Origin of the sequence: Paenibacillus sp. 203 (genome assembly GCF_037027525.1) — a bacterium.
In the GTDB taxonomy this organism is placed as follows: domain Bacteria; phylum Bacillota; class Bacilli; order Paenibacillales; family Paenibacillaceae; genus Paenibacillus; species Paenibacillus polymyxa_B.
This window is the reverse complement of the sequence record NZ_JAXCHD010000007.1, coordinates 1-230,686: the sequence shown is the minus strand read 5'-3', so window position 1 is coordinate 230,686 and position 230,686 is coordinate 1. Positions and strand designations below refer to the sequence as shown.

The window sequence follows — 230,686 nt, the reverse complement described above, 5'->3', positions numbered from 1 at the left end:
AAGAAATCAAATACGGCAGATTCATACCGATCGTAATGAGCAAGGCCAGTACCAGCGTTGTAATGATAAAAGATTTGGTTCTCGCCTTCTGACGAAACGTAAAACCGATCACCGTACCCAGTCTATTCATGGGAATCCCCCACCTCTCTTATGAAAATCTCGTTCAGCGTAGGTTCCTTGATCTCAAAATGCTCTACATCCGTTTGCTCCAACGCCGTTTGTAAAATCAGCTTCGCCGCATCCGGCTGCTCAATATGCAGCATCCAGCCGCGATCCATAGGCTCTGCACGGCGCACGCCCGGCAGCTGCTCCAGTCCATTCACTTCACCTGTAGTAATGAGACGAACTTTTTCACGTGGGTAACGGCCCTTAATCTCCTGCACACTTCCCTGCACAACTGTATTTGAGCGATGCAAGATCGTAATATGGCGGCACAGTTCCTCCACATGCTCCATGCGGTGGGTCGAGAATAAAATCGCAGCCCCATCGTCCCGCAGCTCTTTCACCGTATCCTTAAGCAATTCAACGTTCACTGGATCAAGCCCACTGAAGGCCTCATCCAAAATAAGCAGCGTTGGGCGATGCACAACAGCGGCAATAAAGCCCATTTTCTGCTGATTCCCCTTGGATAGCTCCTCAATCCGCTTGTCGTAGTATTCCGGCACTCCAAAGCGTTCCAGCCAGTAGCGTAGGCTTTTGTCCGCCTCCTTGGCCGACATGCCGCGCAGCCTGCCCAAATAGTTAATTTGCTCGCTCACCTTCACCTTGGGGTATAGTCCACGCTCCTCAGGCAAATAGCCCATCGTCCGCTGAAGCTCCTTGCTGTAGGGCTTGCCCTCATATTGAATGCTTCCTCCATCAGGGTAAATCAGGCCGAGCACCATGCGCATCGTTGTCGTTTTGCCTGCTCCATTGCCTCCCAGTAATCCGTAAATCTCCCCGCCGTTCACATTCAGCGAAATTCCGTTCACCGCCGTGTGGTTCCCATATTGCTTTACGACCTCTTTCAATTTCAGCATGCTCATGATTACTCCGCTCCTTTTTTCTGCGTGTATATCTCCGCATCTTCTGATAATTGTCCAGCAGACCAATGTATTAAAATATCATCCAGCTCCAAACGCCGCACACGGATAGGGCGAATGCCCGCTTGTTCCAATATGGCGCTGGTCTCTCCGGCTGCCAACGTTACAATTCGCTGCAATCCGCCTTCGCTCTCCGTCTCTACCACTCCCGGAAGCTCCGATGCCTCCTCTGGCGTGCCTTCAAACCACATTTCTTTGCTATTTTCGAGCAAATGGTCTTTTTCCAGCTTGCCGAGCAACTTGCCATCATGCATCAGGACAATATAATCCGCCAAACGCTTGATCTCGTCTATAATATGAGTAGCAATAATGACCGTCGTTTTGCCGTTCTCCATACAATCCCGCAGTTCGTCCAGCATGATTTTCCAGGCAAAAGGGTCTAAACCCGATGAAGGCTCATCCAGCAGCAACAAACGAGGGTGAGGTGCCAAGGCTGCAGCCAGTTCAAACTTGCGGCGCTCTCCCTTAGACATGCGCGATAATTTCGTATGCTGAGGAACCTGAAATCGCTCCATCAGACGCTGAAAACGTGTTTCATCCCAGCCGGGATACCACAAGGCTCGAAAAGCCGCTGCGGCTTCTGCCGTGAGTTGATCTTCCTCACGGCTTGGCTGCTCTGACATATACCCAACCCATTGTCGTGTATCTGCCGGCATGCCGTCTGGATACGCTTGACCGAACCAACGGATTTCACCGGAATCCGGGTGGATAAGCTGAGTCAGCAGATGAATCAATGTACTTTTGCCCGATCCGTTATGTCCAGCCAAAGCGACTACATATCCCGGTTCAATGGTTAGATTAATCGGTCCAATTTCCCGGTTACCTCGGGTTTTATAGACTTGGCTCATCTCAATAATGGGTGTTTTTATCTGTATCCCCATAGGAACTTCCACATGATGATTTACTTCGTTCTTCACGGGCATCACTCCTTCACTTGGACTTCATACCTTCTCTTCACCATTTCTGCGAAAAGCACTAACAATTCCTGTTCTGTCATCTGCACAGCAATGCCTGTGTCAATCGCGGTTTCCAACGCCTCGGTCACTGCTTTAAGGCGGTAACCTGAGCGCTTATCGTCCTCAACCAGAGCTACGAAGGTGCCCGTCCCCTGCCGGGTACGAAGCAAGCCCTCGTTCTCCAAATCCTGATAGACCCGCCGGACGGTGATGACGCTGCAGCGGAGCGTCCCTGCAAACTCCCGAATGGAGGGAAGCAGCGTTCCCGCTGCAATCTGTCCGGTTACGATGAGTGAACGAAGTTGCTTTTCAATTTGTGCATACAGCGGTTCCGCGCTATTCTCATCAATTTGCACTGGTATATTCACCTGCTTCTCCCCCCTTTTTATCTATCTTTGTACACATACCCCTAAGTTAAGTCCCGTTTCATAAGCCTACGCTGTGTCACCTTATAGGACACCCACATACCCAGAACTCCTGCCAGCAGCGCTCCCCACATCACCGGAGACAACAGCTGCCATTCCTTGCTATAAAATGCCGTTAACGATACCAGATTGGCTCCACATACTCGAACTATAATCGTAACTATCCCACAAATGAGCATGATGACAATGGATAGCCAAAAGTAGGATTTTCCTCTTTTAAGAAATTCCAAATGAATATAAATGGCTTGAATCAGCATGCCGTAGCCTATCCAGGTAAGTGCAAACGATACAAAGAAACCTGTACTGGCATATACCCGAAACGTAGCTGACAACGTAAACAATAGAGTGAAAAATATTACACTGTTCACAACAAACGCCAAAAGCGCCTGTTGAATTCGACTCATAATCACCGCATTCATCGGTATAGGCAAGGTGCGGAAAAAGGCTAGCATATGCGTATAGGAATCTTCCTGAAGATATTTAAAAGCACGGCGGTTATAAATGAATCCGAGAAACGGAATCAACACCAGCATGATAAAATCGGCTACTGGACTCAAGTTTCCAAGTTCACCCCATTGCACACTTACAGCAAAACTCATAGTTAATCCCAAATACGCAATAAACAGCAATGTCCACAGCATGACATATGGATTGTTGCGAAAATCGTGCCGGTTAATCTTCCATGCCTGCTTGATGATTGTCATTTTCATATCCTGATCCCTTCTGCACTGCCTGTAATGACGACCTCGTTTTCTCTTCATACGAAGTTATTATTACAGTAATCAGTGTTATTACTGTATATATCTTTATACACAGTATATAAACCATGAATTACAACTGTCAACACCTGAATGTAAATTGTGCGTACAATCACAAAAGCTCGTCAGAACCTATGCTACTCTGTAAATGATAAACGTTCTCAATCAAGGGGATGACCAAATGGATAAGATACTGCACTGGGATGAGCCGATATTTAACCTTGTTAACCGTTACCCCGAAGTGAAGGACATTATGGTAGAGCTGGGTTTTCACGATATCGCCAAGCCTGGCATGTTACAGACCGCAGGCCGTTTTATGACACTGTCCAAAGGTATTGCAATGAAAAAAGTAGCTATGGAAACCGTGGAACGCACGTTTTTGCAACATGGTTTTACCATTCAAAAATAAAGGAGCTAACGATCATGAGCGAGTTAATTAACAACCGTGAACATACAGCACAGGAATTAACGGAACGCCAACAAACGCTAAAGGAAATTATAAAAGAATTACATGCCGGGAAAAGCGTGGAGGAAGTCAAAGCGCGTTTCGCAGAGGCTGTTGGCGGAGTAAGCGTAGCGGAAATTTCAGCTATGGAGCATGCATTGATGACCGAGGAGGGGATTCCCGTATCGGAAGTGCAGCGTCTTTGTTCCGTGCATACATCGATATTCAAGGGTTCCATTGAGGATATTCACCGTCCTTCAGGACCAGAGGAACAACCGGGACATCCTGTTCATACCTTCAAGCTGGAAAATCGGGAGATCGAACAATTGGTCAACTTCAAGTTGTCATTGCACGCGGACCAATTTCAAAAGGACGACAGCCCCAAAATCATCTACAAGTTACTGGAAGATTTAAGTCTGCTGCTTGATCTCGACAAGCACTATAGCCGCAAAGAAAATCTGGTCTTTCCTTATCTAGAACGCTATGGAATTTTTGGCCCAACCAAAGTTATGTGGGGTGTGGACGACAGCATTCGTGCCGCGATTAAGGAGGCAAAGAGTCTGCTCACCGAATATAACGGAGATCGTGAACAGATTGGGAAGGCACTTGCCCATATCATGAGCGAAGTGAATGAAATGATATTCAAGGAAGAAAATATTTTGCTACCGATGGCACTCAGTAAGCTGACAGAGGATGAGTGGCTGAAAATAGCCCGGGAAAGCGAAGAAATCGGGTTCTGCTTGACCGCTCCCGAACGTGAATGGATACCTGAACGGGCAGAGGAACCGGCAGAAGCCCTTGAGCAAACGGAAGGCACATCTGGAACACCGCAGGGCTTCGTGCGATTCGAGACGGGGATTATATCTGTACAACAATTGGAACTGCTGTTGAATCATCTACCCGTTGACCTGACTTTTATTGATGAAAATGATGTTGTTCGCTATTTTTCCCATGGTAAGGAACGAATCTTCGCGCGCACGAAAGCCGTCATTGGTCGTACCGTACAGAATTGCCACCCACCCCAAAGCGTGCATGTCGTTGAGAAGCTGCTGGAAGATTTTAAGGCAGGTCGCAAGGATGTTGAAGATTTTTGGATTCCAATCAAGGACAAATTTGTCTACATCCGTTATTTTGCCATCCGTGATGCAGAGGGCCGCTATCTGGGAACGTTGGAATTCACGCAAAATATCGCACCGATTCGTGCTTTGGAAGGACAAAAGCGTATTCTATCCGAATAGTATCCAACCGTAAGCCACCATGTTCAGGTTTTTGCCACTCATATTTATAATATGTTGTTCTACTATAAGTTTGGCCCCCAGCCTTTCATAAAAAGTACATGCTGGATTATCTGCTAGCACCCATACGATTACAGAGTGAATATCCATACTATTAAAATGTTGAAGCAGACGTAAAAATAGTCTCTTCCCCAAGCCTAAACTATGGTATTCACTCAAAACGTAAATAGCCGTTATTTCTCCCCCATACGGGGGGTATTCACCTGACTTTTCTGGACCCCCACTCACCAATCCGATGATTTCCCCCTTCTCATTTTCAGCAACATATACCCGATGACCGTCTTCACTGGATAGATTCGCATTCCACAGTTCTGTTCTTTGCTCATAGGAAAGCTGTTCCAGAACCTGGGCAGGCATTATATCTTTGTAGGTCGTCTTCCAGCAATCTACGTGCACCTTGGCGATGCCCTCGGCATCTGATATCGTTGCTTCCCTGATGTTCATGTAAGTTCCACTCCTAGTTTCCAATATTATGCACTCTATTATATCGACGATCCAAATCTTGATCTATAATAAGGATATTCATTGTTTAGTGAAGTTGGATAGGATAACCCGTTCACTACACTATTCGTTTACTGGGGGATTCGACTTGAATAAAATTGTTTCATTTTATGTGCCGCTTGGCATTTCGTCATTAATTGCTGCACTAACGCATGTCATCGTCAATGCCGTGCTTGCTCGTTCGGAACATCCTTCGTTTACATTAAGCAGCTATGCGGTCGCTGTCAGCTTGTGCCTACTGTTGGAAACTCCGTTAACCGCTGTACGGCAAATGACCACGAAATTTGGTTATGATCGCAAGTCCGTTCATTCTATCGGTATTTTATGTACGTTCGTGGCTGTGGCTGTATTGATCATCGGCTGGAGCATCGGGTTGACGCCCGTAGGCAATCTGGTCTTTCAATATGTATTTGGCGTGTCCCCCGTATTGATCGAACCCACCAAGAACGTATTTCAGGTTCTTACTTTACTATACATATTGGTAGCTGTCCGTAACATATATCAGGGACTTATTATTAACAAGCACCGAACGGCATGGATGACATTCAGCTCGTCCATACGTATTATCGTCATGCTAATTGCTTCCTGGTTTTTGATCCGTGCTGGCTGGACGAATGACGGACGAGTCGGTGCCGCCATTTTTATTGCAGGTATTCTCATAGAGCTGGTCGTTACTTTTTTAGAAGGCCGGGTTCTCAAAAGAAAGCTGCCTCCTGACAACGGGGAGCAAACCATCCATCACGCGAAGCATCTCCTACCTTTTTACCTTCCTTTGCTATATTCGGCGCTGGTGCTGGTTATCCTGAATCCTTCCATCCAAGCAGCGCTGAACAATACAACTGATCCACTGTTGGCCGTGGCATCCTTTTCTGTAGCACTGCAAATCCTGAATCTATTTGTCTGGTTTTGCAGCTCTTTGCATCAAATTGTGATTCAATTTTATACGACCAAGCGCAGGGAAGTGCTGATATTTTTAAGCTTTTTGTCTATCCTGTCGCCAATGCTACTCCTGTTACTCTCCTTCGGATTTGCTGGTGATCCTGTGTTACGGAATGTATTGGGATTGGAAGGAGAACTGTTGCTAGAAACCAGAGGACTGCTTCGCATACTGGCTGTCTATGTTGCATTTTATCCTTGGGTAGAATATTTTATAGGACGGTCGATATTAATCGGTAATACTAAACCTATCTTTATCGGTAGGCTGTTTTCTGTGAGCTTTGCGATTCTCGCGCTTATTCTGTGTATCTGCTTTTTTCCAGGACTGGACGGCAAAGTGGCGGGAATTGTGATGGCTGTTTCCTCGCCTGTCGAGCTGGGAATTTATCTGTTGCTTTATCGTAAAATCTCTACAACCACAATGAATGTGTCATCCTAAAAAAACTTACCTAGAGAGCCTTATGCTAACGACCCGCACATTGACTCCCTATGGCACAACTCTCTTTTACGAGGTCAAAATATAAGGACCGTTCTTTGTAATCGCAATCGTGTGCTCGTATTGAGCTCCCCAACTGCCGTCTGCTGTGCTGATGGTCCAGCCATCGTCCCCCCAGAGCACGGCCCCCTCGGTTCCGAGGGTAAATACCGGCTCAATGGTAATCACCATCCCTTCGCGCAGCGGTAATCCCGTTTTGGGACGACCATAGTGCAGAACCTCTGGCGGCTCATGCATTTGGCGGCCAATGCCATGCCCGATCAGAGGCTTGACGTTGCCGAACCGCCGCCAGCCTGCCACTTTTTCCACAGCATGCCCGATATCCCCCAACGTCCTCCCCGGGCGGGCAACCTCGATCCCGCGCATCAGTGCCTTATGGGTCTGCCGCAACAGTCGTGCTACCGGGCGGCTAATGTTACCTACCGCATAGGTCCATCCTCGGTCAGCCAGCCAACCGTCCTTGTTAACCACAATGTCGATGGTCACAATATCCCCATCATGAAGCACCCGCTCCGAGGGAAAACCGTGACATACCACCTCGTTGACCGAAGCGCAGGTGGCATAAGGGAAACCTTTATAGCCCTTTTGTTCAGGCGTAGCTCCGCGCTTGCTTAAAAACTGCTCCACCCAAGCATCGATTTCAAGCGTTGTGATTCCCGGAAGAATACGACTTTCCAGCGTACGATGGCAATCTGCCAAAATACGTCCGGCCTCCCTCATGTAGCCGATTTCCTCCGGTGTTCGTATTGCTATCTCTATTGGAATCCGCCTCCTTTGAGCATACAAATTCACTAAACCTATCCCATTGTATGCAAGGCGGACACAAAAAAACCGTCTCCTCTGTGGATAGACGGTTTATAAAAGTCGTATTTCTAGTTTTTCGGGTAATCGAACCCTTTAAGATACTGAAGAATTTATGCGACCGAGTTCGTTTTCCACCACCATGGTCAACTCTTCCTCATACCCTCCTGTAATCCGGTATTTTCGCACATATTCCTTTACAAATTTTTTGGGATCCTTAGGCCGGAAAATTCGAGTCATTTCCCGCAGACTTTCCTTAACTTCATTGTGACCTTTCGTTGCCATGTAACTCCCTCCCAAAACGTTGAAAATAAGTGCTCCGTTGAAGAGAATGCCGAAAAGTATTGATGTCCTTATGCAGTGAAGTAGTATGTCTAATTGCAGCTTAGGTCGGGAACACCTTATACAAGGCATGTACCTGACACTATTATTAACCGAATTTCTTTTGGCTGAATCACTACCCCATTATAACATATTCAGATACAGCTTTCAGCTTTCCAGTAAATTTACATTGATTTTACCTATCTTTTACGCATCATGTCATTTGGGGTCTCAATCAGCTGTTGCACAGGGGGTATACCTTATTTATCGGTTTTTGGAGTGTATGTGTTTGGGGTAAAATAAATAAACATAACAAGGAGGGAAAAGGATGAGCCGCTTTGCTCCGCTGTTCACTGCACCTGTTGCCCGTATGTCTGCCCTGAACATAGGAACTTGTGAAGAGGAGGGCGTCAATGTCTCCCTACTTGATCAGGCAGACCGTGAAATCCAAGCCAAGTTTCCTAAAATGCACAGCTTCCTGCTACTACGCCACGGCAAACTGATCTGGGAACGCTATTATAACGGGCATGAAGTAAGCTCTCTGAACGATTTGCGATCCGCGACCAAAAGCTTCACTTCCACGCTCATCGGCATAGCTATGGCTCGCGGTGATATGCCCGGGCCAGAGACGGCTGTGCATAAGCTGTTGCCTGAGTATTTACCTAGGCGGAAGGAAACACTGCTAGAGCAGATTACGATTCGCCATCTGTTGACCATGACATCCGGCTTGTATTGGCAGACGGGTAAAAAGCTCGGAGAAGCTTTTATCCACCGTTTTCATCGCAGCAAAAGCTGGCCGTCCTTTGCCCTGCGCTTACCTGTACAGGAGGATCAACTCGGTGTATTCCAATATCGTAGTGTTGATTCGCACCTGTTGTCCGTGCTGCTGACCCATTGTTGTGGGATTGACGCCTATACGTACGCTCTCCAGTATCTGTTCGAACCCTTAGGTTTCGGGAGAAGTGGTTGGGCACAAGATCCAGAGGGCTACACCATGGGACACATCGGGCTATATCTGACATCGCGTGACATGGCTAAATTCGGCGATTGCTGCCTTCATCAAGGCAGCTGGAACGGAACAGAATTGATTCCGGCCGATTGGCTGCATCAGGCGACACAGCGACAGGTTGAAGGGTATCCAGAATTCGGAGATTACGGATTCCAATGGTGGACAGGACGACTCCATGGCATCAACTATGCGTGTGCGCACGGACATGGAGGACAGCAAATTTATCTTGTGCCAGAAGCGAATGCAGTCGCAGTATTTACAGCAGATAGCAAGGTGAGCCGTTGGAAAAATCCGCGAACACTGCTGGAGCGCTACGTTTTGCCAGCCGTATCCTCCCTCAACTTGGAACGTTCCTGAAATGAGCTTTAATGTGCTTATTGAATATAGGAGGCTAAACAATCATGGAAGTCTCAGCACCAAAAATTCTAATATTGTACGCCAGTTACGGGGAAGGCCATGTGCAGGCCGCTCGGGCGATTATGGACAGTTTGCGAAGACTCGGACGCTGCGAGGTACAACTTCTCGACCTGATGGCTGAATCTCATCCCTGGTTGAACGGTCTGACCAAATTTGTATATATGCAAAGCTTCAAAACCATTCCTCAGCTTTACGGCTGGGTCTATAATATTACGCGCGGTATGCAGGCAAAATCCGCCTTCGGCCATGTATTGCATTCATTCGGAATGCGTCAACTTACGCTCACACTGAAAAAGGAGTTGCCGGATCTCGTGATACATACGTTCCCGCAGCTCGCGCTCCCGGCGTTACGCCGCAAAATGGGAATGAATTTGCCTATTGTCAACGTGGTTACAGATTTCGATCTGCATGGGCGCTGGCTACATCCTGATATTGACCGCTACTATGTAGCCACTGAGGATATCCAGCAGGAAGCCGCCCAGCGGGGAATACCCATCGATCGCATTATCGCTACGGGGATTCCGATTCACGCTTCTTTTTATAACATGTCTGCTAACGAAATTCCTGTTCAGGAACAGGTAATTCCATCGCAACAGGCTGAGACTACTACACTACTCATAATGGCTGGCGCCTATGGCGTGCTATCCGGCATACTGGATATCTGTCGGCAATTAAGCCAGCTTCCTCAGTTGCGGCTACTCATCGTCTGCGGACGTAACCAGCAACTGAAAGCAGAATTGGATGCGCTATATGCAGACCACCCAGACATTTACACCTATGGATTCGTGGACTTTGTTCCAGCACTTATGCGTGCGAGCAATCTGGTGATTACAAAGCCCGGCGGCATTACACTCTCGGAAAGCATTGCATCCGGTTTGCCTATTCTTGTGTTCAAGCCCGTGCCCGGTCAGGAGCTAAATAATGCTCTGTATTTGCAGCAAAAAGGAGCTGCCCGTATTGCGCGCACTACGGAGGAGCTGATTCAGCATTGTCTCGACCTGATTTCCATCCCCTCTCTTGCCGAAGAGATGACGCAGGCGATTGAGTTGCTTCGCAAGCCTCATCCCGCAGACCAGATTGCCGAGGATATTTTGCATCAGCTTGTGGATAAAAGACCTTCCGTACGGACAAATTAACGAAGAATAAGCCAGACGGAGGGGATACCAATGGAACGCGAAGGAAAGGATTTGCTCCCGCTTTCGGGTGAAAAGGTAGAAGTGGATGGTGTTTATATTGATGAGGATGGACATGAACAGCATTTGCACAGAGGTCAGCATTTTCCCTCTGATGTTGTTTTGGGTACTTCCGAGTGGAAAATGACCGAATACGCCTTTGATAATCATCATGAAGGACGTACTGATGAACGACTTATCCCCAAAAAGGATGACAAGAATAAAATGGGGAAAATCACACATCCGCGCCGCCATTTAAAAACTGGCGACCGATAATTACGGAAGTATATCCACAGTTACTACCAATATGTTGATAGTTTGTGGACAATCTGTGTGCAAAGTGTGAGATATCGTTATATTGTCTACAGTTTGTGCACAAATTGTGCATAAAGCATGCTGTTTTTGTGGATAAATAGTAATGTGCGGTGGATAAAGTGCGTACAAGATGTGCAAAACCTGTGCATAACCGTGTGAATGGCTGAGCGAATCCTTTTCGTTCAGCCTTTTTCGTATTTTTATACACATTCTCTAATTCTTTTTTTACCGAGATCGGGTATGTTCGAACGAGAACATCGCTCCCAGAACGATGAGTTGCCCAAAAAGGACTCTATCCCATTAACGAAGACTAATCGAAAATTCGCAAATAGCGCATAGAGGAGTGTAAAATGGAAACGGGGACGAACAGAGTCAAAAGAGGAATTACCGAAATGTAAAAAGGCGTAGTCATCATAGAAATTCTCGCTTCAGGCGGGCGAACATATGCAGGAACGCGGTATATAGAAGCATCTAGCAAAACTCGTTGACCAAAATTTGGAGTAGGGGTGATCCGAATGGCATCTATTAAAATCCTTTCACTTAATGTCGGCATGCCCAAGCAGATCCAGTTTAATCAGAAGGACGTTTCTACGGGGATATTCAAGTCGGCCACAGATGAATATTTGTATTTATCTTATCTAAACTTCGAAGGGGATGGGCAGGGCGATCTAGTTCATCACGGGGGTAAAGAGAAAGCTGTATGCGTCTATCCCTACGAGCACTATCCGTTCTGGGAAAATGAATTGCGGAGACCGCTCGATTACGGCGCGTTCGGGGAAAATTTAACGATAAAGGGTTTGCTAGAATCCGACGTTTGCATTGGAGACGTCTTTAAGCTTGGCAAAGCTATCGTTCAAGTTAGCCAGCCGAGACAGCCTTGCTACAAGTTGTCCATCAAGTACGGCGTACCGGACATGCCCTTGAAGGTACAGCAAACAGGCTACACGGGATTCTACTTCCGCGTTCTGGAAGAGGGAGTTGCCTCTAAAGCCGACGGACTATCCCTCCTTCATCGCCATCCGAAAGCAATTACGGTTTCATTTGCCAATCGAATTATGCATCAAGAGAAGGCTCATATCGAGGGTATTAAACAAATTCTCGAAGTGGAAGAATTGTCCTTAAACTGGAGAAATACGTTTCTAAAACGTTTGGCGGGAACCGAAACGGATTCTCGGGAAAGACTATCAGGCAATTCGTAAGGTGGAAGTGGTTCAATGAATTTGCAAGCTCGTCTGGCTGCAGTCGAACATCGAATCTGCGAAGCTTGTGGGCGATGCGACAGAAGCGCAGTCCAAATGGGAGACCTTTCAACCACGGAACGTGGCACTTTATCGGTCATTTGCAAACCAATAAAGTAAAAAAAGGTTATCGCCAAATTCGAGTATATCCATTTGCTTGACCGCTTATCCTTTGTGTAGAGCCAATTTTTTTACCGAGATCGGGCATATCCTTCAATCCTGCCCTCATAGCTTGTATAGTACGGAGACTTAGCTTGAATCTTTTATAAAGGAGGATATGCCTGACATGTCAGTCTATAAGTCTTCCACAGGATTGGATGAAAATATAGCAGCTGTCCTGTGCTATTTGTTCGCCTTTATTGGCGCGCTGGCCTTTGTCATGCTGGAAAAGAAAAGCCGATTCGTATTATTTCACGCACTGCAATCCATACTTCTTTTTGTAGCCCTCATGATCGGACATGTGCTGGTCGGATTCATTCCGCTACTCGGTCCTTTCCTCGCTTCCCTGTTAACGCTGGCAAGCCTTGCCTTGTGGATTATCTTGTTAATTCGTGCGGGCCAAGGCAAGTGGCTCAAGCTTCCCTGGGTAGGCGATCTGGCTCTTCATCAAGCCCGGCAGTTGTGAAAACAACAAAAAACCTTGGTCCTTAGCAGGATTCAAGGTTTTTGCTGTTTCGATGATTACTTTTTATCGCATGATCGCTTCTTCTGTCCTATATGAATGTATCCCAACTTATCTGGGTTGACCATTAAATAAAAACTCTGAATATGCTCCCCGTCCGGTGTCAGTCTGAGACATAAGGTTTCTCTCACATTTCCGTCTTCCAGAAATGCCAGCTGGACCTCGCCATTGATGACGGTGTGGAACACATCTCTTTCTCGTAAAACGGTTAATACCCGACGAGAAGTCAACAGGGCAAGAACACCTTTGCGTACAACCATCGGTCTCATCACCGTATGCACATTACCTCCGCCATCTGACACGAATACAGGTTGTTCAGCCAGTAGTTCCAGCATAGCAGTCACATCGTAGGCAAGAAAGGCGGTTGTAAAACGTTCTAGTAGTTTTATTCGGGAAGAGTTGTTCACATTGCGACTGGACTGAGCCTCAAGAGCAGATTCTCCCGAAGATAGAATACGACGGGAGCGACTGAACAACTGACGACAGTTGCTCTCAGTCTTCCCTAGCAATTCCGCAATATCTTTGTAATCATATTGAAAAGCTTCCCTCAGCACAAAAACAGCCCGCTCTATCGGCTTTAGCTGCTCCAGCAAAACCAGAAAAGCGTAAGATATCATGTCTTTACGCTCTAACCAATCCGCAGGAAGATCTGCACTTTCACCCAACGGCTCCGGCAGCCACTGTCCTACATATGTCTCTCTTTGCTTGCGTGCAGAGTTCAACAGATTTAGACACCGATTCATCGTCATTTTGGCTACATAGGCTTTGGGATTGTGTAAATCATCCAGGGGCTTATTCTTCAGCTCGACAAAGCAGTCTTGAACTACATCCTCGGCATCTGTAACCGTTCCAAGCATGCGATAAGCAATGGAAAAAGAATATTTACGATATCTTTGATACAGCTCCTCCAGATTTAAATCCACCGATTGTTGTTCAATTCTATGTTCTTTGCCAGACAAAGCATAGCCCCCTGTTCATTAAAGAATGCCCGGATACATCCCCGTTGCAATCGCAATCCGGTTCCAACTGTTAATCACGTTAACCGCGGTTATCAAGTCTACGTATTCTTCCTCTGTAAACTGTTCTCTGACCCTATTGTACAAATCCGTAGGTACCCCTTGTTCAGAAATACGGGTGACCGCTTCAGCTAATTCAAGCATAACACGTTCTTTTTCCGTGAACAAAGGAACCTCCCGCCATAAGGCTAGCTGCAAAATGTGGTCAGCATAATCCCCCAGCTTGAGCAAATCCTTCGCATGCATATCCAGACAATAGGAACATCCATTGATTTGGGATACTCTAATTTTCAGTAGTTCATACAATACTTTGTCTGTAAAACGACCGGAAATATATTTTTCCATCTCCATCATTGCCTTGAACGTACTAGGACTCACTGCACTGTAATTAAATCTTAAACTCACGATACATCGCCTCCATTATTTATTGGTTTACATATAGAAGACAAATGAACATGTGATTTTGTGACAAAGTGCAATACATCAATTTGGAATTGCCCTCAAGTGGCATAGCATGTATTATAGATAAATGATTTTATGCAAAGAAGGTGAGCACTCACATGAGCGGAAAAGGTATTATAAAAGAATTTAAAGAATTCGCTGTACGGGGTAACGTGATTGACCTCGCGGTCGGTGTTATCATCGGTGGAGCGTTTGGCAAGATTGTCACTTCTGTGGTAAACGATATTATCATGCCTCCGATTGGTAAACTTCTGGGCGGCATGAATTTTCCAGACTTGTATGTAGCTTTACAAAATGCCGATCCTGTAAATGCTGACGGTACACGCATGACTTTGGCACAGGCCAAAGAAACAGGGATTGCGGTCCTCGCCTATGGGCAGTTCATTAACGTCCTGCTGGACTTCCTGATCGTGGCCTTCTGTGTGTTCATGCTGGTCAAGGGAATTAACATGCTGAAACGCAAAGAGGAAGAAAAACCTCCTCAGGAAAAAACGATTAAGGAATGTCCACATTGCCTGTCCGAAATTCCTGTAGCCGCAACCCGTTGCGCACATTGCACTTCCAAGCTGGAAGGGTACGTCGAAGCACGCTAGCTAGCATATGACTACAACAAACGGCTTAAGACGGTGTATCGTCTTAAGCCGTTTTCACATGATATCGGAGCTTAATTAATTGAAATTGGTGATAATGCCCCGGGGTCTGACGGGCAAACCCTCTGCATACAGATGGGAGACGTCACCGAAGCCGATGCAACGGGGAACTGCCCATTCCTTGGAGCGCTCATCAAACAAGATCGTAGTTACAGAGCTAGGCGGCATCCAAAAACCGGACCAGACCAAGGCCAATGGCAGCTCCAACAGATGAGCAAGCCAGGTCAGCCCGAAGCCGCCATGACAAAATACGGCCACCTGATCTTCGGTGTGCTTCAGAATACGGTACCTGCCCTCCACCCGCTCAAAGCCTTGCCGTTGCAGGAATTCATCAGAATGAAGCTTCAGCTGTTCGAAGGCTTCGGGACTCTTCGTTCCCTGATAATAGGAAATCTCCTGCCAAGAGTCATGAGTCGGCAGGGGTAACTCGGAACGGATCACTTCACCAGGCAAATCCCAATGGGAAAGACGGCCGTATGGAGTTTCCTCCAGCTTTAGGGCCAGCTCCTGCGTCCAGTGTTCCACTTCATGAGTCATACCCAAAGACTCGGCAGTGTAGCGCATCGTATCCAAAGCCCGCCCCAAAGGAGAGGCATAAATTCGATCCAGTCCGTGACTGGAAAGCCGTTTGGCCAATGCCTGGGCTTCCAAATGCCCCTCCGGCGTGATGGTGTTGTTGGGGTAATCGGGGTCTGCGTGTCGGATAATATACAATCTCATCATTGGTTCTCCGTTCCTATGGATGGCGACAGGATCGCTTTATCTCATTCCATCGATTAGTTCTCCTGACCTTTAACGTTTATTCAGCAAATTTTCCAAAATCGCGCGCAAATCCCTGTCTTCCTGGTAAACTTCCTCACCCGTATCCAGCTCAATAACCCGGATATATGTATAATTGGCTCTGACATCGACTGGTTTAAAAATCAATTCCTCCGGATTGTCTGGGCGGACATCATAGCCCATATTTTTGAACATATCCGTGATTTGATCAATCCCCGGCTTGCCCCCACTTTCCAGCATAATTAACCCGCGAAGTTCCTTGGGTTCCTCCGGATGCATGACTCGAAAATGTACTATACATTCCATGTAAAATCGCTCCTTTCAATCGTAAACCTGTGTGATGTTGCAAATCCTCATGTTCCCAGCATACCCCAAATGCCACTCCACATTCCACACCCGCCTTCATATCGTCAGGAAGGAAAACACGTTATACTGTAAAGTAGACCTTTGATTTCTGCTTACTATAGGAGGAACCACGATGACTAGCGAGCTTCTGGATATCTACGATGATGAAGACAACCCCCTTGGCACAGCTTCCCGACAAGACGCACATGCCAAGGGATACTGGCACCATACCTTTCACTGCTGGCTAGCACGAGACACTTCGATAGGCCGTCGCTTACTATTCCAACAGCGTCAGGATACGAAGGACACCTTCCCTGGATGCTACGATATTACAGCAGCCGGTCACTTGACGGCAGGCGAAGATATGTCTCAGGCGGCTCGTGAGCTGGAGGAAGAACTGGGTATTCATGTGCCCTTTGCCTCATTAACACCGCTGATGACCGTTCGGTATGAAAGCAAAGGTACCGCACAGGGTACCTCTTTTTGGGACCGGGAGGTTAGCTCGGTGTTTGGACTGCTATCGAACCAGCCATTGGAAGCTTATCACCTCCAGCAAGAAGAAGTAGCCGGACTGTACGAAGCTGATCTTAACCAAGCACTGGCCCTTTTTGAAGGCCATATTCCCTTTATCGAAGCCCAAGGCATTACGTCAGGGACGAATCCAGAAAAAACTCGCCGCCTGATTACATCGGATCAATTCGTGCCTCATAAGGCGGGCTATATTACATCTATATGCCGGGCACTGATGGAACTTCCTAGCCGGTAATCTTTAGCTATTCTCCAGCTGACATATATTTGCCGATAATGCCTTCATACCGCCAGCCATACCGGGTCGACAGCTCTCTGCCCATATCATGCTCCAGCTCATACAGAATAAGATCCTGGGCAAAATGATTAAGCAGTAGACCTGTCATTACCGGATGCTCGGTAATAAGCGCCTGTGTCGGGCAATTCTCTCCCCGCATACCCAGCATGCACCAACGCCGATCAATAACAAAAGAAAACTTACGCCCTGCTGGTTCCTGTCCGTCTGTACCAGACCTAAACGGTAACCACGGTCCCATCATGCTTTCTCCGTTATCGCAGGACCAGAGCAGACGCACACCTCGACCCTCGGCTTTCTTTAACTCTGTCCGCAGCAGTTCGGCTTCCTCGCGCCACAAATCCAACACAATCTCATGCTCTGCCCGTTCCAATTCACGTGTCAGACTTTCCAGTACCTTCCGATCGCCTTCCGCATTATAAAAGGTCGGCTTGGTTGGTTCTGTTCGTGGCATTTCTTTCTCCACTGCACGTAGCGACTCCTGCATTTGTCCTTCGATCATCCGGGTCAATTCACCCGGTGGCAGCATGCTGTAACGAACAGGCTCTCCAGCACTGGTTCTGAGGTATCCCTGCCCGGCCAAACGCTGTAAAGCCGCGTACACGTTGGAGCGTGATGCACCCAGACGCTTAGCCACTTCATAGCCGGAAGCCGCATTTTGCCTCGAAAGCTCGACCATAACCTTGGCTTCCATTTCCGTAAAACCCAGATTCCGCAGATGATGCAGCAAACGCTCCATATATTCTGTTCCCCCTATGCTGCCCGGCGTTATGTCTGTGTCCTGCAGCAGCCTGTTCGGCTGCGTTAAATCTGTTCAGCTCCGCAACGCGGGCACCACTTGGACCCTTTGGGTAGTTCTGCGGTGCAGATTTGGCATTTTACATTCTCACGTACTTGTGCAGACGGCGTTGCCGGTTTCTCAGCCCCGGAGTTGTTGGCCTTCCAATATCGAATCCGCTCGTCCAGCTCCTCCTGACGCTCACGCTCACGTGCCAGTTCTTCAAGACGACGGTGTTCTTTCTCCAGATCTTCCTGGCGACGGCGCTCCCACTCAGCGTCGAATGCCGCTTTTTCTTCCGGTGTAAAATCAGATACTGTGTATTCGCGGTCTAGTCCCGCTGGTTCGTGTGTTTCGTACCGCTCATCCTGTTCCTGTTCATGCCGATCGACTACTTCATGTTCTGCATACTCCGTGTAAGCAGGCGTAGCATCCTTCACTACCTCTGGCTTGCGCAGATCAAAAGAATAGACGTCCGTTGGCACCTCTTCACGCACAGCAGCCACCTGCTTGGAGGCAGCCTGCCCTTCATTCAGCTTGCGTCCGCATTTGGGGCAAAAGTTGGCATCCAGTGGCACAACTGCTCCACAGGTGCATAAATGAGCGTTTTTTAATTCTGCAATTCTACTGCGCAGCTCGTCAATTTCATCCTGAAGCTCATCACATGCGGTGGATAGCTGTGTCATCTCGGTTTCTGCCACCGACATGTCGGATGCGCGGTAACCTTCGTAAAAGATCTGACCCATTCGCAAGAAATGAACATCCATTTCCTGCTGAATCGTTGTAATTTGTGAATTGATCTTACTAATCTCGACAGCATGCTGCGCCTTTTCTGTTGCGCGATTAGCGCCTTCCTTTATGCGTTGAATCAGCTTCATCGTTATTTCCTCCCCATATCCAGCCGGATTTCACTGTACCGTCCGTATATCCCAAAGTTTTTTTCTGTTGGCAAACGTCGAACTCCTGTATAATGGAATGCGGTCATATCGCCTGTTTGAAGGCTATAGGCATTAGCGTCAACGTATTGACGTTCTGTCACTCCGGCATGATCCGCATGAATTTCAGCATTATTTTAGTCCATCGCCTTGTTCTTTTCGTCAGCTAAAGCTGACTAGAACTCTATCATACCAAAAACTACCCCCATTTGTGAAAATGGAAGATTTTAAGAACGAAAGGGGTTTCAGGATTATGGACCCAAATCCTTCTTTTTACCCCCGACCCATCGGGGTTCCTTACTCAACGTCGAGCCCTCAGGCACGTCGTGCTTCCATGGATACCAGTATGACGCTGGTGCCTGACACCGACCAAGACTCGGCCTATTTTCGTGCTTTAGAGAACGCCGGCATTCACCTGAACCGCCCGCAGATCCAGGCCGTCCGACACGGCAAAGGCCCCCTTCTGACCCTTGCAGGGGCGGGCTGCGGCAAAACCACAGTGCTGGCTGCCCGCGCAGGCTACCTCATGGCGATGCGGGATGTCCCTGCATCGTCCATTCTGCTGGTGACCTTCACCAGCAAGGCAGCTGCCGAAATGAAACTGCGCATCGCGGGATTACCCGGTGTGCGCCCTGCCGCTGCACGTGCAGTTCAGGCACGCACGTTTCACTCATTCGCTTTGGCAATGCTGCGTCATCGCGGCGTGCAAGATGAAGTGTTCGGTGAAACGCAGGCCCAGCATACCGTCATGAAAATGATGCTGCGTCAGCTTGGGCTCAGCGAGGCTTTCCAGCCGGAAAGCCTGCTGTCTGCCCTCTCCGCCTGGAAAGCGGAAGGCCGCAGCGCGGACGAGCTGCCGGAAACCGTACGCGAGGAATCGGATGCCAAGCGTGCCATGCTCGCCTATGAAGCGTGGAAACAGGAACGCAATAAAATGGATTTTGACGATATTCTGCTGCGTGCCTCCGCACTGCTGCGTGACCCGGATGTGCTTCAGCCGCTTCAGCGACGTTTTTCACATATCATGGTCGATGAATTTCAGGATACGAATGCCCTGCAATATGAGATGGTACAGCGATTGGCTGCCCGACATCGCAATCTGATGGTCGTCGGAGATGATGATCAGACGATCTATACCTTTAATGGGGCACGCCAGGAATCCATTCTGGAGTTTGACAAGGTTTATAAGGATGCAAAGGTCATTACCCTGGATATTAATTATCGCAGCGATGCGCGGATATTGGGGCTGGGATCTAACATTGTCGCCAAAAATGTCCATCGACGCTCCAAACGTCTTTCGGCTGCCGGGCGTGAAGGCTTGCCGCCGCAGTTTGCCACCCCATCCGGACCCGAGGAGGAAGCGGGGCATATTGTTACTCATCTACTCGGGCAGGTAGAGGAAGGTCGGCTGCGCTACCGGGATATCGCTATTTTGCACCGGACAGCCAGCGGAAGCCGCTCTATTTTTGAGCAATTAATTATGCGGGATGTCCCATTTATTCAGTACGGAGCAGGGGCTGTATTTTATGATCAGTCCCTGATTCGTCCCTTAATGGATCACCTGCGCTTGTCGCTAAATCCCCGGCGTATGGAATCCATTCCGAGCACCCTCGGGCCGCTGTACGTATCCCGTGAGGCGGGGATGGAATGGATTATGCGCGAGGAGAAACAGCAGGCTAAAAAATACCCGCTGATTCATCTCAGCCGCTGGGATCGACTACGTGATTTTCAGCGTGAGCAGGTGAAAGAGCGTATTCGTCTGATTCGCAGTCTCACTACAATGAAACCTGCCTATGCCATTCAAGAAATGCGGCGCGTCTTTTATGACAAATATTTGGAAAGCGGAGATACGGGCGCGTGGACTCATTATAAGGAAACGATGCAAGAAAGTCTGGAGGAGCTCGAAACGGCAGCCAAGCGGTTCGACACGGTGGAGGCGTTCGTCAGCTTTGCGGACGAGCTTTCCGAGCGTCACCGCCAAATGGAATCGCTGCGCAGAGAAGAAGACAGCGATGCTGTTCGGCTCATGACGATTCACCGCGCCAAGGGGCTGGAATTCCCTTGTGTCTATTGGATCGGGGCCAGCGAAGGCATTCTGCCGCACAGCTCGGCGCTGCACAGCGAGCTGCCGGAGGATCGGCGGGCAGGCGCCGCCCCGACTACGGCTGTGGATAACGATGCAGCGCTTGAAGAAGAGCGCCGCCTCGCTTACGTTGCCGTCACCCGGGCGAAGGAGTTGCTGTACATCACCTCTCCCGCCTCTAATCATGGCAAGCCTGCCGCCGTGTCACGCTTCCTGCTGGAAGCCTATGGGGTCACCCCTGAGGCTTCCAAACCGGAAGCACGCCGCAGCAGCTTCGGCCAACCGAAGGGTGCTTCCGGGTATAGCAACCGTGCTGGTGCTGGATCGCCAGCGTCTGGCACAGCGACCCGCGTGAGCAGCAGGCCGGGACCAGGCAGCGCTACGGTACGGACGACCTCGTCGGTGGCAGGGTCTCCGGCAGAGCCACGCATCAACGTGCCTGTGTGGAAATGCACCGACGGTGCCTGCAAAGCGTGGATGCGGCGCGACACAACAAGCGGACGCCGTACAAGCGCGGCTAGCACAGGCACGCCGCCGGTGTGCCCGCTCTGCGCCTCCCCGATGACAGAGGGGACACGCAGCATCCCAGCCAGATAGGCATAAGGCGCATAGCTGGTATGGAGAATTGTCTTTTGCTGGACTGGTGACACTCGTGATTTCCAGCCTAACTGTTGCAGATTATTAATGAATCAAAAAAGTTAAGTTGTAGACAGACCAATAAAAGAAAAGGCGGCAGACTAGGATATGAAAATAAAATCCTCGTCTGCCGCTATCTGTTTTCACTTGCTATCGAACGATCGTATACCGTTAGTTCAATGCCTTGCCTGTTGTGAAGTTATATATTTTAATCATTAAACAAGCGCTCTATCACCCAATAGGTGTTCCGTCAGGTAATTTGATATCTGGTTTCAATAGAACCACATCCCCCTTTTCGGGAATTCCTCCAAGGACCAATACCTCTGACTTAAAGCCTGCTATCCGTCGAGGTGGAAAGTTGACTACACCTATGATTTGTTCCCCTATAATATCTTCAGCCACATATCTTTTTGTAATTTGTGCACTCGAAGCTTTTATTCCGATATCTTGTCCAAAATCAATTTCAAGTTTAATAGCAGGTACTTTTGCTTCTGCAAAAAACTCAGCTTTAATTATGGTTCCAACTCGAATATCTAGTTTCAAAAAATCATCAATCGTTGCCATCTAAACATTCTCCTCATCGATTGTTTTCTTCAATTTCGCGATAATGAATTTCAAATTTAATATTTTGCAACCGTAGTATACTTTAAAGATTTTGCCCAAAAATACATCCCCATACCGAATAAAGTCATGATTCCACCTATGAATTGAAATGCAGAGATTATTTCTCCCAAGAATAAGTAAGCGAGAATTATGGCAAGAACAGGCTCTCCAATAATACCAACTGAGACCGTAGTTGCACCCATTGATTTCAACAACAGATTAAAAATATATTGTCCAAAAATAGTTGGGATTACTGCAAGTAACAAGAAATACATCCAATCCGACGAGCCATATTCGATCAAGGCATAATGATTCAACAAATTGTAGACCAGCATGACGCTGCCACCAATAAAAAAAACAATAACACTATATACATTTGCATTTATTTTGTGACTTACTTTCTGTCCTGCCAACATATATGCTGAAACCAAAATTGTTCCTACTAAAGATAATCCATCTCCGATTAATGCCTCTCTCGAAATCCCAATGTCTCCCCAAGCTATAATGATTGAACCGACAAGAGCGGCGATCAAACAAAGAATGGTTAATATATTTGCTCGTTCTCTGAACATAATGTATGAACCCATCATTACAAATAAAGGCTGCAAGGATAAGATGACCATGGAGCTCGCAACTGAGGTATATACTAAAGATTCCATCCAGAATAAGAAATGCAACCCGAGAAAAAGACCAGCTATGAAAACAGTACTCCAATCTTTTTTGTTCATTTCTAAGGAACGGAACATTTTCCAAGGTACAAAAGGAAGCATTATGAGTACTGACATATACAATCTGTACATCCCAGCCACAGAGGTTGGAGTATCTGAGGATTTTATCATGATGGATGAGATAGAAACAGACAGTATGCTGATTAAAAGCAAAATATACGGATGAAACGGTAACGACGATTGATTTATTTTCACATGTACGCCTCCAAGATGTCTTATCCAATCGCCTGTGCACAGGATTGTAATGATAAGCCGAAGATCTGGTATAATAATATCATCACTTTTGTTTTATTTGTGTAACTATATCTTTAATTTATATAGAAATATCGTCATCAGAAAGGACCTCTCTAAAATGGAAAAACAATTGCATGAGACCATTCTATATCCTGATATTTCATTTCCATACATCATGTACACCCATACTATTCATGCAAGTAATCCTCAAGGTAGAGGATTCAACGATTTACATTGGCATGAGGAACTACAAATCACTTTGGTTACCAAAGGAAAGCTAGTGATACAAGTTAACGGGATTGATCATGAATTAGAAACGGGTCAGGCCATTTTAATTAATAAGGGTGTCCTTCACGTTACTACACACCTTACACATAACGGTCAATATGTCAGTTTTAATTTCCCTGAGAAGCTGCTGGCCTTTTATGCAGATAGTGCGATGGAAAAAAATTATGTACTTCCTTATACAAACTCTCTCTTATTGTCATTCGTAATCAAAGGAGATGTTGAATGGCAAATTCAAATACTGCAAATGCTTTGGGATATGAAACAGAAATTTGATATGAAAAAAAAGTGGGGCTGGGAATACGAGGTTTCCATCAAAACGGCACAATTATGGTTAGTCTTAATATCTAATATTTCGCTGTCTTCTGAGGAAGCACCTAAATACATGAAATTGCAACAGGAGCGACTTCAATTGATGCTCAGCTTTATCCATCAAAACTACTCAGACAATATAACACTGCAAGAAATTGCTGCTATAGCACATTTAAGTATTTCGGAATGCATTCGTAGTTTTAAGAGAACTATTCATATGACACCTTACGACTACTTAATTAAGTACCGTATCAAGAAAAGCAGCGAGTTATTAATTTCAACAGATTCTACAATAACTGAAATAGCCCACAGAGTGGGGTTCAATCATGTAAATCACTTCATTCAGTCTTTTAAGAAACATCATAAAAAAACACCTAAAGAATTCCGGAAATTTAGAAATGAATTCATCAATTAAGGAAGAATTCGTTCAGCAAATTTCGCCCAGACAAATTCAGAAGATATGAAGTTTGTTTACCATCGGAGTTAAAAATCCATAATTTAAGGATGATTTCTTCCGAAATTCATAGTATGGTTCCTGCCTCGCCTCTAATTTATGATGAAATTAAAGCGAGGTGATGAACTAAAAAATTTAAAAGGAAATATTGAAAACGCATACAAATAAAGATGCGATTATGGAAGCAGTTGTTTATTATTTAATTTTTTTATTTTTGAAAACGGTTTCTTCAATCTGCGCCGCAGGACAATTAAGGTGGTAACATCTAATTCAAGGAGTGAGTCATATGCCAGATCCGTGGAAAAGAAGATTTTTCCGTATTCTTAGTTTTGTTCTCTTATCTTTTTTGTTGGTATCTCTCGATTTAATTCCAAGCTTAGCAAAAGCAGAATCAACTAACTTGGTCACCCATGTTGAAGACGAAACGACGATGGGTGCAAGTCAAGATTTATCCACTAATGGCAAATCTCCTTCTACAGTTGTCAGCTCCAAAGATGCAATTATTCAAGGTTACGGCGTAGAAAAACGGGATACTCCCTATACCGGCGATACACTTTATAAAGGCGACGGCTATGTATCCTTCTTTTATGATTATGACCCAAATTCGGGCAAGTCTGACGGGACGGCTACGTTTAAAGTGAATGTGCCGACAGCAGGTCTATATAAGCTGAGCCTCGGTTACTATATTCCGGCGGACACCGGCTCCAAGGATACCAGCTTCGAGGTCAATGGTACAATGGCTGAAAGTATAACGCTGGTTCCCCCTCCGGGAGGTGCGGTTGTAAACGAGAAGTTGGTAAGCAAGATCATGTTGAATGCCGGTACAAACGAGGTTACTTTTTCAAGAGGCTGGGGATATTACGGGATCGAATACGTGAAGGTTGAATTCGCCAGTTTGCCTGCTACAAACAGCAAAATTGAAGCCGAAGACGGAGTCATTACTGGTGAGGTCAGCACCGAAACCGCCAGCACGGGCTATTCTGGTACCGGTTACGCAGCCTTTAAAGGCACAGGGTCGTTAACCCTTGCCTATAACGCAGCTTCAAGTGGCTTTTACAATATTGCAATCGGTTACAGTAATCCAAATAGTGACAAAAAGACCCATATGGTGGTCAACGGTCAGACAAGCGAAATATCCCTTCCGACAACAGCAAGCTATTCCGAGGTATCCGGCGGTAAAATCATGCTGAATTCGGGAAACAACACAATACAGTTCAATGTCGACTTGGGCCAGTATCATATCGACTACATCAAGCTGGCAGCAGTGCTCCCCCCGAAACTGCATCAGATTGAGAAAAAGCCGGTAAACCCGAATGCGACTGCGGAAACCAAGGCACTCATGAGTTATCTCGTGGATGTTTACGGGAACAAAATTCTTTCCGGTCAGCACACTCTGGAGGATGCCCAGTGGATTAAAGACCAAACTGGAAAGTATCCTGCGATGTTGTCAACGGACATGATGGATTACTCCCCCTCTCGCGTCGAGCATGGTGCCACCTCAACTGAGGTGGACAAGGCGATCCAATGGGCCAAAGAAGGTGGAATTGTCACGTTTGTATGGCACTGGAATGCCCCTAAGGGTCTACATGACATTCCAGGCAAAGAATGGTACCGCGGATTTTACACCGAGGCTACTACATTTGACGTTCAATATGCGCTTAATCATCCCGAATCGGAAGAATATCAGCTAATCCTGCGGGACATTGATGCCATTGCCGCTCAGTTGAAACGCTTCCAAGATGCTCACGTTCCGGTGCTGTGGAGACCACTGCACGAGGCGGAAGGCAAATGGTTTTGGTGGGGCGCCCAAGGGCCAGACTCCGCCAAGCAGCTGTACCGTATCATGTACGACCGTCTAACACACTACCATCACCTGAACAATCTGATCTGGGTATGGAACTCCGAGAGCCCCGAATGGTATCCGGGAGACGATGTCGTCGATATTGTAAGTGTGGATATCTACAACCCGGCGGCTAATTATAACCCAAGTATCGGCAAGTACGACAACTTGGTAAATCTCGTGCAAGGCAAGAAACTGGTTGGTCTGTCCGAAAACGGCCCGATTGGCGATCCCGAATTGCTTCAAGCATATTCAGCGCATTGGCTCTTTTTCACCACATGGACGGGCGATTTCGTCCGCAACGGACAATATAACTCCCTGGATCATCTCATAAAAGTGTTCAACAGCGATTACGTGATCACGAGGGATGAGCTTCCTCAAGACCTATTTACTTCCTCCAAGAATGAAGCGGAGTAAGGCGCTCTTACGGGGCTCACCGTACCACGGAAGGTAGCAGATACTTCGGACGATGGGTATGTGGCTGGATTCTGATAACAACATCGACAAATTGGTAATTACTTTGAACGTGCCTGTAATTTTACCGTCCCATCCAGCACCATGAAGCAGCGTAGAAGCCTTTCGCTAACGAACAGCGGCCACCTCAGAAAATAACCGAGGCGGCCGCTATTGGTTTGTAACTTGAACAATATAGTCTATGATAAACCATTATAAAAAAAGGACCGTCTTCTCTCCGGCAGGAAAGTCGAAACGGCCCCGTTCTTTTTGCAAAACGAATTAGTTAGTAGACCATAGCTTAATCCGGTTTTGAATATGTTTGGTAAAGGATTGTTCCATTTCTTGTACTCCGGCTTTCTCCAGCTCTGCCATATAGGCATCCCAAACCTTATCGAAGTTTTCCGGCTTGGTCATGACAGCTTCCGGAATTCGTTTCCATGTAATATCCTTCATCTTGGCTCCGAGAATAACAGCCGGATCGTCATTGGGGAGAGACATCGTGTAGGCTGCTCCGTATGCTCTCGGTTGGAATTCTTCTTCTTTTGGGAATAGATCTTTCCAATGATCAATCTTATAGGCCTTTAGGACTTCCTTCTCCGACTTGTTATAAGTTGCTGTCAGCATCTCCGGATAACTACGAGTAAAGTAGTTGCCGGTGGAGTCCTTGATGCCATCACCATAATGGACCGACAAGTTCCAATATAGACCGATTCCAGATTCTTTTTGGAAAGCTGCATTGTCATTGTTCATCCGTTCCAGCACAGCCGGAATAATCGTCCGTTTGCCGTCTTTAACCGTGTAATGCTTTCCTTCAATCCCCCAATTATTCAGGATTTGCCCCTCTTCCGATGCCAGAAAGTCGAGGAACTGGATAGCGCGTACCGGGTCCTTGCACTTGCTAGAGATCGAGATTCCATATCCCCCATCAAAGCCAGGAAGCCAAAAGTTGGTGTCCTTATATTCCTTGCTCATGGTGACTGGATAATGACCGTATGTTTGGTCGAATTTGCCCTCCGCTTTTAGCGCATTTTGCCCGTCGCCATAGTCCCATTCTGGATCGGCCAAGCCCAGTACGCGGCCTGAAGCCACCTTCGCCTTAAACTGATCGGTCTTCTGCACGAAGCTTTCCGGATCAAGCAATCCAATGGAGTTCATGTGATTCAACCAGCGGAAATATTCCTTTTCTTCCGGTCGGCGGAAATGATAAGTGGCTTGGTGTGTTTTTTGATCAATGTAGTATTCGCCGTCGCCTGGTCCCCCGGTCGTTTGAAATCCTGAGTTTGTTACCTGGTACATATGCCAATCGTCGGCATTAAGGGACAATCCGATATTTTTATTGCCATTTTCGTCCGTCGGATGCTTGGTGATATAGCCCTTAATGACTTTTTCAAAATCCTGTACCGTACGAATGTCCGGGTATCCCGCTTCCTTGACGACACGATGCTGGAGTTTAAACCCTACGTCGGGTTTAATTTTTTTCTCCTCGACAGCGGACCAGGTCGGAATCACATAGATCGATGGGTCGTCCAAACTGTACTTTGTCCGAACAAGCTTGTCTCCCAGCATTTTTTTGATGTTCGGTGCGTGCTTGTCGATCAAATCCGTCAGATCAATGATTGCACCAGCATCGACAAGTTTGCCGACATCCGCCTTAGCAGCGATCAAATCAGGATAGTTTCCTGTGGCTGCAATCAACGAAATCTTTTGGACCGGGTCTCCGACAGCGAATTCAGCATCTAGAGTTACTCCGGTTTTTTCAGCGATGACCTTACCGACTTGATCCTTCATGCTATTCCAATTTGTGCTGGAGTCTTCCGAAAAATAAGTAAGTGTGATGTCTCCTGTTGTTACGGCCTTGGTAGCCTCAGACGGATTATTACCGCTGCACCCTGCAAGGGTCGCGACTAAAGTCAGTGACATTACGAAAGATACGACCATTCTATTTTTTCTTGGCTTCATGGAGCGAAACCTCCCATTATAGTGAATGTTTGCTTCGTTTAGCTCTTTACCGCTCCGAGCGTCATACCCTTAACAAAATATTTTTGTAAAAAAGGATAGACGATAAGAATCGGCACTGTAACAATGATGGTGATTGCCATTTTGACGGATTCCGGTGAAACCTGTGCCATACGCTCGGCCATATTGGCAGCGTCCTGGGAATTGGTTGCGCTTGTTGTCGTACTTTGCAGAATTTTCATCAATTCATATTGCAGGGTCGTCAACGATTCGTTGGACCCATTAAACAGGTAAGTATCGAACCAAGAGTTCCATTGCCCAACTGCCAAGAAGAGCGCTACGGTCGCTAATGCCGGTTTGCAAAGAGGAAGAATAACGCGCCAGTAGATCGTGAAATCGTTGGCACCATCCAGCTTGGCTGATTCCTGTAACGCATAAGGCAGACCATCAATGAAGGAACGAATAATGAAGACATTAAACGCACTTACCAGACCTGGTAAAATATAGACGGCAAATGTATCAATTAAATGCAATTCCTTCATCAGGATAAAACCTGGAATCAACCCTCCAGAAACATACATGGTGACGGCCAGAAAGATGGAGATGAACCTTCTAGCTTGAAAATCACTTCGTGCAAGCGTATAGGCAAGCATCGAGCCGCTGACCAAGCCCGCTACGGTGCCAATGACGGTTCGCAGAAAGGAGATCTTGAATCCAGTGATTAACCCCTCATAGGTGAAAATCAAGTCGTAATTCTTCAAAGTAAATTGCCTTGGCCAGATGGTGATCCCACCTCTAATGGTGTCTACCGAATCGTTAAAAGAGATAGCTAGCACATTTAAGAACGGGTAGATCGTCAGAACGGTGACCACAATCATGAAAACATAAACAACTATCCCCAGGATTCGGTCTTGTGGTGATTTCGCCTGAAGCTTGTTGTTTAATCCGCCGACCGGCGTAGTGCTTTTGACAGCCTCCATGTCCATTCTCCTCCTTACATAATGCTCTCGTTGGTATAGCGCTTAAAGATTCCATTAGCCGCAAACAATAGGATCAGGCTTATCACCGAATTAAAAATATTAATGGCCGTTCCGAAAGAGTAACGTCCCATCGCCAGACCATAATTAAGCGCATACAAATCAAGTACTTCAGAGTAATCAATGACCAGGTGATTGCCCAGCAGAAATTGTTTCTCGAATCCTGTACCGAGCAGATGACCAATAGACATAATCAGGAGAATGATAATAGTCGGCCGGATCCCCGGCAGCGTGATATGCCACATTTGCTGTAATCGGCTAGCGCCGTCCACCCGCGCAGCCTCGTATAATTCAGGACCAATACCGGCGATGGCAGCCAGATAAATAATGGCGTTCCACCCCGTTTCCTTCCAGATGTCTCCGAAAGTTACAACCCACCAAAATAATTTACCTTGGGCCATAAACTGGACTGGCTGATCGATGATGCCTAGACCCATGAGCATATCGTTTACGACACCGCCATCCGCTGAAAGCATTTTGGTGACAATGCCTGCAGCAACCACCCATGAAACAAAGTGCGGCAGATAAGATACGGTCTGAACAAATCGTTTTACCACTTGTATGCGGACCTCGTTGAGCAATAGAGCAAAGACAACGGGTACAATAAAGCCAGCGACCAGTCCCATAAGGCTCATAGCCAGCGTGTTCCGCAATACTTGGTAGAAATGATCATCTTGGAACAATGTACGAAAATGCTCCAAGCCCACCCACTTCTGTTCAAAAAAACTCAAACCAGGTCTGTATTTCTGAAATGCCATTGTCCAGCCCCATAGCGGCAAATACTGAAAGATAAAGACCCAGATAACAAACGGAATGGACATATAGTAAAGATACCTCTGGCTTTTAAATACCTTCCAAGCATTCCGCTTCGTTTTTTTGTATACGTTTTCCGAATTTGCTGTTACCGCTTTCATTTTTTTCATCCCCTCTCTTAAAACCAATCATAAAACAGAGGAGAGTCAGAACCCATACAACGGATTTCGGAAAAAATCATCCACAAATTATGGATTTCTATATTCCGACGGTGAACGGCCTTCGTATCTTTTGAATTTGCTGTAAAAGTAGTTGACGCTTGTATAGCCGACGCTTTCGGCGACTTCGTATACTTTCATTCCCTGACCCAGCAGCTCCTTGGCCTTTTGAATACGGACTCGGTCCAGATAGGTATTAAAGTACTCCCCCGTCTTGTTCTTGAAAAGCTGACCCAAATAGGCGGTACTATAGTTTAGTAGTCCGGCTAACGCTTCCAGCCTCAGGTTGTCTGCATAATGCTTGTGAATGAAGTCGATCATTTTTTTGAATTCCAGCTCCTTTCCACGGTGTTCAGAGTCTTGCGCCAATGTTAGCAGGAAACGGTGGGTCTCTTCCAAAAGATCATATAGATGATCATGCTGGTATATCCCATTTAAAAAACGGGAAACTTCCTCCGTCTCTTTCAACTCGATACAGAAACCCGCGGTCAGCTTATGAATGATTGCATTGGACAGAAAAAAGAAGGACTCTTTGATCGACTTCTCATCTTGCCCCTGTTTGAGTAAAAATGCAGCCGCCTCGTTCAATAATGGCAGTATTGCGGTTTGGTTTCCTACCTCCAGACTGTAATACAGGCGGAAGATGAATTCCTCCATCGTTTCCTCAGCTTTATCAGCAGACAATCGGGGAGAATCCAGCGAAGAAGAAAAGAAAGGATACGGACCTAGCAGTCGGTTCTTCTCGCTGAAAAAGGATTGTTTTACCGCTTCCTGGGCCTTTAAAAAAGATTTACAAATATCTTCAGGAGCAGATACTACCCCTCCGGTTGCAGCGGCGAACCGGACATTATCCGCAACATTACGAATCTCATTGTGCAGAATTTCACGCCGTTCTCTTCCGCGCAGCGGCGCGTTGAGCAACAGGACTGTATACGGGGGGATTACTGTGACAAGTCCCATCATCTGCCCCTCTATCTTTGCCTTCAATCCATTCGAAAGCTGGTATGCGACATCAGAACGGTCCACTTCAGAAACACGCGGGTAGACGACCACGACTTCGTAGTTGCTCCACAACAAATCTGCTTCTTTTGCCTTACTTCTCAACTTGGCCGGATCTTCAGTTCTCTCTTGAGAGACAAGCAAGCTATGCAGGTATAAATCTCGATTTATAACCTCTCTCTTACGCCACTCCCCTTGAAGACGCTCCTCTTCGATCCGCTCGCGTATCCGTTTTAAACTGGACGACATTTCATCAATGTCGACCGGTTTAACGAGATAGCCGAACACCCCGTATTTGATCGCTTGTTTGGCATACTCAAAGTCGGCATATCCACTGAGGATCATAAAGTGCAAATGATGACCGTCGGTTGTCAAGCGCTCAATCAACTGTAAACCATCCATAACCGGCATGCGGATATCGACGATTACAACATCAGGAGCTTTTTCCTCGATGACTCCCAGTGCTTCCTTTCCATTGGCTGCCGTAGCTGTAACGATAAATCCGAGGCTTTCCCATGGGATCAGCGTTTGAAGCCCTTGACGAAGCTTCGGCTCATCGTCAACGATGACTACCTTAATCATTTGGATTCACCCCCAGGTATAAAAAACTGAATACAAGTGCCTTTCCCAGGCTCGCTCTCAATATGTAAAGCACTAGAGGTCCCATACAGTAAGACGAGACGATCATTTACGTTTCGTAGTCCAATTCGCTGGACCTCCTGTTCATGTACGGATGCAGCAAGCTCTGCTTGTACTAGGGCGAGACGATCGGCCGTGAAACCAGCGCCGTTGTCACATACCATAACTCGAACCCCCTCCGGGATTTCCTTAACTTTCACTTCAATGACAGCTCCTTCTGCTTGATTATCCAGACCGTGTACAATAGAATTTTCCACCAATGGTTGGATAATCAGAGGTGGAACCAACATTTCCTCCAAATTTGGATCAACGGTTAAGCGATACTCCAAACGGTCTTCATACCGAAACTTTTGAAGATCGAGATAACAGCACACTTGTTCAAGCTCTTTACGCAGTGGAATCTTGTCGTTACCAGCCTCCAGACTGCTGCGCAACAACGCGCTCAACTGCCAGACTGCTTTAGCGATATCGTCCTGTTGGCGAATGTGGGCCTCCATTCTGATAGACTCCAAAGAATTGAAGAGAAAATGCGGATTGATCTGGCTTGCCAGCATTTTGAACTTGATCTCGTTTTGTCTTTGCTCCACGAGTCTTTTCTGGCGATTCGTCTCTTGGACCTCCTGGACCAAATGGTTTACGCTGCTGACGAGCGCGTTAAATTCCCTCGATAATAGACCCACTTCATCTTTCCCATCAATATGGAGATAGGTTTCCCATGAGCCTGCCCCTACTTGGGTCATATGCTTGCTCAAGCGAAGAAGCCTTCTGGATAATAGCGAAGCAGAAGCATAGATAAGCAAGGCTGCAAATATCAGGCTGGCTGTGATCGCGATTCCGCCGAGCCATATCACTTGATTAGCATCTCGGGTAATCTCAGAAACGGAAAAAATGGAAATAATGCGAAGTCCATTCCAGCTATTCTGTGGAGCTAGATTGGCGATAACCACCTTCGACGCTTTTCCATCGATGAGCATGTTATAACTTCCTTCCTGATGGAAAAGTATATTTTCGTCGGCATGAATTTCAGAAAGATTCTTCCCGAACAACTCTGCTTCATTGGACGCGACAATCTGATTCCGGTTATCCACGATCAAGGTAGGGAACGATTCCTGATTCAGGATTGAATTTAATTGGCGCTGGTTAACATTTATGACCAGAACCCCTTTTCGTCCTGGTGAATCCACTGAAAATGATCGAATCAGGCTGAGATAATCGGCATCGTCCCTCTCATCCTTGATTAAATTCCAGCCGGCCAATCCTTTCTGCGCGATGGCCTCCTTGTACCAATCTGCGGTTGTGATCCTATCATCCGGTTGGATAAATTCCCAATTATTAAGTGCTCCAGGATTAGAGACATAGACACGGATACCGGATATCTCTTTGTACAACTGGAGGTAGTCACGAATACCTGTATACTCCCGGTATGCCTGAATGACTTCGATGTAGCTGTCATACTTCTGGCTGGCTACCATTTTCATCCGATTGTCATTGGTCAGCCGGTACGAGATGTCCAGCGGCACTTTGATCAATTCTTCTGTACGATTTCGGACCCGCTCGACATTGTTGGACACTTGCATAAAGGCGTCTTTAATAACGGCCTCTCGAAGCTTCCCCGTCAGAAACAGGCCACACAACAGCAAGGGAAGAACAGCTACCGAAATGAATGTAAGCGTCATCTTCTTTCTCAGTTTCATGTCATTCATCATTCGTATAAAAAACATGACTTGCCCCTCCCCAATCAGTACGCTGATGCGCGCAAAATGCCCCTTTTCATATAAAAAGGGGCATAACTCCATCGATTGTTTTTCTCTTTCGGCAATTATACTGTTGTACTGATCCTTAAGCCTTACCAGGCTTTATTGCCCGAAGCCTGAACCATCCACTTTCATAGTCTTTCTGTCTGTAGAGAAGAGGGAGGCCCAACTTCATAAGCCGATCCCCCCCATGGATAGACTTTTGCCCGCTATTTCCTGACTTAACTTCATATTCGAGCTCTGGATTTAGTCCGTCAAGGCGCAGGGCTCGCCAAGGCGCGTTCGGGACAGCCATCACTTGGAAATAGTAGACGATGGCATCCTCTTGGTCTTCAGAAACAAACATCCAAGCCGATTCGTTATCTTCAAACGGGCTCTTTAAGCGATACAAGTCACCTTTCTGTACTAAGCCACGTATCTGCTTGTATACTGCGATTTGGCGTTTGACCGTCTCTTTTTCCTCATCGGTAAATTTCGTGAGATCAAGCTCATATCCAAAATTTCCTGACATGGCCACATCACCTCGAAAATCAAGGGGTGTTATGCGTCCAACTTGATGGTTCGGAACTGCCGACACATGCGCTCCGGTTGCGCTTACAGGATAGACAAGGCTAGTTCCATATTGAATCTTCAGACGTTCCACCGCATCGGTATTATCACTAGTCCAGACTTGAGGCATGTAGTAAAGCATGCCTGGATCAAAACGTCCTCCGCCACTTGAACAGCTCTCGAAAAGAATATGCGGAAATTCGGTGGTGACGCGCTCCAGCAGCTCATACAATCCAAGAACATAGCGATGGGCAGTCTCAGATTGGCGCTCCGGCGGCAGAGCTGCGGAACCGATTTCCGTCAGGCAGCGATTCATATCCCATTTCACGTAAGAAACTGGGGCGCTGGAGAAAATGGCAGCCAGCGAATCGTAGATGTAATCGCGTACTTCCTTGCGAGTATAGTCCAGCACCAACTGCCATCTGGCTTCACTGCGTCGCCGTCCTGGAACGTGAAGGCACCAATCTGGATGCTTCCGGTACAACTCACTGTCTGGGGAGATCATCTCCGGCTCAAACCAGAGTCCAAATTTAAGCCCCAATTGATTGATGCGTTTCGCGACATCGGCAAGTCCGTCTGGCAGCTTCCGACGATCCTCGTACCAATCACCGAGAGACGAATTGTCGGAATCCCGTTTTCCGAACCAACCATCATCCAAGACAAAAAGTTCGATGCCTAGCTCTGCCCCCTCCTTCGCTATCGATACCAGCTTATCTGCATTGAAGTCAAAATAGGTAGCTTCCCAGTTATTGACCAGAATAGGGCGTTCTTCATCCCGATATTTCCCTCGGCAAAGACGAGTCCGATACAAGCGATGATATGTACGCGACATTTCTCCCAGCCCTTGACCAGAGTAAACCATAACGGCTTCTGGCGTTTGGAAGCTCTCCCCTGGGCTCAGTAACCACGAAAAATCAAAGGAGTTCACGCCGATGCTAAACCGTGTAGAGCCGAATGAATCTATTTCTGCTCCCGCCTCAAAGCCCCCGCTGTACACGAGGCTAAAGCCGAATACCTCACCATAGCTTTCCGTTGTTCCCCCAGTGACCAATGCAGCAAAAGGGTTGAGTTGATGGCTGCTCATGCCCCTTTTACTATCAATTCGGGTTTCACCTTGAAGAATCGGTTTGCGGGTAATATTCCCCTCCCGAGCCCATGCTCCCGAAAGATACATGAACTCTACATCGCTTTTACCTGAAAAATCGACACTGGCACTTAGAGCACGGAGAAGCCGAAGATTCTTGGCTCCCGCATTACTCAAACGAGCCGAACGAGCGATTACGTTTCGATCCGTGAAGACGGTATAAAGAAGAACAACTTTAAGGCCTGAAAAGTCATCTTGTAACTCCAGTTCCAGCGTATCCGCTTCGTCTTCATTTTCGGTATATACGGCCGGAAGCCCGGTTAATGATGGCTTTCCCTTAGTGATCCGGTAGCCAATATACTTTAACTCCGTGATGCGAGTTCCATCCTCAAGCTCTACTTGATACGCCGGGTTACGGAAGTCCCCGCTCCCATACTGCGGATATTCTTGCGGCAACCGATCCAATCCAGCCTTCGCGGGAGTGTGAAGCAATAGGTCAGCCATGGGTTCGCGGTGCTTCAACCTGTCTCCCCAGTATACATGGACAGGAAATCCATCCACAATCTGAATAATATAACTCATGCCCGACGACTGCAAATGAAACAGCCCTGTTTGCTCTTGAACAATGATACCCATTGGGAAAATAACCCCTCTCTTAGATAATAATCATCGGAGTTCCACACCAAAAAGACACTCAGAAGAAGCATTTTGTAACAGCCATCAACTATGTTCATATGGTGTAAAGCTTGATAAGATTCAACAATATAGCAGTAGGTTCTACAGAAATCATATATTAATTTTAGATATGAAGTACATGGCATGGTGCTCGCTATTTATGTTATAATGCTTGATAATTTACATAAGGAGATTTAGCGTGATAGAATATTTGCCGCGTAGTAAACAGCATTCTGAATTGTATCTAACTCAGTTTGGCATAGAGGAATGCATACCGAGTCACTTTTTTGGACCTGCGATAAGAGATCACTATCTGCTTCATTATATTTTGGACGGAGAAGGTACCTTCGAGGTCGGTGGGTTCAGTTATCACTTGCGGAAAGGACAGTGGTTTCTAATCTGCCCCCAGGTCATTACTTATTATCAAGCCGATGTAGTGAATCCTTGGTCTTATTGCTGGTTTGGATTTGACGGGGCACTGGCAGAAACACTCCTCAAGCAAGCAGGTCTAACGATGACGCGTCCAATCCTCAACTTTGAAGGAGACCATTTGATTTATCAGTATTTGCAGCTAATGAACGAATCAAGTGAATGCCATAAAGCTCGGGAAACCAGACTGACCGGTCTGCTTTGCTTAATGATATCGGAGCTTATAGAATTCGGTCCGGTAACACCTCCCGAACAAAAGGAAAGCCGGGCGGAAATTTACGTGGAAAAAGTGAAGGATTTTATCGAAATGAATTATGCTCAGAAAATTACCATTGAGCACATTGCAAATTTTATCGGACTCAATCGAAGCTATTTATGTTCGTTATTCAAACAACAAGTGAACACAAGTATTCAGGATTATTTGGTTCACTATAGGATCAACAGAGCATGTGAAATGATGGGAAACGCTGAACTTTCGATCGGTGATATTTCCCGTTCAGTCGGCTATAACGATCCTTTACTCTTCTCGAAAATTTTTAAAAAGGTAAAGGGACTCTCCCCCAAACATTATCGAACCGAAACCCATACTCAAACTCAAGTCGACTACTAACGAACAAAAGAGGTCAACCCAAAAAACTGGCTGACCTCATGAGTTTATTTTGTAGTTTGTCCTTCCAAATAAGAAACCGGCTCTTTAACCTCTACTTTGGTGCCGCCAAATTCATCTTTAATGTATTTTTGAGTATCCTCGTTATGATAGAGATCCGCTAACTTTTGCAGCCCTTTGTCATTCGCCTTATCAGATGAAGTAACCAGGACGTTAATATTATTTTTGGTTGCCTGACTGATCTCCTCATGGAACAAGGAATCTTTCAGTACATTCAGCCCCCCTTCTAAAGCAATCGTATTCCCAATTAGTACCAAGCCTACATCTTGAATCACTCGTGGGCCTGTTTTGTCATCAATTAGTTCAAATTTCAGGTTTTTAGGATTGCTAGTAATATCATTGACTGTACCCAAGGCATCATTAAAGTCAGCCTTAAGCTTAATCAAACCGGATGCTTCCAATAACTTTAAACCTCTTGCCGTATTGGCTGGGTTATCTGCCAAAGCTACCAGGGCCCCGTCGGTCACTTCATCGATGCTTTTGAATTTTTGCGAATAAATCCCCATGGGCTCCAGGTACGTTGTGGCTATAGCCTTCAAATCGGCTTTGCTCTCTTTGTTATAGCTAACCAGGTACGCCCACGATTGGAATGCATTCACGTCTACTTCGCCTTCTTTGGTCGCATTGTTCGTTTCGATTCCGCCGTTAATTTCTTTCACTTCAATGTCCAGCTTGGCATCCTTGGCGGCCTGGGACTGGGCAATATGCTTCCAGATCTGGGCATCAGAGCCCATGGAGCCGATGACTACTTTTTGCGTTTCCGAACCGGAAGCGGCGCTGGAGCCATTGCTGTCTGAACTTTTATTACCGCATCCTGCGGCAACCAATAATAAACTAATCCCTAATAGTAAAACGAACGATTTCTTCATGTTGTTTTCCCCCAGATCATGTATGCTAGTGCATCGTCATTCCACCTGTAACATTAATCGCTTGTCCTGTCATATATGCAGAGAGCGGACTGGCCAGAAACAGCACCACATTGGCGACATCCTCCACCTCGGCTGTTCTCCCCAAAGGTACCTGTGAACAATCTTCTTCGTATATTTCTTGAGCGGTCATTCCTCGAATGATGCCCCCTTCAATCCGTTCACGATGCTTCATCGGCGTTTCTACAATGCCTGGACAAACCGCATTCACCAAAATTTGATGCGGAGCAAGCTCAATGGCCATTACTTTGGTCAAGCCGAGAACCGCATGTTTGGATGCACAATATCCGCCCATGGCCCGATATCCATTTTTTCCAGCCTGCGAAGCAATTTGGATAATTCGCCCTGGTTTGCGCGCATCCACCATTTCCTTGGCAAACCGTTTGGACGCTACATACAGCCCAGTTGAATTGATCGAAAATACTTTCTCCCAATCAGCTAACTCACTATCAATGACATAATCCATCGTAGAAGTACCTGCGCAGTTCACCAATATGTCAGGAACTCCCGTTTCGCTGATTAGTAGATCGCACCATCTTTCGATATCATCCGGTTTCGATATGTCCAATTGCGTTTCAACCAACTGTGGATTAACCACTCTATACGGCTCTTCATAAGAAATATCAGCAGAAATCACTTTAGCTCCGCTTTGAATGAAAAGCTCTACAATTCCCTTGCCTATGCCTGACTTGCCGCCTGTCACTACCGCTGTCTGATGAGATAGGTCAATCGAAATCATAGATTTTAAAGTACTCTTTCGAAAGGATCGCGGCTAATACCAGCTTCCAATACAATCTTCACATATTCCTGCGCGGAAAAAAGAGAGTGGTCCTTGTAGTTCCCGCATTCCAAAGCAGTAACAGCCGGAACCTCTGTCGTTTCCAGAATTCTTTTCAAAGTTTTTTCCAAAGCGAGTGCAATTTCCTCAGGCTCGTGTTCATTCCACAAAATCAAGTAGAACCCCGTTCTGCATCCCATAGGAGAGATATCAATAATTCCTTTGATTTCATCTCTCAGGTACGTTGCTAATAAGTGCTCCAGCGTATGTACAGCAGCTGTAGGAAGTGCATCTTCATTGGGTTGCAAAAATCTCAAGTCATACTTCTGTACTGTGCTTCCTTTTTCGTCATGCTCTACTCCCGCTGCTCTTACATAAGGAGCCTTTACAATCGTGTGATCTAATTGAAAACTTTCTACTTTTGCCATTTTTCTTTTCCTCTTTTCTGTAATTTATATTTTTAATCTAATGATGGATACTCTACATTTGTGATTTTTTCAAAAGAATTAAATGCTCCAAATCAGCATTTTTGTAATTATACATCGGATTACTCGGTTTTACCACTATAATTCTTGTCGTATTTCTTTTTTCTTTGATCGTCTCTCCTTTGCCTGTAGGTTTTGACATAGTGTACAATGTATACGATAATGCATTTTTACGAAAAAGATCGAGGACATCATAAGCCTCATTTAGGAGAATGCTCTGTGAATGAACCGGATTGGAAGCACCTGAATGCTGTCCCATTACCCTTGCAGGAATTTCAGCTACAGCTGGATCAAAACAGTGTCGACGCCAAGCAACTAGAGGAGTGGAGAAAGATTCCCGTCCTTTATCAGCTGGCTCTGGAGGAATTAAAGAATAAAATTAAGCTGATTCAGACGGAATGGAAGCTGTTAGACGGTTTTAGCCCGATTGAGCATATTAAAACCCGGATCAAAGAGCCCCACAGCATCGTGGAAAAGGTTCGGCGCAAAGGGCATGAAGTGACCTTGGACAATATATTGCGTGAAATTCATGATATCGCTGGAATGCGCGTGGTATGCGCTTTTGTGAAAGATATTTATCGTCTGATGGATCATCTTCACACACGGGAAGACATTCGTATTCTGGAGGTCAAGGACTATATAGCCCATCCTAAGCCCAACGGCTACCAGAGCCTGCATGTCATTGTGGAAATTCCGCTGATCCTGTTTGAAGGCACACGCTGGATCAAGGTTGAAATTCAATTGCGTACATTGGCTATGGATTTCTGGGCCAGTATGGAGCATATTTTGTACTATAAGTTCGATAAGAAAGTGCCTGAACATGTCGTTAATGGATTGACCGAAGCTGCACGTGCAACCTACGAACTGGATCAGAAAATGCTGAAGTTGCGCGGCGAAATTTTATCGCTTAGCGAGGAACAGGATGCGGAAGAATCCCCGGCCAAACAATCCGAAGAGACGTCCTTGAAGACACTCTCCCTCCCTGCAGATCACGCCCCTTCACGGTCACAAACCTGCTAAGTATTTGTGTATAAGATAATTCAAGAATTCAGTTGAGGCTGCAAAAACTATGGTTCAGTCTTACGCTGGACTCTTATGTATTGGGTACAAAAAAGAGCCATCAAAACCACGTTCATCATGGTTTTGATGGCTCTTTTACACATTTTCCGATCAAATATTACTGTTTCTCGCGAATCTCTGTGCTGATTTTCTCAACGATATCCGCAATGCTGAGTGATCCCAGATCGCCTTCGCCGCGTTTACGAACCGCTACAGTACCGGTTGTTTTTTCATTTTCCCCGATAACGAACATATATGGAACCTTCTCCAATTGCGCCTCGCGGATTTTATAACCAAGCTTCTCATTGCGAGTATCCACTTCGACGCGCAGACCTGCTTTCAGCAACGTATCCTGTATCTCATTGGCAGTCTCGATATAGTTCTCGGATACTGGCAACAGCTTCGCATGAACAGGAGCCAACCACAATGGGAATGCACCTGTAAAATGCTCAGTCAGGATGCCCATGAAGCGGTCAATCGAACCATAGATGGCACGGTGAATAACGACTGGACGGTGCTTCTGGTTGTCCTCGCCCACATAAGTGAGGTCGAATTTTTCAGGCATTTGGAAGTCCAATTGGATCGTTCCGCACTGCCAGCTGCGTTTGAGCGCATCGAGAATGTGGAAGTCAATTTTCGGACCGTAAAATGCTCCATCTCCCGCATTAATACGGTAGTTGATGCCCAGGTGATCCAGCACGTTTTGCAGAGCTTGTTCCGCTTGATCCCACAGTGCTGGCTCGCCCATAAAGTCATCTGGACGTGTGGACAATTCCACTGTGAAGTCAAAGCCAAACACACTATACATTTCGTTAATCAGCTTAATTACGTCTGTAATTTCTTGTTCAATCTGACCTGGTGTGACGAAAATATGCGCATCATCCTGACAGAATGTACGAACACGCATCATACCGTTCAACGCGCCGGACAGCTCATGGCGATGCACTTGTCCAAATTCGGCTATACGAATTGGCAGATCGCGGTAAGAGTGAAGCTCATTTTTAAACACAAGCATATGCCCTGGGCAGTTCATCGGTTTCAGAGCAAATGTAGTTTCATCCACTTCGGAGAAGTACATGTTTTCCTTGTAATGCTCATAGTGTCCCGATTGTTCCCACAGACGGTTGTTCATCATCAGCGGTGTACGTACTTCCTCATAGCCATGCAGACGTTGAATGTCACGGGAGTAATCTTCCAATGCAGTGCGGACAACCATACCTTTAGGCAGGTAGAACGGCATGCCCGGTGCTTCTTCGGAGAACATGAACAGTTCCAGCTCTTTACCCAGCTTGCGATGGTCGCGTTTTTTCGCTTCCTCCAGCAAATGCAGGTGCTCATCTAGTTGTGCTTTTTTCGGGAATGCTGTTCCGTAGATACGTTGCAGCATCTTATTGTTGGAATCGCCTCTCCAGTATGCGCCCGCTACACTCAACAGTTTAAAAGCTTTGATGCGGCCAGTTGATGGCAAATGCGGGCCACGACACAGGTCAAAAAATTCGCCTTGATCATAGATTGTAATTTCCGCTTCTTCCGGCAAATCACGAATCAGTTCCAGCTTCAGTGGATCTTCCAACTCTCCAAAAATACGAGTGGCTTCCTCACGGCTGACCACACGACGTGTAATCGGCAGATTTTCCTGTGCGATCTTCGTCATTTCCTTCTCGATTTTGGCCAAGTCGTCAACAGACAATGGGTTTTCGATATCAATGTCATAGTAGAAGCCGCTGTCGATGACCGGACCGATACCCAGTTTCACGTTTTTCTCACCGTAAATGCGTTTGAGCGCCTGAGCGAGCAAATGCGCTGTACTGTGGCGATAAATTTCCAGACCGTCTGCACCGTCCAGCGTAATGATTTCAAGGTCAACGTTCTGATCCAAAACGGTGTTCAGATCTACAGCCTTCCCGTTCACTTTACCTGCTACGGCGTTCTTTTTCAGCCCGGAGCTGATCGAACCCGCCACGTCGGCAATTGTTACGCCCTGCTCGTACTCGCGTACGGCTCCATCTGGCAATTTCACTTGAATACTCACGATTAAAGCCTCCATTTCAAATTGTGTTCTATATCAAAATTGAACGCAAAAAAACGCCTCTCTCCCTCAAGGGACGAGTGCGTTCAGCTCGTGGTTCCACCCTAGTTCGGCCCGCTCCTGTGCGTACATTTATGTTCATCGGAACATGCTCATGCACGACATGCGTGACCCTCCATTGGTATCCGTTAACGGGGATAAAGCGGTAGGCGCTTACTGATGTTACTGCCAGATTGCACAGCTACATGTTCAACGTCACGGCTACAAAGGGGTAACTTCACATGCGGTTGCCGGAAAAGCTCTCAGCCTCGTCTTTTCTCTCTGAACGGCCCTTCAAGGAAATCATGTCTTTGGTCAATGCCTTGAATATCACTATATGCTACAGCATTATAGATCAAATTCGCAGGTATTTCAAGTGGGCGTTTATGTAATTTCATGCCTCCTATTGGGTATTCGGCGGACAAAAAGGTGCAAAGGCAGCGATCCCAAGCACAGGAACGGCTTTGCTCTTTGAGCCGTTTTTCAGTACCTTTCATTCCTACGGTGTAGGCTTGTTGTCGTGCGTATTTATTTTACGTTCTATAGGAGATTTCAAATGGGTAGGGTTCTTTAAGAGAAAAAAAGGAACTGTTTTTGCAAAGTGGGACACTGTGCTCTACTCGCCCCTTTGTTTTCTCTTGGGAACAGCCATTTTAATGATTATGTTTTTGCGTACGGTATAGCTTAAAGCCGACCTCTATCAGGTGGTTTGTTTCTTTCGCACGTCTCCACTCGTTTCTTTCTCAGTGAAAAAGTACAGCAAAGCCAGCACAGGCAGGACGACTCCAATCAGAGAACTAAAATTCCAACCTCCTAACGCATACGACCAACCACCTAATGATGATCCAATCGCTCCGCCTATGAAAAAAATCGACATGAATAATCCGTTCAGACGCCCCCTCGCCTCACTCCCCAAGGAGTAAATCACACGCTGTCCAAGTACAAGATTTCCCGATACAGCCATATCCAGTGTAATCGCTGAAATAAAGAGAAGTACGAGTGCAACCGTCGAATGACTTTGAAAAAGATAAATGAGCAAAAAAGACAAGGCTGCAATGATCATAGCTAACCCGGTTAAACCTTTGCTCCAACCTTTATCAGCCAATCTCCCGGCAATCGGGGCAGCTACTGCACCGCCTACGCCTACTAAAGCAAACAATGCAATCCCTTGTTGAGACATTCCGAAATCATCCGCCAAACGTAGAGGAACAACAGTCCAAAATAGGCTGAAGGCACCAAATAGGCAGGCTTGATACAGGGCACGACGGCGCAGTGCAGGCGTTTGTTTTAAAAGAGTGCCTAGCGAGAAAATTAATTTACTGTAAGATACCGTAGGCACAGGCTTGCGCTCTGGAAGAGCTCGTGAGAGCAGAATCGTCAACAGCGTCAAGACAATGGCTGACAAAATAAATACGGCTTGCCATCCCCAGATGCTGGTGATAAAGCTTGCTACTGGCCGTGCGAACATAATGCCTAGCAAGAGTCCGCTCATGACATTCCCAACAACGCGGCCGCGCTGCTCTTCGGATGCTAAATAGGTGGCGTACGGCACCAGTATCTGGGCTACCACAGATCCAATTCCAATGAATAAGGATGCGGTCAGGAACAACGGGGCATTGGTGGCAAAAGCGGCAACAACCAATGCACAGACTGTGATAATTAGCGATATGACCATGAGCCGTCGATTTTCAATAATGTCGCTGAGCGGTACGATAAATAGCAAACCCACCACATAACCGATTTGAGTTAAGGTGACAATGAAGCCCGCTGCTGTAGAAGAAAGACCCATAGCAACGTGAATAGGTCCTACAAGGGTTTGAGCATAGTACAGGTTGGCAACAATAAGGCCGCATGCGGCTGCCAACAAAAACATCATCCAATTTGAGATACGGTTACTTTTTAAGGCTTGTTGTTCTCTTTGCATAATAATCCTCCTCATTAATTTAAATACTAAACGTATAGTTCACTAATTCGATAATCAAATAATATACTGAACGTTTCGTTTTGTAAATAGGCAAAATCAACTTTTTTATTTCACATAATATTTGATATACTGAACGTATAGTTTATTTTTCGCGTTTACTTATATCTGTTAAGAAGGTGAGCATTCCAGTGCAGAGCAAAAGAGGACGTCCACGTAATGTCGAGACGCAAAAATCTATCCTTAACGCTTCCTATGATCTACTGTTGGAGCAAGGCTTTGGGGCGGTTACGGTAGAAAAAATTGCTGAGCGAGCAAAAGTGAGCAAAGCCACCATTTATAAATGGTGGCCTAACAAAGCTGCAGTAGTAATGGATGGTTTTCTGTCAGCCACCATAGCAAGATTGCCCGTGCCCGACACGGGTTGTGTATTAAATGACATTCTCATTCATGCCACGAATTTAGTGCGGTTCTTAATAAGCCGAGAGGGTAAAATCATTACGGAGTTAATAGGCGAAGGGCAACTTGATTCAGGATTGTCAGAGGCATACCGGACCCGATATTTCCACCCTCGGCGACTTGAGGCCAGGCTTCTTATTGAGCGCGGAATAGAGCGCGGAGAATTGAAGGATAATCTCGATATTGAATTATGTATCGATCTCATTTATGGGCCCGTTTTTTATCGATTGCTGGTAACTGGTTATCCATTAGACGATTCCTATGTGCGACAATTAGTCATGAATGCGTTCAAAGGAATTGGCGTGGACTGAATAAGTGGTATCAAGCAGTTCTCACAGAGTATCCTCTGTGAGGGCTGCTTTTTCTTTTACCTGCCACGATCCTCTGGCTAACTCCTTATTTGTTTATTTGTTTATTCGTCAGGGTCTATACTAATCTTTTGCAGTAAGTCGATAAGAAGATCCTCTTCCTCTTCGGATAGTTTATGGACAAGGCTGACATTGAGCTCGTCCAATATTCCTTGCAAGACAGGGGCAAACTCTAACGCCTTGGCCGTGGGAGATACAAGATAGGAACGGCGGTCATTTGGGTCCGTTTTCCGTTCAATATAGCCTGATTCCTCCAATTGTTTCACAGAGCGTGCCGTGGTTGCCTTGTCAAATTTAAGTTCATTCGTCAACTGCTCTTGTGTAATGCCCGGTCGCTGCAAAATGAGCTTTAAAAAGCTGTGTTGTCCTCCACTGCCGATTCCGTAAGGGCCCAGTTTTTTGGACAGTATTTTTTGATTTCGACGGTACAAGTGGGAAATTAGCTTTCCAATCGGTTTTTTTCTCATCAAATACACCTCATTGGCTTGAAAATGACAAATCCCCAGTTGGGACCAAAGCAAAGTTTACAACAATATTGTTGCGCACGCAACTAATTTGCTGTACACTAGAACCGTTCATTTAGTTGCGCGTGCAACTAAATAGAAATTGTTAACGATAACGAGGTGTAATGATGAGTTCAACTGCTACAACGGCTACAACCTATCAAGAGAATATCGAAGTCCAGAAGAAACGTTGGCTGATTTTAATTGTTTTGAATCTGTTTACATTTATGTCCACATTGGATGGAAGCATCGTCAATATCGCTCTTCCTGTGTTGTCTCGCACGTTACATTTACCCGTGGCACAGATTGAATGGGTGACAACCGCCTATTTAATGGCGATATGTACCGCTATCTTATTTTTTGGCAAGCTTGGAGATATCGTCGGTAAAATCAAAATATTCAAAATCGGTACAATCGTATTCATTCTTGGCTCCCTAATGTGCGGTCTTAGCTCTTCGCTTTCTATGCTGCTGATTTCCCGTATTATTCAAGCATTTGGAGCGTCCATGACCATGGCGAACAGCCAGGGGATCGTGACAGATATCTTCCCGTCCAATGAACGGGGCAAAGCACTTGGCCTCATTGGAACCTTCGTTTCTCTGGGCAGTATCGCCGGGCCAAGCTTGGGCGGTATTATTGTCTCGTCGCTGGGCTGGCAGTACATTTTCTGGGTCAATGTACCGGTAGGGCTGGTCGCTGTCTTTCTTGGCTGGAAGCTTCTGCCGAAGGATTTGATCAAGGTGAAAGATAAAATTGACGTTCCCGGTAGCTTGGTATTTGCTATTTTTATTCTCACTTTGTTCGTCGGATTGTTGCTGGGACAGCAGGTCGGGTATGGCGACAAACGTATCGTTGCTTCGCTGGTGGTGGCTGTAGTTGCTTTTGCCATGTTCATTAGGTTGGAACTTCGTCGTCCTGGGCCGCTCTTACAGCTCGCGCTATTCAAAAATCCGTTATTTTCGCTCAGTATTTTGTGTGCTTTTCTGGTGTTCGTCGCTAATTTTTGCTTTAACATCATTTCGCCCTTTTATGCGCAGAATATGCTGAACTTGTCGCCTTTTCATGCCGGGTTCCTGCTGATGCTGCTCCCCATCTCGATGGTTATTGTGGCCCCTCTCAGCGGTGCGCTTTCCGATAAAATCGGATCTGAACTGCTTACATTCGCCGGGCTGGTCGTTATGGTTATTGCCCAAATTGGATTGGCCCAATTGCATGCAGGCAGCTCTATCCCGCTCGTGGGTCTGTGGATTGCCATGCTGGGCATTGGCAGTGGTTTATTCCAATCGCCGAACAACTCGCTGATTATGTCTACAGTACCCCGCACACAGCTCGGCTCAGCCGGGAGTGTCAATTCGCTGGTTCGCAACGTCGGTATGGTTGTGGGGATCACTTTGGCCACATCGATCCTCTTTTATATTATGAGTAAAGAGGCTGGTTATCGGGTCACCGGCTTGGTCTCGGGTCATCCAGAAATTTTTCTGGCAGGCATGCATGTAGTCTTTATGACGTCCGCGTCCATCTGTCTTGTGGCGGCATTGTTAACAGGCTGGCGGCTGATCGAGGCTAGGCGGGCAAGAACGCAGCAAGAAAAGGGATAAAGACCAAGCGAAGAAATAAAGCGTCCGTAGACAGAACAATGATCGTAGAATTAAGATGATGAGTATTGCATTACAAACACGGCATTAAAAGCAACATTTACAATTTTAAAAATGGGATACAAGGGTGGAGCTTACATGAAATATTGCTATGAATGCGGGACAAAATTGATGGTGAAGGAGTGTGAAGGCGAAGGCCCTATCCCTTTTTGTCATACATGCCAGGTCTTTCGTTTCCCGATATTCAGCACTGCGATCAGTACCGCTGTATTGAATATTCAGAGAGATAAGGTGCTGCTCATACAGCAGTACAATATTCAGGGTTTCATTTTATTGGCAGGTTATGTGAACAAGGGGGAATCCGCCGAGCAGACATTGGTGCGTGAAGTGAAGGAAGAAGTAGGATTACAAGTCGATGAGTATCAATATATGCGCAGCGAGTATTTTGAACGAAGCAATACACTGATGCTGAATTTTGTGTCCATTGTGAATGACGATCAGTTAGATGTTCTTAGTACGGAGGTAGATCAAGCACGTTGGTTTACACTGGAGGAAGCCAAGCAAGCTATTTTGAAAAACAGCTTAGCTGAATCCTTCTTGCTGACCATTATTGAAAAGATTGAGGCAGGATTGATTTGAAGTGATATAAGCGTGGCGATGCGAAAATGATGAAAAAGATGTCTTTACAGATATATTGAATTGCTAAACCGCAAGATGGCTGCTCTTTCCAAGGAACCCTCTTGCGGTCACAGCATGTTTATACTTTTTGTCATTGCTGGAATTTCAGCGACTCCCCTCACATCCCTACATTTCTACTAAACGTCCATTTTCTTTCCAGGATTGCAGTATTTTTTCAAGTACCCACTGGTTTTTGTAGCCGTCCTCGAATAAGGGAGCACGATCCACAGACTTTCCCCTTGCCAGCTCAACAAAATCTTCATAGGCCGTATGATTATAGATTGCAGGGACAGCCCAACTCTCGTATTCGGCACCCGGGTGTTCCAGGTCACGCAGCACAATGCGGATACTTTCCGGGTTATTGAGGCTGGCGTGCAGCGTACCAAGTTCTCCATAGATATCGATTTCGATATCGTGCCGTATGCCTATGGCATTTTTATGAGTGATAAAGGTTCCCACGGTATTGTCGCCTACGATGCCATGAAAGGCAGCGAGATCTTCCACATCCACTTTTACAGGCAGACCCGTGATCGGATCGAACCGCTCGGGTGTAATGGTATGTAGCAGTGCTGCGACACTTTTAAATTCACCCACCAAAAAACGGGCCAGATCAATGATATGTGAGGCTGTATCTCCCACTACTCCAGAACCAGCCTTGGCTAAATTGTGACGCCATGTATACGGATGCTGACGATACGGCGCAAATGCATCCATTAGATAACGAAATTGAATGTTATAGATTTTGCCCAGCTTTTGCTCATCCAGCAGTTGCTTGGTATATTGGAAGGCCGCGCCATAGCGATGCTTATAGTGAACCAGCAAAGGTACCGGATTCGCTGTATATAGCTTTTTCAACTGATCCGCTTCTTCCCATGTGAGAGTCAATGGTTTTTCTGCCAGTACAGCTTTGTGTTCTTCCAGCGCAATACGAATAATGTCAAAATGCACATCATTGGGTGTCAGCGACAGAATCGCATCTACCTCTGGGTCACGGATTAATGCTTCATAATGGGAGTACCGCTTGGAAGCAGGCAGTTGCAATTGTTCTCCGATGGCTTGAAGGCGATTGGGATTCACATCACTAACGGCCACAATAGATACCCCCGAGATGCTGTGCAGTGATCTTATGTGATATTCAGCGATAAGACCCAGGCCAATGATACCCATCCGAATTTGTTTGGTTGGGGAGGTGGAGGTACTCATATGTTCAGAATTCCCTTCTCTTCTATTTGGTTTGAACTCTGTAGCAAATTCCTTTTGCTATGCAGTATCACCCGTTGCTTTATAGAATAGTCCCACAGGAAGTGATCGTTGCAACCTTCAATTCAACAGTCTGATGCCGGGCAGTGAATGCAATGTTCCACAAAAAAAGGATCTGCAGCTCCGTTATCCGGTATTGCAGATCCTTGATATTCCTTCTCTATATCGACTACATCAAAAATGTACCTACGACAAAAGACACTCCGACGATGATCGAGCGCAGCAGCTGTGCCAGAGCCACATTGCCTTTGGCAATTTCCTCGCACACCTTGGTACGCGGCGTCACCAGATCAAAAATCACATAGACCAAACACAATACTACAATGCCTACGGCCGACCATGTCAGCATTTCGAGCCATGAATGACTGCTGTACGACACCATCCCCACGATAATACACAGACCTAGCAGCTTTGCACCCATATAGATGCCTGCCGCCTCATTGCCGCGTGCGATTTCTTGATTATCGTTATAACGTGTCAGCAAACTGAACACAAAATAACCTACGATTAAGATAGCAAATAGGATAAGCAGGCCGACACCTACATTGCCCAATGCGTTCCCCAAACTGATATAAGAGTCCAATTTTCTTCCTCCTTATGATACTTCAGGATTTTGCCAAATCCTCACTTGTGAAAATGAACAGATATGTTCGAATATTGTACATTTTTTAATTCAGCTTATATAATTTGCGGATTAGGAGGTGCGGTGGCAACGGCGGCGGCGCAATAGTAGGCCATATCACCTGTTACCTTTTCACCGATTCGCGGCAGGACACCCGCAAAACGCCCTCCAATCACGAATATGCCTGTCAGCACATAGCCGTGGAATAGTCCTTCGTCGGTCTGTACCTCTGCACTCTGCATCGGCCACAGCCGCTGATAAATCTTAGGCTGTCCCTCGTAATAAGCGGCAATATGTGCGGCTTCCTCCTGCTCAGGCGTTCGTGGAGCGTCAGCTTGGTGAAGCAGATCAGGGTTGTCAATCTCCGCAGGTTCAACCTCTCCCAAGGCGCCTTTCAGCATCTCCTCGGATTGAGGATGTTCAATCAAGTGCGTCCCTTTACCCTCCCGTCCCCATATACCTTTGGCCACATAAGGCTCTTTATTTTGCATAAACACCGAGGGCTCAAAATACGTAGGCAGCAGGTAGGTTCGTATCACCTCCAGCTCGCGATCGTCAAACAAACGAAAGCCACAGAACTCTGGTGTTTGCTCATTGCGCTCATACAGTGACCACACGGTTGCGGTGAACCCTTTGCTCTGGGTAATGATATGCTGTGGCGGGTTGATTAATCCTATTTTCCCGTCTGCCACCATATCCATTAGTGCCTGCCCCACCTCAAGCCCCGTATTCTCTTCCCGGTCATCAATTAGATATTCCAGCGGATACAGGCGATAGAGAATGTGGATCTGCTCTCCCCGGTGATACAATCCTTCATTCGGGATAATCTCCAGTTCTTCCAAGGGAGCATAAACGACTTCGAATCCGGCTTGTTCACATAAATGCATAATATATTTGGTGTTGGTCTGATCCTCGATGTGCCAGTCATAGCAAGCAAAATACACCTTTGTCCCTAATCCCTTGCGGCTATAAAAATGAATGAGCTCCGTCAAGGCAGACTGAATCGCCTCGTCCATTCCAGTTGAGGGTCCATGTAGTGCATTGTCATCCTCCGACATTCCTCCCTTACTCAGCACCTCCAGCAGCTTTCCTTCGAGATAAGCCACCTCGGGAATCCCGGTTGGGGTATCGGTGTTATTCTCAATGCACTTGATACCCGCTTCCCCCACAATCCAGTCCTGGCGGGTTATCCCATCCGGCTCGGCCTCCATACGTGCAGCACGCAGCAAGCCCGGATGAATCCCCAACCGTTCCACCAGGTATTCATCCGGCATATAGCGCTGAACGAATTGCTGAACCTTGCGATAAATACGATGTACCGCCTCAGAAGCAGCCTGAAGCTCTGCCAGCTCGCTTTCCCGATATACCGTTAAGGCCGGCACGCAATAGGATTTGCCATACATGCGGTGATACGGGATGATACGGCTGATTTCACCCTTAAAAAGCTCATCATGTTCATAAGGCAATTGCCGAATCGTACGCATGCTCATCTTAACCCCCAGAGAAGAAGCCGCTGCGTGAGCCGCTGCTGCCAAAACCGCTGTGTGAGCTGGAAGATGAGGATGAGCTTTTGCGGTATGAGCTGGAAGATGAACGACTGCTATGGTATGAGGAGCCTCCACTATAATAAGTCGATCCGCCATAGTAATACCCGCTGCTGCCTGAATCCCGACACGCTGTTTGTTCCGATACAGGAAGCTCATCGCAGTCATAATACTCGTCGTCACCGCACCCCGTCAGAGCAGCTGGGACAGCCAACATCAGGGCAAAGGCTGCCATCCGTGTACGAGAGCCGGGCTTGGATTTCATCTTTTCCCAAGAATGCTCCATCACAGATCGACCTCCTTCACAAATAGATGTACCTTTTTCAGCTGAGGGTCCAGTACCGAATATATAAATTCATATGTTTTGCCACCCAGTACTGTATAGTGATCTAATAGCCGTTGGGCCAACTCCAAAGTAAATACCGAACCTTCCCGCTGATCCATACTACGGAATGCAGGTTCATGCCATATCCAGTACATTGCACTGTATGTGGAAGTGTAACCTCCCTCACTGGCAAGCACGAGGTCTGTGATGGACGCACCGTAAGGCTTTGCACGTTCCCCTGTAAATTCAGTCACATAGACGGAATGATCCGTATGTTCCTCACTTTCATTCGATATATGCGACCATAGTTTGTCATGGAGACGCGTAGCGTCTACAAGCTTGCGTAGAAACAGCTCATCTCCCGATACGGATTCCCGTGTCAGGCTGCGCAGTTCCTTTTGAGTGTCTTCCGACCATTCGCGATACGTTAATGAATAATAAATGATGATTCCCTTCCCTTCCTATACGCTTCTGTCATGAGGTTTGCAACAAATCAAAGCGCTTATGTCGTCGTTCACTATACGAGATTCTACCTTGAAAAGGTCCAATTTGGAAGAAAAACACGACAAAAAGCCGCAATCCCTAGGATTACGGCTTGGTTTTCACTGCTACAGCTTGATATTGTTCTCGTCGAAATATTCCTCTAGCGTCATTCCCTGCTTGGCTACATCCTCCGCAATGTCTATTCCCACATAACGGATATGCCAAGGCTCGTACACATAGCCGGTTACATCTTCCTTACCCTTCATATAACGAATAATAAATCCGTACTCCGGTGCATGTTTTTCCAGCCATTCGCCTTCCTTGGAAGCTCCGAAGGACTGCTCCAGCACATTACCCACGCTTGGACTGGATACATCAATGGACAAACCTGTCTGATGCTCACTCGTACCCGGTACAGCGCTAACTTTAGAGGCATATTCCTGCCCTTTTGTCTTTACATTGTTGTTGAAAATAGATACCTGACGCTTATAGGAACGGTATCCCGATACCGCACGCAGCTCAATGCCGTCTTTTTCCGCACCGTCGAACAGCTTCTCCAGTGCCTCTGCCGCTTCCTTACGCAAATGCCGCTTTTCATGCGGTCCCTCGAAGGAAAAAGGCACCTGCGGCTCCACCAGGTCATCGGGGACATAGCCTACAGGCAAGCTGCGCTTTTTGTTCACAACGACTGTATCAGAAGTCGCATTGGTGACAATCGCAGTTCCATCCTCTTCCTTAACCGTGGCTTGCAGCGCACTCTGGCTTCGCAACGCCATCACAGGGTCGGCCTGTCCACTTTCTGTACCCGTAGAGGCTTGTCCAGCGCTAGTGCTGCCATTGCCCGCATCCGGCTGGGCGGAAGGCTGTACATTCTCCTGTACCGCTGTAGATGACTTCAACGGCTCGCTTTCCTGTCCACCTGATCCTCCCTGCTGGCAGGCTGCCAGTAATAACCCTGGCAGGATCAGCCCTGGAATGAGCGCTTTGGTCCATCTCTTAGATGCTTGCGTCTGTTGTATATGTCGTTTCATGCTGGTATCTCCTCCAATATTGCATTTGATGCATGACTTGCTGTGACTTTTTCGTTTCCCCATTGTAACTGAACTTTTGGCACTCTTCGAAGCCATTATCCCGTTCGATGAAGGCGAATAGACTCGAAAAAGGAAGTATATACCCGAATTGTTACGGAGTATGACGTTTTTGCGGGATTGCAGCTCGGGCCCGCTCAGCTACCCGCTCACGTATGAGTTTCAATGCCTCTCCCGCACGTGGTAAACCCGGCAGCAAATCTGTAATATCCGCTTCCTTCTTAGGAGCAAGCTTCTGCGGCAGACGAATCTCAATTGCATGAAAGCCTGCACCGGGACGATGCAATGCTCCTTCTGCGGCAGACTCCGCAATCCATTCGCTAATCGCTGCCGATCCGCTGCGTCCGCCCTCTGACCGCGAGGTAGACTCAAGCGCGGGGGATGTCCCCTGCACATGGGATAACTCCCCGGCCCAAGCACTGAATACGTACTCCAGCAGCTCTTCCCGTGTCATTCCGACCAGTTCTAGACAGGTCTGCGGCTCGCTTTCCAGACCGGTTTGAAGGGCTTTCTTCACCTTGTCGACTACACCCACGCCATCCTCCGTGCTAGAAGTGGCTGTCTCAGCTGCTAGCTGAACGATCTCATCCAGCGATAGACAGGTTTCCCCTTGCAAAAAACGGTAGATGTCCAAAGGATCTGCTTTTAGCTGCTCCAGCCATGCTTTTCGCTGTTCGGGGTTCAGTACAGGCGCTGGGCCAGTCCATTGGACAGCATGTGTGGAAGGTACACCCTTTGATTCGCCTTCCAACCCATTTCCGTCTAATTCCGCTATCCATTGACCGTCAGTTACTTTTAGCTTCACTCGCGGCCTCGTCATCGCCTTCATCCTTTCTCTGCTCACTCAATCCATACATCATTTTGCAACGCAATCAGACCGCGTAATTCATCATCAGACATTTCGGTGAGCCAATGTTCACCAGAGCCGACAACCTGCTCGGAAAGTGCCTTTTTGCTCTCGATCAGCTCGTCAATCCGCTCCTCCAGTGTACCTTGGCAAATCAGCTTGTGCACTTGTACATTGCGGCTTTGACCAATACGGAATACACGGTCCGTCGCCTGATTTTCCACTGCTGGATTCCACCAGCGGTCATAGTGAATAACATGGCTGGCACGTGTTAGGTTCAGACCCACGCCGCCTGCACGCAGGGAAAGTACGAATATATTAGGGCCTTCTCCCTGCTGGAAGTTGTGAACAATTTCATCTCGTCTGGTTTTCGCCAGTCCTCCATGCAGAAAATACGGCTCTTCCCCGAAGATTTTGGCCAAACGAGAGACCAACAATTCCCCCATCGACACATATTGGGTGAATATCAGCGCCGATTCGCCGTTCTCGCGAATCGTCTCTACCAATTCCAGCAGTCGCTCCATTTTGCCCGAGTTTTCCGTTTTACCACTATCAGCCCGACCCGGAATGATCAGACCCGGATGGTCACAAATCTGCTTCAACTTGGTCAGTGAAGACAGAACAAGCCCTTTGCGAGCCATACCGATCTGCCCATCCAGTGTTCCCAATAATTGATCCACCACGCCCCGATACAATCCGGCCTGCTCTGGTGTCAGTACACAGTAGGACTTCAACTCCAGCTTCTCTGGCAAATCCTTGCGTATATCTGGGTCGCTTTTGAGCCGACGCAGCATGAACGGGGAGACGAGCCGATGAAGCTCGCGCAACGCGGACCCCCGCTCTTCTCCCGCCAAACTGTAACGCTGGCGGAACGAAGACGCCGTACCGAGGTAACCTGGATTCAGGAATTGAAAAATAGACCATAGCTCGCTCAGCCGATTTTCCACCGGAGTACCTGTCATGGCAATCCGGTGTGGAGCAGACAGCTTCATGACGCTTTGTGCTTGCTTTGTTCGTGCATTTTTTATATATTGCGCCTCATCCAACACGATAGAGGACCAGTATACCGCAGATAAATCGCTGCCGTCCCGGCCCGCCAAATGATAGGTAGTGAGGACGATATCATACTCACGTACACTTTCCTGAAACAGCTCGCCATGGAGTCGCTGGTTGCCATGGTGAATATACAGCGACAAATCCGGTGAAAAACGTTTTAGCTCGCGCTGCCAGTTGCCGAGCAAGGACGTCGGACAGATGATCAACGCCGGACGTTGATCATCTGCACCAATGCCACCATCGAGCAGGCAGGTGATGACCTGAATCGTTTTACCAAGCCCCATGTCGTCCGCAAGGCAGACGCCAAAGCCCAATCCACGCATCGCAGCCAGCCATTGAAAGCCGCGCTCTTGATAGGGCCGTAATGCGCCGTGCAGTGTCTCCGGCACAGGCCGCGGCTCTACCGAACGGAGTACGCCGCCCTCAGCCAAAGACGCAAGCAATCCGGCGGATTCCGCGCCAAAGATGGACAAGCCTTTCCATGAGGCCTCGCCTGCACTTTCATTTTCTGCAGCCAGATGCATCCATTCGGACAAGCTCATCTCACCGTTTTCCCCGCGCTTGATAAAGCGCAACACCTGACGGATTTCCTTGGGGTCGACCTCGATCCATTCCCCTCCGAGACGTACATACGGCAAATTGGCCGCGACGATGCTTTCCAGTTCCTCCATCGTCAAAGTCGTATCACCCAGCACAGCCTCGGCATCAAACGAAATCATGCGGTTAATGCCGACAGACGATGTATCGGCAATCACACCATCTGGCTTGGCACCCTGCTCTGTCGAACGCATTTTGAGCCGCAAGCCTGCACGTCTTCGGCCCTCCCGGCTCCAGCGTGAAGGCATTTGCACGGTGATACCGTTCTTTTGTAATGCAGGAACGGCTTCCGTCAGGAAGCGGAAGAACAACTCTGGCTCCAGTGTCAGCCCCTCGGGATAAGGACGATTCAACGCTTCTTGCAATATAGGTGCCGCTTCAGCCGCCTGTCCGAGCCTCATTAGCAGTTGAGCCTGCACTTGACGATATACAATTCCGCCTCGAACCAGATCACGTTCAGGATGTGCCCACAGTGCCAGAGCAGGCAGTCGCAACCCCGGCTCAGCATCGCTTTCTGCCCAAAAGGTAATGCGCCAATCTTTGACACTCTCTTCCAGGGAAGGCTCCAAACGAAGGCACAACCGCAGTTGCCCTTCTATCGGCTCCTTGTCTTCCCGTTCCGTGACAGGCATTGCGCTTCCCTCAACAGAGGACGCTTGAAGCACCAGCTCCTCCATCTCCGCTGGCGTTCCCTGAATCGCCACCGGGCGGGAACCTGTCAGCAGACTGTTCCACCACAGCTCCGCCAGCGGTGATCCTCCGCGCCGATACTCTGCGCGATATCGACCCAGCTCACGGTCTGATGCTGCCAGCACCGCGGTCGTTTCCGCATGGATGACCGCACACAAGAAGGAGTACAGCACGATTCCGGCTGCATCCTCGCGTGTTTCAGGCTCCTTACCCGCAAAAACGGCCGGAGCTGCCATACAAACAGCTGGCATCGCAGCAGCCAGCTCATGAAAGCGGCGTATGTCCTCCTCTTGACACAGTCGAGGAATCCACACCCCGACAGCCGCTTCCGGACCACGACGACGCGGTCCCGATGGACGCGCCTCTGTAAGCGATGGCGCAATTTCGCCCCGTTGCATCAGCTCTAGCGCAAAATAAGCGGCTTTTTGCCAATATTGCATTTCCTCGCCCAGCGTAATGCCCGATGCCGCACAGCCCTTCTCGTCCATGCGGGTCAGCAGTGCCATCGTCTCGCGCGGTTCCAGCGCCAAACCCTCCAATGTACGCCCCAACATGGAACGTCTTTTGCCACCTCTGCCCGCGGTTTCCACACGAGCAGTGTTCGGTATCCGTACCTCAGCAAGACGCAACGCAGCCTGCCGAAACGGCCGAAGGTCTCCCTTTAGCGTCAGCCTGCGGATTACACTGCTCCACGCATCGATACGTGGTTCCGACGTCTCACCAGAAAAGCAAAAAAACACATCTCCGAGCCATATTCCATAAAGCGGTTGATTCATATCTGTCTCCCGTCCAGCCTTTTGAATTATTACTCTTCATCATATACGAAAACGGGCTCTTTTCAAAACTTTATCACAAAAATAAATGGAAAGTCATAAGTTAATAACCTTAAATATTCATGTGATTAACTATAAAAGGGGGGAGTCCGAAAAGCCATGGAAATGGCTATGGATACTCTCTCCTATTCGTCATCCTCCTTCAGATAAGGATGCAGGCTGTCTTGCAGCAATTCCTTGACCCTCATCCGCAGCTCTTTCGGATATATAACCTCGGCCTCTGGCCCGTATTTTAGCAAAAGTCGGGACACATATCTAAACTCTTCGATCGGAATATATCCCTGCCATTCCTGATCCTGCCCTTCTTGATGGGAAACATTTTGGAAGAGAGCATCTGATCCAGCCAGCCTGGCACCCAATGCGGTAAATTTTATTTTGGACGGAATTCCTATACGGGATTCCTCCGAAGCCAACCATTCCTGAAGTGTGGGAAGGCTGTCCAAGGTTTCGTCCAGCATCGTTATTGTAATCACCCGATCTGAACGGTACAGAATGATGCGGTCTCTGCTATGCGCTGGCATGTACCAATATCCGTGATCAAAATACAGTCCAATCGGATATACTTCAGTCCACTTTTCACCGGAAGCGGAGCGGTAAAACATGTTCACCCGGCGCTTATTCAGCGCAGCCTCCAAAATGATTGAGGTGTAGGGTGACTCTGCGTGAGTGGGTAGCATACGAAAAGAAATGTACTCCTTTAATTGATCAATACTGTCCTGCACATCCTGTGGAAGCTCGGCATAATAGTGCTCGGATAAATGTCCACGAACCGAGCCAAAAGGGATATCTGGAATGTTCTCCAACAGTTGCAGCATGAGGAAAAGACCCAGAGCCTCGTCGCGAGCAAGATGAAGGGGAGGAAGAAGCCGATTGGGGAGTGCTTGATACCCGCCATGAGGACCCATTTCGGTATAAAGGGGTAACCCGGTCTGCTGCAAATAGTCGAGATCTCTTTGTATCGTCCTGACGGAGACACCAAAACGTTCAGCCAGCTCACGCGCCGTATATTTTTTTCGGGAATCCAGTATCCTCATAAGAGCAATTCTGCGTTCGTTCATAAGGTACCCCTCGAATCCAAAATTAATTTTAAATGACCGTTTTAACTACGACATACTATGTCATAAATACATTGTAACATTAGGAAATAGAAAGGAGTGAATGAACTATGGAAGATTTGAAATCAAACGCAGTTGTGCTGTATATTGCCATAAGTCTCGACGGGTATATAGCTTTGCCGGACGGTTCGGTGGACTGGCTGTATGATGTTAAAGGAGATGGCGGGGACAATGGATATGCCGACTTTTACTACACTGTAGGTACAGTGCTGATGGGCAGGCTGACGTATGAGGAAGTGTTGAAGCTCTCAGATGATTTCCCTTATGCTGGCAAGCCATGCTATGTGCTCACACGAGCATTAACGGAACAACAGCAAGCGCCACATGTTACATTTACGGACGAAGCTCTGACTGAACTGGTTCCACGTCTACAAGGAAAATCGAAAGGTGCGGTATGGCTAGTCGGTGGAGGCCAGTTAGTTCAGGCCTTCTTACAAGCTGGACTGCTGGAGAAGGCTATCATTGCGATCATTCCCAAGGTGCTTGGACAAGGAATACCGTTATTTCCAGAAGGAACGCTACCAAGCACATTTAAGCTCAAAGAAATAGAACGCCGTGGGGATATCGCTCTGCTCCATTACCATTTATAATTTTGTTTACAGAAAAGCCTTCATATTTCAGGATCATGCAATATCCCTGAAATATGAAGGCTTTATCGCGTGCTTTTGTTCATTATTTGGTCTTCAAATTATCCCATGTTCTCTGGAAATCCTCGAATAGCTTCCCGGCATCCGATTTACCTGCCACATAAGCTTGCATCTGACTTCCGAATTCTTGCTGTGCTCCTTCAGGATAGCGGCTAAAGAACCAGCCCAACAGTTTGTTTTCCTTACTGTATTTCACCACTTCCGCACCCAGTTGGCCCATATCAGCCTCTGCCCCTTCGATGCTCTTGAACGCTGGAATAAACTTGAATTCCTTGGTGATATACTTTTTACCCTGCTCGGATGTCACCATCCAGTTTAAGAACTCCTTCGCCTCGGGTTTGACAGTCGAATTTTTATTAACTACCCAGTTGTTAGCGACACCTACAAACAGCTTATCTCCGGCTGTTGCGTCTTCACCAATCGGCATAGGCAAAATACCCAGATTCAGCTTCGGATTAATACCGTCAATTTGGACCTGAGTCCAGTTCCCTTGCTGCATCATGGCAGCCTTTCCAGTGGCGAAGTTCGTTACCTGCGTGTTGTAATCGGTCGTGAGCGGCTTCGAATTGCCATACTTCATGGTCAGATCGAACAGCTTAATCCACTCGGCGAATACAGCGTTGCCCGGAATCTTTGCTGTTCCATCATTTAGTCCTTTGACGAAGGCCGAAGGATCCGGCTGATTGGCAAATGCCACGTTCAGCAAATGATTGCCCAGCACCCAAAATTCCTGATATCCATTAGAAAATGGAGTAATCCCAGCGGCTTGGAGCTTTTGCGCAGCTCCCTCCAGTTCGGACAATGTTTTAGGGGTCTCCGTAATCCCCGCCTTCTTGAACAAATCCTTGTTATAAATAAAGCCGTACCCCTCCAGATTCATCGGCTGGCCATACAGCTTGCCGTCTTTGGTCATCGGTTCTTTGGCGACATCGACCACATCGCCAACCCAAGGCTGGTCAGACAGGTCCTCCAAATATTCCAGCCACGTATCCAGCTCGCGGTAACCTCCTACGTTAAAAATATCCGGCTGCTCCCCGGAGGCGAACTTCGCCTTTAACGCCGCTCCATAGTCACTGCCCCCGCCCACGGTCTGAATATCGAGCTTGATCCCTGGATGAGACGCTTCGTATTCCGCTTTCATGCGATTTAGTGCTTCTGCAATCTCTACCTTAAACTGAAAAATGTGAATTGTTTTTTCCTTCACTTCCTCTTTGCCTGCGTTTTGTCCGCCACTGCTGTTACAACCTGCCAAAACCAGGGCAAAGGCCGCGAGAAGCAAGATCAGTGCTTGAGCTTTCTTTTTAAAAGTATGCGTTTTCATTTTTATGTTCCTTTCTATTCTAAATTCATATCAGATGAACTCGAAGTATTCATGTGGAAACGGAGCAAACGGAATGGTGCTGAACAAGCGATAGCGCTCGCCTTTGTCTCTAGATTCCCACCTTTATTCGTTTATTCAGGGGAATCTGGAGGCAACAGCGATGGTAAGCACCATCCGTTTGCGGAGTGGCACACCGTGTACATTTTCAGCTCATCGCCACACTCAACCTTTGACCGAACCAGCCATAATACCTTGTATAATATATTTTTGCATGGCCAGAAAGAATACGATGACTGGCAAGATGCCCAGCACCAGAGCAGGCAAAGCCAAATCCCACTGCTTCGTGTATTGTCCAAAAAAGGCATAGGTCGCAATCGGAATCGTGCGCAGTTCAGCCTTTTGCAATACCAGAGAAGGCAGGAGATAATCATTCCAAATCCAGAGCGTATTTAAAATAATAACAGTTACCATCATCGGTAGCATCAACGGATACACAATTCGGAAAAACACTCCGTAAGGCGTACAGCCGTCCACCGTAGCTGCCTCTTCCACCTCGACTGGCACACCTTTGACGAATCCATGAAAGAGAAAGATCGACATAGGGGCTCCGAATCCCAGATAACAGATTACCAGACCACTTATACTGTTCATTAAATCCAGTGTACTTACAACCTTGACCAAAGGAATCATCACCGATTGAAAGGGAATAACCATGGCAGCTACGAACAGGCTGAACAACACTCGATTATAACGCGTCGGACGCCGGACCATTCGGTAAGCAGCCATTGAGCTGATCAGTACGAGCAGTAGATTACTAACTACCGTAACTACAAGTGAATTCCATAAAGCTTCGGGAAAACGCGTGATGCTCCACGCTCTAGCGTAGTTGCTCCATACAAAGGTTTGTGGCCAGGCCGCAGAATCGGTGAGCAGGTCACCAAAGCTTTTGACCGAATTCACGAATAAAAAGTAAAACGGGACGAGGAATAACAATGCGACGAGGATCATCACCATCTCGGTCGCCCATGTTCCAAAGCGGTAGCGCTTGCTTGTTTCCATTTACGCTTCCACCTCCCGACTTTTCGTCAGTCGTACCTGAAGGCTCGTAACCAGAGCAACAATGATAAAGAAAATGAGCGCTTTAGCTGTTCCCAGCCCATAACGATTATTCACAAACGCTTCATTGTAAATATTGAGTGCAACCGACTCTGTGGACCCGAAAGGACCGCCTTTGGTCAGTGACAAATTGAGATCGAACATTTTGAATGACCATGATATCGCCAGGAAAAGACATACCGTAACGGCAGGCATGATCAGAGGAAGTATAATCGACCGCAAAATTTGCATCCGGCTTGCTCCGTCAATTTCGGCTGCTTCCAGCATATCGCGGGGCACATTGGTCAGGGAAGAGATATAAATAACCATCAAATACCCGGCAGTTTGCCAGATAAACACGATTACAATGCCCCAGAAGGCCGTGATCTCATCTCCCAACCAGGACAGGTTGAAGAAGGACAAGTTCGTGCTCTCTCCGATTGCTGCAAATCCCTTGACGAAAATAAACTGCCAGATAAAGCCCAGCAACAGACCTCCAATCACATTAGGCATAAAAAAGATGGTCCTGAGTACATTTTTTGTTTTCAGCGGTTTGGTTAAAAAATACGCCAGCAGAAAGCCAAAAATATTCGCAGCCACCACTCCTACCACCGTAAAACGGACCGTAAACCAGAACGCTGTCCCAAATTTGTCATCATTCCATAAAATGTGACTGAAATTATCCAGCCCGACCCACTTTGCCTCATTGGCTACCCCATTCCACTCTGTAAAAGAATAGTACATTCCGAGCATAAAAGGGATTACAATAATGATAACGAAAAATAACGTCGACGGCCCTACAAAAATGCATTGCTGGAGCCATTGCGACGACTTGGCGCGATTCAATCCGATCCCCCCCTTTTGTTGTCTGTTGGTGTCTGGAACGCTCCCTTACGGCTTTCTTTCAGCAGCATGATGCTTGGGCCGTACGGATATGCGATTCACATGTTCATTATGTCGAATTAGCGCTCTGGAGAACACGTAGGATCGTGAACCATTAGGGGGGAAAATATTGACCTCTGGCTCGCCTTGAATTGTGAAAGGAGCTCACTGCATGAAATTTCACAGTATTCGTTCCCGCCTGATCTGGTTTTTGCTCATTGCGGTCACTCTGCCGCTGCTGCTGTCGATGACTATGACCTTCGTTCTCACCAAGCAATCCTTGCGGGAGCAGGCCACACAAGAAAATGAACGGCTTATTTTTCAGGGAATTACGAATCTGGATAACTATTTACAGGGACTGAATCGGGCGTCCATCGGAGTCTATAATGACCCCCATTTTCTGCGTAATCTGGCCAAAATTCCGGATGATTACCGGGCCGTCGCTGAAATTTACACCACACTGCAAACGATGATGAATGCTTCGTCAGGCATTGACCAAGTGTATTTGCATTCTTTTGAGGCTGGGCAATCCACGTTGATTACCAGTACAGTCCCGCTACGGGAATTCCGACTGGAGCCCTTTACTGGTTCTATTCATTACGGCCCTTCTGGACTATTCATACAGCCTTCGCACATGAAGCATTTGTACGGCTTTTCGGCGGTTTCCTATACGGAGCACAGCACAAAGCGGCAGGTATTTACACTTCATCGGGCGATTCGGAACATTCCTGCCTCAGAGACGCTTGGGGTACTAGCTATAGATGTTGATCTGGAGCCGCTGCGCAGTATTTGCCGTCAATTGTATGATGCAGATACAGAGGAGCTGTTTTTGATCGATCGGAACGGAACAATCATATATAGCGGAAAAGAAGCAGCGATTGGAACACACTGGAAGGAATCTGACCTGCTCAATCGAATTTCTAAAGAAGGCGAGCACGGAGTGATTGAGGATGATACGGCACTGCACGTATACGGCAAGCTGGATGCCAACCTATCAGGCTGGACACTCGTCAAGAAAATTCCACATCGTACGCTGTATCTACGGGCTACCCGCCTGACTCAGATTAATGCGGTCATTACAGGCGCAGCGTTGCTACTTGTCATTGTGGCCACGTTATGGATTTCGATAAAAATCACGGAACCTATTAAGCGACTGACTCGCTACATAAACCAGATTCAGTCCGGTCAACTGGATGTAGACATTCGGGCCATGAGTAACGATGAGATCGGAGTACTGTCGCGCCGTTTCAGACAGATGATGGATACCATCAATAACCTCATTTTGCGGGAATACAAGCTAGAGCTGGCTAATAAGACACATCAGTTGAAAGCGCTTCAGGCACAGATTAATCCTCATTTTTTATATAATACGCTACAATCGATTGGAACCCTGGCTCTACAGCATGAGGTGCCGCGGATTTATTCTCTGCTCTCTTCCCTTGCCAAAATGCTGCGCTATAACATGCGGGACCATACGGTCGTTACACTCAAGGAAGAAGCCGAACATGTAAAACAATATCTTGATTTACAAAAGGAACGCTTCGGTGAGCAATTAGAGGTCACTTACCAGTGGGAAGATGAGGTCCTGAATGATCGGGTGCCTAAAATGATTCTCCAACCGTTGGTAGAAAACTACTTTAAACACGGAGCCGATCCCCGGCTGGGGCCCGGTGAAGTTCGCATTACAGGCAGCCGAATCCGGGAAGGCATTGTGAAAATAACCGTGGAAAACAACGGAACTTCCATTCCACAGGCCGAATTGGAGCAGCTCCAGCATATGTTAAAACGTCCGCTGAAAGCCTACGAAGAGCCGGACACTAGCGAGCAGGATTCCATTGGCCTTCGTAATGTTCTATTGCGTATTCAGCTTCACTCGGAGGATGGTTCCAACACCCTGTGCGTAGACAACATCCTGCCTCATGGTGTCCGTTATACACTCGAAATTCGCACTGAAGCCCCTGCAGAAATTCATATTAAGGGAGAGTGATCTGTCAATGAAAGTCCTGATTGTGGATGATGAGAAGCATGTACGCCATGCCATTCGGATGCTCGTACATTGGGAAGCGTGCGGTGTGAGCGAGGTACTTGAAGCTGAGTCGGGCGATCAGGCGATTGAGGTCATTACCGCCCTTTCCCCACCCGTTGTACTTACGGATATGCGGATGCCCGGCAAGGATGGAGTAGCACTGATGGAGTGGATTCAAGTGAATTCCCCAGCAACCCGAGTCGTGGTGGTCAGTGGTTATGATGATTTTGATTTGGTTCGACAGGTCATCCGCCGGGGAGGCATGGACTATATTCTTAAGCCCGTAGATCCAGTGGAGATTAACGAGGCTCTAAATAAAGCCACTCAAGCCTGGCGGACAGCGGAGCAAGACCGGAACAGGCAGACGATGCAGGCCATGGAGGTCAACCGGATGAGGCCGCACTATGCCGATAAGCTCCTGACTGAGATCGTTTCCGGTATAGCGAGTACCCCTCTTTCCATTACGCCCTTACGTGAGGAGTTACGTCTTCCAGCAGCTATTCAGATATGTAATGCAGCTGTGATGAGTAGCACGCAGCTGGATGCCGATATACTGGACAAATATAAAACGCGTCGTGCGCTTTTGAGCTTTTCCCTGATTAACATTTGCAACGAATTTCTTGGAACTTCTCAAACCGGAATTGCATTCCGTCATCTGGAGCGTATGGACGAAATTATTCTGCTATATTGGGGCGAGCCAGCTCGTTGGCCGCTGCTCTTGCAGGATATTCACACAGGGATCAAAACGGCTTTGCGATGTTACATGCACATCGGGGTTGGCTCTTTTGGCTCTTTTGGCGCTTTTCCCATAGCGGCAGCCACTGCCTACCAAGAGGCACGGCAAGCGTTGTGGAAACGGGATGTGTTGCAAACCGTCGACTGGATGCACCAGAGTTCCCAGACACGGCAAAGCATTCGTCTTCCCCAGTTGCCTGAGATGGAAGAGGAACTGCGGCTTAGTGCACTCAGCTGTAATGCCAATCGTGTGTCGATAGCGGTAGGCCACTGGATAGCAGCCGTAGCCGAGCTGCCTTCGGTGACAGCAGAGCAGCTAGCCAGTTGGAATCAGGAGTTGGACTGGATGCTGGCCCGCTGGCTGAATGACAGACCCGGAGATACCGATGGCGAGGAACTGGCAGATGAGTCCGGCTCCATTCATGCATTGCCGGTCGACAACCGTGGCATGCTTTCCCTGCCCTTATGGCAAAGACAGGTTGAAAACCGACTGCTGGCAGCCGGTCAGGCACTTACACCAAGCCATAGCCCAAACAACCCGACCATCCGAGATATTGCCCGCTATCTGGATGCACACTATGACGAGGACATTTCTCTACAGGATATGGCGAGTCGCTTTTATCTCAGTCGCGAATATATTTCTCGTAAATTCAAGCAGGAGTACGGGGTTAATCTGTCAGACTATTTGTGTCAGATCAGGATGAGCAAGGCAAAACTATTGCTGCTGAATGACAAGCTGCGCCTTCATCATATTGCCGGTATGGTCGGGTATCAGGATGAAAAATATTTTGGCAAGGTGTTCAAAAAACTAGAGGGGGTCACGCCCGGCGAATTCAGAAAACGCCATTCTGCAAATCCTCAGCCGTGACCGCATACAACACGTGATCTTCCCACACACCATTAATCTTCAAATAGTTGAGAGCCAGCCCTTCGCGGCGAAATCCTGCCTTTTCCATCACTCGATTGGAAGGCGTATTTCTTGGCATCACTCCAGCTTGAATACGGTGTAAGTCCAACTCATTTAAGGCGTAGCGTATAATATCCTTCACTGCGGAAGTGGCATAGCCTTGTCCGTGGTATGCAGGATCTACAAAGTAGCCCAGACTGGCGTTTTGAAAGGGGCCTCTAGCGATACCCGACAGCTCCATTCTGCCGATCAGCTTATCATTTTCCGGCAAAAAAAGTCCAAACGTATATCCCTGTCCGGCTTGTGCCGCTTCCAAACCATTAGAAATCAGACGAGCCTGTTCTTCCAGCGTAAAGTAAATTTCAGGTCGTTCTGGCTCGAACGGTTTGAAAAAATTAAAATTTTCACGTCTGATCTCTAATAAACGTTTTGCATCACTTACTTGTAACAATCGAATCTGTAGCCCCGGATGGGTGGACTTTATCAAAATGGCGCCATTAGCTTTATGTAACATTGTCATTTTCCTTCTTTCTCAGTTATTCCTATATTATTGTGTTCACGGTCACGAGACAGGAAAATACCCCAGGTGCATGAGAGCAGCCTAGGGTATCTCCATCATTCAAAATTTAGTCCGTAACAGGCATCCAGCCTGGAAGGGTCGTCAACGCACCCCACAAGTAGTCAGGAATGACTAGCTCCTGCTGGGCTTGCTTGGATAATGTCGTGCGAATGGTATCTTCTGTGCCGTTTTGCACCTTCTGAACCCATTGCGGCTCCATCAAAAGCGGACGTCCCAGCGATACAAGCGGTACACCTGTCTCCAGTGCTGCAAGCGCCTCGTCCGGTGTATTCAGCGATCCAACTCCCATAATCGGCACACGGTTACCTACCTTCTCATGGATGAGAACGGTACGTGACCGTTCGTCACTGCGGTCGCGGAACGAACCACCGAAGAAATGATTTACGGAAATGTGCAGGTAATCCAGCCCTTGATCCGCCAGACGGTCTACAAGCACCATCGTATCCTCCAGCGTAATGCCTGGTGTGTGTCCTTCCTCAGGAGACAAGCGGTATCCAAAGATGAATGGCCGCTTTGCATGTTCTGCAATCACTTTCTTCACTTCGTGAACAACCGCCAGCGGAAAGGTCAATCGTTTTTCAAGACTTCCACCCCATTCATCGGTACGAAGATTGGAGTGCGGGGAGAAGAACTGCTGGACCAGGTAACCGTTCGCTCCGTGAAGCTCCACACCATCATAGCCTGCTTCAATCGCGCGGCGAGTTGCTTCGCCATAGGCACGGATGACGCGGTGGATATCATCAGAGGTCATTTCACGCGGCACAGGCGCACCTTCTTTTTCCTCGGCTACTGCGCTTGCACTGATCGGCTGTCCATCTGGAATTTGATCTGGTGGACACAGGCGGCCACCATGATAAATTTGCAGGATTGCTTTTGCGCCCTCCTGATGAATCGTATCCGCCAGACGACGCAGGCTCGGAATCAATTCATCCTTGTCCGCACCGAACTCATTGACAAAGCCTTTGCCATCTGGAGTTACATACACACAAGCAGTAATAACCGCGCCTACACCACCGGAACGTTCACGGTAGTATGCCAGCTCCTGGTCACTGACTTCACCATTTTCGTGGGAAGCAAAGTTAGTCATAGGTGCCATGGTAATACGGTTCTTCAACGTAACACCGGATGGCAGGGGAAAATTTTCAAATAGAGACTTATATTTTGGGTTCATTCGTTCTCTCTCCTTCAGTTTAAATCAGATCAGATAATATAAGGCTGTTGAGCATAAAGCCGAATACGAATTCGATGCAGTTTTCCTTCCATAACGAACTTAAACTACTGTTGCTTACTTAAATACAGTGGTTGTAATAACCACAGTATAAAGATCCGCAACTATAAAGTCAAATCTATCCTTTCTGACCTTCTCTAAACTGTTTGAAAAAGCTGAACCGCAGCTACTTGTCACAAGCCACTGACAAAGCTTAATGGTTCTCGGCTGTGCTGTTCTTCTCCTCCCGGCGGGAAAACCAGGTCGCGAGCAACGAGCCGGAAATATTATGCCACACGCTAAAAATCGCACTCGGCACAGCAGCAATCGGGTTAAAGTGAGCTGCTGCAAGCGCAGCGCCCAGTCCCGAATTCTGCATTCCCGTTTCCAGCGTAACAGCTTTACGCTTGGAAAGATTCATACCGAATAGCTTGGCAAACCAATATCCAAGCAGGAACCCGATACCATTATGCAAAATAACCACACCAAAAATAATCGGACCTGTCTCCAGAATCTTTCCTTTGCTGCCTGCAACCACAATAGCCACGATGAGTACAATCGCCAGTGTTGATATGAGCGGCAGCGCCTGAACACTGGCTTCTGCCTGTTTGCGAAATAGCGATTTAACGATAACACCCAGCACTATGGGGACAATAACTACGATGAGAATATCCATGATCAGCGACTTCGCATCAATATTCATCCATCGTCCAGCAAGCAGGTTAATCATCGCCGGAGTAGCCAGTGGAGCAATCAGCGTCGACACCGAAGCAATCGACACGCCCAATGCCACGTCGCCTTTGGATAAGAGCGTCATTACGTTGGAGGCAGTTCCACTCGGACAACAGCCTACCAAAATGACACCTACCGCAATATCCGGTGGCAGCTGCAATACTAATGCCAATCCAAAGGCCAGAAACGGCATAATCAGATAATGCCCGACCACACCAATAGCCACATCCACTGGGCGCCGGAATACTTCACGAAAGTCAGCCGCAGATAAAGTTAATCCCATCCCAAACATGACAATGCCCAGAAATAACTGTATGTATCCTTTCAACCCTGTAAACGCCGCAGGAAAGAAAAATCCCAAGCATGCAAATAAAAGTACCCAGATGGAAAAGGTTCCTCCTACAAATTTCCCTACTTTCTCCAAGCCATTCATTCTACTTATCTCCTTACTTCTATATAAGTTGAATCTGAGGAATTTCAGCTTATATAGTGCTTAAAATTTTCACCATTGTACTACATATGACTGCATATACATACAACTTTTTATGATTATACCGGGATCAAGAAACTTTTTCCCGTTAGGACATATTCGAAAGCAAAGTGGGTATATTCATAATAGAAGTTGTGACCAGTCGGTCATTTTGGATCATCATTCGTTGAGGAGGAGATATCCCTATGTCACGAAGTCATCCGTATAAATGGTGGAATATTATTGCATTTATCGCTGTCGTTCTCGTTAACATTCTGGCTTCTACACTTCCTATCGGCGGCAGAAGCACTGCTGCTGTATCCAACATGTACCCTACCTTGATCACACCAGCGGGTTACGCTTTTTCCATCTGGTCGGTCATCTACGTACTGCTCGCCTGCTTTGTCGTGTACCAAGCTACACTTACAGGGCAATCCAAGACAAGCGTTCAGTCCATCGGTATTTTTTTTATTCTAAGCTGTCTCTTCAATATCATCTGGATTTTCCTCTGGCAGTATGTATACGTAGAGCTGTGCGTCATCGTCATTATTCTATACTTGCTTTCCCTGAGCGTCGTGTATGTACGTACCCGCACGCCGCAGCCAACCCTTGGAGAAATGTGGTTCGTCAAGCTACCGTTCAGCCTCAACCTCGGTTGGGTATCCGTTGCTACTATTATCAACATTGCAGTGGCACTGGAAAAGAATGAATGGAGTGGCTGGGGACTCAGCGATACGACATGGGCGATCATTTTCCTGCTCATCGGCACCGCATTGGCGATCATGGTCAGCTTCCCTTATCGCGACAGCATTTATCCTCTCGTATTTGTATGGGCCTATGTCGCCATCGCCGTCGAGCATCCGAACAATGAAAATGTACGGCTAGCCGCATTGATCTTGGCGGCAATCATTCTGGTATACGCGCTATGGCTATTCTTTGCCCGTAATCGAGACCGGGATTAAAGAAAACGAATATGATCTCTAGCAAGAACAAGCGAGTTTGGGTCTGAATCATCTAGCCCAAGCTCGCTTGCTTTGTTTATTCATTTTAACCATGTGATTAGGTATGGACTTTAAACAAATCTATAAGCTTGCTTGTCGAGTGATCTGCATTGATTTTCTTCATATTGATAATATAATCCGACCTTTTTTCATACAAACGAAGTATTATGTCGACAAATTGTTCAGATTCCAAACAAAACACATTAAATTTGAGCAAACGGGTGTCTCTATTTAATAGGGACACCCGTTTGTCATGCAAACTTTTTATTTTATGAACGGATCTTTCAGATTATTCGCCCTTCAATGCAATGACTTCAATCTCTACTAGTGCATCCTTAGGCAGACGAGCTACCTCCACCGCACTGCGTGCTGGGTAGGGTTGTTCAAAGAAAGAACTGTACACCTCATTGACGCTGACAAAATCGTTCATGTCCTTCAGGAATACAGTCGCTTTCACAACCTGGTTCATGTTGCTACCTGCCTCTTCCAGAATGGCTTGTACATTGCTCAAGGACAGGCGTGCCTGCTCCTGTACATCCTTACCAAACTCACCTGTTGTCGGATTCAGTCCAAGCTGTCCCGAAGTGTAAATAAACCCACCTGCCTCTACCGCTTGGCTATAAGGGCCGATAGCACCGGGTGCTTTTTCAGTAGCAATTGTTTTTTTCATATGGGTTGGATTCTCCTTCCTGATACTGGTTCACCGTATTATAGCATGTGCAGTCCAAAGCCACTATTCCGTGCGACGGATTAACGCACTTGATGAATTAGAGATTACGATAGATGTGCCGCAACATACAAACTACCAATAAAACACAAATAACGCCACTGTTGTCCGAATCATCGGGCAACAGCGGCGTTATTGTCATTTTTAACTCTAGCTGTGGTTTTACACATTCTCATCAGGAGCCGTTCCTGTACCGGGTTCCTCATCATCGGATGTTAGTTCTGCTCCGATGACTCGAATGATGTCGTTCGGATAAATATGTACGCCGCTCGCCTGTGCGAGAGCAATTCGTACCATGGCTCGTGCGATGACCGGGGCCGGGATGGCGCGGTAGGAAGCGAGCTTGCCCGTCATCAGGCCGTCCAGTGCCTTCATGACAACAGCGGCAGCGGCTTCGCCCAAACGTCGTTCAGGTCTCGCGCCCAAAATCAGCGACGGACGGAACAAATGCAGCGCAGGCAATGCGACAGCAGCAAGCGCCTCTTCAGCCTCACCTTTGGTGCGATTATAAAACACGCGTGAGTCTGGATCGGCGCCCATCGCAGAGACCGCAAGCATCTGTACCGCTCCAGCTTCTTTGCCCAACTGGGCTGTCAGCACCGGGTAGTCCAGATCCACCTGACGGAACTGCTCCTTGGAGCCCGCCTTTTTCATCGTTGTCCCAAGGCAGCAAAAAACATCATCCACCCCTTCGAAGGCGAACGCCGCTTTCTGCGGCTGTTCCCAATCGATGAGCGCCTGCTCCAGCTTGGGATGCTTGATGTCCAATGGACGTCTGCCCATAACCATGACGCGGTTGTATTCCTTTTGCACCAGCAGCTCTCGTACAACATAACCCCCGACAAGCCCTGTTGCACCCACAACGACCGCTTTGCGTTCCATGATAGACCTCCTTTGTGCCATAGCGCTCCTGCTCCTACAATTGCGATTAGGTTAATTTAAAGGGTTGTTCGTCCGCCTCCTTGCTTTTGGACGGACACATCGGTAGGTACAGGGAAAATGTACTTCCCTTGCCCTCCTCACTCTCCAGACGGATAAACCCGCCCAACAAGCGGGAAAAATCACGGCTGATGGACAGTCCCAACCCAGTTCCTCCATATTTACGATTAATGGAACCGTTGGCCTGCTGGAATGCCTCAAAAATCACATGCTGCTGAAGATTGGAAATGCCGATGCCCGTATCTTTTACAGCAAATACAACCCAATCTCCCTCTTGTCCCTTTCGATCCAGATGTTGTGTGCTGATTTCCAGCAATACACGTCCTTCATGAGTGAACTTAAAGGCATTGGACAATAGATTACGCAAAATTTGCTGTACGCGTTTGGAATCAGACCGGATTTCATTCGGTATAGGCTCATGCTCCTTCAAGCTGAATTCCAGATTTTTATCCTTCGCTGTGACTTCAAAATGCATCATCATCACCTGCGCTATCTCACGTACACTGACTGGCTCACTTACGATTTCCATGTGCCCAGCCTCGACCTTGGATAGGTCCAGAATGTCGTTGATCAATTGGAGCAAATCATGCCCGGAGGCATAAATTAGATCACTGTACTGGTCTAGCTCGTCCTCATCCAGCTCTTTTCCCTGCTCGTTGATAATTTGCGCCAGATTAATGATGCTGTTAAGAGGTGTACGTAACTCATGCGACATCGTTGCCATAAAATCCGATTTATATTGGGAAGCCATCATCAGTTGCTTGGCACGTTCCTCTAGAATGACCTTTGCCTTCTGCAACTCATCTCGCTGCTCTGATAACAACTCATTCGCCTGCTTAATCTGATGATTCCGCTGCTGCTCCATCTGAAAGTCACGTAAAATCAGAGCAAATAAAAAACTGAGAACGATGCCGATAGGCAGTGTAAGAGGAACAACCTCCGCTAGATAGTAGCGCCAGGGAATGACGCCTAGAAAGGCAATATTTAACGTATTTACGATATTAACAGCTAAAATGGTTACCGATGCCTTGATAATCAAACGCCAGGTGGAACGGCGCATCCAGTAGTTCAATCCAGCGCACAGGACGCCCAGAATGCTCATATTCAAAAAGCCGACCCACGCCGCCATATGCAAACCGAAGGTAAATCTCGTAAGTCCGATTGCGACCCCAATAATAATAAGCGTATAAGAGCGAGGATACACCAACGCCGCGATAATCAGCGGTACGAAACGCAGATCAAAAATAACTGTTTCACTAAAGTTAAAACCAAAGCAAGAGCTGACCCATCCGCCAAATATCACTAGCAGCACCGAGCTGACATATTTGAACCGCGAAGAGGTACGACTCAAACCATATTTATAAATCACGTTCGCCACATAGGCAACGGCAATCAGCATCCCCAAATTCATTAAAAACATCATTGAAAATTGCATGGACTCACACTCCCATAGCGCAAAAAATTGGATGCCAGGCCTATGTTAACCGCGTCTGCCTTTCTTGTACATCATAACATGAAGCCCCATCTTTCGACATGTCAAAAGATCTTATATCCGTATATAAAAAAAGCGAACCTCAATGGCTCGCCCTAGTGCTGATACCTATAGAGTCAGCTGTGATGCCTTTGTTCCGGCGCCACTCTTTGACAAATAATTCGGCAAAATAAGGGTCCCATTGGGTTCCCTTTCCCTCTTCCAATATCATAACCGCCTTCTCTTCCTTCATACCCTGCCGATAGGGACGATCAGACGTCATCGCATCATAAGCATCCGCTACAGCAATGATTCGCCCAAATAAGGGGATATCCTCCCCAGCGAGCTGGTCAGGGTACCCCTTGCCATCATAACGCTCATGGTGCGAGCGCACGCCGGGCAAATAAGGGGCCATAGCATAAGCCGGCTCAACTTGCCGGAGAATGCTCTCTCCCATAACCGGGTGCATTTTAATCTGATCAAACTCCTCGTCCGTCAGCTTGCCGTCCTTGAGCAGCACAGCGTCAGCCACGCCTATCTTACCGATATCATGCAGCAAGGCCGTTTTGCGCAGCAAGTCGAGGTCCGTCTCATTCAAACCTCCCTTGCGCCCAATAAGTACGGAATATTCAGCTACACGCAAAGAATGTCCTGCGGTATAGGCATCTCGCGCATCCAGTGCTGCCGCCAAGGTGGCGAAGTAACTGTCCAATAGCTGACCATTCTTTTCTTCCCGTTCCTTCAGACCCTCGATCATCATGTTAAATCCTTCGACCAGCTCCGCAAATTCGTCTGAATACAAATCGCTGGCATTACTGTTCAGGCGGCCTTCCTTCACTTCATTCATTTTTTCTAGCAGATGGTGGATCGGCTGTTCGATCTCACGGGTCAGCAACCTGCCTCCCAGATAAGCAAAGGCTACACCAAAAATTAAAATCGTACCCGCCCAAGCCCAATAGGAGGTAGAATCCGTCGCCTCCAAACGTTCCAGGCGAATCTGTGTAGCTAAACAAAATAAAAATAAAGGAAAAGCACCAATGAGCGTCGCGCTTAACTGAAATTTATGCCGAAGCGATAGCAGGACTCGTCCTCGCAGGGACAGGTTTAATCCATATTGCTGGTAGGTTCGATCACGAATTTCCTCCAGAAGCGGTTTGATTGCTCTCATGGTCAGGAAAAATTCAACCAGTGCGTGCATGGAAGCGACCAGACAAGCTCCTATACAGGCGATTCCTACATAATAAAAGGGAAAAGTAAGTTGTCCAGTATGTATCATCCATAACGCAATAACGGTTGCCGGGATAGAGAAGCCTAACAAATGCGGTCCAACAATACGTAAAACGGACAAATTAGGCAGATGATGAACCCGGATATACACCGCTTCTACATCCTTAAGCGTTTCCTGGTTACCTAGAAAAAAACGATGAACGGGTCTCAAATGCATTCGAAACACTATGGTTTCACAAGCAATCATAATGACGCTGGAAAATGCAATAATTTTAACAAGACCCAGAATTTCATAGTGGGCTACATTTAACGTGGAAAATACAAAAATCATACCTACCAACAATACAGCGATAAACGAACCTATAATATAGTTCAGGATAACATGCTGAATAAAGCGCTTATAGGTCGGCAAATTGCTACCCCTCTTTTCATCCGTACACTCTAAAATATCTTGTGTATTCAATATCGGAGTCCAACCATCAAAAGTTTACCTTCTTGCTCGAGCATTTTACATAAATACGAGGACGGCTTTTAATCTGCAATTTATAGATGGAAAATCATCTTATTCTTAATTAAGAAACTCGCGAGGGATGGACATTTTAGCCAACATTTTTTCCAGTCTATCATCAAAAAGCCAAAAATGACTTGTGTTTTATAATCATTCTTGCTATACTATTAGAATATGTATTAACCCCATAAGATTCCACGCAACAAGCTATTACTCCTAATCACCGTATGGAGCTTCTCCAAATTTTATGTATAACCCTAATGTAGAATTTTGAGCTTTTGCCGAAGATTTTCACATTCACACTGGCGCGGTCATCGGAGCCGCAAGGACGAAAGAGAGGTAGGGCTTTTGTCGTTTGGAAAATGAACAGTGGAATCACACTGCCCCTTATGAACATGCTGACCATATAATGCAAGGTAGCAGGGGTTGAATATATATTATGCCATCAAACGATGAAGTTTGAGCAGGCCGTGCAGTATATGCAAACTGCACCATCCTCCGGATGATCCCCGGGGGATTTTTCATATACGGAAAGCATATCTATGAACAAAAAAGTGGCCCTGCCGATACATCGGCAGGGCCTATAGCTTGATCAAAAAGGGGTTAATAAGGTCATTATAGTCTCGCTTTCTTAAAACTAAATGATATGCACCTTAAAAACTCATTAATTTTCCAGTTTTATATACCTTCTAATAATTCGTCCAATATTCTGTACCATCGGGCGGCATCGTTTGCGTAGTGGAACGTCTTGTTTCCGCTTGGGTGCGCCTTTGGGTCGAGGGACGTTCCCACCCTTCCAGTAAAACAACATGCTGGGTACCCGAATTGTTTTCCCAAGTGATGTAACGCTCCTGTTCCATATGTCGCAAGGCGACTGTAATTTCAGCGTCTCGCTTGCCTGTTTTTACGGTCAATTCCGCCATTGTGGGCATGTGGCGATGCTGGGCGAAATAATTATACAAAATACGTAGCAGCTTTCGTTCCAAATCTGGCAACATCGTCTTCCCTCCTACAAAGAACATACGTTCCCATTATAACATATAAAAATGCACCCTCCTACTGGAAGATGCATTCGGGCTTGTATGCCCATGTTGAATTTAGTTTTTTTCCTTCTCCTGACGACCAATAGAGCGCAACCACCAGGCGATTCCACCCACACTTCCAAGTGCCAGAACCGTTAAGAAAATAATATAGAACAAATGAAATGCACGATCACTCATGGCAATCGCCTCCTTACTTTATGTATACACTTTCCAGCTAAGCCTGTAAACCTCTTTTTAGTCCCACATTCTAATTTTCCCCAAGCACTCGACAATAGATACTTGCTTGAGATCTATCGGTACATACTAACTAAAAGTGGTTAATACCAAATATGAGACAGACCAAGGAGGTTATTGAATATGAAATTCCTATTGATCGTGATCATCGTCGTGCTGATCGTTGTATTGCTTATGAGAAGACGCAGATAAGCAGAGACATCCTCCTCGTAAAAAAATACAAAAAAAGGCTTTCGGTGATGTACCGAAAGCCTTTATCCATCTGAGGTTAAGGCGTAAATTACGCCTTGTTCTTCTTGTTATATTTAATAAAAGCAATTACAAGCGCTACAGCAAACAATATTCCGCTGACCACCCATGTTGTCAGAAATGCCATACCCAAACCGACATTAGACCCCATCGTCGGGTGATTCATGGCAGTAAACACTGATCCCTGCATCATAAATATGGTACAGAACAAAACAACGGGCGCTAAAATAATCGTGCTTGCTGTCTTCCGAGTACCAGATACTGCGATCACGCACAGAGCGGAAATCACCAAGATCACCCAATATATAACTGCTTCCCAAATCACTGAAGTGCCCACCTGTTCAACCTCTTTTCTATCCATTCGTATATGCCTCTTCTATTGTAACAGACGTCACACAGTGAACCAAGCCATAATTTGATCAGAAAAGGGGTAAACCCTGCGGATAACGTAAATAATGTACAGTAGCGATCCTACACCAAAGACATGAAAGGAAATGATCCCATGAGAAGTGCAAGTCCTTTTGTCATTGTAAACGATGTGCAGCAGTCTATTGATTATTACCAATCGGTGTTAGGTGGGAAAATCAAAGTGCTAAACAAGCAGGAAGGCAGACTCTTGCACGCTGAACTTCACCTGGGTAGCAGTCATATCCATTTTTCAGATTCCTACGGTAAACCGCTCAAAGCGCAGCATGTCCAAATCATTCTCGACTGTGAAAGTGAGGACGAGCTTAAGCAAGCTTACCGCGCACTAGCAGAAAAAGGTACCGTTACCGTGGAGCTACAAGATACTTTCTTTGGTGCGCTGCACGGCGAAGTAACGGATCACCTCAACCAGATTGGATGGGTGATGAACTATTTTAAGAGATGATTACGTTCAGCCATAACCGAATACGTCTTATAGCCACCATCAACGTTCCTCACCCGATAACCGTTTTGAGTCAAAATTCTGGCCGCAATATAGCCTCGCAGACCGACTTGGCAGGATACCGCGATCTCCAGATTACTAGGGATTTCTGCCATCCGCTCTCTAATCTCGGCCAGAGGAATATGAATTGAACCAGGGATGGCTCCTGCCTGTAGCTCCACCGCATCCCTTACATCAATTATAAGACCACCATTGCGGTGAAAATCATCAACTTCATGCCACTGTATCGTTTGGACCAGCCCATCCATGATATTCGAAGCCACGTAACCCGCCATATTCACAGGGTCTTTTGCTGAAGAATAGGGAGGTGCGTAAGCAAGTTCAATATCAGCCAGTTCACGGACGTTCAAATGACCACGAATAGCCGTCGCAATCACATCAATCCTTTTGTCTGCTCCATCAGCTCCAACAGCCTGCGCCCCATAGATCATCCCGTTCTCAGGATTAAAGAGCAGCTTCATAGCAATGGGTGATGCGCCAGGGTAATAGCCGGCATGCGAACCAGGATGAATATGAACAGCCTGATAAGGAACGCCCAGCCGCTGTAATGTTTTTTCATTATTACCTGTAGAAGCTGAAGTCAATGCAAAGGTCTTAATTACGGATGTTCCAAGCGCCCCATCATAAGAAATGGCTTGACCGTTAATATGATCCGCTACCAAACGCCCCTGACGATTGGCTCCCCAAGCTAGTGATACCATCGTTGCAAACCCATGATTGCGGTCTTTGACCTGGATGGCATCCCCCACCGCATAAATGGCCGGATCGCTGGTTTGCAGTTGGGCGTTGACCTGAATGGCGCCGCGAAAACCAAGTTCCAATCCGCTTTGCTTGGCCAACTCATTTTCAGGAACAACACCGATCGCCAGAATAACCATGTCCGTATGAAGCACACCCCCGGAGGTCAATCGAAGTTGTGTACCCTGCTCTTCCAAAGCCGTGACTCCTTCCTCTAAACGCACCTCCACCCCGTTCAGCCTCATATGCTGTTCTACCCATTTGGCCATTTCAGGGTCCAGCGGATTCAATAATTGTTGACCCATATCAATAATAGTTACTGCAAGTCCACGCTCCCGCAAATTCTCGGCCATCTCCAGCCCAATAAATCCGGCCCCGATCACCGTGACATGCTGGGGATGTCTTTCATCTACATATGCCTTAATAACGTCCGTGTCATGAATGTTTCTTAATGTAAATACATTCACAGCTTCATGTAATCCGGGAATGTCCGGTATCATCGGTTTGGCTCCCGGCGACAATACCACAATATCGTACGGCTGCTCATCTGTTTCCCCTGTAATCATATCGCGGAAGCGGACGAGCTTCTGCTCGCGGTCTATTTGTATCACTTCTTTCAGTACCCTCACATCTATATTAAAACGGTCTCTTATCCCTTGAGGCGTCTGGAGAAACAGCTTCTCCCGCGCATGGATTGTCCCGCCAATATAGTAGGGAAGGCCACAGTTCGCAAAAGAAACATGCTCTCCGCGTTCAAACAGAATAATCTCGTCTTCCTCATTCCATCTACGCAATCTCGCAGCAGCAGAAGCTCCACCTGCTACCCCGCCAATAATAACTATTTTCCTACCCATTTCTTCCCCCTCCTCATATACCCTACGGGGTATAATATATACCTATGGGGGTATAATGTCAACACGCAAAAAAAGACGGAGGTCGCCCCCCGCCTGATCAACCCTGAACGAATACTGATCTGGTCGAAAAATCACTTGCGATGCTACACGAATGCTCTGTGACACTTAGTCTAAGAAGAATCTACTGCTACTACTGCTGGCTGGCCGCGATCGCCTGCTCCAGATCGTACAAAATATCGTCTATCGCTTCTGTCCCGACAGATAGGCGTAACAGCTCTGGTTTGACTCCGGCAGCGACCTGTTCTTCCACATTCAACTGCTGGTGTGTTGTGCTTGCCGGGTGAATAATTAAAGACTTGGAATCACCCACATTCGCCAAATGAGAAAATAGCTTTACATTCGCAATTAGCTTGCTTCCCGCTTGGCTTCCACCTTTAATACCGAAGGTCAGGATTGCTCCTTGTCCTTTCGGCAAATACTTTTGAGCTAATTCATAGGACGGGTGGCTTGGCAGCCCGGTGTAGCTGACCCACTCCACATCCTTGTGGCCTTCGAGATATTGCGCTACCTTCAAGGCATTTTGACTATGTCTCTCCAGCCGCAGATGAAGTGTCTCCAAGCCCTGAAGCAGCAGCCATGAATTAAACGGAGAAATGGCCGCTCCCAAGTCCCGCAGCAATTGGACCCGTGCCTTGATAATATATGCGATAGGCCCCACCGCCTCGGTGTAAACAACTCCGTGGTAGCTCGGGTCCGGCTCAGTCAGTCCCGGGAAACGACCACTCGCTTTCCAGTCAAACTTGCCGCTGTCCACGATCACCCCACCAATAGACGTGCCGTGCCCGCCAATAAACTTCGTTGCAGAATGCACAACAATGTCCGCTCCGTATTCGATAGGACGCAACAAGTAAGGACTTGGGAACGTGTTATCCACAATCAGCGGAATACCATATTCGTGCGCAATCGCCGCTACAGCTTCCACATCCAGCACATTGCCCTGTGGGTTGCCAATCGTTTCGGCAAATAATGCCTTCGTCTTATCTGTAACGGCTTTGCGGAAGTTCTCTGGGTCATCCGAATCGACAAAATGTACTTTAATGCCCAATTTCGGCAGTGTTGTAGAAAATAGATTATATGTACCGCCATACAGACTGGAGGCCGACACAATTTCATCTCCAGCTCCCGCAATATTCAGGATGGACAAGGAAATTGCTGCCATTCCCGAAGCTGTAGCCAACGCGCCAGCCCCGCCTTCCAGTACGGCGATCCGTTGCTCGAATACATCCGTGGTCGGATTCATCAGACGCGTATAAATGTTGCCGAATTCTTTCAGCGAGAACAAATCAGCTGCATGCTCCGCATCCCGAAATCCATATGAAGTGGTTTGATACAACGGAACGGCGCGGGCAAAGGTAGTAGGATCAATTTGTTGTCCAGCATGGACAGCGAGAGTTTCGAATGACAGCTTGCGTTCTTCTGACATGATTATTTCCTCCCTTGTTATACGTGCTGTATGAATCGTCTCTTCTTGTATGCGTACTCATGGATGATTTTTCAATCATTCTCGCACAAAAAGAACGATTTGGGAAGATAATTCTCATTATTCAGGTAGGATATTATAATTTTATTGAAATATCAGGTTTCAGATCGGAAGGTTTTGCCCAAATGCTCACCCAGACCAAAGTAATGGCGGAAATTATAGATGAGTGGGCTCCATTTTGTCGGATCAATATGGTTCTCGCCGAGGATGATATCCTGATGAACATGCACCTGGATAGCATGAGTTTCGACGATCGCAAAATAAGGAGAATGGTCAGGAATTCTTACATCCTTCACTTTGGCTTCAATTTGAATAGGGCACTCCCTGATTCGGGCGGGCTTGACCCTATTCGACTCCATCGAAGTTAGTCCACTGATCTCATACTTATCTTTATGGTGCATAAATCCATTTTCCTTCTTTTCCGCTGGAACAGGATTCTTGCCTGTATAAGGAGCCAATCGTTCTACATTTTCCCACATCAAAGGCCCCGGAACGTTGATTACACATTCGGGATGCCGCTCCATATTTTCTAATGCTTTGCCACCTGTTCCAATGCCTAGTACCACACAATCTCCTAAAGCCCACGAGGAGGAAATGGGGCTAATATTGGTTGTTCCATCCTCATTCAGCGTATTGAGTAAAATCACAGGGGTTCCGTAGTATAGAATGCTAGGGCTAATCGTTTTAATGTCTGGGTTGTGATTCATCTCATTCATCTGATGTATTGGGTTCATCATCTCTTCTCCTTCTATTCAGATCTACCTCCCTATTGTAAAATATAAATATTTCAACCTTCATCGAAGTATGGATTACAAAGGGGGATAACCGTACCATGAGCACCAAATCAAATATAGCCATGATCGCTTCTCTCGTCAGCGAGCCTTCCCGTGCAGCCATTCTCACCGCTCTATTAGACGGCAGGTTCCACACGGCAAGTGAATTGGCCCATATGGCAGGCATCAAACCGCAAACCGCCAGCTTCCATCTGGCAAAAATGACCGAGGCACAAGTCGTTACTGTGGAAAAACAGGGGCGGCACCGTTACTATGGCATTCAAGACCCCGAAGTTGCCCGGGTGATGGAGTCATTTTTATCTATAGCTCCGCCTGTCCCTATCCATTCATTCAAACATGCCTCTGAAAACGAGGCCCTACGGTTGGCAAGAACTTGCTACGATCATGTTGCGGGTCAATTAGGCGTACAGCTCATGAATTTTTTCATTCAAAAGGGGATTCTTTTCGAAGATCAGGACGGGCTTCATATCACGGAACCAGGAGAGGCTTTCTTCACTGACTTTAGGATTGACCTTATAAAAACAAGACAAAAGCGCCGCTCCTTCTCACATAAATGCCTGGATTGGAGTGAACGACGCCATCACCTTGCAGGTGCTTTAGGAAGTGCTGTTCTAGACAGATTATTCGAATTACATTGGATCGAGCGTCTGCCCACAACCCGAGCGATACGTATTACAGCCGATGGTAAAAGAGGTTTTAAAGAGATATTTTCGATAGAAGTCGACTAGATCATCATAGTTCTAGTCCTTTTATTATTTGGTATTAGATTTTATGACTGGAGACAAGGCCATTCGTTTTCTCGTCATTGGACGGACATAGGCATAATTGTTTTTTGGAGCCTTTCCTTTTGCTACACCTGCTTTATATCTTCCAGCTCCAGCCGGGATGGCGACCAAGGTTCCGTACGTTCTCATCGCTCGTTCAATCGGGAACGATGTAGAACGCGTTCCGTCTGTAGATCCGGCAAAATGGACCGCGGCCGCATAGTTATTCAACCGATCATTACTGTCATTCAACCATACGGAACCTGAATCTCCAGGCCCAGTTCGTCCCTGGGTAAAACGAATGACCGTTTGATCACGGAAAATCTTGATTCCCGAATCGCCTCTCACCCTTTGTTCCACGCCAATCGCCTCCACGACTCCTCTGGCGAAGCCGTTGGTTTTAGCCATTCTTTTAAACGTCATTCCCAGACGGTAGCTCAATAAGTGCCCGGGTACGGTAATGAGGCCACCACTCCAGAACAATAAAAAAAGGTGTGGGCTGGAAGCAAACGACTGCTTTTATGGATCAACCTTTCTTGAAGAACTCTACCATTTCTTTAAATGATTGCTGAGCTGAGTGTACGTTATATCGGGGAGAGTACGGGTCACTGAATCCGTGCTGTCCACTGAATTTATGTACCCGGATATTACGGTTGTCTAAAGTTGAAATGAGCTCATCCACATTAAATGATGGTTCTTCCTGTGGGAAAAAAAGCAGTATTGGACCATGTGGAGCTATTTCTAAATAATTTCTAATACGAGAGCCATAGTATCCTACGATTCCATCAGCATACTTTTCTTTACTACACAGCCAGGCAATCGTTGCCCCTATGCTAAATCCGACGATAAATACCTTTTTATAACGAGCTCGATTACTTAATAATAAACTTTCGATATGATAGAAAGCGCGGTCAAATCCTACATTCTCCATAAAATTGGTGTAGGCAGTTTCCTCTTGCGAATAGTCATAAGGCGTTTCCTTGCCTAGTAAATTTGGACAAATGACGTCATAACCCTGATCTGATAATAGGCTACAAAAATTTTGTATATGCTGGTTAATCCCATAAATCTCATGCAGCACAACAATTAGGGTGTCCGACTTTTTATCTATGCTTATCATGTTGTCCCCTTAACCAGGATTGGATATGGGAAAATAATTCATCCGGATACGCGTATTTATACTTAGCTGCCACTTCCGAGGATAATCGTTTGAACAACTCAAAGGATACGACCAGTGCTTCCCAACTATGATTGGGATCATATTCCCCAAAAGATTTTTTCAAATCAGCAACGACATCTTGGTCAGCCCATTCATTTATGAATTTTCCTGCATGCCAAGTATCATATTCCGATCCATGTACAGCTTTTGCATGCCACTCTATCATTTGCAGCAATAATTGTTTACAGTCCATATCTCTTTGCTTAGCTACCCACAGATCATTGCGCAAAATTTGTTTAGCCACATAGAGAGAGGCGAAGCAATACATGTTAACAACCTGTAGATAAGCACCTTCAGATATCGGAGGAGTATACGGGATCGTTGTGGATTGAGGGATGATGTGGTTTCCATTTCCCGTCTTATCGAGCAGCATCCTGACCCCCCGCTGAAATCCTTCAGGAATACGTCCATTTTTGATTATATGATCCAGATCAGAGGTATGACGGAATAGAAAATCAACCTCAGCCCCTTGGTCAAAGAGAACGAGTTTTTCCGGATCTCCTTTTGCCGTTCGAAACATAAAGCTGGTCCAAACCTTGCCGATGTTTAGTAACCATTGATCATTTTGAAGATAGTAATCTGGATTCGTTGAAAAGACGACTACATCCAAGTCAGAAAACTCATCAAAAGGTTTGTCCTCTCTTGCCCGGGACCCAACGATATAAACCGCAATAATTTCCTCATTAGAGATTCCCCATTCGGATATACGCTCCTCAAGCACTTCGTAAGCATTATTCATTACAATATATCCTCCTTTTTTAGAAAACATTATATCCAATCCAATAATTACGGTATATATTTTTAGTTAACATTCAAAGGAATGCTGCCTGATATACACCAATCATCAAATCAATTTCCCAATCTTCAGCCTGTGATATAATTATTTTTAATATTACAGTTTGGAAGGATGGTGGAGATGTCGGATCAGCAGGTATACATCCGGTTCTCTGAGGAGACGGACGCCGCAGAGTTGGCAGCAATGTACAAGCGCAATCAAGAGTTCTTTGATAAGTTTTCGCCAAACAACCAAGAGAAGTACTATACGGAGGAGTACCAGCTCCAGACGATTATTAAGAGCAAGGCCGACATGATGGAGGACCGGAAATATTCCTTTGTGGTATGCCACAAGGAGGACGACCGGATTATAGGCAGCATAGGTCTATCTTTTGTGGTGAGAGGACCGCTTCAGAGCTGTATGATCGGATACAGCCTAGACCAAGCATATAACGGCAAGGGTTATACGACGGAGGCGGTGAAGCAGGTGGTTCGCTATGCCTTCGATGAGCTAAAGTTTCACCGGATCTTCGGGGAAGCCTCTCCTCGGAATCCAGGATCCATCCGTGTGCTTGAGAAGGCTGGCTTTCACAAAGAAGGCATCTCTCGAAGCAACGTAAAGATCAACGGAAAGTGGGAGGATCACCAGGTACTGGCGATTATCAATCCATCAGAGGATATCTAGTTTAAAAGGAGGATATTATGAAGTATCAATCAATCAAACTACATGAAAAGTTATCTAAGTTTAGTGATCATTGGTCTCCGAAAGTTATTGGTGAAATGAATGACTATCAATTTAAATTGGTGAAAATAGTTGGGGATTTTGTATGGCACGATCATCAAGATACCGACGAGGTCTTTATTGTACTTGAGGGCGAGATGTTCATTGATTTTAGAGATGGACGGGTACAGGTTTCTCAGGGAGAAATGTTTATTGTACCTAAGGGGGTCGAACACAAGCCTTTCGCACATGAAGAGTGCCATATCATGCTAGTAGAGCCGAAAGGTGTGGTAAATACTGGAGGAGCGGAGTCAGAATTAACGGCAGTCAATGATATTTGGATTTAAATATATACCGTAAAAACGCCAGACATTTCTCCTTTCTGAGTCCTTTCCCGGAATCGATGAGGACTCCGGCCTTTCTCCCATCGCAAGACCCTTCCGGCTTTGATCGCGAACGTTTCCATAGGATGCTTAATGCTGACATATTGGATTTTCTATGTACTCATACACGTTAGTTGGAAGACAACAGCGGCTGTCTAAGACTTTATTCTTCAGGTCTTGGTCTGCCGCTGTTTGATTTTTTGTTCAGTCTAAAGCTTTATTTCACTGGATATTTTACAGAAACTGTACTCCTTTTACTGGACTCTCTCAGTGCATGATTTCTCTCTTATTCACCTTAACACCTGATAAGGATTGATCAAACATATCGAGAATAAAAAGGAACCTCTCCGCTTCACGAAATACATGATCGGCCAATAAAGGATGGATAATGCTTTTTATTCGGCACTCGTCGATTAAATCACGCGCTGTTTTCTTAAAATCTCGCAAGGACTTTACAGAGACACGGTTTTCATCAACAAATTGACTCAGGAGTGGAACGGTTTGTGACTGTGGCCGCATATGACTTAAATCAATCGCTTGAAACATCAGCATATCAAAATCATTACTAAACTCCCTAGCTTGTTCAACCAGTTTACGCTCGGATGGATCAAGCAAATGGCCTATAAATTTTGCGTGATCAGCCATGATTTTTAAGAAAAATACATTTTCGTCAATAATTGCATCGGGTAATGGTTCAAGCTTTCCTGAATTGAGTTCTCCTAAACGGTTTCTGAAATAATTGGCTTCCCGGCTTACGTGATCTACCAGTAAAGGAAAATTGGTTTGTCCAGGAAGCTTGCATTGTAATATAAGGCCCAATACCATTCTCTTAAATGCCCAAATATTCGTCGCCGCATTCTGAACTTCCGTATTAAACTCTTTGATTGTATAAGGATCTGTCTCGGTATTAAATTCATTCGACCTTTTCTCAATATCCTCAAAAATGGCGTAGAACCGATTGGCTTCTGTTTTAAGTTGAGTATCTTCCGCTCGAAAACCTAACCCCAGAAAAAAGGAATGCTCCTTCATGATCCTGGACCAAAATCGTATTTCATCTAATGAGCGTGAAACGAATGCATCCAATCATATCCCTCCTCTATGTGAGCAAAAAAGCACTTACTTAGTCATATGGGATATGCCTTGTCATTATGAATATCGAATCCCACCCTCATACAATCTAATTCCGAAGTTGAGCTATTGTGACTCGTAACTCTGTTGCCTTATTTATGTACGTGAAATATTTCTCTATACTGGCTATTGACCGTCGGAGTTATTAGTCATTCTGGGTCCTCTCCTGATACTAGGTCTATTCGAAATTCAAGCTGGTCTCGCATAAAAATTTTACCCGCTATCTTAACTGATTCTGGCTTAACCTCCTCTACTACTCCCCCATAATCCTCAAATGTCACACGCAATTCCTCATCAACGGATACAACGTATACATGTGCCTGGACCAAAGCAGCTCCAACAACTCCATGTCTGTCTTCAATACTTTATATGTGCGTTTCACGATGATCACCTCAAATATTCCATTCGGTGAACCACATGTAGACTCCTTCTGCTTTAAACATTTCTGTGTATGTATCATATATCCATTGTTTGTTACGAGGTTTAACCGGATGTTTCTTCGAAACCTCCAATCTAATGACTAGTGCCTTTATACTTTCGACGACCTACGTTCCTCCGAAAAAAATTAAATTCCATAATAATACTCATATTTGAATATATATCATTTAATGTTTGGACAATTCTCCCAATCTAATTCTATAATTCACTTGTTATTACATATATTTAGGAGGAAGTCATGAACAATATTATATTCAAAAAACTAGGAACAATAGTGTTAGCCCTTCTCATTGGAGCTTCGGTGTTCTCCTTGTTTCCTACTGTTACAAAAGCTGAAACTACTAATGTAACTTGGACAAATGGATCTTTAGTAAGGATTCTTGGGAATAACGGTGATGCCGATAAAGCAACTATTGGGAAAACTTCAGGCAAATGGTTCTGGGAAGTAAGCGTAAATGATAATAGATACGATTCTATAACTTTAATAGGAATTACTGGCGAAACAGGTAAACTACCCACATCGTCATGGGAAATGATGGCTAAATATGGTTCGGATGGTCAACTGTTAATTAGAACAAAAAACACATCAAACAATATTCAAAGAACTCCTTATGGTAGTATGTTTGGCGGCAATGACGTGATTGGTGTAGCTTTAGATTTGGACAACGACAAAGTCACATGGTATAAAAATGGGGTTTCCCAAGGAACAAGCATTGCAAAACCTTCAGAGCTTGCTGGATCACAAGTGTTCCCACTGATCTACAATGGCACTGGATCAGAAAAAAAACTTACTGCTAATTTTGGTGCAAGTAATTTTAAATATCCTATTCCTGAAGGATTTTTACCTTATCAAGACTCGGGTACATCTACAACACCGGATCCATCTACAAAGCCTGACCCGTCTACTACACCGGATCCATCTACAAAGCCTGATCCTTCTACAACACCGGATCCATCTACAAAGCCTGATCCTTCTACAACACCGGATCCATCTACAACACCTGATCCGTCAGATACAGATGGGGCCTCCCAACCAACTGGTGATCGCGCCATTCTGACTGTAACGATGGACAATGGATTTGATAAAGAATTCGATCTGAGTAAAAAAGAACTCAATGCCTTCATCGCTTGGTATGACGCTAAAGATGCTGGTAGAGGTGCTTCTTTCTTTGCCATTGACAAGCACAATAACAACAAAGGTCCATTCAGCAATCGCAAAGACTACGTAATCTTCAACAAAATTCTCACATTTGAAGTAAGCGAATATTCAACTAAATAAACATATGAAGGGCTTCATGTCGGCTAACATGCCGATGAAGTCCTTCTTTACATTTACTGTAATCTCGAGATCACGCCTAAACTGCTATACTGGACGATACATTTTTTCTAGACTAAAGGTTTGCAAATCGTTTGTTTCAATAAAAAAAGCACGGCTTCCAAAAAGCCTGGAAGCTGTGCCTAAGTTAAATAAAATACTCTCGAATGAGTGTCCGTGGAGTACAATTCAGTAGTCTTTTCCAAACAGATAGTAAGACTTTACACTTGGCCCCCAAATTTGTTTGGATTGAGATCAATACTTTTTGTGTACACTTTGTTATTAATGAGACTAATGATGCTGTTAACTACAATTGAAGTAAGTACCGTTAACAACGTTAGCCACAACAAGATCAAGATAGATACCTTGGGGAAGAAAACAATACTCTGAAAATAGTAATAACAAAAAAAGGTGTGGGTTAACCAAATATTCATTGAATTTTTACCTAAGTAAGCAAAAGGTCTGGTTAGTTTTAATTTATTCATTAAATGAATACTAACGAGGATAAACAAAGGGGCAATTATCATATCAATCATTGTCTTCTCAAATAGTTGACTCGTGGTACGAAAGCGAAATAACACTACAATTATTATAATATCAAACAGTATGTTATTAAATATGATGGAATTATAAATCTTATTCATCCATGAATACAATTTATATTTAGCAAAGAACAACCCTATCATAAACGGTAGCTGCCAATACATAATACTGTAATAATTGCCTTGTGAATATGAATTATAAAAAACAAGACCGGAAATGAGTAGAGTTACCCATGCGTTACGTTGAATGGCTTGAAAGCTGACCGGAAAAATTAATAGCAGCAGAATATAATCATATAAAAACCACCACTCACCATTATATGAACTTGAGAGCGCTATAAAATTCCGCAAAAAATCCATTATTGAATTATGTTGAAATCTATCAGAATTTCCAAAGAAGTATAGACCAGCTGGGATAAAAAGCAAAAAAACAACCCAGTAATTTATCATTATTTTGCTTAATCTTGTAAAGCTTTTCTGCATTAAATGATGTGGATTTTGAACATTGCTCTTATATAATCCATAACCACTTAGAAACAAAAAAATAGATATTGCTATTTGACCAAAATGTCCTAAATAAAATTCCCCTCTTTCATGAAATAAACTAAATAATGAAACATAGTCATACTTTAATCTATCAGGAAAAGCGAAGAGGTGATGGATCAAAAGTAGTATTACAGCAATACCTTTTGCAATATTTGTTTCTGCAAGCTTTAATTCCTTGTCATGGTGCACACAATATCCTCTTTTCTAGTTGTAATTGAATAGAGATATATTAGCACAAACAAAAAATATAAAATATTTATTTTTTTAAATACTATTTCACCCTCCAGTTTTATACAAAGAAATGCGGCCCCAAAAACCTATAGACCACGCTGTGCCTGAGTTTGTAAGTTATTGGTGAAGTGGACAACCCCCGTGTATGCAACATTTCCCAATTTTATAGAATGATCCATTTATACAATTTTTATCAACACAGTATATCCTTGTTGTTAAAACTTAAAAGTATTATGTATTCAACATTAATATTCGATAATAAAGGTAACAAGATAAAATGAGCAACTACCTCAACCGATGAGGATACTCACAGGAGAATTCGTCATGTTAAAAAAAGTTCTATCCATTGCTCTACTTTCTGTAGCTCTAACAGCTTGTGGAAGCAATTTTAAAGAAACAACGACAAGGTCTGGGTCTTCAAGTACATCCTTTGCCACTGAACAAACAGCAAGCAATGAAAATACTGCTCAGCAAGCTTCTACAGATCATCAGGTCACAGATAAGCAATATTTATTTGCCGAATTCATGAAGGATGGGACACCGGTGTTAACAGAAGATCAAGCTTCTATGGAACAAACATCTTATGACTTCATTGTTAAAAACAGTGACTTATTTCCTTCTACAGGTAAAAGCAAAGTCATTAATCTAGTAGACAAATCTGTAACAACAAAACACTTAAATAAAAATCTGAATTTATACTTAAACAAATTTGTAAAAATAACCGGCGATGTAATAGACATAGAAGAAGATAACATTCCTATAGGGACAACGGCGATCGTTTATATTAGTGATGAAAATGATAATACAGTAATGGCAGTTTATCCGGGAGCAAGTGGAGAGATTTTTGAAGGAGACGTTGCTACAGTTATTGGAGTTCCTATCGCTAATTTTTCATATGAAAATGTTTCAGGTGGCTATACGAATACTACACTGTTAGCAGCTTCTTTTCTCACGAAGGAAAATCAATAAATTTTAATGTGCTTGGCAGCGTCTATAGCGCTCACTTAAAATTTTTCAGGAAACTGGTAGTGTCAAAACCAAAAGGTTGCCGATATTTTGAACGCGAAAGAGAAACTAGCCATCATCGCGGAGATCAAAAGTGGTGTCTTAATCTTTATTTTCCGTCTAAAGACATAGTTTGAATAAAAACAATCCCCTCCGGCCAAGTATGGTTAGCGGGGATTGTTAAGTTGTTTTTGAGTTGTATTTACGATTATCTTTTATTGTGGTTTTCAGGCTCGCGACGTTTTAAACCTGCCAATCCAACTAACCCCAACAAACCAAGCCATCCCCAATTATCATTATCGTCATCATTATTAGTAGTTAGCATTTGTGTTCTACCATTGTCGTTTGTGCCCATATTATTTTGACTGTTTTCAGCAAATGCTACTGCCGCTCCAAAGCTTGAAATCATTAATGCAACAACAACCATTATCTTCATTTTTTTCAACATACCTAAACCACTCCTTTAGATTTGTGTTTGCAATCAATTTTTTAATGTATTTAGCATGCCCAGTAGAACTTATTTCGTATACACACATTAAATCTTCACTACTGGGAATCATAAATTTGTATATCATTAAAATTAAAAAAGGAGTGGTTTTTATAATGGGTATCCTAAGCGGGAATCCAAAAGACGAGCCCATGCATTACGGAGAAGTTTATAGTGTGTGGCAGTTTTCAGCGTTAGCGAAAGGCAGCGTTTCATTTTATCAAGCATGTTTAAACCACGCAGGAGACAAAGAGCTCAAAAAAGTACTGGATGATCTTATTGATCAAGCTAAACTAGAAATCCAAGAATGCGACGCAATGCTTACTGATAATGGAATTGCCCCAGCTCCTATTTTGCCTGAAAGACCGCCTGTGAAACTTGAGGATATCCCGGTTGGTGCAAGGTTTACTGATCCCGAAATTGCAGCTAAAATCGCATTAGATACCTCTGTGGGATTGACGTCTTGCAGCCAAGCTATGGGTCAATCCATTAGAGAGGACATCGGGGCTTTATTTGCGAAATATCATCTAACCAAGACTGCTTTGGGAGTCCGTATTCTAAAAATGAACAAAGAAAAGGGTTGGCTAATACCTCCCCCTCTTCAATTAAAAAGACCTGAACCAGTTAAAGCCTAAAATTCCAGCATAATTCTTCAACACACTGTTCCTTAGATCGTTCAACAAAAATCCCCGCCGACCAGTTAAGGTTTGCGGGGATTTGCTTTGCTTACGTTTAAGCACCTCCGATGGTAACTTAAGGCTGAATACTATTGTGGTGGTTATAGGCTTGATCCAGCACAGTAACAATAAACAAAAAGCTAGCCGCGATGATTAGCAGTACCATTTTTTTTAACATTGGTCATCCACACCTTTTCGATACATAGCTGGCATATTACAGCATCCTGCTAAAAAGTTGCAGACTAATCTGAACGGCGACGTTAAGCTAACGAGCAGGAAGTTCCAATATATGCTACTCAAGTCTCAAGACCTATTCACCAAATAATTTTAAAATTGAATAGATTGTTCACAATCAACATTGATATGCGGCGAAGAGGGAATTTAATCGACCAGAAGAGGTCAATTGTTCTCTCTCCTATTCAGACATCTTACAAAAGAAAAGCACGTCAAATTACTCAGTCGGAGGAATCACTATTTTGAGAAAGCTATCATTCTTTATTACCATTATCATGTTAGGTGCAATGTTGTCCGCTTGTTCTGCCATTACATCCACCGTGGATCAAGCGTCTGCAGGTGTAACGTCCGGCGAGAGCAAAGAAATCGAAAAATACAATGCGTATGTGAGGCTGAATAACTTGATGACAGGCAGAATCAATGAGGTTCTGGTTCATTATTTTGAGAAGTTCGGAGTTGATTCACAGCCTGTAATCGAGAAGAACTTCAGCTTCATCATGCTCGGCGTTGCTGAAACTGAGCGGGAAGTTATTGATAAAGCGAACGGCTATACCGCAAGCCAACCTGCTTTTGCGAACGCAGACCCCGTAGTGATCAAACTGACACCAGTCATCAATGATCTGTTGTCCGTCCTCGACGAGATGAAAGCCTACTATGATACAAAGGGCTACGTGGATGATGATTTCGCAAAAGGAAAACAGCTGCATACCAAGCTGGTAAGTGCCAATCTCGCTTACGAGACTGTCTCCAAACAATACTTCACGGCTATGCAAAAGTTGGGTAACGAGCAACGTCTGGCTGAACTGCAAAAACTCAAGGATTCAGACCAGCAGATCAGGTATAATGCCTTGAAGTTCATGATAGATGCCGAGGCTACGGCCATTGAAATGGATGAGCAGGGTATCACCGCCGACAATGTGCTGCAGCTTGATATGACGAAGTTTAAAGCCAAATACGACATTATGACCGCAGATCTGAGTGCGCTCATGACAATCTCAAAAGACAAGAATCGAGTTCAAAAAGAAGGGATTAACAGCTTCAGTATCAGGAACTATGTTGATTCAGCCACTGAGGCAAAAGCGGCTGCTTCGAAAGTCATTGAACGTATCAATAAGAAGGAACCTGTATCTGATTCTGACCTGAACGGCCAGTTCCTGAACACTACGGATGGCACACCTGAGAATTTCAATTATAAGCTAAGCAAGGCAGTCGAACGATATAATGAAATAAATTAAGCGAATCTACGATAGGGGCTGCGAAAACAAATACGGAGTTCCGGTAACGAAAAAGCTCTGCCAACCATAAGGTTAGCAGAGCTTTTGCTTTAACTCCTCCACTGGTAACTTGAGGGGGAATGCTATGATGGTGGTTAAAAGCTTGATCCGGCACATTAACCATAAACAAAAAGCTAGCCACAATAAGCAGCAGTACCGATTTTTCCAACATTTTTATCCACACCTTTTCAATAAGATTTAAAAGTGTTAAAAAACATTGGCGATTCAATTACAGAAGAGAACCCTAAATGATCGCTCTAATAGGAGGTTTTATTATGATTAAGCGAAAGATGACATCATTATAAAGCAGAAAAGCGAATCCAAGGGTCAATTCAAGTAAAGAAAGGACAGGGTTCACTTCAGACCGCCCTGTCCTTTCTTTATAGATGAGGATAAACGCGTGATCAGTTTACGGTTCGATTCAAGGTTTACAGATCGATTCTCCAGTTTCCCATCATCTTGGCGACTTCCGGGTCACGGTACGATAAGAAAAGACTTTCCCGCGTATCGAGGGTCGAAATTTGTTCGATATCGTCCGCGCTCAACTCAAAATCAAAAATGTCAAAGTTTTCGACGATCCGCTCTTTTCTCACCGATTTTGGGATTACAACGATTTCACGCTGAACAAGCCAGCGCAATACGACCTGAGCGACGGATTTTTTGTGTTTTTCTGCGATCGAGACCAGCACTTCGTTTCTGAACATGTTGTTAAGTCCCTCAGCGAACGGGGCCCACGACTGATGTTGAACTCTCTGCTCTTTCATAAAAGCTGCGCTCTCTGTCTGCTGGTAGAACGGGTGCGTTTCGATCTGGTTGACGGCGGGCACGATTTCGTTATGAACGATGAGGTCCATAAGGCGGTCGGGTAGGAAGTTGCTGACACCGATCGCCTTAATCTTGCCTTCGCGGTACAGGTCTTCCATCGCACGCCAAGCACCGTAGTAATCGCCGAACGGCTGGTGAATAAGGTACAGATCGAGATAGTCGAGTTGCAGCTTCTTCAAGGATTTGGCAAACGCGAGCTTGGCTCTCTCGTAGCCGGCATCCTGAACCCATAGCTTGGTCGTGATGAACAGCTGCTCACGCGGTACGCCGCTGCGCTTGATCGCACGACCGACCGCTTCCTCATTCAGATAACCGGCGGCGGTGTCGATCAGGCGGTAACCAGCCATCAACGCTTCATATACGGCGTTCTCGCATTCTTCAACATCTGGAACTTGGTAGACACCAAAGCCGATAATCGGCATTTTCACACCATTGTTTAATGTCACGGTTTGCATTGTAATTCCTCCCATTGTTCAAATGTAAAGCAAACGGCCGCGGAACTGGGAAATCGGGCACCTCAGTGGGATTCCGCTTACGGTCGACTTGCATTACAATAAACCTATCGCCTTCGTGTTACACGAAGTCAAGCCATCTTCAAAAAAATTTACTTTTCCAAGGAGGATTCCACATGTATACAGTCAAAGAAGCCGCCCAGATAACGGGACTCACCGAGCACGCTGTACGCTTTTACACGGATAAAGGCCTAGTACCAAGCGTACAGCGCAATCAAAACAACATTCGGATGTTCGACGAAGAATCGATCAACTGGTTACATGGCGTCAAATGTCTCAAGCAATCCGGGATGCCGATTGGAGTCATTAAAATGTACGTCGATTTCTGTCTCGAAGGGGATTCGACCATTCCGCAACGCTACACACTCATGATGGAGCATAAGAAAGCGGCGCTCGTTAAGCTCGAAGAAGCCAAACAGCACGTTGCCCATTTGGAACAAAAAACGGCCCTATATCAGGCCATTCTGGAGCACCGTTCTCCAGACACGACCAATCCTGGCAACTGGGATAAAATTCAGCATATGCATAGTGACGTTTTTTACTCGCCCTCTGTTCGGAAGGCTAAAGATCTACGTGAAACACAACTGCTCGAAGAAAATACTCTTTTTTAAACTCCTGGTTGGCTTAGGATGAACAAGATTTACATCAGTCTAGATTGCACTAACACAGAGGCGTTAGTTCAATGAAAACAGCGACAGTCTAGGGCTTTATTTTCTTCGTCCTTTGCTGTCGCTGTTTCAATTTCTAGAGTCAGTCTGCTTTTTTCTAAACTTATATCTTAAATTACTTCTGTTGCTCTAATACTGCGTATTTTAAAATATATTTCGGTATGAATAAGCCTGTAGACTACAATGCGTCGTTAGGCAATAGGGGCCTCCGCAATTGTAATCATAGTTGCAATGAATTGATATGCAAGCATCTTTTGACAAGTTCCGTACATATAAATCGTGGAATAGCAGCATATTACAATTGACCGCTAACTAGAAGGGAACTGTATTGCTGTGGTTGATAAGTTAAAAAAATGGCTGTTTAAACAGCCTTCACGATCCAAAAATGGCAAGAGTCCTAAACCAGTTAATGACGAAAAATCGATTGAGTTATCCAAAGAGCTCAGTGGTACGCTTAAGGACAACGTGACCATGCTGAAGCACGAAATAGGACATAGCACGGATTTCATTCTTCGTTGCTTGAACGATAAACAGGGTAATCCGGTTCTCGCTGTAGCTTTTCTTCAGGGCCTGATTGATCAGCAAATTTTAACGACACTGCTGGAGGAGCTCACTGCAGGTATTCGAAATGGGGATCTCTCTGATCGTAATGTTGAAAGTTGGTTAATGGATCGTATTCCTATTGGAGGCATCACTTGCCTTGAAAATGAGCAAGCACTTATCCATGCCGTTCTTTATGGACAGGTGGCTCTCCTTGTCGAAGGCAGCACCAAGGCCTTTGCTGTTTCTATCAGCGGGGGGGCTAAAAGAGCGGTTGAGGAGCCAACATCGCAGACAGTAATTCGCGGCCCTAAAGAGGGGTTTACGGAGGATATATCCACCAATATCGCACTCCTTCGGAGAAGGATCAAATCAACTGAACTCCACTTTGATTCTCGAATTATCGGATCATATACGCAGACAAAGGTATCGGTGGCATATATTCGAGGCATTGCAGATCCGGAGGTGGTTAAGGAAATCTCCAGACGGTTAGACTCCATCAACACTGACAGTATTCTCGAAAGTGGATATATCGAGGAATTTATTCAAGATGGGGTATGGACACCATTTCCAACCATTCATAACACCGAGCGCCCGGATTCTGTAGCATGTAGCTTGCTTGAAGGGCTGGTAGCGATATTGGTTGATGGGACCCCATTTGCGCTGATTGCTCCCGTAACCCTTTTTCGGTTTATCGCATCCAGTGAGGATTACTACCAGCGATATGATTTGGCATCTTTTCTTCGGATCGTTCGGATGGCATCCTTTTTCTTGGCATTGCTATTACCCTCATTCTTTATTGCAACAACTACGTTTCATCAGGAAATGCTGCCTACAACACTGCTTATCACTCTGGCTGCACAGAGAGAGAATACACCATTGCCCGCCCTGCTTGAAGCAATGCTAATGGAGCTGACCTTCGAGGTTATCCGCGAAGCAGGAGTACGAATGCCGCGTGCTGTAGGGCCTGCAATCTCTATTGTTGGGGCTTTGGTTCTTGGACAAGCTGCCGTTCAGGCGGGATTGGTTTCCGCAGCTATGGTGATTGTAGTATCATTCACGGCTATATGCAACTTTGTGCTACCTGCGATCAATATGGCGGGGGCTGTTCGTTTACTCAGGTTTGTACTCATGCTGTTAGCGGGCTTATTTGGGTTATATGGCGTTTTGGCGGGCTTGGTCCCCATCCTCGTTCGATTAGTATCTATGAATTCGTTCGGCGTTCCTTATATGGTACCGATCGCACCTTTCTATAAGAGCAATATGAAAGACCTGTTTGTGCGTGTACCTTGGTGGAAGATGAAGAAACGACCGGTAATGATTGGGGATTCCAATCCAGTAAGGCAGGCAACGGAACAGGAATCATTTGCAGAACAGGCAGGGGAACATGGCCGAGATCCCATGGCGTAAGGAGGAACCGGTATGTCCCAATTAGGAAGGTTTTTTATGGTCCTGGTCGTGTTATTCAGTTTGACGGGTTGCTGGAATCGAGTCGAACTGAATGAGCTGTGGGTAACTGCGGCTACAGGAGTAGATATGATGGACGACGGACAGTGGATGATGTCCTATCAAATTATTGTTCCTTCCGCCATTGCAAGTGGAACCGGAGGAGGATCGGGAAGCTCTTCCCAACCCGCATCCCATGTATTCTCTATAAAGTCCAAAACCTATAACCAGGCCTTATCGTACAGCAATTTGGAAACATCAAGACGAATCTACATAGCACATAATCGTGTTATATATATCGGTAAGAGAGCGGCTGAGAAGGGAATGGATCGTATAATCGATTTTTATCTTCGTAATACGGAAGCGAGAGAAATGGTATCTATAATTATAACGGATGGACTAGCATCCGATCTAATAAAGAAATTATTGCCTCCTGAAAAACTTCAAGGCGCCGCCATGGCTGAATTGATCGACAAAGAGAGCGATAGTTTATCGTTGTTTCCGAAAGTTAGGGTTTATGATTTCGTATTGAGCATGAACTCGGATTCCAAATCCATTGGGGTACCAGTCGCCGAATTAATCGGAGAGAGAGACCATGAGAACGAGAAGGAAGCAGAGAGTCTGGATGTTTTTAAAAAAACCTCGACCCCGCTCAAGCTGGCATTGACTAAATTAGGGGTGTTTCAAAACGGAAAGCTTAAAGGATTTCTCAACAAGGAAGAGAGTCTGGGAGTATCTTATCTGTCCCAAAAGGTTAACAACTCCGAAATTTCGTTCCCATGCAGCGAACAACTCGGTAGGGAAATGTACTCTTCTCTAACAGTAAATTCTGCAGATGTAAAACTTATACCCAGAAAAACGAGTTTTCATTACACCATGCAGGTTAGAGTTAAAATTAACGGAACTTTAAATGAAAGCACATGCACTAAGGATATTTCCAAGACGAAAACCATACATGATATGGAAAAAGAGATTGGAAAAGAAGTAACCAGAACGATAAATGAGGGCTGGGATAAACTCCAGGAACTGGGTGTGGACGCAACTGGTTTTGCTGACCGGATTCACCGAAGGTTCCCAAGGGAGTGGGAGACGGTGAAAGAAGACTGGGAGCAGGAGTTCAAAAAGATAGAACTGGACATTCGAGTAGATGCACGGATTCAGCGTCCTGGACTCCTGCAGAAGCATATCGGAAGTCAAACCTAACCCATTGTATAAAGGAGCCTAAACAGTATGAATAAAACCGTCACCAGGGTATCCGGGTTAGCTATCGCTTTTTCCTTGTTTCAGGTTGGCAGTACAACATTATTCCTATTGGGAGCTAAAGCCAAGCAGGATGCATGGCTAGCCATGCTGATAGGTGCACTTGCGGGCTTCGTCCTGCTAATCATGTATTTATACATGCATAAACTTGATCCACATCGAGATTTGTACGAGCTCCTATGCCATTATTGGGGAAAATGGATAGGTAGTCTGGGGGGACTTTTGTTCATCGGTTACTTTGCTTATGAAGCTTCCAGGAATGTCAGGGACATGGGTGAGCTCGGCGCATTGACATTGCTGAACAGAACCCCTACCGAAGTTATTACGTTTATAGCGTTAATTGTCTGTGCCGATGTGGTACGGTTTGGACCGAGAGTCTGGTTCCTTCTATGTCATATATTTTTGCTTCTGTTGGTGTTTGGTTACGGCATTTTACTATTGCTTACTCTTTTTACTGGACTTATTCACTTTGAGTTTTTGTTTCCTGTATTGGAGAACGGTTTAACTCCCGTATTGAAGGCTGCCATTCCCGAGATCGTGTCTTTTCCTTTCGGTCAAACGGTTCTTTTTCTTGTGCTATTCAAGATCGTCACGGATAAACGTAAGTTAAAGCGATCGATCATCATTGTTTACTGGTTCACTGCTGTGTTCCTTATCGTTTTGAATGAACTATCAGTCCTTGTTCTCGGTCCAGATTGGGCAGCATCAAGCACCTATCCCTTGTTTGAGGTTACTCAACTAATTGAGCTACCGAAGATCGTTGAGAGAGCTGATGTCCTGTTTACGATGATTCTATTTATTGGACTCGGAATCAAAACGGCTGGTTTTATGTTTGGTGCCGTCATAGGGTTTCAAACGATAACCCCCTTTAGATATAAGCCTGCGTTACTGTTGCTAAGCATCATCATATACTCTCTTACGTTTCTATCTCCTAGGTTAACCGAATTTTTGTGGTTCGGTCTTCATGTAGCCTTGGTTCAAGTCTGGCCTATCTTTCAAATTGCTCTGCCTGTCCTCCTTTTCCTGACCATGCTAATTCGAAAGAAGAAGAGAAGGGCTTATAGTTAGCAGCTACTGTAGTCATGAGCATGTTGATTTTACGCACCGGTTGAAACTTCTTCTACGGAAGGTCGTGTGGCGAAAAACCTGCTAAAACAGGATTTCAAGGCGCACAAACCTAATCAAAATTGGGTCACAGATATAACGCAATATCGTGTAGGGGATTGCTGGGTATATCTGTCTGCGATTAAAGATAATTCAACAATGAAATTGTAGCCCACCAACTCAGCAAACATAACGACAACGAATTGATTGTATAGACGTTCGCCAAAGCCTTTGCCAAGCAAAAAGACGTGACCGGACTGGTCGTTCACAGCGGCTAGGGCTTCCAGTACAATTCGGTGCGGTGTCGATGATATATTTCTCTATAAATAGATCATAAAAATAGCCTTCTGGTAAACCCATAGCCTCAGTAATGCGATCTATCTGGTTAACAGACATAGACTTATTCCCTGTCACAATAGCACTTACTATCCCCCTATTCATGCCTGCTATATGCCCGAATTGCGTTAGACTCATGCCCTCTTGTTTTAAGTATCTGTCTAATTCTGCTCGTATCGTAGGTGTATGCTTCATGACATAGCCACCTTTCGCATAGAAATTCCATATTTTCTAAAAACAAAGAAGATTGTCCAGAATCACAAAAAAGCGCGACCTCCAAAAAGCTTGGAAGCCGCGCTGTGCTTGAGTTGATAGCTATGCTGGTGAAGGGAATTGAACCCCCGGCCTACGCATTACGAGTGCGTTGAAATAGAGTTCTAATAGGCTTTAAAAGGCTCCTATAGCCTGTCCAACAATAAATAGGGTTCCGTCAGGTATTACAGATATCCGTATTTCGGTAGAAGATTTGGTAGAAGAAAATAATTGAGGCAACAAGTACAAGGCAGATGCCTTAATGGTCTCAAGTCCCTCCGTCTCATCTCCAGATCCTTCATAGCAGCATCCTACGGTCGCCTGCTGAAAACTGTAGACTGAACCGCGACGTTAAGCTAACGGGCAGGATAGTTCAAATACGTGGTATCATGTGGTGAGTAATTAATGGAGCCCTCTTTTACAATGTTGAGAATGGGGGAAATCGTGGTCGGCTTGGAATGGGAAGGTTTGTATAGAGAATTGTTGGGAGATGGAAACCAATTGCATATGGAAGGCGCAATGGATGTCTGTCATCGCTTATCAAAGACCCATCGAATGTTCGTAATCACGAATGGTATCACTCACACGCAAATCAAACGCTTGAAGCAGTCTGGGCTATATAAGTTTTTCAAGGATATCTTTGATTCGCAAAGCATTGGTTATCAAAAACCGAAGGAAGAATTTTTCAATTACGTCATAAGTCATATTTCAGAATTTAATAGAAAGGATGCGCTTGTCATTGGAGATTCATTAAATACGAATATCAAAGGTGGTCTTCAGTCGGGCATTGACACCTGTTGGGTCAACAGAACCGGACAAATAAGTCCGGCAGAAATTAAAAGCACATATACAATCTCAAACTTAATGGAGCTCACTTCCATCTGTTAGGCTGTAAAAACAAACGTTTGTGCCGCCTCAATTATCACTTTTTGGTGACTATATCACAAAAAAGTGGGTACTGTTTTTCTTGTAACTTTTCCCCCATACTATCGTTCATAGGAGGTTCATGAAGCAGACAGAGCATCCTATACCATATAAATCATTATAAAAGGAGTGTAATAGAATGGGGAAATTTGACGGGAAGGTAGCAGTTGTAACCGGAGGTACAAGCGGCATCGGTCTCGCGTCGGCACAACAGTTCGTAAAAGAAGGGGCTTACGTTTTTATCACGGGACGCAGACAACGTGAACTGGATGAAGCAGTAAAGCAGATCGGAAAGAATGTTACAGGTGTCCGAGGTGACATATCTAAATCGGAAGATCTAGATATTTTATTCGAAACAGTTAAGCGAGAAAAGGGACACTTGGACATTCTCTTTGCAAATGCCGGACTAGGGTCATTTCTTCCATTAGGAGAAATTACAGAAGCACAATACTACAAGACTTTCGATGTCAACGTGAAAGGAACCATCTTTACAGTACAAAAGGCATTAGCTTTGTTTCCAAATAAAAGAGGTTCGATTATTCTAACGGGATCCACTGCTGGCTCGACGGGGATGCCAGCGTTTAGTATCTATGGTGCATCCAAGGCAGCGATCAGACAGCTCGTCCGCAGCTGGATTCTTGATATGAGAGGGACCGAAATTCGTATAAACATCCTTAGTCCGGGAACAATCGTAACGCCAGCGTACGATGAGTTATTTGGCTCTGAACTAGATCATTTACTTGAACAGGCAAAAAATGATATTCCGCTCGGCAGAGTGGGGCAGGTTGAAGAGATCTCCAATGCTGTCATGTTCCTAGCCTCTAATGAAAGCAGCTATATGAACGGCGTTGAATTATTCGTAGATGGCGGAGTAGCTCAAGTTTAACCAGGACATAATAATTTTCAAACGACAAAGATTTTTAAATCAACTTAAATGCGATTGTATTATCCCCTCCATGTAACGTTCAATTTTTCCTTCAGTGATCCTTGAAGGATCAAGCGATACATGAAGGGGATATTCTTAGATCGGGAGATGGTGCATTGATATGAAAACATTTTTCTGTGAACTGGAAGTTACACTAGAGGTTATCGGAGGAAAGTGGAAGGGGCTTGTTCTGTACTATTTAATAAAAGGACCTAAACGGACGGGAGAGCTTAAGCGACTCGTTCATAATATATCGCAAAAGATGCTGATTCAAACTCTTCGGGAACTGGAAACAGACGGATTAATTCGCAGAAAGATGTACAATCAGGTACCGCCTAAGGTGGAATATTCAACGACGGAACTGGGTCAATCACTTGAACCCATTTTGAGATCGCTTTGTGATTGGGGGGGGAATTACGCAGAGCAATCCTTCGCTCCGGGCGAGATTGAGATTTTGTATCTGGATTAACTGTCGGGGGACAAGAGCATAGTCCCATTTGAAGTCGCTATTTTAGCGGCTTTTTTGTTTGAAGTATATAAGTTTTTGTCGTTTATCTGTGTATGTCTGCAAGAAATTATTTTCTTGACTGTTTAGTCTCGAAAAAATATAATGATGATCAAAGGAGGATGAAATTGGGAAGAAACAAAGAGTTTGATACGACAGAAGTACTGCATAAAGCTATGGAAGTATTTGGACATTACGGCTATGAAGGGACCACATTGCCTGAGCTGTTAAAAGGACTCGGTATTGCCCGGCAAAGTTTATACGACACTTATGGTACAAAAAGAGACTTGTTTATTCTTGCTCTTAAGCATTATGTTAATGAGAAGAGTAATGCAGCCATGAAGTACTTAGAGACCTCTGAATCTGCAAAGCAGGGGATAGCTTATGTATTTCATGAAGCAGCAAAGGTATTAATGGACAAGGATCGTCAAAAGGAATGCTTTATTATTTTTTCTGCTATTGATCAGATGCCTCATGACATGGAGATCCGAGCTTTTTTATTAAAAGATTTGAACACGCTAGAAGAAGCCTTTTATACAGCTCTGGTTCGGGGCCAGGAGAATGGAGAAATTCAGAGTGACCGAGACCCGCGAGCCTTGGCGCGTTACTTGAATTTTGCAAGATACTCTTTGACCCAATTGGCCAAGATGACGAGTGACTCCAATGTTATGGATGATTACGTCACGGTAAGTTTATCTACCTTGGATTAATAATGGAGCTGTATCATGGCTTCATTATTATTTTTCGAAATTACAGACTGAATAGTCCGATATTATTTTTTTAATTATTCCGGACTAAACAGTCTACAAACAGGAGAGATGAATATGACAAGTGGATATTTTCTTGAGGCCCAGGCAATCGAAATTCTAAAGGGATTTCAGAGTAGCTTAGTAAAGCAGGATTTTGATCAATGGTTCGCGCTATTTAGTGAAGATGCCGTTGTTGAATTTCCTTATGCTCCAGCGGGTTATACTCAAAGGCTGGTTGGTATTAAAGAGATTCGTAAATATGTTTATGAGCTGTTCAAACAAGTGAGAATCCTCTCTTTCTCTTCTCCACATCTGTTAGTGACTAATGATAAAATGGTTGCCGAATATACATGCGATGCAGTAATGACAGGAACAGATAAACCGTATCGGCAGCAGTATATTTCCATATTCCATATAAAAGATGGAAAGATAACGCTTTTTAAGGATTATTGGAATCCAATCGTCTTACTTGAAGCCGTACAAGCTTAGGTTTATAAACTGATATCTAAAAGGAGATAAAATAAAATGATGAATCAACGAAATATACTTATTACAGGCGGAACAGGAAAGACAGGAAAAAGAATTGTAGAAAGGCTGAATCAGCAGGGATATTCCTATAAAATTACCATGAGGAATGCCGAAGCCATTACAGCCCCTGAGAAACAAGTCCATTTCAACTGGTACGACAGTTCGACGTTTCTCCCTGCTTTGCATCATATTGAACGAGTGTATTTGGTTGCGCCAGTGGGGGATCCAGAACCCATTAAAGTAATGAAACCATTTATTAAAATGGCGTTGGAACAGGGCGTACGTCGGTTTGTATTTCTCAGCAGCGCATCCTTTCCTGAGGAAGGTCCGGTATTTGGTCCTGTTCATCAATTATTGAAGAAATTAGCGCCGGAATGGACCGTGCTCAGGCCTTCCTATTTCATGCAAAATTTCACCGAAGGTCAGCATGCAGCGACCATCTCACAACAGGATTTGATTATTAGCGCAACAGGACAAGGCAAAGTTGGTTTTGTCGCAGCTGAAGACATCGCAGAAGTCGCTTTTAGAGCACTTATTGATGAGGATGCACATAATACCGAGCATATCATTACGGGACCGAATTCTCTTTCATATGATGACGTTAGTCGAATTATTAGTGAAGTAACGGGAAGAAAGGTTATACACCAATCCATATCTGATGATGAATTGACCCGCAGTTGGTTAGCAGCAGGGATAAGTAAGGATTATGCTGAAATCATGTCCAGACTCGACCGTAAAATTCGCGAGGAAGGAGCGGAAGATCTAAGTACGGATACTGTAATGAGGGTAACTGGAAAAGCACCTGTCTCTTTCCAACAATTTGCACAGAGACACGCAAACATCTGGATGAAGGAATTGACCAATACTATGACATTTTAGCCAAACTCAAACAGCGTGGATTAATTCGTAATTGGCGCACGCTGGCACCGGGATCTGCAAGGTACTGACACGGTATTTGTTCTTTGCACGATACGGATTGATGCAAGCGGCCAAAATGAGAGACAATCCGCAGGTGTTATTCAAATATTTACACTGCTGAATTCAAAGGCCTAATGAAGTTTAGATTTCAACCATTTTTTCATGGACCTGACTTCTTCAAAAATCCTTTGAGATGGTACATCGGAGATTAGTGATATCGCAGAAATAGATAGAAAGTTAATTGAATTCGTATTGATAAATGATTAAGCTAACGGGATACGTTAGTTCAATGAAACAGATGAAGCAGCGACAGTCTAGGGCATATTTTCTCGTCCTAGCCTACCGTTGTTTCTTTTATTGTAGTTATCAAAACTTTATTTTCTGCGAACATTTAAAAAGTGGATTCAGAGCACCTTGAATGCACATCTGTAAACAATTTTCATCTAAAAGGCTATGCGGACCTTAAGGTTAGCAGAGCTTTTTGTCCACTCTAAATTCAAATTGATTCCGTATGTAATACGCTCCGGCAATCTTGACTGAATCAGGCGAAAACTTTTCTATAGTGCCACCATAATCTACAACCGACACCATATCCTCTCTCAACGACTGAACAACGTACACTCTTGCTTGACTCAATGCAGCTGCAAATAGTTGTTCTATGTCTGACTTTAACACCCTATATGTATGATTCATGCTATCACCTCGATAATTCTTTCGCTGAACGGTGTAGTAATTCCTTCAATAAAACAATCCCCGTCAACCAGTTAAGGTTAGCGGGGATTGTTTTGTTTATCTAAGCTTAGGAACCTCCAACGGTAGCATTAAGCTGAATAGGGTGCTGGTCATAAGCATGATTAGGCCCACTCACAATAAATAAAAAACTAGCTGCGACGATCAGAAGAACCATTTTTCTCAACATTGTTTAACCACACCTTTTCAATAAGATTTAAAAACTCTTCTTTGAACTCAGGAACTGCATGTGTTCTAAACTTCACGAATAGCCCCATGCAGTTTATAAAATAAGTTTCGTTATTTATTATATGTGACTGTACCGTTGCATACATCAAATGTTTAAAGCCATCACCGTATGATCCTCTATATAAATAATAATAAGCTAACTCGTATCCAAATCGTGCATATTGTTCTGGTATAACTTGCCTAGTATACATATCCATTGATGGCTGCACCTGTTGAGTAAACGAATTAATTATAGTTTCAAAACGTCTAAGTATATCGTCTATATCTAGTTGATACTGGTTAGCTGCAAGCAGTACGTTCAATATCTTAGTTACCATTTCTTTATCTACTTTTGATTTGGCAATGTATTCAACATAATCTGGAAGCACACTTGTATCACCGGACAAAAGTTTATAAATGTAACTATTACATTTCGCCCAATCCTTATAAAGATTTAGCCAATATAAAGTATCTTCGTCTGTCTCCAATACCCAATCTAAATCAGTGTAGGCATATGTATATTCTAGAGCTTGTTGATAATCGCCTTGGGCTTCGCAGACACTTGCACATAGTAAATCGGCATATGTGATGTACACAAACATGGGCCGACTTAACTTCTTAGCAGGTTCGTCACACTCTCGTTTCTTCTGTTGATGTTTAATTGTATATTGGATTTCCGCTTTTTCTCTCATTTTTCTTGCCATTTCATCGACCTTGTTCCACTTACACAATGAACGATACAAATTCGCTAAGTCCTTCAATGCGTCAAGTTGGTCTATTTCATTCAATCGCTCAACAAAAGCTTCAAGTATCGCAGCAGCGTGGAGATTTTGGGTTTGGTCGTCTCCAATCTGAATCGTAAATATACGATATTGACAGACTGCCAAGCGTTCAGAATGCTGATATTTCTCCGTTTCAGCTACACCCTCATAGAGCAGCAATGCAGCCTCATTTCGTCCCTGCGACAATAATTCTTCTGCAATTTCAAATAGTTTGGGTGAATACAGTAGATTGTCCATGATGGCTCCCACCACTCGACGGATTGCATCCAACTTGCCCAACTCCGCACAGCGAAACAAAAACGGCTCGATTCGCCTCATATTCGGGGGATGGTCGATGATGAAGTTTTCTATAAACAGATCATAAAAGTGACCTTCCGGTAAACCCATAGCCTCAGTAATTCGATCCAGTTGGTTAACAGACAAAGGCTTGTTTCCTGTCACGATAGCACTTACTGCTCCCCTATTCATATCCGCAATATGACCAAATTGAGTTAAACTCAATCCTTCTTGTTGTAGGTATCTGTCTAATTCTGCTCGAATCGTAGGTGTATGCTTCATGCCATAGCCACCCTTCGCATAGAAATTCCAGTATTTTATAATCATTTACTATTTTTGCCCAGTAATTAACAGTTGTCAATATCTTTTTTTGCGAATCATGTAGAAAGGCTGCGTTTGTCATAAGGGTACTCCTGTAAACAAAAAAAAGCACCCCACTGGCTTTAGCCAGCAGAGTGTTTCGTATTTCCAAACGCTTGTGATTATTCCTCATTATCTGTAGTTGGACTGTCAGCCGACTTACCATCCACATAAGCCTCAGCCAGAATGTAAAGCAATCACTGCACCGAATGCACGACATTACTATCGTATTTTGGACACAATCGTAAAAGAGCACCCTGACTTTCCGCGGATTCGTTTCTATGATCTAAGACACGCTCATAACAGGGAACTCATGAACACTGAAAAAACCACTTTACTATACTAAAGGTTAGAAGATTGTTAGAAGATTGCCCAGAATCACAAAAAAGCGCGACCTCCAAAAAGCTTGGAAGCCGCGCTGTGCTTGAGTTTCATAGAATGCTGGTGAAGGGAATTGAACCCCCGGCCTACGCATTACGAGTGCGTTGCTCTACCCCTGAGCTACACCAGCAGGTCAGTGTAACTGACAACAAAAACTATTATACTCTTAGTTACATAAAAATCAATCACTTACATCAACTTTTTCAACTAGGATTTGGATTTAGTTCGGTAACATTTCCTGTCGCAGTGCCAGATAGTTTCTCTGCGACGGAACGGAGCTTTTGGTGACTGGAGGAAGGCTTGTCACGGCGATCATCAATTTTGACCGAGGTGGAAACACGCTTGGCTCCAGACAGGAATGGCGCTTCGTGCAGCGCAGCAATGGCGGTGAACACATCGTCCAACGAACCTTCAATAATCGTACTCATGGAGGTAAGCTCATAGGTAATTCCTTTTTGCGTCTTCAACACTTTTTGCATCTGGGCAACGTAGTCGCTCAGGCTTGTACTCCCCGTTCCAATCGGGATCACTGTCACTTCTGCAATAGCCATCGCCAAGTTCCTCCTTTAATTTAAAATCGTCGCTTCTTTAAAAATCTAACATCTCAGTCCGATAGAGCGAGCAACCTTATTTCACAAAAATAGTTCATATGTATGCTGCTTGTTTCTGTAGGAAACATCTTTATCATTCATTGTACCGTTCAAATAGCCTCAATTCAAATACAGCCCACGACTTCTCTGCATATTTTGATTTTCCATTCCTTTTCCTTTACGTATGGCTTCGAATGTTGCTATAATACTCCTTGCACTTATTTGAAATTTTAAGTTTATACACACAATATGTTGGGTTAAATATTCATAACACGTCTAAATATAGTGATGTAGCCGATAAATCGTACAGGAACCATCTTTTTCCCCTTCATTGGCAGGTGCATCGCTATTTCTATGTTATTGGATTACATACAGCCCCCAAATGCTGTCTGACCATCGCTTTTTTCGCCATTATCTTCTCATCATGATCATTTTCATGCCTATTCCCAAGTATGATTCCAAATCAGGAAAGCGAGGAATTAATCCTATGCCACAACTCGTAACCAAACCAAACAATCGCCAGTTGGCTTTTGATGAAATACGCATTTCCGTATATGCCGACCGTGTACTCAGCGGGCTGGACAAGCTGGATAAAGATCGTCTCATTCGCGGTGTAACTAGCAAGCTGCGCCGGGACGAAGTCACGGGGGATGACATCAGCAACGCGTTTGCGATGGCTGCCCTTGAACTGGTTAGCAAGGAAGAACCGGACTGGAAATTTGCCGCTGCACGTGCTTTGCTCACTTCCTTGTATAAAAAGGCGGCCACTCACCGCCGTTATAAATCCTATGCGGACGAGCCTTACGGCGCTTTTTATCCACTGATCACGGATTTGGTCCAAAAAGGAATTTACCGTCAAGAACTGCTCGACTACTATACCAAGGAGCAGATTGATGAGTTGGGCGATTCCATATTGCCGAAAAATGATCTGCTGTTCGATTATATCGGGCTGTTAACGCTGTCTGAGCGCTATTTGGCCAATGATTTTGACGGACGCGTAATGGAATTGCCGCAGGAACGCTACATGATCATCGCGATGTACCTGATGCACCAAGAGCCTGCCGACAAGCGGATGGATTTGGTCAAGGAAGCATACTGGGCGATGAGCAACATGTACATGACAGCAGCTACACCAACCATGTCCAATGCCGGAAAAAAGGTGGCCGGACAGCTCTCCAGCTGCTTTATCGACACCGTAGACGACTCGTTGGAAGGCATTTTCGACTCCAATACGGATGTAGCCCGTCTTAGCAAAATGGGCGGCGGCATCGGCGTATACCTCGGTAAGGTACGGGCGCGTGGCTCCGATATCCGTGGACATAAAAATACAAGTTCCGGCGTCATTCCGTGGATTCGCCAGTTGAACAATACAGCTGTTAGCGTAGACCAATTGGGTACTCGCAAAGGTGCAATTGCCGTATATCTGGACGTATTCCATAAGGACATCCTCGCGTTTCTTGACCTGAAGCTGAACAACGGTGACGAGCGGATGCGTGCACATGACGTGTTCCATGGCGTATGTCTGCCCGATCTGTTCATGGAGCGGGTCGAAGCACGTGGTGAATGGAATCTGTTCTGTCCGCATGAAGTGAAGAAAGTGATGGGCTGGAAAGATGACAACGGTCGTCCACTGGGCCTGGAAGATTTTTATGATGAAACCTTCGGTTCAGGTACCTTCCGCGAGAAGTATGAGGAGGCGTCGCAGCATCCCATTCTCTCTCGTATTACAGTGCCTGCCATCGACATCATGAAGCGCCTGATGAAGTCACAACTGGAAACAGGTACACCGTACATGTTCTACCGTGATACGGTAAACCGGTCGAACCCGAACCGCGCCCATGGTATGGTATATTCCTCCAACCTGTGTACGGAAATTATGCAAAACCAATCTGCAACTGTAGTAGAAAAAGAAGAATTGGTCACCAAGGACGGACAAACACGCATCGTTATTTCCAAAATTCCTGGCGACTTTGTGGTGTGCAACCTGAATTCCATCCATCTGGCTCGTGCGGTTCCGGCAGGTGTGCTGGATCGCCTTGTACCGATTCAGGTACGTATGCTGGATAATGTTATTGATATCAACAACATTGAAGTACTGCAAGCACAATATACGAACAGCCAATATCGCGCTGTCGGTCTGGGTACATTTGGACTGCATCATCTACTCGCACTGGAAGGTATCCGTTGGGAATCCGATGAAGCGGTAACCTATAACGATCATTTGTATGAAAAAATTAACTACCTGGCAGTCAAATCCAGCATGGAGCTAGCGAAAGAAAAAGGCCGTTATGCCAAATTCGAGGGTTCTGACTGGTCTACTGGGCACTATTTCACTTCCCGTGGCTATACGGATGGTACACGCGAAGGCAAATTTGTCACTACGTCCGAGTGGAGCGAGCTTGCAGAAGAAGTCCAACAAAATGGTGTCCGCAACGCATGGCTGTTCGCCATCGCGCCTAACGGGTCCACGTCTATTATTGCAGGTTCTACCGCCAGCATTGATCCATTGTACGAGCTGCTTTCCTATGAAGAGAAAACAACTTACAAGATTGCTAACCCTGCACCGGATTTGAACGAAAAAACCATCTGGTACTACAAGACGGCTTTCTTGCTGGATCAACACGCTTCGATCAACATGGCTTCTGCACGTCAGCGTCATATTGACCAGGGTCAAAGCTTTAACCTGTATGTACGGCCTGATATTAAAGCAACTGAATTTTTAGAGCTGCACATCCATGCCTGGAAATCAGGTATGAAATCGACCTATTATGTACGCAGCCGCGCACTGACGATTGAAGAATGTGATAGCTGCGCATCCTAAACTAAAGGAGAGAAGCTCTCATGCAGTTACAGAAGATTTTTAACACGGAAGCGCCCAATCGCTCTACCCGTATTATTGAAGGCGAAAGCTCCGGTATTTTGAATTGGAACGATATTCGGATGCCGCATATGTACAAATTGTATAAAGTGCTGCTGCTGAACCACTGGATTCCAGATGAAATTCCGATGTCCAAGGACGCGTCCCAGTTCCCTGTGCTGGATGCCGAAGAACAGCGCACCTTCAAAATTAACATCGGCCTGCTGGCTGTACTGGATTCGATGCAAACAATGTTTGTCGGGGATGTAAAACGCTATTTTACCGACTCGTCACTGGAAGCTATTTCAGCGATTATCGGGCAGCAGGAAGTGGTGCATAACCAGTCCTACTCCTACGTTCTGTCTTCTTTGGTGTCAGATCAGGAACAGAAGGAAATTTTTGAATATTGGAAAAACGATCCCGTCCTGCTGGAGCGTAACACATTCATCTCGGACATTTATCAGGAGTTCCGCGATGAGCAGAACCCACAAACCTTTTTCCAGGCGATGGTAGCCGATTTGATTTTGGAAGGCATTTTCTTTTACAGCACATTTGCTTTCTTCTACAATTTGGCCCGTGATCAGAAAATGATGGCAACCAGCCAAATGATCTCGTATATTCAGCGTGATGAAAATCAGCATTGCTACTTCTTCGCCGAAGTGTTCAAGCAGCTATTGTCCGATTTCCCTGAGCTGAATACCAAGGAAAATACGGACTATGTCTATCGTATGATTGACCGAGCTGTGGAGCTCGAAACGAATTGGGCGCATTATACGCTCAAAGAGGTTCGCGGCATCGACTTGAACGAGCTGAGCGATTACATCAAATACATGGCAAATATGCGCCTGAGACTGCTTGGTATGGACAAAGCGTACGAAGGCGTAGATGTAAACTGTATGCCTTGGATCAAACCATTCTCAGATGAAGCGCTGAATGCGACAAAAACGGACTTCTTTGAAGCAAAATCACGCAATTATGGCAAGGTCGGAGATGACAACGGATTTGACGATTTGTAAGTCATAAGATACAGCCTTAGCACGGTACTTACCGGGCTAAGGCTTTTTTCATGAGAATTTACGCAAATACGCAAAAAAATCATGAAACATCTGAATAACTATTCATATTTTCCTATTTGTACACGATATATATGAAGGTGAAAAAAACATAGTAAGGAGCATATTATGAAAAGCAGCGTTAAAAAAAGAATGGGATTACAATCCAAACTCTACTTCATCTTGCTCATTCCTTTAATAGTGATTGGCGTCATTGTTCTGTGGACGACCAATCAATCTATCCAGAATGCTTCTCTATCAACCATGCAGCTAAACAATGAAACGCTGGCAAAGAACACGGCCCAGCTATTGGACAAATCCGCAGTTAAGAGCTTAAATACTGATTCATCTGAGCAAAGCAGCGAGTATAAACAGCTTCGTAACGAGTTAAATACGCTCAGGCTGCAAACTGGAATTCTGTACATCTATCTGTACAACCGTGTGGGCAATGAGTGGAAAATTACGGTGGATGGAGCCGCATGGGACGACAAAGACTATAGTCCATTCGGAACTCCTGTAAGTTTTACCCTTAAAGAAACGGAAGAGAAATTGAAACAAGGGGAAACAGTGACTACAGATATTACAACGGACCCTGAGTGGGGGACGATGTTTTCCTCCTTTACTCCCATTAAGGATACAGATGGAACCATCATTGGTTATTTGGGAATCGATAGATCCCTGTCCTCTGTGACTGAAGTATACGAACATACCTTGCCCGAGGCCTACCGATTAGTTATTCCTGTTATCTCCATCATTCTGATCATCTCCATTGCGGCTATGATGCTGGTAACCCGGCGGATACTGCGTCAGGTGAGATTTATTAAAAATACACTGGAGCAAGTAGCCGACGGCAACCTTACGGTTACATCGTCGCAAGTAACATATGATCAGTTAGGCGAAATTAGCAAATTGACGAACAAAATGGTGGAAGCCATGTCGAATATGATTGTGGATATTCAAAGCAGTTCTAGCACACTCCAGCATGCATCAGAGAATATCGTCGTGACAACGGAGGGGACACTCCACCAAACTGAGGAACTGTCCCGCACACTCCAGCAAATTGCCGATGTCTCTATTAACCAAGCGGATCAAGCAGTGGAATCGGTTCAACAATCTGACCGATTAGGACAAACGCTGGATGAAGTCGGAAGCCATGTGCAACAATTTACGGATACGGCCCATCATCTCAATGAGGTTCGTAATCAGGTAACCAGTGAGCATGAACTGCTATTAGAGAAAGGACGAGAAAGCGCCCTGCGTATCAAGCAGATGCAGCGTATGTCACACGCATTAACCGAAAAATCGCGCGAGGCGGCTAACATCGGTCAGCAGGTACAGGGCATCGTAAAGCAGACGCAGATTTTGTCCTTTAATGCATCTATTGAAGCCTCACGTGCAGGCGAAGCTGGCAAGGGTTTTTCTGTAGTCGCTCATGAAATGGGACAACTTGCTCAGCAATCTGCCATATCGATTCGGGAAATCGATGAAATCTTAAGAAGCTTTGTTGAGCAAATTGAGCAAATGGGTGATCAATTTGATGAAAACATAAAGACCGTCAATGAACAAGAAACCCAAATTTCAGTATGTCTACAGTCTGTTGACAAAGTCACCCAGGTTTCACAGGAAGTTCAGGAGTTAGCCGCACATCTAGCTCAATTGACGGCAGAAATGCAAGAGGTACGTCACAGCGTAGATCAACATTTAAATCACACAGCCAGCGCGGCACAGCAGACTGCCGGAATGACAGAAGATGTATCAGCAAGCGCCGAGAAGCAGGCCCTAGCGGTAAAAGAACTATCCGAAGTAGCCCGCAATCTCACGACACTATCAAACAATCTGCAGCGTCATGCCGACCAGTTCCAGGTAAAAAACGCTGAATAGTGAATATTATGTTGGATTCGATTCAACTAGACGAAAAGAAGTAAACTAAAATGGAGCATTCGCTAACGTAGCGAATGCTCCATTATTATGTTTTGAAAGCCGAGCAGGGTTCACCTTTATCCGAGTAGGTGCATACATATAACCTAGAAGTGTGATTTCAAGCAACCCAGAATCATACACGTTCTTATGATGGAGGTAGCGCCGCTGTTTTCACCTGTTTCGTATAAGAAGGATAACCTCCCGTATGCTGGAGCATTTCGATTTCACGCAAAATACGCGGCAAGTCAGCGACCGAGTTCATCACGATGTGGGCTCCTGCTCTTTTCAAACCATATACACTCTGTCTGCGTCGTTCCTCAGCCACTCTGTCGTCCGCTTCATGGCTGGTCGTTTGAGCTGCGGTCGTCACGCTTTCGTTATGGTTCAAGACACCAATCGTCCATACACCGGCGTTCCGTCCTTCTTGCATATCGGCTGCTGTATCCCCTACTTTCACAATATCGCTCAGCGGAAATACCTGCAAGCGATGTGCAATTTCATAGATCATCCACGGATAAGGTCTCCCCTGCGAAACTTCACAAGGGGCAACCATACAATCCAGCGTATAGGGGGATTGTGCAGGCGTAAATACGTGACTGAGCATCTCCATCGGACAGGATGCAGTGGCACCTGACTGAATGCGACGATCCTGCAACTCCTGCAGCGCCCTGTCTATACCGATAGCAGGCTCAGCCCCTTGGATCAAGGAGCGGAGAACAGGGACAAGCTCAAGATAAATATGCTCAATATCCACTCTGCCAGGATGCGCACCAAAGCACTCCAGCCATTTTTTCCGAACCTCTGAAAGTCCCAGCACATTTGCAATATGATCCCGGATCGGCATTCCTCGCCCATGAGATACCTGTTCTTCAGTTACCTGTATACCTTTCCATCTGAAAATGTCACGCATTCCCTGGGTTAAGCCTCGTCCTCCGGGGTCTAACAATGTACTTTCGAGATTAAAAATAACCGCCTGTATCATGCAATCCCCGCCTTTCCGTACCGCGGCTATCCGCAATCTTTATTTTGCTTAGGAACATGATACACAGCTAACGTAAACTGAAATGTCGTAAACGGTAAGCGGATTGTAATTGAAAATAAATTCCTTGATTGGTTGTGAATACCGAGTGTGATAAGAGGAGGAGTCGCAACATGAGACAGCCTTGGAATGAATTTAATTCCAAAATGCCTTGGCGGATGGAGCTTGGTTGTTATGCGCTGAATAAACTAGCCTGTGGAGGATTAGTTTTTGGTCTCTTATGGATCTACTGCTATCTGACAGAGGAAATAACAGGAATTCCTCTGACTATAGCAGGCAATAGTGGTGAACTGACCGCGCAGCTGTGGGCCTATGGCTTTGCCCTTCCTGCTGCTCTTGCCGCTGATGCACTACGCGATCTTTTACCCTGGCTTCGCAAGCCTGAGCAGCTCACCCTATACCTCGCTGCAGGATTCAGTGTCTTTCTCCTGCTAGGTTCTTTGATGTCGCCTGCCGGAACGGGCATTTCATGGAGCAACGGCATAGCAGGTGCAGGGATTACACTGCTGTATTATGGAGGAAGGCACTGGCTGAACCGTGAATATGGATTACAGATCATGCTGGCCTTCCTCCTGCCACTGCTGCTATGGCCTATAGGGCTTCAATAATGTCGCCAGCGATCACAGAGGCAGGATGCTGGCGATGACGTGCGGCTGTTTCTCCAGCCGCACCATGCAGATACACGCCAAATGCTGCTGCCTGCGAAGCATTCAAGCCCTGAGCCAGCAAACCTGCGATGATGCCTGTTAGCACATCGCCCGCACCACCTGTCGCCATCCCAGCATGGCCTGTAGTATTGACGTAGGCCGTTCCGTCGGGACAAGCGATGACCGTGCGCGCTCCTTTGAGCACCAGCGTGACTCCACGTGTCCGGGCGTACTCCCGGGCATGGGTGATGCGGTCACGCTGCACCTCTGCTGTCGGTATGCCCAGCAGACGAGCCATTTCACCGGGGTGCGGCGTCAGTACGACCGCCGCACTTCTCGGCTTCCAAGCCTCCAGCTCAGGCCCCGCCGAGGCGAGGATGTTCAAGGCGTCCGCATCAAGCACGAGCGGACCGCCGTATTCCTCCCACAGGCGGCGCAGCCAGCAGGTGTCCCCTGCAAAGCGGCCGAGGCCGGGGCCGACGGCCAGTACATCACGTGCCTGCGCGAGCTGTAGCAGCTCGTCTGCGGAGTCGGCATTCCATTCGCCGTCTCCACCTGCTGCTGCGGCAGCGAGCATCAGTTCCGGCGCGGCGCCAATGACGCGCGGCAACAACGCCTCGGGCACCGCCCACGTGACAAGGCCGCTGCCGATGCGCAGGGCGGCACGTGCGGCCAGCAAGCCCGCGCCGCTCATGCGCAGGCTCCCGGCCGCGACGAGAACATGACCGTAGGTGCCCTTGTGCCCGTCCGGCACGCGGCTGCGACTTACATCTACGTCCAGCGCAGCGCGCAGCGTGTCACGGGTCAAGAGCCGCAGCTGCACGCCGCACTCACGGGCAAGGCCGGGTGGAATACCGATGTAGCGTACCACCACATCGCCTGCGGTCCCGGCGCCCGGATATTGGACGAGCCCACGCTTCAAGTAAGCGAGGCATACGGTGACGCGCGCACGAATGCACGGCTCGTGCAGCGCACCCGTGTCGGCGTCGAGGCCGCTAGGCACGTCTACCGACACGAGCGGCGCGCCGCTGGCATTGGCCTCGCGGATCAGCGAGGCGTAGGGTTCGCGCGGCGGGCCTTGCGTGCCCGTGCCCAGCAGGGCATCGACGACGCCGGAGGCGCCGCGCAGGTCGAGGGTATCCCGGCCATAGAGAATCACCGGGATACCCAGAGCCGCGATGATATCGCGTTGCGCAGCCGCTTCACCGCGTAGCGTGTCTGGCGGCTCGACGTACACAACGGTGACGCGCAGCCCTGCATCGGTCAGATGACGGGCTGCCACCAGTCCGTCACCACCGTTGTTGCCTTTGCCTACGAGGATATACCAGTGTTCTCGTTCCCGTAAGTCATGTCGTCCTTGACTCCACGTCTCTGTCCGTATAACACCGCCATGTCCCGGTATATCCCCCGGTCCTGTGTGTGTAACCTCTTCTGTCCACTGCGACCCCAACACTTCAGCACGATCATTTCCACGTGTTAGATCAGCAGTGCCTACTGAGAAGCCGCCGCCATTGCTCTTCCCACTTCTTTCGGCACATAGCTTCAACACCTCGTAAGCTACCGCGCGCCCGGCATTTTCCATCAAGGTAAGGGCCGGAATACCCAGCTTGTCAATTGTATAGCGATCCAATTCTCGCATTTCTTCGGCGGTCACCATATACATGCTTTTCGCCTCCCGTATAGCTATCCCTGCTTATTAATATCCAACCGTAAAACGGGAATTGACAAACTCCCCTTCTACTAACTCATCAATCAGGGCTACCGCATAATCTTCGACCGAGATACGGCTATGGCCTAATTCGTCAACCACCAAATGATCCAAACCAATACGGAACTGTCCTGTACGTTTTCCCAATTCAATTATTCCGGCAGGACTACAATAGGTCCAGTCTACATCCGTAGCGCGGTACAGCTCCAGTGCATCTGCATGGGCAGCCGCCAGTGGCTTCACTTCCTCCGGAAACTCGGCGGTATCCATGAGGCGTTCACCGTTTTCTGTTTTCAGACTTCCCGCTCCGCCAACGACAAGTATGCGCTCCGCGCCGGAACGCCGAGTTCCTTCCAGCAAAGAACGAGTCGCTTCGAGCAGTTCTTCCTCTTCTCCAAACTTGGGACCGTATGCGCTAATGATAGCATCGTGCCCTTTGGCCACGTCCGTAACGGAATTCGGATTTAAAATATCTGCTTGAACCACCGTCAAATATTCACTTTGCTCCGTCACACGTTGCGGGTCGCGCACCGCCGCCGTCACTTCATACTTACGCTTGATTGCTTCCTTTACTAAAGCTTGACCAATGGTTCCTGTTGCTCCGAAAATAATAACTTTCATATAAATGTGCCCTCTTCCTGTCTATAATTTACTTACTGTTATTTATCCGTTTTATATCCAGCCTAAACCCGTACAGCATGTCAGCTTACAGTCCCCCCGGCTGTCGCCAGTACATCCCTTCCGACCTCGGACTGACCAATTGGAAGCCGAATTGCGCATACAAGCGGTCGGCCGGCTTATCCGCGATCAGTGTCACAAGGCTGCCCGTACGGTTGATTCGATGTCTCATGATGTTCTGTTGCAATTTCTACATTTTTATCCATGCTGAATCTCCTCCTGCTTGTAATCTTGTCTATTTTACCAAAAAATACTTCATATATCCTGGTCAAAGGGATACAAGCCCTTGAAATGCCTGTATGGTCTGTGCAATAGTGTAGAAAGAACAATGGAAGGAGGGATTGCGGGTGTCCCCGACGGACTTCGCGGCGTTAGCCGCATATATCTCACCCGGTCTGATTGCCTTCCTGCTGGCGTTGTCTTTGCTGGTATGGCTGTATGTTCACAGTGCAGCCCAGCTTCGAAATTCACGTCAGCAGCGGCTGGAAGAATTACAGGAATCGCTGCGTATTTATGGACGATTAGCTGGTTGTCTCCAAACCGCTACCCAGAACGGGTTCAATAACAGCGAAAAGCAGTACCAGAACGGACTCATCCACGCTCTTCAGGAAGCCAAAGCTGCTCCCTATTTGACCCCTCACCTTCAAGAGCAGGTTCAAGCATCCCTTCGGGAGTGTGATACATTCCGCAGAGAATTGCTTCTCAAATCACTGGAGCGTGAAATGAACAAACTCATCGAGGAACGGCGTCTTGTTCTGCTGGAATCTCATGCTCCGGGCTGGGGAACAGCATTGTGGAAGCTATTGCGCCCAGCAGCTGGTCCGTTGGCGCTGGCAGGAATCGTCTGGTTGGTCACAAGGCTGGTTATGGAACTGATAGCCTCCAGCCATGTCGATGTTAGTCTGCCCGATACTGCACAATCTGCCTCATGGCTCATAGAGTGTGCATGGATGAGGTTCGTTTCCGGCTTGATCGCTCTACTGTATGTGTACCGACTGATGACCCTGCGCAGACAAAATGATCTGGACGTGACGGCATCCCATTTTCCAACAAGCCTGTTGTGCTTAGTGATCGCCGCTGTCGCTCTGTTTCAATGGATCGGACCGGAAGCATCTCCCTACATACTGGCTGTTCAGCTTGTGCTGTTCTTGATTGGCTTCCGACTTACCCGCGGCCGCTCGCGCAGTGATCGTCCTTATGTTGGTCATCCCGGCTTGATCAAGGCAGATTCTTCTCAACATCAGGATTTACACGCAGCAGATAAAGATAAAACGGCTGACTCTTCTTTGGCAGAAGAACATATCCGGTCCTAAACACCAATAGCACAGGATTCTATTCCCGTATCCACCCTGCAAATCACATACCATCACAGGACATCCCAACAACAAAGAAAGAGATTATGGGGTGTCCTGTTTTTTGAACAATTTTTGGCTTTTTGAGGGGTTAGGCTTGTGCCAGTGATCAAGGAAAGGGTATATTGTTTATATAAATGTAAATCATATCGTTTTTTATGTATGAATATTGAAAAAAATCCATATATGTTAAACTACCATCAATTTATGATGTGCGTTAGAATTGGAGGAACTATGCAACTGGACATTTCTGAAAAATCACTTCCCGTTTATGAAGCGCTGGCCAGTGAGGTTCGGCTAAACATGATTGTTCTGCTTGCGGAGAAGCCTATGAATATACGTGAGCTGGCGGAAGCGTTGGGTCTCAGCAGTGCGATTATGACGATGCATGTTAAGAAACTGGAGAGAGCGTCCATTATTTCGACCAAAATGCTGCCTGGGCGAGGCGGAGTACAGAAAGTGTGCTCACTGGCTACAGACAAAATTGAAATCGCCATGCCACGCTACCAGCAGGATGTACGACAATTCCATCAGACGGAGATTTCTGTGGGACACTTTACAGATTTTGAAATACAGGCGACCTGCGGACTGGCTACCGTCGAAAAGATCATTGGTGAATTCGATGAGCCTCGTTCGTTCTTGGACCCTGAGCGCTTCAATTCCAAAATTCTATGGTTCAGCCAAGGATATATGGATTATAAGGTGCCGAATTTCCTACTGTCCAGCCAAAAAGCTGAGGAACTGGAAATTTCGATGGAACTATCATCCGAGGCCCCTTTTACCAATGATAATTGGCCTTCAGATATCACTTTTTTCCTAAATGATGTGAATTTGGGTACATGGACCAGCCCAGGGGATTTCGGGGATAACCGGGGTAAATACACACCTGCATGGTGGCCTGATTTTATCAATCAATATGGTCTCCTTAAAAGACTTCGCGTTACCTCTGAAGGTACCTTTATGGATGGCAAGCAGATATCCGACGTAACTTTAAGCCAAGTACTGATTGATCAGAAGCAATGGAAATTCCGTATTGCCATATTGGATGATGCCCAGCATGTTGGAGGGGTTACTCTGTTCGGTACCGGATTTGGTAACTACAATCAGGACATCCTGTTCCGTTTGTACTACAAACATGCAGAAAATCATACCAAAACAGTAACGGTAGAAGCTGGCGATACTAGCAAATAACTTTTAGTTCACTTCAAAACCTGAACACGGCGTTTTGCCCATACCTCTCATGGGAAGCAAAGCGCCGTGTTTTATTTTTTCATCCACTTATATCGTACTCTTATGCCAGGTGCTATGCGATTAGCGTACAGGTTCAATACATACAGGTGAAGGAACCTCTAGCACATATCCCGTTCGGGTCAGCCGTCCATCCTCACTATGGATGGCAAAGGATACGATGTTGTTTCCATCCTGATTCGCTACTACCAGATAACCGGACAAGATGTTGAAGTTACGCGGTGTGCTGCCCAAGGTTTCCACCCATTCCACCGTCTTCAGCTTGCCGCTGTCCAGATCGACATGGTATAGCACGATGCTGTCATGGCCGCGGTTTGACACATACAAAAAGCGTCCACAGGGCGTAATCCGAATATCGGCTGCTGTATTTTCTACATCTATAATGCCTTCTGGCAGTGTGGACAGGCTTTGCATCAATGTAAGCTCACCATTACGTTCGTTATAACTAAACACAGCGACTGTATTGTTCAACTCATTGGCGACAAAAGCATATGGACGCGAAGGATGAAAAACCAGATGACGCGGTCCAGAACCAGGTGGCAAATCTGTCTCACGATGGGTCACCAGTATTCCATCTTCTGTCAAACGGTATACCACAATCTGATCCAGTCCCAGATCACATACCAGGGCATACTGTCCTGAAGGATCTGGAATAATCGAATGCGGATGTGCCGCATCCTGGCGGTCCTGGCGAATACCTGAGCCGGTATGCTGAACTTGCCCCGACATGTCTCCTAATCCTCCAGCTTCCGTCGAAGGGAACACAACGGCATTGCCGCCTGAATAGTTGGAAGCCAGCACATATCGTCCATCGGATGTTACGGAAACATAGCAAGTATGCGCTCCCTCCGTCCCTTTTCGATCCAAAGGATGTAATTCCCCCGTCTGGGCATTTACCTGATACGCATACAGCTCGCCTTCTTCTGTTTCACTGGCAGCATACAGCTTCGTCCCATCCGGGTGTAGCGCGAGAAAAGAAGGCCTCTCAATCCCTTCCACACCTCCAACCATGCGTAGATCACCATTGTTCACATGCAAAGCACATACATATATTCCTCTTTCCTGACGAGACGCATAAGTTCCTGTATAAAATAACTGCTCATTTCGCTCTTCCATCGGCTCTCATCTCCTTCTAGCTGTTTTTTTTACATATTATCTAGCTCTAAGCTCTACTATTTGTCTTGTTGTAAACTCATGATGCATTATTACCCAAGATTCTGTTGTTTCATTAACGTTTCGCGATATATGCAAAAAAATAGCCTCCTTCGGCGCCAACTGTGGTTCATAAGAACGTCACAGTTCACTCCAAAAGAGACTAAGTTTACGAAAAATACAATATTAAACCGCTGTGTTTTGCGTATCTCTGCTATTCCATTTTACAGCCAGCCCCAAACTAAGAATGAGAATGACTGCCCCAAAAATGTATGGCAAATTGATATGCACCTCGAACAATGTACCCGCAAGCGCAGGTCCTAGAATATTACCAATACTCATATAAGCATTGTTCATGCCGGCTGCAACTCCCTGCTCATCCCCCGCCATTTTGGATAAAGCAGTATTAATGGCTGGCCGTAGCAACGACGTAGCGGTAAAGAAGATGAGCGATACCCCGAGTACATAATAAAAGTTGCCGGAGAGCAGCATAAGCACAAGGGAAATCGCTGAAAACAGAAAGGAACCGATAATGACACCTTTTTCGCCAAAACGATTCAACATCGGGCTAATGACCACAGCTTGAATCACGGTTCCGACCAGTGCTCCTACCGTAATAATGATAGCAATATCACGCTCATTGTAATGAAACTTGCCCGTCACGAAGAAAGGAAACATCGTTTCAAAATGCGTCAGTCCAAAGGTTAACGTGAATATCATAATCAGCAGCATAAAGTAAGGCTTGCGGAAAGAAAGGGCAAACTGTTTAATCACATTGTCCCGTTTGACCTTGACATTCCGAAACTTCAACTGTTTCTCCAGCGACAAGGTTTCGGGCAGCATAATCAAGGAAATCAGTGCAGCTACGCCCGATACGGCCGCCGAAACATATAAGGGCGTACGAATTGAGATATCTGCTAGCAAGCCGCCCACACCTGGACCGATCACAAAGCCAAGAGACATGGCGGCACCCAACAACCCCATTCCTCTACCGCGATTGTGGACCGTTGTAATGTCAGCAATATAGGCCATCATCGGAGGAATCATAAAAGCTGCCCCTGCACCTCCCAGCAAACGGGAGATATACAGCATCGTCAACGATTCCCCAATCGCAAACAATACAGAAGACGCCGTCATGATTACCAAACCGATAATAATCATTTTTTTACGTCCGTATTTATCGGACCATTCTCCCGCTAGCGGCGAAAACAGGAATTGGGTTAAGCCAAACACGGCAACCAAATAACCACCCGTTTCACCACTTCCTCCCAAGGAGCTCATAAACTTGGGAAGGATCGGAATAATGAGGCCAATTCCCAGCATGGCAATAAACATATTAATCATCAAAATGACCAGCGGCCCCATTTTTAACTGTTGTGAATCTGACATGTAGCGTTTTGTCCTCCTCAGGTTCTTTATTTCGTATACGAAAATCTTATTTTGCAACCATTCCAGCAAAACTCTCCATTATATTAATAGAGTGTGAGACAAATAACAATCATAAAATACTTCCGATAACCCTGAATCTTTCCTTTGGCAGAACAGCAAAGAGGAACAACCTGAATAGACGACGTTGTCCCTCTCATAACGATTCATAATCCTTTATTTTTGAACAATAGCAATTGCAATATCATAATCAAATTGCTGAATTTCTGTGGATGGAATATCAAAAGGATTCACAGGCTTAAGCCGATTCGACTCGATCCAATATGCCCCCTCCGTAGTATTACGCTCGTAACCATTACGCTCCATCCAAGTAAACAGGTCATCATAAATGGTGTTCAGTCGTTCACGATCTCCCTGAAAACGGGTGACCGCATATTCCCCTTCAGGTATCTCAATGCGGTCAAGGCTATCCGGTATTTCGTTCCAAGAGGACACTTTAACGCCCACCTTGACCGTCATACTTCCTTTCTCCTGAGCAACTGTCCATTGGGGAGTTAACACATAGCCCGTATCCACGTCCAGACGACCAGGGTGAATCTCTGGAACAGTCTGTTGCACCCGTTGCCACTGCTTCCGTACCTCATCACCCAGCTTGGCAAAAGGGGCCTGTGCGGTCAGAGCCGCCACCTTGAAAGCAGGTAATCGTCGAATGTCCACAATGAGATTTGAATTCATCCTATTTCCTCCTCATCAAGCGGATGCTACTCTGGTCTCTACGATCCCTGTTGTGGATCTTCGAATAGCTCCTGTATCATCTTTTCCTTGTTATTCAGAAATTGTTTCGTAATGATAAAATGATCGGTTTCCTCCAGCGTCGGGGTGTCGATCCCTTCATGTGTCAGATGATACAAGATGGAATCTGGATAAGCCATCAAAATAGGGGAATGAGTAGAAATGATAAACTGCGAGCCCTGCTGCACCAGCTCGTGAATCCGTGCAAGCATGGCCATCTGGCGCAAAGGTGATAACGCAGCCTCCGGTTCATCCAAAATATACAATCCTTGTCCTCCAAACCGATGCACAAAGGCAGCAAAAAAAGACTCGCCATGCGACTGCTCATGCAGCGATTTACCCCCATAGGAATCTCGAATCGGTCGCCCTCCTCCTTCTCGATCCAGCTCGTCGATATGAGTCGCCACATTATAGTAGCTCTCCGCCCGGAAAAAGAAGCCATCCCTTGGCTTTTCCACCCCTCTCACCAGCCGGATATGCTCATACAGTGAGGAATGCGTGGCTTGTGTAGAAAAATTGAAATTTTTAGTACCGCCCTCTGGATTAAATCCCCACGCGACCGCGATTGCCTCCATAAGCGTCGATTTACCTACGCCATTTTCTCCAATAATATAGGTGACGGAAGGATGGAATTTCAGTTCGTTCCACTGGTGCAGGGCTTTTAAGTTAAACGGATATTGGCTCTCGTCAGCATCTGGAGGCCATATCAGCTCCAGGCGACGTATGAAAAGATTGCGGTCCCATATACTCATGTCCAGTTCAGCTCCATTGCCAAGCAATTCACTAGGTTTTCCATCATTATATTGGAATTATTTACAGCAATCAATCGGAAATCCCATTTCGTAACCCTTCTGTTGTTATTCAAGCGATTATTGTAGGTATAATGTATAGTAATGTTCATTGGGCATGAATTCTAAGTACTTTATTTCGTGTATATCTCATTCTTTTCAAGCAGGTGAATCTATGAAGTCAAATCACAAACCGACCCAATCCTTTAAAATCGTACAGTTCTTGATGACCATCTACAGGCAGCGATTGACACGTATTCTGCTACCGTTGGCTGTACTGGCTTTTATTATATGGGAGGCCGGACGAGAACTAAATGACTTTAATCTGGCGCGTATGTTTCATGAGCTGCGGCGAATGGATGCCACGTTTCTCATCGAAATTGGCTTATTCTCACTGGCTGCCGTGGCGGCTATGAGCGCCTACGATTACGTAATCAGGCATCATTTCAAGCTTCAGGTCAAGCCTGGGACGACATTTCGCTACGCGTGGATCTCCAATACCTTCAATAATGTCTTTGGTTTTGCAGGCTTTACAGGAGCGGGACTTCGCACCGTACTGTATAAAAAAAGCGGTGTGCCGTTAGGTGTCATCACCTCTGCCGTCGTGTTTCTTTCGCCGGTCGTCATTACCGGACTATCTTTACTGGCTTGGGGGGCCATTGTCCATTTGTATCCGGTACAGCCTGTGCTGGATGCTCATCCTTGGCTTCATTGGGCGCTGTGGGGAATGGCATTGTACCTGCCGCTATTTCTGATCATGCAGCGCTCCAAACGGTACTCCACATGGTTCAACAAGGGAGAAGGACAGCTTTCCTGGTCCACTATCTCCGCTTCCATTAGTGCTTCTCTGCTGGAATGGCTGCTGGCTGGCCTTACCTTTGCATGGATCGGCTCGCACTTGCTCCATGAACTTCCGATCCATGCTGTGTTCGGCATTTATGTGATAGCCGCGATTGCCGGGTTGATCAGTCTTGCACCCGGAGGGGTGGGGGCATTCGACATCATTGCTCTGCTCGGGCTGCAAATGGCGGGAGCCAACTCAGATCGGGCACTGGCTGTGCTGCTGGTCTTTCGTATCTTTTATTACATCATCCCGTGGCTCATCGGCTTGGTATTAGCCGCGCTGGAAATGATTCCACGTAACGAGCGCCTGAATCAGCTAGCTGAGACGGGTTGGGATTATTCCCTTAATGCCTGGCAGAAGGTATGGGGCTGGCCTGGTCAATTCCGGTTTTTGGCCGATCTAGGGGTATGGGCGCTTGGTAAGCTGGTACTCATCTCCGGCGTGGTGCTTCTTTTGTCGGCAGCTACGCCCGGTCTGTTATATCGGCTACGTTTTGCTGAGCATTTGCTCAGCCTGCCCGTGATGCGCTTGTCGCATGAAATCTCGGTCATCATCGGGATTATGCTTGTCGTCCTGTCCCACGGAATCTCTCTGCGTATTCGCAGAGCCTTGCGGCTGACATTGATACTGCTGCTGACAGGAGCTATTTTCACCTTCACTAAAGGGCTAGATTTTGAAGAAGCCTTATTCCTGCTGTTTGTGGCGTTAATGCTATGGATCTCACGTTCACGGTTTTATCGGGTCAGTGCTCCGCTGAATCGGCACAACATTTTAATATGGGGTGGATTATCCCTACTCGTAACCGGGGCTTATTTTATCATTGGGGCAGGCTCCAACACTCCTTTTATGCGCCATTTGCATGCCAAGGTCCATCTGGACTTTTTTATGAACCGCAGCGATTACGGAGTTACCGCTGTGTTTAGTCTGATTTTGGCATGGGTATTCCTAACGGTGTATTTCTTTCTTCGACCTCAGCGTAGCATCGCCAATCTACCCGACGCGCAGGAGCTGGATAAGCTAAAAGAATTTTTGGAACGGCAGGGTGGTAATCTCGTATCTCATATGCTTTTTTTGGGTGATAAATATCTGTATTGGACCAAAAATGAACAGGTCGTCATTCCCTATGCTCGCAGCCGGGACAAACTGATTGTATTAGGTGACCCCCTCGGTCCAAAAGAACGTGTAAGTGAAGCCATTCAGGAATTCCAGCGGTTCGCAGATCGGTATGCGTTAACGGCTGTATTTTATCAGGCCTCGCCGGAGTATTTGTCCATCTATCACGAGAACGGCTATCGCTTTTTCAAACTGGGCGAGGAAGCACTGGTACCGCTGGAATCATTTACACTGACGGGCAAAAGCAATCAGGCGCTACGCAGCGCCAAAAACCGCTTTGACCGCGAGGGCTACTCGTTCGAAATCATCCAACCGCCTCTCGAGGCGTCACTGATTGAAGAGATGCGGCATGTTTCGAATATTTGGCTGGACGGGCGCAAGGAGAAGGGATATTCACTCGGCTGGTTCAAAGAATCTTATCTTCAGTTGGCTCCGATTGCATTGCTAAAGGACTCTGAAGGGAAGGTCATCGCTTTCGCTACGATGGCCCCTGCCTATGATCATGGACGGACGGTCTCCATTGACCTGATGCGCCACTTGCCTGACACGCCAAATGGCACGATGGATTATTTATTCACACGGGTTATTGAGTGGGCCAAGGAGAGTGGATATACGACATTTAATCTGGGAATGGCACCGCTGTCCCAGGTAGGACAAAGCGAAAAGGCATTACGCGAGGAAAAGCTGGCTCGACTTGTTTTCCAATATGGGGGACATTTTTACGGTTTTCAGGGGCTTCGGCGCTTTAAGGATAAGTTCAAGCCCCAATGGGAGCCGCGCTATCTGGCCTATCCGGCTTCTGTCTTTCTACCGATCCTGACGCTGGAGCTTGTTTATCTCGTGTCCAAACGATCGGACTAAACAAAGGGCTGACAACAGGAATTTTAATAGCCTAACACAACGTAAAAAAGGGTGTTCCCAACCACGAACGGTTGCAGGAACACCCTTTTTATTCACAAATGTTCTTAGAAGCTGCCTTTTACAACAACTTCAGACAATGGAAAACGTCCTGATGGACGTGCTGGCACTTGTGCCTTACCTACGCTAATAAGCATAGTTGGCAGGTAACGTGCTGGAATATTGAATTGCTCGATCAATTGTGCTGGAATGAAACCGCCCATTGCGCAAGTGTCGTAGCCCAAAGATTTAGCAGCCAGCATAATATTTTGTGCTGCAAAAGCAGAGTTCAGGATGGCTGCATCGCGAGCTACTTGCGGATTTTGGTATGCGCCGTTGATTTGACCTACCAATGCGTCACGGATTTCCGCTGGCAGTGCGCCTGCTTCTACCGCTTGATCATAAATGACGGTGTTGCGGTTCGCTTCCAAATCACCCAATACGGCAATCGTAACGGAACTTTCCGCTACTTGACCCTGATTGTAGGCGATAGGTAGCAATTTTTGTTTGTCCGCTTCGCTTTCGATGACAAGGAATTTCCAGTGTTGAAGGTTCCAAGCGGAAGGAGCTTCTATCGCCGCAGTCAAAATAGCCTCCAAATCTTCCTCTGGCAATTTAAAATCCTTAACATAGCTCTTTACCGCGTGTCTTTCACTAATAGTAGATAGAGTTTCATTTTTTGGACTGCTCGACATTCTAGGCACACTCCTAATTTCTTAATATATATCTAACTTGAATCCTCATTAACTTCCCAAACTACTGCAATTATAAAAATGATAGTGAATGATGTCAATATGTTTAAGTATGACCCTGCACTCAAAATACAGTACAATACGGATTAAGACATACATATCGGCAGATGCCTGCCGATGGGACAAGACACGGGTGAGTTCATTTTGTTCTCATTTGAATTAAAAAAGGAGCGTTACTATGATTGGATCTTTTAAAAAAACGGATATTGCTTTGTTTGCCGCCTGGGTTGTAGCTTGTGTGGCAACTTTGGGCAGTCTGTATCTCAGCGAGATTTTGGGGTATGAGCCTTGTAAGCTGTGCTGGTTTCAGCGCATTCTGATGTATCCCCTGACCCTTCTGCTCGGGATCGCCTATTTTCGAGGAGATTCGGAGATACGCCGTTATGTCATGCCGTTGGCTATCATTGGAGGCGCGATTTCAGCCTATCATTTTATCATTCAGCGCATCCATGCAGCCGCCAAAGCAGCTGCGCAAACTTCAACTTCCTGCGGCAGAGTATCCTGTGAACAGGATTACCTGAACTGGTTCGATTTTATTACCATTCCTTTTCTCGCACTGATCGCCTTTATCCTTATTATTGCAGCCATGGGTTATATCATGCGTCAGGAGAAAAAATCAGCTCAAGGAGAGGTACAAGCAAAGGAACTCGCATAAGTATGAAAGAGACCTCATTATAGGACCCATTACCACCAAGAGGCGTATAATCCGCTTGCCAGAGGAAAGACTGTAACTAAATATATCCATTGCATATGTGGTATAATGTAAAAGGTTTGCAGTCTGTCCAATAACGCTTATATTCCTTATAGAGGGGGCCAGTCCATGTTTCATATTAGCACCCCATTGCTGCAATATGGCGCAACCTTCGGTATGATCGTAATCGCTATTTCGGCTATTTTCATCCGTATGAAGACAGGCCATCGCCCGATTAATGCCAAAAAAATCATCATTCCTCCGCTCGGCATGAGCACCGGTTTTATGATGTTTGTGGTGCCGGAAGTACGGGTTCCCTGGCTTTGGGCGCTGGGCGCTTTTCTGGTCGGCTGGTTTATTTTTTCTTACCCGTTGATCCGCAGCACCAAATTTGAATTGCAAGAAGGGCTGGTTTTCGTCCAACGCTCACGTACCTTCTTTTTTATTCTGATCAGCCTGCTGATCGTCCGATTGCTGCTGCATGAATTTATTCAGCATTACATTACCATTCCGCAGACAGCAGGGCTATTTTTCATCCTGGCCTTCGGAACCTTGTTACACTGGCGGCTTCGTATGTATTTCCAATATCGTCAGTTCGTTCCGAACGAGACGGAAGTTCGCATCTGACAAACGGGTTTTTAACATGCACGCTCGCATGTTGCTGTATAGACCAAAAAGACACGTTCTCCCAACAGGAGCCGTGTCTTTTTGGTCTTTTTGGTCTTTTAGTCTATCAGGTCTACATTATGCATTCCGGGAAAAAGGAGCTACTCGATTGCGTCCCTCTGTCTTCGCAGTGTACAGCATCAGATCTGCCTGCTCGATCAGCTCTTCATGCTCACTCTGGCGTTCGGGGAGCCAGATGAATATGCCCAGACTGACTGTCATTCAACCCGTTAGTCTGTATGCTCCCGATGGGTGCCTGCTTTTATTGCTGGGTCAAAATGATCGGACCATCTGCTGTAATGGCCAGCGTATGCTCGTATTGCGCAGACAAGCCGCCGTCCAACGTGCGTGCGGTCCAACCATCCGCATCAATTTTACTGCGGTATGTGCCTGTGTTGAGCATCGGCTCAATTGTAATGACCATACCCTCTTTTAAGCGTGGTCCACGGTGCGGGGGTCCATAATGAGGAACTTGCGGTTGCTCATGCATTTCTTCCCCGATGCCATGCCCAATGAATTCGCGTACGACCGAGAAGCCTTCCGCTTCCGCGTAGGTTTGTATCGCATGGGAAATATCTCCGATCCGGTTACCGATAACGGCTTGCTCAATCCCTTTATACAGCGATTCCTTGGTAACATCCAGCAGCTTTTGCGCCTGCTCAGACACATTACCCACCGCATACGACCAAGCGGAATCTGCCAGCCAGCCATTCAGGTTCACAACCATGTCGATCGTCACGATGTCCCCGTCCTTCAACGGTGTCTTATTCGGAAAGCCGTGGCAAATCACATCGTTAGGTGAGCCACAAGTTGCAAACTGGTAGCCGTTATAGCCCTTTTGCTCCGGTGTTGCGCCATGCTTCTTCATAAAGGATTCCGCAAAGGCGTCAATTTCCAGTGTCGTAATGCCTGGCTTGATCATTTTGGCAATTTCCCGGTGGCAAGCAGCCAAAATGTCTCCAGCTTTTTTCATATTTTCAATTTGTTCTTTGGTTTTAATGATAATCATTAAACGGTCTCCTTCTTTTCCGTGTTCGTTCCACTTTTCACTGCTTCTTTTTTCTGCTTCTATTGTAACGCTAAAAGCAGCGAAATGGAACCGATGTCAACTGACACCGTTTACAAGGATCTCAAACGGGGTATATAATACTCCATAACTTGTATACCAGTATGCAAAATTATTTCCAAGATAGGAGTATCCTATGAAATATCCAACAACCTGGTTACAGGGCGCATCGCTTGGGGAAAGGATTGCTTGTGAACTTCGGCTTCAGATTATACGGGGTATTCAGACGCCAGGCACTGTTCTATCTGAGAATCAGATTGCTGCCGATTTTGGTACCAGTCGTTCTCCGGTGCGTGAAGCCTTGAAGGCGCTCTCGAGCGAAGGACTGATCCGTTTAGAGCGCATGGGGGCGGTTGTCGTTGGCATGACACCCAGTGATATGGAGGAGCTATTCGATGTGCGAATGCTGATTGAGCATTTTGTTGTACAAAGGTATGTACATAGTGATAATGCCACATTGGTGACTGTTTTGAATCAGATGATTGACAAAATGGAAGTCGCTCTCAAGTACAGGGATGTCGTTGAATTTTCTCTTCAGGATTTTAATTTTCATGAGGCTCTGGTTCTGGAAGCAGGCCATACCCGTATTCTTCATACCTGGAATGGTATGAGACAGCTAATCCTGACGGTCATGTTAGCTGCGACAGAACAACGATTTGCGTCTAACATCGAAGAATCACAAGTCACGATTCACAAACATCGAACCTTTGCAAACGCTTTAAGTCAAGGGAATGCTCAGGAGTTATCGGGATTTATTGAGGATCATTACCGAGATACCCGCAACGCGGTTAACGACAGCGTCTTATCTCCCTACAGAAAGACATCGTCCTAGCCGCAACATGCGTGACAAAGAGCCGATGTACCGCGCTTCATGCGTTTCTTGCTGGCGCGGTTCTCTTTTACATTAAAGTTGTCGACAAGTATACATTTAGCTACACATATATAAATAAGGAGGCATTACTTCATGAACACATTACTCGGCTTGAGTCATAACGCGTCCCTGCTCATATGGGCGCTAGTTACCGTCATTCTTTTGATTTTGCTGATTGCCAAATTCAAATGGAATCCCTTCGTTTCACTGCTGCTTTCGTCGGTATTTCTCGGACTGGTTAACGGGATGCCGGGACATGAAGTTACTGCCTCCATCACCAAAGGGCTCGGCAGTACGCTCGGCTCCATCGCCATCGTGATCGGTTTAGGCACCATGCTCGGTAAAATGATGGCAGAATCCGGCGGTGCCGAACGCATCGCGACCACACTGATGGATCGTTTTGGTGAAAAACGCGTTCATTGGGCGATGATGATTGTAGGCTTTATCGTGGGTATTCCCGTATTTTTTGAGGTTGGTATTATTTTATTAATTCCTATTCTGTTCACGGTTGCCCGTAAAATGAATATGTCTCTGCTGAAAATCGGTATTCCGATGCTGGCAGGACTATCGACGGTACACGGCCTTTTGCCACCCCACCCGGCTCCGATGATCGCGTTTGAAGCCTTTAACGCCAATATTGGACGCACGATAGGATATGCACTCATCGTGGGCATTCCATCCGCCATTATTGCAGGCCCGGTCTTCGGCGCTTGGATTGGCAAAAGAATCATGGTCAGACCTTCCGAGAGGCTGGATGAGCAGTTCAGAAATACGACGGGACGGTCGCTGCCTCCTTTTTGGATTACTCTGTTCACCATTTTATTACCTGTTATTCTAATGCTTAGCGGATCAGTCGCTGAAATCGTAGACCCGGCCAATACACATCCGCTCACTGTATTTTTCAAATTCATTGGTGATGAGGTTATGGCATTGCTGATTGCGGCCGTGTTTTCTTTTTTCTCGCTAGGCTATGCACGTGGTCTAAAGAAAGAGGATTTGTCCCGTTTTACCAGTGAATGTCTGGCACCAACAGCCTCAATTATCTTAATTATCGGGAGCGGCGGTGCATTTAAAACGGTATTGATCGACAGCGGTGTAGGTCAGGCCATTGCAGCAGTCGCTACAGGAGCCCATATGAATGTGATTGTATTTGCTTTTCTGGTCGCTGCGCTCATTCGTGTAGCCACTGGATCAGCGACAGTCGCGATGACGACAGGCTCCGGTATTGTCGCACCTGTACTGGCACTTACACCCGGCGCGAATGTCGAACTGGTCGTCCTTGCTACAGGAGCAGGGTCGCTGATCTTGTCTCATGTGAATGACGCCGGTTTTTGGATGATTAAAGAATTTTTCAATATGACGGTTCCGCAGACTCTAAAATCATGGACCGTTATGGAAACCATCCTCTCCCTGGTCGCTTTCGGTTTGATTATGCTGCTGAGTGTGTTAATTTAACGATAATGAGCTAATAACGGTAAGTGAAGGGGAGATTGAATATGACAGACACCCGATATATGATCGGCGTCGATATCGGTACGACCAGTACCAAAGCGGTGCTTTTCGAAGAAAACGGCAATATTGCCGCCCAGCACCATGTGGGCTATCCGCTCCATACACCTGAGCCGGATGCGGCAGAACAGGACCCGGAAGATATTTTCAAAGCTGTCGTGACGACGGTGCAAGAGGTCATGAAACAAAGCGGAGTGTCAGCCGAGCATGTGCTGTTCGTCTCCTTCAGTTCGGCCATGCACAGTGTGCTGGCGGTGGATAAGAACGGCAAGCCGCTGACCGCCTCCATCACTTGGGCAGATAACCGTAGCGCCAAATGGGCCGAAGCGCTCAAACATGAATACAACGGACACGATATTTATTTACGCACCGGAACGCCCATCCATCCCATGTCACCGCTAACGAAACTAATGTGGATTACGCGGGATTTACCGGATGTTGCGACCCAGACGTATAAATTCATTTCCATTAAGGAGTACATCTTTGCCCGGTTATTCCACCAATATGTCGTGGATCACTCGATCGCCTCTGCAACCGGACTTATGAATTTGCAGCAGCTGGATTGGGACGAGGAAGCGCTGCACCTTGCAGGTGTGACGAAGGAGCAGCTATCCGAGCTGGTGCCGACAACTCATGTGCTCAAAGGGCTGGATGAGACCTATGCGCATGACATGGGCCTACTGAAGACGACTCCTTTTGTGATCGGGGCCAGCGATGGTGTCTTGTCCAACCTCGGTGTGAATGCGATCAAACCTGGAGTTGTCGCTGTTACCATCGGCACCAGCGGAGCCATCCGTACCGTAGTTAATAAGCCGCTCACGGATGCCAAAGGGCGATTTTTCTGTTACGCCTTGACGGAAAAGCTGTGGGTCATCGGCGGCCCGGTAAACAACGGAGGTATAGTCTTCCGCTGGATCCGGGATGAATTTGCAGCCTCCGAGGTGGAAACGGCCAAGCGACTGGGACTTGATCCATATCATGTGCTGACCCAAATTGCTGAACAGGTACGTCCTGGCTCCGACGGTCTGCTCTTTCTTCCGTACTTATCCGGTGAACGTGCGCCCCTGTGGGACCCGAATGCTCGTGGCTCCTTCTTCGGTCTGTCCCTGCGTCACAAAAAAGAGCATATGATTCGCGCCGCTCTAGAGGGTGTGCTGTTCAATTTGTATACCGTCATGCTCGCCATGGAAGAAGTCATCGACAGACCGTCAGTCATTCACGCCACTGGTGGATTTGCACGCTCGGAGCTATGGAGACAGCTCATGGCGGATATTTTCGATCAGGAGGTCATTATCCCCGAAAGTCTGGAAAGCTCATGTCTGGGCGCAGCTATTCTGGGCTTGTACGCACTGGGACGGATTGATTCGCTGGATGCTGTGTCCGGTATGATCGGCACCACTCACCAGCACAAACCTGTAGCAGAACACGTGGATATTTATCGCGATTTACTGCCGATTTATATCCGCATTTCACGTAAATTCGAAGAAGAATTCAAGGATATTGCGGAATTTCAGGCCAAGTCCCTACAATCCTAAATTAGTGAAACCTGTTCTAACGCTGCTGCGTATTACCGTTTTATAAAAACCTGTCTATGTCAGTTGGGCAGGGTAAGAAGGAGGATTAGACGATGCTCAAACAATTACTGCACCGCCTGCTACATTCCACCTCTCATTCTCATAAGCGGCGATACAGCAGCTCAGACCGTTATTATGAACGTGAACGTAAACGTCATTCTTCTTCAGACGGTTACAAGAATAGCCACAATGGACACCGCTATTACAAAGATAAACGCCGTCATTACTCCAGTTCTTAGCCAAACAACAAGAAGTAGCGACGGAATAGAGCGTAACACAAGAAGCATGCCACAGGCTCCTCAAACCCTATAAAGCGAAGACCCTACTTATCTCAAGGGCCTTCGCTTTATTGTTGTGCGCCCTTCGTTATGCAGGGCAACATCTGTGCATTTTACAGGAAATCGGCCAAGACCGAAATTACAGAAACAGGGTTTTAGAGATGATCACCAGCAAAATAAACAGAACCAGAATCGCTCCTACAGAGGTCCATGCTCCTACGCCGCAACCCATACCGCCTACTCCACACATATGACTCATTTACAACACTCCCTTCGCTCATTTACAGGATCATTGTATGTAGACATGGTCAAATGCGTAAGGGGGGCATTCCCCCATTTTTGCGGCGAATGCCTGTTTATTTTTAGGGACGTTATGGGTTAACCTCAAGCAGCAGCAATGCTTCCTCCAGCTCTTGCATAAACTGTCGGCTATTCTCATAACGTGGCCGAATCTGAAAAAGACGCTCCAGCATGTGACGCACAGGTGAACTCAGCTTCAATTCTTCCTGCCAGCTTGCCGGCGGTTGATCCGGTTGAGGCTCGTAACTGCTATATAGCATAAAAAGCATTAAATGTCCGACATCGTACAAATCGCTGTAGACGGCGACATCTTGTCGCTCAGGTGCACGCTTTTCCAGCATGGATTCGGTAAATACATCCTCCTGTCGCTCTCCCAACGCCAGAGCAAGACCAAAGTCGATCAGGTAAGGCTTCCCCTCATGGTGAAGCACATTGGGAATACGGATATCCCGATGGATATAGCCCCGTTCATGCACATGCAGAACTCGCTCCATTAACTCCAAAATGTAGACAATGCATTCCTGTTCCGTAAAGGAACGCTCCTGTTCAAATATAAGCTCCTCCAACGTCATGCCGGAGATGTATTCCATAACCACAACTATTCCGTTCGAATGTTCGACAATTTCGAGCAGCTTCGGAATATAGGGGTGTTCCATCTGCTGCATAATATGAGCCTCGCGCTGCAATAGCTGAACTGCCTTCGCCCGTTTGCTCGGTCTGGGCATTTTCACTGCCACCTCTTGTCCGCTGTGCCGATCCAGACAGAGGTAGGTTAGACCATAGCTCCCCATGCCTAAAAGCGAACGAACATCATAACGTCCGCTCAGTAAATCGCCAGGCTGTTTCGGATAGTCCATCCATGATTCATATGCGTTCCGCAACCAAGCAAACATACTTATATCCTTTCCTCTACAAGCCACAGCAACGTTCCTTATGCGGCTTGTTCTCGTATTCTTGTATTCCGTTATTATACCATCCACGATAAAAGACCATCAGAACCGGGAAGGTCTGATGGTCTTTATCAGGGAAGATGCTGGTTATGCCTCTCTGCGTCTGCGCGGTGTCAGACCAAGCCAGGACAACAACGAACCGCGCGATTTGCGTTGCCTGCCCTGGTAGGTACGCAAATTAGTAATTAGCTGCCGGTCTCGTTCCTCGTCAACCTTTTCTTTCATCCAGCGTTTTTGATCCTCCAGTTGATTAGACAGGCTGATATTCTTTTCCACCAAACGGCTATGCTCTGCTTCCAGCTCCTCCAAACGGCTCCGCATTTCCGACAATGCAGTTTGCACCATGTCCTGCATCTGCGCCAGTTCTTGCGGCTCTAAGGACTCCCGCGTTTGTACGGATGCAGGTGCTTGCTCCAATCTATACTCAATAGTTGGTTCCAAAGTCTGGAACTCTTCCTGCGCCTGTAACTGCATAGGTTCCTCTGACAGTTCCTGAGCATTCATTTCATCCTGTAACTCTGTCAGTTCTACCGTAGCAGCTGCTTGCGCCTGTATGACCGTCTCTTCCCTGCCCTCAGCCGCCGCCATTATTTCTTCCCAGGTTGCGGTTAGTGACTCAGCATCCGAGATGGGTGGCAAGCGGAATTCTTCATCCTCCATTTGAAAGGGAGCGGTCACTCTCTCAAGCACCACCTGAACCGCCTGCTCCATCGTCATATGCTGCTCACGCAACGCCCTCCGCATCACCTTCAAGCACTCAACATCCTCAGCACTGAACATCCTCGATTGATTCGCGGAACGCTGAAACACATACCCCTGCTCCTCCAGCGCCGCTGCATATTTACGAAGGGTACTCGCCCCGATTCCCAACTGTTTTGCTGCTTCCGTCGTCGATTTGCTTTCTTCCATTTAATCATTACCTCCCCGGATGGTATGGAAAGAAATAAGCTTGTATATGTAGAATTCGCGAAATCCATTGGAAACCCTTTGGCAAAAATGTTCTAATATTGCAGACTGCTAAGAACCTTTGTCATAACGGAATATTTGTAGATATACAAGAAACGACATTGCAAAGCATACTTCCGTTCAAGTATGTCCTTGAAACTCTTTAAAGAACGTCACATAAATGTCACACTTTCATTATTTTCATGGCACTATTCCTTCCATCAACATAGTTCATGTTATAATTTGCACAGAATTTACCTTAAATATAAATTGAAACATGCTCTCCTATCTTCCAGTAAAAGTATTGATAATTCACGTTCATTCTATGATTAATCCTAAAGAAACCTCTATTCACAGTTTATTTATAATTTCCCGGAATGGAGGCAAAAAAATGGATATTTTCAAAAGATCAGCAATATGTTATGTTATGTAACGTAAAATGTATTTCAGGCATAATTTGTAGCATATTAACGTTCGCTGGAACGAGGAGGCAACATAGATGAAGGGGAAGGCAAGGAAAGTAGCTATTGTCGGCGCGGGAATGGTCGGTTCGAGCTGTGCCTACTCAATGGTTAATCAGTCCATTTGTGATGAGATCATGATGATTGACCGCACGTATGATCGGGCTTTGGCCCATGCACTGGATCTGTCCCATTGTATGGATTTTACGTCCACACGTACCAAGGTGCGTGCCGGCACATATGCAGACTGCACGGATATGGACGTTGTGATTATAACGGCTGGTGCCAACCCTAAACCGGGGCAAGACCGCCTATCTGTGCTGGACAACGCAGTGCTTATTACCAGAGAGATTGTAACAGCGATTATGGAGGGTGGCTTCGACGGTATATTCGTCATTGCCGCTAATCCTGTCGACATTGTAACGTATATGGTACAAAGTATATCCGGTCTGCCGCGCAACAAGGTGATCGGCACGGGCACCTCCATTGACTCATCCCGACTTAAGACGTTGCTTTCTGAAGTATTTTCCATAGATCCGCGTAGCGTACAAGGGTATGCTCTTGGGGAGCATGGCGAATCCCAATTCGTCGCCTGGTCACACGTCACGATTGGCGGCAAGCCGCTCTTACACATTTTGCGTCAGCATAAGGAACGATTCAGCCACGTCGATCTGGACGACATTGCCCGTAAAACTCGGGATGCAGGCTGGGAGATCTTCACCCGCAAAGGGGCCACTTATTTTGGTATTGCCAATGCGCTGGCGTACATTACCCGTTCCATTTTAAATGATGATGGTAAAATTATAGCGGTCTCTGCTGTATTGGACGGCGAGTACGGGCACAGCGATGTCTGCACGGGCGTTCCGGCGATTATCGGCAGCAGAGGAATTCAAGAGGTCATCGAGCTAGAGCTAAGTCCGGAAGAACAAGCGAAGTTCGACGCCTCTTGCCACCTTATCAGCAATAATATCCGTGCCATTTCAGGCTTAGTGTAAACCAATAGCACAGTAAAAAACTCCTTACCCTCATTGAGGATAAGGAGTTTTTGCAGTCCCCGTATTTCGCCCTATATCTCTTTATAACGAAATACGGTCAGTCCCGCCAACGTAAATACGACAAAGCTACCTATTATAACCGTCAACAGTGTGTCAGTTGGCACCATGAACGCCCCGAAGTTGTCTCTTCCACTCGGCATCATCGCCAATAAAGGCTGTGTCCATGGATAGTACGGACCGTAGGTTTGAGAATTGGCGACCAGAATATTCGGCACGGTGAAGACGAAATTCAACGCAAGCGGTGCGGCAAAGCTGGACCACAAGAAGGACACCATCAACTGCAACGCAGCCAGCGGCAGGCAGGCTACCCAGCCTGCGAGCAAACTTTGAGCGATCACGGCCCAAGGGATTGGTCCGTTCATGTCCTGCACAGCTCCAACACCCAGCAGCGCTCCTCCGAACAATAACTGAGTCAATCCGACCAAGGCCATAATGATGGTCAACTTGGCCGCATACAGACTGGTGCGGGACAATGGCAATGACATGAGTTGCTTCCAACCGCCGCCCCCATGCTCGAATCGGCAGACTAGAGATCCAAATACGGCGGTCAGCATCGGCATGAACAGCATGGCATGTAATGTAAGCATGGCAGTCAACAGCAACAGCCAGTTCCCTCCCGGATTCGCCAGCATGCCAATCAGGACGGCAATCGCCGGACTGACGAGCGCAAGCAGCCAGACGGGCGATTTGGCCATTTTCATACGTTCAACAGAAAGCAGCCGTATATATCCTCCGAACATTACGCCACATCCTTTCGGCTAAAATGGGCCGCTGTTAGCAGACTGAGAAGTATGCCCGTTCCGCACCCGACGGACGCAAACATCCACGCTTGAGGTGCAACCCATGCGAATTGCGGCCAGGCCAACGGAAACCATTCGGACAGCTGTGAAGCAAACAAGCTGCCGATGCCTAACGTAATGCCCAGTGTTACAGGCAGCGCCTGATTATGGAACGTGACCGTTAACCACAACAATAATACGAGCATAGGCAGCGTGCCGCCCAAGGGCCAAAACCCGAGTCGTAGCAGTTCCCCTACGGGTGCAGGCTCTCCCCCAAAGCCAAGAATCATTCCCAACACCCAAGTCCCGACCGTCAGGAGTAGACAGGACACGCACAGCATCCCGATCGCTAGCGTCAGCTTGGCCATATAAACACTAAATTTGGAAATAGGCAAAGCCAGCAGCTGCTTCCAAGAGTTAGACGAATGTTCCACATTCGCCAGCATGGAAGCGACCATCGTGGCTCCTAATACCAGCGCAAGGGGGACAAAAATAGCGATGTTATCCATCAAGCCTTCCCATAAACGCCCCTTGTATCGCGGAATCAGATAGTCATAGCGGAGCCCAAAGTTCAGTCCCTGCATCGCTACCAGCCCTAGGGGACCGAGGAACACCAAGAACCAGATTCCCTTTCTGCGTGCTTTGAGCAGATCCGCCGTGAGCGCTCGCAGCATCATAAGGAAGCCCCTCCTTTGCCCACTACCTGCATGAACATATCCTCCAGCGATTTGCGGCGTTCCTCCACACGGTATACGGCATGCGTATTTTCGACCAATCTTCTGACCAGCAGCGCAACAGCCGCATCATTCATGTTCTCGAAATCCAGCGCCGATCCGTCCTTCACTGAATGGTAGCCCTGCTCACGCGCAATCAACTGGGCTGCTTCCGGTTCCGACACTACGATCCGAATCCCGCCTGCGGATTCCTGACGGAGATTATGAATCGTGTTTTGAAAGACCAACTCTCCTTCACGGATAATACCCACGGTATTCGCCATATGCTCTACCTCGCTCAACAGATGGCTGGATACCAGTACGGTGATCCCCCGTTGCTCGGGCATCGCCTGAATCAATGTGCGCATTTCCTGAATACCCTCCGGGTCCAAACCATTCGTAGGCTCATCCAAAATGAGTACTTCGGGATTCCCAAGCAGGGCTGCTGCAATACCCAGTCTCTGCTTCATGCCCAGCGAGTAGCCTTTGACTGGACGTTTGGCATGCTTGGTCAGTCGGACGACCTCTAACACTTCCGCAATGTTTTGCTTGGGTACATTCAAAATACGGCGAATGGCCTCCAGATTTTCAATTGCGTTCAAATGACCATAATACGAAGGATACTCCACCAACGAGCCGACTTTACGCAAAATATCGAGCTTATGTCTGCGAATATCTTTGCCGAATATACGGATCGTTCCTCGAGTTGGGCGAATAAGTCCAAGCAGCATGCGGATTGTTGTCGTTTTCCCCGCTCCATTCGGACCCAGAAATCCGTAAATATCTCCTCGAGCTATTTTCAGGTCCAGCTGATTAACCGCCGCGCGGCCTTTGTATATTTTGCTGAGACTGTTCGTTTCAATAATGTATTCGTTCAAGTTCCTCACCTCGACACCTATCGTAACGTGCCAAGTTTAAAGCCAAGGGAACTCTGAGTTTAAGTTTTGTTTAAAAAACGGATTCGGGTCCCGGCTGATGAACTGATAATCTCCCTCTCCAAATTCATTTCGCGAGCCAGCAGTTCTGTAATCGCCAAACCAATCCCTGCGCCTTTTTCACTGGACTGTTGCTCCATACCGGGCCCTTTATCTGTGATAATCAATGCCTCTGTCCCATTATCTTTCTGTACTTGAACACCGATATATCGGCCTGCGGCAGCATGGCGAACTACATTTTGAAAGAGATTGTCCAGCAGACGACGGAAGCCTTGCTCATCGACATTCCACACCATACTATGCTCAGGCAGGTCGATATCCACTTCAAAACCCTCCTTTTCCCACACCGGATACCAGCTGGCTACACACTCCCGCACTAGCCGCAAGATATCACGCGATGTGTTATTCATAGTGTATTTTCCACTAGCTAGCAGATTATAGGTGAGCAGATTGTCGATCAGACTCCCAAGGTCTTTTAGCTTGTTTTCCATCAGTGTAATCGACTGTTTCCCTCTGCTGCTTAGATTTTCACCATCTAGTGTATACAGATGGCTACGCACGACCGTAAGCGGCGTCCGAATATCGTGTGACAGATCCGCGACCAGTCTCTTCCGCAGCTCTTCCTCTTGTCGCTCACGTCCCCGACTTTCCGCCAACTGCTCAACCATCTGATTAAATGCTTCTTCCAGCTTGCCGATTTCATCTGGGTGTCCAGTGGTAACAAGAATAGGCAAGCCATCCTCTCCTCGCTGCGACATGGCGGCCTGAAGCTGCAACAGTCTACGCCGAATGCCTCCAAAAAACAGAAGAGATACGAATATAAAAGCGCCCAAAACCAATACGATAAAAAAGAGATAGTACATGAACATGCTACTATCTGTAGGTGGCTGTTCAAAGAACGAACGGGGCACTTTTAACACCATATAGCCCTGATTTACATCATTCTTGCCCCCGCCAATAAAGGCTACTACCGTAAACGGCCCCTCATAGCTTGCTTGCTTCATAAAAGCTATAGCCTGCGCAGCGTTCCATTGTTTTGGCATGTTAGGTTGTGTCGGTAACTCCAACCTTGTTTTATCTGCGGTATCCACCCAAAATATTTGTGAGTTAGGGAACATATCTTGTTGTATTTTGCGCAGATGGGCTGAGATTTGCTCTGGTGTGGCTCCCTTCAAAGCTACAGCTTCGCGATGCCAGCTATTTTCGGTATGGGTGGTAGAGGGATAGTAAGCGTTTTTAGGCTTGAGCTCCGTCCCCCAATTCAATAACACGCTATATATCAAGGCTGTAGCAGGCAACACAATGGGCAACAGCATCATAGCAACCACAATAATGACCAGATAACGGAACAACAGTGAACTGCGAAACCGACCTCCCTGACCTGGCCTAGAGCTGGGGTGCAGCCTCCTCCAATTTTTGCGCGTCCTGCTCATTATGCTTTCACCCGATATCCTACACCACGGATCGTCTCAATGATGCGGGGTGCCGCAGGATCGATCTCCAGCTTTTCGCGAAGGTGTCGGATATGGACCATTAAAGTTTTGTCTCCGTCGATATATGGATCTCCCCACACCGCTTCATACATTTGCTCTTTCGTCATAATTTGGCCCAAATGCCGCAGCAAATAAGCAAAAATGTGATATTGCTTGCCTGTCAGTGTAATTTCCTCCCCGGTATCACGGTTCACAATACGGTTATCAGGAGAGAACACAGAGAGATGCCCCAGTTGTAAAGATTCTTCGGGCACGGTTCCCGATCGGCGCAGCAAAATCTCTATACGTGCTATGAGCTCGTCCGGGTGAAAGGGTTTGGTTACATAATCGTCGGCGAAATCCAGTCCTTGCAGCTTATCGTCAATGGATGTACGGGCAGATAACATGAGAATGGGAAGCTCCGGGTACTCTTTCTTGAGCCGCTTCCCCATGGTGAATCCATCCAGACCAGGTAACATCACATCCAAAATCACGAGTTGGCACGTACGGGCTGCTTCCACAGCCCCATCCCCGCTGCGAAGCCAGGTTACAGCGTAATTCCGCTCTTCCAAATACTGATGCGTCCAAGCACCAATATCCTGGTCATCTTCGATGTATAGCACATTTGTTTTCATAATAGACACCTACTTATCGTTTTTCTTTTATGTAATGGGCATTATAGCATTTATGGTACATGACCCACTTAAAAAGGTTAATAACTACCTTATACGACATACGCTTCACATTTTCAAATTCGAATGCTCGTGAAAAAAGGAGGACTACCCGATGCTGCTAGAAGCGATATACCATCACCCGAAACGAAATTGGGCTTTTGGTTATAATGATGAAACGATATTTCTACGGCTACGTGCGAAGAAGAATGACCTGAGTACCGTTCATGCTCTCACCGGAGATAAATACGATTGGGACCGTACCCGACAGCTTGTCCCGATGTCCAAATTCGCTACCGATGGCAGGTTTGATTATTATGAATGCAGCATAAAACCTACTCACCGTCGGCTGAAATATGGATTTTTGCTAGAAGACGGTGAGGAACGTATTTGGATGAACGAGGACGACTTCACCACCCAGGAACCCCAAAATGCAGATAAACTGTTCCAATATCCGTTTTTGAACCCGATTGATATTCTGAAGCCACCTGCATGGGTGAAGGATGCTGTATTTTATCAGATTTTCCCGGAACGTTTTGCGAACGGTGACCCCTCTATCAGCCCAGAAGGTGCAGAGACATGGGGCGGAACACCACAAAGAGACAATTTTTTTGGTGGTGATCTTCAGGGGATTCTGGATCACCTGGATCACCTGAACGAGCTAGGGATTAACGCCATATATATGACTCCTGTGTTCAAGGCGACGACCAATCATAAATATGATACAGAGGATTATATGGAGGTGGACCCGCATTTTGGGGACAAAAATACATTAAAAAAACTGGTCGATGCCTGCCACGACCGAGGAATTCGGGTGCTGCTTGATGCGGTGTTCAACCATTCAGGGCGTACGTTTAAACCGTTCGTTGACGTGCAGGAAAAAGGCGAAGCGTCACCTTACAAGGACTGGTTCCATGTACATAGCTTCCCCCTGGAAGTGGTGGATGGCACACCGACGTACGATACATTCGGGCTGGAACCGATGATGCCCAAGCTGAATACCGAACATCCTGAGGTGAAAAAGTACCTGCTGGATGTGGCAAAGCACTGGATCGAAGAAATCGGCATCGATGGTTGGCGGTTGGATGTGGCAGACGAGGTAGATCACGCCTTTTGGCGGGAATTCCGCACTACGGTCAAGCAGGCCAATCCAGATGCGTACATTTTGGGTGAAATGTGGAATGAATCATCTGAATGGCTTCAGGGGGACCAATTCGATGCAACGATGAATTATCCGTTCACCTACGCGGTAAATGATTTTTTCGTCAAAAAAGTGACTGATGCTCAAAGCTTTGCCTTCGCCATCGGACGACAGCTGGCCCGCTATCCACAGCAAGCATCTGAGGTTGCCTTCAATTTGCTGGATAGCCACGACACACCGCGCCTGCTGACACTGTGTGGGGATGACAAACGGCTGATGCGACTGGCCGCCCTGTTCCAGTTTACGTACATGGGCGCACCCTGCATCTATTACGGCGATGAGATCGGCCTGGATGGAGATGCCGATCCAGGCTGCCGCAAGTGTATGGAGTGGGACACCGACAAGCAGGACCGCGAGCTGTTCAACTTTTACCACGAGCTGATTGCGCTTCGTAAGGGGCACCCGGCCCTCCGTGATCAGGGAAGCATCACCTTTTTGGAGGCACAGACAGAGGGCACCTCACTTGCCTATGAGCGCCGCAGCGAGGAAGAAGTGCTGCTCGTGCTGCTCAACCGTTCCGATGAGGATCACGTTTTTGAACTGGACATTCCTGAGCAGGAATGGCAATTAGCCTTTGGTGAAAGCCAGTGGTCCGTTAGAGAGAGGGGGCTGCTTGCCAAGCTTCCACCCTACGGATACGCTGTACTGAAGGCAGCGCCTGCTCGGTCAGTAAAACCTGCTTAAGAGGACGATGTCAAGACGGGAAGCAAGGCATCCGCCTATAAAGGCGGATGCTGATGAAGGTACCTGCCGAATAACGGCAAAAAAGCGAAACCACCAGGAACAAGATAGTTAACTTGTTCCCGGTGGTCTTTTTACGTTGAATATGAGCTTCCATTGTCGATTATTTGTTTTTAACATCTGTTCTTACTACCCCAACATTCGAAGCATTGATCGAAATGGGGTTACCGCCTTGTCCTGTCTGAGCTGAAGAAGACAGCCAGTACAGCAGTTTACGCGGGTAGCGTCTGTGTTTTCAATTGCACGTACAACTGGTGCGTCACCTGCTGCGGCTCAATACCCAACTCATCTTCTAGTATTCTGACGAAGCTTTCATAATGCTTTTGCGCAGCGGTATAATCGCCCAGTTGGGCGTAGGCGGTCAGCAGCAGACTGCAGATATCGTCTGAGTACGGCTCCCGTTGCTGTAGGCTGAGTAAGCGCTGAACAGACTGCCGGGTACGACCTGAGCGAAGCTCTTCTCTCGCCAGCTCAGAAGCACATGCCAGATACATATTGCGCAGCTTCTCCCTTTTTGCATACGCCCACGGGTAATCGTGCTCCTCCAGATAGTTGCCACGGTATAGTGCCAACAGGCTCTCAATACGCGGCTTACCGCCGCTACCGGATGCAGCCCATTCGGATATTCCCCGCTCGAATAGCTCCACATCTGTAATCCAGCCATTGCGGTTCAAGCGGTAGCGATCCAGATTATATTCCAGCTTCGTATCTTGCATCCGTTCTTTCAACGCCTTGCGGATTTGGTAAATGGACGTGTGCAGGTGAACAACAGCCTTGTCCAAATGATATTCAGGCCACAGCGCATCCAGCAATTGTTCTTTGCTCACCCATTCCCCTTCATGGTGTAATAAGAAGGAAAATAGCTCCTGCGACTTTAATGTGCGCCATTTGAATGGTTTCGCACCTACAGCTTCCTGTCCATCCTCCAAAATTTCAAGTTTTTGAAAACAACGTACCTTGGGGGATTGCTCTGCTGAAGCTCCCAAACTAGAAGAACGAGGATCAGCCAGCGTGGCTGCAATCCGATCTAACGTTTTGGATAGCCGCCGGGCATGAACGGGCTTTAACAAGTAATCCAGTGCTTGCAGCTCGAACGCTTCAATAGCATATTCCGAGTATGCGGTCACAAAGACGATATGAATATGGGAATCTAGCTGTTGAATCCACTCGGCGGCCTCCAGACCATTCATCTCTGGCATTCCGATATCTATAAAAACAATATCCGCACGTTCTGCCGCCAGATGATCCAGCCCCGCTTGTGCAGACGTATATTTGCCCATTACCGTTAACCGTCCGTCCGCCTCCAGCAACCGTTCCAAGTAGGCTAATGCCGACCTCTCATCATCAATCAAAATCGCCTTCATTTGTGTCCGTACTCCCTTCCTGCTGCAACATCCATCATGATGCTCTATTTACACGCTATGCGCCTTTATCCATACGATTTTAATTCCTTATATTTTATATATCGTATCATTACGGACGTGACTTTAGCTTTTCCGACCAATGTACTGTACTTTTTTTATTCATCGGTATTCCGGGGCGAGATCGTTTCCGGCACACGGAAGCTTACCGTCGTCCCTTGCATAGGATTACTTTCAATTCGCAATCCTTCTCCATACATATGGATAAGACGGCGATGGATATTACGCAGTCCCACGCTGGAAGATACATGATCCTCCGACAGCAGCTGTTCCAGTCGCTCGGACGGAATCCCTACGCCGTCATCGGTCACGCTGACCACAAAATCGGTTCCATCCTCCTGCACAACCACTCGCACGGTTCCACCTGTTGCCCGTTGCATCACACCATGCCGTATCGCATTTTCCACGATGGGCTGAATGCTTAATGGCGGGATGAGCGACCGGATGTTCCTTCCTACCTCTACGGTCACCTGCAAACGTTCTTCAAATCGTGCTTTTTCCAGTGCCACATACGATTCTACCAATTCCAACTCCTTGGATAATGGCACCGTATTCTCCCTGTTCTGAAAATCAAAACTGCCCCGCAAATACTGACTCAGCTCCATGAGTAGCTCCGCTGCTTTGTCCGGGTCTACGGCTACGGTCGAAACAATGACATTCAAAGCATTGTACAGAAAATGCGGCTTGATTTGTGCCTGTAAAAAGGCCATTTCCGAACGCACCGCTTCCTCCGCCGAATGACGCATGTTCAACAGCGTGCGCACACGCGCCTTTAATTCCTCAGCATCAACAGGCTTACGTAGAAAATCATTAGCTCCCGCCATAAAACCTGCGCGGATATCCCCGGGCAGGTCGCGTGCCGTCAGCAGCAACACCGGTAGCTCAGACAGGGAATACCGTTCCCGTATCCGTCGGCACAGCTCAATACCGGACATTTCCGGCATCATCCAATCCGTAATGACTAGGTCAAATCGGGAACGGCCATTCAGCATGTGAAGTGCCTCCTCGGCATGATCCACCGCCACCACGCTACAACCTGTGGTATATAATAGCTCCTCCAGCACCCGAAGATTAACCGCATCATCATCTACAGCCAGCACTTTGTAAGGAACAGTCTGAACTTGCCCCAGTGCATCCTCTTCATGCGGAATCACATTCCGACCCGACGTCACACCAGGCTGCAATATAACCGCAGACGAAACATCTTTTTGAGCTTCATGTGCCAACGTTCCGGTCTGCGCTAAGGGCAGTGTAAAATAAAAGGTCGAACCCTTGCCCAATCTAGATTCTACCCGGATATGACCACCATGCAGCTCCACCAGACGACGGACTATGCCTAATCCAAGCCCTGTTCCACTGTATCCTTCATCCTCAGCATTCGCCCCTCGGTTAAAAGGTTCAAATATATGCGAAAGATGCTCCTGGGCAATACCGGACCCGGTATCCTTCACACTGATTTCCATTTCACGGTTCCCCGCTTTGGCAGAGATTACGATTTCGCCTTCCTCCGTAAATTTCACCGCATTACCCAACAAATTGTACAGAATCTGAATCAGCCGATCCTCATCCGCATCCACCTTGGGCAACGAATTGGGCATTTCTTTGACAAATTGAATCTTTTTCTTACCCACTGTATGACCCAATACCTCCAGCACGGACTTCACAGCTGCCTGTACATTGACAGGCCGACGATTTAAGGCTAATCTGCCATTTTTCAAATTAGAAAAATCCAGAATATCGTTAATTAAATACGAAAGTCTGCGTCCTATATTCGCAATCAAGACCAAGTTGTGCTTTTGCGGCTCATTGAATTGTGTCCCGTAGCGGTCTAGCATGGATTGAGCGATATTAATTACTCCATGCAGAGGAGTGCGCAGTTCATGTGACGTATTTGCCAGAAATTCATCTTTTAACCCATCCAGTGTTAGCAACCGTCGTGACAGGTTCTCAACCTCCCTAAACGAATGTACAAAACGTTTGGCCAGCAGGAGCGTTTGAGCCAATACGAATATGAGCATTTCATAGGCTGTCACTCCACGCACATCTCCCCAGCCCAGAATATACACAAAACTAGTCACTACAATCATAAGAATGCTCATAATACTAATGACTAGCAGTGCAGCGTCATCCGTCCGTTGAAGAAGCCCACGAATCAAGATCAGTAATACATATCCCACACTGACTACACCAAAAAGAAGAATAAACGCTTCAAAGGATGAGAGTACCAATGTAGGCAGAAATAGCCCCATACCCAGCATCAGTGCGGTTGTAATATTATAGAGGCGCAGCACGAGCCGATTCATAACAATCTGCGTCGAAAGATGAACATAGTGGATCAGAAAATAGTAGAACAGGGTTGACGAGAACGACTGTATTTTCAGTATCCATTCATAAGGTAAGTCCGGTATTCCCCAAGCCAGCAGCTTTTCTCCATGTGTCAGAATATAAAATAAAGCCGCGATACAAAAGCATCCTAAGTAAAGCAATGCCTTCTCCTTTTTACGTAAAAGGTATAGCATGATAAAAAATACGGTAGGAATAAAAAATCCTGCTATCAGTATGGTGTCCTCTGCCATTGCAACTTCCCGGCTATGCGTAATACTCTCGTAATCCCCAAATAACAGTGGATAAATGATTCCACCGGAGGAGTAGCTATAATTAGCCACATGCACGGTAATATCAGCCGAATGTCCATCTATCGCTGCAAATCCAACATAGGGAACATTGCCCTGCTTGCCCTTGTCGGCAGAAACAGAGGGAATACCACTTGCTCCCACGTTTTCTCCGTCAATCCATACTTGACTGGCGCTGCGAATGTTTTGCATATAGATGCCGTACAGATTTTCCGCTTTTTCAGGCAACAGCACACGGATATGATAGGTTCCATATCCGGTCGCCTGTCCCTTAGGCATCCACTGATTCCATTTACCAGGCACATCCACAATCTTGGCAGAAGAACTCGTTTCCAGCCTCAACTCTGAAGAACTCTGATGATTTTCCCAATCCTTATCTTGTTGCATTTCATGAAAGGATGAAGGTTGCACAAGCTGATTGGGGTAAAATTCCCACTCCCCTCCCAGCTGTACAGGGCCTTCCTTTTCAGGGTCCCAATTACGCAAATCAATAACACCGTTGTGTGCTTTCCAATGACTGTTTCCGGATAAAACACCCGACACTAACGGATACACCGGCAACGCAACCGCAAGCAGAAGTATAATAAAAAATAAAACCCCCTGTTTTTTCATAAATCCCCCGCTCTTTTCAATATCGTCTATCTTTTAGTATCGGTTATTCTAACCAGCTGTATTAGAAGCGCTGCCCATGCAAAAAGGGACGCCCGCCGCAGACAAAAATCTGTGCGGAATCGTCCCCTTTTATACACCCTTGTACTTTCTTTATTTCCCTTATTAAGGAATCATGCCTTCATCATTACCACCGCCAGGAATCGAGCCTGAATCGTCTCCGCTGCTATCGCTTGGTGGTATTACTCCTCCACTGCTGTCGCCGCTTCCTGTTCCGCTGTTGTCGCTTGGCGGCGTTGCTCCACCGCTGCTATCGCTGCTTCCTGTTCCGCTGCTATCGCTCGGTGATGTTACTCCTCCACTGCTGTCACCGCTTCCTGTTCCGCTGCTATCGCTTGGCGGCGTTGCTCCTCCACTGCTGTCGCCACTTCCTGTTCCGCTGCTATCGCTTGGTGGTGTTGCTCCACCGCTGCTGTCGCCGCTTCCTGTTCCGCTGCTATCGCTTGGTGGTGTTGCTCCTCCACTGCTATCGCCGCTTCCTGTTCCGCTGCTTTGTTGCTGGCTGGCTACAAAATCTTTATACTCCTGAATCGCATCTTCCAGATTCATATAATTTTTCTTGATTTCCGGCATAGGATAATACTGGTCCAGACGATTGAATGCATCCACTACTCTGTGAAAGTAGACCGTCGTAGGATCTGTACCATTTACTGTAAGCAGATTGTTCGCAATGTTCTTGAGCTCATTGATATCAAGATCAGTTACGATCCATTTGGATTGGTAGTTCGAAAGTGCTGTAATCAAATCTGTGTTAGCCTGGTCTACCTGAAGCTGTGTAATATCCGGAGTATTAAGCACAAGGTTTGCCTGATTAATTTGCCCTTGAAGTTCTTCGTTATCTTGTTGGGTATAATGACGGCCGAACGTCTGAACTTCATTATTAGCTATACTTATGTTTAAATTTAACAACATGGTATCCACTGCTATTGGTGCAGCATACTTGCTCTGTACCTGTTTCAACTCCTCGTATACGGGAACCACGTCTTGTAATTCAAAGCTGGGCAAACCTAAGAAGATAGAGGCATGCTCTGAAGCAGAAGACAAAGCTTGCTGGGCTTCAGCGCTTAATGCGCCTGAATTTTGCACCAAAATTCCATTGATCGATGCCTGCATTTCAATGATTTCGGCTCTCAATTGTAGTCTTTTCTCGTTATATTTTTCAATATAGGTCCCTTTAGCCTGACTTAATTGATTATAAGAGATCACCAATTGCTCCTCAGGAGTAAACGGCATCATGAGTGCAAAGTTGGCTTGTTCTGTTAGTTGCTCTAAAGGAAGCATTTCCGTATTCAAATAATTACGAGCGATAGGGTCAGACAGCAGTTTTAGATGAACGTCATGAACCAGCTGCTGCAGTTTTTCCCGAGTTGTAGCAGGCACTGGCGCAGTGAATTCCGCAAGTCTTTGACTCAGCTCCATGTTCAAGATCAATACGTCCTGCTGCGTCATAGCGGTATGCATCTTCTCTGTATATTCCTGAATGAGGCTGTACAGTTCAGTATTTTGAGCGCTACTCTGATCGTAGATAACCTGCGCTTCTTGTAAAGTATTTTTAAGCACTGAGAAGTCCACTGTTTGCAGTACCAAGAATGATTCTGTGGTAGCTTCTATTTTTCGTGTCCATTCTTCCAACTGCTCCGTTGTAGTTAATGGATTCACATATACGCTTAATCCTTCCCTCACTAAGGACTTATAACGCGCTTTATCTGTGTTCAAATTCTCCACATGATCCGTTACATCGAGAAAATGCAGATAGGCATCTCTGAGTCTTACCGATGCTTCGTATACTTTAATTACTCGACGCAGGCTTACTACTTCCCGATCCACTATATTTTGAGGCGCATTCCCTTCTAACACATTATTGCCAAATTGAATTGCTTGACTTAATGAATCATCCCAAAGAGGTGGGAATTCGTCGCTAACCATTCGATTTTGCTCAAGGGTAGTCGAAGCTACCTGAATCAGTCTAACTAATTCCTGTGTTCCAATCACCGGTTCTGTGGCTGAATCTGTGTACACAGAAACTTCCTGTTTCAATGTGCTGAGCGCTTGATCTACCTCTGCCTGTGTAGCTGTAGTATTGTCCAGTACCAGCGTAGCCTGATGGATTGCTGCCGACAGGCTTTCCTTTGCCGTAGCCGGGTAGAGTGCCTGATCTGGTCCACACTCACCTGCACGATCCAGCAGATCTTTGGCTGCATGGACTTCTGCCTCCAGCTGACTGCGGTCTACGTTGACAATGTCACTGTTGTGTTTTTTCTTATCTTTGCTCTCTGTTTCCGTGACAACTGATCCAGTAGAGGACGAGTTCGTCGTGCCATTCACGAGACTAACAGCTTCTTTCATCGCATCATAGTTAATGATAACATCCTGCGGCTGTTTTTGTTCCGGCAGGTTAAGCTGGTTGATTGTAGCTCCCTTAGCCAGCGTAATAAAAGGAACGCCCACATATTGTGATGCATCCAGCAAACCAATACTGCCGCTAACCAACAGCTTGCCCAGTCCCTGTTGCAACGAAACGCGGCTAATCGCGGCATTTCCCTCGGTCACGATCGATGCATCATTTTTCAGCGTCAGGTTGTCGATCTTCGTCGTCCCGGTTGCAGTCAGCTTGGCATCCTTGGAGCCAAGCTCCACACCAGACCATGCCGTATTTTCCAAAATGGCCGATACAGGCTGGGTCCCTGAGCCTTTGATTTCCAATACCCCTGTAGAGGACATGTTCTTCAAGGTTACCGAGCCATTAACGATCAGGCGTCCCTCAAAAGACACGCCCTTACCGTCAAAAACGCCGCCGTCTGCGTTAATTTCCAGCTTATTCACACCTGTCAGTGTACGCAAATTACGGTTAAGGTCGAATTTTGCCCCTTTTAATACAGCTTTGTTATTTTCACCAAACAAACCTTGCAAAGATCCCTCCAACTGATACGGGATATTTCCGATTCGAACGGTATTGCCCTCTGATTTCACTTCTCCTACCGGATGATCCAGCAGGCTGACGAATACTTCCGCACCACTCTCCCGGTTCAATGGATTTTTCAAATCCGTTGTAGAAGCATCCTCTGATAACAGACCATAAGAGCGGGCAACTTGAACTGCATTTTGCTGTGCATTCGCTGTGCCGGTATCCTGTAAGTCCATTGCACGTACGAGCGATACGATCAGTTCTTCCTTGGTAATGGCATCCCCCGGACGGAACAGTTCCCCGTTACCTGTCATATACCCGGCTGCACGTACAGCCTCAATATAGGGAGCGCCCCATGCATCGGACGATACATCCATAAAAGAAGTCTGCGACTGGTTGTTAATTTCCAACTGGAACAGACTGCACAAAATTTTAGCCGCTTCTGCACGGGTCAAATTTTTTTGTGCCATAAAATCGCCCTGATTACCGCCTGTCATCAAACCCAAGGTGCGAGCTTGTGTTACAAATCCAGTTTCGCTTTGCGTATCTGCTGTCGCTGCATAAGCAGTCTGGACGCCGCCCACCCAAGGCAGAGATACGATTGAACCTGAAGCAATACCCAATACCATCGCAGATGCAATCCATTTATTCCGATTTACAAGTTTCAACATTTCCACTCCTAGACACTATTTATTGGCATATATCCTGTTATATCAAAGGCTTTAGTCATGTTTAGTTCTACGATTTATGCAACCAAGGAACTATGCTAAGAGAAGTATACGAAACCCCACTGAACCGATTCTGAACAATTAGTCCTATATGAAGGCATCACGCAACAAAATCGCTTGACTTGGAGTGAACTCCAAATGTAATAATATCCGGTGTAAGTAGCTGGAGTAGACTACATTTGAAGAAAACAATATCTAGGAAGCGAGGTATAATCAAATGGACTATGTGAAACTTGGAAATACCGGCTTGGATGTATCCCGGCTTTGTCTTGGGTGTATGGGCTTTGGGGTTGCAGAACGGTGGATTCACCCATGGATACTAGATGAAGAGCGCAGTCGTCCCATTATAAAAAATGCCCTGGAGCTAGGTATTAATTTTTTTGATACCGCGAATGTATATTCAGATGGAACTAGCGAAGAAATTGTTGGACGGGCTTTAAAGGATTATGCGAATCGAGATGAAATTGTCCTCGCGACAAAGGTTCATTTCCGTATGCATCAAGGCCCGAATGGTGCGGGACTTTCCCGAAAGGCTATCATGAGTGAAATAGATAAGAGCCTTAAGCGACTGGGGACAGATTATGTGGATCTGTACCAAATCCATCGCTGGGATTACAATACCCCTATTGAAGAGACGATGGAAGCATTACATGATGTTGTGAAGGCCGGGAAGGCAAGATATATTGGTGCTTCTGCTATGTACGCATGGCAGTTTCTAAAGGCGTTACATGTCGCTGAAAAGAATGGATGGACCCGATTTGTATCAATGCAGAATCATTTAAATCTCTTATATCGTGAAGAGGAGAGAGAGATGCTGCCGCTTTGTAAGGAAGAAAAAATCGGTGTGATTCCATACAGCCCGCTTGCAGGTGGAAGATTGACGCGTGATGCGCAGGAAACAACACATCGTTCCGAAACCGATCAAGTTGCGAAATCTAAATACGATGCGACTGCAGATACCGATCGATTGATCGTGGAGCAGGTTGCGGCCATCGCAGAAAAACGTGGAGTTCCCCGCGTTCAAATCGCACTTGCCTGGTTGCTACAGAAAGAACCGGTAACAGCTCCCATTATCGGTGCTACGAAAACGTCTCATCTCGAAGATGCAGTAGCTGCTCTTTCGATTACGTTAACACCTGAAGAAATCGCATTGCTGGAAGAGCCGTATGTTCCTCATCCGGTTGTTGGCGCTCAGTAAATATGGATGAAATGACAGTTTCGAAATAAGAAACGACAAGAACGCCCTATCCATTTACATAGGGCGTTTCTTGATCAGAAATCAGGAGGTGAAGTCTGCATGTTGATCGCAGAAGTAAGCAAAAAATTTGAACTATCTCAGGATACACTCCGCTATTATGAACGCATCGGACTTATTCCGCGTGTGAACCGTAATAAAAGTGGCATCAGGGATTACACGGAAGAAGATTGCAGATGGGTTGAATATATTAAATGTATGCGAGGCGTAGGACTTCCCATTGAAATTTTGATTGAGTATGTTAGGTTATTCCAACAGGGTGATGAAACGATGAATGCTAGAAAAGAACTCCTAATAGAGCAGCGCAAGCAGCTCATTGCAAAAATGAAAGATATGGAAAATGTGTTGGAACGCATGGATTATAAAATTACAAGCTATGAACAGACAATAGGTGAAAAAGAAAAACATCTAATTTAGCCCCTGCGTGCTTTACGGGACAATAGGTTCCCCAAGGACTGAACACCTTGTACAAACAAGACTAGAATGATGACGGTAATCAGCATAACCAGCGTATCAAAACGTTGATAGCCATATGCGATCGCCAGATCGCCAATTCCGCCTCCGCCGACCGCACCAGCCATAGCAGTAGCACCAATCAGACCAATGGCTGCTGTCGTTAACGACAAAATCAGAGAACTGAATGCCTCAGGAAGCAAAAAGTATCGAATGACCTGAAACGGGGTCGCCCCCATCGCATCTGCTGCCTCCAATATCCCCGGATTTACCTCCAAAAGCGAGTTTTCGACCAGCCTTCCGATATATGGCGCAATATATATAATCAAGGGGACAATTGCCGCGCTGGTCCCAATGGATGTATTCACAATCAGACGGGTTAACGGAATGATCGCAATCAGCAAGATAATAAACGGTAAGGAACGAACAATGTTAATGATTGGATTCAAAATATTGTGCAGCCATTTGTTCTCCAGAATTCCGCCTGGACGGGTGATGACGAGTAAAATACCGATAGGGATACCGATCAGGGCGCCAATGAATAATGATATGCTGACCATGAGCACGGATTCATACAAAGCTTCCCACAGTTGATCCCAGGTGATCGTGGTTCCTGTAATCATCATAGACTCTCTACCTCCTGAATATGAACTCCTTTGCTCTTGAGAAAATCAACAGCCTGCTGAACGGCATGCTGTCCACCGCGCAGTTGAATCGTCATATAGCCAATCGTCGTTTCTTGAATCTCCGTCATGTTGGCAAACAAAATGTTCACGTGGATATCATGCTGCCGAATCAATTCATGAACCACCGGATCAGAAGCAACCTGCCCTATAAATTCCAGCTTGTATATTCGCTGTGATTCTTGCTGTTCGAACGTTTGCAGCACACTCTCGGGTACCGTATCGTGAATGACCGTGCGTACAAAGCTCTGCGTCGTCGGGTGCTGCGGCTGCCCAAATACCTCCAGGACATTGCCCTGCTCGATGATTTCCCCCTTTTCCATTACGGCTACCTTGTTGCAAATCCGCTGAATCACCGACATCTCATGGGTGATGATCAAAATAGTGATCTTGTATTCCTTATTGATTTTGCGAAGCAAGTCGAGAATTGACTGTGTGGTCTGCGGATCAAGTGCCGAGGTTGCCTCATCACAGAGCAAAATGGACGGGTTGCTCGCAAGCGCCCGTGCAATCCCCACACGCTGCTTTTGTCCGCCGGAAAGCTCGCTGGGGTAGCTATTCGCCTTGTCCGACAATCCTATGAACGCCAAAAGCTCTTTTACACGCCTCTCTATTTCCCGTTTGTTGCGCTTAAGTAGCACCAACGGAATTGCAATGTTGTCGAATACTGTTTTCGATTCCAGCAGATTAAAATGCTGAAAGATCATTCCGATCTTCTTTCTTACCTTTCGCAGCCCAGAGGTCGAATAGGTATTTAACTGTTCCCCCTCAACAAGAACCTCTCCGCTGGTTACTTTCTCCAGACGATTGACCAAACGGATCAGCGTACTTTTCCCTGCGCCACTGAATCCGATAAACCCGAAGATATCTCCTTTATCCACTTTGATATTTATATTTTTTAACGCTTCAATACTTAGACCTTTTCTCACATAGGTTTTGGATACATTCCTAAGTTCAATCATGAGTCCTAACTCCTTCCGTTCTCACAAGTATGTAAGATGTTCTAAGCTGATTGCTTTTCTTTGGCATGAATGATCGAATTAAATCCGAGTATTCTAGTGAGTTTTATAAAGTATACTACTTCGATTTAATATTCATGTCAATATGTGTTTTGAGTCTGGTTAGTTCAGTCCTTGCATAAATCAGCATGATATTGCAAATGGTATGAAATATGCCGAAGCATACACACCTTGCCCGAACGGGACGGAAGCGGAGGAAGATAGATGAAGCGAATATTCACCTTGTGGCTATGCGTTGCAGTTATAGGGATGTTGACAGTTACGGCAGAACCCGCATGGGCTACTCAGACTGTTGACGGACAGCCTTATCATTTTGGGTTTAAAAAAAGTAAGGGAGGGGAGCTACCTTCCATCGCACAAGAAGGCTTTATGCAACTAATCGAAAGGCAAGGTGGCATCTTTCTGGGGGATACCACTAAAAAAGAATTATTTCTCACTTTCGACAACGGCTATGAGAATGGGTATACTCCCAAAGTGCTGGATGTATTGAAGGCCAAAAAGGTTCCAGCCGCCTTTTTTGTGACAGGGCATTTTATAAAAGACCAGCCTGATTTGATGCGACGAATGGCCAGTGAGGGCCATATTATCGGAAACCATTCATGGAGCCATCCTGATATGAGCACCATTTCTTCGACAGAGATCCGGTCTGAGCTAGATCGGGTACGAAATGCATCGGCAGAGCTAACCGGGCAAAAAGAAATGAAATACGTCCGGCCGCCTCGCGGCATTTTTAGTGAAAAAGCATTGGCTTCCTGTCGAGAAGCCGGATATACGAGCGTATTCTGGTCCGTGGCTTACAAGGACTGGGACACAAATATCCATCAAGGAACGGACTATGCCTATCGTCAAGTGATTGGTCAGCTCCACCCTGGTGCGGTCATTCTGCTCCACTCCGTATCCAAGGACAATGCCGAGGCGCTTGGTTCCATCATCGACGAGGCTCGCAAGCAAGGGTATGAGTTTAAAAGTCTAGACGATCTTAAGGTGAAACATTATCACTAAATAGTAATCGAATTTAATGAGTCGATACGTTATCAGCCCGATCCACACCTGCCCATGGTAGCCAGTGTGAATCGGGCTTTTTAGTTTACGACCAAGGAAGGTAATGGATATAACGATATGGATGAACTGGCCGCCAAGCTTTCGCCACTCGGCGTGGTCATCCATCAACACCGTAATGAACAAGTGCTGGACATCAGCCCGCAAAATATCCATAAATGGAACGCGCTTCAGAAGCTTGGTGTGCAGCCCCGTCAATTTATCGCCTTCGGCAATGATACGAATGATATTCCGATGTTCAGGGAGGCACACCATGCCGTCATGATTCATCACCATCCTGAACTGGCTGCCTTCGCGACTGAATCGATCCCTAATGAGGGGGAAAATCAAGAAGACCGGATTATCGCCAAAATACGTGAGTTGGCTGAAACAGTTACCATTTAGCCAAACGCCAAGGAAGGGAAGGTCTCTCTATGAGCCTTCCCTTCCTTTTACCATTCTAAAGATAGTAATGCCTATTGCATGGTTAGCTTATACACCCTGGCTTCATAAGGGCGCAGCTTCAAGGCATGCAGTTGTTCCCCTTGAACCGGCTTGTAGTTGGACAGCAGCAGCTCCGCCTTAGCGACAGCAAAGTCCTCCTCGGGCCAGTGGTACACCGGATCACGGTCAAAGAAATTCAAAATGACCAGCAAACGCTCTTCTCCCAGCATACGAGTGAATACATACAGCTCCGTATCCAGCGGCAACAGCAGCTTGTATTCGCCATAGACTATGACCTCATGTTGTTTACGCAGAGCAATCAACTTGCGATAATAGTGGAAAATCGAGTCTGGATTGCTTCTTTCTGCCTCTGCATTAATGTGTGTGTAGTTATCGTTAATCTTCATCCACGGCTCTCCATCGGTAAATCCGGCTGAGGGTCCAGCATTCCATTGCATGGGAGTACGCGCATTATCCCGACTTTTCCGCCAGATCTCTGCCATAATCTGTTCCTCAGACTCACCGATCTTCCGTTGTTGCTCATAATAATTCAACGTTTCCACATCCCGGTAATCATCAATGGACGGGAATGCAATATTCGTCATCCCAATTTCCTCACCCTGATAAATATAAGGCGTACCCTCTAGCATGTGTGTGAAGGTTGCCAGCATTTTGGCCGACTCCACACGATATTGTCCATCATTCGCAAATCGCGAGAGGGCCCGCGGCTGATCATGATTGTTCAGATAATTGGCATTCCATCCTTCCTCATGAAGCACTGTCTGCCAGCTGCTCATTATTTTTTTCAGCTCCACCAGTGTCCACGGCTTGGATTTCCATTTTTCTGTCCCCAGCCCTTGGGCATCAATAAACATGTGTTCAAACTGGAAAACCATATTCAGCTCATGCCGCTGGTCCCCTACATAATCAAGCGCCTGTTCCGGTCCTAAACCAGACGTTTCGCCAACTGTCATTAAGGGATAACGTTCCAGTAATTTTTCATTCAGCATCCGTAGAAGCACATGTACCTGTTCTAGATTGGAAAAGAGCTGATAGGCACGTACCAAGGTTCGTTTGTCAGGATTATCAGCATCCGGCAGCCCTTCGGCTTTGACAATATGGGCAATGGCGTCAAAACGGAAGCCATCAACTCCCTTTTTCAGCCACCATTCCACCATGCGGTAGAGCTCGCCCACCATCTCTTCATTTTCCCAGTTCAGATCCGGCTGATGCTCGGAATACAGATGCATGTAATATTCGTCTGTAAGCTTGTCATATTTCCACACTGAACCGGAAAAATACGATTCCCAGTTGTTCGGATATCCGCCATTTTTGCCTGTTCGCCATATGTAGTAGTCCCGCTTCGGATTATCCTTGGACGAACGTGACTCCGTAAACCACGGATGCTCATCCGATGTATGGTTTAATACCAAATCCATCATGATTTTGATGCCTCGTTCATGCGCCTGGTGAAGCAGTTCGTCAAAATCCTCCATTGTTCCAAACTCATCCATAATGGCATAATAATCACTAATATCATATCCGTTATCGTGATTGGGCGATTTATATACCGGACAAATCCAGATTACATCAATACCCAGCTCACACAAATAATCCAGCCTGGACAAAATACCTCGTAAGTCCCCTTTACCGTCTCCGTCAGAATCCTGAAAACTGATCGGGTAAATCTGATATACAACGGCTTCCTTCCACCATATTTTTCTAGGCATGTTTCCCTCCTGTAGCTTCTCTGTACATCCAATAGCTTATGCTCTTAACATACACGCAATACCTGTCTGCGAATCGTTGGTGAAGGGGAACAAGAGTCTTGTAAGCTTGCTTCCGCGCATTAGCAGAGCCGCTATAACCTACGGAGATTTATTTTAAAAAAATATTTTGCAAAACAGGTTGTAAAAGTGGACCTGGCGTTACCTATATTTATGAACTGACCATATACATGTACTCAAAGCGGTGCCACTTTTGAATAAAAGGAGGAATTGACATGAACCATCGACCCAAGGAGCCAAAGGATCTGATTGTGGAAACTGCTGTGATCCCGCCCAACATCCATGTGGACGTGGAGTCAGCCACTGAGGGGGGAACCCGCCGCCTGATGCTTAGCGATAATCCGGAGACGCTTACCCATGTGACGGTACCTACCGAGCAAGCCACCCTGTGGCATGACGTGGTACGCACGACAACCCGAACGGTCAAACATCGCATTTTCGGCTGGCATTATAACAAAATCGGCAGCGCTGTTAAACTGGGCATCACCGTAGAGAACAGAAGCGCTGCTAAACTAGAAGTACGTCATATTGAACGTGCCCTTAAGATTGTGCCAGAGGATGCCAACTGGATTATAGATGTCGGACAGTCTATTGCCAAAGGCTGTTTGGCAGGTACGATGGAACGTCTGAAGCCAGTAGACCGTCATAAATTCGGCAAAGGCACCGCCCTGCTGGAGGAATTTGAGCTGCCCGAAGGATCGCTGGCCGGATTCATCTATGACCTCACAGTTGAATTTGCTGAAGGCCATGGTACGCTGGATTATGTGATTCGCACCGTGATCAGCAAGGATACGCAGACCGATCTGCGTCAGATTCATATGGATGCGCTTCCTCCCGTACCTCCACCCCAGGCGCATCCACGAGGGGTGTGGTCCTTTTCCGAAACGAATGCGCGGATGCCAGAGTACGTGGTGGGGCAGAGCGCCAACTATCGGGCGTGTGCCACCAAAAAGCTGAACGGCGAGACTCCTGCCGATCTGCTGTTTACCGGGGCACGCAGCGAGCTGGGGCCTGCGCTAGATAATCGCGGACAATTCGGAACCATATACAACGCGACCATTCCCATCGTTAATGACAGTGACGAGGTACGTATCGTACGAATCTACGCCAATCCACGTGGGGGCGCGTTCGCCGGATCTGTACGTGTGGATGATCGTGTATATGGTATTCCTCTGCTACGAGATAATACCAAGGTATGCCGATTGGCTGATATCAGCGTCCCTCCCGGCAAGTCCAGCTATTCTCTCAGCTTCATGGTTGCAGGGAGCGCAACCACACCGCTAGGTCTGTACGTCATTACACTATAGCTATGCTCACGATGACTGGATAAGCGAACGTGGAGCCAAAATTTTCACAGGATATGGTCTGCTCTATAGTAAATGGAGCTGTCCCAAAGCTGGTTCTAAATTTTATTGGACAGTCACGCTTCGTCATTAGTATAAAAAAGCGCGAGTGCAAGGGTTATTCCCCCTATAGCTCGCGCTTTTTGGTTCATGCTCACCCATTTGAGCAGGTTATGGTCAAGCGAAGGCACGTAGTCCTCATCGCCGCCATACCCGGTTACCCGGTTTGTGTCAGAATAAATATCGCTCTATTTGAACCGCTGGACCTGCCTCGAAGGCATAATCGTCAACTCTGGAATATTGACATGCTCCGGCTGCTCTAGTGCATAAAGGGCAGCTTCTGCAACATCATCGGGATGCAGCGGCAAAACGCTCGAAGCAAACGCACGAATTTCCTGCTCGGGATATCCGGCCACCTGCGAAAATTCCGTCGCCACCGCCCCGGGGTGAATCGCAGTTACACGAATTCCTTGCGTACTGGTCTCCAAACGCAATGCAGAGGCTATGGCGCTAACGCCGTACTTGGTAGCGCTGTATAGTCCTCCTCCGGCAACCACTTCCTTCGCTGCAATAGAGGAAACAATGACAACATCCCCCTTGGCCTGTTCCCTCATTGGCTGAAGTCCGTACTTCAGTGTCAGGACAAGACCGTGCACATTCGTCTTGTAAAGCTCCTCCCACCTTTCCAGTTCCACTTCTGCCAGTGGGCTTCGATACCCGAAGCCAGCATTGGCAACGATAATGTCAAGCCGTCCCCAGCGTTCAAGAATGGCGTGGACCGCCTGCTGTACGTCTTCAGCTTTTTGGATATCGGCAGGTATTGCCATGACCTCGTACAATTCCTCTTGGTGCAAGTCGCGAACCAATTCATCCAATCGTTCCTGACGGCGTGCCAATACAGCTACATACGCGCCTCGCTTTGCCAGTTTTTTTGCAATCGATGCCCCAATGCCGCTGCTTGCGCCTGTTACCAAAGCTACTTTCCCGGCCAGGCTTTCCTTCGCTTTCCAGGATAATCTCAACTCATCCAATATCATGTTATACCCTCCCCAAGCTTATTTGGTTAAAAGCACGCGATGAACACCCTGGCTGCCTCCAGGAGCTGTACCTATATATAAATATCCGTCATGGTTTACAGCCGTGGTTACCCCATAAAGCGAGCCTTCAGGATCATGCCAGCTTCCGATGAGTTTACCCTGCGGATTAAGCTCCACAGCAAGCCCATGCTTCACAGGTGCGCTTGCACCGCTGAGCAGCGATTGTGGCAATTTGGCCATCATTCCAGCCAGCCACGGGCTTCCATGCATCTGATCTACAAAGGGAATACGTGTTGTGAAGAGACCGACCCAGAAATGGCCTTGATCATCACGCGTAATGTTATCCGGAAAACCGGCAAGATTATCCACAAAAATATCCGAAGTCCCCTTCTTCGGCCCTTTGAGCCAGTATCGGGTCAATTGGTAGTGATACGACTCTGCCACAAGCACAAAATCTTCGTCCGCAGACAAGGCAACCCCGTTCGCAAAATAAAGGCCTTCCAACAGAACTGTCGTCTGCTTGGTCACCGGATCATATTTCAGCAAACGTCCATGTGGCTTGTTCTCGGCGATTTCTTTGAAGACTACACTGCCATAATTGGAGGTGTCAGAAAAATAAATGGTACCATCTTTGGCAATATCCAGCTCGTTGGCCAAATAGATCGGTGTGCCGTCGACTTGATTGGCCAACACCGTCACGTTTCCGGAAGGATCTACCGACAGCAACCCCTTCTTAACATCCGTAACGATCAAATTTCCACTTGCGTCAAACATAAGTCCATTGGGCGTTCCTTGGGTATCTGCATATAGCTGGGCCTTTTGCGGATTGCCCTTAGTATCAAAGGCAACCTTATAAATTTTCCCGTCGGAGTCTCCCGTATATAAATTTCCTACCTTGTCAAAGGTGATAAATTCCGGAAACTTAGGGGCATCTGTAACAAGCTCTGCGGAGCTGAGTTTGTTGTTTTGTTGCCATGGACCCGCTTGTTCAAAAGAGGGGGCCGAAGGTGCAAACCATTTTGCAGGCTGGACAGGGGAAGGGATGAGCATAAAAATAACCACTCCCAGAAGGATTACCGCCAGCAGCGATACTCCGGTTCTGCGTACCCATTTACGCGGTTTCTTATTCTTTCTTCCTTGAGAATCTTTGACAGATAAATCAGGTTTACTGGGCATTAGATTGCCTCCTATGTGATGTGAATAATATTTCAGCATTTTGCATAATTCGATTCCCCACGCTCGAAAGTACAATATATAGACGAACTAAACCGTTTCGATCTATATATTGCTGATTTGAAATCGCTCTTGGGATTTATGCAAAATGCTCATTTATATTTGAACGACGATTTTACCGAAATACTGTTTTCCTTCAGCCAAAAGTGCGAAGGCTTCGCCGATTCGGCTGAGCGGGAATACCCGGTCAATGACAGGATGTAAACGATGGCGGGAAATGGCACGATTCATATTTTCGAAATGTTCCCGGTTACCGACTTGGCTGCCGCGAATCGTCGCAGCCTTCTGCAAAATGCTGGTGACATCGAACTCAGGAATAGTCAAGCCCGATAAGAAGCCGACCATGTTCACAGTCCCTCCGGTACGAAGTGCATTGATGGATTGCGCCATTGTTGCCGCTCCCCCTACATCCAGGACATGGTCGACTCCGCCGTCTGTCAGCTCCAGAGCCACCTTATCCCACTCGGGAACTTCCGAATAGTTGATTGTCTGCCATGCGCCGAGATCCTTTGCCCGTTCCAGCTTGTCATTGCTGCTCGATGTGATAATTACCCTTGCTCCCGCCATCAGAGAGAATTGAAGCCCAAAGATGGAAACACCGCCTGTTCCTTGCAAGAGCACCGTATCCCCCGCTCGCAGCCCGCCGGATTCCATCAGCATGCTCCATGCGGTTAATGCCGCAATCGGCAAGGTGGAAGCCTCCTCCCAAGAAAGGTGATCCGGAATGGCCACGACCCCTTCTTCATGCAGAACGATATATTCAGACGCCACTCCACTGAGTGGGCCTCCCAGACTGTCCTTTAAGACCTCCGCTCTCGTGCTCCCGCCAATGAATTTCTGTTGTAAATTTGCCGCTACCCTTTGTCCAATCTGAAATTTTGTCACCCCTTCGCCCACAGCTACAATTTCACCCGCTCCATCAGATAACGGAATGAAGGGAAATTGAATGCCGATTGGCATTACTCCGTTAATGATTACCAAATCCCGGTAATTCAGAGACGCTGCCCTTATGCGGATCAGAACTTCCAATCGTCCTGGCACCGGTATGTCAAGTTCCGTCAAGGTTAACTCTTCAAAGCCAAAACCATTTTTCAGTTGCACTGCTTTCATTTTGGTTGTCCTCCCTGTAATGTTAAACTTTTTACCTAGTATGGATACAGTGTATTACGTAAGAAACACTGTTTCCTATGTAATACACTGTATCCAATTGTCTTCAAAACGTCAATATTTACTTTAAAAATAAAAATGGTCGTAAACTGTTCCAGGCTTTTAACGTTCCTTACCAAGTAAAATTCGAGACTGGGTGGCTTCGCTTGTACAGAACTTGCTCAGGTGGGCAAGCATGACCAAAAAACGCGAGTTGCAAAGGTGAGATAACCTCTGCAACTCGCGTTTTTTTACGTTAATGGTGATATAAGCACTGTCCAATAGAATTGGAATTTGCTTATGCCACAGCCTTATTTAAGCTCCAACTTTTATAAACTACGTCTACTTAAATTTGTTCCTGACTTATATTACGCTACTAAGCATGAAATTGGAGGGCGGACCAAGCTCCGGCTTGCCAAACAAATAACCCTGAGCCAGTGATACACCTGCTTCACAACAAAATTCAAAATCCTCCATCTGCTCTACGCCTTCAGCCAACACTTGGCCTCCAAAAAGAAAAGCCGATTCTACAATCCCTGTAATTTGCCGCTTCTGATCAATGTTACTATGACAGCCGTCAATTATACTGCGGTCAATTTTAACATAATCCGGCTGAAGGCAATTCATAAGCTCTGTTGTAGAATAACCTGCCCCCACATCGTCCAGGGCTACCGAAACTCCTCGATTGCGATATTGATCAAAGATATGATGCAAAAAATTAAGGTCGTCTATCTCTTCCGTTTCTACGACCTCAAATACAAAATCCTTCGTATTCATGGATAACCGATCAATCGTCTCAAAGGTGTGATTCAAGCAATAAGCCGGATTATAAATGCTCGAAGGGAGAAAGTTAATAAAACGTTTAATTCCCGCCGGAAGGCATGTTGCACTTTTTTCAATAGCGGAAATACGAGCCGAGCGATCCAGATGAGCATGCAAACCAGCTTCACGGGCGATCTCAAACAGTTGGAAAGGCTGAAAAGGTCTCTGCGCATGTGACGGACGCAGTAAAAACTCAAACCCGATAATATCCAGCTTATGGTCAACAATAGGTTGCATATGGCTGGAAAAACTTTGATCCTTAATGATATTCACGATATCCGGATGTTGCAGTCTGGCTTGCAATTGACTAAATAAAAGCCACTCCTCATATCCTTCGACATGGTGCAGGCCGGTCACCACAACTTGCATATGGTTCAAGTATTCCTGCGGCAGACGAGCCAGTTTGTTAACCAGCTGTTCCAGCTCCGAGCGGCTATCATAACGAAACTCTATGCCACCCTCACGCTCATGCTCCTGCTTCATTTGTTCCGATAGCTTACCCAAACCATCTAATGCTGGAGTAAGCGACACCCTGGAATGCCTAATTCTGAGCAATCCTTGATCCTTAATAGGTAATATGATGCTGCAATTGCTGCATGTCATAATGGTCCTCCTCGGAACAATTTTCCGGTTTTTTCACCATTATATCACAAATAACTAGAACAAAAGTACTATATAACTACGTGTTTTTACAAAAAACTAGCTTATTCTTAACGACAACTTAGGACTTAAGTATATATTCGACAAAAACAGAAAACTTTTTGCACTCATGATAAATTCGGGGGCTGTTGTTTTTGACATTAAAAAAGCAGCAAATCTCTTGGTTAAAGAGACTTGCTGCTTCACTCTGATATTGATTAAAAACTAAAGTTCGAAGTTATTTGGACGCCTTTGGCTTCGTTGTTTTAGCTGGTTTAACAGTCGCGGGTTTGGTCGTTTTAACAGCTGGCTTTGCTGTTGCTTTCGCGGGAGCCACAGCTTCCTTTACAGGAGTCGTTGCTGCACTAGGCTTAGCGCCAGCTTTTAAGCTGTATTTGGCAAAGCCGTCTGCCGCGCTGCTCAAGAATGAAATTTGTTGATTTCCTGCCAGCACGTCTTTGGCATCAGGAGAGGACTCAAAAGTAACCTTTGCCTGACCAAAAGGAGCAATAGACCAGTTGCCATCCGCCGATGGATTAATCGTTCCGTTCGTACGGATATAGTCAACAATGACCTGGCGACTTTCATCCGGTGCTGCCATCACAATTCGTTTGCCATCTGGGTTGGCCAGTTTGGATGAGGAAGCACGATAGTTATTGGTGGCCACGATAAATTTCTGTGCAGGATCTATCGCTTTTCCATTGTATTGCAGATCCTTGATACGATGAGCTGAAGAATCAATAATAGTTCCCTTGGCATCATATCGTGCAGGCTGAGTTACATCAATCTGGTAATTCACACCGTCAATGACATCAAAATTGTAGGTTGGGAAATCTTTGTTGATCAGCGATTGCTCCTCAGTTTGCTTTGGATCAATGCGGTTGAACTGACCTGCAGACCACTCCAGCCATTCCTGAATTTCAGCACCGGTCACTTCTACAGCATGAACCGTGTTCGGATACACATACAGGTCGGATACGTTTTTAATCGCTACCGTACCTTCAGGAATGTTGGTGTAATACTCGGCTCCGTTTCGACCGCCGGCCTTGAATGGAGCGCCTGCCGACAATACTGGAAGTTTTTCGTATTCAGTTCCTTTAAGATGGTTTTGAACATACCATTTCTGTGCATTCGTCACGATTTGAATGGAAGGGTCGTCCTGCACTAATGCAAAATAGCTGGTAATCGGTGCAGTCGTTGTTCCGACAGGTTGACGAATATAATCCAAGGTTCCTTGATGCTCTTCCTTGATCGAATCTGTCAGTTTGTAGTCAGGAGTAAACTGCACAGCCTGGTTAGTGGTATTCACAACCGGACGTACTTCAGACTGAGAGTTTGTTACGTTCCACTCGCGGTTTTTCTTTTCCAGGCTCAGGTCAATAATACCCAGCTCCTTGCCCCATGAGGAAGCTTCCACGGCCGGTACGCCGTTAATGGTTCCTTTATCTAGATCTACACCCTTCATTTCTTTAAAATCAGGACCAGGGAAAGATTTATGAGCATGCCCAAACAGAATAGCGTTAATTCCGTCCACCTGGCTTAAATATTTAACGGCATTCTCCATCATTGGCGTTTGCGGCACATCCTCATAACCTGTGTGCGCAAGCACGACAATAATGTCAGCACCTTCCGTCTTCATTTGAGGAATAAACTTTTTCGCCGTTTCCACAATATCCTTTGTAACGACTTTATCCTTCAAATTGGCTTCATCCCACTGCATAATTTGAGGTGTGACCAAGCCGATGACACCCACTCTGAGCGTATGCTCTTCACCTTTCTCATCCGTTACCGTTTTATCAAGAATTTGATAAGGGGTAAAATAATTTTTAGTAGCTTGCCCCCCCTTATCAACATAAACATTCGCATTTACGTAAGGGAAATCGGCTCCCTTGAGCGATTTTTCCAGAAAATCGAGACCATAGTTGAATTCGTGGTTGCCCACTGTCGCCGCATCATAGCCCATCAAGTTCATCATCTTGTAGACTGGATGGACACCGCCTTCTTTTTCATAGGTTTTGTTTCTGGCCATATAATCGCCTAATGGATTGCCCTGTAACAAATCACCGTTATCGAACAGCATGCTGTTTCTTGTTTCACTACGCGCCTGTTGGATCAAACTGGCTGTGCTAATCAGGCCATATTCGTTGGTTTCTTTGTCCGAATAGTAATCGTAGTTCATCAGGGATGCATGAATATCCGTTGTTTCCATGATCCGCAAATTCACTGTAGCGCTATCGCGAGAATTGCTAGCTGCCCAGGTTGGAGCGGCTGAAAACACCAGCATGCTACAAGCTACAACGGTTGCTGTAAACCCTTTAAACCAATTTTTACGAAATAACAAAATATACCCCTCCTCATTAAGGTGTATGCCTCATATACATACTTTTGCACATATATGTAAGCCTTGAACCCACCATTTCTATTTTAATCCAACGCCAGACAAAAGAGTAGTCATTCACTTAAATTATTTATGAAAAAATAATTAATTCTCTCAAAAATAAAAAACCAGCAAACCTCCTAAAAAACTCGGAGATTCACTGGTTTATCCATTTATATTCTCATTATTTATTCCACACTTGGCGCTCCGTTTGCTGACCCACATACTCAATGCGAGTCGGATTCACGTCCAGAATGACATAATCGGGATCATCCGGTCCGGAAAACCATTCCTTCAAGGAATCGTTCCACACTTGTTTGCGTAGCCCCTCATCAGCTGTAATCTGGACAGTAGCCTCCACTTCTACGACTTCCTTTGTACCGCCAACTTCATAACCCAGCAGCAGATAAGCATTCGGATTATCCTTTAGCTCATCCACTTTATGCGTTTTGCGATCTGTCGCCAGATGAATGTTCATTCCATCGTTAAAAAGGGCCATATAGCGTACTTTCGGTTTGCCACCCTCTACCGTACCTAACGAGCAAAATTTGTTGTTATCCAAAGCCTTCACAATGGCTTGTTCTAGTTGGCTACGATCCAATGTTTCCGTTTTACCCACAGTACAACAACTCCTTTTCACGAATTAGAATTCTTTACGGCCATGCCATTGGGCACCAGCCCATCTGAACCTACCTGCGCAGCTGTTCTGAAAATAACATGACCCGATCAGATCGGATTGATGCATGCTCATTTTCAGATCAAAGCTCACAGTAAAAGTGTACCCTGTCGTTCGGCAAATGAACCGTCATCTCTTCCTCCATGCTGGACAGACCCGCATTCAAGGCATATAATCGTCGTAGTAAACCCGAATAAATGAACCCATTAAACCATACAATGCCAGGGGTGCTGGAATCGGCCGGCTGAGAGTGTGTCCCAAGACACTGACCCTTACAACCTGATCTGGGTAATGCCAGCGTAGGAATGCTTAAGCAAGATGTGCCTTTTTACATAGGACCATCCCTTACTTTGGTATATACAAGCGCAAGCGTCCCGGAAACTCGGGGCGCTTTTTTTGTTGAAGATTAAGTTGTTGGAAAGATCGCGTCCGGCAGATGTTATTTTTATGAAAATGGGGAACATAAGCTGTCTGATTGGATGGATAACGGGTAATTAAAGGAGAGAACACAACGATGAAGCGCATGAAAATATTAAGCCTGGGACTGATCAGTCTGTGGCTCATGGCCCTGACCCTGACCGCTTGCGGTGGAAGTCCCTCCACATCCCAAGAAGCGGCTCCCGCTACCAACACTCAAACGTCTACTCCGGCAAAGGAGCTCAAAGATGTTAAAGTCGTGCTCGACTGGACACCCAATACGAATCATACGGGACTCTATGTTGCCAAGGACAAAGGATTTTACGAAAAAGCAGGTCTGAATGTCCAAATTATTCAACCTGGTTCAGGCGGAGCCGATCAAATGGTTGCCTCTAATGCTGCACCTTTTGGTATCAGCTACCAAGAAGGCGTCACACAGGCTCGTACGCAAGGCGTGCCGCTTGTATCCATCGCTGCGGTGATTCAGCATAATACCTCAGGCTTCGCAGCCCCGGTAGATCGCGGAATTAAGAGCCCGAAAGATTTTGAAGGTAAAAAATACGGCGGTTGGGGCTCTCCCGTAGAAGAAGCGGTCATGAAATCCATCATGGATTCAGACAAAGGCGATGTGAGCAAAGTGAAGATCGTCAACATGGGCAATGCAGACTATTTTACAGCCGTGAAGCGGGATATCGACTTTGCCTGGATTTTCTACGCATGGACCGGAATTGAGGCCCAGCTTCGAGGTGAGCCATTGGATATGCTGTATGTAAAAGATTATTCCAAAAGCCTCGATTACTATACACCTGTAATTGTGAGCAACGAACAGACAATAAAAAATGATCCAGAACTGGTCAAAGCGTTCATGGACGCTACCGCACAAGGCTATGAATACACTATCGCCCATCCAGAAGAAGCCGCGGACATCTTAAGCAAAGCTGTACCGGAGCTGGATAAAAAACTGGTACTTGCCAGCCAAAAATGGCTAAGCCCGCGTTATCAGGACGATGCCGCGCAATGGGGTGTGCAAAAAGCGGAGGTATGGCAAAACTATTCGGACTGGATGTACGAACGCAAGCTGCTCAGCAAGCCTTTGGAAGTGGATAAAGCCTTCACAAACGACTTCTTGCCCAAGCGCTGATCATTTGTTAAAACGCTAAATAAGACTGAACTAGAGAAGTGAACGAAGTGCCACTACGCAGCCGGATGGTGCTTCCCATCGCTGTTGTACCTAGATTTCTTTTATGAATATCCAGAGGTTGAAATCTGGGTACAATGGCGAACGCTAACGCTTGTACAGCACCATTCCGCCCACTTCGTTCTTTTGCTTGTTTTGCTTTTATAAAAATGCTACAACCTAGCTTTAAAAATAAGGTGCTTTTTAAGGCGGTTGGCAGCGTAGCGGTTCATTTGAATCTGGAGAAGCGCAGCGATCGTAAGATCAAATGAAACGCGAAGCGGTCTCCCCGCCTTAAACCACCCTATTTTCTCAAAACAACTCCACAATAAAGGACAGGTGAATTTTCATGGCTAACACACTGCTCAGTATTCAAGTAATCCCTAAAACTCCTAATAACGAGGACTCTTACCCGTATGTAGATAAGGCGATTGAGGTCATTCAGCGCTCCGGCGTCAAGTATCAGGTGAACCCATTGGATACGACCATGGAGGGCGAGCTCGACGAGTTGCTGAAAGTGGTTAAAGAAATGCACGAGGCTTTGACGGAAGCGGGTAGTCCCAGCGTCATTTCACAGATCAAAATCGCACATAACCCACAAGGCATCAGCATGAACAAGCTGACCGAGAAATATCGCCCATGAATCCGAAAGGCAAGAACGCGTCCTGGTGGAAAAGCGTATGGCCGCCCCTTGTGGCGGTCCTCTTCTTTTTAGCGGCTTGGCAAGGAGCGGTTTCCTATTTACATATTGAATCCTGGCTGCTGCCAGCTCCATCCCTAATCGTACAAGAGGGCATGGCGCAATCGGCGTTGCTTGGCACCCATACATGGGCTACAATTCGTCTGACACTTGCGGGATTCGCTATAGGGACAGCTACGGGACTGCTGATCGCCATCGTTCTTCATACGATTCCTTTTCTCAAATCTGCTCTATACCCGCTCTTGATCCTTAGCCAAAACATTCCGATTATCGCCCTCGGTCCGTTGCTCATGGTATGGTTTGGTTTTGGCGTGCTGCCCAAGCTTATGGTCATTACTTTAGTATGCTTTTTTCCCGTGGCTGTAGCGGCCATGGACGGGCTGACTCGAACAGACCGTACGATGATGAACTATATGCGGATGTCGGGTGCAAGCCGCATGTCTATTTTTATGAAGCTGGAGCTGCCACATTCCCTGCCGCAAGTCTTTTCTGGCGTTAAAATTGCTGCTACCTATAGTGTGATGGGCGCGATCATTGCCGAATGGATCGGAGCTAGTGAAGGAATTGGATATTATATGCTGCTGCAAAAATCGGCCTATCGCACGGACCTCATTTTTGCAGCCATCGGCATTATTGTCGCACTCAGCTTACTCATGTTTGTGGTTATTTTACTACTGGAGAAATGGTTGGTTCGCTGGAAACCCGATCGAGAGTAGCTTCCTCCTTGAATTAAATACAGCAAAGAAAGGACGTAGCGCGTATGAGTCTGCATCCGATTGACTTATCATCACACAACGTGGCTAATGAACAACGAGCCGGGGAACAACAGAGTCCTTCAACTGCTCCTCCTGCTTTGGAATTGGACGGGATCAGCCTTGCCTTCCGTGAAAAGCGAAGCTTACTGCCCGTACTGCAGGATGTATCCCTCACAGTCAAGCCGGGAGAATTCGTTTCCCTCATCGGTCCGTCAGGCAGCGGCAAAAGCACGCTATTTCACATCATCGGTGGGCTACTCAAACCCCAGCAGGGACGTATCCGTATGCACGGACGGGACATGACTGGTGAACGTGGTCATATCAGCTATATGCCGCAGCAGCCCGCCCTTTTTCCGTGGCGTACCACGCTGGACAACGTACTGCTTGGGCAGGAAAATGCTCCACGTAAAAGTACAGCAGTCCCCCCTGAGTACGCCAGTGAACGCGAGCGTCGCAAAGAAGCCTTGCAATGGCTCGAGCAAGTTGGACTAGGCAAATTCGTCAAGGCGTACCCACATACGCTGTCTGGTGGAATGCAACAGCGCGCCGCCTTTCTACGAGCACTACTCAGCCCGCAGGAATTAATGCTGCTGGATGAGCCGTTCAGCGCACTCGATGCGCTGACACGTGCAGACATGCAGCAATGGTTATTACGCATGTGGGAGAAGAATCGCCGTTCTGTGCTGTTTATTACCCACAGCATTGAAGAAGCGCTGCTGCTCTCAGACCGCATCTATGTGCTGTCGGCACGACCTGCTTCGGTGGTGCATGTCGTAGATGTCCCTTTTCCCCGCCCGCGTAGGGAACAAATCATCCTCGATCCGCTCTTTATTGAATGGAAGCGGACCATGACCAGCTGGATGCGCGAGGAAAAGTACAAACTGGACGCCAACATGGACAATGCTCAGAGCGTCCACAAGAATATCCCGGAAGATGGATTGAATCGACATGAGTGACGTAAAAGTTCGATGTGCATTGAAATGGAACAGCCAAACAAAGCCAGGCTTGGATTTGACCGCAATTGAGCCCGCTCCATTGATCGACGCGCATATTCATGTAGACAGCTACCCGCCTGAACAACAGGAGTTATTGCTCGCTTCACTTGCCGATAGCAGCGTCCAAGCCGTGATAGCCGTGTCGATGCATCTGAGCTCCAGCCGAGCCAATCTACGGTTAGCCAAGCGTTACCCCGAGCTGGTACGGCCAGCCTTTGGCTTTCATCCCGAACAGGCTCTTCCACCGCAAGCTGAGCTTGACCTCTTATTCGACTGGATGGACGAACATATACAGCGGATGGTCGCCGTGGGTGAAGTCGGCTTGCCCTATTACAATCGGATGGAAGCCTCACAGAGCGGTTCACCTTTTGACCTCGCTCCCTACATAGCGCTGCTGGAGCGTTTTATCCAGTTTGCAAGCAAGCATAACAAGCCCATTGTCCTGCACGCCGTTTATGAGGACGCAGACATCGCCTGTGACCTTCTGGAACGTCACAGCGTCACGCAGGCGCATTTTCACTGGTTTAAAGGCTCTGCCGCCACAACCGAACGTATGGCGCGGAACGGCTATTATGTCTCCTTCACACCGGATCTCCTGTACGAAGAAGAGATCCGCAGTTTGGCAAGACAGTATCCGTCTGATCAGATCATGGCAGAGACAGACGGTCCCTGGCCGTTCGAGGGGCCTTTTACCGGACAACAGACACATCCACGGATGACTGCCGACGTCATTCGCGCGTATAGCAAGCTGACCCATCAAGATGAATCTGCCGTCCGTCAAATATTTTATGAAAATACGAGACGCTTTTACTCACTATCTGATTGATAAAGGATACCAGCTATTTACTCACTGGAAGGTTTACAACCACAACATGCAACTAAAGCAAAGAACCTCCTTATTTACGCGGGACTTCATCATGCGTAAATAAGGAGGTTCTTGTAATTTGCAGAGTTTTTTGTCGCTACTCAGCTTTTATTGCTTCAAGAAACCCTTCTGTTCCAAAAATGGCTTCATCTGCAAACGTGCTGGCTCGGTCAGTCTCGCGGCCATTTGCTCAGACCATGGCGTAGAGCGTTGACCGCCCGTACGCTCCTTCAAATATTCGGCTGATGTGTGGTCGTATACCTCTACAGCTTTCATCGTTTGATTTTTGTCGTAGCCGTTCATATGCAAAACACCGGACAGCGGAAGACGTGGGCGCAAGCCCGTTTCCTGATCTGGTACACCAATACACATACCGAACACTGGATACACCAGCTCTGGCAACCCTAACAACTCAGATACCTCTGCTATTTTAGTACGAATACCCCCGATATAGACGATGCCCAGACCAAGTGATTCAGCGGCTACCGCTGCATTTTGTGCAGCTAACGCGGCATCAATGGTCGCAACCGTATAGTTTTCGACGGACCCTTCGTAGGAAGGCTGGCCTGGCTGATGGTGGAGTGTGACCTGCTTCAAACGGTACAGATCTGCGCACCATACCAGAAACGCGGGGCATTGCTCAACATAAGCCTGCCCTCCTGCCAACTCGGCCAGTTTTGTTTTTAAAGAAGGCTCGGTAACGGCAATAACGGTATATGCCTGCACATTGCTGGACGAGGATGCCATTTGGCCAGCTGCCACAATAGCTGCGAGCTGCTCGTCGGTAACGGCGGCGTCTGACTTAAATTTTCGCACAGACCGGTGATTCATCAACAAGGAAATCGTATCATTCATGACTGCTTCACTCCTAATCCATAATATAAGCTCTTTATCTACTTCAAGCTGTGAGTATACGAAGAAGCTCTTGCATGCTTGCATGGCACTCCTACAAATATTATGAAACTTTCGCGAATGATAAGCAACCTGACGTGATGAAGGTTAACAGTATGGTTGAAAAAACAAACGTAACAAAAAGCAAGCACGCAGAAAACCAATTGTGCGTACTTGCTCTATACTCTGATAATAACTTTATCTCGCTACAGATGTCCGGCAGCACGCTATCCTGCTGGTGCATCCATACATTTACAGCTTCACCCGTTGGAGACGCAGTGCATTCAGCACGACCGAAACAGAGCTAAATGCCATGGCTGCTCCCGCCAACCATGGAGCAAGGAAGCCCAAAGCGGCAATCGGAATACCTATCACGTTATAACCGAGCGCCCAAAACAGATTTTGCCGTATGTTTGTCATTGTCCGGCGGCTCATTTCGATCGCGTCAGGAATGCTGTTCAGGTTGCCGCGCATGAGGGTAATATCCGCCGCCTCCATGGCCACATCCGTTCCCGTGCCCATCGCCATCCCAATATTAGCAGTAGCCAGCGCAGGCGCATCGTTAATACCATCCCCAACCATAGCTACGATCATGCCTTGTTCCTGAAGCCGTCTCACTTCTTCAGCCTTTCCTTCAGGCAGCACCTCCGCCAGGACTCGTTCAATTCCGGCCTCGGCGGCAACAGCGCGCGCAGTCCGTTCATTGTCACCCGTAATCATGATGACTTCAATGTTCATCGCCCGCAGACGGGCAACGGCCTCCCGTGACGTTTCTTTAATCGTGTCCGCTACGGCCACCAGTCCGGCATAGGAACCGTCCACAGCGACCAGCATCGCGGTTTTCCCTGTGTTTTCCAGCTCATTCATATACTGCTCAGCTGAGTCATCTATCGCGATGCCTTCCCTGCTCATCAATCGACGTGTACCCGCCAATACCTGCTTACCTTCCACATGCGCCTTCACACCATAACCCGGAATATTTTCAAAATCTGTCGGCCCTATCAGCTCAATTCCTCGATCTGCAATCCCCTTTACAATGGCTTCCGCCAGCGGATGCTCCGAGCTTTTTTCTGCTGCACCGAGCAACCGCAGCAAATCGTTTTCAGCCAAGCCGCTTGCACCAACCATAACATCTGTCAGCTCTGGCTTGCCGTTCGTAACTGTTCCTGTCTTATCCAATACCACTGCGTTGACTGAACGGGTCATTTCCAAATGCTCGCCACCCTTGAACAAAATACCGTATTCAGCGGCACGTCCCGATCCTGCCATAATGGACGTTGGAGTAGCCAAGCCGAGCGCACAAGGACAAGCTATGACGAGAACTGCAATCATTTTCTCCAGTGAGCCTGCAAAATCAGTCGGCGTCACAAGGAAAAACCAGACGATAAAGGCTAACACAGCAATAGCAACAACAATGGGGACAAAAATACCGGAAATCTGATCCGCAATCCGCTGAATCGGGGCCTTAGAGTTTTGTGCATCTTCCACGACCTTAATAATCCGGGACAACGCCGTATCACCACCCACACGCTCCGCCTGAATACGTAGTACCCCGTTTTTATTAAGCGTCGCCCCTGTAACTGCGGAACCTGCTTCTTTTTCAACCGGAAGACTCTCACCACTTAACATGGATTCGTCCACTGCGGAACGTCCGTCCACGACCACACCATCGACAGGAATTTTCTCGCCGGGTCGTACAATAAAGATATCCTTCACACGTACCTGTTCGATCGGTATATCAAGCTCTTGTCCATCACGTACTACACGTGCCGTCGTCGCCTGTAGGCTCATCAGGCTCTTGATCGCCTCGGACGAACGCCCTTTGGCTACCGCTTCGAACCATTTACCCACTAAAATAAGCGTAATTAGCACTGCACTTGTCTCGTAATACAGCTCTGGCATGGTCATGACAGGCATTCCCGCCATCCCCTCCATGACATCAGACGGACGCAGCGTAAGGTACAAGCTGTAAAAATAAGCCGCAGACGTACCCAGTGCAACTAACACATCCATATTCGAACTCCCGTTGCGAAGCGCTTTGTACGCGCCCACATAAAACTGCCAACCAATGACGAACTGAATCGGCGTTGTCAGCACTAGTTGGAACCATGGATTCAAGAACAGTTCCGGCACATAAATCCATGACGTAAAGGAAAAATGAGCCACCATCGCCCACAACAACGGAAACGATAGCACTGCGGACACAATCCACTTCCATTTTTTACGATGGATATCCTTACTGCGCACATCCGCGATATTGTCCTCAGCGCTCTGCGGGATCGCTCCGTAGCCTAGCTGTTCAATCTTGCTCACCAGATCACCAACCGCAATACTCCCCGCGGCATATTCCACATGAGCTGTTTCCATCGCCAAGTTTACCGTGGCACCTGTTACACCAGGCATCCGATTCAATCCCTTTTCAATCCGGGTTGCACAGGCCGCACAAGTCATGCCCGTCACATTCAGATTGGCTTCTTCACTTACAGTTCCAAACCCAAGAGAAGCAATTTTATCGCGAAACTCAGGGATCTCCACCTGCTCGGGATCATAGGATATCGACGCCTGCTCCAAAGCCAAATTCACATTAGCCTGTGCCACACCATCTATTCGATTTAAACCTTTCTCAATACGGCTTGCGCAGGCGGCACAGGACATCCCCGTAATATGAAGCGTTGTCTGCTTGTCACCGTCGGTCGCACGGTTTTCCATGGTAACCCTCCTCTTATACCCCGGTGGGGTATATCATATCCAAAAAGAAAAAGCTTCTAATATGGAAGCTTCTCCTTCGAAACAAGTCTTTCACACATAAAATATCTTCAGCTTAAACAACATCATAGCCTTGGTCTTCAATGGCTGTTTTCAGAGCTTCAACGTTCAGCTTGGACTCGTCATATTCTACATTCACTTGTTTCGTTTCGAGGCTGACCTTGCCGGTAGCGCCAACTTTCTCCAAAGCCCCTTCTACTGCTTTCACGCAATGATTGCAGCTCATACCTTCAACGTTCAATGTAACTTGTGCCATTTCTTTTCCTCCTCAGGGATACTTCCGTACCCATAATGTGTATGAATACTACTCTTAACGGATTAGCTTTTTGACCGTAACCAGCAGCTCGTCAATCACTTCCTGCTCTCCTGCCTGCATGCGCTCAATGACACAGCTTTTCATATGCCCTTCCAGCAGCAGCTTACCGACACCATTCAATGCGGACTGGACAGCCGCAATCTGGTTCAGTACATCGTCACAGTAGGTATCCTTCTCAATCAAGCCCTTAATTCCGCGAACCTGACCTTCAATACGGTTCAACCGGGATACGAGGCTGTTCTTGAACTCTGCCGAATGATGACTTTTTCTAACTGTCTTTTCCCCGTCTGTTCCACAGTGATTCTCATGGATTTGAGTGTGGGAAACAGGTTGCTCCTCAGCCATACATCAGCCTCCTGTGTGGTGTATATATGCATTTATGCATTTCTTATACCCCTATCATAATATACCCCCATGGGGTATGTCAACCTTCCAGAAAAATGTCACTTTTTCGCCCTATTTTATACTTTTGAGCGTGTTTCCTTAGCAAGTACGACAAAGCTTAATAGCGCGCCAATCTCGGCTATAGCTATAACGACCGCCATCGGTACGGGGGTTGTTCCACTCCCCAAGCCTACTAGCGGTGAAGCGATGGAACCCAGCAATAGAGGCAACAAACCAAGCATGGCGGACGCACTGCCTGCGGAGCGCTGCTGACTCTGCATTGCCAATGAAGTCGTCGTTGTACTTACAATCCCTACGCAGGAAACGACAAAAAACAGAGGAACTAAAACAGCAAACAATTGGCCTCCGGTAAAGGCTACAGTAAGCAAGCTGATTCCGGCTACAGCCGCAATTATCAGACCCGACAAGAGTAACTGTCGTTCGCTGAAGCGACCCACGAGTCTACCCGTCAACTGCGAAAACAGTACAATCCCCAAACCATTCACTGCAAAAATGATGCTATACGTCTGAGGGGAAACCCCGAAAATGTCCTGAAGCACGAATGGTGAGCCAGCGATATACGCGAACATCGCTCCTGTAATCAGCGCCTGTGAGAGGGCATAGCCCATAAAGCGTCGATCGGCAAACAGATGACCGAGTGTTCCCAGCGTCTGCTTCAAGCCACCGGACGAGCGGCGGTTAGTTGGCAACGTTTCTGGCAAACCCAATACGACGGCAATCAGCATAGCCACGCCGACTACACAAAGCACCATGAATACACCACGCCAGGAAACAAAGTTCAATATGACACCGCCCAGTACTGGTGCAGCAATGGGGGCCACGCCGTTCACCAGCATGAGCAGTGAGAAAAAGCGTGTCAACTCTTTGCCCGAGTAAAGATCACGGGCTACAGCTCTGGAAATCACGATCCCCGCCGACCCCGTAAGCCCTTGAATAAAGCGAAGCCCAATGAGCATACCGATATTCGGCGCAAACACGCATAACAGCGAAGCAGCAGCGTACAGAATGAGCGAGATCACCAGCGGTCCTCTGCGACCCCTTACGTCGCTAAGCGGACCAGCAACGATCTGGCCAACGGCCAGTCCCAACAGACAGGCGGTCAAACTAAGCTGCGCCAGCGAAGTGGTCGTATGCAAATTGTCGGCTAATGTAGGCAGCGACGGCAAATACATATCTATGGACAACGGCCCGAAAGCACTCAATGCACCCAGGACAAAGGCGATCCATAATATTCGCGATTTGGTCATATCTGCGGCAACCATAACAGTATTGGATAACCGGTTCATAATAATAATCATCCTTTTCACAAAAATATAAATAATTACTTCAATACATCATGATATCACTCATTTCGTCTGGCTTCGAATAATTACACGCTAATCCGCGATTTTTTTTCAAAACTGCTATATATCAGGCAGGAATTTACCAATTTCAGGTCGAATTATACGGTAACCAAAACAAAAAATTTGTGGAATCTGGAGAATGATAATGGTCTATGATGGAGTGCTACTGGGTCTCATTGTAGGTCTGTTCAGAGGAGGCTGGCGGCAAGGTCTGATCCGTTTCAGTCAAATTCGCCTTATAGCCGGCTGGATGTTCCCTGTGCTGCTGCTGGTACAATTCATTATTTTTTATGCCCAGGAAAAGTGGGCTTGGCTGGCAGCCATTAACGGGTATCTATTTATGGGAGTCTACGTGGTTGGATTGATATTTCTCTGGTTGAACAGACATCATAAGGGATTCAAGCTTATTATAATCGGCGTATTGATGAATTTTATCGTTATGGCGGTGAATGGCGGCAGGATGCCGGTCTCGTTAAGCGCTTCGGAGGTGCTGGGTCCCTATTATACAGATATGCTTAAATCTGGAAGTGTCATCTCGAAACATTACATGATGGATGCGAGCACGCGTCTATCATTGCTTGGTGACATTATTCCTCTCTCCAAGCCCTATCCCCGCACGCAGGTAATTAGTATTGGAGATGTGGTCATGAACTTCGGGATGTTCCTGTTTATCCAAAGCATTATGGTCGTGAAGAGAACTAAGGATAAGCAGCAAGAAACCAATCCCCACCACGCCTAGTGCGCACCTTATTCCAAGGAAGGGAGGGAACCCTATGAAAAACTTGAAGTACTCCCGTGTGATTATCAATGCTATTATCGTGGCTTCTGTCATTATTGCTTTGACTTCCGGTTACAAAATCGGGGGCTAGTCACCGATAAGAAAAAAAGGAAGCACAGGCTCAACAAAACAGGCTGGATTCCGGCCTGTTTTTTCATGTGAAATTTTCGATTACAAAATTGTAAATTATCCCATTCACCCCTGGTAGCTTTGACATCAAGATACGACAAGGCAGGAGAAGAAATGATGAGTATAATAAAAAAGCTGCAAGAACGGGTTACCGCGACGGGAATATATGTGTTTTTCATATGTTTGGCAGGCGTGATCGTCCTCCTGTATACGAACCAGTGGTCCTTTTTGCACTATACGACAACAGAGTGGGTCACGATCTATTCCCTGTTGGGAGCCGTTCTGATTCTGGAGCATTTTACATTCCAGCTGCCACCGGCCAGTAACAAACAGTCCATGGATTCCTCCGTGTATCTGGCTTGTATTTTTGTGCATGGCACCGAAATTGCTATTCTGATTTTGTTGTTAAATGTAATCATTGCCATGTTCCGGCACACAGAGCTGTCCTGGTGGAAGCATACCTCCAATTTTTCCATTTACGCCCTTTCCATTTTCCTGTCTTCAACAGTATTTGAACTAAGCGGCGGAACGCAGGGGGCTTTAAACCAAGATCATTTCGCTTCCTACCTGCTGGCGTTGATTTGCTACTTTGCGGTGAACACCATCACACTGGGCATCTACTTTTATATCGCATACAAAGGGTCCTTCAATGAGCTTAAACAGGCTTTTTTGGCTGAATCCCTGCTCGTATACTTATGTACACTCATTCTGTCTTTGGTATTGACTACACTGATTTATGACAATGGCATTTTAGGACTTTTGCTGTTCCTTGGGCTAAGTATGCTCCTGTCTCACGCATTCAAGCAAATGTTCACGCTGTATCGGGAAATCGAAGAAAAGGCGAACATGGATCGCAGAACAGGGCTATACAATCACAGCTACTTTGAAAATACACTTGAAGCTGAATTAAATATATCCAGATCCGAGAATACTCCTCTCAGTCTGGCTCTGATTGATATAGATGATTTCAAAAAATACAATGATCATTTCGGTCACCTCAAAGGCGATCAGCTACTGGGATTTCTCGGTGAGTTTCTTAAAAAGGAGACCTCCGGCACCCACATCACCGTATCCCGCTATGGTGGAGAAGAATTCACTCTGCTGATGCCCGGTCATACCGCTGAACAAGCATACGAAATAGTTAATGCTATTCGAAAAAGATTAAATGATTCTCGTTATGAGGGTGTTGAAATTTTTCCACACGGCTGTCTGTCCTTCTCCGCAGGCATTGCACAAAGTCGCATTGACATCTACGATAAATCACAGCTGGTCGATCTGGCGGATAAAGCCCTGTACTACGCCAAGAAACAGGGAAAAAACATCGTTCATACGCATGGAAGTTTAAATGAAGTGGAGCGCGAGGTCGATCTGGGGCAGGATATTCGTGATCTTGAACAGCAGCTTAATTTGTTCTTGTACAAGGATATTAACACTTTCAAGCATTCCAAACGGGTATTCAGATATGCAGCAGACATGAGCGATGTGCTTCAGCTTGGACCAGAGGATAAGCGGCGTTTCATACTAGGTGCCCTCATTCATGACATTGGTAAACTGGAGATTCCCTGGAATATCCTCAATAAAAAAGAGAAGCTGTCTGGTGAGGAATGGCAGATGGTGCAAGCGCATGTCATGTGGGGCAAACGAATTGTCGAAGCCAACGAACGATTCATAGATTTGGTTCCTTTTGTGGAGCTGCATCATGAACGTTATGACGGAGGAGGCTATCCGTTTGGCTTTAAGGGCGAGCAAATTCCACGTTTATGTCGGATGCTGACGATCATCGACTCTTTTGATGCGATGACAACTGAGCGCCCCTATCAACCCACCAAAACGTTCGAGGAGGCCATTGAAGAACTACGTGCTTGCTCGGGTAGCCAATTCGATCCCAAACTAACGGCTACTTTTATCCATTATATTCAACATAAGCAACCTGCTTTCACGGATTTCATGGAAACAGGGCTCTAATTCCTTCATTGGCTCCTCCTCTTTGCCCCTAGCGTGGTTGAAATCGTCCTGAATCCAACCACGCTAGGGGTTTTCATATGATTGACATTTTGTATAATGCTTATTATTTCAAATTTCATATAAATGTCATAATTCGTTCCATCTATTCACGCTATATGCACTATGATTAAGATAGGAATGGGTTTGTCCGTATAAAATGTTACAAATGGGGATATCCTCGCTTCAAGTAATCGAGAGAAGGTGACTTCACAGGCATGTTGTACCTGTCCAGACCAGCCCGTGTGGCTTGTCTTTTATTGCTGTGTCTCCCCCTTCTAATCCTGTTTCCTCACTCTTCGTGGGCTCATGCATTTGTCATTGAATCCAGTCCGACCGAAAATCAGGTTTTGGACAAGTCGCCTTCTCAGGTGACCATCACCTTCAATGAAGATTTGCAATCTGCCTTTATGTCGATCAAAGTGACCGATGAAACAGGCAAGCGGGTCGACACAGGAAAAGCACAGCTTGACCCGAATCACAAAGCCACCATGGAAATCCAATTGATTCCAGGGGTGAAAAATGGAATTTACTCCGTCAATTGGAGAGCTTTATCCGCAGACGGACATCCGGTTAATGGAGTCATTCCATTTCAAGTAGGTAGCGGTTCCAATGCGCCTACTCATCAAGCTATCGCACCTGAAAGCTCAGGGACATCACGAATCGACTTAATCGCTGTCCGTTGGTTTCTTTACATAGGACTATCGCTGCTTTTTGGAGCGATTTGTTTCCGGCTGTTCATCTTACCGAGCATAAGCCAAGACAAGAATCGAAGTGAACAGCATCAGCAAAATCAGCGGCCCTTTGACACATTGCCCCGCTGGACTAAGCTGCTATGGAGCGGCTACGGCATAACGTCTGCCGCCATTCTGATCAGCCTGCCACTTCAGGCTTCATGGGATGCCGGGGTTTCCATCAGGGAGGGCTTCTCACTCCCGATTCTGGGAGAAGCTCTCCAGTTTACTGGAGCCGGGCAAATTTGGTTTATCCAGATGATTCTCGTGCTGCTCCTAAGCGTAACGCTGATTTACGCGCTGGATTACAGCATTTCGGATCGCCAGCGCCGTCTTTGGGGCTACAGCTCAGCTCTCCTAACGCTATGCCTCATGCTGTCCAAAGCCTTTGTCGGTCATCCGGCAGCGGCTACCCACCCAGCTCCGGCCATTGCGGCGGACTTTGTCCATCTCGCAGCAGCAGCTTTTTGGATCGGCTCACTTGCCGTCATGGTCGTGTGCCTGCCTGTTGCCGGAGCGGAGTTGCCCGTATCCGAGCGGGCAACTCTGCGGCAAGCCGCCCTGCGCCGCTTTGCCGGCTGGGGCATTGCTATGGTGGCAGCGCTACTTGCCACCGGTATATATGGAGCCGTGCTGTACATTCCGGCCCCCTCCATGTTGCTGAACACGTCCTATGGACTCGTTCTGCTCGGCAAGGCAGCGCTGCTGCTAGTCATGCTGGCCTTTGCGGCCAGCCAGTTCCGCAGCGCACGGCAAGCGGCGCCCAGCAAGCAAGCCGCCCGGGGATTGCGTGCCGAGGTGTCCGTCGGCCTGCTCGTGATGCTGTTGACTGCGGTGCTTACTCACCTGTCACCCGGCCAGGCACCTGCTGTTCCGTTTGAGGAGACTCGCACTACGGGCGGATACAACGTTACGCTGTCAGTCAGCCCCAATACTGTAGGCAGCAATGAATTCAAGGTATCCGTTCAGGATAGCAAAGGTGCTGCCGTTTCGGGAATCCAGCAGGTTACATTAACGCTCACACCAGCAGATCCTGACCAAGATCAACAGGAATTTGTTCTGCCCGTAAAGCAGCAACAACCATTCCGCAGTCAGGAATTGATGACCTCCGAAGGAACATGGGCGGTAAAAGTACATGCTCTGACGGCATCACTCGATGCGGTTGATGCTGAATTCACCCTGCATGTAGGCGGTAAAAAGTAATTATTTTATACTTCAGGATTGTATGAAATCCTCACTTAAAAGGAGCGAATTGAATATGAATACAACGATTCAAACAGCAAAATTCAGATTTTCCAGGCTTGCGACCTCTATGGGTCTAATTGCGGCGGGTGCCTTACTTTTTGCAGGAATGGCCAGTGCACATGTGACAGTCAAGCCTTCTGTTTCACAACCTAATGCGTGGGAAACGTACACATTGAAAGTACCCGTGGAAAAAAACATTCCAACCACCAAAGTCGCCTTGAAAATTCCGAAAGAGGTCGTTTTCAAACAATACGAGCCTGTACCGGATTGGAAAGTAGCCACGGAAAAAGACAGCTCCGGCAAAGTAACCACCGTGACCTGGACGACTGAAAAAGACGGCATTCAAGCGGGTCAGTATCAGCGTTTCAGCTTTGTAGCGCAAAATGCAGACCAAAATACCGCAGCACCCTGGGACGCCTTCCAATATTACAGTGACGGAAGTATCGTGGAATGGACAGGTGACGAAGGAAGTAATAATCCACATTCCATTACTGAAATCACGGCGGATGCCACGTCCGCAACTCCTGCCCCTGCCGCAGACAGCGGACACGATTCAGCGGGCACGGCAGCAGGCCATACGAGCACAGATGCGGCTAAAGATAGCAGCAGCCCCGCACCTGCTTCGAACAATGCTGTAGAAGCTACACCTACCGCTTCTGCTCCAGCCAGCTCTGCTACACAAACGACAGCACTCGTCCTCTCGATCATTGCAGTCGTTCTTGCTGCCGCAGCTGTCGGCATTGCACTCAAGCGCCGCAAGTAATCTGGGTTACGTATAAAGGTTAAGACCGTTTTAAAAAGAAAAGCTGACACCTATTTAAAAGGGGTCAGCTTTTTTGGTATGAAAGAAAACGATTAATATTCAGCTTAAATACATACTTAGATTCATCTCATCCTATTATTTCACATTAACCTTTCTATCATTTTTTTGGTAAAATAGGTAGAACCCTCACGATTCTAACATGATAGCATTGCAATCTATTGAGCATAGGAGATCATAGGATGAAAATCGTAAATAAGGCTCTGTTATCTAGTGCTATCTTTCTGAGTACCACAGTGGGCTTCTATAGCCCTTTGGCACAAGCCGAGACCGGTAAGATCAGCATCATGCTGGACGGATATCCATTACCGTTCCCCGTACAACCTGCCATGATGAACGGCACGACCATGGTTCCCTTTCGCGCTATTTCTGAGGCTCTTGGCATTACAGTGAAATGGGATCAAGCCAGCCAAAGCATCACCGCTACCAAAGCGCAAGGCTCTGCTACCAAGCAGGTGGTTCTAAAGATGGGTAGCCGCAATGCCACAGTGGACGGACAAACGGTTCAACTAACAGCCGCTCCGCAAACCGTGCACGGCAGCACCATGATTCCGCTGAGCTTTTTCGGGCAGCAGTTTGGAGCCACGGTGAACTGGAACCAGGGAACACGGACGGTCTCCATTACATCGCCTCGTGAAGCTATGTATACAGTAGGCTTCTATGCGCTGTCTTCCTTTGACCAAAAATCCAAAATACCGGATTTTAACGCAGTTGCCTTCGGCTGGAGTCGAATTGATACGAACGGACAATTTACGACAAACGGCAAGGAATACAAATGGCCTCAAGCCGCTGGAACCGTAACACCGGAGTCCATTGTGCAGGAGGCAGACAGCCAGGGGACTTCCCCTTACCTGATGGTCTATTCTGGAGATGGCAATCACGAGCTGACCAAGATTTTGGAAAATGCGCAGCTTCAAGAACAGACCATTTCCCAAATCGTCAGCACCGCCACCGACAAACAATTTAAAGGCATTACGCTAGACCTGGAAGGTTTGGGCTGGAGCGGCGATAAAGCCAAAGCGCGTTCAGACTACAACGCCTTTATTAAAAAGCTATCGGCCAAAGCGCATCAGGCCGGGCTCAAGCTCACCGTCGTTCTGCATCCGCTGAACAGCTCTTACTCTGGCTATGACTACAAAACGCTGGGCAATCTGGCGGACGATCTGATCATCATGGCTTATGATTACGGACAGAAGGCTACGCCTGAGCCTTTGGAAAAAGTGGATGAAGCCATACAACTGGCCTTGAAGGAAACCTCGCGGGACAAGCTCATTTTGGGGATTTCGATGGGTAGCGAAAAAGACAGCACCGTTAACGCCAAGATCGGTTTAGCCAAACGTTATGACCTCAAAGGAATCGCTATCTGGCGCTTGGGCATCATTGGAGAAACAGCCTGGACACAGATGAACGAAGCCATCGAGTTTAAATAAGTGTATCTGACCTTATTCCGCCCGCTAATGATTTCTTATGCGTCTTCTATGAAATCATTTGGCGGGCTTTCTTCATTCCCCTTAACAGAAGTGCTTGCCTGATTTGGAAGTTGTCGTCACAGGCTCGCAACCCTGTTCTCCATAGAAGATCCCCCAGTCTCTCATAAAATCCAGCAACGGCCTTAACGTATCTCCTAACGGGGTAAGCGAGTATTCCACACGCGGTGGGTTCTCATTATAAATTTCACGGTGCACAATGCCATCTCGCTCCAATTCGCGCAACTGCAAGGTTAGCATCCGCTGTGTAATATTAGGCAAGGTCCGTCGAATTTCGTTATAGCGCCGCGGTCCTGTGGTCAAATGATACAAGATGACTCCCTTCCATTTGCCGCCTATAACCCCGACGGTTTTCGCTACCGGACATCCAAAATTAACGCTAACTGCATGTTCCATCTCCTGTGCCATGTATACCCCTTCTTTCTGTAGAATGTGTAAACCAATAGCCCCAGACGTATGACAAGGAACAAATATGTGCGTACTTGTTCCCTGCAAAAACTTTCTATATGATAACTATATATTCGATATCAGCTCTCATTATAGTAGCAGAAAACCCATAGAGTACCAACTACACCCATACCCAAAGGAGTACATTTTATGTCTAATACATCAGCTAAAAAACAGGAAATTCTGGACGCCTTTCTGTTCAGGCACGCCACGAAAGAATTCGATCCCAATCGCATCATACCGGAAGAGGATTTTCAGTTCATTCTCGAAACCGGACGACTTTCTCCAAGCTCCGTCGGTTTTGAACCATGGCAGTTTGTAGTTGTGCAAAATCAGGCATTGAGAGAAAAGCTGGCTGCAGTTTCCAGCGGCGGTCAAAAGCAGATCCCTGCGGCTAGCCACGTCGTCCTGATTTTGGCGCGCAAGGATGTTCGTTATGATTCTCCTTACGTGGAGTATATGTATAAAGAGGTTAAAGGTATGTCTGAGGAAGACTTTGCCTCACTGCCAGGCCGCTATAAGATTTTCCAGGGTGAAAGTCAACGTCTGCTGGAAAACGAACGTACGTTATTTGACTGGGCTTCCAAGCAAACCTACATTGCCTTAGGCAATATGATGACAGCAGCGGCTCAGATCGGTATTGATTCCTGTCCAATTGAGGGCTTTAATTACGATCAGGTGCATGCCATATTGGAGGAAGAAGGACTGCTGGAGAACGGGCTGCTCGATATTTCAGTCATTGCTGCCTTCGGTTATCGTGCTCATGAACCCAAGCGGGAAAAATCCAGACAACCACTGGAAAAGGTCACACGCTGGATTCTGTAAATATTCGTCCAATACTGTTAGTCAATCTTTAAGTTTGGCACTGCCTAACAGGCGGGCTTGCGATCATTCATCTTAACGATGACCCATTGCAGCCCGCCTGTTTATTTAAATTTTTTTTTATTCTACAACTTTTTGCTTATAGCCGTAGTCAAGTTATCCTATATAATAAGATGTATCTGCCTAAAAAGGAGTACAGTACACGTGGAAAGATCAGAGATATTGACAAGGATTGTTATTGTCGATGATGAAGAGTTGGCTTTGGATTATATGAAGCGTCTGCTTGGCGAGTTACAAGGCATACATATTGCAGGAGCTTTTACGAATCCATTCGTGGCTAAGGACTATATTCTACTTGATGATATAGATATAGCTTTTTTGGATGTAAGACTCCCAGGGATCAGCGGAATTGAATTAGCCAATCAAATTTTGGAGCACAAACCCCATATTCAGATCGTTTTTGTTACGGCTTACGATAAGTACGCTATTCAAGCCTTCGAGCTTAACGCACTGGACTATCTGCTCAAACCGGTCACGACAGAACGTCTCATCAAAACCATGAATCGCATTCTGAAGCGTGACGATCAAGCCTCCATGCCTGAGAATCAGCCTTCAGTTCTTCAGTTACAGGTTTTTCAATATGTCGTCTTCACGTACCCGAATCAGCAACCCACTGTTATTCAGTGGAGAACTAAAAAGACTCAGGAGTTGTTTTTGTACTTGCTCCAAAATCATGACCAATGGGTTCGCAAATCAGCCTTGATTGAATTACTATGGCCAGAATATGAGGAAGATAAGGCCTACTCTCTTTTATATACAGCCGCTTATTACATTAGAAAAGCGATAGCGCCGTATCATTCCTTTTTAGAGATTTCCAATACTAATGGCGGTTATATTTTGCATACACAAAACGTTCTGTTAGATACAGAAAGATGGGAGTCCCTTCTGGCATCCGCTCCCCTGATGAACAAGGAATCCATTCCCTATTATGTAAAAATGATGGAACTTTATAAAGGGGACTATTTACAGGAATATGATTTTTGGTGGGTTGAAAGTGAACGCCAAAGACTGCATAAAATGTGGTTATCCATATCATTAAAAATGGCAGAGTGGTATAGAGGGAACTCCCAGCCTGAAGAGGCGATCTCTATTTATGAGGGCATCTGTAGTCGTCACCCCCAAGAAGAGGAAGCCTACTGGGGATTAATGAAGACCTGCGCTGAGATGAATAAAAATAACTTAGTGATCAAATGGTATGATTTATTATCATCCGCCTTATGGGAAGAACTTCATGAGAAGCCCAATGAACAAATTACAAATTGGTTTAAAGAGTGGCAAATGGCTCATGCCTAATTTTTTACGACTGGGAGTAATTCTCCGGAACCCGTAGAGTCCCCATTAGAACCGTCACTTACTTCGCCTCGTTCTGTATAGGACCTACGGGACAGAGATATTAAGTTTCCTGTCTTTGTGCCTTGGGAACATGGAAGCCTACCGTTGTACCCTGGTTGGGAAGGCTGCTAATATACAGCCCTTTACCGTATACTTGCTTCAACCGTCGATCCGTATTCCGTAATCCAATCCCGCTACCCTGTTCTTGCTGAGGACCTAGCACATGATTCAGCTCCTCTTGACTCATGCCCACACCATCATCAATAATCGCTATTTCTGTGCCATCCTCCCGCTGCTGAATACGAATGCACAATGTGCCTCCATGTATCCGATTCATGATACCATGCCTAATTGCATTTTCTGCAAGTGGCTGAATCGATAACGGTGGCAATAACACGGATATCTGTTCGTCTACTTCCCATACAATATCTAGTCTACTCCCAAAGCGTTCCTTCTCTATATAAAGATAAGATTTTAGGAGAGCAAGCTCATATTCCAGTGATACGACTCTATCAAGATTTTGAGGGTTAAAGCTTGATCTTAAATATTTACCGAACTCTTCAATAAGTTTCACCATTCTGGTGTGATCCACATGACTTAAGGATGCAATGGTATTCAAGGTGTTAAACAAAAAATGAGGTTTAATTTGTGCCTGTAACCATGCAGCCTCCATCCAAAGCCTCTCCCTTGCGGACTTTTTAACATCAGTCAAGGCACGGACCCTTGATTTCAATTCCATGGAATCCACAGGCTTCATAATGTAATCGTTGGCCCCTGCAAGAAATCCCGTATATAAGTCCTCCTGCTGACTACGTGCTGTCAACAGCAACACAGGCAGCTCCGAAATGCTAAAGTATTCCCTCACACGCCGAGTTAACTCATACCCCGACATTTGGGGCATCATGACATCGGCTATAATTAAATCCCATTCCCGATGATCCAGCCTATGCAAGGCACCCTGGGCACTGGTTACAGTTACAAGGTCGTAAGGCTCCGAGGCGAGAATGCCCTCTAACACCCTTAAATTAACCGGATCATCATCTACTGCGAGTATAGCAGATCGTGCAGAGCCTGCCGCAACCTGCATCACAGCTGCATTCTGTAGAGCTATAAAATCAGTACCTGCTTCTTCATCCATACACACCTGCTCGTTATCGCGTGATTCGTCTGGGGTAGGTGAGGGATCAAGCGGTAGTGTGAAAGAAAAGGTTGAGCCTTGACCAAGCTCAGAGCTTACACTCAAAGATCCTCCATGAAGCTCCACCAATTGTTTGCTAATACTCAACCCTAGTCCAAGCCCATCCCCAATAACCGTCAAATGAGAATTTCCTTGTTCATATGGACGAAATATTCGCTTTTGCGTCTCCTCATCCATCCCAACGCCAGTGTCACGCACCTGAATACTGGCCATTTCGCCTTGGATGTGTGCGTGAACGGAAATGGTCCCCTCAGCAGTATGTTTAACAGCATTGTGAAGGAGATTGAACAGGATTTGGATTACTCGGTTTTCATCCGCTAATACATTTGGAAAATCAGCAGGGATGTTTACTACCATGTTTAGAGGTTTCCCATCTGTCATGAATTGAAGCATATCCAACACACCCGAGGCTACGGCCTTGGGCTTCAAGCTTCTTTTTTCCAGAATAATATCCTTTTCACGCAGACGTGTAACATCCAGCAAATCATTCAATAATAAGGACATACGGCGGCCGACCGTAACGAGCAATTGCATGTTTCTCCTGTTGGGTTCATCTAGGACGCCGCCCTGATTCTCCAGCACGGTCTGTGCTATATTGATCATCCCATGCAGAGGATTTCGCAGCTCATGAGAGGTGTTGGCCAAAAATTCATTTTTCACCTGATCAGCGCGCTGCAATCTGGCCGACAGCCTTCTCAGTTCAGCATTCGTATTAAAAAACCGTTTGAACCAATAGGATGCAAATGCCACAAAAGCCAACACAATATCCCAAGGGTAATAGGGGAGATCATTCGTTTTGAAAATGCCCCACAGCATGCTGGATGCGATGCTAATGGATGCTAGCAACAGAAAAACAGCCTCTTTTTGCCCTCTGAATGTTCTAAGAAAAGCAAGGGAGGGAACTGTAGCACATAGAGTAATAGCTGGGAATGCGATAATAGCCATAAGAAATGCATAAAGGCTGGATGTAGGTGCAAGTAACACCAGAACCGCAAAACCACAGTGGCCTATAAAAACAATCTGAATGATTCGGGATCGAATCAACAGAGACTGCGCTAGCTTCAGTACACACATGCCTATTCCAATATAGGAAAGGGTAGTTATTTTTAACGAAAGACCTAGATTTATGGGGAACCATTCCAATAAAAGCTTGTCATCGTCTGTCAGGATGGATAATACCGTGCAGATTACAATTCCCGCAAAATACAGAAGCGCCTTCTTTTGTGGATTCATAAAAAATATAACGACTATATATAACCCGTGAAGCAGCAAAATAATACATACCATAATTTGCATTGAGATCGTGAAGTTGGTTCGGCTATTCACAGCATCCGCGCTTCCAAAAATGATAGGCTTCATAATTCCTCCACTAGCAGAAAAATCATAATTGGATACTTGGATGACAATCTCAATGGCCTGGCTGTTCGCATCAAACATAGCAGAGAATGGAACAGTTGATCCTATATGCTGTTCGACCTTGCTAGAGACCTGACCACTATGACTAATTAAACGGCCGTTCACAAATATGTTGGATGCCGTACTGATCTTCCCGATCCGAAGTCCGTATAAAGTGTCCAACGATCTGTCACTCAAAATAAGTAGCCGATAGGTTCCAATGCCATATGCCTTATGATCCACAGGAGATACCGACTCACTCCATAAGCCTGGTACCTGAATGGACTGACGCTGCTTCTGCATAAGTAAGGATTTCAGTTCCGCAGGAGAAGATAAAGTTCCAGGATAAAACTCCCACTCCCCATTTAATGGTAGGGTCTTTATCTCCTGTAAATTCAAGCCCCTCAGATCCAGAATTCCCGCCTTGGCCCGGGGATAATCCTGATTGTGGTAATAATCAAACCACAACAAACGCAAGCCGATAATCACGATCAGGAATGACAGCGTAATTAAAAGAAAGTTCCGCTTATTCATCCACTGGTGATCCGGCACCAAACATCAGCGTATCGTTGCTGGTCTCTCATCTGAACCAGCAGCATTGGATGGTGACCAATCCTCATAGTTTCACAACCTTGTCTACATAAATTTCATTTATCGTTCTTTAGCACAGATTGCCCTTGCTACTCAAGCAACATACGAACCGCAGTAAGGACAATTCCAATCAGAAAGCCTGTAAGCGCACCGTTAATCCGAATCCACTGTAAATCCTGCCCCAGTTTATCCTCCATTAAGGCAATCAGTGAAGCATCATCCATTCTATTTACATTTTCTCGGACTAGATTACCAATTTGGCTATGGTTTGCTTCCACTACTCCGGTAACACCTGCTACGATCCACGAGTTGATCTTGTCCAGCAGCTGCGTATTTCTCCATAAATCAGACAGCATTTGATCCAGTAAGGGTACAATGTATGTCGTTACATAATCGGCATCCTCCATATAATCCAGCAGATAGCGGCGCAGCTCTTCGAGCTTCTCGGATATAGCTGCATCACCTTCCCAAGAATCAATAAAGGTGTTTTTCCAATGATTCAGCCCTTCCCTGACCGTATCTTTGGCTGCCAGGCGGATCAGCTGCGTGTTGATACCTTCCAAGACGGCCTGACGACGCGGATGTCCTTCATCTTGAAGCTCCGCTACGCGGTCCAGCAAAAAGTGACGAATCATCTCGCCCATACGCTCCTCATTCAAATAGCCAAGGAAGGCGTTCAGGGCAAACTGCATAAGCCCGCTGACCTGCAAGCCACTAACAGCCTGCATCCCCAGAGTGCCAAGAGCAACCCCGGTGTCTGACCGCAGTAGCCAGGACTCCGTCTGCTCCAGCGCATAATCCAACGCCCGTTGGTCATACTTCCGCTCGCCAGCTTGCCGGGCGAGTGCCTCTAGCAATGGCCCTATATCGAATTCAGTCGCCTGTCGCTTAATCCCGGTTGTGATGACCGGGGCCAGCTCTGCCAGTGGAAGCGAACGAACAAGTTGCTTGACAAGGACATCTATGAAAGTGACCGCTTCGGGCGTACGTATTCCTTTTTCCACATTTTTCAGTACCAGCTCAGCCAGTCTAATCTCGGCAATTTTAGATGCAATACTTTCTTTATGAAGCAAATTGTTCTCGACCGTGTTAACCAAGGCATCGGTCAGCTTGCCCCGATTTTTGGGGAGAAGCGCTGTATGTGGAATCGGAATGCCCAGCGGATGACGGAATAACGCGGTTACGGCAAACCAGTCTGCCAATCCTCCAACAAGTCCGGCTTCAAAAGATCCAGCCAAAAGACGGGCCCAGCCAAATTGTTGAAAAGGTAACGTAGCAGCAAAGCCTGCTCCCATCATCACAAGTGACCAAGCTGCTGCGGTTTTTGTGTTTTTCGTTTTTCCCATCCTGTAGTCCTCCAAACTGACTGTAAAATTTGTTTCATTACTTCTGTAGTACCATCATATCATTGCCTGTACAGATACCAAAGGTCACTGTACTCTCTTGCGAACAAATTGCATGATATTCAAAATTTTCACATTTTCTTAAATTAAGTTCGCATAACCACACTTATCCATACATTTTCGTGAACAAAATCTCCACAATAAAGCTATAACTATTTTCTAGCAAAATGAGCCCTTTGAATCATTTTGTCGAAATATGGTCCCATTTTTCCCGATACCGAAAGGATATATAACTCAGAAAGTGGAATTGCAAGACTATGGTATATTCATTGAAGAAACTAATTTTCCCCAGCCTCATCCTTTTCAAATAGGTACTTTATGTTATATTTGTTATATATTGTTCAGTCCCTAATCGCTACATGAATTACTTTAATGTGATAAAATAACCTTTGTAAATAGGGACTCCGGTTCTAAAAGGATATTCGTAAAACAAACTACAATTATCTTACTAAAATTGTTTTTTTGTAAAGGAATTGGATATGACAACAAACCAAAAAAATGCCCAGTATGTCTGGAGTGAAGATCCAGTTGCAATTATATGTACACCCTCTTCTTTCGCTAAAAAATCCCTCTTCTATATACAGGAAATAGGCTATTTCAAAACAGATGCTTATGTAATGGAACGACAAAAGCTCACCTCTTTTTTGCTCCTTTTCACCCTGTCTGGAAGGGGGGAATTGCAATATCGAGACAAGGATTATATATTGAAACCTCATGATATGCTTTTTATTAATTGTGAAGAATATGTACAGTACAAAACTTCCTGTCAGAAGACATGGGAGTTTATTAGTGTGAATCTACATGGCAATCTTATTGACCATTTCTATGAACAATTCGATAAACACAATAAGCCCGTAATCTCACTAAAGGATTCAAGTGCAGTATTGGACAAGCTGTACACCTTATTACAGGTACAGCCAGAAAGAAGCTTATCCTCTGAACTGCTCTCATCCAGGCTAATCGTTGACTTGTTAACGATTATTTTGCAGTACCCCTACACCAATCCCAACGCGAATTCAGATGGAACCGCAGAGGTGCGCAAGGTAAAGCAATATCTGGATCAATCCTATTGTGAACGGATCACGCTGGATTCACTTGCAGACATGTTCGCTCTAAACAAGTTCAACCTGGCTAAAAACTTTAAAAAACAGATTGGCTTTTCCCCTATTGAGTATCTTATTAATGTTCGTATCACGGCTGCTCAAGGCTGGCTTAAAACTAGTGATGTAGCTATTGTAGACATCGCACAATATGTGGGCATTCCCAACACAAGTCATTTTATCAATCTGTTCAAAGAGCACATTGGAGAAACGCCTCATTCCTATCGCAAAAAATGGGGAAACCGTATAAAATAGGTCTTATGTATAATCTGCAAGCTTGTTTTGTCGATAAATAGCGAAAATTTGAGATTTAAACTTGCCTAATAGAGTACCTAACTGATAGAATAAATATACAAGCTATTCAGGATAAATGGCAAACTTGTCGAAAGACAAGGACGCAAAGCTACAGGGCCTTCTGTATGATGGCAGCCAGCTACCGGTTGAAGTGGCTTTTTGTCGTGCTTTTTTTTCGAAAACTTTATACGAAATGGCAAACCTGTCGAAAGGCAGGGACGCAAAGCTATAGGGCCTTCTATTTATGATGGCAGCCTGGCCACCGAAAGGAAGTTTTTTATGGGGAAAATGATATTTTCCACACTTCTCCTATTTTTCATGCTATCCGCAATACTCTTAAATTCGACAATTTACGCTGCTGATAGTGTTGTATGGTTGGATCAAAACAATGTAAATCATGGGACGGTCAGTGTGCGTTACTCCGTTAAACCTAACATTAAAACCAAGATTTTGGTTACAAAAGATGCGCAAAAATACTCTTATAATCTGACACCCGGAAAGTCCGAAGAAGTATTCCCTCTCCAGATGGGTAATGGGAACTATAGCATCAGTATTTTGGAACAGCTTAATGGTAATCAATATAAAGTGATAGGACAAGATACGATCGAGTTAAAGCTAAACGATAGCAAAGCGGTATACCTCAATTCCGTTCAAAATATTAACTGGAGCGGTACTAATCAAGCGATTCAAAAAGCCCATGAATTAACCCAAGGCGCAACAACGGATCGTGAGAAGCTTCAAAAAATTTATGATTACGTCATTAGTCATATCAAGTACGACTCCAATCAGGCCTTCGCCTTAACGACTGACTATCTACCGCAAATTGATCGTACGTTAAGCTCGCAAAAAGATATTTGCTATGGTTATGCTTCACTGATGGCTGCTATGTTACGAAGTGTAGATGTACCAACCAAGCTGGTTATGGGCAAATCTTCCTACGTGGACACTTACCATGCTTGGAACGAGGTCTACATCGACAATCAATGGGTGGTCGTAGACACTACAGTAGATGCAGCACTGTATAAGGGTAAACAAAAATTCGAAATGATCAAAGATCCCTCCAAATACATTAAAACAAAGCAATATTAATATCAATGTTTTTATTAATATTATTTTAAAAAATTAAAAAATGAAGAAATAGAACTACATTTCTTGTAGAGCCTTGATCACATGATCAAGGCTCTTTTTCTATCCTTGTTGAGAAATTGTTGAGATGTGGCATGTATTCTAGTCCAGAAAGACATTGAGGTCTAACCCATTATCCTAATTTCGGGACTAAAGGAGGTAATATTCATCCCCGAATGTAAATTTCCATAAATTATGAACAAGAAATCAATGCGGCTAACATAGCATCAGATGAATGATTGATGAATATATAAATACAGCCCTCTTGACCTCGAAGGAATAATCATTAGCCGCTAAATAAAAGTATTTTAAGAATAGGAGATTTGTTTACCATATGAGAAAAAAATGGAATACAGCAGTTGTTGCGTTATTGCTCTTTTTGCAATGCTTATTCAGTACAACACAAGCCTATGCACAAAATCCCGACTCTGCTCTGCCAGTGACCCCAGGAACCGATCCGGTTCAGAGTGTGACTAACGATGTATATCCAAAGCCCTCAGAGCCTATTAACATCCCACCTGCTGTCCCGGCTCCAGCCGTTGAGGCAACTGCCAGTTCAACTTCTGAAGTGAGGGCAACTCAGGAAAGTATTTTAACCAAGCTAACCCTCACAGATTCCTCTGGAAGTGTTATTGATGCAGTGTATAATCCCGATAGTCGTATTGATATTGGCTCCGCCATCCATTTAGGGTATGAATGGGAGCTGCCGAACCATACGTATAAAGCTGGAGACACCTTTACCTTTCAATTACCTGAGCAATTTCAAATTTACACAGACATTACATCTCCTCTGACGAATACGGATGGAGAAGTTGGTCATTTCACCGTAGACCGCCAAGGTAAAGTAATTATGACTTTTAATGATTACGTGGAAAGCCACTCTAATGTCAGCGGTAAGCTGGAGGTCAAAACCGATTTTAGCAAACAAATAGAAAAAGGCAGCACACAAGTCATTATTGCGATTCCAATCAAAGGCGGCGAGCAAACGGCTATCGTAAATATTAAGCCTGCAACTGGCCCTACTTTGGAAAAGCAAGGGAAATTCGATGGAAAAAATCGAATTGATTGGACAGTTGACGTAAATAAACAATTGGATTCTATAAAACACGCCGTAGTAACCGACCCAACTCCCCAAGGATTGGAACTAATCAAAGATTCCATCCGGGTATATCATTTGCAAATCAATGTCGACGGAACCACCGTGCTACGGGACACTGTTAGTGCAGATAAGTATACAGTCGAAGCTGATCCGGCCGGGACGGGCTTTAGAATCCGCTTTAACGAGGAGAGTATAAACAGCGCATACCGAATTCAATACTCCACGAACATCACAAGCGAGGATAACCGTTTCTCCAACACGGCTACTTTTTCAGGAGACAATGTGAAGGATCTCTCTGCATCAGCTACTGTTACCGTTAAACGCGGGGATCTTCTAAGCAAAAAAGTAGAGCAATACGATCCAGTCACACAAACAATTTCATGGGCAATCAAATATAATTTTGCCAACAAAAAAATCCCTGCAGCAAAAGCGGTATTGAGTGACCGTTTTAATAACAGCCAACAATTCGTCACAAGCTCACTTAAAGTTTATAAAGGGGATACGCAAGAGGAGCTTCCTGCATCGGAATACAGGGTCACTCCAGTTACTGACGACAACGGTACCAACGGTTTCAATCTACTGTTCAATGCAGATATTGATGCCCCATATACCATCCGTTATCAAACCAAGGCTATAGATCGTGTACTTAAAAATGGTAAAATAACGAACAGTGTAACATCGGACGGAGTAACAAAAGAAACAACCACAGAACTGAAAAGTGTAATTATCACCAAGGGCTATAAGGAACCGAACTATAACACCAAAACAATTCCTTGGATCATTTCCATTAATGCAGATAAATATACAATGGACCAAGTCGTTATCGACGAAGTCTTTCCGAATGGCGGTCTGGCATTATTGCCAAACACATTGAAGATCCAAAGCGCGGATGGAAAAACAACACTAACATCGCCGTCAGACTACGAACTGATCCCTCTTACGCTAGATTATAAAAAAGGGTTCACTATACGTTTTCACAAAAAAATTCAAGACACGTATACAATCAGCTATACAACCACATTTAACAATGAATGGAAAATCGACAAAACCAAACCGGACTTTTGGAATAAAGCCTCTATCACTTGGTTATATAACGGAACAACACAAACCGCGGAGGCCGAAGCTCGATTATGGCCGGATAATATGACCCAGCAAAATGGGGCTAAGTCAGGTAGCTACAATGCCAGTTCCAAACAAATTACATGGGACATTAAAGCCAACTATAACCGCAAAACTCTAAATCATGCTGAAATAAGGGATACATTATTACAGGGCCAAAAACTGGTGCCAGGTTCTGTTAAAGTGTATGATATGACCCTGCTCGGGTGGTGGAATGGCGTACAAAAGGGGGCCGAAGTGCCTTCGAGCCAATATACTCTTGTTTTACCTTCCGCTGCTAACAACAATGAACTGAGCGTCCAGTTTAACCAGTCCATCAACTCTCCTTACTGGATCACTTTCCAAACGACACTGGAAGGAGAGCTTATGGATAAAGAGATTAACAATAACGCTCAGCTTATGGATGGAAAAAATTCAGACTCGGAATGGGCAGCCAAAGTGACTGTGCCTCACGGTGGAGAATACGTGACGAAATCCGGTACTCAGAATGGAAATAAAATCGATTGGAACATCCATATCAATGAAGGGCAATCCTATGTCTCCAACGCGAAAATCGTGGATACGCCCAGCAATAATCAAATTCTGATTGAGGATTCTTTTCATCTATATTCCACCAAGGTATCTGCCAATGGAGAAGCTACCAAGGACACTGAATTAGTCAAGGATCAGGATTATAAGCTAAAAATAACAACGACTGCTCAAGGTCAGGAATCCTTTGAGCTTGCCTTTACGAAGGCTATATCATCGGGCTATATTTTGGAATATCAATCCTTTATTCAAGCTGAAGACAAGGCAAAAGTGAGCAATAAGGTTAATTTCGAGGGCGACCGTTTGACCACCGAAATCAGGGAAACAAATAAAGAGATCATCGTGCGTACATCCTCTGGTTCGGGATCAGGAGGAGGAGTTACGGGAAGTCTGGAGATTACCAAAGTTGATGAGGACGATCACAAGAAGGTTCTATCCGGGGCACGTTTTGCACTCTATGACAAGGATCAGAAAAGAGCACCTCTTGTCCAAACTACCAATTCGGATGGGAAAATCGTATTTTCTTCATTGAGTTATGATGACTACATTCTGGAGGAGCTTGCTGCTCCTGAAGGCTACAAAATAACAGCGCCAAAAATAGAAATCAAAATAGATGCAACCATCAAACAAAGTTCAGGCATTAAAGAAATCGTGATCACCAACAAAAAGGACACTCCGGTTGATCCGGGTCCAGGTACACCTACTGATCCAAGTACGCCTACGAATCCAGGCACGCCTACAAATCCAGGCACGCCTACAAATCCAGGCACGCCTACAAATCCAGGTACGCCTACAAATCCAGGCACGCCTACGAATCCGGGATCAGGTAAAAAGCATGATAAGGACCCTGAAATAACTGAACCTCCGGTGACGCCTGTTACGCCCGTAACAACCGAAGAGCCGCAAATTATCGAAGATGAGGATGTTCCGTTGGGCGTTCCGACTATTGAACAGCCACCTGTGGAACCAGAAGTGCAACCACCCGCTGAACCAGGGGTGCAAGCTGACACACCAGAAGCAGACCCTCATCAGGAGCCTTCTCCGCCCGTGAAGATTGAAGAAGATCCAGTACCTAAAGGTGTAATTCGTCTACCGGCAGAAGGACCAGAAGATCCAAGTGACCCGGGGCATACACCCAAGGTGGATACATTGCCAAAGACAGGAGAAAACAGCCCTGCTCCCTTCTATGTAAGTGGTATGTTCTTAATTCTTCTGGGTGCCTACCTAGGTTATAAACGAACACATAAAAAATAAATAACATTTTATAATCAAAAATCCCCCTTCTCAGCTCATCATTAGCGAGAAGGGGAATTATTTTACATGTCCGTTCTATGAATTACTGTATTAGGAGGCTTTTCAATTGCGTAAGCTGGCATACGTGAGCATCATGTTAGGAATCATCATTATGTTATTTCCTACCGCTAATGAATGGTTGGAAAATCAAAGGCAAAAAGAGCTATTACAAGAAGCTGAATCATTATCAAACACAGATACATCCGATACATCGACACTGACTCCCGAAATGATTAAAGGTTATACAGATTTGTCCAATTGGCTGACAAATACCGCAGCAGCGGATGGGCCACAATTGTCTCAAACTACTCCCTCTTCGTCGGCTCCAGAGCAAGCTCCAATCGCTACAATCCAGATTGATCGTATCGGGCTGAAACTTCCTGTGCTCGAAGGTGCGACCCAAAAGCATATGAGATATGCCGCTGTACATATGTCGGAAACTGCGACACTCGGCCAGGTGGGGAATGCTGCCATAGCCGCTCATCGCTCACGAACAACTGGACGTTTATTTAACCGGCTTAATGAGGTGAAAATCGGGGATCAGATTCTAATTCACACTCGGGGTGAAAAATACGTATACAAGGTCTACAACATTTCAGTCGTCACTCCTTCAAATGTCTCCGTTTTAAAAAGCATCAAGAAACAAAAGCTTCTCACACTAATTACCTGTGATCCTCTTGTAAATCCGACACATCGACTCATCGTTCATGCAAGACAACTGACCTAATACCGCTAATAGAAGCGGAACAACCTATAAACTATATTGGTGGTGACCCCATTGAGTATATCTTTAACAGCCTTACTTTTAATTGGCCTAACTTTGGTTTTGTGGATATATATGTTAATTCTTTTGCATTCTATGATGATGGAAAGAAATTCACTGCGGAAACTTGCCTATCAGGACCCTGTAACGGGTCTGTTCAATCGGAATGCACTTGAGCTATTTTGGAAACGAAGCAATGGCAAGGAGGGTTTTGCTATTATGTATCTTGATCTGGATGGATTCAAAGCCATTAATGACACATACGGACATCAAATCGGTGATAGGTTGCTCAGACGGGTAAGCAATCATTTACTCCAGGTGACAAACTCCAATCAGAAAGCTTTTCGAATCGGTGGTGATGAATTTCTACTCATGATGAAGGATTATGATGCCGATCAGGTCACAGTTCTAGCAGAACTGCTGCTGCAAAAAATCAGCGCTCCTTATAACATTCAGGGAATCAACCTTCAAGTTACAGGAAGCATTGGTATTACTATGCATCCTTCTCCGAAGAAGCCTCTGCCTTCTTTACTGAAAGAGGCCGATATCGCCATGTACCAAGCAAAAGGAATGGGGAGAAACTGCTATGCTGTATACCAGAGGATCAAACAGAGGCCAAGCGTCAGATCATATGACACTGCACGAATTATAAAGTTTGCGGCTTGTTTTCGAAAAAAAGCAAAGATCCAAAGTATACAACAAATGGCAAGCTTCTAACACTAACAAAGATACCCGTAACATCAAATCAGGCGGGTAAGTCCTGTTTATCCAAGATTATACCCGCCGATAAAATATTCCTACTCCACCTTACCCTTTGCAATCAGCTTGAAATCATCAAAGTGGAATCCTGGTGCAACCACACAGGTTACCAGCACAGGCTCATCCCCCAGCGGACGTGCCGTTTGCCATACTGTTCCTGGTACGAGTGCTTGTGGATGCTGTCCTGCCTCCACATCCGCACCGACGATAATTACCGTTTCTTCGCCAGGCTCTTCTCCGCTTCCACCCAATTTCAACTCTACAGGGCTTCCGCTATGATATAACCACAGCTCATCGGAATGGACCACATGCCACTCGGAGAACTCGCCCGGATGCAGCAAGAAATACGTAGACGAAGCTGCAAAGCGCGGACCGGAATATACATCAGGCAGCACAGGTTTCGGAATTTGAAAATTAGCCTTCCACATCTCTTTGTACCAACCGCCTTCTGGATGGGGCTCCATGCCCAAAGCCGTTACAAGCGGTGAAATAGCTTTCGTCATTGTACTAACCTTCCTTTACCCTAAATTCCTTCTTCCCTACTGTAAAACATAGCGTTGCTTTTGTCACGTTTCTCCCTTGGCATGTCGAACGCTATTATTTTATGTCAAATTAAATAACATTAAATTGTGAATATTCATTTGATTTTATCATATAAATAGCAGTTAACAAGTAAAAGAACATACCAAATATAATACGCGTAAAGTTTTATGACATAAAATCTTGTTTTTTATTGTAAGCTTATAGTATCATGAGAGAAATTTTGAAATTCTAATAGAGCTTGATTATGTCAATCCGTCTACTAAGCTATGTATCCAAGCCTAAAAGGGGTGAGCTCTCTGATCCAGTTTCGCAATGTCAACAAGCATTACGGTCACTTCCATGTACTCAAAGACATCAATCTTCAAATTAAGGAGGGCGAGGTCGTCGTAATCATCGGTCCCTCCGGCTCGGGTAAAAGCACCCTGCTTCGCTGCATCAATCGTCTGGAAACGATATCGGATGGGGAACTGATCGTTAACGAGATCCCTGTACACGACAAAAAGATCGATATTAATGCCTTCCGCCGCAACATCGGGATGGTGTTCCAACATTTCAATCTGTATCCACACAAAAAGGTGATTGAAAACATTGTACTGGCACCTATGAAGGTACTGGGCATCTCGAAAGAAGAAGCTACTCAAACAGCCATCACCTATCTAAAGCGCGTCGGAATCGAAGAAAAGGCACAGAGCTACCCCGCCCAATTGTCCGGTGGACAGCAGCAGCGGGTCGCGATCGCCCGTGGGCTCGCGATGAATCCAAAAATCATGTTGTTTGACGAGCCTACTTCAGCACTTGATCCCGAAACGATCGGAGAGGTACTGGATGTTATGCGCTCGCTCGCCCATCAGGGCATCACAATGGTCATTGTCACTCATGAAATGGGCTTTGCACGTGAAGTGGCGGACCGCGTGATTTTTATGGATAAAGGACAGATTTTGGAAGACAGCCAACCTGCCGAATTTTTTCAGAATCCGGGTGAGGAACGGGCTCGCCTGTTCCTGAGCCGTCTGATTCATCATTAAACAGACTACCAATGTAGCGTAAATCGAAAGGGGAATGTTCTGATGAGAAAAAGATTTCAATGGAGTACTTTGGTGCTGGTAGCTTTATCTTGTCTGCTCGTGTTGGCAGGCTGTGGAGGCAAAGAAGGAGCGGCAACGTCGGGGAATGAGGCGGCAACAGCCAACGGGCTGGAAGCGATCAAACAGCGTGGCAAACTGGTCATTGGTGTGAAATACGATACCAAGCTGTTCGGACTGAAAGACCCGGCTAGCGGAAAAGTAGAAGGCTTTGATATCGACATCGCTAAGGCTGTAGCCAAACATATTTTTGGCGATGAAACCAAACTTGAACTAAAAGAGGTCACGTCCAAAACACGAATCACCTTATTGCAAAACGGGGACATTGACGCCATTATCGCGACGATGACCATTTCGGATGAACGTAAAAAACAGGTTGATTTCAGCGACGTCTATTTTAACGCCGGGCAATCTCTGCTCGTGAAAAAGGGGAGCCCCATCACCGGGCTGGAGTCTCTGACCCCAAAAACCAAGGTGCTCGCCGTGAAAGGCTCTACCTCCGCCAAAAATATCCGCGAAAAAGCACCTGAAGCAACAATATTGGAATTCGAAAACTATCAGGATGCTTTCAACGCCCTCAAAGCAGGTAAAGGAGAAGCATTGACTACGGATAACTCTATTCTGCTCGGCATGCAGCAGCAAGACCCGAATTATACTCTTGTAGGCGGGAACTTCACAGAGGAACCTTACGGCATTGCAGTGAAGAAGGGACAACCGGAACTGCTGCAAGCCATTAATGATACGATCAAGGAACTGAAAAGCAGCGGTGAATACGATAAGCTCCACGAGCAATGGCTTGGGGTTAAACCCGAATAGTATTCTTGTGAAGGAGCCGCCATTGCGAGCTCCTTCCTTTCTTAGGTCTGGATAAGGAGGTACATTCACAGATGCTTACTTTTGATATCAACGTACTTTTTGATCATAGCGACCGTTTCAGAGAAGGCTTGCTTCATACCGTTCAAGCTAGTGTCATTGCCTTGATTGGAAGCTTTATTCTGGGGGCTATTATTGCCATCCTCCGAATTGCGCCTTTTAAATGGCTGAACTGGATCGGTACCGTCTATGTAGAGGTCATCCGCAATATCCCATTGCTGATCGTCGTACTGTTTTTTTATCTCGGGCTTCCCACTTTGGGCATCCCTTTGGACGGATTCGTATCTGGAACGCTTGGATTGACCGTATACACGGCCTCCTTTATTGCTGAAGCCATACGTGCCGGCATTCAATCTGTGCCCAAGGGTCAATTTGAAGCGGCAAGGTCCTCCGGGTTGAGTTACAACCAGACGATGATCAGCATTATTTTACCGCAAGCCATCAAAATTGTACTGCCTGCGATCGGCAACCAATTCATTAATCTGGTCAAAAACTCTTCCGTGCTGGCTATTGTGGCCGGACTGGACCTAATGTATTACTCGGACCTCATTAACTCGGATACCTTCCTGCCCATCACAGTCTACGCCATCACGGCGCTGTTGTATCTTATCTTGACGGTTCCGCTTAGCTTTCTTGTACTATACATGGAACGGCGTCTGTCCAAAACATCCTAAGGAGGGAAGCCCGTATGGATTTCGGTGGATTATTTGTGTGGCCTAATGTGCGTTTTATACTGGAGGGCTTCCTGCTCACGCTGGAGGTTGCTATTTACTCTATCGTGTTCAGCTTCGTTCTCGGTATCTTATTCGGCATCCTGCGCTATACTCGCTTACCTGTCATTTCACAGGTTGCAGCCTTTATCATTGATCTCATTCGCAATCTTCCATTATTGCTCATTATTTTCTTCATCGGTATGGTTTTACCATCCATCGGATTGTCGATTTCCCTCAAGTGGGCAGCCATTACAGGCCTGTCGATCTTCGAGGGAGCCATGATTGCCGAGATTGTGCGCAGCGGTCTGAATTCGGTCCATAAAGGACAGGTGGAAGCCGCACGTTCCTCCGGTCTAAGCTACTCTCAAACCTTATGGCATATCATTCTGCCCCAAGCGCTTCGTCGCATGGTGCCCCCGATTGTCAGCCAATTCATTTCCCTATTCAAGGATACCTCACTGGCTGTCATTATCAGTTTGCCAGAGCTGACGCATAACATTCAGATTGTCGGTGGGCAAAATCAATCCTTTGTCATTCCAGCCCTGCTGTTCGCAGCTTTCCTGTACTTTGCTGTCAATTACAGTATGTCACTGATTGCACGCAGGCTGGAAGTTCGTACACATTAAAGCTCGTGATACTCATCAGCGTTGCCACTAGTTGGAACGCACTGTTAGTACAGCTTGTATCTTTTCAATTAATCGCTTCAATGCTTCTCCCTGATAACGGCCAGACCGATAAATCAACTCTAGCTGACCCTGGAGCACGCCGCACAAAATAGGTACAGTGCAAAATTGTGAGCGATCCAATTCTGCCGCAAGGGACTCCGTCTGTAGGGTTACGGCAAGTCCCTCCTGCACCCAGCGCAGGATTGAAGGTATGGAATTTGTCTCCAAGACGGTTGCAAAGGGATACCCGCGATCCCGGAAGCACTTCTCAATCAGCTTCCTGCCGGGATGACACTCTGGCTGCATCGCCCAGGGTACATGCCTCAATTCGTCCAGGGTAATGGAAGAGCGGTTGGAAAATACATGCTCTACCGGAACAACAAGACAGTAGTTCTCCGTACGAAGAGGAAGCTGGACAAGCCTTTCATCCGTACCCGAATGCAGTGTAATGCCAACATCCATTCGGTTATCCAGCAGCTGTTCTGTTACATCAAATGATGGATGGATGTGCAGGCTGACTCTAGGAAATGACTGATGAAAATGGATAAGCATTTCATGCAATGACTCCTCCAACTCCGGTAATGCAATACCAATCCGCAAACTCCCGCGTTGCTCGGTGCGCAACTCCTCAATGGAAGCCTTTGCTTGCTGCAAATCCTTGAGCGCATGTGCACTGTGTTGCAGCAACAACTTCCCGGCATCTGTCATTTTAATCTTCTTACCTGCACGATCAAAAAGCGTCATGCCCAATTCCTCCTCCAGCGCCTTGATTTGCAAGCTGAGCGTGGGTTGGGAGATTCCGATCTTTTCCGAAGCTTTTGTAAAATGTAGTTCCTCGCATACAGCAATAAAGTATTGAAGCTGACGTATTTCCGTCTTCCTTCTCTCCCTTCGAGAATCCCCAGAATGATTGCATGAAAGGTCAAAAGAAGCGCAAGATCGGATCCATCCGGTTCGCGCTTCTTCTTCAGGTTATTGCGCTTTTTTGAGATTATTGGGCTACTTCTGCTTTTTCCGCAGTCAGCGTAATATTCGCAAACGTGTCTGCATCGTACTCCTTGCCGCGGGTAATATCGTAATTGGCTACCCGATTATTCACTGCCTCTAACGAGTAACGGAATAACGTCGGTACGATGGGTGCCTCCTCGCTCATATACGCCTGCCACTGATTGTATATATCTTTACGATAATTGTCGTCAAAGGCTTTAACAGACACCCCTTCCCGCAACAGCTTATCATTCTCTTCACTCGTAAAACGCGAATAGTTAAAGCTGGCTCCGCGTCCATACAGTCCACTAGGGTCTATATCTGAACCCGTACTCCACGCACCGCCAAAAATATCAATGTCGGGGTCATCCTTTTGCACACGATCATAGAAAGAATTGAACTCAAGCAGACGACCGTCCACCAGCTCGACATGAAGTCCGACATCCTTCCAGTTTTGCAAATAAAACTTCGCCAGCGATTCAGCTGTCGCATCTCCGCTCATTGCCGCATAATGGAGCACCAGTTCCTTGCCCTTAGGGTCCTCACGGTATCCATCTCCATTGGTGTCCACATAGCCTGCCTCGTCCAGCAGCTTTTTCGCCTTGTCCGTGTCATACGTGATGCCCTTTGCATTCATATCATGATATCCCTTAAAGGCAGGCGGAATCAGGGATGTTGCTGGAATCCGAAGTCCATGATAGAGCTGCTTGCCGACCTGCTCATTATTCAGCGCATAGCCAAGGGCCAGACGCAATGACTTGTTCGCCAGCTTGGCGTTCGGGTCCATGATATTTAGATTCTTGGCCTGATCGAATTTGCCCATCTTAAAGCCTACATAGCTATAAGATAATTCCTCCTGACCGAGAAACTGTACATTTTTCGGATTGCTGGCCTCATTGTAACGGGTGGTTGGATAGCTGGCCCAGTCAACTTCTCCACTTTTCAGCGCCTCGGTAATGACATTTGGGTTCACCACCTTCAGATGAAGGCCATCCAACTTGGGCTCACCGTGGAAATAATCTTCATTTTTGACGAATTCCACAGATTCACCTGTGACCATAGATTTAATTTTGAACGGCCCATAGCCAATCGGATTTTTACGAACAGGATCAGATCCGGCCATATCTTTCACGGGAATATTCTGAAATACCTTTTTCTCCAGTGGTGTAGACCACAGTCCCGATTTCACCGAAGGATTAGGTTCCTTGAAATGAATGGTAACCTCTTTCTCATTCAGCACCTTGATGCCAGAAATGGTTTTGGCCTTACCCGCGTGATAATCCTCCATGCCCACAATGTTGGTCATAAAGCTATCATAACGCGGGCCTTCGTAGTCTTTATGACCGATCACTTCATAGGAAAAAGCATAGTCCTCTGCCGTTACGGGATTACCATCCGTCCAGTTCAGCTTGGGATCAATTTTGACAGTCACAGCCTTATTGTCTGGGGAAAAGGAAATCGTCGCCGCCCCTTTACCGTCAATATTTAGATTGGAGTCAATCGAAAACATAGAAGGGTAGAAAAACTGGAAGACTTCAAAATCAGGATTGCCTTCATAAAATACAGGATTCAGAATACCTTCAAAAGGGGTATCAGACACGAGTGCATAATTGATGATGCCACCCTTAATCGGCGCCTTATCGTTCTTGACCGCCTTCGCCAGCGCTGTCGCATTCACCTGCTTGCTGTCGGACCCTGAGCCGCCTGTACCGTCAGACGATTTCCCTCCATTTGAAGCGGAAGGCGAACCGCTGCATGCGGCCAGTGAAAATACCAAAATTGCAGATAGAACAGGCAGAATTCCTTTTTTCCAGCGTTTAACCATTGTAAATCCCTCCTTGTCATTGTCCTTATCCTTGAACTTCAGTTAACCCAATCGTTGTCTGGCATCCGTGGCGCGTTTGAGCGCCTGGCCAATAAAGTTAATCGCCAGCATTAGCACCAAAATAAGCAGTGATGCAGGCAACCACATCCACCAGCTATTCTGCAAAACATCCGGGTCATTGGCATAACTCACCAGTGTACCCAAGCTTGGAGTAGATTCCGGTAAGCCAAAGCCGAGATAAGAAAGCCCGGTCTCAATCCCGATATTCCCCGCGAGGCTGAGGGTCAGATTGACGATCACGACCGAGCTAAGATTGGGCAGCACGCCAAACCAGATGATTTTCCAATTGGGTGTGCCAAGGGTTTTGGAAGCCTGCACATAATCCAGTTCGCGCTCCGACAACACCTTGGCTCGGATCAGACGTGCTTTCCCAATCCATAAAAAGGCAGTCATAATGAAAATAAAGGACCCTATGCCGCTTTTGGGTACAATGCTGACAAACACGATGACCAGCATCAAAAACGGAAGCACCAGAATAAAATCAATGATTCGCATGATGATGTTATCGACCAGTCCCCCATAAAAACCAGCCAGCAAACCTAACGTTAAGCCAATAGCGGCGGATAACAATGTAATCGTAAAGCCGATGGTGAAGGAATTGCGGGCTCCAATGACCAGCTGACCGAAAATATCCCTACCCGCTCGATCTGTCCCTAGCCAATGCACTGAGCCTGGAGCTTCACGGATCGCGCCCAAATCGACCGTCGTGACTACATCCTGATTTACAAACAGGACAGAGGCATATATAAAGATCAAGAACAGAATTACAAAGCCAATGGAAACCAAGGACATTTTGTCACGCACCAGCTCACGACGTAGTACAGACCAACTGGATGGTGATTTACGAATGATTTCCGGCGTGAAGACCTCTTCCACCTGTATAGACACCATAATCCCTCCCTTTCTCTAGACTTGTTCGCTATTCAATTCGAATGCGGGGATCGACTTTGCTTAGGATGACATCAGATAAAAGAGTTCCTAATAGCGCCAAGAAGCCAGAGATCATGACCAGCGCGTTCACGACTGAAAAATCCCGTTGAGTGATGGACTGGAGAAATAATTGGCCCAACCCCGGATAACCGAAAATAGATTCAAGAAAAATATTGCCTGCAATTACTCCCGTCAGGTCATAGCCCAAAAAGGCAGCAATCGGCAATAGAGAGTTTTTGAAAATATGGCGGGAATAAATTTTACCTTCGGGTACCCCTTTGGAACGCGCTGTTTTCACAAAATCCTTCAGTCTTGTGTCAATGACCTCATTGCGCAAATACTGAATCGTAGCCGTTGTACTGAGCAATGCGCCTGTAACCGCCGGTAAAATGAGATGATACGACTTGTTCACGTAATATGACCATGTCCCCGGCTCCACGCCTACATCCACACTGCCGCTGGTTGGAAACCAGCCGAGCCTGAATCCGAATACGTACAGCAGCAACAACGCGAGTATAAATAAAGGTGTCGCAAAGCTGAGATAGGTATAGCCCACTACGGTTTTGTCCAGCAAACTATGCTGATAACGACCGCTGAGTACGCCGAGCGGAATGGCGATCAGATACGTCAGAACCAGAATTACTACGCCCAGAAAGAACGTGTTCCCCAGACGGCTGCCAATCAGATCGGTAACGCTAATTTTATGTACATAAGATTTGCCCAGATCCCCGTGAGCAAGCTGGACGAGCCAGTTCCCATACTGCACCCACACCGGATCATTCAGTCCCAGTCTTTGTCGCTGTTCTTCCAGTGCGGCCGGATTCAGATTGGGTGTCGAAGTAATAAGTCCTGTCAGGGCATCCCCCGGCATTGCCTTAGCTAGGAAAAATATAAGCACGCTCAGTGCAAAAAGTTGAGGGATCATAACCAGCAGCCGACGCAGTGTAAATTTCCACATATTCTGTACCCCCCTTATGGTAGCGCGACTTGATGGGATGGACTTACTGATTTTAGTGCAAACGGCTTTCCACTCGCGTCTAGATGTTTGGATAGCTCTGTTTTGTAGGAGGATAAAAGCATTCGCCTTTTCTTGGCAATTTCCAGTCTTTTTGTAGGATCAATATTGGGAATGGTTGCAATGAGGCGCTGGGTATACAGATGCTGTGGACGCTCATAAATGTCTTGCTCGCTCCCCTGTTCCACTAGACGTCCTCGGTACATAATACCGATTTGGTCGCACATATGGCGGATAATACCCAAGTCATGACTGATGAAAAGATACGTTAAATTAAACTCCCGCTGCACATCCTTCATAAAATTAAGCACCTGTGCCTGCACGGAAACGTCCAGCGCCGACACCGGCTCATCAGCAATGATCAGTTTGGGGTTTAATGTCAGCGCACGCGCGATCCCGATCCGCTGCCGCTGCCCCCCGGAAAATTCATGCGGATATTTGTAGGCTGCATCGGCGTTCAAGCCGACCTTTTCCAGCAACGTCTGTACTTTCCTTCGTTCTTCCTCACTGCTCAGCCTTTCAAAATTTCGCAGCGGTTCAGCAATGACATCCAATACGCGCTTACGCGGGTTGAGCGAAGAGTATGGGTCCTGAAAAATCATCTGAATATCTCTACGCAGTGGATGGCGATTGTTACGGCTCAGAGCTGCAAGGTCCTTTCCTTTAAACAGAAGCCGTCCGCTCGTCAGCTTATTTAGACCGATGATCGTCCTGCCTGTCGTCGTTTTTCCACAACCGGATTCTCCCACCAGCCCGTATGTCTGGCCTGCCTCAATGCTGATCGACACGCCATCCACTGCTTTCACCTGATCGATAACACGCTGGAAGAAACCACCGCGCACCGGATAGTGGACCCTCAGATCATTTAACTCCAGTAGTGCCATGAGCAGCCTCCCCCTTTGCCTCGTCTTCAAAATGAAAATGCTGATAACATGTACAACGGACCCAATGTCCAGGGGAAATTTCATTTAGTTGGGGATGGTCTTCATGCACTCTCTCCTGAATCCAAGGAATACGCGGAGCAAAGCGGCAACTATTGCGGGGGATATCTTGTAATGAGGGAACAATGCCGCCGATGACATGCAGTGATTCCCCCTTGGTATGCGATCCCGGCATAGAAGCAAGCAAAGAACGCGTATACGGATGCTGTGGATGCCTGAATAATTCAAAAACATCAGCGCTCTCCACGATTTCTCCGGCATACATGACCACCACGCGGTCGGCTACTTCTGCCACAACACCAAGATCGTGCGTAATCAGGATAATTCCGCTCTCAGTCTCCTGTTGAAGCTGTTTGAGCAAGTCGAGAATTTGCGATTGGATCGTTACATCGAGCGCAGTCGTCGGCTCATCTGCAATAATAAGAGAAGGTCGACAAGCTATGGCAATCGCGATCATCACACGCTGCCGCATCCCTCCTGACAGTTCATGCGGATACTGATCATACACACGCACAGGATTCGGTATATCTACACTTTCCAGCAGCTCCAGCACACGTTCCCTTTTTTGCTTCGTAGATAGTGACGTATGATAATCAAGATTTTCCTCAATCTGCTTGCCAATGCTCATCAACGGGTTGAGTGCTGTCAGCGGGTCCTGAAAAATCATACCAATGCCCGCTCCGCGGATTTTATTCATTTGCCCTGAGGAAAGACGGTTCAGGTCCGTGCCTTTAAAAAGGACCTCTCCCTCTACACGTGTGCGTTCCATGTCATGCAGTTGCGGGATAGAAAGCGCCAGCGCGCTTTTGCCACAGCCAGATTCTCCGACTACAGCCAGCACTTCATTGGGGTTGACCGTCAGATCCAGATGGTCGACTGCGGGGTGATATTGATCCTTGATGCGAAAAGAGACGGATAATCCTTTAATTTCCAACACGGGTTCGGTATTCAATGCGCGCTTCCTCCATTCTCCATGGTCTTGTCCCGCTTATTCTCACCATGTTTGATGTTTAAAACCTCTCATGAACATTACATACCGTTTTTGTCGGAATAATTTGAATACATCCTATCACCAGTATATGGATATATCAATTAAGATTATGCTATCAACATCATTTAAAAAATCAATGATCCAGCAGTAGCGCGGCCTTTCTGGCACAAAATGTAATGAAATAACCAACCACAGGTTAATTTTCATCACAAAAAAAGTCGCCTGATCCCTCTACAGGGATCAAACGACTAACTAGCACCAGCTCACATTGAGCTCCTCACGATAATTATGATGCCGCTCCATAGGAGCCAGACTTGAACGTTCTAGGATCATACCATTTGTAGCCTGCTGCCGGAGCAGACCAAGGCTCAGCCTGCGGTTCGGTAGAAGCCGCAGGCTCCTCGAATGGCAGAAGCTTCGTTGGTTGATCCAGAGTCAAGCCTTCCACATCGGACAATTTCGTGTAGTCCTGCTTCCATGCAAGCCATTGGACCGTTTGCACCAGGAAGGTGGAATCATCCACTTCCTCGAAACCATCATATGTCTTCTTCGACTGTCCGTTTTCCTCACGCACATATTTCGGTGTAGCATCTTCTACAGGGGAAGAATCACCGATGAACGCTGCCTTGCCTTGACCTACCTTGGAGATAGCGGCATAAGGCCCTTCTGCACGGCCCCCGCCATTATAAACTCCCTGGTCTACAGCATTCCCCCATTTTTTCGTGCCTGAAGGGATATAAGCAATGCCTTTAGCCTTGGTAGGATCAATAATAGCCAGCGTAGATCCTGCATGCATTGCAATCGAGCGCACACCCTTGGTAATGCCGAAAGATTGATCTGCGGCTACTATGTCAGTAGCATTCACGTCACCAAGCGCATTATAACGGAAACGAACACCAAAGTTGGTCGCCAGCCAATCGGAGCTTGTTAATCCTTGCATCGCCGGTGATGCTGCTTCTTCTGCAGTCATGCCTTTGGCCGGATTAGTATAGGCTCCACGACGGTAGCCATTCATAACTTCGGAGGAATCCCAACGGTTTTTGTTACGGTCCGCATTATAATGATCGGAGATGAAGAAGACGCTCCCCCCGTTATTCACGTATTGCAGCAGAGCGGCCTGCTCGGATGCCTTAAAGGCAACATTCGCTTCACCAATAATGAACACATCATATTGGCGCAGCTTGTCATATGTTATGGCCTGCTCTCCATAAGTAAAAGGAATGGGACGATTCAATTGGTCTACCGTAAAGCCTACATTACGCAGTCCATTGGCAAAGTCGGAAAAGGCGCCTTCAATGACCCAATCTGCTGCACCAGCGGTCTGTGCGTGCGTATTATCGAACAGCACCTTTTTGCCTTTTCCATCCGGCAATGTAGTACCGGGTTGACCCGGGTTGCCAGGTTCACCTGGTTCCCCCGGTTCGCTTCCGCCCACCAGTTCAACAGCGCTTGGGCTTTTCACTCCACCAAAATTATTGTAGGCGCCGAGTGTACCCGTCACACGAATTTTGCTGCCGATCAGCTCAGGATGGCCTGACAGCCCAAATTGCCCTCTATACGCTGAAGTCAGCTGTACATCCAATAGATTAGACGTATTACGTTCATTTGCCTGATCGGCAATCAGTACGTTAAAATCATTCGCGAACGGAGAAGAAAAGTTAGCCGTTTTCGATCCGGTAGCATGTCCGACAATGAAGCCTTCCACCGTCACCGTACCTCCACTGCTTTGGCCCTGAAGTGCTTCGGCTACTGTCGATGCTCCCTCTGCCTTGACCTGACCGAGTGGAACGAAGATCCCGATCAGCAGTGATACGATTGCTGCTAGATGCAGCATCCCTTTTAAGCGTGAACCTGTGAACCGCAAGCCTTTTACCATACGTCAATATCCCTCCTATGTTTTCCATAAATGTACTTGTCCTTTATCAGATTAGCCGCCAATCTTCTAATTCCTTCCTGATTTCATCCATAATTATGTAAATTTTAATCTTTTTTATTGGAAACGCACCTGTTTATGTAAAAATTGAACCCTGTGATTGACACCGAGCACGGCATACATTACCCTAAGAAAGACATGTAGAACGGTATACGCGAATGAAGATGACGGGAGAGTCTGTCCAGGGAGCCTACACTCTGGCGGCACCGAAGGAGCAAGACGCCAGCACCCGGCTGGCGGATAATCTCTCAGGTCCATGTATCGTCATCTGACGCAACTCTGGAGAGAGCGCAAGCCACCCAAGGGGTAAGGCGGTAAGAACACCGCACGAAACTCTCAGGTAACGAGGACAGAGATAAGGGAAACTTCCTTATCCTGTCCTTTTTTGTGCTCACATTGTGCGTCAGCATTAGGAACCGTCATAACCGCGCAAAGACGCGGAAATACCATATAGTATGGTATTAGAACATACAGGGGGCCACACCATGCGTTTCAAAGATGTATTTTCTATTATCGGCCCGGCCATGACCGGACCTTCCAGTTCACACACCGCAGGCGCGGTGCGACTCGCACGCGTTGCCCGGCACTGGCTCGGAGCGCAGCCTGACCGTGCCCGCATGACATTATACGGCTCCTTTGCCGATACGTATAAAGGACACGGTACAGATCTGGCGCTCATCGCAGGACTGCTTAATTACGATACGGACGATCACCGGATTCCCGATGCCGAGCAGTGGGCCGAACAAGCCGGGATGGCCGTGGAATTCGCCGTCAGCGGACTCCCCGCCCCTCATCCGAACACTGTCCGTTTCGAGCTGTGGAAGGGCGAGGATCAGCGCACACTGTTGGGCTCCTCCATCGGCGGCGGCAGCATCCATGTCCAGCAACTGAATGAATTCCGGGTCAATCTGACCGGGGAGCTGCCTACGCTGGTGCTTCTCCACTCAGATAAACCCGGTACATTAGGTGCGGTGACTTCAGCGCTCGGCGCTGCTGACATTAACATTGCCTATATGCATGTGGATCGCAAAGGCCGAGATGGTGAAGCACTTACCGCCATCGAAACGGACAGTCCACCTACGGCTGAACTGATCGCAAAACTGCGCTCTTTGCCTCATATGTATGAAATTAAAATGATTAATTTGAAAAAAGGAGCTGAATCCGATGCGGTTTAGCCATTTGCATGAGATCAGCGCTTTATGCGCTGAAGAATCCACCACGATTGGCCGCTTGATGATTCAAGAGCAGGTACAAGAAACGAATACAACGGAGGAAGAAATCTTTCGTCAAATGTCTGATTATTATGAAGTCATGAAGGAAGCCGTTCATCGCGGACAGACACAAGACACCGTATCCCGCAGTGGATTGACGGGCGGGGACGGCAAGCGCCTAGCCGAGTATCTGCGGGCAGGGGAAACCTGCTCCGGCGATGCCTCCGCGCTCGCCATGGCTTATGCCCTCTCCGTGTCGGAGGTTAATGCATCCATGGGTCGCATTGTCGCCACGCCTACCGCAGGCTCATGTGGGGTTATCCCTGGTGTATTCATCAGTGCGCAGGAGCGGTTCGGCTGGGATGATGAGCATATGGTGAACGGACTATTCGCCGCTGGAGCTATTGGCTACGTGATCGCCAACAACTCCTTCATTTCTGGCGCGGAGGGAGGCTGTCAGGCTGAGATTGGCTCAGCTATCGGGATGGCCGCTGGTGCTATGGTCGAGCTGCGCGGTGGTACGCCTGAACAGGCTGTTCACGCCGTGGGTCTCGCTCTTAAGAACACGCTCGGCCTGATTTGCGACCCCGTCGCCGGACTCGTGGAGATCCCGTGCATTGTGCGCAACGGGCTGGGAGCCGTGACTGCGCTTGCCGCAGCGGACATGGCTTTGGCGGGTGTGCGTAGCGCTATTCCGTCTGACGAAGTCATTGACGTGATGCTTGAAGTCGGCAGTGCGATGCCGTCGAAGCACCGCGAGACTGCCAAAGGCGGCTTGGCCCAGACGCCGACTGGCAAGCGTTTGACCGAATCACTTACACGCAACACACCGACCAAGAAGGATAAGTCATAATTTATAAGCGGAAGCCTCCTTAAAATAAAAAGAGCAAGCCTATCGTCCTTGGACGTATGCTTGCTCTCTTTTTTACTGAACGGTTACCTGTACCTTTGTCATTTTACCTGCATATTTCACAGTAATTACAGCTTTACCCTTGCCCTGTGCCTTAATGTTACCGTCTTTGACGGTCGCAACAATAATTCTGGACGAGGACCAGACAGCCGGTTTGGAAACATCCTTCTCCGACTCATCCTTATACGTGGCTGTAGCCGTAACCTTAGCCAGCTGTCCTGCCTTCAAATTCAAAGCAACTTCGTCTGTTTGCAGGTATTTAAGCGTATCAACATCCACGGGTACACTAATTACCTTCCCGCCAAACTTCGCCTGAATGTTAGCTTTACCGTAGCTAACCGCAGTAACCTGACCCTTTTTAACAGTGGCTACCTTATAATTAGACGTTTTCCATTCAGCTTGGGCCGTAACGTCCTTTTCTTTACCATCACTCGATTTAACCACAATCGCGATGGTTTTTTGATCTCCAGATTTGAGCGATAGCGCGATTGCATCCGCTTCAATCTTTTGCGCTACGTCCACTTCTACCGTAAACGTAATGTTTTGCTTGCCATATGAAGCAGTCACAGTTGCCTTACCGCTACCATTCGCTTTAATCAAACCTTCGCTAACCTCAACCACTTTTACATTGCTAGTTGTCCAGGTGGCGTCCTTAGTTACATCTGTTTTTGTACCGCCACTCTTAACTCCTGTTACTTTCAGTTGCTTCGTTTCCTGAGCACCAAGCGCAATTACACGCGAGTCTGTTTCCAGACGGTCTACAAGGCCTACTTGCACGTTAATCGTCAGTTTTTTGCCATTATAGGTCGCTGTAATAACCGCTTTACCAGCGGATTTACCCGTAATCGTTCCTTTGGACACAGAGGCAATATCTTCTGCACTTGAAGTCCATTCTGCATCCTGTGTTACATCTTCTTTACGTCCATCCGCATAAGTAGCCGTCAGAGTTGCAGTATAGTCCTCATCAATATCAATCGTTGCCGTTTTGGAGGACAGAGACAGATCACCGGGTACATTTACGGATACCGTAGCTGTAACTGTTTTACCACCATAAGAAGCGGTGATCGTAGCCTCACCTGTTTTATAACCCGTAACTTCTCCCGCACTGACAAAAGCGATGTCTTCATTGCTGGACTTCCACTCTGCCTTACTTGTGATATCTTCTTCCGTACCTGTTACATACGTTGCGGTCAGCTTGAGCTTTTTGGATTCCTTGGCATTCAGGCTCAGCTTGTCCTCACTCAAATCCAGATATCTGGAGGTTTCGACATCTGTCTTGATCGAAACGGTCTTATCTCCATACTTAGCGGTCACCGTAGCCGAACCCGCTCCAATCGCCATAATCGTTCCCTTATTCACAGTCGCAATTTTTTCATCGCTTGATGTCCAAGTAGCTTTATCTGTGATATCCGTTACCGTCCCATCCGGATAAACGGCAGAAACTTGTACTTTTTTAGATTCATCCAGACGGAGAAAAATATTGGATTCGCTGGCTTTCAGCTTATTCGTTTGATCGACATCCACCGAAATCGTAGCAGACATCGTGCCATATTTACCTGTAATTGTCGCCTTACCCGCACTATAGCCGGTAATGGTGCCTTTCAGTACATCCGCCACGGCTGCATTACTGGAGCTCCACTCAGCGGACTCTGTCACGTCCTGTACCGATCCATCCGGGAACGTCGCTGAAAGCTTAACCTTCTCAGTATCCTTCAACAAAAGAGAAACCTCTGATGAACTGACATCGAGACGTTTAACCTGCTCCACCTGCACAGCAATGGTTACGGTCTGTTGACCATATACGGCCTTAATATTAGCTGTACCTGCTCCCTGAGCGGTAACCAATCCGTTAACTACTGTGGCTACCTTTTGATTATCGGAGGTCCAAGTAGCATCACCCGAAACCTGAGCTGTTGTATTATCACTGTATGTCGCTGTCAAATCAACCTGTCCTGTACCGCTTGAACGCAAGTTCAGGCTTTGTACACTGGATGTCAGCGCCTTAACCTTTTTCGTTACATGTACCTGAACCGATTGCACCTTCTCTTTATAGGTCGCAACCACGGTGGCTTCCCCTTCAGCCTTGGCCGAAACTGTACCATTATACACAGTAGCAATAGCTGTATTATCACTTTTCCAATCCGTGCTTACGGTTACATTCGAGGTTGTCCCATCGCTAAAAACAGCAGTAGCCGTCAACGCAGCCGTATCTCCCTGCTGCAAAGTTACCTCGTTAGAGGAAAGGACAATCTTGGAAAGCACCGCATCCGCAGCAGATGCAAATCCTGCATATGATGTAAAACTTGAAATCAGGATGACCAACGCCAGAAAACCGGACCATCTATTCTTCAAAATCTAATTCCCTCCCATTTCAAAACTTAAATTAAGGATTTCGCAAAATCCTTACACCTACGTTTTATGTCGTCATATGGAAAAGAATAGTTTAGGCTTCGAAGGAAATTTGGTCCTTATTAACTAGATCGTTTCTGATAAAGATTAGACATTACAATTTGTGTAGCTTCAGAGCCATAGTGAAGAGTTTTCTCAACAGATCCACAATCTCGCATTTACAAACAGCTATATGCTGCTGCGCGAACTCTTAAATGATGGTATTCTTCCATATTAGGAGCCAGTTGGTGCATATAAACGACGGAGTAATCAGATGGCTTTACATTAACAGCTCAGCCACCGTTTCCTTCCAACGATGGATCACTGATTCCGGTTCCTTGAGACGGACTGTGACACCTGTCAAGATATCCGCATATTGGGCCGAATCTTCTCTGGCTGCAAAAACATGAGCCGCAAATCGCTCACGTACATGCTTGGCTCCAGGCAAAGCAGGCAGATGTTCCAGTGATAACCGCACATAATGCGCCTTCCCTCCGGTGAACACCGCAAGCGTCGCCTTCCCAGTACGGATCATGTTGCCTGTCGTGGTCGTACCCGGCCATAGTGCCAGACGCAAATTCCCCTCGTCCCGCGCTACAACCTCGCCCACACTAATCATCGCTATGTGCGGCCACTGATCTTCCGTGACCGTCAGCAGCATCATTGCTTCATGCTGCTTGTCCTTCAGCTCCTTACCGTCTAGCAGCGTAAACAGTTCCTTACCGATCCTTGGTGTCTGCATGAAGTATATTCCCCTTTACTTTTGGCCTATAACTTCAAAGTACCATAATTTACGGCTACTTACGAACGACCCTATATCCGCTCTGGAATAGGAGGAACATGAGCAGCATTCGGAATATCTTGGGGGTTTACCTTGAACGCCGATTTATACTTTGCTGGATCCGTAATGCTATCCGGTTCTGAGGTCCGCCATGTGAACAGGCATACAGGGCACAACAAAACCTCCCAGGCGCCTTTAACTGGCGAGCGGGTAACTACCTCCGAACGATTAGATTCACAACGGGGACAAATATGCATCTGTCAGCACTCCTTTAATCTTTCTTTATTTTTAAAAATATTCAGCGAAGCATTTGGCTCAACTTTTTCTCCCATTCTGCTACACCCAACGGGGAATCGAGCGACTGCGAGTAATGTCCTCTAATATCCGGTGCTACAGGTGTCGTCGCATCCAATATCATTTTGTGCGTCATACCTGCCGGATCAGAGCCGGGGTCAAGCGGTAAAATAGACAAGCCAGGAACAATGACAGCATCATGCTTTGGATGAAGCTTGGTGGATAAAGCCCACATGACCTGCGGAAGATTGAACGGATCGACCTCCTCATCCACCACAATCACGAGCTTGCAATACCCCAATCCATGCGGAGTCGTTAACGCACGCATCCCCACAGCCTTTGCAAAGCCGCCATATCGGGTTTTCGTGGAAATAATAGCGACCAGCCCATGCGTATACATGGCATTAACAGCCACGATTTCATTAGGAAAAGCATCCTTAAGTTGCTGAAACAACGGTACACTTGTATTCACACCGATCATATAATCCGTTTCCGTCCAAGGCATCCCGATGTACAGATGCTCAAAGATAGGCTGTTTGCGGTGATATACACGATTAATCTGAATGACTGGCATCGCGCGGCCGCCGGAATAGTGACCTGTGAATTCACCGAATGGACCTTCATACTCACGTTCACCTGCTAACACTTCGCCTTCCAAAATGACCTCGGCTCCCCAAGGCAGATCCAGATCTGCATCCTTCGCTTTGACCACACGATAAGGCTCACCCTGAATGGCGCCCGCCATCTCATATTCGGATTGATCGTACAGCAACGGCGTAGAAGCAGCCGTTGTAATCACAGGCTCACATCCGAGGGCAATAGCCACCTTCAGATTTTCTCCGCGCTCCTCAGCCTGACGGATATGGATCGCAATATCATGCTGTGGTACAGGCTGGATGCCCAAACGGTTCTTGCCTTTCACCTGCATCCGGTATAAGCCGACATTTTGCTTACCGTAGGTGTCCGGGTCATCCAGATCGCGTGAAACTAGAATGGCTTTATCCAGATAAAACCCTCCGTCCCCCTGATTCAAACGAAACAACGGCAAAATATCAAACAAATTAATATCCTCTGTAATCTCGACTTCATGAAAGGGTGCGGTTTCTTCCCGCTTCACGGGCACCGGAAATTGTCCATAGCGTCTGGCAAATTCAAAAAACTGCTCCTTGAGCGGCGTGTTTTTGGGCATTCCCATCATGAGGGCGTGATTGGGCCAGGAGCCCATCACATTCATTGCAATACGAGCATCCGTATATCCATAGATGTTGTTGAAAAAGAGAGCAGGCGTCTTATCACCAAGATTGTTTAACGCTCTGTTAGCTGCTGCCAGGTCCGGCTCTGGCTTTACCTCATCGCTAATCGTGAGTAATTGTCCTTCCTTTTCCAAGGTGTGTAGAAAATCGCGAAAGTCTTTATAGGCCATCATTCATTCTCCTTCGTCTTTCGATTTCTCAATTCTGGTGCAGTCTGGAGTCATTCTGCTTCATTCCATCCCAGCGTTTGGCTGCGGTTGTGACAATACCGAACTGATCCAATGCACGAAAAACAATATGATCCACCAATTCCTCGATACTTGCAGGATGATTATAAAAGGCAGGCATCGGCGGCAGGATCATCACGCCCATACGTGACAGCTCCAGCATATTTTCCAGATGGATACTGCTTAATGGTGTTTCTCTGGTCATGAGCAGCAGCTTCTTTCGCTCCTTCAGTATCACATCCGCTGATCGGGTAAGCAGGTTGTCCGCCATACCAATACGAATGGAGGCAAGGGTCTTCATGCTGCAAGGAGCGACGACCATGCCGTCTACTCGAAAGGAGCCGCTGGAAATACGCGCAGCCTGATCCTTATACGAGTAAACTGCATCCGCCATTGCCTCCACTTCCTTCACCGTGTAGCCTGTCTCATAGGGGATGTTCGCAATAGCCCACGGGGATAGCACCAGATGGCTTTGGACCCCAGCCTCTCGTAATTGTTGCAATATACGGATACCAAAGATCGACCCTGTCGCTCCCGATATTCCTACAATGATTTTCTTCATATGTCCCCTCCTTCCATCCCATCGTTTTATGTTCACCCATGCATTACTGTCAAAAATTATACGCCCGTTCCCTGCACACGAAAAATATATATAATATATGTAATGCATACTTTAAAAGTATTCAAATCGAAGCGTTGTTTAGAAATGAGGAGGAATCCCCCAATGGACTTGAAGCATCTGCATTACTTTTGCGTCATCGTGGAGGAAGGGCAAATCACCAAGGCCGCCAGAACGCTCAACATGGCCCAGCCTCCACTGAGTCAACAACTCAAAAATATGGAGGACGAGCTTGGTGTAAAGCTGATTTACCGTGAAGGAAAGAAGTGGGAAGTTACCGAGGCCGGGTATACACTGTATACACGCGCCAAACGATTATTGGCTGAAATGGAGGACACCTGTAGAGAAATTGGGGAGTTTGAAAACAAAGTAACCGGCACACTTGCTATAGGCACGTCATCCGCCTGTATGTCTCTGATTACTGAACAACTCAGTCGCTTTCATCAGGTTTATCCAGAGGTATACGTTAAAATAGGACACGGAGACACACATCATCTGGAAGAGCTGCTGCACCAAAATAAAGTTGATCTGGCCCTGCTGCTGCTTCCGGTAGATGACAAATCGTACCATACGATTGAACTGGAGGGCGTTTCTTTTGTTGCGGTTCTTCCGTGTGAATGGGCAGATCGCCATCCCAGTGGGGAAATTACATTACAGGAAGCTGCCAGCTATGACCTCTTGTTGGGACGCCGAACAGAAGGACACGGACTATACGAAACCGTCATCCGCAAATTTCAGGAACACCATCTTATTCCGCGCGTCGTACTAGACTGTCCAGAAATATCGACCATTCTCTCGCTCGTTTCCACAGGCATGGGAATTACCATTATTCCAGACGCTGGCTTGGGACAAGAATACGGGGACAGATTTCGCACACTCTCCATTAAGGAGCCATTCCCCTTCACACAGCCTGCCGTCGTATGGCGCAAAGATCGTTATTTATCCAATGCAGCTCGCAAATTTGTTGAACTGCTACAAGCTGGAGACACAAAAAAGACTGTTCCCGAGTAGATGCTCTACCGCTCTACTCCTGAAACAGTCTGATGCTAGATGAACTTCCTTCATTCGGTCGTTGATACCGCCTTACTTGACTCCTTGATGCCGATACTCGGTTGGAGTCATTCCACATTTGCGCCGGAATACCTGTGTAAAATGCCGCATATCCTGATAGCCGATCCGCTCCGAAATATCAGCCAGCCGCAGATGAGGATCACTGAGCAGCCGCTTCGCCTCCTCCATACGCAGGCAAATGACATAATCCTTGTAGCCTTGTCCCGTCTTTTGCTTGAATAACTGGCTGAAATACACCGGATTCAAAAATACGATTGAAGCCACCTTCTCCAGCGACAGCTCCTCTGTAAAGTGAGCCCGAATGTATTGCAATGCCACATCTACCGTATGCATGCCTTTGCGCAGACATTCTCCTGTATCCGCTGCTGCGGCTGCAATCTCCTCTGGTGTACGTCTTAGTCGCGCCACCTCTTCAGGTATGGAGGCAAAATTGTGATGAACACCCGAACGTGTAATTTGTAGGGGCACCTTCACATAACGCTTCAGATGGGATTCGAGCAACGTCTCTAGCCGTGCGGCCTCTGCTTCATCCCTTAGCCTTGCAATGCCCAGCAGACTATGGCGGTCTAGACTGACGACAAAGCCGCTGCCTCCTGCCTCAATGAGCTCGGACAGTACATTTTCAATCATAAAATGCTCCAGATGCGTCTGCTTGTGATCAGGTTCCATGCGAACCATGAAGAGATGGAATTCCGGATAATTTTCGACAAAAGGCTGTATATCCAGCTTGCCCGTGTCCAGTCCAAGGGCATAGCGTTGGAAAACGGCTTCACGCAAATAAACCATATTGGATTTGAGAAGCCTACCCTCGTTCGCCTGCTGCGAGGCCACAAGCGCTTCGGCTGCCAGTATTTCAATGCATTCCAGCAGCTTTCTTTTACCAATCGGCTTTAACAGGTAGTCTTTGGCACCCAGCTTTACTGCTCTTTGTGCATAATGGAAGTCGGAATGGGCCGAAATGACAACCCACTGCAGATGAGGATGCTTTCGCTTAGAAATACGCATGAATTCCAGACCATCCATACCGGGCATCAGGATATCAGTTAATACAATATCTACAGGATGCTCCGCCAGAATGCCTGCTGCCTCCTCGGTGGAAGCAGCGAGATGAATGCCGCAGGTTGGTAGAGCTTGGCCAATGGTACGCCGAATCCCCTGCCGAATCATATTTTCATCGTCAGCTATCAGAATATTCATGTTTCTCCTCCTTCTGTGGCAGAGGCACACTTACAGTGACTGTTGTTCCGGCCCCAGGTACGCTAGAGATCCGTAGGCCGTACTCTTCTCCGAACATGTGCCGTAGCCGTAAATTTAGGTTTTGCAGGCCGATGCCTCCCGCCTGCCCGCTGCCCGCCTGTTTGCTGCCGGGTTCTGCCAAAGCGACCTGGACCACCTCCCATCGTTCGTACTCCATCCCTGCACCGTTGTCGATGATGTGCAGGCTCAATACACCGCCATATTCCTCCGCTCTGACGAGCAGCTTGCCACCTGGATCCGCATGAAGAGGCTCCAATCCGTGCTTCACCGCATTTTCAATCAATGGCTGTAAGGTCATTTTCGGCAAGCGGATATCCATCCATCGTTCTTCAATATTGATGTCTACGGATACCCTGCCCTCCAGCCGGGCTTGGATAATGGTAAGATAGTGGCCAACCTGCTCCACTTCTTCACGAAGGCTTACATCGGTCCCCTCTTCCCAATGGCTGCTGTAACGGAACATATGGGATAAGGAGAGAACCACCTCTCCGAGCTGATCTTGTCCCTTTTCGTCCAGCATCCAATAGATCATATCCAGCGTATTATATAGAAAATGGGGATTGACCTGCGTCTGTAGCGCGTGCAGCTCCGCATTTTTTTCGCTGACCGATGATATACGCACCAGCTCAATCAGCTCTGCAATCCGTCTTACCATATGGTTAAAAGAGGTAGCTAGTTGATTGATTTCTTCATAGGATTTGGTGTTTACCGTATGACGGAAATTTCCTGTCTCTACCCGCTTCATTTCCCGAATGACTCGCTTGAGTGGAAGGGAAATGCTCCTGGAGACGATAGATGCAATTAACGCCGACACAATAATAAGTATAGGTGCCACGATAAATAAGTACCTTTGATTTTGCACCAGCTCCACGTTCAGATCCTCACTAGGTGTCACACTAATCACAGACCAGTCGGCAAACGGCAACTTGGAAGCGATTACAACTCTTTCATTACTTCGATTTACAATAACATCCTCCTCCGGTACCTGCTGCTCTAGATTTTGCAAATCCGGTGGCGGATCAGAGGAAGTGGCCGACACAATTCGATTTTCATGACCCAACAAATATACCTGACTATTGGTGCCTAACCGCAAATTGTGGAGAGCGGACAATACAGAACGCGGCTCAGCCTCAAACAGGACAATACCAATCGGCTTGTGTTCATCCAGATCATAGAGCTGCCGCCCAAACGCAAACACGGGTCTGGTTTCCACCTGATCAATGACAGAGTGAGGATACACGCCCAGCCATGCAATTTTGCCCGCCGACTTTCGAATTTCCTTATACCATTCCGTATGTTCGTAATGAGTATCAATGACATTCATATAATTTCCATAGTTATATACCTTGCCTGTGTCTGTGATGACATGGATGCCAATCAGATCCTCACGCGAATAATAGATAGCCCCCAGAATATTCGTAATCGTACGTTCGTTGATGTAATTGACAGCAGGTAAATCACTACTATCCGTCGTCAACAGACGAACCAAATCCATATTGTTGCTGATCGATTTGGAGAGACTGTTATAGCTGCCGAGTAGCAATTCGAATAGGCCTGCCGTCTGGGATACATTTTTACGCGCCAGTTCGCTGACCTTATCATGGAACTGCACCGTAGTACGGTTGTAAAATAATAGACTGACCGCCAGCACAATGCCGGACATGCTCAATAGGAACAGAACAAACAAGCGGTATTGAATGGATTGAAAACGGCGCATCATACCACCGCGCGCTCCTTTCGCATCGGCCGCCTATCCTTTAACCGCTCCCGCAACCATGCCCTTGGTGATATTTTCGGACAGAACAAAATAAATAATAATGACCGGTAAGGCACCCATGACTAGAAAAGCACCAATATTACCGTAGTTCACAGAATACTGGCTGACGAACGTATATACGCCGAAAGGGAGAGTTTTGAGCTTCTCGGATGAGATAAAGGTGGCAGCCATAATGTATTCATTCCAGATGTTAATGAAAGTTAAAATACATACCGTCATGATAGGCGGAATCGAGATGGGTAAGATTACACTGCGGAAAATACGATAAATGCTTGCTCCGTCAATGTAAGCGGATTCTTCAATTTCGTGGGGAATGGACCGCATAAAGCCGGATAGGATGAAGACCGCAATCGGTGTCTGAAAAGCAATGTAGGGTAAAATCAGTGAGAAATACGTATTCAGAATATGGACGTTTTTAAACATCACCATCAGCGGCAGTAGTGTGGCTTGCATCGGGATCATCATCCCGATCAAAAACAAAGTCAGCACAACAGCCCCGAAGCGCCAACGAAAACGTGTAATCGCATAAGCAGTCATCGAGCTTAATAAAATGACGAAAATCATCGTAACCCCGGTCACCAGCACACTGTTTCCTAAATAACGCAAGTAGCTCCCTGATTCATAGGCTTCCTGATAGTTGTGCCACTGGGGCACTTGAGGGAGTGCAAAGAAACTTGAGCTCAATATCTCTTCATTCGTCTTCAACGAATAGGTCAGCAGCCAAAAGAGTGGATACAGCTGCGTGACAATTAAGATTGCCAATAAGGAAAAGACTCCCGTTTTTTTCAAGGCATTCACAGTTCCATCTCCTTTAGCTTACCTTATTTTCGATTCTTTTGAAAACAAAATTTATCACAATTGTAAATGACAAGCAAATCACTACGAGAATTGAAGCCAATGCGCTGCCATATCCGTATTTCATCGATAAAAAGGACATATTGTACATATACGTGGATACAGTATCCGTCGCATGGGCTGGTCCTCCACCCGTCATCACCCATATCAAATCAAACGATTGCAGGGAGCCGATAAATGCTAATACAATTGATATCTTGAAAATAGGTACAATGAGCGGCAGCGTAATATAGCGGTCTGCTTTGAATCCATCAGCTCCATCAATTTTGGCTGCTTCGTACAACTCATTCGGTATGTTTTGTACTCCGGTAAACTGGATAAGCAAATGATAGCCAAAATACTGCCACAACGATACAAAATAGAGGGCGTACATCGCTATCTGCGGTTCCGTCAGCCATGAGCGTGTCCAGCTTTCCAGCCCAATCGCCATCAAAATACCGTTCAGCATTCCACCCATCGAGGCCGGATTATAGATCGTCTTCCACAGCTGCCCGATAATGACCACCGATAGAATAACCGGCAGAAAATACATCGTAACCAGCGTATTGGCCTTACGCACATAACGATTAAGCAAGATCGCCAGCAGCAGACAGAACGGAATCTCCAGCATGGAAAACACAGCAAACATCATAGTCCGTTTCACGGATGGCCAGAATACTGAATCTGCTGTAAAAATCCGCTCAAAATTAGCCAGCCCCACGAACTTTGCCTCGGCAATTCCGTTCCAATCCAGCAATCCACAATACACCGACACCAGAATCGGAACAAATACCATACAGGTATACAACAACAGGCAGGGTAGCACGAAAACGGCAATGGTACGTGCTGGCACCTTCAGTACATTCATGCTCTAATCTCCTTTGTGTTGATTCTGAACATCTTCTGAGGATGCGAAACCTACATGATTTCCAATCAGGGAAGAAGCATTCTGCCCCCTCCCTAGTGCCTGCTACTTCAGGATTTTGCAAAATTCAATGCCAGTCGCTCCAAAGTGTAATATCTAGACGAACCAGGCCAATTTGATCTATATATTGTTCATTGGGAGTCGCTTATTGGATTTTTGCAAAATCCTCACTTATTTATTCGCTTCAAAAGTGTTCTGATGTTCCTTGGCAACTTGTGCAGAGTCTTCCTTTTGCACGAACAGGTTTTGAATGCTACTCAGATGCGCCTGCGCAATAGCCGGATTCATCGTATTATCAAAAGCGAGATCGCCCCCTTTTACATTCTTGAACAGCTCATTAAGACTAATCGCTAACTCGGAGTAGCCCGCTTCCTTCAGATCACCCTTCATTTTCTGACCGCTGCCAATCGCATTTTTCAAATCAAACTGAATTTTGGGCATCTCCTTAATAAAATAGTGCAGAAAATCCTTCGTTTCCTGTAAATGCTCACTGTTCGCAGATACCGCAAATGCGCTGCCCGGCGCAATTACATACTCATTCACATCACCCTTGCCATTCACCGTAGGGAATTGAAACGCTCCTACCTTACCCGCTACCGAAGAAGCATCAATTGACCCCGTTTCCCATGTACCCATGATATACATCGCGGCTTTTCCTGTTTTAAAAATATTACCGCCTGCATTGTAGTCAATAGAAGTAGCTCCATCCGGGAAAGCTCCTGACTGCACCAACTCCTGAAATGCATCCACCGCTTCCACAAAAGCCGGGTCGTTAAACGTCTTTTTGCCGTCCAGTACATCATTGAGAAAATTCGGTCCTTCATTCGTACGCAACAAAATGTTCATAAAAAGGAGGGACCCCGTCCATGAATCCTTTTCCCCAATGGCAATCGGAGTAATTCCCTTCGCCTTTAGCGTTTTGACCGTCGTAATCAGCTCGTCAAAGGTGGTCGGCAACTTCTGGATTCCCGCCTGCTTGAACAGTTCCTTATTGTAAAACACCACTTCTATATTGTTGCCATCCGGAAAAGCGTAGAGCTTATCGTCGAAACTATAGTAATTAAGAAGTCCATTCTGAAATGTATCTTTTAACCCCTCTTTATCAGCCACATCGTTTAATGGAGCCAGCAGCCCGGCATCTACAAATGGCTTCATCTGTGCAGCCGGGTTTACAATCGTGATATCAGGTACTTCCTTCGCCGCTGCCTGTGTCTTCAGCTTAAGCTTTTGTTGATCTGTATTTAGCGAATCCAATTCAATTTTGACATGAGGATGATCCTGCTCGTATTGACCTACAATTTGCTTAATCATTTTGTACGAAGGGGTGCTCGGATCAGGATTAATGTTCTGAAAGGTAATCGTAACATCTTTCGTTGCGGTGCCTCTGCTCGGTTCTCCTGAATTTCCCGGACTTGCGCTTTGTCCGTTATTACAAGCTGCCAGCGTCAATGCCAAGGCGCTCGCCACCACTACGGCAAACGCTTTCATTTTTGTTCTGCTCATGGTCTTTTTCCTCCTCTTGTTGAAGCATTGCGCAATTTGCCCTCCTTATTGGTGGACACTCAATGCCCGCTTGTTCTTTTCATTATGTTCCATAGAAAAGACGTGAACAATGCGTGAACTTAAGGAGAAGGGTTTGTTTTTTCAAGCCCTCATTTGCGTGCTTCAAAATTCATTCATATCATAACTTGCAATTTATCTAGAACACAGGCATAATATGAATAAGATCATCTTTTGATAATGATTATCATTATTAAATGATAAATACACATAGACTTTAAAGGAGGCAGGACCGCAGTGAAAGAAACTTTCAGTAAAACCTCCCTGCATATTGATGATTATTTGGACCTTCTCAATCTTGCCGTACAAGTCGGAGATACCAAGTGGCAAAAAGAAATTACCCGTAAACTTCTAGCCTTGAGTGTCCTTCAGACAGAACAGGTTGAAATAGATTAACTTCCCCAGTTAATACTGTCCTTAGTTAAAAATGCTAACTAAGCACCACTATACAAAGGACAACCAGGATATCATAAAACTTTTGACCGAATCCATGAGAAAGACCTTTCATGTGAATGATAAATGAATTGGTTATAGGAAAAAGAGCACAGCCTTTAAGGCTGTGCTCTTTTATCTTGCTTGGCGACGTCCTACTCTCCCAGGACCCTGCGGTCCAAGTACCATCGGCGCTGGAGGGCTTAACGGTCGTGTTCGGGATGGGTACGTGTGGAACCCCTCCGCTATCGCCACCAAACATGAATT

Annotated in this window: 206 protein-coding genes, 1 tRNA gene, 1 rRNA gene, 4 pseudogenes and 4 riboswitches (1 of these 216 cut by a window edge); of the genes and pseudogenes, 88 read left to right on the top strand and 124 right to left on the bottom strand. The window is 46.5% G+C overall.

The features are described from left to right. The 5 genes in view from WA407_RS17945 to WA407_RS17925 are tightly spaced (at most 41 nt apart) and all read right to left on the bottom strand, a layout consistent with a single transcriptional unit that may run on beyond the window. Positions 1 to 130: the 5' end (the start) of an ABC transporter permease gene (locus tag WA407_RS17945; RefSeq protein ID WP_235307135.1), read on the bottom strand. 1,190 nt of this gene lie to the left of the window's left edge; the window shows 130 of its 1,320 coding nt (coding positions 1–130); its start codon is at positions 128 to 130; its stop codon lies off the left edge, out of view. Further along, entirely contained in the window at positions 123 to 1,025 is a 903-nt protein-coding gene (locus WA407_RS17940; protein WP_061831092.1) for an ABC transporter ATP-binding protein, read from the bottom strand. Before WA407_RS17940 ends, WA407_RS17945 begins: the two co-directional genes overlap by 8 nt. Before the next feature lie 2 nt (positions 1,026 to 1,027). Beyond that, the gene (locus tag WA407_RS17935; protein ID WP_235308318.1) at positions 1,028 to 1,963 is read right to left on the bottom strand and encodes an ATP-binding cassette domain-containing protein; all 936 of its coding nucleotides are present in this window, start codon (positions 1,961 to 1,963) and stop codon (positions 1,028 to 1,030) included. A gap of 41 nt (positions 1,964 to 2,004) precedes the next feature. Beyond that, positions 2,005 to 2,406, bottom strand: coding sequence for a GntR family transcriptional regulator (locus tag WA407_RS17930; RefSeq protein ID WP_013308618.1), 402 nt, complete (start codon positions 2,404 to 2,406; stop codon positions 2,005 to 2,007). A gap of 41 nt (positions 2,407 to 2,447) precedes the next feature. Beyond that, positions 2,448 to 3,167, bottom strand: coding sequence for a hypothetical protein (locus WA407_RS17925; RefSeq protein WP_336077987.1), 720 nt, complete (start codon positions 3,165 to 3,167; stop codon positions 2,448 to 2,450). Between the two features lie 235 nt (positions 3,168 to 3,402). On the opposite strand from WA407_RS17925, the gene WA407_RS17920 reads away from it, so the two are divergent. Together WA407_RS17920 and WA407_RS17915 are read left to right on the top strand one after the other, a co-directional pair. Beyond that, the gene (locus WA407_RS17920; RefSeq protein WP_061831090.1) at positions 3,403 to 3,630 is read left to right on the top strand and encodes a DUF1858 domain-containing protein; all 228 of its coding nucleotides are present in this window, start codon (positions 3,403 to 3,405) and stop codon (positions 3,628 to 3,630) included. Positions 3,631 to 3,644: 14 nt separating this feature from the next. Next, a complete protein-coding gene (locus WA407_RS17915) occupies positions 3,645 to 4,904 on the top strand; it encodes a DUF438 domain-containing protein (protein ID WP_235307133.1) in 1,260 nt (419 codons plus the stop codon). Here WA407_RS17915 and WA407_RS17910 read toward each other — a convergent pair. After that, on the bottom strand, positions 4,893 to 5,405 hold the full coding sequence (locus WA407_RS17910; protein WP_336077936.1) for a GNAT family N-acetyltransferase: 513 nt from the start codon (positions 5,403 to 5,405) through the stop codon (positions 4,893 to 4,895). The two genes, WA407_RS17915 and WA407_RS17910, sit on opposite strands and share 12 nt — an antisense overlap. A gap of 145 nt (positions 5,406 to 5,550) precedes the next feature. On the opposite strand from WA407_RS17910, the gene WA407_RS17905 reads away from it, so the two are divergent. Continuing rightward, complete coding sequence (locus WA407_RS17905; RefSeq protein ID WP_250259516.1) at positions 5,551 to 6,837, top strand: hypothetical protein; 1,287 nt, start codon at positions 5,551 to 5,553, stop codon at positions 6,835 to 6,837. A gap of 66 nt (positions 6,838 to 6,903) precedes the next feature. Here WA407_RS17905 and map (WA407_RS17900) read toward each other — a convergent pair whose 3' ends face one another. After that, positions 6,904 to 7,686, bottom strand: a complete 783-nt coding sequence (map, locus tag WA407_RS17900) for a type I methionyl aminopeptidase (protein ID WP_238808152.1) — start codon at positions 7,684 to 7,686, stop codon at positions 6,904 to 6,906. A 105-nt stretch (positions 7,687 to 7,791) separates the two neighbouring features. Beyond that, positions 7,792 to 7,980: a hypothetical protein gene (locus tag WA407_RS17895; RefSeq protein ID WP_007428354.1), complete on the bottom strand. Its 189-nt coding sequence runs from the start codon at positions 7,978 to 7,980 to the stop codon at positions 7,792 to 7,794. A 364-nt stretch (positions 7,981 to 8,344) separates the two neighbouring features. Here WA407_RS17895 and WA407_RS17890 point away from each other — a divergent pair, with 364 nt between their 5' ends. The 6 genes and pseudogenes from WA407_RS17890 to WA407_RS17870 all read left to right on the top strand — a co-directional run bounded on the left by WA407_RS17890 (position 8,345) and on the right by WA407_RS17870 (position 12,792). Next, positions 8,345 to 9,382: a serine hydrolase domain-containing protein gene (locus WA407_RS17890; RefSeq protein ID WP_336077935.1), complete on the top strand. Its 1,038-nt coding sequence runs from the start codon at positions 8,345 to 8,347 to the stop codon at positions 9,380 to 9,382. Between the two features lie 44 nt (positions 9,383 to 9,426). Continuing rightward, the gene (locus WA407_RS17885) at positions 9,427 to 10,578 is read left to right on the top strand and encodes an MGDG synthase family glycosyltransferase (RefSeq protein ID WP_336077934.1); all 1,152 of its coding nucleotides are present in this window, start codon (positions 9,427 to 9,429) and stop codon (positions 10,576 to 10,578) included. Between the two features lie 30 nt (positions 10,579 to 10,608). Further along, positions 10,609 to 10,890, top strand: a complete 282-nt coding sequence (locus tag WA407_RS17880) for a hypothetical protein (RefSeq protein WP_061831084.1) — start codon at positions 10,609 to 10,611, stop codon at positions 10,888 to 10,890. Between the two features lie 554 nt (positions 10,891 to 11,444). Next, positions 11,445 to 12,128, top strand: coding sequence for an MOSC domain-containing protein (locus WA407_RS17875; RefSeq protein ID WP_336077933.1), 684 nt, complete (start codon positions 11,445 to 11,447; stop codon positions 12,126 to 12,128). A gap of 110 nt (positions 12,129 to 12,238) precedes the next feature. Beyond that, positions 12,239 to 12,338 (top strand): annotated as a pseudogene (locus WA407_RS26770) (YggS family pyridoxal phosphate-dependent enzyme); the annotation flags it as partial. Positions 12,339 to 12,453: 115 nt separating this feature from the next. Beyond that, on the top strand, positions 12,454 to 12,792 hold the full coding sequence (locus WA407_RS17870) for a DUF4870 domain-containing protein (RefSeq protein WP_165178889.1): 339 nt from the start codon (positions 12,454 to 12,456) through the stop codon (positions 12,790 to 12,792). A 56-nt stretch (positions 12,793 to 12,848) separates the two neighbouring features. Here the strand turns inward: WA407_RS17870 and WA407_RS17865 are convergent, their stop codons facing one another. Then, entirely contained in the window at positions 12,849 to 13,808 is a 960-nt protein-coding gene (locus tag WA407_RS17865; RefSeq protein ID WP_336077932.1) for a sigma-70 family RNA polymerase sigma factor, read from the bottom strand. Between the two features lie 18 nt (positions 13,809 to 13,826). Further along, positions 13,827 to 14,270: a carboxymuconolactone decarboxylase family protein gene (locus tag WA407_RS17860; RefSeq protein ID WP_235307126.1), complete on the bottom strand. Its 444-nt coding sequence runs from the start codon at positions 14,268 to 14,270 to the stop codon at positions 13,827 to 13,829. Positions 14,271 to 14,425: 155 nt separating this feature from the next. On the opposite strand from WA407_RS17860, the gene mscL reads away from it, so the two are divergent. Then, positions 14,426 to 14,920: a large conductance mechanosensitive channel protein MscL gene (gene mscL, locus WA407_RS17855; RefSeq protein ID WP_061831079.1), complete on the top strand. Its 495-nt coding sequence runs from the start codon at positions 14,426 to 14,428 to the stop codon at positions 14,918 to 14,920. A 75-nt stretch (positions 14,921 to 14,995) separates the two neighbouring features. Here the strand turns inward: mscL and WA407_RS17850 are convergent, their stop codons facing one another. Continuing rightward, positions 14,996 to 15,697, bottom strand: coding sequence for a histidine phosphatase family protein (locus tag WA407_RS17850; RefSeq protein WP_336077931.1), 702 nt, complete (start codon positions 15,695 to 15,697; stop codon positions 14,996 to 14,998). A 72-nt stretch (positions 15,698 to 15,769) separates the two neighbouring features. Next, positions 15,770 to 16,063 carry a hypothetical protein gene (locus WA407_RS17845; RefSeq protein WP_023986824.1) on the bottom strand — a complete coding sequence of 98 codons (294 nt, stop codon included), beginning with the start codon at positions 16,061 to 16,063 and terminating at the stop codon, positions 15,770 to 15,772. Positions 16,064 to 16,235: 172 nt separating this feature from the next. Between WA407_RS17845 and WA407_RS17840 the strand changes: the two genes are divergently transcribed. Beyond that, positions 16,236 to 16,868: an NUDIX hydrolase gene (locus tag WA407_RS17840; protein WP_336077930.1), complete on the top strand. Its 633-nt coding sequence runs from the start codon at positions 16,236 to 16,238 to the stop codon at positions 16,866 to 16,868. 7 nt (positions 16,869 to 16,875) lie between these two features. Here WA407_RS17840 and WA407_RS17835 read toward each other — a convergent pair whose 3' ends face one another. Together WA407_RS17835 and WA407_RS17830 are read right to left on the bottom strand one after the other, a co-directional pair. Beyond that, complete coding sequence (locus tag WA407_RS17835) at positions 16,876 to 17,664, bottom strand: TrmB family transcriptional regulator (protein ID WP_336077929.1); 789 nt, start codon at positions 17,662 to 17,664, stop codon at positions 16,876 to 16,878. Between the two features lie 65 nt (positions 17,665 to 17,729). Beyond that, positions 17,730 to 18,581, bottom strand: coding sequence for a zinc ribbon domain-containing protein (locus tag WA407_RS17830; protein WP_336077928.1), 852 nt, complete (start codon positions 18,579 to 18,581; stop codon positions 17,730 to 17,732). Positions 18,582 to 18,891: 310 nt separating this feature from the next. On the opposite strand from WA407_RS17830, the gene WA407_RS17825 reads away from it, so the two are divergent. Further along, positions 18,892 to 21,318, top strand: a complete 2,427-nt coding sequence (locus WA407_RS17825) for a UvrD-helicase domain-containing protein (RefSeq protein ID WP_254328995.1) — start codon at positions 18,892 to 18,894, stop codon at positions 21,316 to 21,318. 270 nt (positions 21,319 to 21,588) lie between these two features. On the opposite strand, the gene csaA is transcribed toward WA407_RS17825, so the two are convergent. After that, positions 21,589 to 21,921, bottom strand: coding sequence for a chaperone CsaA (csaA, locus tag WA407_RS17820; protein WP_025719785.1), 333 nt, complete (start codon positions 21,919 to 21,921; stop codon positions 21,589 to 21,591). A 56-nt stretch (positions 21,922 to 21,977) separates the two neighbouring features. Further along, positions 21,978 to 22,883 (bottom strand): DMT family transporter, encoded by a 906-nt coding sequence (locus WA407_RS17815; protein WP_165178883.1) that lies wholly within the window; start codon positions 22,881 to 22,883, stop codon positions 21,978 to 21,980. Positions 22,884 to 23,040: 157 nt separating this feature from the next. On the opposite strand from WA407_RS17815, the gene WA407_RS17810 reads away from it, so the two are divergent. Continuing rightward, positions 23,041 to 23,934, top strand: coding sequence for an AraC family transcriptional regulator (locus WA407_RS17810; RefSeq protein WP_336077927.1), 894 nt, complete (start codon positions 23,041 to 23,043; stop codon positions 23,932 to 23,934). A 325-nt stretch (positions 23,935 to 24,259) separates the two neighbouring features. Then, entirely contained in the window at positions 24,260 to 26,230 is a 1,971-nt protein-coding gene (locus tag WA407_RS17805) for a glycosyl hydrolase (protein WP_336077926.1), read from the top strand. 318 nt (positions 26,231 to 26,548) lie between these two features. Here the strand turns inward: WA407_RS17805 and WA407_RS17800 are convergent, their stop codons facing one another. The 6 genes from WA407_RS17800 to WA407_RS17775 form a co-directional block, all read right to left on the bottom strand. Then, on the bottom strand, positions 26,549 to 28,228 hold the full coding sequence (locus tag WA407_RS17800; protein ID WP_336077925.1) for an ABC transporter substrate-binding protein: 1,680 nt from the start codon (positions 28,226 to 28,228) through the stop codon (positions 26,549 to 26,551). A gap of 38 nt (positions 28,229 to 28,266) precedes the next feature. Next, positions 28,267 to 29,205: a carbohydrate ABC transporter permease gene (locus WA407_RS17795; RefSeq protein ID WP_165178879.1), complete on the bottom strand. Its 939-nt coding sequence runs from the start codon at positions 29,203 to 29,205 to the stop codon at positions 28,267 to 28,269. Between the two features lie 14 nt (positions 29,206 to 29,219). Beyond that, positions 29,220 to 30,176: an ABC transporter permease gene (locus WA407_RS17790; RefSeq protein ID WP_061829979.1), complete on the bottom strand. Its 957-nt coding sequence runs from the start codon at positions 30,174 to 30,176 to the stop codon at positions 29,220 to 29,222. A gap of 87 nt (positions 30,177 to 30,263) precedes the next feature. Next, on the bottom strand, positions 30,264 to 31,814 hold the full coding sequence (locus tag WA407_RS17785) for a response regulator transcription factor (RefSeq protein WP_061829980.1): 1,551 nt from the start codon (positions 31,812 to 31,814) through the stop codon (positions 30,264 to 30,266). Then, positions 31,811 to 33,592 carry a cache domain-containing sensor histidine kinase gene (locus WA407_RS17780; RefSeq protein WP_254326957.1) on the bottom strand — a complete coding sequence of 594 codons (1,782 nt, stop codon included), beginning with the start codon at positions 33,590 to 33,592 and terminating at the stop codon, positions 31,811 to 31,813. Before WA407_RS17780 ends, WA407_RS17785 begins: the two co-directional genes overlap by 4 nt. Before the next feature lie 118 nt (positions 33,593 to 33,710). Continuing rightward, positions 33,711 to 35,894 carry an alpha-galactosidase gene (locus WA407_RS17775; protein WP_336077924.1) on the bottom strand — a complete coding sequence of 728 codons (2,184 nt, stop codon included), beginning with the start codon at positions 35,892 to 35,894 and terminating at the stop codon, positions 33,711 to 33,713. Between the two features lie 238 nt (positions 35,895 to 36,132). On the opposite strand from WA407_RS17775, the gene WA407_RS17770 reads away from it, so the two are divergent. Further along, complete coding sequence (locus tag WA407_RS17770) at positions 36,133 to 36,972, top strand: AraC family transcriptional regulator (protein ID WP_336077923.1); 840 nt, start codon at positions 36,133 to 36,135, stop codon at positions 36,970 to 36,972. Between the two features lie 44 nt (positions 36,973 to 37,016). Here WA407_RS17770 and WA407_RS17765 read toward each other — a convergent pair whose 3' ends face one another. From WA407_RS17765 to WA407_RS17755, 3 genes are read right to left on the bottom strand one after another with little or no spacing between them, the layout of a single operon-like run. Continuing rightward, entirely contained in the window at positions 37,017 to 37,898 is an 882-nt protein-coding gene (locus WA407_RS17765) for a MetQ/NlpA family ABC transporter substrate-binding protein (protein WP_013308586.1), read from the bottom strand. 25 nt (positions 37,899 to 37,923) lie between these two features. Continuing rightward, a complete protein-coding gene (locus WA407_RS17760; protein WP_336077922.1) occupies positions 37,924 to 38,694 on the bottom strand; it encodes an SDR family NAD(P)-dependent oxidoreductase in 771 nt (256 codons plus the stop codon). A 5-nt stretch (positions 38,695 to 38,699) separates the two neighbouring features. Then, positions 38,700 to 39,161 (bottom strand): S-ribosylhomocysteine lyase, encoded by a 462-nt coding sequence (locus WA407_RS17755; RefSeq protein WP_029515967.1) that lies wholly within the window; start codon positions 39,159 to 39,161, stop codon positions 38,700 to 38,702. 276 nt (positions 39,162 to 39,437) lie between these two features. On the opposite strand from WA407_RS17755, the gene WA407_RS17750 reads away from it, so the two are divergent. Then, on the top strand, positions 39,438 to 40,238 hold the full coding sequence (locus WA407_RS17750) for a GTP pyrophosphokinase (RefSeq protein WP_336077921.1): 801 nt from the start codon (positions 39,438 to 39,440) through the stop codon (positions 40,236 to 40,238). Between the two features lie 157 nt (positions 40,239 to 40,395). Here WA407_RS17750 and thrS read toward each other — a convergent pair whose 3' ends face one another. After that, positions 40,396 to 42,309, bottom strand: coding sequence for a threonine--tRNA ligase (gene thrS, locus WA407_RS17745; RefSeq protein ID WP_336077920.1), 1,914 nt, complete (start codon positions 42,307 to 42,309; stop codon positions 40,396 to 40,398). A 479-nt stretch (positions 42,310 to 42,788) separates the two neighbouring features. On the opposite strand from thrS, the gene WA407_RS17740 reads away from it, so the two are divergent. Next, a complete protein-coding gene (locus tag WA407_RS17740) occupies positions 42,789 to 43,028 on the top strand; it encodes a DUF3995 domain-containing protein (protein ID WP_336077986.1) in 240 nt (79 codons plus the stop codon). Between the two features lie 17 nt (positions 43,029 to 43,045). On the opposite strand, the gene WA407_RS17735 is transcribed toward WA407_RS17740, so the two are convergent. After that, positions 43,046 to 44,269: an MFS transporter gene (locus WA407_RS17735; RefSeq protein WP_250267334.1), complete on the bottom strand. Its 1,224-nt coding sequence runs from the start codon at positions 44,267 to 44,269 to the stop codon at positions 43,046 to 43,048. Positions 44,270 to 44,457: 188 nt separating this feature from the next. On the opposite strand from WA407_RS17735, the gene WA407_RS17730 reads away from it, so the two are divergent. Continuing rightward, positions 44,458 to 45,036: a TetR/AcrR family transcriptional regulator gene (locus tag WA407_RS17730; RefSeq protein WP_336077918.1), complete on the top strand. Its 579-nt coding sequence runs from the start codon at positions 44,458 to 44,460 to the stop codon at positions 45,034 to 45,036. A 101-nt stretch (positions 45,037 to 45,137) separates the two neighbouring features. Here the strand turns inward: WA407_RS17730 and WA407_RS17725 are convergent, their stop codons facing one another. Then, on the bottom strand, positions 45,138 to 45,560 hold the full coding sequence (locus tag WA407_RS17725) for a MarR family winged helix-turn-helix transcriptional regulator (RefSeq protein WP_061829988.1): 423 nt from the start codon (positions 45,558 to 45,560) through the stop codon (positions 45,138 to 45,140). Between the two features lie 164 nt (positions 45,561 to 45,724). On the opposite strand from WA407_RS17725, the gene WA407_RS17720 reads away from it, so the two are divergent. Then, the gene (locus WA407_RS17720; protein WP_336077917.1) at positions 45,725 to 47,194 is read left to right on the top strand and encodes an MFS transporter; all 1,470 of its coding nucleotides are present in this window, start codon (positions 45,725 to 45,727) and stop codon (positions 47,192 to 47,194) included. 135 nt (positions 47,195 to 47,329) lie between these two features. Then, positions 47,330 to 47,830 carry an NAD(+) diphosphatase gene (locus WA407_RS17715; RefSeq protein WP_336077916.1) on the top strand — a complete coding sequence of 167 codons (501 nt, stop codon included), beginning with the start codon at positions 47,330 to 47,332 and terminating at the stop codon, positions 47,828 to 47,830. Between the two features lie 165 nt (positions 47,831 to 47,995). Here the strand turns inward: WA407_RS17715 and WA407_RS17710 are convergent, their stop codons facing one another. From WA407_RS17710 to WA407_RS17670, 9 genes are all read right to left on the bottom strand, one after another. Continuing rightward, complete coding sequence (locus WA407_RS17710; protein ID WP_336077915.1) at positions 47,996 to 49,072, bottom strand: Gfo/Idh/MocA family protein; 1,077 nt, start codon at positions 49,070 to 49,072, stop codon at positions 47,996 to 47,998. Between the two features lie 226 nt (positions 49,073 to 49,298). Next, the gene (locus WA407_RS17705) at positions 49,299 to 49,712 is read right to left on the bottom strand and encodes a DUF350 domain-containing protein (protein ID WP_069290986.1); all 414 of its coding nucleotides are present in this window, start codon (positions 49,710 to 49,712) and stop codon (positions 49,299 to 49,301) included. Between the two features lie 95 nt (positions 49,713 to 49,807). Next, positions 49,808 to 51,241, bottom strand: a complete 1,434-nt coding sequence (locus tag WA407_RS17700; RefSeq protein ID WP_254328978.1) for a glutathionylspermidine synthase family protein — start codon at positions 51,239 to 51,241, stop codon at positions 49,808 to 49,810. 1 nt (position 51,242) lies between these two features. Next, positions 51,243 to 51,581 (bottom strand): hypothetical protein, encoded by a 339-nt coding sequence (locus WA407_RS17695; protein ID WP_023986799.1) that lies wholly within the window; start codon positions 51,579 to 51,581, stop codon positions 51,243 to 51,245. Next, complete coding sequence (locus WA407_RS17690) at positions 51,581 to 51,874, bottom strand: hypothetical protein (RefSeq protein ID WP_254328977.1); 294 nt, start codon at positions 51,872 to 51,874, stop codon at positions 51,581 to 51,583. Before WA407_RS17690 ends, WA407_RS17695 begins: the two co-directional genes overlap by 1 nt. A 354-nt stretch (positions 51,875 to 52,228) precedes the next feature. Then, positions 52,229 to 53,134, bottom strand: coding sequence for a M15 family metallopeptidase (locus WA407_RS17685; protein WP_336077914.1), 906 nt, complete (start codon positions 53,132 to 53,134; stop codon positions 52,229 to 52,231). Positions 53,135 to 53,285: 151 nt separating this feature from the next. After that, entirely contained in the window at positions 53,286 to 54,011 is a 726-nt protein-coding gene (locus WA407_RS17680) for a phosphoribosylglycinamide synthetase (RefSeq protein WP_336077913.1), read from the bottom strand. 20 nt (positions 54,012 to 54,031) lie between these two features. Next, positions 54,032 to 57,157, bottom strand: coding sequence for a DEAD/DEAH box helicase (locus WA407_RS17675; protein ID WP_322172597.1), 3,126 nt, complete (start codon positions 57,155 to 57,157; stop codon positions 54,032 to 54,034). Positions 57,158 to 57,339: 182 nt separating this feature from the next. Next, positions 57,340 to 58,272, bottom strand: coding sequence for a helix-turn-helix transcriptional regulator (locus WA407_RS17670; RefSeq protein ID WP_336077912.1), 933 nt, complete (start codon positions 58,270 to 58,272; stop codon positions 57,340 to 57,342). Positions 58,273 to 58,379: 107 nt separating this feature from the next. Between WA407_RS17670 and WA407_RS17665 the strand changes: the two genes are divergently transcribed. Further along, a complete protein-coding gene (locus WA407_RS17665; protein WP_336077911.1) occupies positions 58,380 to 58,919 on the top strand; it encodes a dihydrofolate reductase family protein in 540 nt (179 codons plus the stop codon). 82 nt (positions 58,920 to 59,001) lie between these two features. On the opposite strand, the gene WA407_RS17660 is transcribed toward WA407_RS17665, so the two are convergent. From WA407_RS17660 to WA407_RS17650, 3 genes are all read right to left on the bottom strand, one after another. Beyond that, positions 59,002 to 60,297, bottom strand: coding sequence for an ABC transporter substrate-binding protein (locus tag WA407_RS17660; RefSeq protein ID WP_254326941.1), 1,296 nt, complete (start codon positions 60,295 to 60,297; stop codon positions 59,002 to 59,004). A 222-nt stretch (positions 60,298 to 60,519) separates the two neighbouring features. After that, positions 60,520 to 61,356, bottom strand: coding sequence for a carbohydrate ABC transporter permease (locus WA407_RS17655; RefSeq protein WP_025721894.1), 837 nt, complete (start codon positions 61,354 to 61,356; stop codon positions 60,520 to 60,522). After that, positions 61,357 to 62,238: a carbohydrate ABC transporter permease gene (locus WA407_RS17650; RefSeq protein ID WP_025721893.1), complete on the bottom strand. Its 882-nt coding sequence runs from the start codon at positions 62,236 to 62,238 to the stop codon at positions 61,357 to 61,359. Positions 62,239 to 62,446: 208 nt separating this feature from the next. Here WA407_RS17650 and WA407_RS17645 point away from each other — a divergent pair, with 208 nt between their 5' ends. Together WA407_RS17645 and WA407_RS17640 are read left to right on the top strand one after the other, a co-directional pair. Further along, entirely contained in the window at positions 62,447 to 64,261 is a 1,815-nt protein-coding gene (locus tag WA407_RS17645) for a sensor histidine kinase (protein ID WP_235307103.1), read from the top strand. A 7-nt stretch (positions 64,262 to 64,268) separates the two neighbouring features. Further along, complete coding sequence (locus tag WA407_RS17640) at positions 64,269 to 65,903, top strand: response regulator transcription factor (RefSeq protein WP_336077909.1); 1,635 nt, start codon at positions 64,269 to 64,271, stop codon at positions 65,901 to 65,903. On the opposite strand, the gene WA407_RS17635 is transcribed toward WA407_RS17640, so the two are convergent. The 3 genes from WA407_RS17635 to WA407_RS17625 form a co-directional block, all read right to left on the bottom strand. Continuing rightward, the gene (locus WA407_RS17635; protein WP_336077908.1) at positions 65,869 to 66,456 is read right to left on the bottom strand and encodes a GNAT family N-acetyltransferase; all 588 of its coding nucleotides are present in this window, start codon (positions 66,454 to 66,456) and stop codon (positions 65,869 to 65,871) included. The two genes, WA407_RS17640 and WA407_RS17635, sit on opposite strands and share 35 nt — an antisense overlap. Before the next feature lie 112 nt (positions 66,457 to 66,568). Beyond that, complete coding sequence (locus WA407_RS17630; protein ID WP_336077907.1) at positions 66,569 to 67,693, bottom strand: NADH-dependent flavin oxidoreductase; 1,125 nt, start codon at positions 67,691 to 67,693, stop codon at positions 66,569 to 66,571. A gap of 250 nt (positions 67,694 to 67,943) precedes the next feature. Beyond that, positions 67,944 to 68,894 (bottom strand): bile acid:sodium symporter family protein, encoded by a 951-nt coding sequence (locus tag WA407_RS17625; RefSeq protein ID WP_254328967.1) that lies wholly within the window; start codon positions 68,892 to 68,894, stop codon positions 67,944 to 67,946. Positions 68,895 to 69,136: 242 nt separating this feature from the next. On the opposite strand from WA407_RS17625, the gene WA407_RS17620 reads away from it, so the two are divergent. After that, the gene (locus WA407_RS17620; RefSeq protein ID WP_254350827.1) at positions 69,137 to 69,892 is read left to right on the top strand and encodes a tryptophan-rich sensory protein; all 756 of its coding nucleotides are present in this window, start codon (positions 69,137 to 69,139) and stop codon (positions 69,890 to 69,892) included. A 328-nt stretch (positions 69,893 to 70,220) separates the two neighbouring features. Here the strand turns inward: WA407_RS17620 and WA407_RS17615 are convergent, their stop codons facing one another. The 7 genes from WA407_RS17615 to WA407_RS17585 form a co-directional block, all read right to left on the bottom strand. Further along, on the bottom strand, positions 70,221 to 70,601 hold the full coding sequence (locus WA407_RS17615) for a RidA family protein (RefSeq protein WP_069290971.1): 381 nt from the start codon (positions 70,599 to 70,601) through the stop codon (positions 70,221 to 70,223). Between the two features lie 219 nt (positions 70,602 to 70,820). Continuing rightward, positions 70,821 to 71,540 (bottom strand): NAD(P)H-binding protein, encoded by a 720-nt coding sequence (locus WA407_RS17610; RefSeq protein WP_061830008.1) that lies wholly within the window; start codon positions 71,538 to 71,540, stop codon positions 70,821 to 70,823. A gap of 46 nt (positions 71,541 to 71,586) precedes the next feature. Beyond that, on the bottom strand, positions 71,587 to 73,032 hold the full coding sequence (locus WA407_RS17605; protein ID WP_235307097.1) for an ATP-binding protein: 1,446 nt from the start codon (positions 73,030 to 73,032) through the stop codon (positions 71,587 to 71,589). Positions 73,033 to 73,171: 139 nt separating this feature from the next. Further along, on the bottom strand, positions 73,172 to 74,707 hold the full coding sequence (locus WA407_RS17600) for an HD-GYP domain-containing protein (RefSeq protein ID WP_235307096.1): 1,536 nt from the start codon (positions 74,705 to 74,707) through the stop codon (positions 73,172 to 73,174). A 785-nt stretch (positions 74,708 to 75,492) separates the two neighbouring features. Continuing rightward, entirely contained in the window at positions 75,493 to 75,801 is a 309-nt protein-coding gene (locus WA407_RS17595; RefSeq protein WP_023986779.1) for a hypothetical protein, read from the bottom strand. Between the two features lie 99 nt (positions 75,802 to 75,900). Continuing rightward, the gene (locus WA407_RS17590) at positions 75,901 to 76,023 is read right to left on the bottom strand and encodes a hypothetical protein (protein WP_257785344.1); all 123 of its coding nucleotides are present in this window, start codon (positions 76,021 to 76,023) and stop codon (positions 75,901 to 75,903) included. Positions 76,024 to 76,360: 337 nt separating this feature from the next. After that, positions 76,361 to 76,690 (bottom strand): hypothetical protein, encoded by a 330-nt coding sequence (locus WA407_RS17585; RefSeq protein ID WP_023986776.1) that lies wholly within the window; start codon positions 76,688 to 76,690, stop codon positions 76,361 to 76,363. A gap of 141 nt (positions 76,691 to 76,831) precedes the next feature. Between WA407_RS17585 and WA407_RS17580 the strand changes: the two genes are divergently transcribed. Then, positions 76,832 to 77,200: a VOC family protein gene (locus tag WA407_RS17580; protein ID WP_103046838.1), complete on the top strand. Its 369-nt coding sequence runs from the start codon at positions 76,832 to 76,834 to the stop codon at positions 77,198 to 77,200. Here WA407_RS17580 and WA407_RS17575 read toward each other — a convergent pair. From WA407_RS17575 to WA407_RS17565, 3 genes are all read right to left on the bottom strand, one after another. Next, positions 77,185 to 78,849 (bottom strand): CoA-disulfide reductase, encoded by a 1,665-nt coding sequence (locus tag WA407_RS17575; RefSeq protein ID WP_336077906.1) that lies wholly within the window; start codon positions 78,847 to 78,849, stop codon positions 77,185 to 77,187. The two genes, WA407_RS17580 and WA407_RS17575, sit on opposite strands and share 16 nt — an antisense overlap. A 190-nt stretch (positions 78,850 to 79,039) precedes the next feature. Continuing rightward, positions 79,040 to 80,332: a homocysteine synthase gene (locus tag WA407_RS17570; protein ID WP_336077905.1), complete on the bottom strand. Its 1,293-nt coding sequence runs from the start codon at positions 80,330 to 80,332 to the stop codon at positions 79,040 to 79,042. Positions 80,333 to 80,484: 152 nt separating this feature from the next. Further along, complete coding sequence (locus WA407_RS17565) at positions 80,485 to 81,123, bottom strand: flavin reductase family protein (RefSeq protein WP_336077904.1); 639 nt, start codon at positions 81,121 to 81,123, stop codon at positions 80,485 to 80,487. A gap of 98 nt (positions 81,124 to 81,221) precedes the next feature. On the opposite strand from WA407_RS17565, the gene WA407_RS17560 reads away from it, so the two are divergent. After that, positions 81,222 to 81,911 carry an ArsR/SmtB family transcription factor gene (locus WA407_RS17560; RefSeq protein ID WP_336077903.1) on the top strand — a complete coding sequence of 230 codons (690 nt, stop codon included), beginning with the start codon at positions 81,222 to 81,224 and terminating at the stop codon, positions 81,909 to 81,911. Between the two features lie 24 nt (positions 81,912 to 81,935). Here WA407_RS17560 and WA407_RS17555 read toward each other — a convergent pair whose 3' ends face one another. From WA407_RS17555 to WA407_RS17545, 3 genes are all read right to left on the bottom strand, one after another. Then, the gene (locus tag WA407_RS17555) at positions 81,936 to 82,388 is read right to left on the bottom strand and encodes a hypothetical protein (RefSeq protein ID WP_336077902.1); all 453 of its coding nucleotides are present in this window, start codon (positions 82,386 to 82,388) and stop codon (positions 81,936 to 81,938) included. 85 nt (positions 82,389 to 82,473) lie between these two features. After that, the gene (locus WA407_RS17550) at positions 82,474 to 83,067 is read right to left on the bottom strand and encodes a dienelactone hydrolase family protein (protein WP_336077901.1); all 594 of its coding nucleotides are present in this window, start codon (positions 83,065 to 83,067) and stop codon (positions 82,474 to 82,476) included. Continuing rightward, the gene (locus WA407_RS17545) at positions 83,051 to 83,905 is read right to left on the bottom strand and encodes an aminoglycoside 6-adenylyltransferase (RefSeq protein ID WP_336077900.1); all 855 of its coding nucleotides are present in this window, start codon (positions 83,903 to 83,905) and stop codon (positions 83,051 to 83,053) included. The genes WA407_RS17550 and WA407_RS17545 overlap by 17 nt, the downstream gene beginning before the upstream one ends. 177 nt (positions 83,906 to 84,082) lie before the next feature. Here WA407_RS17545 and WA407_RS17540 point away from each other — a divergent pair, with 177 nt between their 5' ends. The 3 genes and pseudogenes from WA407_RS17540 to WA407_RS17530 all read left to right on the top strand — a co-directional run. After that, the gene (locus WA407_RS17540) at positions 84,083 to 84,625 is read left to right on the top strand and encodes a GNAT family N-acetyltransferase (RefSeq protein WP_254328953.1); all 543 of its coding nucleotides are present in this window, start codon (positions 84,083 to 84,085) and stop codon (positions 84,623 to 84,625) included. A gap of 17 nt (positions 84,626 to 84,642) precedes the next feature. Continuing rightward, positions 84,643 to 85,008 (top strand): cupin domain-containing protein, encoded by a 366-nt coding sequence (locus tag WA407_RS17535; protein ID WP_336077899.1) that lies wholly within the window; start codon positions 84,643 to 84,645, stop codon positions 85,006 to 85,008. Positions 85,009 to 85,019: 11 nt separating this feature from the next. Then, positions 85,020 to 85,178 (top strand): annotated as a pseudogene (locus WA407_RS17530) (alpha/beta hydrolase family protein); the annotation flags it as partial. A gap of 133 nt (positions 85,179 to 85,311) precedes the next feature. On the opposite strand, the gene WA407_RS17525 reads toward WA407_RS17530, so the two are convergent. Then, on the bottom strand, positions 85,312 to 86,127 hold the full coding sequence (locus WA407_RS17525; protein ID WP_061830019.1) for a DUF2935 domain-containing protein: 816 nt from the start codon (positions 86,125 to 86,127) through the stop codon (positions 85,312 to 85,314). Positions 86,128 to 86,848: 721 nt separating this feature from the next. Between WA407_RS17525 and WA407_RS17515 the strand changes: the two genes are divergently transcribed. Continuing rightward, the gene (locus WA407_RS17515) at positions 86,849 to 87,889 is read left to right on the top strand and encodes an SPRY domain-containing protein (protein WP_336077898.1); all 1,041 of its coding nucleotides are present in this window, start codon (positions 86,849 to 86,851) and stop codon (positions 87,887 to 87,889) included. Between the two features lie 257 nt (positions 87,890 to 88,146). On the opposite strand, the gene WA407_RS17510 is transcribed toward WA407_RS17515, so the two are convergent. Further along, positions 88,147 to 89,202, bottom strand: coding sequence for an acyltransferase family protein (locus WA407_RS17510; RefSeq protein ID WP_336077897.1), 1,056 nt, complete (start codon positions 89,200 to 89,202; stop codon positions 88,147 to 88,149). A 366-nt stretch (positions 89,203 to 89,568) separates the two neighbouring features. On the opposite strand from WA407_RS17510, the gene WA407_RS17505 reads away from it, so the two are divergent. Continuing rightward, positions 89,569 to 90,213 (top strand): hypothetical protein, encoded by a 645-nt coding sequence (locus WA407_RS17505; RefSeq protein WP_336077896.1) that lies wholly within the window; start codon positions 89,569 to 89,571, stop codon positions 90,211 to 90,213. A 244-nt stretch (positions 90,214 to 90,457) separates the two neighbouring features. Here WA407_RS17505 and WA407_RS17500 read toward each other — a convergent pair whose 3' ends face one another. Beyond that, positions 90,458 to 90,697 (bottom strand): WGxxGxxG family protein, encoded by a 240-nt coding sequence (locus tag WA407_RS17500; protein ID WP_336077895.1) that lies wholly within the window; start codon positions 90,695 to 90,697, stop codon positions 90,458 to 90,460. Between the two features lie 155 nt (positions 90,698 to 90,852). Here WA407_RS17500 and WA407_RS17495 point away from each other — a divergent pair, with 155 nt between their 5' ends. Continuing rightward, complete coding sequence (locus WA407_RS17495; protein ID WP_069290956.1) at positions 90,853 to 91,371, top strand: DUF3231 family protein; 519 nt, start codon at positions 90,853 to 90,855, stop codon at positions 91,369 to 91,371. Positions 91,372 to 91,889: 518 nt separating this feature from the next. Then, positions 91,890 to 92,882, top strand: a complete 993-nt coding sequence (locus WA407_RS17490) for a YiiG family protein (protein ID WP_235307082.1) — start codon at positions 91,890 to 91,892, stop codon at positions 92,880 to 92,882. Between the two features lie 467 nt (positions 92,883 to 93,349). Here the strand turns inward: WA407_RS17490 and WA407_RS17485 are convergent, their stop codons facing one another. After that, entirely contained in the window at positions 93,350 to 94,201 is an 852-nt protein-coding gene (locus WA407_RS17485; protein ID WP_336077894.1) for an aldo/keto reductase, read from the bottom strand. 173 nt (positions 94,202 to 94,374) lie between these two features. On the opposite strand from WA407_RS17485, the gene WA407_RS17480 reads away from it, so the two are divergent. The 4 genes from WA407_RS17480 (at position 94,375) to WA407_RS17465 (ending at position 99,240) form a co-directional block, all read left to right on the top strand. Beyond that, positions 94,375 to 94,869 carry a MerR family transcriptional regulator gene (locus tag WA407_RS17480; protein ID WP_254328946.1) on the top strand — a complete coding sequence of 165 codons (495 nt, stop codon included), beginning with the start codon at positions 94,375 to 94,377 and terminating at the stop codon, positions 94,867 to 94,869. Positions 94,870 to 95,259: 390 nt separating this feature from the next. Next, a complete protein-coding gene (locus WA407_RS17475; RefSeq protein WP_336077893.1) occupies positions 95,260 to 96,876 on the top strand; it encodes a spore germination protein in 1,617 nt (538 codons plus the stop codon). Between the two features lie 12 nt (positions 96,877 to 96,888). After that, entirely contained in the window at positions 96,889 to 98,115 is a 1,227-nt protein-coding gene (locus WA407_RS17470; RefSeq protein WP_336077892.1) for a Ger(x)C family spore germination protein, read from the top strand. Positions 98,116 to 98,142: 27 nt separating this feature from the next. Beyond that, the gene (locus tag WA407_RS17465) at positions 98,143 to 99,240 is read left to right on the top strand and encodes a GerAB/ArcD/ProY family transporter (protein ID WP_336077891.1); all 1,098 of its coding nucleotides are present in this window, start codon (positions 98,143 to 98,145) and stop codon (positions 99,238 to 99,240) included. A gap of 113 nt (positions 99,241 to 99,353) precedes the next feature. Here WA407_RS17465 and WA407_RS17460 read toward each other — a convergent pair whose 3' ends face one another. After that, positions 99,354 to 99,545, bottom strand: a complete 192-nt coding sequence (locus WA407_RS17460; protein ID WP_336077994.1) for a hypothetical protein — start codon at positions 99,543 to 99,545, stop codon at positions 99,354 to 99,356. A 22-nt stretch (positions 99,546 to 99,567) separates the two neighbouring features. Then, positions 99,568 to 99,807, bottom strand: a pseudogene (locus WA407_RS17455) (transcriptional regulator); the annotation flags it as partial. A gap of 480 nt (positions 99,808 to 100,287) precedes the next feature. Here WA407_RS17455 and WA407_RS17450 point away from each other — a divergent pair. From WA407_RS17450 to WA407_RS17425, 6 genes are all read left to right on the top strand, one after another. Further along, on the top strand, positions 100,288 to 100,752 hold the full coding sequence (locus WA407_RS17450; protein ID WP_336077890.1) for an HAD-IA family hydrolase: 465 nt from the start codon (positions 100,288 to 100,290) through the stop codon (positions 100,750 to 100,752). Positions 100,753 to 100,927: 175 nt separating this feature from the next. Beyond that, positions 100,928 to 101,674 carry an SDR family NAD(P)-dependent oxidoreductase gene (locus WA407_RS17445; RefSeq protein WP_013369142.1) on the top strand — a complete coding sequence of 249 codons (747 nt, stop codon included), beginning with the start codon at positions 100,928 to 100,930 and terminating at the stop codon, positions 101,672 to 101,674. Between the two features lie 160 nt (positions 101,675 to 101,834). Continuing rightward, complete coding sequence (locus WA407_RS17440) at positions 101,835 to 102,182, top strand: winged helix-turn-helix transcriptional regulator (RefSeq protein ID WP_019685981.1); 348 nt, start codon at positions 101,835 to 101,837, stop codon at positions 102,180 to 102,182. 164 nt (positions 102,183 to 102,346) lie between these two features. Next, the gene (locus WA407_RS17435; RefSeq protein WP_235307077.1) at positions 102,347 to 102,928 is read left to right on the top strand and encodes a TetR/AcrR family transcriptional regulator; all 582 of its coding nucleotides are present in this window, start codon (positions 102,347 to 102,349) and stop codon (positions 102,926 to 102,928) included. 114 nt (positions 102,929 to 103,042) lie between these two features. Next, a complete protein-coding gene (locus tag WA407_RS17430) occupies positions 103,043 to 103,456 on the top strand; it encodes a nuclear transport factor 2 family protein (RefSeq protein WP_235307076.1) in 414 nt (137 codons plus the stop codon). A gap of 36 nt (positions 103,457 to 103,492) precedes the next feature. Further along, positions 103,493 to 104,374, top strand: a complete 882-nt coding sequence (locus WA407_RS17425) for an ergot alkaloid biosynthesis protein (protein ID WP_336077889.1) — start codon at positions 103,493 to 103,495, stop codon at positions 104,372 to 104,374. A 507-nt stretch (positions 104,375 to 104,881) separates the two neighbouring features. Here the strand turns inward: WA407_RS17425 and WA407_RS17420 are convergent. The 4 genes from WA407_RS17420 to WA407_RS17405 form a co-directional block, all read right to left on the bottom strand. Then, entirely contained in the window at positions 104,882 to 105,106 is a 225-nt protein-coding gene (locus tag WA407_RS17420) for a hypothetical protein (RefSeq protein ID WP_254328941.1), read from the bottom strand. A 188-nt stretch (positions 105,107 to 105,294) separates the two neighbouring features. Next, entirely contained in the window at positions 105,295 to 106,710 is a 1,416-nt protein-coding gene (locus WA407_RS17415; protein WP_336077888.1) for a transcriptional regulator, read from the bottom strand. Between the two features lie 517 nt (positions 106,711 to 107,227). Next, positions 107,228 to 107,299, bottom strand: a tRNA-Thr gene (locus tag WA407_RS17410). Between the two features lie 73 nt (positions 107,300 to 107,372). Then, positions 107,373 to 107,720 carry an MTH1187 family thiamine-binding protein gene (locus WA407_RS17405; RefSeq protein ID WP_013308518.1) on the bottom strand — a complete coding sequence of 116 codons (348 nt, stop codon included), beginning with the start codon at positions 107,718 to 107,720 and terminating at the stop codon, positions 107,373 to 107,375. Positions 107,721 to 108,246: 526 nt separating this feature from the next. Here WA407_RS17405 and WA407_RS17400 point away from each other — a divergent pair. The 3 genes from WA407_RS17400 to WA407_RS17390 all read left to right on the top strand — a co-directional run bounded on the left by WA407_RS17400 (position 108,247) and on the right by WA407_RS17390 (position 113,549). Then, complete coding sequence (locus tag WA407_RS17400) at positions 108,247 to 110,580, top strand: ribonucleoside-diphosphate reductase subunit alpha (protein ID WP_336077887.1); 2,334 nt, start codon at positions 108,247 to 108,249, stop codon at positions 110,578 to 110,580. Between the two features lie 20 nt (positions 110,581 to 110,600). Continuing rightward, entirely contained in the window at positions 110,601 to 111,632 is a 1,032-nt protein-coding gene (locus WA407_RS17395; protein ID WP_029517885.1) for a ribonucleotide-diphosphate reductase subunit beta, read from the top strand. Between the two features lie 165 nt (positions 111,633 to 111,797). Beyond that, entirely contained in the window at positions 111,798 to 113,549 is a 1,752-nt protein-coding gene (locus WA407_RS17390) for a methyl-accepting chemotaxis protein (RefSeq protein ID WP_336077886.1), read from the top strand. Between the two features lie 184 nt (positions 113,550 to 113,733). On the opposite strand, the gene WA407_RS17385 is transcribed toward WA407_RS17390, so the two are convergent. After that, positions 113,734 to 114,570 (bottom strand): HAD hydrolase-like protein, encoded by an 837-nt coding sequence (locus tag WA407_RS17385; protein WP_235307071.1) that lies wholly within the window; start codon positions 114,568 to 114,570, stop codon positions 113,734 to 113,736. 170 nt (positions 114,571 to 114,740) lie between these two features. Here WA407_RS17385 and WA407_RS17380 point away from each other — a divergent pair, with 170 nt between their 5' ends. Further along, complete coding sequence (locus WA407_RS17380; protein ID WP_061830043.1) at positions 114,741 to 115,235, top strand: hypothetical protein; 495 nt, start codon at positions 114,741 to 114,743, stop codon at positions 115,233 to 115,235. On the opposite strand, the gene WA407_RS17375 is transcribed toward WA407_RS17380, so the two are convergent. The 3 genes and pseudogenes from WA407_RS17375 to WA407_RS17365 all read right to left on the bottom strand — a co-directional run. Continuing rightward, positions 115,219 to 116,937, bottom strand: a complete 1,719-nt coding sequence (locus tag WA407_RS17375) for an NAD(P)H-hydrate dehydratase (protein WP_336077885.1) — start codon at positions 116,935 to 116,937, stop codon at positions 115,219 to 115,221. The two genes, WA407_RS17380 and WA407_RS17375, sit on opposite strands and share 17 nt — an antisense overlap. 33 nt (positions 116,938 to 116,970) lie before the next feature. Then, entirely contained in the window at positions 116,971 to 117,603 is a 633-nt protein-coding gene (locus WA407_RS17370; RefSeq protein ID WP_336077884.1) for an NAD(P)-dependent oxidoreductase, read from the bottom strand. An 85-nt stretch (positions 117,604 to 117,688) separates the two neighbouring features. Continuing rightward, positions 117,689 to 117,808 (bottom strand): annotated as a pseudogene (locus WA407_RS17365) (GNAT family N-acetyltransferase); the annotation flags it as partial. A 199-nt stretch (positions 117,809 to 118,007) separates the two neighbouring features. Between WA407_RS17365 and WA407_RS17360 the strand changes: the two are divergent. Together WA407_RS17360 and WA407_RS17355 are read left to right on the top strand one after the other, a co-directional pair. Beyond that, positions 118,008 to 118,973: a hypothetical protein gene (locus WA407_RS17360; protein ID WP_336077883.1), complete on the top strand. Its 966-nt coding sequence runs from the start codon at positions 118,008 to 118,010 to the stop codon at positions 118,971 to 118,973. Between the two features lie 273 nt (positions 118,974 to 119,246). After that, complete coding sequence (locus tag WA407_RS17355; RefSeq protein ID WP_061831167.1) at positions 119,247 to 120,203, top strand: ArsR/SmtB family transcription factor; 957 nt, start codon at positions 119,247 to 119,249, stop codon at positions 120,201 to 120,203. A gap of 120 nt (positions 120,204 to 120,323) precedes the next feature. Here the strand turns inward: WA407_RS17355 and WA407_RS17350 are convergent, their stop codons facing one another. From WA407_RS17350 to WA407_RS17335, 4 genes are all read right to left on the bottom strand, one after another. Further along, the gene (locus WA407_RS17350; protein ID WP_336077882.1) at positions 120,324 to 121,376 is read right to left on the bottom strand and encodes a lactonase family protein; all 1,053 of its coding nucleotides are present in this window, start codon (positions 121,374 to 121,376) and stop codon (positions 120,324 to 120,326) included. Between the two features lie 222 nt (positions 121,377 to 121,598). Further along, positions 121,599 to 122,801, bottom strand: a complete 1,203-nt coding sequence (locus WA407_RS17345; protein WP_235307067.1) for an MFS transporter — start codon at positions 122,799 to 122,801, stop codon at positions 121,599 to 121,601. 213 nt (positions 122,802 to 123,014) lie between these two features. Then, on the bottom strand, positions 123,015 to 123,533 hold the full coding sequence (locus WA407_RS17340; protein WP_336077881.1) for a GyrI-like domain-containing protein: 519 nt from the start codon (positions 123,531 to 123,533) through the stop codon (positions 123,015 to 123,017). Between the two features lie 38 nt (positions 123,534 to 123,571). Next, positions 123,572 to 124,342 (bottom strand): AAA family ATPase, encoded by a 771-nt coding sequence (locus tag WA407_RS17335; RefSeq protein WP_061831164.1) that lies wholly within the window; start codon positions 124,340 to 124,342, stop codon positions 123,572 to 123,574. A 211-nt stretch (positions 124,343 to 124,553) separates the two neighbouring features. On the opposite strand from WA407_RS17335, the gene mprF reads away from it, so the two are divergent. Then, positions 124,554 to 127,196 (top strand): bifunctional lysylphosphatidylglycerol flippase/synthetase MprF, encoded by a 2,643-nt coding sequence (gene mprF / locus WA407_RS17330; protein WP_336077880.1) that lies wholly within the window; start codon positions 124,554 to 124,556, stop codon positions 127,194 to 127,196. Between the two features lie 104 nt (positions 127,197 to 127,300). Here the strand turns inward: mprF and WA407_RS17325 are convergent, their stop codons facing one another. Further along, positions 127,301 to 127,927, bottom strand: a complete 627-nt coding sequence (locus tag WA407_RS17325; protein ID WP_235307064.1) for a nitroreductase family protein — start codon at positions 127,925 to 127,927, stop codon at positions 127,301 to 127,303. 235 nt (positions 127,928 to 128,162) lie between these two features. Here WA407_RS17325 and WA407_RS17320 point away from each other — a divergent pair, with 235 nt between their 5' ends. After that, positions 128,163 to 128,639, top strand: a complete 477-nt coding sequence (locus WA407_RS17320; RefSeq protein WP_336077879.1) for a disulfide oxidoreductase — start codon at positions 128,163 to 128,165, stop codon at positions 128,637 to 128,639. A 165-nt stretch (positions 128,640 to 128,804) separates the two neighbouring features. After that, positions 128,805 to 129,302: a CcdC family protein gene (locus tag WA407_RS17315; protein ID WP_103046767.1), complete on the top strand. Its 498-nt coding sequence runs from the start codon at positions 128,805 to 128,807 to the stop codon at positions 129,300 to 129,302. Positions 129,303 to 129,419: 117 nt separating this feature from the next. Here the strand turns inward: WA407_RS17315 and WA407_RS17310 are convergent, their stop codons facing one another. Then, a complete protein-coding gene (locus WA407_RS17310; protein WP_235307062.1) occupies positions 129,420 to 129,563 on the bottom strand; it encodes a diguanylate cyclase domain-containing protein in 144 nt (47 codons plus the stop codon). A gap of 40 nt (positions 129,564 to 129,603) precedes the next feature. Continuing rightward, entirely contained in the window at positions 129,604 to 130,350 is a 747-nt protein-coding gene (map, locus tag WA407_RS17305; protein WP_023986734.1) for a type I methionyl aminopeptidase, read from the bottom strand. Positions 130,351 to 130,543: 193 nt separating this feature from the next. On the opposite strand from map (WA407_RS17305), the gene WA407_RS17300 reads away from it, so the two are divergent. From WA407_RS17300 to WA407_RS17285, 4 genes are all read left to right on the top strand, one after another. After that, positions 130,544 to 131,239 (top strand): GntR family transcriptional regulator, encoded by a 696-nt coding sequence (locus WA407_RS17300; protein WP_061831159.1) that lies wholly within the window; start codon positions 130,544 to 130,546, stop codon positions 131,237 to 131,239. A 132-nt stretch (positions 131,240 to 131,371) separates the two neighbouring features. Continuing rightward, positions 131,372 to 132,733: a GntP family permease gene (locus WA407_RS17295; RefSeq protein ID WP_336077878.1), complete on the top strand. Its 1,362-nt coding sequence runs from the start codon at positions 131,372 to 131,374 to the stop codon at positions 132,731 to 132,733. A 41-nt stretch (positions 132,734 to 132,774) separates the two neighbouring features. Continuing rightward, complete coding sequence (gntK, locus tag WA407_RS17290; protein WP_235307059.1) at positions 132,775 to 134,322, top strand: gluconokinase; 1,548 nt, start codon at positions 132,775 to 132,777, stop codon at positions 134,320 to 134,322. Between the two features lie 92 nt (positions 134,323 to 134,414). Next, the gene (locus WA407_RS17285; protein WP_061831157.1) at positions 134,415 to 134,600 is read left to right on the top strand and encodes a hypothetical protein; all 186 of its coding nucleotides are present in this window, start codon (positions 134,415 to 134,417) and stop codon (positions 134,598 to 134,600) included. A gap of 178 nt (positions 134,601 to 134,778) precedes the next feature. On the opposite strand, the gene WA407_RS17280 is transcribed toward WA407_RS17285, so the two are convergent. The 3 genes from WA407_RS17280 to WA407_RS17270 all read right to left on the bottom strand — a co-directional run bounded on the left by WA407_RS17280 (position 134,779) and on the right by WA407_RS17270 (position 136,798). Beyond that, positions 134,779 to 134,898 carry a hypothetical protein gene (locus tag WA407_RS17280; RefSeq protein WP_013369112.1) on the bottom strand — a complete coding sequence of 40 codons (120 nt, stop codon included), beginning with the start codon at positions 134,896 to 134,898 and terminating at the stop codon, positions 134,779 to 134,781. A gap of 112 nt (positions 134,899 to 135,010) precedes the next feature. Continuing rightward, positions 135,011 to 135,832 (bottom strand): serine/threonine protein kinase, encoded by an 822-nt coding sequence (locus WA407_RS17275; RefSeq protein WP_336077876.1) that lies wholly within the window; start codon positions 135,830 to 135,832, stop codon positions 135,011 to 135,013. Positions 135,833 to 135,976: 144 nt separating this feature from the next. Next, positions 135,977 to 136,798, bottom strand: a complete 822-nt coding sequence (locus WA407_RS17270; protein ID WP_336077875.1) for a MerR family transcriptional regulator — start codon at positions 136,796 to 136,798, stop codon at positions 135,977 to 135,979. Between the two features lie 535 nt (positions 136,799 to 137,333). Here WA407_RS17270 and WA407_RS17265 point away from each other — a divergent pair. Further along, positions 137,334 to 138,290, top strand: a complete 957-nt coding sequence (locus WA407_RS17265; RefSeq protein ID WP_235307056.1) for an L-lactate dehydrogenase — start codon at positions 137,334 to 137,336, stop codon at positions 138,288 to 138,290. 71 nt (positions 138,291 to 138,361) lie between these two features. Here the strand turns inward: WA407_RS17265 and WA407_RS17260 are convergent, their stop codons facing one another. From WA407_RS17260 to WA407_RS17240, 5 genes are read right to left on the bottom strand one after another with little or no spacing between them, the layout of a single operon-like run. Then, the gene (locus WA407_RS17260) at positions 138,362 to 139,090 is read right to left on the bottom strand and encodes an ABC transporter permease (RefSeq protein ID WP_336077874.1); all 729 of its coding nucleotides are present in this window, start codon (positions 139,088 to 139,090) and stop codon (positions 138,362 to 138,364) included. Further along, positions 139,090 to 139,806, bottom strand: a complete 717-nt coding sequence (locus tag WA407_RS17255) for an ABC transporter permease (protein WP_336077873.1) — start codon at positions 139,804 to 139,806, stop codon at positions 139,090 to 139,092. The genes WA407_RS17260 and WA407_RS17255 overlap by 1 nt, the downstream gene beginning before the upstream one ends. Then, positions 139,803 to 140,720, bottom strand: coding sequence for an ABC transporter ATP-binding protein (locus tag WA407_RS17250; RefSeq protein ID WP_250267284.1), 918 nt, complete (start codon positions 140,718 to 140,720; stop codon positions 139,803 to 139,805). Before WA407_RS17250 ends, WA407_RS17255 begins: the two co-directional genes overlap by 4 nt. Positions 140,721 to 140,779: 59 nt before the next feature. Beyond that, a complete protein-coding gene (locus WA407_RS17245) occupies positions 140,780 to 142,210 on the bottom strand; it encodes a HAMP domain-containing sensor histidine kinase (RefSeq protein ID WP_336077871.1) in 1,431 nt (476 codons plus the stop codon). Further along, on the bottom strand, positions 142,210 to 142,884 hold the full coding sequence (locus WA407_RS17240) for a response regulator transcription factor (RefSeq protein WP_061831149.1): 675 nt from the start codon (positions 142,882 to 142,884) through the stop codon (positions 142,210 to 142,212). Before WA407_RS17240 ends, WA407_RS17245 begins: the two co-directional genes overlap by 1 nt. 151 nt (positions 142,885 to 143,035) lie before the next feature. Between WA407_RS17240 and WA407_RS17235 the strand changes: the two genes are divergently transcribed. After that, a complete protein-coding gene (locus WA407_RS17235) occupies positions 143,036 to 144,805 on the top strand; it encodes an alpha-glycosidase (protein ID WP_336077870.1) in 1,770 nt (589 codons plus the stop codon). A gap of 269 nt (positions 144,806 to 145,074) precedes the next feature. Here WA407_RS17235 and WA407_RS17230 read toward each other — a convergent pair whose 3' ends face one another. The 3 genes from WA407_RS17230 to WA407_RS17220 all read right to left on the bottom strand — a co-directional run bounded on the left by WA407_RS17230 (position 145,075) and on the right by WA407_RS17220 (position 153,161). Further along, positions 145,075 to 146,226 carry a response regulator gene (locus tag WA407_RS17230; protein ID WP_336077869.1) on the bottom strand — a complete coding sequence of 384 codons (1,152 nt, stop codon included), beginning with the start codon at positions 146,224 to 146,226 and terminating at the stop codon, positions 145,075 to 145,077. 155 nt (positions 146,227 to 146,381) lie between these two features. Further along, on the bottom strand, positions 146,382 to 149,528 hold the full coding sequence (locus WA407_RS17225; protein WP_336077868.1) for an ATP-binding protein: 3,147 nt from the start codon (positions 149,526 to 149,528) through the stop codon (positions 146,382 to 146,384). Between the two features lie 162 nt (positions 149,529 to 149,690). Then, positions 149,691 to 153,161 carry an S-layer homology domain-containing protein gene (locus tag WA407_RS17220; protein ID WP_336077867.1) on the bottom strand — a complete coding sequence of 1,157 codons (3,471 nt, stop codon included), beginning with the start codon at positions 153,159 to 153,161 and terminating at the stop codon, positions 149,691 to 149,693. Between the two features lie 274 nt (positions 153,162 to 153,435). Between WA407_RS17220 and WA407_RS17215 the strand changes: the two genes are divergently transcribed. Together WA407_RS17215 and WA407_RS17210 are read left to right on the top strand one after the other, a co-directional pair. Then, complete coding sequence (locus tag WA407_RS17215) at positions 153,436 to 154,416, top strand: aldo/keto reductase (RefSeq protein WP_025722907.1); 981 nt, start codon at positions 153,436 to 153,438, stop codon at positions 154,414 to 154,416. Between the two features lie 99 nt (positions 154,417 to 154,515). Continuing rightward, positions 154,516 to 154,890, top strand: a complete 375-nt coding sequence (locus tag WA407_RS17210; protein WP_025722906.1) for a MerR family transcriptional regulator — start codon at positions 154,516 to 154,518, stop codon at positions 154,888 to 154,890. On the opposite strand, the gene WA407_RS17205 is transcribed toward WA407_RS17210, so the two are convergent. Next, positions 154,887 to 155,552: a methionine ABC transporter permease gene (locus WA407_RS17205; protein WP_061831143.1), complete on the bottom strand. Its 666-nt coding sequence runs from the start codon at positions 155,550 to 155,552 to the stop codon at positions 154,887 to 154,889. The genes WA407_RS17210 and WA407_RS17205 overlap by 4 nt on opposite strands. Further along, complete coding sequence (locus tag WA407_RS17200) at positions 155,549 to 156,571, bottom strand: methionine ABC transporter ATP-binding protein (protein WP_061831142.1); 1,023 nt, start codon at positions 156,569 to 156,571, stop codon at positions 155,549 to 155,551. Before WA407_RS17200 ends, WA407_RS17205 begins: the two co-directional genes overlap by 4 nt. 261 nt (positions 156,572 to 156,832) lie before the next feature. On the opposite strand from WA407_RS17200, the gene pdaA reads away from it, so the two are divergent. Continuing rightward, positions 156,833 to 157,630, top strand: coding sequence for a delta-lactam-biosynthetic de-N-acetylase (gene pdaA, locus WA407_RS17195; RefSeq protein WP_336077865.1), 798 nt, complete (start codon positions 156,833 to 156,835; stop codon positions 157,628 to 157,630). A 117-nt stretch (positions 157,631 to 157,747) separates the two neighbouring features. Then, the gene (locus WA407_RS17190) at positions 157,748 to 158,071 is read left to right on the top strand and encodes an HAD family hydrolase (protein ID WP_336077864.1); all 324 of its coding nucleotides are present in this window, start codon (positions 157,748 to 157,750) and stop codon (positions 158,069 to 158,071) included. Between the two features lie 71 nt (positions 158,072 to 158,142). Here the strand turns inward: WA407_RS17190 and WA407_RS17185 are convergent, their stop codons facing one another. After that, positions 158,143 to 159,840, bottom strand: coding sequence for a glycoside hydrolase family 13 protein (locus tag WA407_RS17185; RefSeq protein WP_336077863.1), 1,698 nt, complete (start codon positions 159,838 to 159,840; stop codon positions 158,143 to 158,145). A 272-nt stretch (positions 159,841 to 160,112) separates the two neighbouring features. Here WA407_RS17185 and WA407_RS17180 point away from each other — a divergent pair, with 272 nt between their 5' ends. Further along, positions 160,113 to 161,204: a hypothetical protein gene (locus tag WA407_RS17180; protein WP_336077862.1), complete on the top strand. Its 1,092-nt coding sequence runs from the start codon at positions 160,113 to 160,115 to the stop codon at positions 161,202 to 161,204. A gap of 284 nt (positions 161,205 to 161,488) precedes the next feature. Here the strand turns inward: WA407_RS17180 and WA407_RS17175 are convergent, their stop codons facing one another. The 6 genes from WA407_RS17175 to WA407_RS17150 all read right to left on the bottom strand — a co-directional run bounded on the left by WA407_RS17175 (position 161,489) and on the right by WA407_RS17150 (position 169,113). Then, positions 161,489 to 162,277, bottom strand: coding sequence for an SDR family oxidoreductase (locus WA407_RS17175; RefSeq protein WP_028541208.1), 789 nt, complete (start codon positions 162,275 to 162,277; stop codon positions 161,489 to 161,491). An 18-nt stretch (positions 162,278 to 162,295) separates the two neighbouring features. Next, on the bottom strand, positions 162,296 to 163,453 hold the full coding sequence (locus WA407_RS17170) for an SMP-30/gluconolactonase/LRE family protein (protein WP_336077861.1): 1,158 nt from the start codon (positions 163,451 to 163,453) through the stop codon (positions 162,296 to 162,298). Between the two features lie 153 nt (positions 163,454 to 163,606). Next, positions 163,607 to 164,620, bottom strand: a complete 1,014-nt coding sequence (locus WA407_RS17165) for a zinc-dependent alcohol dehydrogenase family protein (protein ID WP_061831136.1) — start codon at positions 164,618 to 164,620, stop codon at positions 163,607 to 163,609. 399 nt (positions 164,621 to 165,019) lie between these two features. Continuing rightward, a complete protein-coding gene (locus WA407_RS17160) occupies positions 165,020 to 166,081 on the bottom strand; it encodes an EAL domain-containing protein (protein ID WP_336077860.1) in 1,062 nt (353 codons plus the stop codon). A 274-nt stretch (positions 166,082 to 166,355) separates the two neighbouring features. Further along, a complete protein-coding gene (locus tag WA407_RS17155) occupies positions 166,356 to 168,458 on the bottom strand; it encodes a bifunctional 2',3'-cyclic-nucleotide 2'-phosphodiesterase/3'-nucleotidase (RefSeq protein WP_336077859.1) in 2,103 nt (700 codons plus the stop codon). 220 nt (positions 168,459 to 168,678) lie between these two features. Further along, positions 168,679 to 169,113, bottom strand: coding sequence for a pyridoxamine 5'-phosphate oxidase family protein (locus WA407_RS17150; protein ID WP_061831133.1), 435 nt, complete (start codon positions 169,111 to 169,113; stop codon positions 168,679 to 168,681). 270 nt (positions 169,114 to 169,383) lie between these two features. Then, a riboswitch (TPP riboswitch) is annotated at positions 169,384 to 169,493 on the top strand. 191 nt (positions 169,494 to 169,684) lie between these two features. On the opposite strand from WA407_RS17150, the gene WA407_RS17145 reads away from it, so the two are divergent. The 5 genes from WA407_RS17145 to WA407_RS17125 all read left to right on the top strand — a co-directional run bounded on the left by WA407_RS17145 (position 169,685) and on the right by WA407_RS17125 (position 174,040). Continuing rightward, positions 169,685 to 170,728: an ABC transporter substrate-binding protein gene (locus WA407_RS17145; protein ID WP_254328905.1), complete on the top strand. Its 1,044-nt coding sequence runs from the start codon at positions 169,685 to 169,687 to the stop codon at positions 170,726 to 170,728. A gap of 385 nt (positions 170,729 to 171,113) precedes the next feature. Then, positions 171,114 to 171,407 carry an MTH1187 family thiamine-binding protein gene (locus WA407_RS17140; RefSeq protein WP_235307040.1) on the top strand — a complete coding sequence of 98 codons (294 nt, stop codon included), beginning with the start codon at positions 171,114 to 171,116 and terminating at the stop codon, positions 171,405 to 171,407. Then, complete coding sequence (locus WA407_RS17135; RefSeq protein ID WP_069290919.1) at positions 171,404 to 172,180, top strand: ABC transporter permease; 777 nt, start codon at positions 171,404 to 171,406, stop codon at positions 172,178 to 172,180. The genes WA407_RS17140 and WA407_RS17135 overlap by 4 nt, the downstream gene beginning before the upstream one ends. Positions 172,181 to 172,224: 44 nt before the next feature. Continuing rightward, positions 172,225 to 173,175 carry an ABC transporter ATP-binding protein gene (locus WA407_RS17130; RefSeq protein ID WP_336077858.1) on the top strand — a complete coding sequence of 317 codons (951 nt, stop codon included), beginning with the start codon at positions 172,225 to 172,227 and terminating at the stop codon, positions 173,173 to 173,175. Further along, complete coding sequence (locus tag WA407_RS17125; protein WP_336077857.1) at positions 173,168 to 174,040, top strand: TatD family hydrolase; 873 nt, start codon at positions 173,168 to 173,170, stop codon at positions 174,038 to 174,040. Before WA407_RS17130 ends, WA407_RS17125 begins: the two co-directional genes overlap by 8 nt. Positions 174,041 to 174,187: 147 nt before the next feature. Here WA407_RS17125 and nfsA read toward each other — a convergent pair whose 3' ends face one another. The 5 genes from nfsA to WA407_RS17100 all read right to left on the bottom strand — a co-directional run bounded on the left by nfsA (position 174,188) and on the right by WA407_RS17100 (position 179,743). Beyond that, positions 174,188 to 174,934 (bottom strand): oxygen-insensitive NADPH nitroreductase, encoded by a 747-nt coding sequence (gene nfsA / locus WA407_RS17120; protein WP_322162594.1) that lies wholly within the window; start codon positions 174,932 to 174,934, stop codon positions 174,188 to 174,190. 288 nt (positions 174,935 to 175,222) lie between these two features. After that, on the bottom strand, positions 175,223 to 177,679 hold the full coding sequence (locus WA407_RS17115) for a heavy metal translocating P-type ATPase (protein WP_336077856.1): 2,457 nt from the start codon (positions 177,677 to 177,679) through the stop codon (positions 175,223 to 175,225). A 112-nt stretch (positions 177,680 to 177,791) separates the two neighbouring features. Next, a complete protein-coding gene (locus WA407_RS17110; protein WP_013308457.1) occupies positions 177,792 to 177,992 on the bottom strand; it encodes a copper ion binding protein in 201 nt (66 codons plus the stop codon). A 54-nt stretch (positions 177,993 to 178,046) separates the two neighbouring features. Further along, a complete protein-coding gene (locus tag WA407_RS17105; protein WP_069290915.1) occupies positions 178,047 to 178,397 on the bottom strand; it encodes a metal-sensitive transcriptional regulator in 351 nt (116 codons plus the stop codon). A 116-nt stretch (positions 178,398 to 178,513) separates the two neighbouring features. Then, complete coding sequence (locus WA407_RS17100) at positions 178,514 to 179,743, bottom strand: multidrug effflux MFS transporter (RefSeq protein WP_336077855.1); 1,230 nt, start codon at positions 179,741 to 179,743, stop codon at positions 178,514 to 178,516. 202 nt (positions 179,744 to 179,945) lie between these two features. Between WA407_RS17100 and WA407_RS17095 the strand changes: the two genes are divergently transcribed. The 5 genes from WA407_RS17095 (at position 179,946) to WA407_RS17075 (ending at position 186,937) form a co-directional block, all read left to right on the top strand. Beyond that, positions 179,946 to 180,539: a DUF5317 domain-containing protein gene (locus WA407_RS17095; RefSeq protein WP_039270279.1), complete on the top strand. Its 594-nt coding sequence runs from the start codon at positions 179,946 to 179,948 to the stop codon at positions 180,537 to 180,539. Positions 180,540 to 180,821: 282 nt separating this feature from the next. Next, positions 180,822 to 182,672 (top strand): bifunctional diguanylate cyclase/phosphohydrolase, encoded by a 1,851-nt coding sequence (locus WA407_RS17090; protein ID WP_336077854.1) that lies wholly within the window; start codon positions 180,822 to 180,824, stop codon positions 182,670 to 182,672. A gap of 254 nt (positions 182,673 to 182,926) precedes the next feature. After that, positions 182,927 to 184,645, top strand: a complete 1,719-nt coding sequence (locus tag WA407_RS17085) for a copper resistance CopC/CopD family protein (protein ID WP_336077853.1) — start codon at positions 182,927 to 182,929, stop codon at positions 184,643 to 184,645. Between the two features lie 55 nt (positions 184,646 to 184,700). Further along, entirely contained in the window at positions 184,701 to 185,450 is a 750-nt protein-coding gene (locus WA407_RS17080; RefSeq protein ID WP_336077852.1) for a YcnI family copper-binding membrane protein, read from the top strand. Positions 185,451 to 185,689: 239 nt separating this feature from the next. Continuing rightward, positions 185,690 to 186,937 (top strand): stalk domain-containing protein, encoded by a 1,248-nt coding sequence (locus WA407_RS17075; RefSeq protein ID WP_336077851.1) that lies wholly within the window; start codon positions 185,690 to 185,692, stop codon positions 186,935 to 186,937. 81 nt (positions 186,938 to 187,018) lie between these two features. On the opposite strand, the gene WA407_RS17070 is transcribed toward WA407_RS17075, so the two are convergent. Further along, positions 187,019 to 187,402: a winged helix-turn-helix transcriptional regulator gene (locus tag WA407_RS17070; protein WP_023986690.1), complete on the bottom strand. Its 384-nt coding sequence runs from the start codon at positions 187,400 to 187,402 to the stop codon at positions 187,019 to 187,021. 189 nt (positions 187,403 to 187,591) lie between these two features. Here WA407_RS17070 and WA407_RS17065 point away from each other — a divergent pair, with 189 nt between their 5' ends. After that, positions 187,592 to 188,266: an NAD(P)H-dependent oxidoreductase gene (locus WA407_RS17065; protein WP_235307027.1), complete on the top strand. Its 675-nt coding sequence runs from the start codon at positions 187,592 to 187,594 to the stop codon at positions 188,264 to 188,266. Positions 188,267 to 188,467: 201 nt separating this feature from the next. Continuing rightward, positions 188,468 to 189,616 (top strand): response regulator, encoded by a 1,149-nt coding sequence (locus WA407_RS17060; protein WP_254328895.1) that lies wholly within the window; start codon positions 188,468 to 188,470, stop codon positions 189,614 to 189,616. Positions 189,617 to 189,716: 100 nt separating this feature from the next. Here WA407_RS17060 and WA407_RS17055 read toward each other — a convergent pair whose 3' ends face one another. Next, the gene (locus tag WA407_RS17055; protein WP_336077850.1) at positions 189,717 to 192,782 is read right to left on the bottom strand and encodes a hybrid sensor histidine kinase/response regulator; all 3,066 of its coding nucleotides are present in this window, start codon (positions 192,780 to 192,782) and stop codon (positions 189,717 to 189,719) included. Between the two features lie 146 nt (positions 192,783 to 192,928). Beyond that, positions 192,929 to 194,185 carry a DUF445 domain-containing protein gene (locus WA407_RS17050; RefSeq protein WP_039270268.1) on the bottom strand — a complete coding sequence of 419 codons (1,257 nt, stop codon included), beginning with the start codon at positions 194,183 to 194,185 and terminating at the stop codon, positions 192,929 to 192,931. A gap of 536 nt (positions 194,186 to 194,721) precedes the next feature. Here WA407_RS17050 and WA407_RS17045 point away from each other — a divergent pair. The 5 genes from WA407_RS17045 to WA407_RS17025 all read left to right on the top strand — a co-directional run bounded on the left by WA407_RS17045 (position 194,722) and on the right by WA407_RS17025 (position 202,280). Next, complete coding sequence (locus tag WA407_RS17045; protein WP_039270267.1) at positions 194,722 to 195,597, top strand: helix-turn-helix transcriptional regulator; 876 nt, start codon at positions 194,722 to 194,724, stop codon at positions 195,595 to 195,597. 107 nt (positions 195,598 to 195,704) lie between these two features. Then, positions 195,705 to 195,783, top strand: a riboswitch (cyclic di-GMP riboswitch). 38 nt (positions 195,784 to 195,821) lie between these two features. Continuing rightward, a riboswitch (cyclic di-GMP riboswitch) is annotated at positions 195,822 to 195,903 on the top strand. A 108-nt stretch (positions 195,904 to 196,011) separates the two neighbouring features. Then, on the top strand, positions 196,012 to 196,725 hold the full coding sequence (locus tag WA407_RS17040; RefSeq protein WP_235307025.1) for a transglutaminase-like domain-containing protein: 714 nt from the start codon (positions 196,012 to 196,014) through the stop codon (positions 196,723 to 196,725). Positions 196,726 to 197,095: 370 nt separating this feature from the next. Then, positions 197,096 to 200,761 (top strand): collagen binding domain-containing protein, encoded by a 3,666-nt coding sequence (locus tag WA407_RS17035; RefSeq protein WP_336077849.1) that lies wholly within the window; start codon positions 197,096 to 197,098, stop codon positions 200,759 to 200,761. Positions 200,762 to 200,867: 106 nt separating this feature from the next. Next, positions 200,868 to 201,527, top strand: a complete 660-nt coding sequence (locus tag WA407_RS17030) for a class D sortase (RefSeq protein ID WP_336077848.1) — start codon at positions 200,868 to 200,870, stop codon at positions 201,525 to 201,527. Between the two features lie 132 nt (positions 201,528 to 201,659). Continuing rightward, the gene (locus WA407_RS17025; RefSeq protein ID WP_241081070.1) at positions 201,660 to 202,280 is read left to right on the top strand and encodes a GGDEF domain-containing protein; all 621 of its coding nucleotides are present in this window, start codon (positions 201,660 to 201,662) and stop codon (positions 202,278 to 202,280) included. 80 nt (positions 202,281 to 202,360) lie between these two features. On the opposite strand, the gene WA407_RS17020 is transcribed toward WA407_RS17025, so the two are convergent. Beyond that, entirely contained in the window at positions 202,361 to 202,825 is a 465-nt protein-coding gene (locus WA407_RS17020; protein WP_039270262.1) for a cupin domain-containing protein, read from the bottom strand. Between the two features lie 306 nt (positions 202,826 to 203,131). Here WA407_RS17020 and WA407_RS17015 point away from each other — a divergent pair, with 306 nt between their 5' ends. The 4 genes from WA407_RS17015 to WA407_RS17000 all read left to right on the top strand — a co-directional run bounded on the left by WA407_RS17015 (position 203,132) and on the right by WA407_RS17000 (position 206,159). Further along, positions 203,132 to 203,890 carry an amino acid ABC transporter ATP-binding protein gene (locus WA407_RS17015; protein ID WP_039270257.1) on the top strand — a complete coding sequence of 253 codons (759 nt, stop codon included), beginning with the start codon at positions 203,132 to 203,134 and terminating at the stop codon, positions 203,888 to 203,890. Between the two features lie 42 nt (positions 203,891 to 203,932). Further along, the gene (locus WA407_RS17010; RefSeq protein WP_039270256.1) at positions 203,933 to 204,763 is read left to right on the top strand and encodes a transporter substrate-binding domain-containing protein; all 831 of its coding nucleotides are present in this window, start codon (positions 203,933 to 203,935) and stop codon (positions 204,761 to 204,763) included. 71 nt (positions 204,764 to 204,834) lie between these two features. Beyond that, a complete protein-coding gene (locus WA407_RS17005; RefSeq protein ID WP_023986681.1) occupies positions 204,835 to 205,494 on the top strand; it encodes an amino acid ABC transporter permease in 660 nt (219 codons plus the stop codon). Positions 205,495 to 205,508: 14 nt separating this feature from the next. Then, complete coding sequence (locus WA407_RS17000) at positions 205,509 to 206,159, top strand: amino acid ABC transporter permease (protein ID WP_039270255.1); 651 nt, start codon at positions 205,509 to 205,511, stop codon at positions 206,157 to 206,159. Between the two features lie 27 nt (positions 206,160 to 206,186). Here WA407_RS17000 and WA407_RS16995 read toward each other — a convergent pair whose 3' ends face one another. The 7 genes from WA407_RS16995 to WA407_RS16965 all read right to left on the bottom strand — a co-directional run bounded on the left by WA407_RS16995 (position 206,187) and on the right by WA407_RS16965 (position 214,823). Further along, positions 206,187 to 207,068, bottom strand: coding sequence for a LysR family transcriptional regulator (locus tag WA407_RS16995; protein WP_336077984.1), 882 nt, complete (start codon positions 207,066 to 207,068; stop codon positions 206,187 to 206,189). Between the two features lie 121 nt (positions 207,069 to 207,189). Then, positions 207,190 to 209,010: an oligopeptide ABC transporter substrate-binding protein gene (gene opp4A, locus WA407_RS16990; protein WP_336077847.1), complete on the bottom strand. Its 1,821-nt coding sequence runs from the start codon at positions 209,008 to 209,010 to the stop codon at positions 207,190 to 207,192. Positions 209,011 to 209,052: 42 nt separating this feature from the next. Further along, positions 209,053 to 209,961, bottom strand: coding sequence for an ABC transporter permease (locus WA407_RS16985; RefSeq protein ID WP_013308435.1), 909 nt, complete (start codon positions 209,959 to 209,961; stop codon positions 209,053 to 209,055). A gap of 28 nt (positions 209,962 to 209,989) precedes the next feature. Further along, positions 209,990 to 210,958, bottom strand: coding sequence for an oligopeptide ABC transporter permease (gene opp4B / locus WA407_RS16980; RefSeq protein ID WP_104497429.1), 969 nt, complete (start codon positions 210,956 to 210,958; stop codon positions 209,990 to 209,992). Between the two features lie 14 nt (positions 210,959 to 210,972). Further along, the gene (locus WA407_RS16975) at positions 210,973 to 211,899 is read right to left on the bottom strand and encodes an ABC transporter ATP-binding protein (protein ID WP_336077846.1); all 927 of its coding nucleotides are present in this window, start codon (positions 211,897 to 211,899) and stop codon (positions 210,973 to 210,975) included. Continuing rightward, the gene (locus tag WA407_RS16970; RefSeq protein WP_336077845.1) at positions 211,877 to 212,908 is read right to left on the bottom strand and encodes an ABC transporter ATP-binding protein; all 1,032 of its coding nucleotides are present in this window, start codon (positions 212,906 to 212,908) and stop codon (positions 211,877 to 211,879) included. Before WA407_RS16970 ends, WA407_RS16975 begins: the two co-directional genes overlap by 23 nt. Positions 212,909 to 213,233: 325 nt before the next feature. Then, positions 213,234 to 214,823 carry a DUF6359 domain-containing protein gene (locus tag WA407_RS16965; protein WP_336077844.1) on the bottom strand — a complete coding sequence of 530 codons (1,590 nt, stop codon included), beginning with the start codon at positions 214,821 to 214,823 and terminating at the stop codon, positions 213,234 to 213,236. Positions 214,824 to 215,038: 215 nt separating this feature from the next. Continuing rightward, positions 215,039 to 215,154: riboswitch (glycine riboswitch) on the top strand. Between the two features lie 211 nt (positions 215,155 to 215,365). On the opposite strand from WA407_RS16965, the gene sdaAB reads away from it, so the two are divergent. Next, positions 215,366 to 216,055: an L-serine ammonia-lyase, iron-sulfur-dependent subunit beta gene (gene sdaAB, locus WA407_RS16960; protein ID WP_235307017.1), complete on the top strand. Its 690-nt coding sequence runs from the start codon at positions 215,366 to 215,368 to the stop codon at positions 216,053 to 216,055. Continuing rightward, a complete protein-coding gene (sdaAA, locus tag WA407_RS16955) occupies positions 216,045 to 216,944 on the top strand; it encodes an L-serine ammonia-lyase, iron-sulfur-dependent, subunit alpha (protein WP_071639258.1) in 900 nt (299 codons plus the stop codon). Before sdaAB ends, sdaAA begins: the two co-directional genes overlap by 11 nt. Before the next feature lie 72 nt (positions 216,945 to 217,016). On the opposite strand, the gene WA407_RS16950 is transcribed toward sdaAA, so the two are convergent. From WA407_RS16950 to WA407_RS16930, 5 genes are all read right to left on the bottom strand, one after another. Continuing rightward, positions 217,017 to 219,353 carry an Ig-like domain-containing protein gene (locus tag WA407_RS16950; RefSeq protein ID WP_250259735.1) on the bottom strand — a complete coding sequence of 779 codons (2,337 nt, stop codon included), beginning with the start codon at positions 219,351 to 219,353 and terminating at the stop codon, positions 217,017 to 217,019. A 316-nt stretch (positions 219,354 to 219,669) separates the two neighbouring features. Beyond that, on the bottom strand, positions 219,670 to 220,131 hold the full coding sequence (locus WA407_RS16945) for a pyridoxamine 5'-phosphate oxidase family protein (RefSeq protein ID WP_336077842.1): 462 nt from the start codon (positions 220,129 to 220,131) through the stop codon (positions 219,670 to 219,672). 71 nt (positions 220,132 to 220,202) lie between these two features. Beyond that, positions 220,203 to 220,427, bottom strand: coding sequence for a non-oxidative hydroxyarylic acid decarboxylases subunit D (locus WA407_RS16940; protein ID WP_028541239.1), 225 nt, complete (start codon positions 220,425 to 220,427; stop codon positions 220,203 to 220,205). A 41-nt stretch (positions 220,428 to 220,468) separates the two neighbouring features. Then, positions 220,469 to 221,887, bottom strand: coding sequence for a non-oxidative hydroxyarylic acid decarboxylases subunit C (locus WA407_RS16935; protein WP_336077841.1), 1,419 nt, complete (start codon positions 221,885 to 221,887; stop codon positions 220,469 to 220,471). 28 nt (positions 221,888 to 221,915) lie between these two features. Beyond that, positions 221,916 to 222,506 carry a flavin prenyltransferase UbiX gene (locus tag WA407_RS16930; protein ID WP_013369033.1) on the bottom strand — a complete coding sequence of 197 codons (591 nt, stop codon included), beginning with the start codon at positions 222,504 to 222,506 and terminating at the stop codon, positions 221,916 to 221,918. A gap of 162 nt (positions 222,507 to 222,668) precedes the next feature. Between WA407_RS16930 and WA407_RS16925 the strand changes: the two genes are divergently transcribed. After that, a complete protein-coding gene (locus tag WA407_RS16925; protein WP_235307012.1) occupies positions 222,669 to 223,574 on the top strand; it encodes a LysR family transcriptional regulator in 906 nt (301 codons plus the stop codon). A gap of 72 nt (positions 223,575 to 223,646) precedes the next feature. Here WA407_RS16925 and WA407_RS16920 read toward each other — a convergent pair whose 3' ends face one another. The 5 genes from WA407_RS16920 to WA407_RS16900 all read right to left on the bottom strand — a co-directional run bounded on the left by WA407_RS16920 (position 223,647) and on the right by WA407_RS16900 (position 229,930). Continuing rightward, positions 223,647 to 224,831 carry a response regulator gene (locus WA407_RS16920; protein ID WP_025723834.1) on the bottom strand — a complete coding sequence of 395 codons (1,185 nt, stop codon included), beginning with the start codon at positions 224,829 to 224,831 and terminating at the stop codon, positions 223,647 to 223,649. Further along, complete coding sequence (locus WA407_RS16915; RefSeq protein WP_336077837.1) at positions 224,812 to 226,611, bottom strand: sensor histidine kinase; 1,800 nt, start codon at positions 226,609 to 226,611, stop codon at positions 224,812 to 224,814. Before WA407_RS16915 ends, WA407_RS16920 begins: the two co-directional genes overlap by 20 nt. 30 nt (positions 226,612 to 226,641) lie before the next feature. After that, the gene (locus WA407_RS16910) at positions 226,642 to 227,466 is read right to left on the bottom strand and encodes a carbohydrate ABC transporter permease (RefSeq protein ID WP_043882033.1); all 825 of its coding nucleotides are present in this window, start codon (positions 227,464 to 227,466) and stop codon (positions 226,642 to 226,644) included. Positions 227,467 to 227,479: 13 nt separating this feature from the next. Next, positions 227,480 to 228,370: a carbohydrate ABC transporter permease gene (locus tag WA407_RS16905; protein ID WP_336077836.1), complete on the bottom strand. Its 891-nt coding sequence runs from the start codon at positions 228,368 to 228,370 to the stop codon at positions 227,480 to 227,482. Positions 228,371 to 228,598: 228 nt separating this feature from the next. Next, positions 228,599 to 229,930, bottom strand: coding sequence for an extracellular solute-binding protein (locus WA407_RS16900; protein WP_235307010.1), 1,332 nt, complete (start codon positions 229,928 to 229,930; stop codon positions 228,599 to 228,601). 294 nt (positions 229,931 to 230,224) lie between these two features. Here WA407_RS16900 and WA407_RS16895 point away from each other — a divergent pair, with 294 nt between their 5' ends. After that, the gene (locus tag WA407_RS16895) at positions 230,225 to 230,383 is read left to right on the top strand and encodes a hypothetical protein (RefSeq protein WP_235307009.1); all 159 of its coding nucleotides are present in this window, start codon (positions 230,225 to 230,227) and stop codon (positions 230,381 to 230,383) included. A 178-nt stretch (positions 230,384 to 230,561) separates the two neighbouring features. Here the strand turns inward: WA407_RS16895 and rrf are convergent. Next, positions 230,562 to 230,678, bottom strand: a 5S ribosomal RNA gene (gene rrf / locus WA407_RS16890). Between the last annotated feature and the right edge of the window lie 8 nt (positions 230,679 to 230,686).

Excerpts from the sequence above, each read along its gene's own strand:
- WA407_RS17840 (WP_336077930.1), top strand. The coding sequence starts at position 16,236 with ATGACTAGCGAGCTTCTGGATATCTACGATGATGAAGACAACCCCCTT.
- WA407_RS17345 (WP_235307067.1), bottom strand. The coding sequence starts at position 122,801 with ATGTCAGATTCACAACAGTTAAAAATGGGGCCGCTGGTCATTTTGATG.
- WA407_RS16925 (WP_235307012.1), top strand. The coding sequence starts at position 222,669 with ATGGACTTGAAGCATCTGCATTACTTTTGCGTCATCGTGGAGGAAGGG.
- WA407_RS17655 (WP_025721894.1), bottom strand. The coding sequence starts at position 61,356 with ATGGAAACAAGCAAGCGCTACCGCTTTGGAACATGGGCGACCGAGATG.
- WA407_RS17535 (WP_336077899.1), top strand. The coding sequence starts at position 84,643 with ATGAAGTATCAATCAATCAAACTACATGAAAAGTTATCTAAGTTTAGT.
- WA407_RS16930 (WP_013369033.1), bottom strand. The coding sequence starts at position 222,506 with ATGAAGAAAATCATTGTAGGAATATCGGGAGCGACAGGGTCGATCTTT.
- WA407_RS17265 (WP_235307056.1), top strand. The coding sequence starts at position 137,334 with ATGAAGGGGAAGGCAAGGAAAGTAGCTATTGTCGGCGCGGGAATGGTC.
- WA407_RS17800 (WP_336077925.1), bottom strand. The coding sequence starts at position 28,228 with ATGAAGCCAAGAAAAAATAGAATGGTCGTATCTTTCGTAATGTCACTG.
- WA407_RS17725 (WP_061829988.1), bottom strand. The coding sequence starts at position 45,560 with ATGAGAAAAAAACCGATTGGAAAGCTAATTTCCCACTTGTACCGTCGA.
- WA407_RS17590 (WP_257785344.1), bottom strand. The coding sequence starts at position 76,023 with ATGAGTGATCGTGCATTTCATTTGTTCTATATTATTTTCTTAACGGTT.
- WA407_RS17185 (WP_336077863.1), bottom strand. The coding sequence starts at position 159,840 with ATGCCTAGAAAAATATGGTGGAAGGAAGCCGTTGTATATCAGATTTAC.
- WA407_RS17210 (WP_025722906.1), top strand. The coding sequence starts at position 154,516 with ATGTTGATCGCAGAAGTAAGCAAAAAATTTGAACTATCTCAGGATACA.
- WA407_RS17135 (WP_069290919.1), top strand. The coding sequence starts at position 171,404 with ATGAATCCGAAAGGCAAGAACGCGTCCTGGTGGAAAAGCGTATGGCCG.
- mscL (WP_061831079.1), top strand. The coding sequence starts at position 14,426 with ATGAGCGGAAAAGGTATTATAAAAGAATTTAAAGAATTCGCTGTACGG.
- WA407_RS17175 (WP_028541208.1), bottom strand. The coding sequence starts at position 162,277 with ATGATATTGGATGAGTTGAGATTATCCTGGAAAGCGAAGGAAAGCCTG.
- WA407_RS17680 (WP_336077913.1), bottom strand. The coding sequence starts at position 54,011 with ATGACGAGGCCGCGAGTGAAGCTAAAAGTAACTGACGGTCAATGGATA.
- WA407_RS17190 (WP_336077864.1), top strand. The coding sequence starts at position 157,748 with ATGGATGAACTGGCCGCCAAGCTTTCGCCACTCGGCGTGGTCATCCAT.
- WA407_RS17565 (WP_336077904.1), bottom strand. The coding sequence starts at position 81,123 with ATGAACCCAATACATCAGATGAATGAGATGAATCACAACCCAGACATT.
- WA407_RS17675 (WP_322172597.1), bottom strand. The coding sequence starts at position 57,157 with ATGAATCAACCGCTTTATGGAATATGGCTCGGAGATGTGTTTTTTTGC.
- WA407_RS16940 (WP_028541239.1), bottom strand. The coding sequence starts at position 220,427 with ATGCATATTTGTCCCCGTTGTGAATCTAATCGTTCGGAGGTAGTTACC.
- WA407_RS16915 (WP_336077837.1), bottom strand. The coding sequence starts at position 226,611 with ATGATGCGCCGTTTTCAATCCATTCAATACCGCTTGTTTGTTCTGTTC.
- WA407_RS16920 (WP_025723834.1), bottom strand. The coding sequence starts at position 224,831 with ATGAATATTCTGATAGCTGACGATGAAAATATGATTCGGCAGGGGATT.
- WA407_RS17710 (WP_336077915.1), bottom strand. The coding sequence starts at position 49,072 with ATGAGTACCTCCACCTCCCCAACCAAACAAATTCGGATGGGTATCATT.
- WA407_RS17700 (WP_254328978.1), bottom strand. The coding sequence starts at position 51,241 with ATGAGCATGCGTACGATTCGGCAATTGCCTTATGAACATGATGAGCTT.
- WA407_RS17810 (WP_336077927.1), top strand. The coding sequence starts at position 23,041 with ATGGAAAAACAATTGCATGAGACCATTCTATATCCTGATATTTCATTT.
- WA407_RS17850 (WP_336077931.1), bottom strand. The coding sequence starts at position 15,697 with ATGAGATTGTATATTATCCGACACGCAGACCCCGATTACCCCAACAAC.
- WA407_RS17890 (WP_336077935.1), top strand. The coding sequence starts at position 8,345 with ATGAGCCGCTTTGCTCCGCTGTTCACTGCACCTGTTGCCCGTATGTCT.
- nfsA (WP_322162594.1), bottom strand. The coding sequence starts at position 174,934 with ATGAATGATACGATTTCCTTGTTGATGAATCACCGGTCTGTGCGAAAA.
- WA407_RS17390 (WP_336077886.1), top strand. The coding sequence starts at position 111,798 with ATGAAAAGCAGCGTTAAAAAAAGAATGGGATTACAATCCAAACTCTAC.
- WA407_RS17245 (WP_336077871.1), bottom strand. The coding sequence starts at position 142,210 with ATGAGCAGGACGCGCAAAAATTGGAGGAGGCTGCACCCCAGCTCTAGG.
- WA407_RS17575 (WP_336077906.1), bottom strand. The coding sequence starts at position 78,849 with ATGGGTAGGAAAATAGTTATTATTGGCGGGGTAGCAGGTGGAGCTTCT.
- WA407_RS17085 (WP_336077853.1), top strand. The coding sequence starts at position 182,927 with ATGTTGTACCTGTCCAGACCAGCCCGTGTGGCTTGTCTTTTATTGCTG.
- WA407_RS17940 (WP_061831092.1), bottom strand. The coding sequence starts at position 1,025 with ATGAGCATGCTGAAATTGAAAGAGGTCGTAAAGCAATATGGGAACCAC.
- WA407_RS17140 (WP_235307040.1), top strand. The coding sequence starts at position 171,114 with ATGGCTAACACACTGCTCAGTATTCAAGTAATCCCTAAAACTCCTAAT.
- WA407_RS17020 (WP_039270262.1), bottom strand. The coding sequence starts at position 202,825 with ATGACGAAAGCTATTTCACCGCTTGTAACGGCTTTGGGCATGGAGCCC.
- WA407_RS17070 (WP_023986690.1), bottom strand. The coding sequence starts at position 187,402 with ATGGCACAGGAGATGGAACATGCAGTTAGCGTTAATTTTGGATGTCCG.
- WA407_RS17895 (WP_007428354.1), bottom strand. The coding sequence starts at position 7,980 with ATGGCAACGAAAGGTCACAATGAAGTTAAGGAAAGTCTGCGGGAAATG.
- WA407_RS17255 (WP_336077873.1), bottom strand. The coding sequence starts at position 139,806 with ATGATGCTGCGAGCGCTCACGGCGGATCTGCTCAAAGCACGCAGAAAG.
- WA407_RS17300 (WP_061831159.1), top strand. The coding sequence starts at position 130,544 with ATGAAATATCCAACAACCTGGTTACAGGGCGCATCGCTTGGGGAAAGG.
- WA407_RS17090 (WP_336077854.1), top strand. The coding sequence starts at position 180,822 with ATGATGAGTATAATAAAAAAGCTGCAAGAACGGGTTACCGCGACGGGA.
- WA407_RS17355 (WP_061831167.1), top strand. The coding sequence starts at position 119,247 with ATGCAACTGGACATTTCTGAAAAATCACTTCCCGTTTATGAAGCGCTG.
- WA407_RS17280 (WP_013369112.1), bottom strand. The coding sequence starts at position 134,898 with ATGAGTCATATGTGTGGAGTAGGCGGTATGGGTTGCGGCGTAGGAGCA.
- WA407_RS17295 (WP_336077878.1), top strand. The coding sequence starts at position 131,372 with ATGAACACATTACTCGGCTTGAGTCATAACGCGTCCCTGCTCATATGG.
- WA407_RS17920 (WP_061831090.1), top strand. The coding sequence starts at position 3,403 with ATGGATAAGATACTGCACTGGGATGAGCCGATATTTAACCTTGTTAAC.
- sdaAB (WP_235307017.1), top strand. The coding sequence starts at position 215,366 with ATGCGTTTCAAAGATGTATTTTCTATTATCGGCCCGGCCATGACCGGA.
- WA407_RS17570 (WP_336077905.1), bottom strand. The coding sequence starts at position 80,332 with ATGTCAGAAGAACGCAAGCTGTCATTCGAAACTCTCGCTGTCCATGCT.
- WA407_RS17825 (WP_254328995.1), top strand. The coding sequence starts at position 18,892 with ATGGACCCAAATCCTTCTTTTTACCCCCGACCCATCGGGGTTCCTTAC.
- WA407_RS17765 (WP_013308586.1), bottom strand. The coding sequence starts at position 37,898 with ATGAAGAAATCGTTCGTTTTACTATTAGGGATTAGTTTATTATTGGTT.
- WA407_RS17340 (WP_336077881.1), bottom strand. The coding sequence starts at position 123,533 with ATGAATTCAAATCTCATTGTGGACATTCGACGATTACCTGCTTTCAAG.
- WA407_RS17000 (WP_039270255.1), top strand. The coding sequence starts at position 205,509 with ATGGATTTCGGTGGATTATTTGTGTGGCCTAATGTGCGTTTTATACTG.
- WA407_RS17110 (WP_013308457.1), bottom strand. The coding sequence starts at position 177,992 with ATGGCACAAGTTACATTGAACGTTGAAGGTATGAGCTGCAATCATTGC.
- WA407_RS17595 (WP_023986779.1), bottom strand. The coding sequence starts at position 75,801 with ATGTTGCCAGATTTGGAACGAAAGCTGCTACGTATTTTGTATAATTAT.
- WA407_RS17115 (WP_336077856.1), bottom strand. The coding sequence starts at position 177,679 with ATGGAAAACCGTGCGACCGACGGTGACAAGCAGACAACGCTTCATATT.
- WA407_RS17540 (WP_254328953.1), top strand. The coding sequence starts at position 84,083 with ATGTCGGATCAGCAGGTATACATCCGGTTCTCTGAGGAGACGGACGCC.
- WA407_RS17880 (WP_061831084.1), top strand. The coding sequence starts at position 10,609 with ATGGAACGCGAAGGAAAGGATTTGCTCCCGCTTTCGGGTGAAAAGGTA.
- WA407_RS17935 (WP_235308318.1), bottom strand. The coding sequence starts at position 1,963 with ATGGGGATACAGATAAAAACACCCATTATTGAGATGAGCCAAGTCTAT.
- WA407_RS16985 (WP_013308435.1), bottom strand. The coding sequence starts at position 209,961 with ATGGTGTCTATACAGGTGGAAGAGGTCTTCACGCCGGAAATCATTCGT.
- WA407_RS17205 (WP_061831143.1), bottom strand. The coding sequence starts at position 155,552 with ATGATGATTACAGGAACCACGATCACCTGGGATCAACTGTGGGAAGCT.
- WA407_RS17585 (WP_023986776.1), bottom strand. The coding sequence starts at position 76,690 with ATGGATAGAAAAGAGGTTGAACAGGTGGGCACTTCAGTGATTTGGGAA.
- WA407_RS17670 (WP_336077912.1), bottom strand. The coding sequence starts at position 58,272 with ATGAACGAACGCAGAATTGCTCTTATGAGGATACTGGATTCCCGAAAA.
- WA407_RS17425 (WP_336077889.1), top strand. The coding sequence starts at position 103,493 with ATGATGAATCAACGAAATATACTTATTACAGGCGGAACAGGAAAGACA.
- WA407_RS17225 (WP_336077868.1), bottom strand. The coding sequence starts at position 149,528 with ATGAAAAAACAGGGGGTTTTATTTTTTATTATACTTCTGCTTGCGGTT.
- map (WP_023986734.1), bottom strand. The coding sequence starts at position 130,350 with ATGATTATCATTAAAACCAAAGAACAAATTGAAAATATGAAAAAAGCT.
- WA407_RS17610 (WP_061830008.1), bottom strand. The coding sequence starts at position 71,540 with ATGGAACGCAAAGCGGTCGTTGTGGGTGCAACAGGGCTTGTCGGGGGT.
- WA407_RS17785 (WP_061829980.1), bottom strand. The coding sequence starts at position 31,814 with ATGATTAAGGTAGTCATCGTTGACGATGAGCCGAAGCTTCGTCAAGGG.
- WA407_RS17760 (WP_336077922.1), bottom strand. The coding sequence starts at position 38,694 with ATGATTTCGATTGACCTATCTCATCAGACAGCGGTAGTGACAGGCGGC.
- WA407_RS17310 (WP_235307062.1), bottom strand. The coding sequence starts at position 129,563 with ATGACAGTCAGTCTGGGCATATTCATCTGGCTCCCCGAACGCCAGAGT.
- mprF (WP_336077880.1), top strand. The coding sequence starts at position 124,554 with ATGAAGTCAAATCACAAACCGACCCAATCCTTTAAAATCGTACAGTTC.
- WA407_RS17445 (WP_013369142.1), top strand. The coding sequence starts at position 100,928 with ATGGGGAAATTTGACGGGAAGGTAGCAGTTGTAACCGGAGGTACAAGC.
- WA407_RS17375 (WP_336077885.1), bottom strand. The coding sequence starts at position 116,937 with ATGTATATGGTGACCGCCGAAGAAATGCGAGAATTGGATCGCTATACA.
- WA407_RS17285 (WP_061831157.1), top strand. The coding sequence starts at position 134,415 with ATGCTCAAACAATTACTGCACCGCCTGCTACATTCCACCTCTCATTCT.
- WA407_RS17795 (WP_165178879.1), bottom strand. The coding sequence starts at position 29,205 with ATGGAGGCTGTCAAAAGCACTACGCCGGTCGGCGGATTAAACAACAAG.
- WA407_RS17055 (WP_336077850.1), bottom strand. The coding sequence starts at position 192,782 with ATGAATAAGCGGAACTTTCTTTTAATTACGCTGTCATTCCTGATCGTG.
- WA407_RS17005 (WP_023986681.1), top strand. The coding sequence starts at position 204,835 with ATGCTTACTTTTGATATCAACGTACTTTTTGATCATAGCGACCGTTTC.
- WA407_RS17430 (WP_235307076.1), top strand. The coding sequence starts at position 103,043 with ATGACAAGTGGATATTTTCTTGAGGCCCAGGCAATCGAAATTCTAAAG.
- WA407_RS17080 (WP_336077852.1), top strand. The coding sequence starts at position 184,701 with ATGAATACAACGATTCAAACAGCAAAATTCAGATTTTCCAGGCTTGCG.
- WA407_RS17830 (WP_336077928.1), bottom strand. The coding sequence starts at position 18,581 with ATGAAGCTGATTCAACGCATAAAGGAAGGCGCTAATCGCGCAACAGAA.
- WA407_RS17015 (WP_039270257.1), top strand. The coding sequence starts at position 203,132 with ATGTATCCAAGCCTAAAAGGGGTGAGCTCTCTGATCCAGTTTCGCAAT.
- WA407_RS17270 (WP_336077875.1), bottom strand. The coding sequence starts at position 136,798 with ATGGAAGAAAGCAAATCGACGACGGAAGCAGCAAAACAGTTGGGAATC.
- WA407_RS17735 (WP_250267334.1), bottom strand. The coding sequence starts at position 44,269 with ATGCAAAGAGAACAACAAGCCTTAAAAAGTAACCGTATCTCAAATTGG.
- WA407_RS17035 (WP_336077849.1), top strand. The coding sequence starts at position 197,096 with ATGAGAAAAAAATGGAATACAGCAGTTGTTGCGTTATTGCTCTTTTTG.
- WA407_RS17220 (WP_336077867.1), bottom strand. The coding sequence starts at position 153,161 with ATGTTGAAACTTGTAAATCGGAATAAATGGATTGCATCTGCGATGGTA.
- WA407_RS17910 (WP_336077936.1), bottom strand. The coding sequence starts at position 5,405 with ATGAACATCAGGGAAGCAACGATATCAGATGCCGAGGGCATCGCCAAG.
- WA407_RS17450 (WP_336077890.1), top strand. The coding sequence starts at position 100,288 with ATGTTGAGAATGGGGGAAATCGTGGTCGGCTTGGAATGGGAAGGTTTG.
- WA407_RS17200 (WP_061831142.1), bottom strand. The coding sequence starts at position 156,571 with ATGATTGAACTTAGGAATGTATCCAAAACCTATGTGAGAAAAGGTCTA.
- WA407_RS17320 (WP_336077879.1), top strand. The coding sequence starts at position 128,163 with ATGATTGGATCTTTTAAAAAAACGGATATTGCTTTGTTTGCCGCCTGG.
- pdaA (WP_336077865.1), top strand. The coding sequence starts at position 156,833 with ATGAAGCGAATATTCACCTTGTGGCTATGCGTTGCAGTTATAGGGATG.
- WA407_RS17780 (WP_254326957.1), bottom strand. The coding sequence starts at position 33,592 with ATGTTTTTTATACGAATGATGAATGACATGAAACTGAGAAAGAAGATG.
- WA407_RS17050 (WP_039270268.1), bottom strand. The coding sequence starts at position 194,185 with ATGGGAAAAACGAAAAACACAAAAACCGCAGCAGCTTGGTCACTTGTG.
- WA407_RS17630 (WP_336077907.1), bottom strand. The coding sequence starts at position 67,693 with ATGAACCCAAAATATAAGTCTCTATTTGAAAATTTTCCCCTGCCATCC.
- WA407_RS17875 (WP_336077933.1), top strand. The coding sequence starts at position 11,445 with ATGGCATCTATTAAAATCCTTTCACTTAATGTCGGCATGCCCAAGCAG.
- WA407_RS17335 (WP_061831164.1), bottom strand. The coding sequence starts at position 124,342 with ATGAGTATATGGGACCGCAATCTTTTCATACGTCGCCTGGAGCTGATA.
- WA407_RS17065 (WP_235307027.1), top strand. The coding sequence starts at position 187,592 with ATGTCTAATACATCAGCTAAAAAACAGGAAATTCTGGACGCCTTTCTG.
- WA407_RS17790 (WP_061829979.1), bottom strand. The coding sequence starts at position 30,176 with ATGAAAGCGGTAACAGCAAATTCGGAAAACGTATACAAAAAAACGAAG.
- WA407_RS17385 (WP_235307071.1), bottom strand. The coding sequence starts at position 114,570 with ATGATACAGGCGGTTATTTTTAATCTCGAAAGTACATTGTTAGACCCC.
- WA407_RS17415 (WP_336077888.1), bottom strand. The coding sequence starts at position 106,710 with ATGAAGCATACACCTACGATTCGAGCAGAATTAGACAGATACCTACAA.
- WA407_RS17180 (WP_336077862.1), top strand. The coding sequence starts at position 160,113 with ATGAACCATCGACCCAAGGAGCCAAAGGATCTGATTGTGGAAACTGCT.
- WA407_RS17870 (WP_165178889.1), top strand. The coding sequence starts at position 12,454 with ATGTCAGTCTATAAGTCTTCCACAGGATTGGATGAAAATATAGCAGCT.
- WA407_RS17665 (WP_336077911.1), top strand. The coding sequence starts at position 58,380 with ATGGAAGATTTGAAATCAAACGCAGTTGTGCTGTATATTGCCATAAGT.
- WA407_RS17170 (WP_336077861.1), bottom strand. The coding sequence starts at position 163,453 with ATGCCCAGTAAACCTGATTTATCTGTCAAAGATTCTCAAGGAAGAAAG.
- WA407_RS17100 (WP_336077855.1), bottom strand. The coding sequence starts at position 179,743 with ATGAACCGGTTATCCAATACTGTTATGGTTGCCGCAGATATGACCAAA.
- WA407_RS17500 (WP_336077895.1), bottom strand. The coding sequence starts at position 90,697 with ATGTTGAAAAAAATGAAGATAATGGTTGTTGTTGCATTAATGATTTCA.
- WA407_RS17045 (WP_039270267.1), top strand. The coding sequence starts at position 194,722 with ATGACAACAAACCAAAAAAATGCCCAGTATGTCTGGAGTGAAGATCCA.
- WA407_RS17395 (WP_029517885.1), top strand. The coding sequence starts at position 110,601 with ATGCAGTTACAGAAGATTTTTAACACGGAAGCGCCCAATCGCTCTACC.
- WA407_RS17515 (WP_336077898.1), top strand. The coding sequence starts at position 86,849 with ATGAACAATATTATATTCAAAAAACTAGGAACAATAGTGTTAGCCCTT.
- WA407_RS17755 (WP_029515967.1), bottom strand. The coding sequence starts at position 39,161 with ATGGCAAAAGTAGAAAGTTTTCAATTAGATCACACGATTGTAAAGGCT.
- WA407_RS17480 (WP_254328946.1), top strand. The coding sequence starts at position 94,375 with ATGTATACAGTCAAAGAAGCCGCCCAGATAACGGGACTCACCGAGCAC.
- WA407_RS17075 (WP_336077851.1), top strand. The coding sequence starts at position 185,690 with ATGAAAATCGTAAATAAGGCTCTGTTATCTAGTGCTATCTTTCTGAGT.
- WA407_RS17925 (WP_336077987.1), bottom strand. The coding sequence starts at position 3,167 with ATGACAATCATCAAGCAGGCATGGAAGATTAACCGGCACGATTTTCGC.
- WA407_RS17275 (WP_336077876.1), bottom strand. The coding sequence starts at position 135,832 with ATGTTTGCTTGGTTGCGGAACGCATATGAATCATGGATGGACTATCCG.
- WA407_RS17550 (WP_336077901.1), bottom strand. The coding sequence starts at position 83,067 with ATGATAAGCATAGATAAAAAGTCGGACACCCTAATTGTTGTGCTGCAT.
- WA407_RS17370 (WP_336077884.1), bottom strand. The coding sequence starts at position 117,603 with ATGAAAGTTATTATTTTCGGAGCAACAGGAACCATTGGTCAAGCTTTA.
- WA407_RS17605 (WP_235307097.1), bottom strand. The coding sequence starts at position 73,032 with ATGCAATTTTCAATGATGTTTTTAATGAATTTGGGGATGCTGATTGCC.
- WA407_RS17010 (WP_039270256.1), top strand. The coding sequence starts at position 203,933 with ATGAGAAAAAGATTTCAATGGAGTACTTTGGTGCTGGTAGCTTTATCT.
- WA407_RS16975 (WP_336077846.1), bottom strand. The coding sequence starts at position 211,899 with ATGGCACTACTGGAGTTAAATGATCTGAGGGTCCACTATCCGGTGCGC.
- WA407_RS17685 (WP_336077914.1), bottom strand. The coding sequence starts at position 53,134 with ATGAAACGACATATACAACAGACGCAAGCATCTAAGAGATGGACCAAA.
- WA407_RS16905 (WP_336077836.1), bottom strand. The coding sequence starts at position 228,370 with ATGAATGTACTGAAGGTGCCAGCACGTACCATTGCCGTTTTCGTGCTA.
- WA407_RS17615 (WP_069290971.1), bottom strand. The coding sequence starts at position 70,601 with ATGAAAAAAACAATTGCTACTGAAAAAGCACCCGGTGCTATCGGCCCT.
- WA407_RS17420 (WP_254328941.1), bottom strand. The coding sequence starts at position 105,106 with ATGAATCATACATATAGGGTGTTAAAGTCAGACATAGAACAACTATTT.
- WA407_RS17230 (WP_336077869.1), bottom strand. The coding sequence starts at position 146,226 with ATGAAGGCGATTTTGATTGATGATGAGAGGTCGGCATTAGCCTACTTG.
- WA407_RS17715 (WP_336077916.1), top strand. The coding sequence starts at position 47,330 with ATGAAATATTGCTATGAATGCGGGACAAAATTGATGGTGAAGGAGTGT.
- WA407_RS16945 (WP_336077842.1), bottom strand. The coding sequence starts at position 220,131 with ATGCAGACACCAAGGATCGGTAAGGAACTGTTTACGCTGCTAGACGGT.
- WA407_RS17145 (WP_254328905.1), top strand. The coding sequence starts at position 169,685 with ATGAAGCGCATGAAAATATTAAGCCTGGGACTGATCAGTCTGTGGCTC.
- sdaAA (WP_071639258.1), top strand. The coding sequence starts at position 216,045 with ATGCGGTTTAGCCATTTGCATGAGATCAGCGCTTTATGCGCTGAAGAA.
- WA407_RS17095 (WP_039270279.1), top strand. The coding sequence starts at position 179,946 with ATGGTCTATGATGGAGTGCTACTGGGTCTCATTGTAGGTCTGTTCAGA.
- WA407_RS17260 (WP_336077874.1), bottom strand. The coding sequence starts at position 139,090 with ATGTTCGGAGGATATATACGGCTGCTTTCTGTTGAACGTATGAAAATG.
- WA407_RS17235 (WP_336077870.1), top strand. The coding sequence starts at position 143,036 with ATGCTGCTAGAAGCGATATACCATCACCCGAAACGAAATTGGGCTTTT.
- WA407_RS17505 (WP_336077896.1), top strand. The coding sequence starts at position 89,569 with ATGTTAAAAAAAGTTCTATCCATTGCTCTACTTTCTGTAGCTCTAACA.
- WA407_RS17845 (WP_023986824.1), bottom strand. The coding sequence starts at position 16,063 with ATGGAATGTATAGTACATTTTCGAGTCATGCATCCGGAGGAACCCAAG.
- WA407_RS17620 (WP_254350827.1), top strand. The coding sequence starts at position 69,137 with ATGTCACGAAGTCATCCGTATAAATGGTGGAATATTATTGCATTTATC.
- opp4A (WP_336077847.1), bottom strand. The coding sequence starts at position 209,010 with ATGGTTAAACGCTGGAAAAAAGGAATTCTGCCTGTTCTATCTGCAATT.
- WA407_RS16935 (WP_336077841.1), bottom strand. The coding sequence starts at position 221,887 with ATGGCCTATAAAGACTTTCGCGATTTTCTACACACCTTGGAAAAGGAA.
- WA407_RS17130 (WP_336077858.1), top strand. The coding sequence starts at position 172,225 with ATGAGTCTGCATCCGATTGACTTATCATCACACAACGTGGCTAATGAA.
- WA407_RS16965 (WP_336077844.1), bottom strand. The coding sequence starts at position 214,823 with ATGGTAAAAGGCTTGCGGTTCACAGGTTCACGCTTAAAAGGGATGCTG.
- WA407_RS17660 (WP_254326941.1), bottom strand. The coding sequence starts at position 60,297 with ATGAAAACGCATACTTTTAAAAAGAAAGCTCAAGCACTGATCTTGCTT.
- WA407_RS17720 (WP_336077917.1), top strand. The coding sequence starts at position 45,725 with ATGAGTTCAACTGCTACAACGGCTACAACCTATCAAGAGAATATCGAA.
- WA407_RS17635 (WP_336077908.1), bottom strand. The coding sequence starts at position 66,456 with ATGTTACATAAAGCTAATGGCGCCATTTTGATAAAGTCCACCCATCCG.
- WA407_RS17495 (WP_069290956.1), top strand. The coding sequence starts at position 90,853 with ATGGGTATCCTAAGCGGGAATCCAAAAGACGAGCCCATGCATTACGGA.
- WA407_RS17580 (WP_103046838.1), top strand. The coding sequence starts at position 76,832 with ATGAGAAGTGCAAGTCCTTTTGTCATTGTAAACGATGTGCAGCAGTCT.
- WA407_RS17805 (WP_336077926.1), top strand. The coding sequence starts at position 24,260 with ATGCCAGATCCGTGGAAAAGAAGATTTTTCCGTATTCTTAGTTTTGTT.
- WA407_RS17625 (WP_254328967.1), bottom strand. The coding sequence starts at position 68,894 with ATGAATGGCTTGGAGAAAGTAGGGAAATTTGTAGGAGGAACCTTTTCC.
- WA407_RS17400 (WP_336077887.1), top strand. The coding sequence starts at position 108,247 with ATGCCACAACTCGTAACCAAACCAAACAATCGCCAGTTGGCTTTTGAT.
- WA407_RS17160 (WP_336077860.1), bottom strand. The coding sequence starts at position 166,081 with ATGACATGCAGCAATTGCAGCATCATATTACCTATTAAGGATCAAGGA.
- WA407_RS17470 (WP_336077892.1), top strand. The coding sequence starts at position 96,889 with ATGTCCCAATTAGGAAGGTTTTTTATGGTCCTGGTCGTGTTATTCAGT.
- WA407_RS17545 (WP_336077900.1), bottom strand. The coding sequence starts at position 83,905 with ATGAATAATGCTTACGAAGTGCTTGAGGAGCGTATATCCGAATGGGGA.
- WA407_RS17105 (WP_069290915.1), bottom strand. The coding sequence starts at position 178,397 with ATGGCTGAGGAGCAACCTGTTTCCCACACTCAAATCCATGAGAATCAC.
- WA407_RS17215 (WP_025722907.1), top strand. The coding sequence starts at position 153,436 with ATGGACTATGTGAAACTTGGAAATACCGGCTTGGATGTATCCCGGCTT.
- WA407_RS17560 (WP_336077903.1), top strand. The coding sequence starts at position 81,222 with ATGAGCACCAAATCAAATATAGCCATGATCGCTTCTCTCGTCAGCGAG.
- WA407_RS16900 (WP_235307010.1), bottom strand. The coding sequence starts at position 229,930 with ATGAGCAGAACAAAAATGAAAGCGTTTGCCGTAGTGGTGGCGAGCGCC.
- WA407_RS17350 (WP_336077882.1), bottom strand. The coding sequence starts at position 121,376 with ATGGAAGAGCGAAATGAGCAGTTATTTTATACAGGAACTTATGCGTCT.
- WA407_RS17640 (WP_336077909.1), top strand. The coding sequence starts at position 64,269 with ATGAAAGTCCTGATTGTGGATGATGAGAAGCATGTACGCCATGCCATT.
- WA407_RS17380 (WP_061830043.1), top strand. The coding sequence starts at position 114,741 with ATGAGACAGCCTTGGAATGAATTTAATTCCAAAATGCCTTGGCGGATG.
- opp4B (WP_104497429.1), bottom strand. The coding sequence starts at position 210,958 with ATGTGGAAATTTACACTGCGTCGGCTGCTGGTTATGATCCCTCAACTT.
- csaA (WP_025719785.1), bottom strand. The coding sequence starts at position 21,921 with ATGGCAACGATTGATGATTTTTTGAAACTAGATATTCGAGTTGGAACC.
- WA407_RS17405 (WP_013308518.1), bottom strand. The coding sequence starts at position 107,720 with ATGGCTATTGCAGAAGTGACAGTGATCCCGATTGGAACGGGGAGTACA.
- WA407_RS17695 (WP_023986799.1), bottom strand. The coding sequence starts at position 51,581 with ATGGAGCATTCTTGGGAAAAGATGAAATCCAAGCCCGGCTCTCGTACA.
- WA407_RS17885 (WP_336077934.1), top strand. The coding sequence starts at position 9,427 with ATGGAAGTCTCAGCACCAAAAATTCTAATATTGTACGCCAGTTACGGG.
- WA407_RS17465 (WP_336077891.1), top strand. The coding sequence starts at position 98,143 with ATGAATAAAACCGTCACCAGGGTATCCGGGTTAGCTATCGCTTTTTCC.
- WA407_RS17915 (WP_235307133.1), top strand. The coding sequence starts at position 3,645 with ATGAGCGAGTTAATTAACAACCGTGAACATACAGCACAGGAATTAACG.
- WA407_RS17165 (WP_061831136.1), bottom strand. The coding sequence starts at position 164,620 with ATGAAAGCAGTGCAACTGAAAAATGGTTTTGGCTTTGAAGAGTTAACC.
- WA407_RS17775 (WP_336077924.1), bottom strand. The coding sequence starts at position 35,894 with ATGGGTATCATTGTTCAAGAGCAAACAGGGCTGTTTCATTTGCAGTCG.
- WA407_RS17125 (WP_336077857.1), top strand. The coding sequence starts at position 173,168 with ATGAGTGACGTAAAAGTTCGATGTGCATTGAAATGGAACAGCCAAACA.
- WA407_RS17240 (WP_061831149.1), bottom strand. The coding sequence starts at position 142,884 with ATGAAAACAAATGTGCTATACATCGAAGATGACCAGGATATTGGTGCT.
- WA407_RS17645 (WP_235307103.1), top strand. The coding sequence starts at position 62,447 with ATGAAATTTCACAGTATTCGTTCCCGCCTGATCTGGTTTTTGCTCATT.
- WA407_RS17325 (WP_235307064.1), bottom strand. The coding sequence starts at position 127,927 with ATGTCGAGCAGTCCAAAAAATGAAACTCTATCTACTATTAGTGAAAGA.
- gntK (WP_235307059.1), top strand. The coding sequence starts at position 132,775 with ATGACAGACACCCGATATATGATCGGCGTCGATATCGGTACGACCAGT.
- WA407_RS17025 (WP_241081070.1), top strand. The coding sequence starts at position 201,660 with ATGATGATGGAAAGAAATTCACTGCGGAAACTTGCCTATCAGGACCCT.
- WA407_RS17485 (WP_336077894.1), bottom strand. The coding sequence starts at position 94,201 with ATGCAAACCGTGACATTAAACAATGGTGTGAAAATGCCGATTATCGGC.
- WA407_RS17315 (WP_103046767.1), top strand. The coding sequence starts at position 128,805 with ATGTTTCATATTAGCACCCCATTGCTGCAATATGGCGCAACCTTCGGT.
- WA407_RS17440 (WP_019685981.1), top strand. The coding sequence starts at position 101,835 with ATGAAAACATTTTTCTGTGAACTGGAAGTTACACTAGAGGTTATCGGA.
- WA407_RS17835 (WP_336077929.1), bottom strand. The coding sequence starts at position 17,664 with ATGGAGCGTTTGCTGCATCATCTGCGGAATCTGGGTTTTACGGAAATG.